212 protein-coding genes, 2 tRNA genes, 5 pseudogenes and 2 riboswitches (1 of these 221 running past the window's edge) are annotated in these 217,933 nt (G+C 68.8%); of the genes and pseudogenes, 135 read left to right on the forward strand and 84 right to left on the reverse strand.

Going from position 1 to position 217,933, the window contains the following annotated elements:
• Together ON33_RS01750 and ON33_RS01755 are read right to left on the reverse strand one after the other, a co-directional pair.
• Window positions 1-106: the beginning of a phosphotransferase family protein gene (locus tag ON33_RS01750; protein WP_040854097.1), read on the reverse strand. The gene continues 920 nt to the left of window position 1, outside the view; 106 of the gene's 1,026 nt are visible here — the first part of the coding sequence; the start codon lies at window positions 104-106; its stop codon lies off the left edge, out of view.
• 2 nt (window positions 107-108) lie between these two features.
• The gene (locus ON33_RS01755) at window positions 109-1,224 is read right to left on the reverse strand and encodes an Rv3169 family protein (RefSeq protein WP_040854512.1); all 1,116 of its coding nucleotides are present in this window, start codon (window positions 1,222-1,224) and stop codon (window positions 109-111) included.
• 125 nt (window positions 1,225-1,349) lie between these two features.
• On the opposite strand from ON33_RS01755, the gene ON33_RS01760 reads away from it, so the two are divergent.
• A complete protein-coding gene (locus ON33_RS01760) occupies window positions 1,350-1,955 on the forward strand; it encodes a TetR/AcrR family transcriptional regulator (protein ID WP_040854100.1) in 606 nt (201 codons plus the stop codon).
• Window positions 1,956-2,809: 854 nt separating this feature from the next.
• On the opposite strand, the gene ON33_RS01765 is transcribed toward ON33_RS01760, so the two are convergent.
• Together ON33_RS01765 and ON33_RS01770 are read right to left on the reverse strand one after the other, a co-directional pair.
• The gene (locus ON33_RS01765) at window positions 2,810-3,817 is read right to left on the reverse strand and encodes a TIGR03617 family F420-dependent LLM class oxidoreductase (RefSeq protein WP_051151558.1); all 1,008 of its coding nucleotides are present in this window, start codon (window positions 3,815-3,817) and stop codon (window positions 2,810-2,812) included.
• 157 nt (window positions 3,818-3,974) lie between these two features.
• Entirely contained in the window at window positions 3,975-5,600 is a 1,626-nt protein-coding gene (locus tag ON33_RS01770; protein ID WP_040854101.1) for a GMC family oxidoreductase, read from the reverse strand.
• A 306-nt stretch (window positions 5,601-5,906) separates the two neighbouring features.
• Between ON33_RS01770 and ON33_RS01775 the strand changes: the two genes are divergently transcribed.
• Window positions 5,907-7,139, forward strand: coding sequence for a cytochrome P450 (locus ON33_RS01775; protein WP_040854104.1), 1,233 nt, complete (start codon window positions 5,907-5,909; stop codon window positions 7,137-7,139).
• Window positions 7,140-7,203: 64 nt separating this feature from the next.
• Entirely contained in the window at window positions 7,204-7,668 is a 465-nt protein-coding gene (locus tag ON33_RS01780; RefSeq protein ID WP_373281008.1) for a glutathione peroxidase, read from the forward strand.
• A 1-nt stretch (window position 7,669) separates the two neighbouring features.
• On the opposite strand, the pseudogene ON33_RS01785 reads toward ON33_RS01780, so the two are convergent.
• Together ON33_RS01785 and ON33_RS01790 are read right to left on the reverse strand one after the other, a co-directional pair.
• Window positions 7,670-8,491, reverse strand: a pseudogene (locus ON33_RS01785) (cytochrome P450); the annotation flags it as partial.
• Between the two features lie 59 nt (window positions 8,492-8,550).
• Entirely contained in the window at window positions 8,551-9,114 is a 564-nt protein-coding gene (locus ON33_RS01790) for a TetR/AcrR family transcriptional regulator (RefSeq protein WP_040854110.1), read from the reverse strand.
• A gap of 119 nt (window positions 9,115-9,233) precedes the next feature.
• Between ON33_RS01790 and ON33_RS01795 the strand changes: the two genes are divergently transcribed.
• Window positions 9,234-9,638, forward strand: a complete 405-nt coding sequence (locus ON33_RS01795) for a hypothetical protein (RefSeq protein WP_040854113.1) — start codon at window positions 9,234-9,236, stop codon at window positions 9,636-9,638.
• 251 nt (window positions 9,639-9,889) lie between these two features.
• Here ON33_RS01795 and ON33_RS01800 read toward each other — a convergent pair whose 3' ends face one another.
• From ON33_RS01800 to ON33_RS01825, 6 genes are read right to left on the reverse strand one after another with little or no spacing between them, the layout of a single operon-like run.
• A complete protein-coding gene (locus ON33_RS01800; RefSeq protein ID WP_040854116.1) occupies window positions 9,890-10,756 on the reverse strand; it encodes an LLM class F420-dependent oxidoreductase in 867 nt (288 codons plus the stop codon).
• A gap of 16 nt (window positions 10,757-10,772) precedes the next feature.
• Window positions 10,773-12,245: an FAD-dependent oxidoreductase gene (locus tag ON33_RS01805; protein ID WP_040854119.1), complete on the reverse strand. Its 1,473-nt coding sequence runs from the start codon at window positions 12,243-12,245 to the stop codon at window positions 10,773-10,775.
• A 30-nt stretch (window positions 12,246-12,275) separates the two neighbouring features.
• Complete coding sequence (locus tag ON33_RS01810) at window positions 12,276-12,650, reverse strand: carboxymuconolactone decarboxylase family protein (protein ID WP_040854121.1); 375 nt, start codon at window positions 12,648-12,650, stop codon at window positions 12,276-12,278.
• Window positions 12,647-13,531, reverse strand: coding sequence for an NAD(P)-dependent oxidoreductase (locus tag ON33_RS01815; RefSeq protein ID WP_040854124.1), 885 nt, complete (start codon window positions 13,529-13,531; stop codon window positions 12,647-12,649). The genes ON33_RS01810 and ON33_RS01815 overlap by 4 nt, the downstream gene beginning before the upstream one ends.
• A complete protein-coding gene (locus ON33_RS01820; RefSeq protein ID WP_040854127.1) occupies window positions 13,528-14,280 on the reverse strand; it encodes an SDR family oxidoreductase in 753 nt (250 codons plus the stop codon). Before ON33_RS01820 ends, ON33_RS01815 begins: the two co-directional genes overlap by 4 nt.
• Window positions 14,281-14,291: 11 nt before the next feature.
• Window positions 14,292-15,764 carry an aldehyde dehydrogenase gene (locus tag ON33_RS01825; protein WP_040854129.1) on the reverse strand — a complete coding sequence of 491 codons (1,473 nt, stop codon included), beginning with the start codon at window positions 15,762-15,764 and terminating at the stop codon, window positions 14,292-14,294.
• 233 nt (window positions 15,765-15,997) lie between these two features.
• Here ON33_RS01825 and ON33_RS01830 point away from each other — a divergent pair, with 233 nt between their 5' ends.
• The 9 genes from ON33_RS01830 to ON33_RS01870 all read left to right on the forward strand — a co-directional run bounded on the left by ON33_RS01830 (window position 15,998) and on the right by ON33_RS01870 (window position 25,247).
• Window positions 15,998-17,203 carry a cytochrome P450 gene (locus ON33_RS01830; RefSeq protein ID WP_040854131.1) on the forward strand — a complete coding sequence of 402 codons (1,206 nt, stop codon included), beginning with the start codon at window positions 15,998-16,000 and terminating at the stop codon, window positions 17,201-17,203.
• Complete coding sequence (locus ON33_RS01835; protein WP_040854133.1) at window positions 17,203-18,006, forward strand: SDR family oxidoreductase; 804 nt, start codon at window positions 17,203-17,205, stop codon at window positions 18,004-18,006. The genes ON33_RS01830 and ON33_RS01835 overlap by 1 nt, the downstream gene beginning before the upstream one ends.
• Window positions 18,006-18,209, forward strand: a complete 204-nt coding sequence (locus ON33_RS01840) for a ferredoxin (RefSeq protein ID WP_040854136.1) — start codon at window positions 18,006-18,008, stop codon at window positions 18,207-18,209. The genes ON33_RS01835 and ON33_RS01840 overlap by 1 nt, the downstream gene beginning before the upstream one ends.
• Window positions 18,210-18,278: 69 nt before the next feature.
• Entirely contained in the window at window positions 18,279-18,797 is a 519-nt protein-coding gene (locus ON33_RS01845; protein ID WP_373281009.1) for a nuclear transport factor 2-like protein, read from the forward strand.
• The gene (locus ON33_RS01850; protein WP_444543753.1) at window positions 18,794-20,047 is read left to right on the forward strand and encodes a hypothetical protein; all 1,254 of its coding nucleotides are present in this window, start codon (window positions 18,794-18,796) and stop codon (window positions 20,045-20,047) included. The genes ON33_RS01845 and ON33_RS01850 overlap by 4 nt, the downstream gene beginning before the upstream one ends.
• Before the next feature lie 25 nt (window positions 20,048-20,072).
• Window positions 20,073-21,683: an acyl-CoA synthetase gene (locus ON33_RS01855; RefSeq protein WP_040854143.1), complete on the forward strand. Its 1,611-nt coding sequence runs from the start codon at window positions 20,073-20,075 to the stop codon at window positions 21,681-21,683.
• An 87-nt stretch (window positions 21,684-21,770) separates the two neighbouring features.
• Window positions 21,771-22,484, forward strand: coding sequence for an acetoacetate decarboxylase family protein (locus ON33_RS01860; RefSeq protein WP_051151534.1), 714 nt, complete (start codon window positions 21,771-21,773; stop codon window positions 22,482-22,484).
• Window positions 22,481-23,251, forward strand: coding sequence for an SDR family NAD(P)-dependent oxidoreductase (locus ON33_RS01865; RefSeq protein ID WP_040854145.1), 771 nt, complete (start codon window positions 22,481-22,483; stop codon window positions 23,249-23,251). Before ON33_RS01860 ends, ON33_RS01865 begins: the two co-directional genes overlap by 4 nt.
• Window positions 23,252-23,465: 214 nt before the next feature.
• A complete protein-coding gene (locus tag ON33_RS01870) occupies window positions 23,466-25,247 on the forward strand; it encodes an ABC transporter ATP-binding protein (protein ID WP_040854148.1) in 1,782 nt (593 codons plus the stop codon).
• Window positions 25,248-25,313: 66 nt separating this feature from the next.
• On the opposite strand, the gene ON33_RS01875 is transcribed toward ON33_RS01870, so the two are convergent.
• On the reverse strand, window positions 25,314-26,135 hold the full coding sequence (locus tag ON33_RS01875) for a crotonase/enoyl-CoA hydratase family protein (RefSeq protein ID WP_040854151.1): 822 nt from the start codon (window positions 26,133-26,135) through the stop codon (window positions 25,314-25,316).
• 137 nt (window positions 26,136-26,272) lie between these two features.
• Between ON33_RS01875 and ON33_RS01880 the strand changes: the two genes are divergently transcribed.
• Complete coding sequence (locus ON33_RS01880; RefSeq protein ID WP_040854154.1) at window positions 26,273-27,862, forward strand: succinic semialdehyde dehydrogenase; 1,590 nt, start codon at window positions 26,273-26,275, stop codon at window positions 27,860-27,862.
• A gap of 60 nt (window positions 27,863-27,922) precedes the next feature.
• Here ON33_RS01880 and ON33_RS37865 read toward each other — a convergent pair whose 3' ends face one another.
• Window positions 27,923-28,543 carry a YbhB/YbcL family Raf kinase inhibitor-like protein gene (locus tag ON33_RS37865; RefSeq protein WP_051151535.1) on the reverse strand — a complete coding sequence of 207 codons (621 nt, stop codon included), beginning with the start codon at window positions 28,541-28,543 and terminating at the stop codon, window positions 27,923-27,925.
• A 164-nt stretch (window positions 28,544-28,707) separates the two neighbouring features.
• Here ON33_RS37865 and ON33_RS01890 point away from each other — a divergent pair.
• Window positions 28,708-29,565: pseudogene (locus ON33_RS01890) on the forward strand (helix-turn-helix transcriptional regulator).
• An 82-nt stretch (window positions 29,566-29,647) separates the two neighbouring features.
• Here ON33_RS01890 and ON33_RS01895 read toward each other — a convergent pair.
• From ON33_RS01895 to ON33_RS01910, 4 genes are all read right to left on the reverse strand, one after another.
• Window positions 29,648-29,721 (reverse strand) — tRNA-Pro (locus tag ON33_RS01895).
• Window positions 29,722-29,786: 65 nt separating this feature from the next.
• On the reverse strand, window positions 29,787-30,869 hold the full coding sequence (locus tag ON33_RS01900; RefSeq protein WP_040854156.1) for a DUF8017 domain-containing protein: 1,083 nt from the start codon (window positions 30,867-30,869) through the stop codon (window positions 29,787-29,789).
• A 38-nt stretch (window positions 30,870-30,907) separates the two neighbouring features.
• Window positions 30,908-32,020, reverse strand: coding sequence for a DUF8017 domain-containing protein (locus ON33_RS01905; RefSeq protein ID WP_157184378.1), 1,113 nt, complete (start codon window positions 32,018-32,020; stop codon window positions 30,908-30,910).
• Window positions 32,021-32,072: 52 nt separating this feature from the next.
• On the reverse strand, window positions 32,073-33,038 hold the full coding sequence (locus ON33_RS01910) for a metallophosphoesterase (protein ID WP_040854161.1): 966 nt from the start codon (window positions 33,036-33,038) through the stop codon (window positions 32,073-32,075).
• Between the two features lie 83 nt (window positions 33,039-33,121).
• Here ON33_RS01910 and ON33_RS01915 point away from each other — a divergent pair, with 83 nt between their 5' ends.
• Entirely contained in the window at window positions 33,122-33,586 is a 465-nt protein-coding gene (locus tag ON33_RS01915; RefSeq protein WP_040854163.1) for a GatB/YqeY domain-containing protein, read from the forward strand.
• A gap of 75 nt (window positions 33,587-33,661) precedes the next feature.
• On the opposite strand, the gene ON33_RS01920 is transcribed toward ON33_RS01915, so the two are convergent.
• Window positions 33,662-36,025, reverse strand: coding sequence for a penicillin-binding protein (locus tag ON33_RS01920; RefSeq protein ID WP_040854165.1), 2,364 nt, complete (start codon window positions 36,023-36,025; stop codon window positions 33,662-33,664).
• Window positions 36,026-36,326: 301 nt separating this feature from the next.
• On the opposite strand from ON33_RS01920, the gene ON33_RS01925 reads away from it, so the two are divergent.
• Window positions 36,327-36,650, forward strand: coding sequence for a WhiB family transcriptional regulator (locus ON33_RS01925; protein ID WP_033089817.1), 324 nt, complete (start codon window positions 36,327-36,329; stop codon window positions 36,648-36,650).
• 125 nt (window positions 36,651-36,775) lie between these two features.
• Here ON33_RS01925 and bagB read toward each other — a convergent pair whose 3' ends face one another.
• Together bagB and bagA are read right to left on the reverse strand one after the other, a co-directional pair.
• A complete protein-coding gene (bagB, locus tag ON33_RS01930; protein ID WP_040854168.1) occupies window positions 36,776-37,978 on the reverse strand; it encodes an ATPase BagB in 1,203 nt (400 codons plus the stop codon).
• 2 nt (window positions 37,979-37,980) lie between these two features.
• Window positions 37,981-39,000, reverse strand: a complete 1,020-nt coding sequence (gene bagA / locus ON33_RS01935) for an ATPase BagA (RefSeq protein WP_040854170.1) — start codon at window positions 38,998-39,000, stop codon at window positions 37,981-37,983.
• A 247-nt stretch (window positions 39,001-39,247) separates the two neighbouring features.
• Between bagA and sp36 the strand changes: the two genes are divergently transcribed.
• The 3 genes from sp36 to ON33_RS01945 all read left to right on the forward strand — a co-directional run bounded on the left by sp36 (window position 39,248) and on the right by ON33_RS01945 (window position 40,755).
• Window positions 39,248-39,412: a Sp36 family protein gene (sp36, locus tag ON33_RS40475; protein WP_085996654.1), complete on the forward strand. Its 165-nt coding sequence runs from the start codon at window positions 39,248-39,250 to the stop codon at window positions 39,410-39,412.
• Entirely contained in the window at window positions 39,412-39,867 is a 456-nt protein-coding gene (locus ON33_RS01940; protein WP_040854172.1) for a RidA family protein, read from the forward strand. Before sp36 ends, ON33_RS01940 begins: the two co-directional genes overlap by 1 nt.
• An 81-nt stretch (window positions 39,868-39,948) precedes the next feature.
• On the forward strand, window positions 39,949-40,755 hold the full coding sequence (locus ON33_RS01945) for an MBL fold metallo-hydrolase (protein WP_040854177.1): 807 nt from the start codon (window positions 39,949-39,951) through the stop codon (window positions 40,753-40,755).
• Window positions 40,756-40,834: 79 nt separating this feature from the next.
• Here the strand turns inward: ON33_RS01945 and ON33_RS01950 are convergent, their stop codons facing one another.
• The gene (locus ON33_RS01950; RefSeq protein WP_019044571.1) at window positions 40,835-41,509 is read right to left on the reverse strand and encodes a Crp/Fnr family transcriptional regulator; all 675 of its coding nucleotides are present in this window, start codon (window positions 41,507-41,509) and stop codon (window positions 40,835-40,837) included.
• A 273-nt stretch (window positions 41,510-41,782) separates the two neighbouring features.
• Complete coding sequence (locus tag ON33_RS01955) at window positions 41,783-42,010, reverse strand: hypothetical protein (RefSeq protein ID WP_081986109.1); 228 nt, start codon at window positions 42,008-42,010, stop codon at window positions 41,783-41,785.
• 259 nt (window positions 42,011-42,269) lie between these two features.
• Between ON33_RS01955 and nth the strand changes: the two genes are divergently transcribed.
• From nth to ON33_RS01975, 4 genes are read left to right on the forward strand one after another with little or no spacing between them, the layout of a single operon-like run.
• Window positions 42,270-42,977 carry an endonuclease III gene (nth, locus tag ON33_RS01960; protein WP_051151559.1) on the forward strand — a complete coding sequence of 236 codons (708 nt, stop codon included), beginning with the start codon at window positions 42,270-42,272 and terminating at the stop codon, window positions 42,975-42,977.
• Window positions 42,974-43,636, forward strand: a complete 663-nt coding sequence (locus ON33_RS01965; protein WP_051151536.1) for a TlpA family protein disulfide reductase — start codon at window positions 42,974-42,976, stop codon at window positions 43,634-43,636. The genes nth and ON33_RS01965 overlap by 4 nt, the downstream gene beginning before the upstream one ends.
• 37 nt (window positions 43,637-43,673) lie before the next feature.
• Window positions 43,674-44,402 (forward strand): NUDIX hydrolase, encoded by a 729-nt coding sequence (locus ON33_RS01970; RefSeq protein WP_040854181.1) that lies wholly within the window; start codon window positions 43,674-43,676, stop codon window positions 44,400-44,402.
• Window positions 44,399-45,592 carry a MarP family serine protease gene (locus ON33_RS01975; RefSeq protein ID WP_040854185.1) on the forward strand — a complete coding sequence of 398 codons (1,194 nt, stop codon included), beginning with the start codon at window positions 44,399-44,401 and terminating at the stop codon, window positions 45,590-45,592. Before ON33_RS01970 ends, ON33_RS01975 begins: the two co-directional genes overlap by 4 nt.
• A gap of 70 nt (window positions 45,593-45,662) precedes the next feature.
• Here ON33_RS01975 and ON33_RS01980 read toward each other — a convergent pair whose 3' ends face one another.
• The 4 genes from ON33_RS01980 to acs all read right to left on the reverse strand — a co-directional run bounded on the left by ON33_RS01980 (window position 45,663) and on the right by acs (window position 50,580).
• Complete coding sequence (locus tag ON33_RS01980; RefSeq protein ID WP_040854188.1) at window positions 45,663-46,613, reverse strand: alpha/beta fold hydrolase; 951 nt, start codon at window positions 46,611-46,613, stop codon at window positions 45,663-45,665.
• 23 nt (window positions 46,614-46,636) lie between these two features.
• Window positions 46,637-47,161, reverse strand: a complete 525-nt coding sequence (locus ON33_RS01985) for a phage holin family protein (RefSeq protein WP_051151537.1) — start codon at window positions 47,159-47,161, stop codon at window positions 46,637-46,639.
• Between the two features lie 41 nt (window positions 47,162-47,202).
• Window positions 47,203-48,429 (reverse strand): Na+/H+ antiporter NhaA, encoded by a 1,227-nt coding sequence (gene nhaA / locus ON33_RS01990; protein WP_040854190.1) that lies wholly within the window; start codon window positions 48,427-48,429, stop codon window positions 47,203-47,205.
• A gap of 204 nt (window positions 48,430-48,633) precedes the next feature.
• Window positions 48,634-50,580: an acetate--CoA ligase gene (gene acs, locus ON33_RS01995; protein WP_040854193.1), complete on the reverse strand. Its 1,947-nt coding sequence runs from the start codon at window positions 50,578-50,580 to the stop codon at window positions 48,634-48,636.
• Between the two features lie 326 nt (window positions 50,581-50,906).
• Between acs and ON33_RS02000 the strand changes: the two genes are divergently transcribed.
• Genes ON33_RS02000 through ON33_RS02020 form a run of 5 tightly spaced genes read left to right on the forward strand, consistent with a single transcriptional unit; the run spans window position 50,907 to window position 56,897 of the window.
• Complete coding sequence (locus ON33_RS02000; RefSeq protein ID WP_373281003.1) at window positions 50,907-52,511, forward strand: peptide ABC transporter substrate-binding protein; 1,605 nt, start codon at window positions 50,907-50,909, stop codon at window positions 52,509-52,511.
• A gap of 6 nt (window positions 52,512-52,517) precedes the next feature.
• A complete protein-coding gene (locus ON33_RS02005) occupies window positions 52,518-53,444 on the forward strand; it encodes an ABC transporter permease (RefSeq protein WP_040854194.1) in 927 nt (308 codons plus the stop codon).
• Window positions 53,437-54,405 (forward strand): ABC transporter permease, encoded by a 969-nt coding sequence (locus tag ON33_RS02010; RefSeq protein ID WP_040854196.1) that lies wholly within the window; start codon window positions 53,437-53,439, stop codon window positions 54,403-54,405. The genes ON33_RS02005 and ON33_RS02010 overlap by 8 nt, the downstream gene beginning before the upstream one ends.
• A gap of 5 nt (window positions 54,406-54,410) precedes the next feature.
• Window positions 54,411-56,099, forward strand: a complete 1,689-nt coding sequence (locus ON33_RS02015) for a dipeptide ABC transporter ATP-binding protein (protein WP_051151538.1) — start codon at window positions 54,411-54,413, stop codon at window positions 56,097-56,099.
• 51 nt (window positions 56,100-56,150) lie between these two features.
• Window positions 56,151-56,897 (forward strand): Fic family protein, encoded by a 747-nt coding sequence (locus ON33_RS02020; RefSeq protein ID WP_040854201.1) that lies wholly within the window; start codon window positions 56,151-56,153, stop codon window positions 56,895-56,897.
• 466 nt (window positions 56,898-57,363) lie between these two features.
• Here ON33_RS02020 and ON33_RS02025 read toward each other — a convergent pair whose 3' ends face one another.
• Complete coding sequence (locus ON33_RS02025; protein ID WP_373281010.1) at window positions 57,364-58,173, reverse strand: HAD family hydrolase; 810 nt, start codon at window positions 58,171-58,173, stop codon at window positions 57,364-57,366.
• 381 nt (window positions 58,174-58,554) lie between these two features.
• On the opposite strand from ON33_RS02025, the gene ssd reads away from it, so the two are divergent.
• The 7 genes from ssd (at window position 58,555) to ON33_RS02060 (ending at window position 64,077) form a co-directional block, all read left to right on the forward strand.
• Complete coding sequence (gene ssd / locus ON33_RS42990; RefSeq protein ID WP_063710923.1) at window positions 58,555-60,000, forward strand: septum site-determining protein Ssd; 1,446 nt, start codon at window positions 58,555-58,557, stop codon at window positions 59,998-60,000.
• Between the two features lie 207 nt (window positions 60,001-60,207).
• Window positions 60,208-61,404 carry a TadA family conjugal transfer-associated ATPase gene (locus ON33_RS02035; protein WP_040854206.1) on the forward strand — a complete coding sequence of 399 codons (1,197 nt, stop codon included), beginning with the start codon at window positions 60,208-60,210 and terminating at the stop codon, window positions 61,402-61,404.
• Between the two features lie 414 nt (window positions 61,405-61,818).
• Window positions 61,819-62,451 carry a type II secretion system F family protein gene (locus ON33_RS02040; RefSeq protein WP_306307499.1) on the forward strand — a complete coding sequence of 211 codons (633 nt, stop codon included), beginning with the start codon at window positions 61,819-61,821 and terminating at the stop codon, window positions 62,449-62,451.
• Complete coding sequence (locus ON33_RS02045) at window positions 62,448-63,059, forward strand: type II secretion system F family protein (protein ID WP_040854208.1); 612 nt, start codon at window positions 62,448-62,450, stop codon at window positions 63,057-63,059. The genes ON33_RS02040 and ON33_RS02045 overlap by 4 nt, the downstream gene beginning before the upstream one ends.
• 78 nt (window positions 63,060-63,137) lie before the next feature.
• A complete protein-coding gene (locus ON33_RS02050) occupies window positions 63,138-63,353 on the forward strand; it encodes a DUF4244 domain-containing protein (protein ID WP_040854209.1) in 216 nt (71 codons plus the stop codon).
• A gap of 35 nt (window positions 63,354-63,388) precedes the next feature.
• Window positions 63,389-63,703 (forward strand): TadE family type IV pilus minor pilin, encoded by a 315-nt coding sequence (locus ON33_RS02055; protein ID WP_051151541.1) that lies wholly within the window; start codon window positions 63,389-63,391, stop codon window positions 63,701-63,703.
• Window positions 63,700-64,077, forward strand: a complete 378-nt coding sequence (locus ON33_RS02060) for an Rv3654c family TadE-like protein (RefSeq protein WP_040854213.1) — start codon at window positions 63,700-63,702, stop codon at window positions 64,075-64,077. The genes ON33_RS02055 and ON33_RS02060 overlap by 4 nt, the downstream gene beginning before the upstream one ends.
• A 354-nt stretch (window positions 64,078-64,431) precedes the next feature.
• On the opposite strand, the gene sftH is transcribed toward ON33_RS02060, so the two are convergent.
• Window positions 64,432-66,828 carry a DEAD/DEAH box helicase gene (gene sftH, locus ON33_RS02065; protein WP_051151542.1) on the reverse strand — a complete coding sequence of 799 codons (2,397 nt, stop codon included), beginning with the start codon at window positions 66,826-66,828 and terminating at the stop codon, window positions 64,432-64,434.
• A gap of 435 nt (window positions 66,829-67,263) precedes the next feature.
• Here sftH and ON33_RS02070 point away from each other — a divergent pair, with 435 nt between their 5' ends.
• The 6 genes from ON33_RS02070 to ON33_RS02095 all read left to right on the forward strand — a co-directional run bounded on the left by ON33_RS02070 (window position 67,264) and on the right by ON33_RS02095 (window position 72,993).
• Entirely contained in the window at window positions 67,264-67,470 is a 207-nt protein-coding gene (locus tag ON33_RS02070) for a cold-shock protein (protein WP_011206895.1), read from the forward strand.
• 316 nt (window positions 67,471-67,786) lie between these two features.
• Window positions 67,787-70,642 carry a type I DNA topoisomerase gene (gene topA / locus ON33_RS02075; protein WP_040854215.1) on the forward strand — a complete coding sequence of 952 codons (2,856 nt, stop codon included), beginning with the start codon at window positions 67,787-67,789 and terminating at the stop codon, window positions 70,640-70,642.
• A gap of 142 nt (window positions 70,643-70,784) precedes the next feature.
• Window positions 70,785-71,291 carry a DinB family protein gene (locus ON33_RS02080; protein WP_040854216.1) on the forward strand — a complete coding sequence of 169 codons (507 nt, stop codon included), beginning with the start codon at window positions 70,785-70,787 and terminating at the stop codon, window positions 71,289-71,291.
• A 42-nt stretch (window positions 71,292-71,333) separates the two neighbouring features.
• On the forward strand, window positions 71,334-72,548 hold the full coding sequence (locus ON33_RS02085; protein ID WP_040854543.1) for a DNA polymerase III subunit delta': 1,215 nt from the start codon (window positions 71,334-71,336) through the stop codon (window positions 72,546-72,548).
• Window positions 72,549-72,630: 82 nt separating this feature from the next.
• Window positions 72,631-72,706: transfer RNA gene (locus ON33_RS02090), tRNA-Thr, on the forward strand.
• A 77-nt stretch (window positions 72,707-72,783) separates the two neighbouring features.
• Window positions 72,784-72,993 carry a hypothetical protein gene (locus tag ON33_RS02095; RefSeq protein ID WP_040854217.1) on the forward strand — a complete coding sequence of 70 codons (210 nt, stop codon included), beginning with the start codon at window positions 72,784-72,786 and terminating at the stop codon, window positions 72,991-72,993.
• A 58-nt stretch (window positions 72,994-73,051) separates the two neighbouring features.
• On the opposite strand, the gene ON33_RS02100 is transcribed toward ON33_RS02095, so the two are convergent.
• Together ON33_RS02100 and ON33_RS02105 are read right to left on the reverse strand one after the other, a co-directional pair.
• The gene (locus tag ON33_RS02100; protein ID WP_040854219.1) at window positions 73,052-74,116 is read right to left on the reverse strand and encodes an NAD(P)H-dependent amine dehydrogenase family protein; all 1,065 of its coding nucleotides are present in this window, start codon (window positions 74,114-74,116) and stop codon (window positions 73,052-73,054) included.
• 25 nt (window positions 74,117-74,141) lie between these two features.
• A complete protein-coding gene (locus ON33_RS02105; RefSeq protein WP_040854221.1) occupies window positions 74,142-74,930 on the reverse strand; it encodes an SDR family oxidoreductase in 789 nt (262 codons plus the stop codon).
• A gap of 131 nt (window positions 74,931-75,061) precedes the next feature.
• On the opposite strand from ON33_RS02105, the gene ON33_RS02110 reads away from it, so the two are divergent.
• Window positions 75,062-75,691 carry a TetR/AcrR family transcriptional regulator gene (locus tag ON33_RS02110; protein ID WP_040854222.1) on the forward strand — a complete coding sequence of 210 codons (630 nt, stop codon included), beginning with the start codon at window positions 75,062-75,064 and terminating at the stop codon, window positions 75,689-75,691.
• A gap of 63 nt (window positions 75,692-75,754) precedes the next feature.
• Here the strand turns inward: ON33_RS02110 and ON33_RS43880 are convergent, their stop codons facing one another.
• A complete protein-coding gene (locus ON33_RS43880; protein ID WP_040854224.1) occupies window positions 75,755-76,399 on the reverse strand; it encodes a hypothetical protein in 645 nt (214 codons plus the stop codon).
• Between the two features lie 119 nt (window positions 76,400-76,518).
• Here ON33_RS43880 and ON33_RS02120 point away from each other — a divergent pair, with 119 nt between their 5' ends.
• Window positions 76,519-76,977, forward strand: a complete 459-nt coding sequence (locus ON33_RS02120) for a DUF2752 domain-containing protein (protein ID WP_373281011.1) — start codon at window positions 76,519-76,521, stop codon at window positions 76,975-76,977.
• 18 nt (window positions 76,978-76,995) lie between these two features.
• On the forward strand, window positions 76,996-77,184 hold the full coding sequence (locus tag ON33_RS02125; RefSeq protein WP_040854225.1) for a hypothetical protein: 189 nt from the start codon (window positions 76,996-76,998) through the stop codon (window positions 77,182-77,184).
• A gap of 12 nt (window positions 77,185-77,196) precedes the next feature.
• Here ON33_RS02125 and ON33_RS02130 read toward each other — a convergent pair whose 3' ends face one another.
• Window positions 77,197-78,510 (reverse strand): aminotransferase class V-fold PLP-dependent enzyme, encoded by a 1,314-nt coding sequence (locus ON33_RS02130; RefSeq protein ID WP_040854227.1) that lies wholly within the window; start codon window positions 78,508-78,510, stop codon window positions 77,197-77,199.
• A gap of 56 nt (window positions 78,511-78,566) precedes the next feature.
• Window positions 78,567-78,680: riboswitch (SAM riboswitch) on the reverse strand.
• A 448-nt stretch (window positions 78,681-79,128) separates the two neighbouring features.
• On the opposite strand from ON33_RS02130, the gene ON33_RS02135 reads away from it, so the two are divergent.
• Both ON33_RS02135 and ON33_RS02140 read left to right on the forward strand, forming a co-directional pair.
• Window positions 79,129-79,791, forward strand: a complete 663-nt coding sequence (locus tag ON33_RS02135) for a biliverdin-producing heme oxygenase (protein ID WP_051151544.1) — start codon at window positions 79,129-79,131, stop codon at window positions 79,789-79,791.
• 257 nt (window positions 79,792-80,048) lie between these two features.
• Window positions 80,049-80,648, forward strand: coding sequence for a LysE family translocator (locus tag ON33_RS02140; RefSeq protein WP_281033175.1), 600 nt, complete (start codon window positions 80,049-80,051; stop codon window positions 80,646-80,648).
• 1 nt (window position 80,649) lies between these two features.
• Here ON33_RS02140 and ON33_RS02145 read toward each other — a convergent pair whose 3' ends face one another.
• The 3 genes from ON33_RS02145 to ON33_RS02155 form a co-directional block, all read right to left on the reverse strand.
• On the reverse strand, window positions 80,650-81,198 hold the full coding sequence (locus ON33_RS02145) for a flavin reductase family protein (protein WP_040854228.1): 549 nt from the start codon (window positions 81,196-81,198) through the stop codon (window positions 80,650-80,652).
• A gap of 66 nt (window positions 81,199-81,264) precedes the next feature.
• Complete coding sequence (locus ON33_RS02150; protein WP_040854231.1) at window positions 81,265-81,738, reverse strand: YbaK/EbsC family protein; 474 nt, start codon at window positions 81,736-81,738, stop codon at window positions 81,265-81,267.
• 40 nt (window positions 81,739-81,778) lie between these two features.
• Window positions 81,779-82,099: a 2-oxo-4-hydroxy-4-carboxy-5-ureidoimidazoline decarboxylase gene (locus ON33_RS02155; RefSeq protein ID WP_040854234.1), complete on the reverse strand. Its 321-nt coding sequence runs from the start codon at window positions 82,097-82,099 to the stop codon at window positions 81,779-81,781.
• Between the two features lie 145 nt (window positions 82,100-82,244).
• Between ON33_RS02155 and ON33_RS02160 the strand changes: the two genes are divergently transcribed.
• Together ON33_RS02160 and ON33_RS42490 are read left to right on the forward strand one after the other, a co-directional pair.
• A complete protein-coding gene (locus ON33_RS02160) occupies window positions 82,245-83,066 on the forward strand; it encodes a crotonase/enoyl-CoA hydratase family protein (RefSeq protein WP_040854235.1) in 822 nt (273 codons plus the stop codon).
• An 87-nt stretch (window positions 83,067-83,153) separates the two neighbouring features.
• Window positions 83,154-83,329, forward strand: a pseudogene (locus ON33_RS42490) (MFS transporter); the annotation flags it as partial.
• A gap of 99 nt (window positions 83,330-83,428) precedes the next feature.
• On the opposite strand, the gene ppa reads toward ON33_RS42490, so the two are convergent.
• Window positions 83,429-83,920, reverse strand: coding sequence for an inorganic diphosphatase (gene ppa / locus ON33_RS02165; protein WP_040854239.1), 492 nt, complete (start codon window positions 83,918-83,920; stop codon window positions 83,429-83,431).
• Between the two features lie 231 nt (window positions 83,921-84,151).
• Here ppa and dacB point away from each other — a divergent pair, with 231 nt between their 5' ends.
• The 5 genes from dacB to ON33_RS02190 all read left to right on the forward strand — a co-directional run bounded on the left by dacB (window position 84,152) and on the right by ON33_RS02190 (window position 89,601).
• On the forward strand, window positions 84,152-85,609 hold the full coding sequence (gene dacB / locus ON33_RS02170) for a D-alanyl-D-alanine carboxypeptidase/D-alanyl-D-alanine endopeptidase (protein WP_083868527.1): 1,458 nt from the start codon (window positions 84,152-84,154) through the stop codon (window positions 85,607-85,609).
• Window positions 85,610-85,621: 12 nt separating this feature from the next.
• Entirely contained in the window at window positions 85,622-86,695 is a 1,074-nt protein-coding gene (locus ON33_RS02175) for an Rv3626c family coenzyme F420 biosynthesis-associated protein (protein WP_051151562.1), read from the forward strand.
• A gap of 27 nt (window positions 86,696-86,722) precedes the next feature.
• A complete protein-coding gene (tilS, locus tag ON33_RS02180) occupies window positions 86,723-87,715 on the forward strand; it encodes a tRNA lysidine(34) synthetase TilS (protein ID WP_245550259.1) in 993 nt (330 codons plus the stop codon).
• 41 nt (window positions 87,716-87,756) lie between these two features.
• Window positions 87,757-88,314 (forward strand): hypoxanthine phosphoribosyltransferase, encoded by a 558-nt coding sequence (gene hpt / locus ON33_RS02185; RefSeq protein WP_040854556.1) that lies wholly within the window; start codon window positions 87,757-87,759, stop codon window positions 88,312-88,314.
• Window positions 88,315-88,713: 399 nt separating this feature from the next.
• Window positions 88,714-89,601, forward strand: coding sequence for a LysR family transcriptional regulator (locus ON33_RS02190; protein WP_040854241.1), 888 nt, complete (start codon window positions 88,714-88,716; stop codon window positions 89,599-89,601).
• Window positions 89,602-89,747: 146 nt separating this feature from the next.
• On the opposite strand, the gene ON33_RS02195 is transcribed toward ON33_RS02190, so the two are convergent.
• Window positions 89,748-91,133 (reverse strand): amidase, encoded by a 1,386-nt coding sequence (locus ON33_RS02195; RefSeq protein ID WP_373281004.1) that lies wholly within the window; start codon window positions 91,131-91,133, stop codon window positions 89,748-89,750.
• A 258-nt stretch (window positions 91,134-91,391) separates the two neighbouring features.
• Between ON33_RS02195 and ON33_RS02200 the strand changes: the two genes are divergently transcribed.
• The 3 genes from ON33_RS02200 to ON33_RS02210 are packed head-to-tail and all read left to right on the forward strand — an operon-like array spanning window position 91,392 to window position 96,803.
• Complete coding sequence (locus ON33_RS02200; protein ID WP_051151563.1) at window positions 91,392-93,902, forward strand: serine/threonine-protein kinase; 2,511 nt, start codon at window positions 91,392-91,394, stop codon at window positions 93,900-93,902.
• Window positions 93,899-96,097, forward strand: coding sequence for a serine/threonine-protein kinase (locus ON33_RS02205; protein WP_051151545.1), 2,199 nt, complete (start codon window positions 93,899-93,901; stop codon window positions 96,095-96,097). The genes ON33_RS02200 and ON33_RS02205 overlap by 4 nt, the downstream gene beginning before the upstream one ends.
• A gap of 19 nt (window positions 96,098-96,116) precedes the next feature.
• Entirely contained in the window at window positions 96,117-96,803 is a 687-nt protein-coding gene (locus ON33_RS02210) for a nucleoside/nucleotide kinase family protein (RefSeq protein WP_306307500.1), read from the forward strand.
• Between the two features lie 5 nt (window positions 96,804-96,808).
• Here ON33_RS02210 and ON33_RS02215 read toward each other — a convergent pair whose 3' ends face one another.
• Genes ON33_RS02215 through ON33_RS02225 form a run of 3 tightly spaced genes read right to left on the reverse strand, consistent with a single transcriptional unit; the run spans window position 96,809 to window position 100,208 of the window.
• Window positions 96,809-97,702, reverse strand: a complete 894-nt coding sequence (locus tag ON33_RS02215) for a PfkB family carbohydrate kinase (protein WP_040854244.1) — start codon at window positions 97,700-97,702, stop codon at window positions 96,809-96,811.
• Between the two features lie 20 nt (window positions 97,703-97,722).
• Window positions 97,723-98,553: an SDR family oxidoreductase gene (locus ON33_RS02220; RefSeq protein ID WP_040854246.1), complete on the reverse strand. Its 831-nt coding sequence runs from the start codon at window positions 98,551-98,553 to the stop codon at window positions 97,723-97,725.
• Entirely contained in the window at window positions 98,553-100,208 is a 1,656-nt protein-coding gene (locus ON33_RS02225) for an aldehyde dehydrogenase family protein (protein ID WP_040854564.1), read from the reverse strand. The genes ON33_RS02220 and ON33_RS02225 overlap by 1 nt, the downstream gene beginning before the upstream one ends.
• A 156-nt stretch (window positions 100,209-100,364) precedes the next feature.
• Between ON33_RS02225 and ON33_RS02230 the strand changes: the two genes are divergently transcribed.
• The gene (locus tag ON33_RS02230; protein WP_040854566.1) at window positions 100,365-101,636 is read left to right on the forward strand and encodes a PucR family transcriptional regulator; all 1,272 of its coding nucleotides are present in this window, start codon (window positions 100,365-100,367) and stop codon (window positions 101,634-101,636) included.
• Between the two features lie 10 nt (window positions 101,637-101,646).
• On the opposite strand, the gene ON33_RS02235 is transcribed toward ON33_RS02230, so the two are convergent.
• The gene (locus ON33_RS02235; RefSeq protein ID WP_040854249.1) at window positions 101,647-101,916 is read right to left on the reverse strand and encodes a DUF2277 domain-containing protein; all 270 of its coding nucleotides are present in this window, start codon (window positions 101,914-101,916) and stop codon (window positions 101,647-101,649) included.
• A 216-nt stretch (window positions 101,917-102,132) separates the two neighbouring features.
• On the opposite strand from ON33_RS02235, the gene ON33_RS02240 reads away from it, so the two are divergent.
• Window positions 102,133-102,957, forward strand: a complete 825-nt coding sequence (locus ON33_RS02240; RefSeq protein WP_040854252.1) for a DUF1266 domain-containing protein — start codon at window positions 102,133-102,135, stop codon at window positions 102,955-102,957.
• Between the two features lie 50 nt (window positions 102,958-103,007).
• On the opposite strand, the gene ON33_RS02245 is transcribed toward ON33_RS02240, so the two are convergent.
• Entirely contained in the window at window positions 103,008-103,844 is an 837-nt protein-coding gene (locus ON33_RS02245) for a hypothetical protein (RefSeq protein ID WP_245550260.1), read from the reverse strand.
• A 399-nt stretch (window positions 103,845-104,243) separates the two neighbouring features.
• Here ON33_RS02245 and ftsH point away from each other — a divergent pair, with 399 nt between their 5' ends.
• The 22 genes from ftsH (at window position 104,244) to ON33_RS02355 (ending at window position 126,128) form a co-directional block, all read left to right on the forward strand.
• On the forward strand, window positions 104,244-106,601 hold the full coding sequence (ftsH, locus tag ON33_RS02250; RefSeq protein WP_040854256.1) for an ATP-dependent zinc metalloprotease FtsH: 2,358 nt from the start codon (window positions 104,244-104,246) through the stop codon (window positions 106,599-106,601).
• A gap of 177 nt (window positions 106,602-106,778) precedes the next feature.
• Window positions 106,779-107,378 (forward strand): GTP cyclohydrolase I FolE, encoded by a 600-nt coding sequence (gene folE / locus ON33_RS02255; RefSeq protein WP_245550261.1) that lies wholly within the window; start codon window positions 106,779-106,781, stop codon window positions 107,376-107,378.
• 202 nt (window positions 107,379-107,580) lie between these two features.
• Window positions 107,581-108,441: a dihydropteroate synthase gene (gene folP / locus ON33_RS02260; protein WP_051151546.1), complete on the forward strand. Its 861-nt coding sequence runs from the start codon at window positions 107,581-107,583 to the stop codon at window positions 108,439-108,441.
• The gene (gene folB / locus ON33_RS02265; protein WP_040854258.1) at window positions 108,441-108,833 is read left to right on the forward strand and encodes a dihydroneopterin aldolase; all 393 of its coding nucleotides are present in this window, start codon (window positions 108,441-108,443) and stop codon (window positions 108,831-108,833) included. The genes folP and folB overlap by 1 nt, the downstream gene beginning before the upstream one ends.
• Before the next feature lie 4 nt (window positions 108,834-108,837).
• Complete coding sequence (gene folK, locus ON33_RS02270) at window positions 108,838-109,371, forward strand: 2-amino-4-hydroxy-6-hydroxymethyldihydropteridine diphosphokinase (RefSeq protein ID WP_040854260.1); 534 nt, start codon at window positions 108,838-108,840, stop codon at window positions 109,369-109,371.
• 16 nt (window positions 109,372-109,387) lie between these two features.
• The gene (locus tag ON33_RS02275) at window positions 109,388-109,858 is read left to right on the forward strand and encodes a DUF3180 domain-containing protein (protein WP_040854266.1); all 471 of its coding nucleotides are present in this window, start codon (window positions 109,388-109,390) and stop codon (window positions 109,856-109,858) included.
• 69 nt (window positions 109,859-109,927) lie between these two features.
• Window positions 109,928-110,953, forward strand: a complete 1,026-nt coding sequence (locus ON33_RS02280; RefSeq protein ID WP_051151547.1) for a DUF6779 domain-containing protein — start codon at window positions 109,928-109,930, stop codon at window positions 110,951-110,953.
• 165 nt (window positions 110,954-111,118) lie between these two features.
• The gene (locus tag ON33_RS02285; RefSeq protein WP_040854271.1) at window positions 111,119-112,048 is read left to right on the forward strand and encodes a Rossmann-like and DUF2520 domain-containing protein; all 930 of its coding nucleotides are present in this window, start codon (window positions 111,119-111,121) and stop codon (window positions 112,046-112,048) included.
• 5 nt (window positions 112,049-112,053) lie between these two features.
• Complete coding sequence (gene panC / locus ON33_RS02290; RefSeq protein ID WP_040854274.1) at window positions 112,054-112,980, forward strand: pantoate--beta-alanine ligase; 927 nt, start codon at window positions 112,054-112,056, stop codon at window positions 112,978-112,980.
• A 13-nt stretch (window positions 112,981-112,993) separates the two neighbouring features.
• Window positions 112,994-113,413 (forward strand): aspartate 1-decarboxylase, encoded by a 420-nt coding sequence (panD, locus tag ON33_RS02295; protein WP_040854277.1) that lies wholly within the window; start codon window positions 112,994-112,996, stop codon window positions 113,411-113,413.
• Window positions 113,414-113,423: 10 nt separating this feature from the next.
• The gene (locus ON33_RS02300) at window positions 113,424-114,239 is read left to right on the forward strand and encodes a type III pantothenate kinase (RefSeq protein ID WP_040854278.1); all 816 of its coding nucleotides are present in this window, start codon (window positions 113,424-113,426) and stop codon (window positions 114,237-114,239) included.
• Window positions 114,240-114,428: 189 nt separating this feature from the next.
• Window positions 114,429-115,037, forward strand: a complete 609-nt coding sequence (locus ON33_RS02305) for a cysteine dioxygenase (RefSeq protein ID WP_051151548.1) — start codon at window positions 114,429-114,431, stop codon at window positions 115,035-115,037.
• Window positions 115,034-115,465 carry a rhodanese-like domain-containing protein gene (locus tag ON33_RS02310; protein WP_174391465.1) on the forward strand — a complete coding sequence of 144 codons (432 nt, stop codon included), beginning with the start codon at window positions 115,034-115,036 and terminating at the stop codon, window positions 115,463-115,465. Before ON33_RS02305 ends, ON33_RS02310 begins: the two co-directional genes overlap by 4 nt.
• A 159-nt stretch (window positions 115,466-115,624) precedes the next feature.
• Complete coding sequence (gene lysS / locus ON33_RS02315; protein WP_051151566.1) at window positions 115,625-117,091, forward strand: lysine--tRNA ligase; 1,467 nt, start codon at window positions 115,625-115,627, stop codon at window positions 117,089-117,091.
• A gap of 116 nt (window positions 117,092-117,207) precedes the next feature.
• Window positions 117,208-117,570: a histone-like nucleoid-structuring protein Lsr2 gene (locus ON33_RS02320; RefSeq protein WP_040854282.1), complete on the forward strand. Its 363-nt coding sequence runs from the start codon at window positions 117,208-117,210 to the stop codon at window positions 117,568-117,570.
• A 190-nt stretch (window positions 117,571-117,760) separates the two neighbouring features.
• Entirely contained in the window at window positions 117,761-118,384 is a 624-nt protein-coding gene (locus ON33_RS02325; RefSeq protein WP_040854285.1) for an FHA domain-containing protein, read from the forward strand.
• Between the two features lie 164 nt (window positions 118,385-118,548).
• Window positions 118,549-119,196, forward strand: a complete 648-nt coding sequence (locus tag ON33_RS02330) for an anthrone oxygenase family protein (RefSeq protein WP_083868529.1) — start codon at window positions 118,549-118,551, stop codon at window positions 119,194-119,196.
• A 192-nt stretch (window positions 119,197-119,388) separates the two neighbouring features.
• The gene (locus ON33_RS02335) at window positions 119,389-120,342 is read left to right on the forward strand and encodes an esterase/lipase family protein (protein WP_373281005.1); all 954 of its coding nucleotides are present in this window, start codon (window positions 119,389-119,391) and stop codon (window positions 120,340-120,342) included.
• A 42-nt stretch (window positions 120,343-120,384) separates the two neighbouring features.
• Window positions 120,385-121,341 (forward strand): esterase/lipase family protein, encoded by a 957-nt coding sequence (locus ON33_RS02340; protein ID WP_040854291.1) that lies wholly within the window; start codon window positions 120,385-120,387, stop codon window positions 121,339-121,341.
• 272 nt (window positions 121,342-121,613) lie between these two features.
• Complete coding sequence (locus ON33_RS02345) at window positions 121,614-124,172, forward strand: ATP-dependent Clp protease ATP-binding subunit (protein ID WP_040854576.1); 2,559 nt, start codon at window positions 121,614-121,616, stop codon at window positions 124,170-124,172.
• Between the two features lie 168 nt (window positions 124,173-124,340).
• Window positions 124,341-125,129, forward strand: a complete 789-nt coding sequence (locus tag ON33_RS02350) for a phytanoyl-CoA dioxygenase family protein (protein WP_040854578.1) — start codon at window positions 124,341-124,343, stop codon at window positions 125,127-125,129.
• A 75-nt stretch (window positions 125,130-125,204) separates the two neighbouring features.
• Entirely contained in the window at window positions 125,205-126,128 is a 924-nt protein-coding gene (locus tag ON33_RS02355) for an LLM class flavin-dependent oxidoreductase (RefSeq protein ID WP_040854294.1), read from the forward strand.
• Here ON33_RS02355 and ON33_RS02360 read toward each other — a convergent pair.
• Window positions 126,109-126,771, reverse strand: a complete 663-nt coding sequence (locus ON33_RS02360; protein WP_040854579.1) for a response regulator transcription factor — start codon at window positions 126,769-126,771, stop codon at window positions 126,109-126,111. The genes ON33_RS02355 and ON33_RS02360 overlap by 20 nt on opposite strands.
• A 23-nt stretch (window positions 126,772-126,794) precedes the next feature.
• Window positions 126,795-128,021, reverse strand: a complete 1,227-nt coding sequence (locus ON33_RS02365) for a sensor histidine kinase (RefSeq protein ID WP_040854296.1) — start codon at window positions 128,019-128,021, stop codon at window positions 126,795-126,797.
• A gap of 125 nt (window positions 128,022-128,146) precedes the next feature.
• On the opposite strand from ON33_RS02365, the gene ON33_RS02370 reads away from it, so the two are divergent.
• The 4 genes from ON33_RS02370 to ON33_RS02385 all read left to right on the forward strand — a co-directional run bounded on the left by ON33_RS02370 (window position 128,147) and on the right by ON33_RS02385 (window position 131,067).
• Window positions 128,147-129,043, forward strand: coding sequence for an ABC transporter ATP-binding protein (locus ON33_RS02370; RefSeq protein WP_040854581.1), 897 nt, complete (start codon window positions 128,147-128,149; stop codon window positions 129,041-129,043).
• Window positions 129,040-129,888 carry an ABC transporter permease gene (locus tag ON33_RS02375; RefSeq protein WP_040854299.1) on the forward strand — a complete coding sequence of 283 codons (849 nt, stop codon included), beginning with the start codon at window positions 129,040-129,042 and terminating at the stop codon, window positions 129,886-129,888. Before ON33_RS02370 ends, ON33_RS02375 begins: the two co-directional genes overlap by 4 nt.
• Window positions 129,889-130,081: 193 nt before the next feature.
• Entirely contained in the window at window positions 130,082-130,522 is a 441-nt protein-coding gene (locus ON33_RS02380) for an SRPBCC family protein (RefSeq protein WP_040854301.1), read from the forward strand.
• A 101-nt stretch (window positions 130,523-130,623) separates the two neighbouring features.
• Window positions 130,624-131,067: an OsmC family peroxiredoxin gene (locus tag ON33_RS02385; protein WP_040854303.1), complete on the forward strand. Its 444-nt coding sequence runs from the start codon at window positions 130,624-130,626 to the stop codon at window positions 131,065-131,067.
• A 58-nt stretch (window positions 131,068-131,125) separates the two neighbouring features.
• Here the strand turns inward: ON33_RS02385 and ON33_RS02390 are convergent, their stop codons facing one another.
• The 3 genes from ON33_RS02390 to mhuD form a co-directional block, all read right to left on the reverse strand.
• Entirely contained in the window at window positions 131,126-131,920 is a 795-nt protein-coding gene (locus tag ON33_RS02390) for a CbtA family protein (protein ID WP_040854583.1), read from the reverse strand.
• Entirely contained in the window at window positions 131,917-132,111 is a 195-nt protein-coding gene (locus ON33_RS02395; protein ID WP_040854304.1) for a CbtB domain-containing protein, read from the reverse strand. Before ON33_RS02395 ends, ON33_RS02390 begins: the two co-directional genes overlap by 4 nt.
• Before the next feature lie 30 nt (window positions 132,112-132,141).
• Window positions 132,142-132,308, reverse strand: a riboswitch (cobalamin riboswitch).
• A gap of 18 nt (window positions 132,309-132,326) precedes the next feature.
• Window positions 132,327-132,638, reverse strand: a complete 312-nt coding sequence (gene mhuD / locus ON33_RS02400) for a mycobilin-forming heme oxygenase MhuD (protein WP_040854307.1) — start codon at window positions 132,636-132,638, stop codon at window positions 132,327-132,329.
• A 103-nt stretch (window positions 132,639-132,741) separates the two neighbouring features.
• On the opposite strand from mhuD, the gene ON33_RS02405 reads away from it, so the two are divergent.
• From ON33_RS02405 to ON33_RS02415, 3 genes are all read left to right on the forward strand, one after another.
• Window positions 132,742-133,485: an alpha/beta fold hydrolase gene (locus tag ON33_RS02405; RefSeq protein WP_040854584.1), complete on the forward strand. Its 744-nt coding sequence runs from the start codon at window positions 132,742-132,744 to the stop codon at window positions 133,483-133,485.
• Window positions 133,486-133,563: 78 nt separating this feature from the next.
• Window positions 133,564-134,736, forward strand: coding sequence for an acyl-CoA dehydrogenase family protein (locus ON33_RS02410; RefSeq protein WP_040854308.1), 1,173 nt, complete (start codon window positions 133,564-133,566; stop codon window positions 134,734-134,736).
• A gap of 48 nt (window positions 134,737-134,784) precedes the next feature.
• Window positions 134,785-135,597: an enoyl-CoA hydratase/isomerase family protein gene (locus ON33_RS02415; RefSeq protein ID WP_040854311.1), complete on the forward strand. Its 813-nt coding sequence runs from the start codon at window positions 134,785-134,787 to the stop codon at window positions 135,595-135,597.
• Window positions 135,598-135,630: 33 nt separating this feature from the next.
• Here ON33_RS02415 and ON33_RS02420 read toward each other — a convergent pair whose 3' ends face one another.
• The 6 genes from ON33_RS02420 to carD form a co-directional block, all read right to left on the reverse strand.
• On the reverse strand, window positions 135,631-135,909 hold the full coding sequence (locus tag ON33_RS02420; RefSeq protein WP_040854314.1) for a DUF4190 domain-containing protein: 279 nt from the start codon (window positions 135,907-135,909) through the stop codon (window positions 135,631-135,633).
• A gap of 113 nt (window positions 135,910-136,022) precedes the next feature.
• Window positions 136,023-137,006, reverse strand: coding sequence for a 23S rRNA (guanosine(2251)-2'-O)-methyltransferase RlmB (gene rlmB, locus ON33_RS02425; protein ID WP_040854317.1), 984 nt, complete (start codon window positions 137,004-137,006; stop codon window positions 136,023-136,025).
• A gap of 262 nt (window positions 137,007-137,268) precedes the next feature.
• Window positions 137,269-138,669: a cysteine--tRNA ligase gene (gene cysS / locus ON33_RS02430; protein WP_040854320.1), complete on the reverse strand. Its 1,401-nt coding sequence runs from the start codon at window positions 138,667-138,669 to the stop codon at window positions 137,269-137,271.
• A gap of 45 nt (window positions 138,670-138,714) precedes the next feature.
• The gene (ispF, locus tag ON33_RS02435; protein ID WP_040854587.1) at window positions 138,715-139,182 is read right to left on the reverse strand and encodes a 2-C-methyl-D-erythritol 2,4-cyclodiphosphate synthase; all 468 of its coding nucleotides are present in this window, start codon (window positions 139,180-139,182) and stop codon (window positions 138,715-138,717) included.
• A gap of 14 nt (window positions 139,183-139,196) precedes the next feature.
• Window positions 139,197-139,943, reverse strand: a complete 747-nt coding sequence (gene ispD, locus ON33_RS02440) for a 2-C-methyl-D-erythritol 4-phosphate cytidylyltransferase (RefSeq protein WP_281033178.1) — start codon at window positions 139,941-139,943, stop codon at window positions 139,197-139,199.
• A 2-nt stretch (window positions 139,944-139,945) separates the two neighbouring features.
• Complete coding sequence (carD, locus tag ON33_RS02445; protein WP_025346809.1) at window positions 139,946-140,434, reverse strand: RNA polymerase-binding transcription factor CarD; 489 nt, start codon at window positions 140,432-140,434, stop codon at window positions 139,946-139,948.
• A gap of 487 nt (window positions 140,435-140,921) precedes the next feature.
• Between carD and ON33_RS02450 the strand changes: the two genes are divergently transcribed.
• Both ON33_RS02450 and radA read left to right on the forward strand, forming a co-directional pair.
• Window positions 140,922-141,554: a copper chaperone PCu(A)C domain-containing protein gene (locus tag ON33_RS02450; protein WP_051151567.1), complete on the forward strand. Its 633-nt coding sequence runs from the start codon at window positions 140,922-140,924 to the stop codon at window positions 141,552-141,554.
• A 241-nt stretch (window positions 141,555-141,795) separates the two neighbouring features.
• Window positions 141,796-143,196: a DNA repair protein RadA gene (gene radA, locus ON33_RS02455; protein WP_083868530.1), complete on the forward strand. Its 1,401-nt coding sequence runs from the start codon at window positions 141,796-141,798 to the stop codon at window positions 143,194-143,196.
• Between the two features lie 139 nt (window positions 143,197-143,335).
• Here radA and ON33_RS02460 read toward each other — a convergent pair whose 3' ends face one another.
• Window positions 143,336-143,989: a DUF4232 domain-containing protein gene (locus tag ON33_RS02460; RefSeq protein WP_040854327.1), complete on the reverse strand. Its 654-nt coding sequence runs from the start codon at window positions 143,987-143,989 to the stop codon at window positions 143,336-143,338.
• A gap of 129 nt (window positions 143,990-144,118) precedes the next feature.
• The gene (locus ON33_RS02465) at window positions 144,119-144,742 is read right to left on the reverse strand and encodes a carbonic anhydrase (RefSeq protein ID WP_040854594.1); all 624 of its coding nucleotides are present in this window, start codon (window positions 144,740-144,742) and stop codon (window positions 144,119-144,121) included.
• A gap of 176 nt (window positions 144,743-144,918) precedes the next feature.
• Here ON33_RS02465 and ON33_RS02470 point away from each other — a divergent pair, with 176 nt between their 5' ends.
• A complete protein-coding gene (locus ON33_RS02470; protein WP_245550263.1) occupies window positions 144,919-145,785 on the forward strand; it encodes an HhH-GPD family protein in 867 nt (288 codons plus the stop codon).
• Between the two features lie 123 nt (window positions 145,786-145,908).
• On the opposite strand, the gene ON33_RS02475 is transcribed toward ON33_RS02470, so the two are convergent.
• The 5 genes from ON33_RS02475 to kstR form a co-directional block, all read right to left on the reverse strand.
• Window positions 145,909-146,787, reverse strand: a complete 879-nt coding sequence (locus ON33_RS02475; protein ID WP_040854330.1) for a metal ABC transporter permease — start codon at window positions 146,785-146,787, stop codon at window positions 145,909-145,911.
• Window positions 146,784-147,638 (reverse strand): metal ABC transporter ATP-binding protein, encoded by an 855-nt coding sequence (locus tag ON33_RS02480; protein ID WP_051151568.1) that lies wholly within the window; start codon window positions 147,636-147,638, stop codon window positions 146,784-146,786. Before ON33_RS02480 ends, ON33_RS02475 begins: the two co-directional genes overlap by 4 nt.
• Before the next feature lie 269 nt (window positions 147,639-147,907).
• Window positions 147,908-148,846, reverse strand: coding sequence for a metal ABC transporter solute-binding protein, Zn/Mn family (locus ON33_RS02485; RefSeq protein ID WP_040854332.1), 939 nt, complete (start codon window positions 148,844-148,846; stop codon window positions 147,908-147,910).
• A gap of 202 nt (window positions 148,847-149,048) precedes the next feature.
• The gene (gene otsB, locus ON33_RS02490) at window positions 149,049-151,619 is read right to left on the reverse strand and encodes a trehalose-phosphatase (RefSeq protein WP_040854334.1); all 2,571 of its coding nucleotides are present in this window, start codon (window positions 151,617-151,619) and stop codon (window positions 149,049-149,051) included.
• Window positions 151,620-151,909: 290 nt separating this feature from the next.
• Entirely contained in the window at window positions 151,910-152,560 is a 651-nt protein-coding gene (kstR, locus tag ON33_RS02495; RefSeq protein ID WP_040854337.1) for a cholesterol catabolism transcriptional regulator KstR, read from the reverse strand.
• 162 nt (window positions 152,561-152,722) lie between these two features.
• Between kstR and ON33_RS02500 the strand changes: the two genes are divergently transcribed.
• From ON33_RS02500 to ON33_RS02535, 8 genes are all read left to right on the forward strand, one after another.
• Window positions 152,723-154,903, forward strand: a complete 2,181-nt coding sequence (locus ON33_RS02500; RefSeq protein WP_040854340.1) for an acyl-CoA dehydrogenase family protein — start codon at window positions 152,723-152,725, stop codon at window positions 154,901-154,903.
• A 25-nt stretch (window positions 154,904-154,928) separates the two neighbouring features.
• Complete coding sequence (locus ON33_RS02505) at window positions 154,929-155,996, forward strand: acyl-CoA dehydrogenase family protein (RefSeq protein ID WP_040854345.1); 1,068 nt, start codon at window positions 154,929-154,931, stop codon at window positions 155,994-155,996.
• Window positions 155,981-157,150 carry an acyl-CoA dehydrogenase family protein gene (locus ON33_RS02510; protein WP_040854346.1) on the forward strand — a complete coding sequence of 390 codons (1,170 nt, stop codon included), beginning with the start codon at window positions 155,981-155,983 and terminating at the stop codon, window positions 157,148-157,150. The genes ON33_RS02505 and ON33_RS02510 overlap by 16 nt, the downstream gene beginning before the upstream one ends.
• Window positions 157,151-157,167: 17 nt before the next feature.
• Window positions 157,168-158,133: a bifunctional MaoC family dehydratase N-terminal/OB-fold nucleic acid binding domain-containing protein gene (locus ON33_RS02515; RefSeq protein ID WP_040854349.1), complete on the forward strand. Its 966-nt coding sequence runs from the start codon at window positions 157,168-157,170 to the stop codon at window positions 158,131-158,133.
• Between the two features lie 56 nt (window positions 158,134-158,189).
• Window positions 158,190-158,594, forward strand: coding sequence for a MaoC family dehydratase (locus ON33_RS02520; protein WP_040854352.1), 405 nt, complete (start codon window positions 158,190-158,192; stop codon window positions 158,592-158,594).
• On the forward strand, window positions 158,591-159,766 hold the full coding sequence (locus ON33_RS02525) for a lipid-transfer protein (protein ID WP_040854354.1): 1,176 nt from the start codon (window positions 158,591-158,593) through the stop codon (window positions 159,764-159,766). Before ON33_RS02520 ends, ON33_RS02525 begins: the two co-directional genes overlap by 4 nt.
• Window positions 159,767-159,847: 81 nt before the next feature.
• On the forward strand, window positions 159,848-160,699 hold the full coding sequence (locus ON33_RS02530) for a helix-turn-helix transcriptional regulator (RefSeq protein WP_218001352.1): 852 nt from the start codon (window positions 159,848-159,850) through the stop codon (window positions 160,697-160,699).
• Window positions 160,700-160,866: 167 nt separating this feature from the next.
• Window positions 160,867-161,175 carry a hypothetical protein gene (locus tag ON33_RS02535; RefSeq protein WP_051151551.1) on the forward strand — a complete coding sequence of 103 codons (309 nt, stop codon included), beginning with the start codon at window positions 160,867-160,869 and terminating at the stop codon, window positions 161,173-161,175.
• Here ON33_RS02535 and ON33_RS02540 read toward each other — a convergent pair.
• Window positions 161,153-161,776, reverse strand: a complete 624-nt coding sequence (locus ON33_RS02540) for a TetR/AcrR family transcriptional regulator (RefSeq protein WP_040854360.1) — start codon at window positions 161,774-161,776, stop codon at window positions 161,153-161,155. The genes ON33_RS02535 and ON33_RS02540 overlap by 23 nt on opposite strands.
• Window positions 161,777-161,855: 79 nt before the next feature.
• On the opposite strand from ON33_RS02540, the gene zapE reads away from it, so the two are divergent.
• From zapE to ON33_RS02585, 9 genes are all read left to right on the forward strand, one after another.
• A complete protein-coding gene (gene zapE / locus ON33_RS02545; RefSeq protein ID WP_040854363.1) occupies window positions 161,856-162,809 on the forward strand; it encodes a cell division protein ZapE in 954 nt (317 codons plus the stop codon).
• A 221-nt stretch (window positions 162,810-163,030) separates the two neighbouring features.
• On the forward strand, window positions 163,031-164,215 hold the full coding sequence (locus ON33_RS02550; protein ID WP_218001353.1) for a glycosyltransferase family 4 protein: 1,185 nt from the start codon (window positions 163,031-163,033) through the stop codon (window positions 164,213-164,215).
• Entirely contained in the window at window positions 164,215-165,660 is a 1,446-nt protein-coding gene (locus ON33_RS02555) for a UDP-glucose dehydrogenase family protein (RefSeq protein ID WP_063710926.1), read from the forward strand. The genes ON33_RS02550 and ON33_RS02555 overlap by 1 nt, the downstream gene beginning before the upstream one ends.
• A 313-nt stretch (window positions 165,661-165,973) precedes the next feature.
• On the forward strand, window positions 165,974-166,915 hold the full coding sequence (locus ON33_RS02560; RefSeq protein ID WP_245550264.1) for a DUF4129 domain-containing protein: 942 nt from the start codon (window positions 165,974-165,976) through the stop codon (window positions 166,913-166,915).
• Between the two features lie 49 nt (window positions 166,916-166,964).
• The gene (locus tag ON33_RS02565) at window positions 166,965-167,468 is read left to right on the forward strand and encodes a hypothetical protein (RefSeq protein ID WP_040854367.1); all 504 of its coding nucleotides are present in this window, start codon (window positions 166,965-166,967) and stop codon (window positions 167,466-167,468) included.
• Between the two features lie 20 nt (window positions 167,469-167,488).
• Window positions 167,489-168,451 (forward strand): AAA family ATPase, encoded by a 963-nt coding sequence (locus ON33_RS02570; protein WP_040854370.1) that lies wholly within the window; start codon window positions 167,489-167,491, stop codon window positions 168,449-168,451.
• A gap of 7 nt (window positions 168,452-168,458) precedes the next feature.
• Window positions 168,459-169,733 (forward strand): DUF58 domain-containing protein, encoded by a 1,275-nt coding sequence (locus ON33_RS02575; RefSeq protein ID WP_040854374.1) that lies wholly within the window; start codon window positions 168,459-168,461, stop codon window positions 169,731-169,733.
• On the forward strand, window positions 169,730-170,185 hold the full coding sequence (locus ON33_RS02580) for a hypothetical protein (protein WP_040854377.1): 456 nt from the start codon (window positions 169,730-169,732) through the stop codon (window positions 170,183-170,185). Before ON33_RS02575 ends, ON33_RS02580 begins: the two co-directional genes overlap by 4 nt.
• Window positions 170,186-170,253: 68 nt before the next feature.
• Window positions 170,254-170,817, forward strand: coding sequence for an RNA 2'-phosphotransferase (locus tag ON33_RS02585; protein ID WP_218001354.1), 564 nt, complete (start codon window positions 170,254-170,256; stop codon window positions 170,815-170,817).
• Window positions 170,818-170,883: 66 nt separating this feature from the next.
• Here the strand turns inward: ON33_RS02585 and ON33_RS02590 are convergent, their stop codons facing one another.
• The 3 genes from ON33_RS02590 to kstD form a co-directional block, all read right to left on the reverse strand.
• Window positions 170,884-171,231 carry a hypothetical protein gene (locus tag ON33_RS02590; protein WP_040854380.1) on the reverse strand — a complete coding sequence of 116 codons (348 nt, stop codon included), beginning with the start codon at window positions 171,229-171,231 and terminating at the stop codon, window positions 170,884-170,886.
• A gap of 349 nt (window positions 171,232-171,580) precedes the next feature.
• Window positions 171,581-172,441 (reverse strand): enoyl-CoA hydratase ChsH3, encoded by an 861-nt coding sequence (gene chsH3, locus ON33_RS02595; RefSeq protein WP_040854383.1) that lies wholly within the window; start codon window positions 172,439-172,441, stop codon window positions 171,581-171,583.
• 268 nt (window positions 172,442-172,709) lie between these two features.
• A complete protein-coding gene (gene kstD, locus ON33_RS02600) occupies window positions 172,710-174,413 on the reverse strand; it encodes a 3-oxosteroid 1-dehydrogenase (protein WP_040854610.1) in 1,704 nt (567 codons plus the stop codon).
• 152 nt (window positions 174,414-174,565) lie between these two features.
• On the opposite strand from kstD, the gene ON33_RS02605 reads away from it, so the two are divergent.
• The 5 genes from ON33_RS02605 to ON33_RS02625 all read left to right on the forward strand — a co-directional run bounded on the left by ON33_RS02605 (window position 174,566) and on the right by ON33_RS02625 (window position 178,164).
• Window positions 174,566-175,351: a 2-keto-4-pentenoate hydratase gene (locus ON33_RS02605; RefSeq protein ID WP_040854614.1), complete on the forward strand. Its 786-nt coding sequence runs from the start codon at window positions 174,566-174,568 to the stop codon at window positions 175,349-175,351.
• Between the two features lie 42 nt (window positions 175,352-175,393).
• Window positions 175,394-176,302, forward strand: coding sequence for an acetaldehyde dehydrogenase (acetylating) (locus ON33_RS02610; RefSeq protein ID WP_040854386.1), 909 nt, complete (start codon window positions 175,394-175,396; stop codon window positions 176,300-176,302).
• 12 nt (window positions 176,303-176,314) lie between these two features.
• The gene (gene dmpG, locus ON33_RS02615; protein WP_040854389.1) at window positions 176,315-177,379 is read left to right on the forward strand and encodes a 4-hydroxy-2-oxovalerate aldolase; all 1,065 of its coding nucleotides are present in this window, start codon (window positions 176,315-176,317) and stop codon (window positions 177,377-177,379) included.
• Between the two features lie 159 nt (window positions 177,380-177,538).
• Window positions 177,539-177,754, forward strand: coding sequence for a type II toxin-antitoxin system VapB family antitoxin (locus ON33_RS02620; protein WP_040854392.1), 216 nt, complete (start codon window positions 177,539-177,541; stop codon window positions 177,752-177,754).
• Window positions 177,751-178,164: a PIN domain nuclease gene (locus ON33_RS02625; protein ID WP_040854394.1), complete on the forward strand. Its 414-nt coding sequence runs from the start codon at window positions 177,751-177,753 to the stop codon at window positions 178,162-178,164. The genes ON33_RS02620 and ON33_RS02625 overlap by 4 nt, the downstream gene beginning before the upstream one ends.
• Window positions 178,165-178,177: 13 nt before the next feature.
• On the opposite strand, the gene ON33_RS02630 is transcribed toward ON33_RS02625, so the two are convergent.
• Window positions 178,178-178,387, reverse strand: a complete 210-nt coding sequence (locus ON33_RS02630; RefSeq protein ID WP_040854397.1) for a DUF433 domain-containing protein — start codon at window positions 178,385-178,387, stop codon at window positions 178,178-178,180.
• 200 nt (window positions 178,388-178,587) lie between these two features.
• On the opposite strand from ON33_RS02630, the gene ON33_RS02635 reads away from it, so the two are divergent.
• Together ON33_RS02635 and ON33_RS02640 are read left to right on the forward strand one after the other, a co-directional pair.
• Window positions 178,588-179,514, forward strand: a complete 927-nt coding sequence (locus ON33_RS02635; protein ID WP_040854616.1) for an NADP-dependent oxidoreductase — start codon at window positions 178,588-178,590, stop codon at window positions 179,512-179,514.
• Between the two features lie 70 nt (window positions 179,515-179,584).
• Window positions 179,585-180,517 carry an AraC family transcriptional regulator gene (locus tag ON33_RS02640; protein ID WP_040854400.1) on the forward strand — a complete coding sequence of 311 codons (933 nt, stop codon included), beginning with the start codon at window positions 179,585-179,587 and terminating at the stop codon, window positions 180,515-180,517.
• Window positions 180,518-180,664: 147 nt separating this feature from the next.
• Here the strand turns inward: ON33_RS02640 and hsaB are convergent, their stop codons facing one another.
• From hsaB to hsaA, 4 genes are read right to left on the reverse strand one after another with little or no spacing between them, the layout of a single operon-like run.
• A complete protein-coding gene (gene hsaB, locus ON33_RS02645; protein ID WP_051151553.1) occupies window positions 180,665-181,261 on the reverse strand; it encodes a 3-hydroxy-9,10-secoandrosta-1,3,5(10)-triene-9,17-dione monooxygenase reductase subunit in 597 nt (198 codons plus the stop codon).
• 26 nt (window positions 181,262-181,287) lie between these two features.
• Entirely contained in the window at window positions 181,288-182,187 is a 900-nt protein-coding gene (gene hsaC, locus ON33_RS02650) for an iron-dependent extradiol dioxygenase HsaC (RefSeq protein WP_040854403.1), read from the reverse strand.
• A 2-nt stretch (window positions 182,188-182,189) separates the two neighbouring features.
• On the reverse strand, window positions 182,190-183,092 hold the full coding sequence (gene hsaD / locus ON33_RS02655; RefSeq protein WP_040854406.1) for a 4,5:9,10-diseco-3-hydroxy-5,9,17-trioxoandrosta-1(10),2-diene-4-oate hydrolase: 903 nt from the start codon (window positions 183,090-183,092) through the stop codon (window positions 182,190-182,192).
• 3 nt (window positions 183,093-183,095) lie between these two features.
• On the reverse strand, window positions 183,096-184,265 hold the full coding sequence (gene hsaA, locus ON33_RS02660; RefSeq protein WP_040854409.1) for a 3-hydroxy-9,10-secoandrosta-1,3,5(10)-triene-9,17-dione monooxygenase oxygenase subunit: 1,170 nt from the start codon (window positions 184,263-184,265) through the stop codon (window positions 183,096-183,098).
• A gap of 196 nt (window positions 184,266-184,461) precedes the next feature.
• On the opposite strand from hsaA, the gene ON33_RS02665 reads away from it, so the two are divergent.
• Complete coding sequence (locus tag ON33_RS02665) at window positions 184,462-185,667, forward strand: 3-ketosteroid-9-alpha-monooxygenase, oxygenase component (protein ID WP_040854411.1); 1,206 nt, start codon at window positions 184,462-184,464, stop codon at window positions 185,665-185,667.
• On the forward strand, window positions 185,667-185,996 hold the full coding sequence (locus tag ON33_RS02670; RefSeq protein WP_040854414.1) for a hypothetical protein: 330 nt from the start codon (window positions 185,667-185,669) through the stop codon (window positions 185,994-185,996). The genes ON33_RS02665 and ON33_RS02670 overlap by 1 nt, the downstream gene beginning before the upstream one ends.
• 3 nt (window positions 185,997-185,999) lie before the next feature.
• On the opposite strand, the gene ON33_RS02675 is transcribed toward ON33_RS02670, so the two are convergent.
• Window positions 186,000-186,410, reverse strand: a complete 411-nt coding sequence (locus ON33_RS02675; protein WP_040854620.1) for a cupin domain-containing protein — start codon at window positions 186,408-186,410, stop codon at window positions 186,000-186,002.
• Between the two features lie 36 nt (window positions 186,411-186,446).
• Window positions 186,447-187,502, reverse strand: a complete 1,056-nt coding sequence (locus ON33_RS02680; protein ID WP_040854417.1) for a saccharopine dehydrogenase family protein — start codon at window positions 187,500-187,502, stop codon at window positions 186,447-186,449.
• 98 nt (window positions 187,503-187,600) lie between these two features.
• Between ON33_RS02680 and ON33_RS02685 the strand changes: the two genes are divergently transcribed.
• Window positions 187,601-188,533, forward strand: a complete 933-nt coding sequence (locus ON33_RS02685; RefSeq protein WP_040854420.1) for an AraC family transcriptional regulator — start codon at window positions 187,601-187,603, stop codon at window positions 188,531-188,533.
• A 56-nt stretch (window positions 188,534-188,589) separates the two neighbouring features.
• The gene (locus ON33_RS02690; RefSeq protein ID WP_040854423.1) at window positions 188,590-189,327 is read left to right on the forward strand and encodes an SIR2 family NAD-dependent protein deacylase; all 738 of its coding nucleotides are present in this window, start codon (window positions 188,590-188,592) and stop codon (window positions 189,325-189,327) included.
• Window positions 189,328-189,332: 5 nt separating this feature from the next.
• Here the strand turns inward: ON33_RS02690 and ON33_RS02695 are convergent, their stop codons facing one another.
• A complete protein-coding gene (locus ON33_RS02695) occupies window positions 189,333-190,085 on the reverse strand; it encodes a DUF427 domain-containing protein (protein WP_040854426.1) in 753 nt (250 codons plus the stop codon).
• Between the two features lie 163 nt (window positions 190,086-190,248).
• Here ON33_RS02695 and ON33_RS02700 point away from each other — a divergent pair, with 163 nt between their 5' ends.
• Both ON33_RS02700 and ON33_RS02705 read left to right on the forward strand, forming a co-directional pair.
• Window positions 190,249-191,667 carry an amino acid permease gene (locus ON33_RS02700; protein ID WP_040854430.1) on the forward strand — a complete coding sequence of 473 codons (1,419 nt, stop codon included), beginning with the start codon at window positions 190,249-190,251 and terminating at the stop codon, window positions 191,665-191,667.
• Window positions 191,668-191,772: 105 nt separating this feature from the next.
• The gene (locus tag ON33_RS02705) at window positions 191,773-192,657 is read left to right on the forward strand and encodes a hypothetical protein (RefSeq protein WP_040854432.1); all 885 of its coding nucleotides are present in this window, start codon (window positions 191,773-191,775) and stop codon (window positions 192,655-192,657) included.
• A gap of 16 nt (window positions 192,658-192,673) precedes the next feature.
• On the opposite strand, the gene ON33_RS02710 is transcribed toward ON33_RS02705, so the two are convergent.
• The 8 genes and pseudogenes from ON33_RS02710 to ON33_RS02745 form a co-directional block, all read right to left on the reverse strand.
• Window positions 192,674-193,144 carry a YbjQ family protein gene (locus tag ON33_RS02710; RefSeq protein ID WP_040854435.1) on the reverse strand — a complete coding sequence of 157 codons (471 nt, stop codon included), beginning with the start codon at window positions 193,142-193,144 and terminating at the stop codon, window positions 192,674-192,676.
• A 167-nt stretch (window positions 193,145-193,311) separates the two neighbouring features.
• Window positions 193,312-193,729 (reverse strand): annotated as a pseudogene (locus ON33_RS39260) (MFS transporter); the annotation flags it as partial.
• 247 nt (window positions 193,730-193,976) lie between these two features.
• Window positions 193,977-194,384: a MarR family winged helix-turn-helix transcriptional regulator gene (locus ON33_RS02720; RefSeq protein WP_245550265.1), complete on the reverse strand. Its 408-nt coding sequence runs from the start codon at window positions 194,382-194,384 to the stop codon at window positions 193,977-193,979.
• A gap of 132 nt (window positions 194,385-194,516) precedes the next feature.
• A complete protein-coding gene (locus tag ON33_RS02725; RefSeq protein WP_040854439.1) occupies window positions 194,517-195,560 on the reverse strand; it encodes an acyl-CoA dehydrogenase family protein in 1,044 nt (347 codons plus the stop codon).
• Window positions 195,561-195,588: 28 nt separating this feature from the next.
• Entirely contained in the window at window positions 195,589-196,647 is a 1,059-nt protein-coding gene (locus tag ON33_RS02730) for an acyl-CoA dehydrogenase family protein (RefSeq protein ID WP_040854442.1), read from the reverse strand.
• 19 nt (window positions 196,648-196,666) lie between these two features.
• Window positions 196,667-197,797 (reverse strand): acyl-CoA dehydrogenase family protein, encoded by a 1,131-nt coding sequence (locus ON33_RS02735; protein ID WP_040854444.1) that lies wholly within the window; start codon window positions 197,795-197,797, stop codon window positions 196,667-196,669.
• A complete protein-coding gene (locus ON33_RS02740; protein WP_040854446.1) occupies window positions 197,798-198,709 on the reverse strand; it encodes an enoyl-CoA hydratase in 912 nt (303 codons plus the stop codon).
• On the reverse strand, window positions 198,706-200,253 hold the full coding sequence (locus tag ON33_RS02745; RefSeq protein ID WP_040854448.1) for a FadD3 family acyl-CoA ligase: 1,548 nt from the start codon (window positions 200,251-200,253) through the stop codon (window positions 198,706-198,708). The genes ON33_RS02740 and ON33_RS02745 overlap by 4 nt, the downstream gene beginning before the upstream one ends.
• 71 nt (window positions 200,254-200,324) lie before the next feature.
• On the opposite strand from ON33_RS02745, the gene ON33_RS02750 reads away from it, so the two are divergent.
• The 8 genes from ON33_RS02750 (at window position 200,325) to ON33_RS02785 (ending at window position 209,517) form a co-directional block, all read left to right on the forward strand.
• Window positions 200,325-201,572 carry an acyl-CoA dehydrogenase family protein gene (locus tag ON33_RS02750; RefSeq protein WP_083868543.1) on the forward strand — a complete coding sequence of 416 codons (1,248 nt, stop codon included), beginning with the start codon at window positions 200,325-200,327 and terminating at the stop codon, window positions 201,570-201,572.
• A complete protein-coding gene (locus ON33_RS02755; protein WP_373281006.1) occupies window positions 201,569-202,393 on the forward strand; it encodes an SDR family oxidoreductase in 825 nt (274 codons plus the stop codon). Before ON33_RS02750 ends, ON33_RS02755 begins: the two co-directional genes overlap by 4 nt.
• Window positions 202,394-202,600: 207 nt before the next feature.
• Window positions 202,601-203,356: a hypothetical protein gene (locus ON33_RS02760; RefSeq protein ID WP_040854453.1), complete on the forward strand. Its 756-nt coding sequence runs from the start codon at window positions 202,601-202,603 to the stop codon at window positions 203,354-203,356.
• Window positions 203,357-203,516: 160 nt separating this feature from the next.
• Complete coding sequence (locus ON33_RS02765; RefSeq protein ID WP_040854456.1) at window positions 203,517-204,125, forward strand: TetR/AcrR family transcriptional regulator; 609 nt, start codon at window positions 203,517-203,519, stop codon at window positions 204,123-204,125.
• A gap of 89 nt (window positions 204,126-204,214) precedes the next feature.
• Window positions 204,215-205,366 carry an acetyl-CoA C-acetyltransferase gene (locus tag ON33_RS02770; protein ID WP_040854460.1) on the forward strand — a complete coding sequence of 384 codons (1,152 nt, stop codon included), beginning with the start codon at window positions 204,215-204,217 and terminating at the stop codon, window positions 205,364-205,366.
• A 191-nt stretch (window positions 205,367-205,557) separates the two neighbouring features.
• Complete coding sequence (locus tag ON33_RS02775; protein ID WP_040854626.1) at window positions 205,558-207,330, forward strand: multicopper oxidase family protein; 1,773 nt, start codon at window positions 205,558-205,560, stop codon at window positions 207,328-207,330.
• Window positions 207,331-207,396: 66 nt separating this feature from the next.
• A complete protein-coding gene (locus ON33_RS02780) occupies window positions 207,397-207,804 on the forward strand; it encodes a hypothetical protein (RefSeq protein ID WP_040854462.1) in 408 nt (135 codons plus the stop codon).
• Window positions 207,805-208,137: 333 nt separating this feature from the next.
• The gene (locus ON33_RS02785) at window positions 208,138-209,517 is read left to right on the forward strand and encodes a uracil-xanthine permease family protein (RefSeq protein WP_040854464.1); all 1,380 of its coding nucleotides are present in this window, start codon (window positions 208,138-208,140) and stop codon (window positions 209,515-209,517) included.
• Here ON33_RS02785 and ON33_RS02790 read toward each other — a convergent pair.
• Window positions 209,506-210,384 (reverse strand): metallophosphoesterase family protein, encoded by an 879-nt coding sequence (locus tag ON33_RS02790; RefSeq protein ID WP_040854466.1) that lies wholly within the window; start codon window positions 210,382-210,384, stop codon window positions 209,506-209,508. The two genes, ON33_RS02785 and ON33_RS02790, sit on opposite strands and share 12 nt — an antisense overlap.
• A gap of 85 nt (window positions 210,385-210,469) precedes the next feature.
• Here ON33_RS02790 and ON33_RS02795 point away from each other — a divergent pair, with 85 nt between their 5' ends.
• Window positions 210,470-211,303 (forward strand): SDR family oxidoreductase, encoded by an 834-nt coding sequence (locus tag ON33_RS02795; protein WP_040854469.1) that lies wholly within the window; start codon window positions 210,470-210,472, stop codon window positions 211,301-211,303.
• A 75-nt stretch (window positions 211,304-211,378) separates the two neighbouring features.
• Here ON33_RS02795 and ON33_RS02800 read toward each other — a convergent pair whose 3' ends face one another.
• Together ON33_RS02800 and ON33_RS02805 are read right to left on the reverse strand one after the other, a co-directional pair.
• Window positions 211,379-212,290 (reverse strand): SDR family oxidoreductase, encoded by a 912-nt coding sequence (locus ON33_RS02800; protein WP_040854471.1) that lies wholly within the window; start codon window positions 212,288-212,290, stop codon window positions 211,379-211,381.
• A gap of 27 nt (window positions 212,291-212,317) precedes the next feature.
• Window positions 212,318-213,112: an SDR family oxidoreductase gene (locus ON33_RS02805; RefSeq protein ID WP_373281007.1), complete on the reverse strand. Its 795-nt coding sequence runs from the start codon at window positions 213,110-213,112 to the stop codon at window positions 212,318-212,320.
• Between the two features lie 50 nt (window positions 213,113-213,162).
• Here ON33_RS02805 and ON33_RS02810 point away from each other — a divergent pair, with 50 nt between their 5' ends.
• The 5 genes and pseudogenes from ON33_RS02810 to ON33_RS02830 all read left to right on the forward strand — a co-directional run.
• Window positions 213,163-213,927 (forward strand): enoyl-CoA hydratase family protein, encoded by a 765-nt coding sequence (locus tag ON33_RS02810; protein WP_040854473.1) that lies wholly within the window; start codon window positions 213,163-213,165, stop codon window positions 213,925-213,927.
• A gap of 5 nt (window positions 213,928-213,932) precedes the next feature.
• Window positions 213,933-214,811, forward strand: coding sequence for a CoA transferase subunit A (locus ON33_RS02815; protein ID WP_040854476.1), 879 nt, complete (start codon window positions 213,933-213,935; stop codon window positions 214,809-214,811).
• Window positions 214,811-215,620 (forward strand): CoA-transferase subunit beta, encoded by an 810-nt coding sequence (locus tag ON33_RS02820; protein ID WP_245550266.1) that lies wholly within the window; start codon window positions 214,811-214,813, stop codon window positions 215,618-215,620. The genes ON33_RS02815 and ON33_RS02820 overlap by 1 nt, the downstream gene beginning before the upstream one ends.
• Entirely contained in the window at window positions 215,617-216,696 is a 1,080-nt protein-coding gene (locus tag ON33_RS02825) for an NAD(P)H-dependent flavin oxidoreductase (protein ID WP_040854479.1), read from the forward strand. The genes ON33_RS02820 and ON33_RS02825 overlap by 4 nt, the downstream gene beginning before the upstream one ends.
• 568 nt (window positions 216,697-217,264) lie before the next feature.
• A pseudogene (locus ON33_RS02830) lies at window positions 217,265-217,933 on the forward strand (hypothetical protein); the annotation flags it as partial.

The raw sequence follows: 217,933 nt of genomic DNA on the forward strand, positions 1-217,933 counted from the left end.
GCGCCAGCTCCAGCACCCGTGCGTTCCCCGACCGCGAAAGATGCTCGCGCACCGCCGGTTCCAGTGCCCTGCCGAGCTGCTCGGCGGCAATTCGGTTGGTGCTCAAGGTCAGTACCCCTCGTACCCGTACCGCGCGTTGCGGCCCATGAACACCATCTCGACCAGCCCGTAGCCGACCTTGCCCGCGGTCTCGACGCGGCAGAACGTTTCGCTGAGCATGCCGGCCTGCTTCAGGTCGGCGGTGTCGGTGAGGTCGGCGGTGAACCCGTCGCTCCAATCCGCGCCCTTCCACAGTCCGGAGGCGTAGCCGCGGTAGTTGTCGTAGCCGGCGATGCCGGGCCAGAAGTCGGAGACGGGCGTGATGGTGAATTCGCGATCGCGGCCGTCGGCGCTGCGCACGGTGAAGCTGCCGCCGCTGACGATGCGGAAGTCGTCGCGGAAGGTCAGCGCGTGGTCGGTGGTGACGATCGGGACCGGTTGCGCACCGGAGTCGAGAGGAGCCAGCACCGTGCCCTCGAAGTGCCAGCGCTGCCCGTCTGCCGTCTCGCGCTGCGCGAAGTGCACCAGCTCGTCCTCGAACTGGAAGATGCCCATGTAATAGAGAACGCCGTCCGGGATGTCGGCCGGCTGCAGGCCGTCGCCCTCGCCGAGGCTGCCGCCGCCACCGCCGTGGCGGGTGCCCCAGGAGTGGTCGCGCCCGAACCACCAGGTCTCCGGATCGATGTCGAAGCGGGTGCCCTCCACCTCGATCCAGCCCGAGACGCGGCCGTTCTGGTAGTAGCGCCGGGCGTCCTCGCGGACCCGGCCGCGGCTGCGGAAGAAGGCGGGTTCCTGCTCGTAGGCCGGGAACTGCCCCTCGAAGTCGAGGTGCAGCCGCACGCCGTGCTCGTTGTCGCCGAGGGTGGCGCGCACCTTGCGCAGCGGTTCCACGATCTCGTACGTGTACGGCCCGACCCGCCAGTCGGCGAGGCCGTCGTAGCGGCCGCCGATCTCGCGCGAGAGCCGGACCACGTGGGCGGTCTTGCCGCCGATGGTGACCATGGCGTAGGCGTCGAGCACATTGCGGTTGGGGTAGCGCGCCATGCCGGTCATCACGCTGATCTCGCCGGTGGTGTCGAAGCCGTACAGGACGACGCGTTCGGTCCAGCGCAGATCGCTCTGCTGGACGTGGTCGAAGGTGGTGGGGAGCTGGTGGGCGAGCAGTTCGTCCTGGGGCGTCAGCATCGACATGCCTCTCAGCGGGGGTGGCCTGGGCCACAGTCAATTAGAATACGAGGCGCAGCGTATTTCAAATATGACAAGAATGTAACCTGTTCCAGAAAAAAGCTCGCCGACCCGAGGGAGACCACGTGACCGCAGCAGGGACCGCCCGCACCGGCCCCGGCCGTCCACGCGATCCGCAGCTGGACGCCCTGGTGCTCACCGCATGCCAGGAACTCCTGGTGCGGGACGGCTACCAGGCCACCACCATCGCGGCCGTGGCCCGGCGCGCCGGCGTCGTCACGACCTCCATCTACCGCCGGTGGCCCGGCAAGCGCGCCCTGGTGGAGGATGCGATCTTCGCCCTGGACACCGAGAACCACCCGCTGCCCAGCGGTGATCTGCGCGCCGACCTACTGGCCTGGACGCGCCTGTTCCTCAATGCCGCCGCGCACCCCGCGGCCCGCTCGGCGATTCCCGGGCTGCTCTCGGAGTATCACGACGATCGGGAGAGCTATCGTCGCCTGCTCGACGGCGGCGAACGGCCGACGATTCAGGCGCTGCGCGAGCTGCTCACGGCGGCTGCCGAGTCAGGGCAGGCGGCCGTCGCGTGCGATGTCGAGGCGATCTTCGAATTCCTGCGCGGTGCGACCCTGATGCGCGCCCTCACGCACGGCACCGAGGATGCCGACCACTTCAGCCGCCGCATCGCGGACGCGCTGTACGCGGTCGCGCAAACTCCCACGTCAGAGTAGGCCGAACCAGTAGATCAGGCAGGCCAGCACGAAGACGACCACAGTTTCCATCGTCAATCCCAATCTTCTTGGCGCACTTACCTACATGATGCCGTCTCCGGGGACGCCACGGCCACAAACGACGATAACAAGATCGTTAGCAGCCATCTCCGCGCCAGATGGCTCGCGGAGTGTCACCCGATGGTTCGCGGCGCGTCTCGATTCTGGACTGACCGGAGCGGGGAGCGAAGCGGAGGAGCGGAGGGACGGAAGAATCGAGACTTCAGCACCGCGAGCCCGCCCGGAGCGAAGCGGAGGGCAATCAAACGCCGAACCCGCCGTGTCCGACACCCCTCGTGGACGGACTCGGCGGGTTCTGCGCTGGCCTACCACCCCCTTCGCGGCAGGCCATGTCCCAATTTCGTACCGGTTGGTTTGTTTGCTGTGGCCGACCCGCCACCCCTCGTAGACGGGTCGGGCCCAGCGTTCCCACCCCCGGATGGTGGCTCGTTGGGTCCGCCGGTGCGTCCCGGCGTTGACACAAACAATGCCGAGCCGCGCTTGTCGCGGCCTTAACAAGATCTTGTAATTGTGAAAATGCCTGCTAATGCGCAGTTTTCGCGGCCTTACTCAACGCCGGTTGCCGGGGCCGTACACCCTGCAACCGGATCATCTCGATGCAACCGGATCATCTCGATGAGGAAGAGCGCCACGACAGCCGCCGGGTCCCTGACGTCGATCCCTGTGCCTGCCTGAGGTATTCGCGCGGCACCGCAGTGGTGCGCTGCTCCGCGGGCCTATCCGACGCGGATTGAATTCGGCCCGGCTCGGCGCGCCGAGCGGTGTCGTGCCGACGGTCGGCGTGGTGTCTGCTGTCAGATTGCCGAACGATGGTGCAGTGCGGCTACGAGGTCGGCGATGGCGGCATCGGTGACCGGGTAGCCGGGGAAGTAGCAGCAGACGCGAGCGGCGTGGCCGCCGAAGCGGGTCCGGATCTGCCGTGCGCATTCGGCCGGGGTGCCGCTCACGGTGAGCGCGTCCACCATCGGATCCTCGATCAGCCCGGCCATCTCCCGCCAGCGTCCCTGCTTGGAGAGCAGGTTAAGCTCGGGTTGCAGATCCGCCCAGCCCTCCACCTCCAGGACCGGTCGGTAGGCGGGCGTGGAACCGTAGAACGCCAGCAGGTTTCGCACCGCCTGGCGGGCTTCGAGCCGCTCCTGTTCCGAATCGCCCATGGCCACAATGGCTTCCACGATGATCTCGAACGGCCGGGCCGAGTCGCCGCGACCCCGCGCGACCGCCGCCAGGGTCCGCTCCCGGAAGTGCCGCTCGGTATTGAAAGGCATGACCAGCAGACCGTCCGCCACCTCCGCGGCCATCGCGGTCATGCGCGGGCCCAGCGCGCCGACCAGAACCGGTGGCGCCCCATGGGGATTCGGCCCCGGATCGAATTGCGGCGGCATCAGGGTGTGCTGCCAGAACCGGCCCCGGTAATCCAGCCGCTCCCCGTGCTGCCAGGCGCGCAGAATCGCCTGCACCGCCTGCACGGTGTCGCGCATCCGCTCCACCGGTTCCGACCAGGTGCTGCCGTACCGCCGCTCGATATGGGGCCGGATCTGACTGCCGAGCCCGAGCCGGAACCGGCCGCCCGACAGCGCCTGCAGGTCCCACGCGGTGTGCGCCAGGTGCATCGGGCTGCGCGGGAACGCCATCGCCACATTGGTCATGAGGTCGGCGCCGCATGTGGCGGCGAGCGTGAGCGGCAGGAACACGTCGTGCGCGCCCTCGAAGGTGAACACCCCGTCCACTCCGAGCTCGCGCAATCGCGCTGCCCGGGTGGCGGATTCGGCGAGTGGCGCGTTCAGCCACAGATCGACGGGCAAGGACACCTGCTGACTCCTCCGGATGAGAAAAGACGACAGCCCCGGGCCGAGAGGTAGTAGGCCCGGGGCTGTCGCGGGCCGGCGGTGGTCGTGATCCGCCGGCCCGTGCGTCGGAGCTACCAGGGAAGTAGCAGCACTCCGCCGCAGTTCTGGGGATCTAGCCGATGAATTCGGCCGCCTTCTCGCCGATCATGTAGCTCGGCGCGTTGGTGTTGCCGCCGGTGATGCTCGGCATGATCGAGGCGTCCGCCACGCGCAGGCCCTCGATGCCGTGCACCTTGAGCGTGGGGTCGACGACCGCGCGCTCGTCCACGCCCATGCGGCAGGTGCCGACCGGGTGGTAGATGGAGTGCACGCGGTTGGGCAGCTCGCGCCGCAGCGCGGTCTCGTCCGCCCACTCCTGTCCCGGGAAGAAGTTCTCGGTGATGTCGCCCGCGATGCTCTTGTGCGACATGACCTCTCGGATCATCTTGATGCCCTCGACCAGGAACTCGGTGTCCCACGGATCGGTCAGGTAGCCCGGGTCGATGAGCGGCGAGGCGAACGGATCCGGCGAGGCCAGCTTCACTTCGCCGCGGCTCTTCGGGTAGATGAGCGACGGCATCACGGTGAGCGCCGGTCGGCGGTCGACCAGGTGCAGCTTGTCGGCGTCCTGGTTGGGCGTCGGGTAGCTCCACGGCAGGGTGTGGATCTGCATGTCCGGGTGGTCGCCCTCGGCGAACTTGGTCTTCACGAAGCCGGCGGCCTCGAAGACCGTGCGGCCCATGAAGGAGCTGCCCGGGTTGCGCATCTCCTTGAGGATGCCGCGCGCGAAGTAGGTCGGGATGCCGCGGTGGATGGCCTTCTTGGACACGAAGGTCATGGGCACGAACAGGTGGTCGTGCAGGTTCTGGCCGACGGGCAGGTCCGCGACGACCTCGATGCCGAGGTCGCGCAGGTGCTGGGCCGGGCCGATGCCCGAGAGCATGAGCAGCTGCGGGGAGCCGACCACGCCGCCGGAGACGATGACCTCCTTGGCGGCGCGCACGACGCGGCGGGAGCCGTTCTTCTCGGCGATCTCGACGCCGATGGCGCGGCCGTTCTCGATCACGACGCGGGTGGCGTGGACGTGGGTGAGCACGGTGAGGTGCGAGTTGGGCATGTTGGTGATGAAGCCGCGCGAGGAGCTGTAGCGCAGGCCGTCCTTGACGCTCTGCTGGAAGATCGAGATGCCTTCCTGCGATGCGCCGTTGTAGTCCTTGATGATCGGCGCGCCGAGGGTTTCGGACGCGGCGGTCATGAACTCCTCGGCGATCGGGGTGATCTCGCGTGGGCGGGTCACCTCGATCGGGCCGCCGGTGGCGCGGTAGTCGTCCGCCCCGTCGACCCAGTTCTCGAGGCGCTTGTAGGCGGGCAGGACCTCGTCGTAGCTCCAGCCCTTGTTGCCCTCGGCGGCCCAGGAGTCGAAGTTGGCCTTGTTGCCGCGCACATAGAGCATGCCGTTGACCGAGCTGGAACCACCCAGCACCTTGCCGCGGGTCATGGGGATCTCGCGGTCGTTCGCGTGCTTCTGCGGGACCGAATACTGCTTCCAGGTCACCAGCTTCTTCAGCTGCGGAACCGTGTGGACCACCGAGATCATGCCGGGCCGGGTGACCAGCTGGGTGTTGTCCTTGCGCCCGGCCTCCAACAGGATCACGCTCGCGCCGCGCTGGGCCAAGCGGCCTGCCAGCACGGCACCGGCGCTGCCCGCGCCAACGACGACGTAATCGGCTTCGGACGTGGAGCCCGGGGAAGCGGTCATATCAGTTACCTCATCTTCGAGTGTGCCTGGCATCACTGTAGAACAAGTTCTAGTCTGCCGACATGGTGGACATGATGTCCAGTCACAAGGTCGACTTCAGGGCGGGTTGGTCAATCGTGGCGGCGTGACGAGTCCTCATTGAACATGTTTCAGATCCCCTGCTGTGGGGTAGCTGCCTCGCGGGCGCGCGGGAACCAGGGGATCGGAGGCCGGAAACGCTGCCCAGTCGCAGGTCGGCATGGTTCAATTTCTGTGAAACACGTTCCAATTTCGTGATCATAGCGGCACCTTGCCCGAGGAGGAACAGTGTCTGTTCCGTCATTACCGGCCGGATTCGATTTCACCGATCCCGCGCTCTGGGCCGATCACAGCCCCGCCGAAGAGTTCGCGCTGCTGCGCCGCACCGCGCCGGTCTGGTGGAATGCCCAGACCCCCGAGCAGGCCGCACCCATGGACGACGACGGTTACTGGGTGATCACCCGGCACGAGGATGTCAAGGAGATCTCCCGAAGACCGGAACTCTGGTCCTCGAATCGCAAGGGCTCCATCATCAGAATGCCCTCCGACTCCGAACCCGAACAGCTCGAACTCGGACGCGAAGCGCTGCTGGTGAATATGGATCCGCCCAAACACACCAAGATCCGCCGCATCGTCTCCAAGGGATTCACCCCGCGCGCCATCGAGGGATTGCGCGCCGCGCTCACCGACCGCGCCGAAAGGATCGTGCGGGAAGCGAAGTTGAGCGGTGGCGGTGATTTCGTTCAGCAGGTCGCGTGCGAGTTGCCGCTGCAGGCCATCGCGGAACTGCTCGGCGTCCCGCAGGACGACCGCCACAAGCTGTTCACCTGGTCCAATCAGCTACTCAACTACGACGATCCGGAATTCGCGGGCAGCAATATGACCGCCAACGCCGAACTGCTCGGATACGCGTATGTCATGGCCGAACAGCGCCGGGCCCACCCGGTCGGCGACATCGTCTCCCAGCTGGTCACCGCCGACGTGGACGGGGAGGCCCTGGGTTCGGACGAGTTCGGGTTCTTCGTCATCCTGTTGTCGGTGGCGGGCAACGAAACCACCCGCAATGCCATCGCGCACGGCATGAAAGCCTTTGTGGACAACCCCGATCAGTGGGAGCTGTACAAGCAACGCCGGCCGCGCACGGCACCCGACGAAATCGTGCGCTGGGCGACCCCGGTCTCGGCATTCCAGCGAACCGCTGTGCACGACACCGAAATCGGCGGGCAGAAAGTCCTGGCGGGACAGCGGGTGGGGCTGTTCTACAGCTCCGCCAACTTCGACGAGGAGGTCTTCGAGCGCCCCTTCGAATTCGATGTCGAGCGCGATCCCAATCCGCACGTCGGCTTCGGCGGGACCGGAAACCATTTCTGCGTGGGCGCGAATCTGGCGCGGCTGGAGATCGATCTGATGTTCAATGCCATCGCCGACGCCATGCCGGAGATCACCGAGGTCGCCCCGCCGCAGCGGCTGCGGTCGGGCTGGATCAACGGGATCAAACACTGGCAGGTGCGTTACTCCTGAAACCGGTGACCTTCACGAACCCGTTCTAGTATTCGTGGTTGTGACGAATCTTCGCGAAATTCCGCTGCGCACGCTCACCGACAAGCCCACGACGCTGGCCGAACTGGCCGGCGACAAGGTCGTGCTGCTGGTCAATGTCGCCTCCAAGTGCGGGCTCACCCCGCAGTACACGGGCCTGGTCGAACTGCAGCAGACCTACGGGCCGCAGGGCTTCACCGTGGTCGGCGTGCCGTGCAACCAGTTCATGGGCCAGGAGCCCGGCACCGCCGAGGAGATCGCCGAATTCTGTTCCGCCACTTACGGGGTGGACTTCCCGCTGCTGGAGAAGAGCGAGGTCAACGGCGAGGGCCGGATCGCGCTGTACCAGGAGCTGACCCAGGTCGCGGACGCCGCCGGTGAGGCCGGGGACATCCAGTGGAACTTCGAGAAGTTCCTGATCGGCCGGGACGGCGTGGTGCTGGGGCGGTTCCGGCCGCGCACCGAGCCGAAGGACCCGGCGGTCGTGGCCGCCCTCGAGGGCGCGCTGTAGTTCAACCTTCCCGCGGCTGTGCGCGGCGGCGGTACCGCACCGCGCACGGCTGTCGCGGCTCCACCGTCATCCCGGAGTGGTCGTCGCGGTCACTGTCCGATGGCTGGGCGAGCTCGAACTCCCAGTCCCGCAACAGGATCGCGAAGATCACCTTCAGCTGCACGAGCGTGAAGGCCTCGTCCACTTCCGTAATCCGTGTGGTGACAGCGGGGCCCGTGGCCGCCGGGTCACCGGAATCGATGATGAGCGGTGGGTGCCGGCGCAGGACCTCCTCGAGGACCGCCTCCAGATGTGGAAGCTGCTGCCGCCCAGCGGAACTCGTGTTCAGGCCAGCTGCGCAGCGGTCGTCCAGTTCGGTGACGACCTGCGCCAGCGCCCGCGGATTCCGCAGTAATTCGAGGATCGCCCAGGCCGCCGTCTCCGACGTGGCGTGGTGCCCGGCGAACATCCCCGCGAGGAAGATTCCCGTGACCTCGCTGGGGGAGAAGGGTGGATGGCCCTGCTCGTCCGGGTCCGACACCAGCTCGTCGAGTAGGTCCCGCTCGTCCGCGCCGGTGGGTGGGTTCGCCATCCGACCGGCCATGATGTGGCGCATCCGCTTCATCAGCTGGTGGCGGGCCTCGTCGCGGCGCGGGTCGTAGAACAGGCGCGCGAAGCGACCGTCGAGTTCCTCGCGGAATCTGGGGCCGATCAGGCAGGCCGAGGACGTGTACATGGTGAGCTCGGCGAAGAAGTCGAACAGATCGATCTCGCCCGCGTCACCCCAGCCGGCCAGCATGCGGTCCACCTCGCGGGCGATGGTGGTGGCGTGGCCGCGCATCTCCCGAAGGTACAACGGGAGCTATCGCCCGGCAAGAAAGTGTCATTGCCCGGCAAGCGTTCTCAGCTGCGCAGAACGCGCAGCGCGAACTTCTCCATCCGATCGGCGATCTCGGCGTAGGACACGTAGCCCATGCCGGCGCGCACCAGGGCGCCCGCGTAGATCATCTCCAGGGTTTCCACGAGTTCGGGATCGGCGTCCGCGCCCAGCGCGTCGAGCAGCCGCCGCCGGATCTCGCCGCCGATCCGCAGCCGCAGGTGGGCCACATCCGGGTCGGTGCTCAGCAGCGCGGCTGTGACCGCGCCCGCGAGGGTCGGCTCGTCGGCCAGCAGCAGCGCGATCTGCCGCAGCACCGCCAGTACCCGCGCGGTCGAGTCGAGGCCCTCCCCGGCCGGTGGTTCGGTGGCGGCCAGCCGCCGCCAGAACATCTCCGCGACCAGGTGTTCCTTCGACGAGAAGTAGGTGTACGCGGTGGCCGTACCGACCCCGGCCTGCGCCGCCACCATGCGCACGGTGAGCCCCGAGAACCCCTCGCGTGACAGCACATCCATGGCGGCTCGCGTGAGCCGGTCCACGGTATCGGCCTGCTTCTCGGTGAGCCGCCGGCGAGTGGCCTCCATGCTCACCGATGAGCGGGCGGAAAGGGGATCAGACACGTGTCCGGATGCTACTATCACCGAGCCCGCCGAGCAACTCGCGACATACCCGACCCGCATGAATGAGCGCGCCCCGGAAAGGCTTTCGAATGACCCCCGCCGCGCTCTCCGCCACCCCGCGCGAATTGCCCGCTCTCCTGGCCCGAATCCCCGAATTCCTCGCCCCGGACGAGGCCCGCGCCCTGTCCGAGGCCGCCCGCACCTACGCCGGCCGGGGCGCGATCCTGGAAATCACCCCGGCCGCCGATCCCACCGGTTACGACCAGGCGATCCGCGACTGGCGTACGCCCCTCCGCCTGCTCCTGATTCTCGACCCGAACCCGGCGGCGGCCGACCGCGCCTACGACGACTGGGCGCACTGGATCGCCGGCGGCGGCCTCCTCGCCCTCCGCTCGGACACCCTCCATCACCGAGCCCTCGCCACCGGAAAATTCCGCGAACTCACTCCGGCCGGCGGCCTCCATATCCTCCAGCGCATCGCCGCCTGCAACTAGCCCCGCACGTCCACGTCGGCGGCCGCGCCCGCATTCAGCGCTGCTCGACCCAGGCGAGAACGTATCGGTCAGCACCCGAGCGGTGTCCTCATGGACGATGAACACCGCGGTCGGCTCGGACAGGGCGGGCATCGGCGGCAGCGACTCGAACACCGCTCGAGCGTACGGTCGATGGCGCCGTGCCGAATCCGGCGGCGAATGGGCAACCGGTGCCCGGTCGCGACCCGCCTCGCGGCGGGTCGCGTTGCGGGTCAGACCGATTGGTTGTTCAGGCCGAGCGGGGCCAGTTTGCCGGCGAGGCGATCGAGGTAGGCGAGCACCTCGGCTTCGGACTTGTCGGGGAGCCCGTAGAGGACGTCGGTGACGCCGGCTTCGGCCCAGGCCGCGAGCTTGTCGGGGTCGGGTTTGTAGGCGAGGGCCACGACGCGCGGGGCGCCTTCCCGGCCCGCCTCCTGCCAGTGCTTCATCAGCAGGGTGGTGGAGGCGGAGACGTCGGATTCGTAGGGGGTCGTGATCCAGCCGTCGCCGGAGCGGGCGATCCACTTGAACGTCTTCTCGGTGCCGCCCGCGCCGATCAGGAGGGGGATGTGGGACTGGACCGGCTTGGGCCACGCCCAGCTGGGGCCGAAGGAGACGAAATCGCCCTCGTAGGAGGCCTCCTCCTCGGTCCAGAGGGCGCGCATGGCCTCGACGTATTCGCGCAGGACCGTACGGCGCTTGTTGCCGGGCACGCCGTGGTCGGTGAGTTCATCGGTGTTCCAGCCGAATCCGGCGCCGAGGGTGACGCGGCCGCCGGAAAGGTGATCAAGCGTGGCGATGGTCTTGGCGAGGGTGATCGGGTCGCTCTCGGTGGGCAGCGCCACCGCGGTGGACAACTCGATGCGGGAGGTGACCGCGGCGGCCGTGCCCAGCGCCACCCAGGGGTCGAGGGTGCGCATGTAGCGGTCGTCGGGAAGTTCCGACGTACCGGTCTGCGGGTGGGCGGCGTCGCGCTTGACGGGGATGTGGGTGTGCTCGGGGACGAAGAAGGAGTCGAAGCCTCGATCTTCGGCGGCCTCGGCGGCGGCCGCGGGCGTGATGCCGCGGTCACTGGTGAACAGGACGATGCCGAATCGCATTGGGGGTCGGCTCCTTTCAGAGCTGCTTGGCGGCGGAGACGCCGGCGCGGCGGCCGTAGAAGCTGCCGTCGCCGAGAGAACAACCGGAGGCGTAGCCGCCGGCGCAGATGCCGGAGGTGACGCGGCCCGCGGCGTACAGGCCGGGGATGGGTTCCCCGGAGACGTGGAGAACGCGGGAATCCAGGTCGGTGCGCAGACCGCCGAGGGTGAAACCGCCGGTATAGCCGCACAGGTCGAAGGCGCCGAGCGGGGTGCGGATGGGCTTCACCCACTCGGTCTTCTTGTGCAGCAACGGATCCTCGCCGCGCTCCGCGTGCAGGTTGTAGAGGTCGATGGTGGCCTGCAGCGTGTGCTCCGGCAGCCCCATCTCGCCCTCCAGCTCCGCGACCGTCTCGGCCACCCACTTCGGCGCGGTGCGCAGGAACGACAGCGAGGACCGGGTCTCCATCGCCTCCTCCAGCGCGAGTTCGTCGATCACCAGGTAGGCCTTGTTGCCCTGATCCTGCAGCACGGCCTGTCCCATGCGCCCGGCGTAGGTGTCCTCGGTGATGAACCGCTGCCCGCGCCCGTTCACCAGGATGCCGCGCGCCACCAGTTGCGGATCCACGATCAGCGCCACCTCGGTGGCGTCCATGTGCGCGAGATCGGCGCCCAGCGCCTGGGCGACCCGGATGCCGATGCCGTCGTGCTCCTCGACGGTGGCGGTGGGCCGGCCGGAGATCTTGGGCGCGAAGCGTTCGACCATCTCATGGTTGTAGGCGAAGCTGCCGGTGGCCAGCACTACGCCGCGCTCGGCGCGCACGTACACCGGCTTGCCGTAGCGGGTGGCGACCACGCCGACCACGCGCCCGGTCTCGTCGACGACCAGCCGGCGCAGGCGCACATCGTATTCGTGGCGCACGCCGAGCTCCCCGGCCTTCTCGGCGAGGGGCTCCATCAGCATGTAGCCGCCGCCCTTCTCGCCCAGCTTCTTGTCCTTGGTCCAGGCCAGGTGACCGCGCGGGGCGGGCGGCACGGAATCCTTGAACGGCGCGGCGTTCTCGCCGCCGGAGTACATCAGGCCCTGGTCGCCGGGCGGTTCGTAGCCGGGCTCGCCCCAGAACTCCTCCTTGAACGGAACGCCCTGGGCGACAAGCCAATCGAAGTGCGCGATGCTGCCCTGGCAGTAGTCGTGGATCTTCGCCTTGTCCACGCCCGGCCCCAGGGCCGCAGTGAGGAACGCCTCCATGTTCTCGGCGGTGTCCTCGAACCCCAGCTTCCGCTGCAGGGCCGTGCCGCCGCCGAGATAGATGAAGCCGCCGGACATGGCGGCCGCACCGCCCCAGCCGCCGGTGCGTTCCAGCACCAGGACATCGGCCCCGGAGCGCGCGGCCTCGATGGCCGCGCACACCCCGGCGATGCCGAAGCCGACGACCACGACATCGGCCCGATAGTCCCAGGTCTCGACCTCACTGGCCGGGACCGGCCGGACGCTTGCGGTATCCGCCATTGTCTCTGTATTCCTCACTGCGGGTTGGGATTACTTCTTCTTGTCCTTGGCCAGCGTCTTGCGAATGACGGTGTCCAGCTTGGTGGCCGCGGGCCAGCCCACGTAGTGGGCCAGGAACACGGCGATCTCGCGCAGCTGGTCGGCGTCGAACTCGCCGTTGCGCAGGGCCGCGCCCACTTGGATCTCGGCGATCTCGGAGTGGCCCTGCGCGACGATCACGCCGAGCAGCAGCAGCCGCCGGTCCCGCAGGGTCAGGCCGGGCCGATTCCAGATGTCGGCGAAGAGGTGGTCGACGGTGACCTCGAAGAACGGGTCATCGGTGAGGTTCGGCAGATCGAACCCGTACACCTCGGACATCTTCTTCAGGCCGGCCTGCCGCTGTTCGGACGGACTCTGGTCACTCATGCCTGCTCCTTCGCGATCGTTCCGGGCCCCACACCGAGCCCGTCACCCAGGTCGTGCAATGCGCGTCGCGCCAGCGGCAGTTCGACATCCAGCCGCCCTGCCAGATCCAGCGCCAGCGCCAGATCCTTCTCGCCCAGGTCGCGGACGTGGCCGAGCACCGGGAACCAGAAGTCGTCGGCCGCGACCGGCGCGGTGGTCTTGCGCAGCATGATCGCGCCGGGCCCGCCGGTGTGTGAGTCGGAGTGCCGGACCACCTTGCCGAGCGCGGCGAGGTCCAGCCCGGCCGCCTCGGCCAAACGCTGCGACTCCGACGCCGCGGTGAAGGCGACGAAGTGCAGCAGGTTGCGCGCCAGCTTCATGCGCGTACCCGCCCCGACCTCACCGGCGTGGATGACCAGGGATCCGAAGCGCCCGAACGGTTCCCGCACCAGCTCGAAGGCCGCGGCACTGCCGCCGACCATGACCGCGAGGGCCCCGCGCTGCGCGGCCGGCGCCCCGCCGCTGATCGGCGCGTCCACGAATTCCACACCGTGCGCGGCGCATTCGGCGCCGAGTTCGACGGCGGTGCGGTCGGAGATGGTGGAGTGCACGGCGATCACCGTGCCCGGCTTCGCGGTCTGCAACAGCCCGTCGGGGCCGGTAACGACCGACCGCACCTGGTCGTCGTCGAGGACCACCACCGAGATGACGGCGCACTGCCGAGCCACCTCGGCGGCCGTGGCCGCGGTGGCGGCGCCCGCGTCGGTGAACGGCTGCAGCGCGTCCGGCCGCATATCGCACACCACCAGCCCGCCCGGCCATTCGACCAGGCGCTGCGCCATCGGCGCGCCCATATTGCCGAGTCCGATGAACCCGACCGAGATGTCCTTGTCCTCGCTCATGACCGGAAGACCTGCCCGCCATCGACATTGAGCACCTGGCCGGTGATCCACCCGGCGTCGTCGGACAGCAGGTACAGGCATGCCCCGACCATGTCCTCGGTGGTGCCGAGCCGCTTGAGCGCCATCTGCTTGACCAGTTGATCCACGAACTGGTCCGGCACGATGCTGCGGGTGGCCTCGGTATCGGTGGGTCCGGGCGCGATGGCGTTCACGCGAATCTTGGAGTGCCCCAGTTCGTGTGCCAGCTGCTGGGTGAGGCTGTTGATGCCGGCCTTGGCCAGCCCGTAGAACCCGGAGTAGGTCCAGGCCGCGGTCGACGACTGATTGACGATCGACCCGCCGCCCTCGGCCGCGATGTGCTTGTACACCGCGCGCGTCATGTTCAGTGCCCCATCGAGATTCACGGACATGAACTTCTTGTAGTACTCCCACGGCACGGAGACCAGGAGGTCGAGCTTCATGTCGCCGTAGATGGCGGCGTTGTTGACCAGATGGTCGATGCCGCCGAACTCGGCGACGGTGAAGTCGGCGACCGCCTTGGCGGAGGCCGGGTCGGCCACGTCGACCTGCGCGAAGACCGCGACGCCGCCGTCCGCGGTGATTTCTTTGGCGACGGTCTCGCCCAGCTCGCTGTTGAGGTCGGCGACAACCACTTTCGCGCCCTCGGCGGCCAGTGCCCGCGCGTAGGCGGCGCCGATGCCGCGCGCGGCCCCGGTGACGATGATCGACCTGTCGGTGAATCGGTTCATGTCGGTACTCCTCAGACGCCGGTCGCGATGAGTTTGGTCTCGGTGTATTCCTCGAAGCCGAGGACGCCCATTTCCCGGCCGATGCCGGACTGCTTGTAGCCGCCGAAGGGCGCGTCGGCCGAATACCAGATGCCGCCGTTGACACTGAGCGTCCCCGTGCGCACGCCCTCCACGACCGCGCGCAGCCGCTCGGGATCGCGTCCCCACACCGAGCCGGACAGGCCGTAGGGGGAGTCGTTGGCGATGCGGACGGCATCCGCGTCACCGTCGTGCGGGATGACGGTGAGGACGGGCCCGAAGATCTCCTCCTGGGCCACGGTGGAACTGTTGGGCAGCCCCGTGATCAGTGTCGGCTCGATGAACCAGCCGCCCGCGCGGTCGGGTCGCCCGCCGCCGGTGACGATGGTGCCGCCCTCGGCGCGCGCGATGTCGAGATAGCGTTCGACGCGCGCCAGCTGCCGCTCGGAAATGACGGGGCCGCACACGGTTCCGGCCTCGGCCGGATCCCCGGGCTTGATATTGGCCAGGGTGCGGGCGGCCGCCTCGACCGCCTGATCGTGCAGCTCCCGCGGTACCAGCAGCCGGGTGCTGATCGCGCACCCCTGCCCGGCGTGCACGCACACCCCGAACGCCGCGTAGCTGACCGCCGCCGCGATATCCGCGTCGTCCAGCACGATGAACGCCGATTTCCCGCCCAGCTCCAGGAACACCTTCTTCAAAGATGTCGCCGCCGCGGTCATCACGGCCCGCCCGGTCTGCGTGGATCCGGTGAACGAGATCATGTCCACCCGCGGATCGGTGACCAGCTGCGCGCCCAGCCCGTGATCGTCGGAGGTGACGATATTGACCACCCCGGCCGGAATGTCGGTCTCCTCGGCGATGATCCGTCCCACGGCCGCCGCGCACCACGGGGTGTCGGGCGCGGGCTTGAGCACGACCGTGGTCCCCGCGGCGAGCGCCGGGCCCAGCTTGGCGAAGTTGATCTGGTGGGGGAAGTTCCAGGGCGTGATCGCCCCCACGACACCGATGGGTTCGCGGCGCACCCGCCGTGAGCTCTTGATGCCCATGGGCGAGGCGATGCCGAGATCGGTTTCCCACACATAGTTCTCGGCGAGGTCGGCGAAGTAGCCGAGATCCCCGACCGGGCCTTCCAGCTGGGGGCCGCTGGTCAGCATGCGCGGGGCTCCGGCCTCGGCGATGGTGATCTCGCGCAGTTCCTCGATGTGCCCGCGCAGCGCGTCCCGCAGCTGGCGCAGACAGGTCGCGCGAAAACCCGGATCGCGGGACCAGTCGGTGGTGTCGAAGGCGGTACGGGCGGCGGCGATGGCCGCATCCATATCGGCGGCGTCGGCATTGGCGGCATAGCCGAGGGTCTCCCCGGTGGCGGGGTTGGCGGTGGTGAACACACCGCCGCCGCCGGGCGTCAGCTTGCCGCCGATCAGCAGGTGCGAACCGCCGTCGGGGACGAGATCGCTCGGGCTCATAGGTAGCTCCCATGCTGTCCGGACACGTGTACGGACTATAGGTTCGTGGCTCCGATACGCGCAAGAACCTGTTTCAGTTTGCGCGGATGTGGCCGATTCTGTTCGCGGGATTCCGTTGTCAGGCGATCCCGTCGCTAGTACCGTACAGACACATGTCCAGCTACGTGTCTCCGTTGCTGGAAATCGTTCATCGGAGCCGATGAACGCGTTATCGAAGACGAGGTGCAGACACCATGACCGCAGCCTCCCTAGAGCCGCTGCTGTTCGACCCCTACGACTACCGCATACACGAGGACCCCTACCCCGTGTACCAGCGGTTGCGCACCGAGGCGCCGGTGTACCACCACCCCGACCTGGATTTCTGGGCCCTGTCCCGGCACGCCGACGTGACCGCCGGCTTCCGGGACAACATCCGGCTCTCCAGCGCCAACGGCGTTTCCCTGGACCCCGCCGCCTGGGGTCCGCACGCGTGGCGGACCATGTCCTTCCTGGCCATGGACGATCCGCGGCATGTGCGACTGCGCAAGCTGGTCTATCAGGGCTTCACGCCGCGCCGGGTCACCGAGATGAGCGATCGCATCGGCGACATCACCCGGCGCTATCTCGAACCAGCCCTGGCCGGCGGCGATTTCGACTGGATCGAAGCGGTGGCCGGGCGGGTGCCGATGGACGTCATCTCCGAACTGCTCGGTGTCCCGGAATCCGACCGCGCCGAATTGCGCAGACTCGCCGACCTGCTCGTCCATCGGGAGGAGGGCGTGCTGGACGTGCCCGTCGCGGCCATGGAGGCCGCCCTGCAGCTGGCGGGCTACTACAACGAGATGCTGATGGCCCGGAAACGGCAGCGCACCGAGGACCTGACTTCGGCCCTGCTCGACGCCGAGGCCGACGGGGACCACCTCACCGACGAGGAGATCCTCGGCTTCATGTTCCTCATGGTGGTAGCCGGGAACGAGACCACCACGAAACTGCTGGGCAACGCCCTGTATTGGGCGGGCCGCAATCCCGGCGAATACGCCAAGGTCGCCGCGCACCCGGAACTCGTCGACGACTGGGTCGAGGAGACGCTGCGGTACGACGCGTCGAGCCAGATCCTGGCCCGCACCGCCGCCGCCGATCTCGAGTACTACGGGCAGACGATCCCGCGCGGCGCGAAGGTGCTGCTGCTGGTCGGTTCCGCCAATCGCGACTCCGCCGTCTTCCACGACCCGGACCGCTTCGACATCGAACGCGCCGACAAGGGCGGGCTGATCAGCTTCGGCCGCGGCGTGCACTTCTGCCTGGGCGCGCACCTGGCCCGGCTGGAGGCGTCGATCGTGCTGCGGGAGTTCGCCACTCGCGTCCGCGCCTACGGCATTCGCGAGTCCGGTATCCAGCGCGTGCATTCGGTGAATGTGCGCGGTTTCGCTCAACTGCCCGTCTCCGTGGAGGTCCGCTGATGACACGTTTTCCCTCGCATCCCGACCGCCGTCCCGCCATCGTCGCGGGCGCGTCCTCCGGCATCGGCGCCGCCACCGCGGAAGCCCTTGCCGCCCTGGGGCATCCGGTCGCACTGGGCGCGCGCCGGGTGGAGATATGCGAGACCCTGGCCGAGAAGATCCGCGCCGCCGGCGGTGAGGCCTTCGCCGGCCGGCTGGACGTCTCCGACACCGCCTCGGTCGACGAATTCGTCACCGCCGCCGAGAAAGAACTGGGGCCCATCGAGATCCTGGTCTCCGGCGCGGGCGATCTCGAATTCGGGCAGGCCTGGGAAATGGATCCCGACGTCTTCGAATCACAGGTCCGCGTGCACCTGATCGGCGCGCAGCGGCTCGCGCACCGGATCCTGCCCGGCATGATCGACCGGCGGCGCGGTGACTTCGTCGTGATCGGCTCCGACTGCGCGGTCCGGGTGCGTCCCGGCGCGGGCGCGTACAACGCGGCCAAGACCGGGGTCGAGGCCTTCGCCACCCAGCTGCGCATGGAACTCGAGGGCACCGGGGTGCGCTCGTCCATCGTGCGGCCGGGGCAGACCCTCACCGGCATGGGCATGCAGGCCACCCCCGAGATCGTCGGCCCGCTGCTGGAGAACTGGGTGAAATGGGGCTTTGCCCGGCACCCGCAGTTCCTGCGGCCCGCCGATCTCGCGGCGGCCGTGACCGCGGTCGTCTCCACCCCGCGCGGCGCGCACCTGGTGCTGGTGGAGGTGCAGCCGGAAGCGCCGATCCAGGACAAGCCGACACCGGAACAGGAGGAGTCCTGATGCGTCTGATCGTCGATCTCGATCTCTGCCAGGGCCACGCCGTCTGCCAGGACGAGGCCCCCGAACTCTTCGAGGTGCCCAAACACGGCCAGGTCCGGATCCTGCGTCCCGACCCCGGAGCCGATCTCGAGGCGGCCCGCGCCGCCGTCCGCTACTGCCCCACCCAGGCGCTGTCGCTCATCGACGACAGCGCGACCGAATAGCGCCACAGGAATAGCGCAACCGAACAGAAGGAGGCCGTGGTGAGCTGGTCCCGCGACGAACTCGACGAGATGATCCGCCGCTGGGTGGACGAGAACAAACAGTGTGAGGCACAGGGCGATTGGACGCCGCTCGAGCACTTCTACACCGAGGATGCCACCTACGGCTGGAACTACGGCCCGCAGCAGGAGTTCATGGCCGTCGGCCGCGACGAGATCCGTGACATCGCGCTCGGCCAGGAGATGTTCGGCCTGGAGGGCTGGACCTACCCGTATCAGGAATTCGTGGTCGACGAGCGCAGCGGCAGCGTCATCGGCTTCTGGAAGCAGATCAACGAGGGCACCCGGGCGGACGGCCGGCCCTACAGTCCGGAGGGCATCGGCGGCAGCTGGTTCCGCTACGCGGGCGACTTCCAATGGTCCTGGCAGCGCGACTTCTTCGACTTCGGCAATGTGACCGCGCTGTTCGTCGAGATGATCTCGAACGACGCGCTCTCCTCCGGCATGCGCAAGCGCATGGAACGGGCGATGACGGGTCAACCGCTGCCCGGCTGGTACCCCGTCGGAAAGGGGCCGGTACCCCTGTGGTGACCAGCAGATACGAATCGCTGACCAGATCCGAACTGGCGCTGCTGGTTCCGGAGCTACTGCTGTGCGGCCACCTGATCGACCGCTCCGGCATGGCGCACGTGCTCGGCGCGATCGGCCGCGCGGGCATGACCGCGGTGGCCATCGACGAATGGCAGCTCGCCAGCCCGGTCTACACCCGGCGCATGCGGCGGGCGCTCAACATCACCGGCGACGGCGTGGACGCCATCTTCAAGGGCTTCCAGCTGGATATCGGCGCGCCACCGCAGTTCATGGACTTCCGCTACCGGGTGATCGACCACGACCACGGCGAATTCCGCCTGGACCACTGCGGCGCGCTCGTCGACGTGGAACCGATGGGCACCGAGTTCGTGGTGGCCATGTGCCACGACATCGAGGACCCCACCTTCGACGCGACCGCACTGGCCACCAACCCGCACGCGCAGGTGCGGCCCGTGCACCGGCCGCCCCGGGAGCCGGCCGACCGGAAACCGGTGTGCGCGTGGACCGTCACCATCGATCCCGCGAACGAACCGCCGCTGCCGCACGCCGACGCCCACGTGGTGGCCGGATCCGAGGCTGCCGCCACGGTGCTGGCGTCCATCGACCCGGAAGATCCTGGGCAGCGGGACTATTCGGGACCGCTGCTGAGCGATCTGCGCTTCGCGGACTTCTCCCGGTCCGCGCTCATCCGGATCGCCGACGAGGTGAGCCTGCAACACCACCTGCTCACCCTCGGCTACAAGACGGCGGTCGAAGCCCGGACGAAACCCGATGTGGCGCGGGACATCCTGCGCAAGCAGTGGACGGGTATCGCCGGGCTCACCGCCGAACGCATCCGCGTCGCGCTCGGGCTCGGCGACGACGTCGCCGCGCTGGCCAAGGTGTTGCGGCTGCACCCGGCCTTCAATCCGGCCGCCTACGTCGACGTCGGGGTCTCCACCGAGACCGCCGGCGGCGAACAGCTGGTGGAACTGCGGATCGGGCGCGGCTGCGGCGCGATCGACGACGGCGCGTGGCCGGCCCTGCTCGACCCCGAGCATCTGGCCCCGCTCGACGCGCTGGTGCGCGGGGTGAACCCGCGCTTCCACAGCCGGGTCCGCTCAACGGACGAATGCGGCCTCACCATCGAAATCGGTTGTGCGGATTTGCCGTTCCGTGAGGCCGATGAGGTCGCCATCACCCGGTTCAGCTCCGGGGCCGGCTTCTCGTTCACCGACCGGGGCACCCCGCTGCCACTCACCGTCCTGTAGCCGGAACACACCAGGAGATACGGCCATGGCGTGCAATTTCGCCGACCTCTACGAACACTCCGCCGACGCCGTGCCGGACCGGACCGCCGTCATCGAGGGCTCGCGCCGGCGTACCTTCGCCGAACTCGACGCCCGCGCCAACCGGCTGGCCCACCACCTCGCCGCCAACGGGGCCGGGCCGGGCACCCACATCGGCTTCCACATGCACAACAGCATCGAGAGTCTCGAAACGCTGCTGGGCTGCTACAAGATTCGCGCGGTGCCGGTCAATATCAACTATCGGTACCGCGCGGACGAACTGCGCTATGTCTACGACAACGCTGACCTCGAGATGACGGTGCACCACCGCTGCTACGCGCCGCTGATCGAGGAGATCCGGCCGCAGCTGCCGAAGCTGCGGTACACCCTCGTCGTCGAGGACGACCAGGGCGGTGCGGGGCTGGCGACCGGCTCCGTCCCGTACGAGGAGGCGCTCGAATCCGGTTCGCCCGAGCGGGATTTCGGTCCGCGCAGTCCCGACGACCACTTCATCATGTACACCGGCGGCACCACCGGCCTGCCCAAGGGCGTCATCTGGCGGCAGGAGGACATGTGGCGCGTGCTGGGCGGCGGCATCGACTTCTACACCGGTGAACCGGTCGCCGACGAGTACCAGCAGTCCCGCGCCGGGGCCGAGAACCCCTCGCCCATGACCTGGTTCGTGCTGCCGCCGCTCATTCACGCCGCCGCCATGATGCCCACCTTCAACGCGCTGTGGTCGGGCAACGCGGTGGTGTTCCAGCCGCGCTTCGATCCCGACGAGGTGTGGCGAGTGGTGGCGCGGGAGCGGCCCCACGTCCTGGTCGTCACGGGCGACGCCATCGCCCGGCCGCTGGTCGACTCCTACCGGGCCGCGCCGGTGGACGCCTCCTCGCTGATCTCCATCGGTTCCGGCGCCGCCCAGCTCACCCAGCCGGTGAAGAACGAGCTGCTGGAACTGTTCCCGAGCACGCTGGTCACGGAATCCATCGGCTCCTCCGAAACCGGTTTCGGCGGAATCGGATTCGCGCAGAAGGACGACGACCCGGCCCGCGCGCCACGGGTGACCACCGGGCGCGGGGCGCTGGTGGTGGACGACGCCGGGCATCCCGTCGCGCCGGGCGGCGAGGGCTGGGTGGCCAAGACCGGCAATGTGCCGATCGGCTACTACAAGGATCCGGTCAAGACCGACAAGCTCTTCCGCAGCGTGGACGGGGCCCGGATGGTCATCACCGACGATCGCGCGCGCGTCGAGTCCGACGGGTCGGTCACCCTGATCGGCCGCGGCAACATGGTCATCAACACCGGCGGGGAGAAGGTCTTTCCCGAAGAGGTCGAGGCGACCCTCAAGGCCCATCCGGCCGTCTACGACGCGGTCGTGGTCGGGGTGCCGCACGAGCGCTGGGGTCAGCTGGTGGCGGCCGTGGTGTCGCCCACGGCGGGCGAGATCGATGTCGCGGCCCTGGTGGAGCACGTGCGTGAGCGGCTCGCGGGATACAAACTGCCGCGGCGGATCTGGGTCGCCGGGACTGTCGCGCGCACCCCGAGCGGCAAGCCCGACTATCGCTGGGCCAAGGCGTATGTGGCCGAGCGGGCGCCCGATCACGAGGCGCGCTGAGCGGTGGTACCGGGCGGGGTGACCGCGGAATGAGGAAACTCGGTCAAACCACCGCCGCCCGACACTGAAACCTGTTCTAATTCGAGCATGGTGGAGGCGCATACCGTACTCGGCGAACAGGTCCGCATGCCGGTGCAGATCCGGCATGCGGACGCCTGCTCGGCGCTGTTCCTCGTCGACGCGGCCGCGGCCCGCACCCTGCTCGCCGGCGCCGGGCTGGAGCCGATCACGCCGCTGCCCGGCAAGGCCGTGCTCTCGCTGGCCTTCGTGCGCTACATCGACGGCGACCTCGGCCCGTACCACGAATTCGCTTTCTCGCTCATGGCCCGGCAGCCCGGGCGCAAGGACAGCACCGGCGCCTACATCCACTGGCTGCCGGTCAACCAGAGCTTCACCTGCGAAGCGGGACAGTCCATCTGGGGCTTCCCGAAGCTCATGGCCGATATCGACATCACGCCGGACGGCCGCGGGCGCCGCTGCGAGGTCAGCGTCGACGGGCAGTTCGTGCTCTCGTTGCGGGTGGCCGACGGTTTCCCCATGCCCGGCGGCGCCGGCGGGGCCTCCATCGACGCCTACACCTCGCGCAACGGCATCCTGCGGCGCACACCGTGGGTCATGAATCCGGGCCAGGTCCGGGGACGGCCCGGCGGTGCGCGGATCCACCTCGGAGACCATCCGGTCTCCAGTCAATTGCGGGCGCTGGGACTCCCCGCGCGCGCACTGTTCTCCAGCCGGATCGGCGCGCTCCGCATGACCTTCGAGGACGCCGCGACGGTATTGCAGACCCGGGAGGTCCGATGAGCCGGACAGCACTCGTCACCGGAGCGGCCAGCGGCATGGGCCGCATCGTCGCCCAGCGACTCGCCGCCGCCGGCTGGCAGGTGGCCGCGGTCGACCTGAACGCCGACGGCCTGGCCGCCATGGCCGCGCGCTCGCCCAACACCCACACCTACACCTGTGACGTGTCGGACTCCGCGCAGGTCCACGCCGTCGTCGACAAGGTACGCGCGGAACTCGGGACCATCGACCGCCTGGTGCACGCGGCCGGCATGGCCCACGTGCACGCCTCCGTGCTGGACCACGACGTGGCCCAGATCCGGAAGATGATGGACGTCAACTACATCGGCACGGTCAACCTCTGCCAGGCCGTCATCCCCGCCATGAAACAGGCCGGCGCGGGCACCGTGGTGCTGTTCGCCTCGCTGGCGGGCTGGCTGCCCTCACCCGGAATGGCCGGATACACGGCCTCCAAGCACGCGGTGGTCGGTTTCGCCGACAGCCTCTCCTACGAACTGCACGGCACCGGCGTGCGACTGCTCGTGCTGTGCCCGCCCATGGTGGAGACCCCCTTCCTGGACGCGGTCCGCAAGGAGAACGACACCGTGCTCGGCAATGCGGGCGGCGCGACGCCCGAGAGCGTCGTCGACGCGCTGGAAAAGGCCCTCGCCAAACCGAAGTCGCCGCTGTTCCTGCTGCCCGGGCAGGCTCGTCCGGCCTACCTGATGCGGCGCTTCCTGCCGAACGTGGCGCGTGCCATCGTCCGGCGCACGGTGCATCCCACCGAGTAGTTCTCTCCCCGAACGTGGATGCCGGCACGTGCTCCGATCGGCATCCGCACTCGGTGCTGGGCAGCCGGGCTCTGCGGCTGCCCCGCACCGGAAACCGGTGCTCCCGCACCGGAAGCCGGCTACCGCACGGCAATAATTCGGTGGCGCGCCCTCTCCCCACCAGGCACTCTGAGCTGTCTGCACTGCTCGAAAGCGACTGTTCGAGAGGGGATGGATGAGTTCGCGCACATCCGCTGTCAGGCTGGTTCTGCGCTTCTACGGCCGGGAGATGGCCCGGCGCAAGGCAATCACGATTCCGGCCATGCTGGGACCCGCCCTCGGCAATATCTGCCAGCTCTACATCGCGCCGCTGCTGGTCGCGATGGTCGTGGGCAAGGTCGCCGCCACCGGCGACTCCTCGTTCGGCGCGCTCGCGCCGTACGTGATCGGCTTCGGCACGCTGCTGTTCCTCGCGGAAGTGTGCTGGCGCGTGGGGATCCACTGCCTCAACCGCCTGGACGCCTACGGCATCGAGAGCCTCTACAACATCGCCATGGACGAACTTCTGGCCAAGGATTCGGCGTTCTTCCACAACAACTTCGCGGGCTCGCTGACCAAGCGCGCCCTGAGCTTCGCGACCCGGTTCGAGGAGTTCGTGGACACCTTCGCCTTCGAGATCGTCGCCGCCCTGGTGCCGCTGAGCTTCGCCTCGGTGGTGCTCTGGCGCTACGACCCGATGCTGGTCGTCGTGCTGCTCGGCCTGATCGCGATCAGCGGCGTGGTGGTCGCCCCGCTGATCCGGCGCCGCCAGCACCTGGTCGACGACCGCGAGGCCGCCATCGCGCGGGTCTCGGGGCATGTCTCCGACACCCTCTCGAACATGCAGGCGGTGCGGGCCTTCGCGGCCGAGCCGCAGGAGATCGAGGAGCATCGGCGGCGGGTGGCGGTGCAGCGGCGAAAGTCCTTGCGGTCCTGGGATTACAACAACCTCTACATCGACACCGCGGTCACACCGCTGATGGTGATCGTGAATGTGTCCGGGTTGCTGATCGCCCTGGGCATCGGCGGCGGTCACGCCTCGGTCGAGGTGATCATGGTGGCTTTCACCTACTACTGGAACGCCACCGGCATCATGTTCCGGTTCAACCAGATCTACCGGCGGCTGGAGAGCTCCACCACCGAGGCCGCCCAGTTCACCGAGCTGCTGCTGGAATCGCCGACGGTGCTCGACCCGGCCGAGCCGGAACCGCTGCGCCCCAAGGACTTCGGCATCCGATTCGAGCGGGTGGACTTCGCCCACGAGGGCGCGGTGCCGCTGTTCCGCGGATTGGATCTGGAGGTGGCCGGCGGTGAGCGCATCGGCCTGGTCGGCCGGTCCGGCGGCGGTAAGAGCACGCTCACCCAGCTGCTGCTGCGCATGATGGACGTCGACGGCGGGGTCATCCGCATCGGTGGACAGGACATCTCGCGCCTGCGGCAGCGGGATCTGCGCAGCCTGCTGTCCTATGTGCCGCAGGACCCGGCCATGTTCCACCGGTCGCTGAGCGACAACATCCGCTTCGCCCGGCCCGAGGCCACCGACGAGCAGGTGCGGCGCGCCGCCAGGGCCGCGCACGTCACCGAATTCGCGGACGGGCTGCCCGAGGGCATGGACACCCTCATCGGCGAGCGCGGCGTGAAACTCTCCGGCGGGCAGCGCCAGCGGGTCGCGCTCGCGCGGGCCATCCTGCGCGACGCCCCGATCCTGCTCCTGGACGAGGCCACCAGCGCCCTCGACTCCGAGAGCGAAATCCTTGTGCAACAAGCGCTCTGGGAGTTGATGGAAGGGCGTACGGCGCTGGTGGTCGCGCACCGGTTGAGCACGGTCGCCGGCATGGACCGGCTGATCGTGCTCGATCGCGGGCGGATCGTCGAACAGGGCGGCCACGAGGAGCTGCTGCGCGGCGAGGGTACGTACGCGCAGCTGTGGCGGCACCAGTCCGGCGGCTTCCTGGGCGAGGAATTGGCCGCCCGCTGACCGTGAGGCGGCGAGGGGAGAGGTCCGTCGCCGCCTCGTCTCCAGGGGGACAGGCCCCGGAATTCCCTAGTTGCCCTGGAAGTTGGGCTTGCGCTTCTCGGCGAAGGCGCGCGGGCCCTCCTTCGCGTCATTGCTGCGGAAGACCGGCAGGCCGACCTTGGCGTCGATCTTGAACGCCTCTTCCTCGTGCATGCCCTCGGTGTCGCGGATGACCTTGAGGATCGCCTGCACGGCCAGCGGGCCGTTGTTGTTGATCAGCTCGGCGATTTCCAGGGCCTTGTCCAGCGCGGTGCCGTCCGGCACCACGTGGCCGATGAGGCCGAAGTTCAGCGCCTCGGTCGCGGTGATGTGACGGCCGGTCAGCAGCAGCTCCGCGGCGATGGTGTAGGGGATCTGGCGCGGCAGCCGCACCGCCGAGCCGCCCATCGGGAACAGGCTCCACTTCGCCTCGGAGACACCGAACTTGGCGCTCTCACCGGCGATGCGGATGTCGGTGCCCTGCAGGATTTCGGTGCCACCCGCGATGGCCGCGCCCTCCACCGCCGCGATCAGCGGCTTGGTCAGGCGGCGGCCCTTGAGCAGGCCGGGCATGCGGGACGGGTCGAACGCGCCGCCCTCCTTCATGCCGTCGTCGGGGCTGCGCTTGTTCATGTTCTTCAGGTCCGCGCCCGCGCAGAACGCGCCGCCGGCGCCGGTAAGGATGCAGGAGCGGATCTCCGGATCGTTGTCGACCGTGTCCCACGCCTCGGTCATGATCGCCAGCATCTCGCCGGTGAGGGCGTTCTTGGACTTGGGGCGGTTCATGGTGACGATCAGCGTCGCGCCGCGCTTCTCGACCAGAGCGTGCGGTTCGGTGTTGCTAGGTGTCTCAGCAGTCGCTGCGGTCATCGCCGACCCTTCTTTCCACATGGGCGAACCAGGATTCCGGCACGAAACTACCCCGCGCCGTTGTCCTGAACAATAACGTGTTCTAGTTTGGACCATGGTGACCGCCGTCACGGGCGGCAAGTACTGGAGAGAGTCCCATGAGCACAACGAGTAAGGCGAAGCTTCCGCCGCGCGTCACGGAATCCCTCATCGACCGGCTGACCGCGATGGTGACGGCGGGCACGGCCGGCGAGGCCCGCGAGCCCTTCGAGATGGTCGAGGTCTACACCGGCGACGTGGTCGGCTACCTGCCGCAATCCTCGCCCGAGGACGTCGAGGCCGCCGTCGAGATCGCCCGCGCCGCCCAGAAGGAATGGGCCGCCCGGCCGCTCAAGGACCGCCTCGCCGTGTTCGAGCGCGCACACGAGCTGATTCTCTCCGAGATCGAGACCATCGCGGACCTGATCCAGATCGGCTGCGGCAAGGCGCGCCGGATGGCCATCGAGGAGGCGTGCGACACGCCGATGGTCATCGCCCACTACCTGAAGACCGCCGAGAAGACGCTCAAGCCCAAGAAGCGCAGCGGTCCGATGCCGGTCATCACCTCCTCCACCGAGGAGCACCGGCCCAAGGGCGTGGTCGCGGTCATCGCACCGTGGAACTTCCCATTCGCCATCTCCATGTCCGACTCCACCCCCGCGCTCATGGCCGGCAACGGCGTGATCATGAAGCCGGACAACAAGACCGCGCTGTGCACTCTCTTCGGCATCGAACTGCTGCAGAAGGCGGGCCTGCCCCGCGGGCTCATCCAGGTGGTCTGCGGCGGCGGCCCCGACGTCGGCCCCACCCTCATCGACAATGTCGAATTCGTCATGTTCACCGGCTCCACCGCCACCGGCCGCACCATCGGTGAGCAGGCCGGGCGCAACCTCATCGGCTGCAGCCTGGAACTCGGCGGCAAGAACCCGATGATCGTGCTCGACGACGTCAACCTCGACGAGGCCATCCCCTCGGCCGTGTTCGCCGTCTTCGGCAACACCGGACAGGCGTGCATGCACATCGAGCGCATCTACGTGCAGGAGCGCATCTACGACGAGTACCTCCGCCGTTTCGTCGCCGCCGCCGAGGAACTCGCCGGCAAGATGGGCGCCACCTACGACTTCGACCCCGAAATGGGTTCGCTGGTCTCGGTGGATCACATGAAGCGCGTCGCCGCGCACGTCGACGAGGCCCGGGAGAAGGGCGCCACCGTCGTCACCGGCGGCAACCCCCGCCCGGACATCGGTCCCGCCTTCTTCGAGCCGACCGTCCTCACCGGCGTCACCAAGGACATGGCCCACGCCACCATTGAGACCTTCGGCCCTGTGGTCAGCATCTACAAGTACGGCACCGAGGACGAGGCCGTCGCGCTCGCCAACGACACCGCCTACGGCCTCAATGCCAGCATCTGGACCGGAAACATCGACCGCGCAACGAAACTCGCCGAGCGCGTCGAAGCCGGCGCTATCAATATCAACGACGGATTCGTCACCAGCTACGCCGCCAAGGGCACCCCGTCCGGCGGCGTGAAGCAGTCCGGCGTCGGCACCCGCCACGGCGCGGCCGGCATCCTCAAGTACACCGACACCATCAATGTCGGCGTGCAGAAGAAGCAGATCATGGCGGCCCGCGCTTCCATGCCGTACGAGAAGCAGCTCAAGTCCACCCTGGTCACCCTGCGCCTCATGCGCCGCCTGCACCTGGGCTGACAGACGTTCCGCCACCAGGGGTCCCGGCCGGACAGGCAGGGACCCCTGGTGCGTTCCGGTTCAGAGTCGCTGCGCGGTCAGCGACAGCCGGGCCACGCCGATGATATGCGAACCCATCGAGAACGAAGCGACCGTCGGGGTGGTCGCCGCGGGCAGGTCCAGGGTCGCGGTGTCCAGGGCCAGCACGGAGATCTGGTACGTGTGCGGGCGGTCGCCGGCGGGCGGACACGGACCCAGGTAGCCGGGGACACCCGCGTCGTTGACACCGGCCACGCCCGCCGTGCCCGCGGTGAAATCGGTTGCGGCGGCGGGGATGTCCCAGTTCATCCAATGCCAGAAGCCGGCGGCCGTCGGGGCGTCCGGGTCGAACATGGTGACCGCGAAGCTCTTCGCCGCGGCGGGCGCGCCGGACCAGCGCAGGCGCGGGGCGTGATTGGCGGCCGTGCAGCCGAAGGCGCCCGCGTAGAAGTCGGCCGGGAAGGCGCGATCGGCCGTGGCGTCGGCGGTGGTGACCGTGAACTGGGCGGCCGAGGCGGGTACCACGGCCCGAACCTGAACGGACGGAACCGGATTCGAGGCGGGCGTCGCGGTGGGGGAATCCTGGTCGCTGCCACACGCGGCGGCGGACAGCAGGGCCGCTACGACGAAGGTCGCGGAGACGATGCGTGCTGTGCGATTCATGGCGGTTCTCCTCGTCGTTCTGTTGACACGACGAGACTCTCGAAATCCGGCGCCGCCAGGGAGATCGTCCGCACCCTGGTATCCCGCGTACCACCCGGCCGCCCCCTAGGCTGGCGACGGGAGCCCGGACCTGCCGGGGGGCTCCGGCGAGAAGGAGTGTGAGCGTGGACACTACGGCATCCGGAAAGGAGCTGGGCGCCTTCCTGCGGGCCATGCGGGAGCGGCTGGCACCCGAGCAGGCGGGGCTGCCGAACGTCGGGCAGCGGCGCACTCCGGGCCTGCGAAGGCAGGAGGTGGCGCAACTCGCGGCCGTCAGCGTCGACTGGTACATCCGGCTCGAACAGGGCCGCGTCGGCACCCCCGGGGCGGCGATCCTGGACGCCCTCGCAGGCGCCCTGCGCCTCACCGACACCGAACGCGCGCACCTGCACCTCATCGCCCGCGGCGCCCAGCCGCCCGCCCGCCGTCCGGCCGACCCGCCGGAATCACTGCGCGCCATCCTCGACGGCCTGTCCACGCTCCCGGCCTACCTGACCGACTTCCGCCTCGACGTGCTGGCCCGCAACACCGCCGCCGCGGCCCTGTTCGGCCCCGGCTTCGAACCCGGCATCAACGCCGCCCGCCTCACCCTGCTCGATCCGGCGACCCGGGCCACCCAGCTGGACTGGGACCGGGTCGCCCGCGAAACCGTCGGCAACCTGCGCCGCAACCTGGCCCGCCACCCAGGCGACCCGCGCCTGCGCGAGGTGATCGGCGAATTACGCACGCAGAGCCGCGAATTCGCCACCTGGTGAGACGACCACACCGTCCAGGACCGCAGCCACGGCACCAAACGCATCCGGCATCCGGCCGCGGGCGACCTGACGGTCTGCTACGACAACCTCACCAGCCCCGACGGAGCCGACCACAGCATCACGGTCATCACCCCCGCGGACACCGCGACCGCCGCCGCCCTGCGCACCATCCTCACCGACCACGCGGATCGCCTGGGCGGCACCCGCCTTCGCCCGATCGCCGGCTGAGACCGGCCCCCGGAACGTCACAAAACACAAAACCCCCGGCTCTCGAAAGAGCCGGGGGCCGAGTTGTGTCTCAACCACACAGTCGGGGTGACAGGATTTGAACCTGCGACCTCTTCGTCCCGAACGAAGCGCGCTACCAAGCTGCGCCACACCCCGTGAAGCGAACGTGCAGTAGCTTAGCGCACCCGTCGTCCAGACGTTAAATCGGCTGGTCAGATGTGCTAAAGCAGGCGAAAAGTGGCGAAGAGCTTACGCGCGAAATCGGCCGTGACCGAGCGATCCACGCCCGTGTCGGCGACGATCGTCAGCACCAGCGAACCCTTCCCGTCACCGACGCTCAGCGCGAAGGTGTAGACCGAGTACGTGGTGGCGCAACCGGCGGGGGCGGTGAACGCGCCGCTCGTCTCCAGGAACGTGCCGTGCAGGGTGCCGTCGGTGGTGGCGAGCGGCTGGCCGGCGCCCGCGTTCAGCGAGGTCCGGGTCGACCAGCCGAGCCGTGCCGCGTGCGCGCCCACATCCGTCGCCGCCGCGGTGGCGTCCGAGATGGAGGAGTTGGTGAGAAACATGTTGGTGCGCACATTGTCCGGGCAGTAGTCGACGCCCTCCTCGCTGAAGCCCGCGGCCGGAATGCTGTCGCTGTCCGTGCCGTACTTGGTCGTGGTCTGATCGATGGTCCAATCCTTGGGGATGTCCCACGCCGCCTTCATGTCCGTCGGCACGACGACCTGATAGCCGGGGATCTGCGGCGTCAGCGTGGACGCCGGGGCCGTGGTGGTGGTGCGCGCGGTGGAACCGGCCGGGCCGGTGCTCGAGGTGGGCTTGGCGGTGGTGGCCGGTGCGGCGCCCGTCCCGGAATCGCGCATCACGATCACGATCGCCACGACGGCTGCGATCGCCACCACCAGCGCGCCCGCCCCCGCCAGCAGCCACACCCGCCCGCGATTGCCGTCCGGCGGCGGCGCGAACCCACCCGGCGGGGCGGCCGGGAACGGTGACGGACCGGCGCTGTACGAATTTGTCTTCGGCGGAAGGGGATTCGGACCGGAGTGATAGGGCGAGGACTGGTACGGGTTCGGCCCCGACTGATACGGGCTCGGTCCGGTCCGCGGCCCGGGACCCGGGACCACCCCGGGTCCCGGGCTCGGATTCGGCCTGGAGACATAGGGATTCGGGCCCGGATGCGGATAGGGGAGCTGCGGCGGGCTGGGCCGGGGCCGTTCGGGCAACGGCCCCTCCCGCCACCAGTCCCCGCTGGATGTCGTCTTCTCCGGATCGATGTCCTGACCGTCGGTTCCATCGCTCATCGTCGTCGGACCCCCTGTCTGACGAGTCGTGCCGCCGCCTACTGGATCGGGCGGATACTGGCGAGAATCTTCTTCGCCAGGGTCGCGTCCACCGACTGGTCCACTCCGGTGTCCGCGGCGATGGTGAACACGAAAGCGCCACTGTCACCGGGGAACGCGAAGGTGTAGACCGAGTACGTCGAGGCGCAGCCCGCGGCGGGAGCCGGAGCGGAACCCTTGGTCTCGATGTAGACACCCTGCAGCTGACCGTCCGAGGACTGGAACGACTCCGGGTTTCCGGGCGTCGCGCCGGTCGAGGTGGACCAGCCGATGCGGCCCATCCGGGTACCGATATCGGCCGCCGCCTTCGCCGGATCCGACTCGTCGGACTGGGTCAGGAAGACGTTGGTGCGCACGTACTTCGGGCAGTATTCCAGGCCGTCCTGCGCCAGCCCGGCCACCGGAATGCTGTCCGAGCCGCTGCCGAACGAACTCTGCCCGGCGCGATCCACCTTCCAGCTCTGCGGAATGTCGTACGCCGCACCATTATCCGGGATCGTGACCACCTGATACCCGGGGATCACGGCACCGGGCGTGGCGGTCGCCTTCGGGCCGGTCGTCTTGGCGGTCGTCGGCTTGCCCGACTGGGTGGGCTTGGCCGTGGTCGAGGTGAGCGCGCTGATCAGCGATGGCGTCGTGTTCGACTTCGCCGAGGTGTCGTTCGAGCCCTTGTGCACCAGCGCCACGACCACCACCGCGGCGATGATCGCCAGCACCAGCACGCCCACACCGGCGAACAGCCACACCCGGCCCCTGCCGCCACCCGGCGGCGGGGGATAGGGCGGCTGCTGGCCGAAACCCGGCTGTCCGCCATAGCCCGGCTGCTGGCCGTAACCCTGCGGCGCGCCGAACGCCTGCGTCGGCGGGTACTGGCCGGGGTACTGACCCTGCCCGGGCGGATAGGGCTGCCCGTACTGCCCGCCGGTGATCGGGGTCGTCGGCTGCGGCTGCCCGTAGCCCGGCTGCTGCCAACCCGGATTCGGGTGCGGCGCGCCATAACCCGGCTGCGGCGGCTGCTGCCAGGTCTGATCCTGTCCGGGCACACCCTGCCACCAGTTCGGATCGGGATCCGGACGGCCTGACTCGTTGCTGTGGTCGTTACCACTGGTCACGGTTGCCCCCTGACTGACGACTACATACCGCGGTGTATATCGCGGCGGGGGCTCACCGCGCGACAGCCTCCGAGGACGCGGTCCGACCGCGCCCCGACTCGGCGACCGGCTTCTTCGGCGGAGCGCCGACCAGCGTCAGCAGCGTCGCCTCCGGTCGGCAGCAGAACCGGTACGGCGCCCACGGCGAGGTCCCCAGACCCGCCGACACGTGCAGCCGGGTGTGCGCGCCCCAGCGTGAGGCGCCCTTCACCCGGGCCCGGTCGATCCCGCAGTTGGTCACCAGCGCACCGAAGCCCGGCACACACAGCTGCCCGCCGTGGGTGTGCCCCGCCATCACCAGGTCGTAGCCGTCGGCCGCGAACCGGTCCAGCACCCGCGGCTCCGGCGAGTGGGTGAGCCCGATGCTCAAGTCCGCCAGCGGATTCGGCGCGCCCGCGACCGTGTCGTAGCGGTCGCGCTGCAGGTGCGGATCGTCCACGCCGGCGGTCGAGATCCGCACCCCGGACACCTCGATGTCGCGGCGCACATGCGTCAGATCCAGCCAGCCCCGCTCGGTGAACGCGGCCCGCAGGTCCTGCCAGGGCAGCGGATCACCGTAGACCCGCTTGTGGTCCTTCTTGAAGTACTTCAGGGGGTTCTTCGGCACCGGCGCGAAGTAGTCGTTCGAACCGAACACGAAAATGCCGGGGCGCGCGAGCAATCCGCCCAGCGACTGCACCACCGACGGCACCGACTTCTGGTGCGAGAGGTTGTCCCCGGTGTTCACCACCAGATCCGGCTCCAGCCGGTCCAGCTCCCGCAGCCAAGCCTGCTTCAACTGCTGGCCGGGCATCATGTGCAGGTCGCTGATGTGCAGCACCCGTAGCGAGGGTTTGCCCGGTTCCAGCACGGGTAGCGTCGCTTCACGCAGCGTGAAGGCATTGCGCTCGATGAGCGTCGCGTATCCGATTCCGGCGACCGCGGCCCCGGCGGCTCCGAGTGCGGCACGGGTGAGGGCGGAGGTCGAGAAGACGGGCATTTGCCCAGAATAGGCGACCCGGCGGAGAAACATCGAGTCAAATGAGCTGGACCACGATAGAAGTCCCTCGTACCGTGTCGCTCATGTCGGAACTCAAATCCAAGCTGCGGTCGGATATGACCACCGCGATGAAGAGCAAGGACACGCTGCGGCTGGCCACCCTGCGGATGCTGCTGTCCGCGGTGCAGAACGCGGAGGTCGCCGGACCCGAGGCCCGTGAGCTTTCCGACCAGGAGATCATCGCCGTCCTGCAGAAGGAGGCGAAGAAGCGCAATGAGGCCGCCGTCGTCTACGAGCAGGCCGGGCGTGGCGAACTGGCCGCCAACGAGCGCGCCGAGGAATCGATCATCGACGAGTACCTGCCCACCCAGCTCACCGACGCCGAGGTGGGCGCCATCGCCGACACCGCCATCGCCGACGTCGCCGAACAGCTGGGGGCGCGGCCGGGGATGAAGCAGATGGGTCAGGTCATGAAGGCCGCGACCGCGCTGGCCTCCGGGCGCGCCGACGGATCGCGGATCTCGGCCGCCGTGAAGGCGCGACTCTGACTCTGTTTTATCAATACGAAAGGCCCGGAGTGAGTGAATCACTCCGGGCCTTTCCTCTCGTTCTACCTGTTCGGGCTACCGCGGGATCGGGATGGGAATCGGGATCGGCGGCAGCTGCGGGATGGTGATATTCGGCAATCCCGGCACCGAAGGCGGCGCGTTCGGCGCCGGCGCCGGAATCTGACTGCCGTCGCTCACATAGAGCGTGATCACCGAGCCCGGAATCGCGGACCCGTTCGGCGAGACGTTCATGACCGTCCCCTTACCCGCGCCCGGCTGGGTCGTCACCGACACCTGGAAGCCCGCGCCCACCAGGGTGGAGGTGGCCTCCGCCTGGGACATGCCGATCACGTCCGGGATCTGCGAGTTGTTCGACCCGCGCACGTACTTGTCGTCCAGCGGCGGCAGCGCCGCGGGCGGGAACCGGTCGAGCACGTTCTTCATCGCGGCGAGATAGGTCTTGGCGGGTTCATTACCGCCGTACAGGTTTCCGCTGCCACAGCTGCGCAGTGGGAATGAGCAGATCTCACCCGGCGTCGGGCTGTCGCCGTAGATGTAGCTGGCGCCCGCGAAGGAGTTGGTGAAGGCCAGGAACGCCGAGGACCGGTGGGTCTCGGTGGTACCCGTCTTGGCCGAGGTCGGGATGTTCCAGCCGACCGAATGCGCCGACCCGGCACCGGTACCGCTCACCACGTCCTGGCTCAGGGCATTGGCGAGAGTGTTGGCCAGACCCGGATCCACCACCTGCTCACACGCCTGCTGGGTCAGCGGCACCTGCTTGCCGTTGCGGTCCACCACCTCCTTGATCGGGGTGGGCGGGCACCACTTGCCGCTGGAGGCCAGCGTGGCGGCCACATTCGACAGCTCGAGCGGGTTGATCGCCACCGGGCCCAGGGTGAACGAACCCAGGTTCTGGTCCTTGATCATGTCGGCCAGGCTCTGCGCACCGTGGCCGGAGGTGCCGGGCTGGGTGTAGGACCGCATGCCCAGGCGGACCGCCATGTCCACGGTCGGCTGCACGCCGACGGCCTGGATCAGCTTGACGAAGGCCGTGTTCGGTGAGGTCGCCAGCGCCTGCGTCACCGACATCGAACCCGCGTAGTTGCCCGCGTTCTTCACGCAGTAGGTCTCCGGGGGGCAGCCCGGGGTACCGGAATTACCCATGCCCTTGGCCGAGAAGAACGCCGGGACGTCCAGCGTGGCATTGATGCCCAGGCCCTTCTCCATGGCCGCGGCCGTGGTGAAGATCTTGAAGATCGAGCCCGCACCGTCACCGACCAGCGAATACGGCTGCGGCTGCACGGTCTGATGCGCGTTGGCGTCGAGACCGTACACGCGGCTCGAGCCCATGGCCAGCAGCGGATGCGAATCCTGGCCGGGGGCCACGATATTCATGACCTCGGCGATGTCGTCCAGATTCGGGTTGGTATTGGCCGCCAGCGAATCGCGCACCTGGTCCTGGACCGCCGGATCCAGCGTGGTGCGGATCAGGTAGCCGCCCTTCTCCAACTGGTCGCGGCTGATGCCGGCGTTGCTCAGATACTGCATCGCGTAGTCGCAGAAGAAGCCGCGGTCATTGGCCGCGATGCAGCCGCGCTCCAGGCCCTTGGGCTCGGGCAGCACGCCGAGCGGTAGCTCCTTGGCCTTGCGGTACTCGTCCGCGCGGTTGGGCACGTTCTGGATCAGGGTGTCCAGCACGGTGTTCCGGCGCTCCACCACGCCCGCGGGGTTGGTGTACGGGTTCAGCTTGGAGCTGGACTGCACCATGCCGGCGAGCATGGCCGACTGCGCCACGTTCAGATCCTTGGCGTCCACGCCGAAGTAGGTCTGCGCGGCGTCCTGGATGCCGTAGGAGCCGTTGCCGAACGGCACCAGGTTGAGATACCGGGTGAGGATCTCGTCCTTGGTGAGGCGCTTGTCCAGCGTCAGCGCCATCCGGATCTCGCGGATCTTGCGGGCGGGGGTGGTCTCGATGGCGGCCCGGCGTTCGGCGTCGGTCTTGGCCACCACGAGCAGCAGATAGTTCTTCACGTACTGCTGGTCGATGGTGGAGCCGCCCTGCGAGACCTGGCCGCCCGAGGTGTTGGTCAGGAAGGCGCGGAAGGTGCCCTGCCAGTCCACACCGTGGTGGTCGGCGAAGCGCTTGTCCTCGACCGAGACCAGGGACAGCTTCATGTCGTTGGAGATCTTGTCGCTGGGGACCTCGAATCGGCGCTGCTCGTACAGCCACGCGAACGGCGTCCCATTCGCGTCCACCATGGTCGAGACCGCGGGCACGGTGCCCTCGACGAGTTCGGCGGAGACATTGTCGACGGCGTCCGCGGCTCGGTTGGAGATGAACCCGAAGCCACCGGCGAGCGGGAACAGCAGTCCGGCGAGCAACACGGCGGCCAAGACGCACGCGCCTGCCAGTCTCCAGAGCGTTCGTGTGATCGGCACGGGCCCTAGCCTAATTGGCCTTCCGGACACTCGGTGTTCGCCCGGGGCGGGTGTTCATTCGTCCCATAAGAGACGGACTGCCCGGTTCCATGCAACGAATGCGTGGACGGACGTACCAGAAAATCTCGGGACGGTCTTGCGCAGGCCGCACACCTTTACCTAGATTGAGAACCCAGTGTGATAGAGCTAACACTCAAAGTGGAATGTGGTGCAGAACGCAGTGGGGTTGGGTAACTGCGCGCTGCACTCGCGATTCTGGAGCGCCGTGACCCGGTGTTCGGACTGCAAAGGGGCACACCAAATGCACATGACTACCCCGATCGCTCGATTGGACGTGGAGCAGGCCGAAGCGAGAATCGCCTGGGTTTCCCAGGCCCGATGCAAGGAAGTGGATCCCGACCAGCTGTTCGTGCGTGGCGCAGCGCAGCGCAAAGCGGCAACCATCTGCCGGCACTGCCCGGTGCTGATGGAGTGCGGGGCGGACGCCCTGGACAACCGAGTCGAGTTCGGAGTGTGGGGCGGCATGACCGAGCGGCAGCGCCGCGCGCTGCTCAAGCAGCATCCGGAGGTGACGAGTTGGGCGGACTTCTTCCGCGTCCAGCGATCACAGAAGGTAGCGATGTAACCGAGTATCCCTTACCCAGATCCCCCCTATAAGCAGAACGGATCGAGCCCGCGAAAGCGGGCTCGATCCGTGTCCGGGGTCGGATCGGGCATTTCAAACCAAAGGGTCGAAGGACCTGACTCGTGTCAGGCGGATTCGGCGCCCGGTCGGGCGGACCGGGCAGAGCCGGCCTCGACCAGCTGGTCACCCACCGCACGCAGCGCTTCCAGGTCGGCGACCTCGAACGGCAGCGCGGTGACGGCCACGATCGGGACGCTCGGGTGCGCGCCCGTGAAGCGGTGCAGCAGATGCTGTTCGCGCTTGGCGGTGGCGGCCCGATTGGCGTGAATGCGCAATATCGCGGCGGTCAGGGCCTCCGGGGTGTCCGCCTCGGGTTCGGGCGAGGAGCCGTTCGCCGCCGTCTGCGGGGCCAGCTGGTCCGCGGCGACCAGCGCCTGCTCGGCGGTCAGCGAGCTCAGCACCGGGTGGGTGCGGTTCAGCACCAGGCCGGCCAGCGGCATCTTGTCGGTCGAGAGCCGATCGACGAAGAAGCTCGCCTCGCGCAACGCGTCCGGTTCGGCCGCGGCCACCACCAGGAAGTGGGTGCCCGGCCGCGACAGCATGGCGTAGGTGCGGTCGGCGCGATCCTGGAAACCACCGAACATGGACTCCAGTGACTGCAAGAAGACACTGGCGTCTTTGAGCAATTGGCCGCCGACGATGGTCGAGACGCCGCGCAGCGCCAGGCTCATGGCGCCCGCCACGAACTTTCCGACGCCGCGGCCCGGGGCCATGATGACCCGGATCATCTTGCCGTTGAGGAAGTTCCCCAGCCGCTTCGGCGCGTCCAGGAAGTCCAGGGCATTGCGAGAGGGCGGGGTGTCGACCACGATCAGGTCCCACTCCCGCTTGGCCGCGAGCTGCCCGAGCTTCTCCATCGCCATGTACTCCTGGGTGCCACCGAAGGAGGACGCGACGGTCTGGTAGATCGGGTTGGCGAAGATCTGCTCGGCCTTGTCGGGGCTGGTGTGCTCGAGCACCATGTCGTCGAAGGTGCGGCGCATGTTCAGCATCATGGCGAACAGCTCGCCCTTGACCTCGGGCCCGAGTTCGACCTTCTGCGGGACGTTTCCGAGGTCGCTCACGCCGAGCGACTGGGCCAGCCGGCGGGCCGGGTCGATGGTGAGCACCACGACCTTGCGCCCGGATTCGGCGGCGCGCAGCGCGATGGCGGCGGCCGTGGTGGTCTTGCCGACGCCGCCGGAGCCGCAGCACACCACGATGCGGGCCGCCGGATCGGCGAGGATCTTCGAAATATCCAGGGGCACAGTGCCTGCCGGAACGATCATGACTAGCGAACCCCCTGCGCGCTCAAGACTTCGGCCAGCTCGTAGAGCCCGCCCAGATCCATGCCGTCGGTGAGCGACGGCAGGTACAGCCGCGAGATGTCGAGCTGGGCCAGTTCGGCGGCGTTCTCGTCCTGGGCGGCCAGCCGCGCGGAATGTTCCACGGTCTCGGCGACCAGGCCCTCGAAATCGGCCTCGGACAGGCTGATCCCGGCCTCGGTGAGCCCGGCGCGCAGGGCGTCGACGTCGACCGTGCCCTGCGCGGCCTGTTCGCGCACCGAGCGTGGCAGGTAGCCCTCGCTGGCCCGATTCACGATCACCGTGCCGATATTCAGGTCGTTGGCGGTGAGTTCGGCGACGGCGTCGGCGGTTTCCTGCACGGGCAGCGCCTCCAGCAGGGTGACCAGGTGGATCATGGTCTGCTCGGAGTGCAGCAGCCTGGACACGCCCTCGGCCTGGGCGGCGATGGGACCGCCGCCCGCGATCTCGGCCATGGCCTGGGTGACGTCGAGGAAGCTGGCGATGCGGCCGGTCGGGGGAGCGTCGATGACGATCTCGTCGTAGGCGGGCTTGCCGGACTTGTCGGCGCGCACCGCGCATTCCTTGATCTTGCCGGTGAGGATCACGTCGCGCAGGCCCGGCGCGATGGTGGTGACGAACTCGATCGCCCCGACCCGGCGCATGGCGCGACCGGCGAAGCCCAGGTTGTAGAACATGTCGAGGTACTCGAGGAAGGCGTGCTCGACATCGAGCGCCAGCGCCAGCACCTCGCCGCCGCCGTCCGCGGTGGCGATGCGAGTCTCGGTGGGCGGCAAGGGCGGGAGATCGAACAGCTGGGCAATGGACTGTCTGCCCTCGACCTCGACCAGCAGCACCCGGCGCCCCCCGGCTGCCAGTGCCAGCGCCAGTGCGGCGGCGACCGTCGACTTCCCGGTGCCACCCTTCCCGGATATGTAGTGCAGGCGGGCCTTGTTCGCCCGCTCCGGCCAACCTGCTTCGACCCCCGGCTCAACCGAAACGGGCACTGCTATCGGTACTCCCACGCTCGCGAGCCTATAACTCGTTCCGAATTCTTGCCCAGAGGCGCGACAAACTGTCTGATACACCACTTTTGGTTCGCGGCCCGCCTCGGCCTGGACTGATGGAGCGGGGGAGCGAAGCAGCGGAGCGGAGGAGGGAAGGGCCAGGTGACAGGGCCGTGATCAGCCGGAGCGAAGCGGAGGCAGATGGGGCGCAGCACTGCGGGAACCTCGCCGGGGCTAGTCTCACCCCATGAGTGATGTGACCGTGTGGGAGTACGCGACGGTGCCCCTGTTGACCCATGCCACCAAGGCCATCCTGGACCAGTGGGGTTCCGACGGCTGGGAACTCGTCACCGTGCTGCCCGGGCCGACCGGTGAACAGCACGTCGCCTATCTGAAGCGGGCGAAGAGCTGATGTCCTGGGCCGAGAACCTGAAGGAGCTCGGGCTCGAACTACCGCCGGCCCCGAAGCCGGTAGCGGCGTACGTGCCCGGCGTCCGGTCCGGCAACTACGTCTACACCTCCGGCCAGCTGCCGTTCGTGAATGGTGAACTGCCGCTGACCGGCAAGCTCGGCGCCGAGGTCAGCATCGAGCAGGGCGCGGAGATGGCCCGGCTGGCCGCTCTCAACGCGCTGGCGGTCGTACACGATCTGGTCGGTCTCGACAATGTCGTGCGCATCGTCAAGGTCGTCGGGTTCGTGGCCTCCGCGGCCGGTTTCAACAGCCAGCCCTTGGTCATCAACGGCGCGTCCGAGCTGCTCGGCGCGGTGCTCGGCGAGGCCGGGGTGCATGCCCGTTCCGCGGTCGGCGTCAATGAGCTGCCCCTGAACACCCCGGTCGAGGTGGAACTCGTCGCCGAGGTGCGATAGCCCCGGAACGCTTGGGGCACAGTCGAAAGCGTGATGCGTTCAACCCTGGACGCATCGCGCGCGGTGCATTAGGACGAAACAATGACGCTCACCCACCCCGCGTACGAGCAACTGCGGCAAGTGACTCCGTCCGCCGCCGTCGTACTGGCCGACAACCCCGGCGGAATGACGTTGCAGGGCACCAACACCTGGCTGCTCCGCGCCCCCGGCGCCACGGAATACGTTGTGGTGGATCCGGGTCCGAAGGATCGCGCGCACACTGAGGCCCTGATGCGGGAGACCGGCGGGAACATCGCCCTCGTCCTCGTCACCCACAAGCATCACGACCATACCGGCGGCATCGACCACCTGGTCAAGGCCACCGGTACTCCGGTGCGCGCCAAGGACTCCGAGTTCCTGCGCGGCACGGGCGCCCACCTGACCGACGGTGAGGTCCTCGAGGTCGCGGGTTTGCGCATCACGGTGCTCGCCACCGCCGGGCACACCGAGGATTCGCTCAGCTTCCTGCTGGACGGTCCCGACGGCGAGCAGGCGCTGCTCACCGGTGACACGGTCCTCGGCAGTGGTACGACCGTCCTGGAATCCTGGGACGGCGCGCTGGCGGCCTATCTGGACTCTCTGAACCGGCTCGTGTCGGTCGCTCCCGGCCGCACCCTGCTCCCGGCCCACGGTCCCGACCACGCCGATGCCGAACCGATCATCCGCTACTACCTCGCCCACCGCGAGGAGCGTCTCCAACAGGTCCGCGCGGCCCTGGAGAAGCTGGGCCCCAAGGCCAAAGCGCTCCAGATCGTCGCCGAGGTCTACGCCGACGTCGACAAGCGACTATGGCCGGCCGCGCACAGCTCGGTCAAAGCCCAACTGGCATACCTGCGCTCGCGGGGTTAGCGGGCCCGCAAGACGACGAGGCGCGTCGTCACCGCTTCGGGGTGACGACGCGCCTCGCGTTGTATTCGAGCAGTCGCGCTCAGCGAGCGCGGCGGGCCAGTCTCTCCGAGTCGGAGATCAGCACGCTCTTGCCCTCGAGCCGCAGCCAGCCGCGGTGCGCGAAGTCGGCGAGCGCCTTGTTCACGGTTTCGCGGGAGGCGCCGACCAGCTGGGCGATCTCTTCCTGGGTGAGGTCGTGGGTCACGCGCAGCGCGCCCGCTTCCTGGGTGCCGAAGCGCTGAGCCAGCTGCAGCAGCGCCTTGGCGACGCGACCCGGAACATCGGTGAAGATCAGGTCGGCCAGGTTGTTGTTGGTGCGGCGCAGGCGGCGGGCGAGCACCCGCAGCAGCTGCTCGGCGATCTCGGGACGCTGATCGATCCACGCCTTGAGCGCGTCCCGGTCCATGGTGACCGCTCTGACCTCGGTGACGGTGGTGGCCGTCGACGTGCGCGGACCCGGGTCGAAGATCGACAGCTCGCCGAACATATCGGACGGGCCCATGATCGTCAGCAGGTTCTCACGACCGTCGGGGGAGCGGCGGCCGATCTTCACCTTGCCCGAGGTGATGATGTACAACCGGTCGCCGGGTTCGCCCTCGTTGAAGATGACGTGGCCGCGCGGGAAGTCAACGGGCTGCAGCTGTTTGGCGAGAGCCGCCACCGCGGTGGGCTCGACGCCTTGGAAGATGCCTGCTCTGGCGAGGGCCTCGTCCACGAATGTGCTCCTTATGGGAAATGGCTCTGTCCTGGACCGAAACGACTCGGCCGACAGTGCAGTCTACTTTGCAATACCGCCGGGTAGTGATAGACACCACGCGCCGAGGTCATTCTCAGACACGCGGAGTCCCAGTACGCGACACACAACGACGGTTTCGCGACACGCTTCACACGTAATCTACGACACGCCGTGAGACCGGCGTCATGAAGATCGTAAAAAGTGGTCCGGGGCCGAAAGCCACCGGACCACTGGACCACCGACCCGTCCGGATCAGCTGGCCTGTGCGACGTCCATTCCCTTGGCCGCGGGCCGGGCGCGCCGCGGACGCGCCGCCGCTGCCGGCAAACCCAGCTTGGTCAGATCACTGACCTCGGCATTCGTGGCTCGATCGAGATACTGCTGGACCTCCGGGTCTGGTTCGAGAAGCTTGCGGAGTCGATTCTCGACCCGTTCCATCACCAACGCGAACAGCATCAGCGCTATCGGAAACAGCACCACAGCGAGTCCTTGCATAGGCAGCAGTAAACACGTTGAAGGTCTCAGATGGAACACGGCGGGTACTCGGGCCGGTTGTGGGACAGGGGTGGTTCCGTAAGGTGGACGCGTGCGTGTCTCTGAATCCAACGCGGCCGTGAGCGGGGCAGACCCGGATAATTCGGGCGCTCTCGCGACCTCTGACGGAACTCCGGTCGATGTCGCTGATGCGCCACGGTTTTCGCGTCCGGCCAAAGCGCGCAAGCGCGACAAAGAGACTCGGATCGGCCTGGTCCGGCGGGCTCGGCGCATGTACCGGGAAATGACCGTGGAGTTCCCGGATGCGCACTGTGAGCTGGATTTCACCACACCGCTCGAATTGGCGGTCGCCACAATTCTTTCCGCGCAGTGCACCGACGTGCGAGTGAACCTGACCACACCGGCGGTGTTCGCGAAGTACCGCGACGCCCGCGATTACGCCGAAGCCAATCGCGCCGAGCTCGAGGAGTACATCCGGCCGACCGGCTTCTACCGCAACAAGGCCAATTCCCTCATCGGGCTGGGCCAGGAACTGATCGAGCGGTTCGACGGTGAACTGCCGAATAGGCTCGACCAGTTGGTCTCCCTGCCCGGCATCGGACGCAAGACCGCGAATGTCATCCTCGGCAACGCCTTCGGCATCCCGGGCATCACGGTCGACACCCATTTCGGGCGGCTGGTGCGACGCTGGGGCTGGACCACGGAGGAGGATCCGGTCAAGGTCGAGCACGCGGTCGGCGAGCTGATCGAGCGCCGGGACTGGACCATGCTCTCGCATCGGGTGATCTTCCACGGCCGCCGGGTGTGCCATGCCCGCAAGCCCGCCTGCGGCGCCTGCCTGCTGGCCAACGACTGCCCGGCCTTCGGCGAGGGACCGACCGATCCGACCGAGGCCGCCAAGCTCGTGAAGGGTCCGGAAACCGAGCACCTCCTGGAACTGGTCGGCCTGTGAGCGCCGAGTCGGCGCGGGGCGATTCCAAGTGGCGGTGGGCGCTGGCGGCGGTGATCGTCGTGGTGGCGGCCACGGTCGCGCTGTGGCCGCAGTTCACCCGCTCCGACGACAAGCACGCCGCGACCGGCTCGGCGACGGCCACGGGGCCCGCCGAACCGGCTGTCGCCGAGGCGGATCGGGCCGCGGCCGCGCTGGCCGCCTGCCCGCTGCCCACCGGCGCACCCGCGGGCGACAGCCCGCTGCGCGGAATCACCCTGGACTGCCTGGCCGACGGCCGGTCGGTGGATCTGGTCGCGGCGCTGGCCGGGAAGCCCGCGCTGCTCAATCTGTGGGCCTACTGGTGCGGCCCGTGCGCGGAGGAACTGCCGCTGCTGCAACAGTTCTCGCAGCAGGCGGGGAACGTGCTCACGGTGCTGACGGTGCACAGCGATCCCGGCACCGGCAAGGCGCTGTCGCGGTTGAGCGGGCTCGGCATCCACCTGCCCGGGGTCGAGGATCCGAATGCCAAGGTCCGTACCGCTGTCGGCGCGCCGGCCGTGCTGCCGATCTCGGTGCTGTTGCGGGCCGACGGCACCGTTGCGAAAGTCGTGGTGCGCCCGTTCACCAGCGTCGAGGACATTTCCGCCACCGTCGCGGCCGAATTGGGGGTCCGGGCGTGAGGGCGGGACGAGTGGTTCTTTCGACAAGGGTGTGGTGATGAGACTCGAGGCGTCCGCCAATGGCGTTCCGCAGTGGCTGCGCGGGGTGGCCGAGCATGACCCGGCCGATCCGAACGGCGTGAACCCGGTCTTGCGCCGCAGCACGATGCGCCGCTTCGCCGCCGCGGCGACCCGGGCCCGGGAGGCGTCGGTGCTGGTGCTGTTCGGTGGTTCCCCCGAGGCGGATCCGGCCGCGCCGGGTGGACTTCCGGCCGATGCCGACGTGCTGCTCACCCAGCGCGCCGCCACCCTGCGCCAGCACAGCGGCCAGGTGGCGTTCCCGGGCGGCGGGGTGGAGCCGCAGGACGACGGTCCGATCAGCACCGCGCTGCGCGAGGCGCGCGAGGAGACCGGGCTCGACCCGGCGAGCGTGGAGCCGATCGCGTTGCTGCCCAAGATCTTCGTGCCGCCGTCGCGGTTCGATGTGACGCCGGTGGTCGCCTATTGGCGCACGCCCGGCGAGGTGGGGGTGGTGAGCGAGACGGAGGCGGCCCGCGTGGCGCGGGTGCCGCTGTCGGAGCTCATCGATCCGGCCAACCGTTTCGTGGTGCGCCATCCGCTGGGTTATGTGGGCCCGGCGTTCACCGTGGACGGAATGCTGGTGTGGGGGTTCACCGCCGGGGTGCTCGCCGGATTGCTGGCGGTGTCCGGGTGGGAACGCGAATGGGACCATCACGATGTACGTGATCTGCAGGCCGCATTGGCCGCGGTAGGGATGACATTATGAGCGCCTCGGGCTGGCTCGACCTCGGGATCATCATTCTGGCGCTGCTGGCCGCCACCTCCGGGTGGCGGCAGGGCGCGGTCGCTTCGGCACTGGCCTTCCTAGGCGTGATTCTCGGTGCGGTGGCGGGCATTCTGATCGCGCCGCACATCTTGAAACACCTGAACGAGGGCCGCACCCGGGTGCTGGTGGGCGTGCTGCTCATCGTGGCGCTGGTGATCGTCGGCGAGGTCGCGGGCATGGTGCTCGGGCGGGCCGCGCGCGGCGGCATGCGGGATCCGTTCACCCGCAGCGTGGACAGTGTGGTGGGCGCGGGCCTGCAGGCGGTGGCGGTGCTGGCCACCGCGTGGCTGCTGGCGCTGCCGCTGACCAACTCCTCGCAGCCGGGAATCGCGGCCGCGGTCACCAACTCTCAGGTGCTGCGCAATGTCGACCATGTGGCGCCGGACTGGCTGCGGCGGGTGCCGACCGACTTCTCCAACCTGCTCAACACCTCCGGGCTGCCGGATGTCATCGGCCCGTTCGGGCACGTCCCGATCACGGCCGTGGAACCTCCCGACCCGAGCGTGCTGCAACTGCCGGTGGCCCAGCAGCTGCAGGGCAGCGTGCTGCGCATCCGCGGCATCGCGCCCAGTTGCCAACGACAGCTGGAGGGTTCGGGCTTCGTGGTGGCGCCGGAGCGCATCATGACCAACGCCCACGTGGTGGCGGGCACCAATACCGTGAGCGTGGACACCGCACGGGGCGCGCTGCCCGCCACCGTGGTGCTGTTCGACTCGTCCAAGGACGTGGCGATCCTGGCGGTGCCGGGCCTGAACGCCCAGCCGTTGGACCTGGCCCCCTCCGATGCCGGCTCGGGTGAGAGCTCCATCGTGCTCGGCTATCCGGGTGGCGGCCGCTACACCGCCAGCGCGGCCCGCGTGCGCGAGACCCTGAACCTGAAGGGCCCCAACATCTACCGGGACGCCGACGTCAAGCGCGAGGTCTACACCATCCGTGGTCAGGTCCGGGCCGGTAACTCCGGCGGTCCGCTGGTGGACACCGACGGCCGGATCCTGGGCGTGGTGTTCGGCGCGGCCGTCACCGACGACGACACCGGATACGTGCTCACCCTCGACGAGGTGCGGCCCGAACTGAGCTCGGCGGCAGGCCAATCGACGGCGGTCGGCACCGGCAGCTGTGTGCTGAGCTGACCCTGAGCGAACGGAAAACGGCCCCGGCGAACAGGATTCGCCGGGGCTGTTTCGTAGGTCCAGAGGCTCGTCAGCCCAAGAGTTTGGCGATCTCCGCGGTCACCGACTCCGGATTCTCCTGGTGCGCATAGTGACCGGCGTCCGGGACGGCCACCACCCGGCGCTGCGGCGAGAGCTGCTGGCCGCGGCGGATGGTGCCCGGCAGGATGTACCGGTCGCGCTCGCCGTACAGGGCCAGGGTCGGCACCCGGACCGGTTCGCTCATGGTGGCCATGAAACGCCGGCCGTCGGGCCGCCATTGGCTGCGGAAGGCCCAGCGCTGGTATTCCAGCGCACAGTGCGCCGCGCCCGGAATCCGGATGGCGGTGCGCATGCGGCGGGCGGTGTCGGTGAATTCCTCGGTGGCCGACCAGTGTTCGCCCGCCCGGTCGCGGAGCATGAGTTCGATCTCGATGCCGTCTTCGCGGGTGAGGCGGGCCTCGGGCACGCGCGGCACCTGGTAGCGCAGGAAGTCCGGCAGCCAGGCCGAGCGCTGCTGCTTGTCGCGCAGCACCGCCCGTTTCAGGGCCACCGGGTGCGGGGAGCCGATCAGCGCGATGGATCGCACCAGCCGCGGGTGCAGGACGGCGGTGGCCCAGCACACCAGGCCGCCCTCGGCGTGCCCGACCAGGGTCGCCTCGGTGTGCCCCAGCGCGCGGATCAGACCGGCGACATCGCCGGCGAGGGTCCAGCCGTCGTAGCCGCGGGGCGGCTTGTCGGTGTCGCCGTAGCCGCGCAGGTCCACCGCGACGGTGTGGAAGCCGCGCGCGGACAGCCCGGTCAGCTGATGGCGCCAGGACCACCAGAAGTCGCCGAAACCGTGCAGCAGCACAACCAGCGGGGTGTCCGGGTCGGTGTAGGCCGTCCCGGCGGGTACGGCCTCGACCACGTGGAAGCGAATGCCGTTGGCGTGCACGTCCCGATGGGTCCACGGCCCGTCATAGCGGACTGCGGAGGGATCCGGATGCGAATTCGACGACACGCCGATGGAGCGTAATCGAAGGTCTAGGTCCGGGGCTTGCCGAGTTCGACCGTGACCTCGACGGTCTCCACGGTCTGCTCGTCGGAGTGGCTGAATCCGCTGGACAACAGCGTCGACGTCTCCTTCAGCGACTCGATGGTCTTCTCCGGCGCGCGCAGCTTGCGCACCTTCAGATAGCCCAGCAGCGCGAAGGCGGCCACCGCCGCGATCATCAGCAGGAACACCACCAGGAACGCGGCCCAGCGGTACAGCCAGACGTCGAGCAGCTCGGCGAGGAAGAAGAAAAAGAAGAAGGAGCTGAACAGCAGGATGGTCAGCGCCAGGATGAAGAAGACGCTGCCCTGCAGGCCCTTCTTGATCTCGCCGGTCACCTCGGCCTTGGCGAGCTCCACCTCGGCGCGCACCAGGGTCGACATCTGCTCGGTCGCGTCCCGGACCAAGGTGCCGAAGGTGGCCGACTGATGGGCGTCGACATCGGACAGCGGAATCGAAGTGACGGTGCGGGTGCGGTTCCCGTCGTAGCCGTTACCGCCCTGTGTGAAGCTCAATTGCTCGACCCTTCTCCATGTCCCGGTAGTACTGTCCGGTGTCACTCTTGATTTTGCAGTGCCCGCTCGTCGCGTCGTGCCTGGTGTGCACGGCCCCGACGCAACAGTAGCGCCGAACCCGCCAGGGAAGCCGCCAAAGACGTGAGCAACACCGCCGCTTTTGCGAGTTCTGCCGCCGACCCGTCACCGACGTCTTCCAAGGCCAGTTCTGCCACCAAGAGGCTAACGGTGAAGCCGATCGCCCCCAGTACCGACAGGGCGAACATGTCCCGATAACCGAGATCACCGGGTCGTTCCGCGATCCCCAACCGTACGGCGAGCCAACTGGTTCCGAAGATCCCGACCGTCTTGCCGACCAGCAGGCCCAGGACGATGGCCAGTGCCAGCCGGTCGGTGAACAGCTTCGACAGCACGCTCGAATCCAGCGGCACGCCCGAGGCGAACAACGCGAACAAGGGTACGCAGAGGGCCGCGGAGATGGGCTGGAAGAAGTGCTCGAGCCGGGCGGCCGGCACACAGTGCTCGTCCTCGCCCGGATCGGGGCGTACCCGGGTCAGCAGGCCGCAGGCGACGCCGGCGAGGGTGGCGTGAATTCCGGCCTCGTGCAGGGAGTACCAGGCGAGCAGGCCCAGTGGCACGTAGATGAACGGGCTGCCGAGGCGGAAGCGCTGGGCCAGGGCCCAGCAGGCCAGGCACAGGATGGCGATCAGCAGCCACAGCATCTTCAGGGTGGTGGTGAACAGGACGGCGATCAGGATGATGGCGATCAGGTCGTCCACCACGGCCAGGCTGAGCAGGAACACCCGGGCGCCGGCCGGGATTCGCGATCCGGTCATGGCCAGCACGGCGAGTGCGAAGGCGATGTCGGTGGCGACCGGGATGGCCCAGCCGCGATCCATGCCCTCAGTGCCCCAGCCGACGGCCGCGGCGATGAGCGCGGGCATGATCACGCCGCCCATCGCGGCCACGATGGGGAGGGTGGCGCGTTTGCGGTCCGCGAGTTCGCCGACCACCAGCTCTCGTTTGAGCTCCAGGCCCGCGACGAAGAAGAAGATGGCCAGCAGACCGTCCTTGGTCCAGTCGGCCAGCGTGAGGTCCAGGTGGAGGGCGGGAATGGCCAGCCTGGCGTCGACCATGGTGGTGTAGCTCGCGCCCCACGGCGAGTTGACCCAGATGAGCGCCGCGGCGGCGGCGGTGAGAAGCAGTGCGCCGCCGAAGGTTTCGGTTCTCAGATAGCGGGCCAGCTCGGAACGGACCTGAGCGATCACGGTGCAGCCTTTCGGGTCGTGCGGTCGACGAGAAAGCGGCGTGCGACACCACTCCAGGGACCGACGGCGCACCCGCATGCCGACCAGACTTCCCGGCACACCTTTTGCGCAATTCTAACGGTCTGCCCGGAAGTTCTTGACCACCCCGGACCGGGTGAGGCCCCCCGATCGCAGATCAGGGGGCCTCACCCGGGGTCTGCCCGTTTACGCCTTTCCGGCCCGGATGGACTCGAAGACGTTGGGATCCACCAGGGTTGAGGTGTCGCCCAGTTCGCGGCCCTCGGCCACATCGCGGAGCAGGCGCCGCATGATCTTGCCCGAGCGCGTTTTCGGCAGTTCGGGGACCACGTGGATCTCGCGCGGGCGGGCGATCGGGGAGATCTCGCGGGAGACCTCGGCCTTGAGCTCGCTGACCAGATCGACGCCGGTGTCGGTGGCCTCGGCGGTGAGGATCACGAACGCCACGATGCCCTGGCCGGTGGTGTCATCGGACGCGCCGACGACCGCCGCCTCCGCGACACCGGAGTGGCCGACCAGCGCGGACTCCACCTCGGCGGTCGAGATGCGGTGGCCGGACACGTTCATGACGTCGTCGACGCGGCCGAGCACCCACAGGTCTCCGTCGGTGTCGAGCTTCGCGCCGTCGCCCGCAAAGTACCAGCCCTTCTCGGCGTAGCGCGACCAGTAGGTGTCCCGGTAGCGCTCGTTGTCGCCCCAGATGCCGCGCAGCATGGACGGCCACGGCTCGTCGAGCACCAGGTACCCGTTGGCCTCGGTCTCGCCCAGCTGGACCGGATTGCCTTCCTCGTCGACGACTTTCGCCGAGATGCCCGGCAGCGGGGTCATGGCCGCGCCCGGCTTGGCGGCGGAGACGGCCGGCAGCGGCGAGATCATGATGGCGCCGGTCTCGGTCTGCCACCAGGTGTCCACGATGGGAGTCCTGTTGCCGCCCACCACATCCCGGTACCAGCGCCAGGCCTCCGGATTGATCGGCTCGCCCACCGAACCCAGCAGCCGCAGGCTGGACAGGTCGTGGGAGTCCGGAATCTCGCGGCCCCACTTCATGAACGTGCGGACCAGCGTGGGCGCCGTGTAATAGATGGTGACACCGTACTTTTCGATGATCTGCCAGTGCCGGTGCTCGTCCGGGAAGTTCGGGGTGCCCTCGTAGACGACCTCGGTGGCGCCGTTGGCCAGCGGGCCGTACACGATGTAGCTGTGCCCGGTCACCCAGCCGATGTCGGCGGTGCACCAGTACACGTCCTGTCCGGGCTTGTGGTCGAACACCTGGTGGTGGGTGTAGGCGGCCTGGGTCAGGTAGCCGCCGGAGGTGTGCAGGATGCCCTTGGGCTTTCCGGTGGTGCCGGAGGTGTAGAGGATGAACAGCGGGTGCTCGGCGTCGAACGCCTGCGCCTCGTGCTCGGGGGAGGAGAGCGAGACGGTCTCGTCCCACCACAGGTCGCGGCCCTCGGTCATCGGGGTGTCCAGGCCGGTGCGGCGCACCACGAGCACGTGCTCGACGGTCGAATCGCCCTCGGCGAGGGCCTCGTCCACGGCGGTCTTGAGCGGGGCGGGCTTGCCGCGCCGCCACTGGCCGTCGGTGGTGATGACCAGCTTGGCCGCGGCGTCGTCGACGCGCTGGCGCAGGGCGCTGGGGGAGAAGCCGGCGAAGACCACCGAGTGGGTCAGGCCCAGGCGGGCGCAGGCCAGCATGGACACGACGGCCTCGGGGACCATCGGCATGTAGATGGCGACCCGGTCGCCCGCGGTCAGGCCCAGGCCGGTGAGGTAGTTGGCGGCACGCGACACCTCGGCCAGCAGCTCGGCGTAGGTGATGGCACGGGAGTCGCCGGGCTCACCCTCCCAGTGGATGGCGACCCGGTCACCGTTCCCGTCGAGCACGTGCCGGTCCACACAGTTGTAGGCGACATTGAGCTTGCCGTCGGCGAACCACTTGGCGAAGGGCGCGTCGTCCCAGTCCAGCACCTGGGCGAAGGGCCGATGCCAGTGCAGGCGACGCGCCTGCTCGGCCCAGAATCCGTCGCGATCCGCTTGGGCTCGAGCATAAAGAGAGGCGTCGCCATTGGCGGCGGCCGCGAACTCAGCGCTGGGCGGATAGGCATCCAGGTGGTCGGCGGAGGTTTCGGTCATCTCGTCTCTTCTTCTCTCGCGTGCTGGCCGCGTAGGGGTGACGGCGGCCACGTTCGACCCTAACCGACTGTGACCTGCGTCGTGTTCGGCCGTCTCGATCGGTGGGCGGTCGTGACGAGCCTCGCATCGACGGCATGACCGAACCGTGAACGGGGGTTGCCGGCAGCTGTGCACTGTGTCACGTAGGGTCTCCCATTCGAATGCCCCATGTTGCCGGATTGCTAACAAGCCGAATATTCACGATTCGATCCGCTGACAACATCGACCGCGATCGTTAATGTCCGATTCACCCGAGGCCGACCGTTTCCTGGGATGGGAGAAACGCGTTGCGAATCAAGACGATCACCGCGCTCGCCGTGGCGGCACTGGCCACCAGCCTCAGCCTGACCGCATGCTCCTCCGGTGAGGACGCCAATTCCGACCTTGTCACCGTGAACGGTGCCGAACCGCAGAATCCCTTGGTGCCCACCAATACCAACGAGAACATGGGCGGCCGGGTGGTCGACCGGCTCTGGGCGGGCCTGAAGTATTACGACGCCGATGGCGCTCCGCACGACGAGATGGCGCAGTCCATCGTCACGCCGGACCGCCAGCACTACACCATCACCATCAAACCGGATTGGACGTTCACCGACGGTACACCGGTGACCTCGAAATCCTTTGTGGACGCCTGGAACTACGGCGCGCTGGGCACCAACGCGCAGCTGCAGAACTGGGTGTTCACACCGATTGTCGGCTACGACGACGTCGCGGCGAATCCGCCCAAGGCACAGTCGATGTCGGGCCTGAAGGTGATCGACGACCACACCTTCACCGTCGACCTGAAACAGCCGTCCATCGACTTCGAACTGGAACTCGGCTTCGCGCCGTTCTATCCGCTGCCCGCGGTCGCCTACAAGGACATGAAGGCATTCGGCGAGAACCCGATCGGCAACGGCCCCTACAAGTTCGCCGATGCCGGCGCCTGGCAGCACAATGTCCAGATCGACGTGGTGCCCAACCCGGACTACAAGGGCGGCCGCCCGGCCAGGAACAAGGGCCTGCGGTTCAAGATGTACCAGTCCATGGACACCGCCTACGCCGACCTGCTGCAGGGCAATCTCGATGCGCTGGACGTGATCCCGGATACCGCGCTGGCCACCTACGAGAAGGACCTCGGCGACCGGGCCATCCACAAGCCCATCGCCTACAGCCAGCACATCGGCATCCAGCCGAATGTCGCGCACTTCTCCGGCCCCGAAGGCGTGCTGCGGCGCAAGGCCATCTCGATGGCCATCAACCGGGAACAGATCGCCGCCAACATCTTCCACCACACCCGCGTCCCCTGCCAGGACTTCACCGCCTTCACGCTGCCCGGCTTCCGCGCCGGCCTGCCGGGATCCGAAGTGCTGAAGTTCAATCCGGACGAGGCCAAGAAGCTGTGGGCGCAGGCCGACGCCATGTCCCCGTGGTCGGGCACCTTCCAGATCGCCTACAACTCCGACGGCGGCCACCAGGCCTGGATCGAGGCGACCGCCAACAGCATCAAGAACACCCTCGGCATCGACGCGGTCGGCGCGCCCTACCCGACCTTCAAGAACATTCGCGACGAGATCGTGCACGAGAGCGTCGGCAAGGCCTTCCGCTACGGCTGGCAGGGCGACTACCCGTCCATGTTCGAATACCTGACCGCGCTGTTCCTGAGCACGTCGGAAACCAATGACGCGCACTACAGGAACCCGGAATTCGACCGCCTGCTCAGCAGCGCCCTCGCCGCCGCCACCCCGGAACAGGCCTACGACGGCATCGCGCAGGCGCAGACCGTGCTGTTCCAGGACATGGCCGACATCCCGATCTTCGACTACAACGTCGCGGCCGGACGCTCGGACAAGGTGAAGCAGGCCGCGGTCGCCTGGTCGGGGCTGTTCGACTTCGAGAACATCGAGAAGTAGCCCGGCATGGCGTGGTACGTCGTCCGGCGACTGCTCCAGATGATCCCGGTCTTCCTCGGAGCGACACTGCTCATCTACGCCATGGTCTTCCTGATCCCCGGCGACCCCATCCAGGCGCTCGCCGGGGACCGGCAGATGACCCCGGCGGTGGAGGCGTCCCTGCGCGCCCGCTACCACCTGGATCAGCCGTTCTTCATCCAGTACCTGCAATACCTGAAAGGTATTGTCACGCTGGATTTCGGGACGTCCTTCTCCGGGCGGCCGGTCCGCGCGGAGCTCGCGCGGGCCTTCCCGATCACGTTCCGGCTGGCCCTCATGGCGGTCTGCATCGAGGCCGTCTTCGGCGTGACGTTCGGGCTGATCGCGGGACTGCGCAAGGGCAAACTGTTCGACTCCACCATGCTGGTGCTGAGTTTGGTGATCATCGCGGTACCGATCTTCGTGGTGGGCTTCCTCGCCCAGTTCCTGCTCGGCGTGAAGTGGGGCATCGCGCCGGTCACCGTCGGCGCCAAGGCGAGCTTCACCGATCTGCTGGTGCCGGCGTTCGTGCTCGGATCGCTGTCGTTCGCCTACGTGCTGCGGCTGACCCGGAACGCGGTGGCGGAGAACATGACCGCCGACTTCGTGCGCACCGCCACCGCCAAGGGCCTCGGCCGCCGGCGCGTCATCGTGGTGCACATCCTGCGGAACTCGATGATCCCGGTGGTCACCTTCCTCGGCACCGATCTGGGCATCCTGCTCGGCGGCGCGGTGGTCACCGAGGGCATCTTCAATATCCCGGGCGTCGGCGGCACCCTCTACCAGGCGATCACCCGTGGGGAACCGCCCACGGTGGTGGCCTTCGTGACGGTGCTGATCGTGATCCTGTTGCTGTCCAACCTGATCGTCGACCTGCTCTACGCCGCCCTCGACCCGAGGATCCGCTATGCCTGAACCCGACACGCGGCAACCCACGGTCCGCGAAACACGGCGCGGTCAGGAGCATTTCGTGGCGCCGCCGGACGAGGTTCAGGTGCTGGCCACCGACAAGCTCGACGAGACCGCCACCCCCACCAGCGTGTGGCAGGACGCCTGGCGGCAGCTGCGGCGCAATCCCATCTTCCTCGCGGCGGCGGTGCTGATCGTGCTGGTGGTGCTGGTCGCCGTCTGGCCGCAGCTGTTCACCGGTCAGGACCCGCGCTACTGCAACGGCGATTTCAGCATGCAGAAACCGTCCGGGTCCCACTGGTTCGGCTTCGACAAGCAGGGCTGCGACATCTACGCCCGCACCATCTACGGCGCCCGCGCCTCGGTGGTGACCGGCGTCGGCGCGACCCTCATCTACGTGCTCATCGGCGGCACCCTGGGCGCGATCGCCGGATACTATGGCGGACTGCTGGATTCGGTGGTGTCGCGCATCGCGGAGGTGTTCTACGCGCTGCCGCTCATGCTGGCCTCCATCGTGCTCATGCAGCTGCTCGCCTCCCGCACGGTATGGACGGTCATGCTCACGCTGGCCTCGTTCAGCTGGCCGCAGGCCGCGCGCATCGTGCGCGGCGCGGTGATCGAGTCGAAGAACAGCGAATACGTCACTGCGGCGAAAGCGCTGGGCGTCTCCAGACTCCGGACGCTGGTGCGGCACGTGCTGCCCAATTCGGCCGGGCCGCTCATCGTGGTCAGCACCCTCGCGCTGGGCGCCTTCATCGTCACCGAGGCGACGCTGTCGTATCTGGGCGTCGGACTCAGCCGGCAAACCGTGTCGTGGGGATCGGATATCGCCGTGGACCAGAAGGAGATTCGCACCTCGGCGATCCTGTTCTACCCGGCCACCGCGCTGGCGCTGACGGTGCTCAGCTTCATCATGCTCGGCGACGCCGTGCGCGACGCCTTCGACCCCAAGGCCCGCAAGAGGTGAGCGCCATGACCGAACCATTGCTCGAGGTCCGCGATCTGAACGTCGCCTTCACCGCCGACCGGCGCGAGATCCCGGCGGTCCGCGGAGTCGGCCTGACCGTGTATCCGGGCCAGACGGTCGCCATCGTCGGCGAATCCGGATCCGGCAAATCGACCACCGCGCACGCCATCATCGGCCTGCTGCCCGGCACCGGCCGGATCACCTCCGGCTCGGTCCTGTTCGACGGCAAGGACCTCTCGAAGGCGTCCGGCCGCGAGATCGTCGCGGTGCGCGGGCGCGGCATCGGCTTCGTGCCGCAGGACCCCATGTCCAATCTGAACCCGGTGTGGAAGGTCGGATTCCAGATCCGGGAAACCCTGGCGGCCAACGGCGTCGCCAAGGGCAGGGCCGCCCGGCAGCGGGCCGTCGAGCTGCTCGCCGAGGCGGGCATGCCCGACGCCGAACGCCGCGTCAACCAGTACCCCCACGAATTCTCCGGCGGCATGCGGCAGCGCGCGCTCATCGCCATCGGCCTGTCCTGCCGGCCGAAACTGCTCATCGCCGACGAACCCACCTCCGCGCTGGACGTCACCGTGCAACGCCAGATTCTCGACCACCTCGACGGGCTGACCACCGAACTCGGCACCGCGGTCCTGCTCATCACCCACGACCTGGGCCTGGCCGCCGAACGCGCCGAGCACCTGGTCGTCATGTACCGCGGCCGGGTGGTGGAATCCGGTCCGGCACTGCAGATTCTGCGCGAACCCCAGCACCTGTACACCAAGAAGCTGGTCGACTCCGCGCCCTCGCTGGCCTCGCAGCGGCTGTCCGCGGTGCGCAAGCGGGCCGAGGTGCGCGAGCAGGCCGTCCAGGTCGCCGGGCAGCTGGCCGAGACCGACGCCGAATTCGCCAGCGCCCCGGACGATGTGCTGGTCGCCGACAAACTCACCCGGGTATTCCGCATTCGCGGCAACGCGCCGTGGCGTTCCTCCGAACTCGTCGCGGTGAACGATGTCTCGTTCGCGTTGCGGCGCGGCACCACCACCGCGATCGTCGGCGAATCCGGTTCGGGCAAATCCACTGTGGCACAGATGGTTCTGGGACTGCTGCCGCCCACCTCCGGCCGCGTCACCTTCGACGGTCGCGAGGTGGCGTCCCTGGATGCCAAGGCCGCCTTCGCTTTCCGTCGCCGCGTGCAACCCGTGTTCCAGGACCCCTACGGGTCCCTCGACCCGATGTACTCCATCTACCGGACCATCGAGGAACCGCTGCGCACCCATCGCATCGGCACCCCGGCCGAGCGTGAGGCCACTGTGCGCGACCTGCTCGACAAGGTCTCGCTCCCGGCCTCGGTCATGCGCCGCTACCCGAACGAGCTCTCCGGCGGCCAGCGGCAGCGCGTCGCCATCGCCCGGGCCCTGGCGCTCGCCCCGGAGGTGGTGGTCTGCGACGAGGCCGTCTCCGCCCTCGACGTGCTGGTGCAGGCGCAGATCCTGCAGCTGCTCAACGAATTACAGGCCGACCTCGGCCTCACCTACCTGTTCATCACCCACGACCTGGCCGTTGTCCGCCAGATCGCCGACGACGTCCTGGTCATGCAGCAGGGCCGGGTGGTCGAGGCCGCGACCACCACCGAGGTGTTCGACAGTCCGCGGTCCGAGTACACCCGCCGGCTGCTCGACGCGATCCCCGGTCGTGACCTCCTCGCGGGATGACCGGCCAGGTCTCGGCGGGCGGTCCGATACTCGGCAGTAGCCTCGTACCTCGTGACCGACCCGCTGCAGCCCCTCGTCGACCTGCCCGGCGTCCGCGAGGCCGCCGACAAGGCCCGTGACGCCCTCGCCGAGGTGCACCGTCATCGGGCCAACCGCCGCGGCTGGCCCACCACCGCCGCCGAGGCCGCCGTCCGCGCGGCCCGCTCCTCCGCCGCCATCGACGGCGGCACCATCGACCTCCCCGCCGACGGCCGCGTCGACGACCCGATCCTGGCCGGCTCGCTGCGCGTCGGCCAGGCCCTGGACGCCGAGGCCCTCACCAACCTGGTCGGAGTCTGGCAGCGTGCCCCCCTCCAGGCCCTCGCCCGCCTGCACCTGCTCGCGGCCGCCGACATGGTCGAGGACGAACAGCAGCTGGGCCGTCCCCGCGCTGTCCCCGGTGTCGCCGAACGACTGGACCTGCTGGTCCAAACCATCACCACCACCAAGGCGCCCGCCCCGGTGATCGCGGCCGTCGTGCACGGCGAACTGCTGTCGCTGCGCCCATTCGGCACCGCCGACGGCATCGTCGCCCGCGCCGCCTCCCGGCTGGTCGCCGTGTCCAGTGGCCTGGACCCGCACAGCCTCGGCGTCCCCGAGGTCTTCTGGCTCCGCCGCCGCCAGGCCTACCTCGACGCGGCGGCCGCCTTCGGCATGGGTACCGCGGAGGGCGTCGGCGGCTGGGTGATCTTCACCTGCGGCGCGCTCGAGGACGGCGCCCGCGAGGCCCGCTCGATCGCGGATGCCGCCTCGGAGTAAGCCCCCCTTACCGCGAAACACTTTGTATGCCAAGGGTTCCGGCGCCCCCTGACACGTCGAAGCGGGCGGCGTAGTCGCGATTTGCGACCTCACCGCCCGCTAGCACGGACCACCCGGTTACCAAGCGTGCTTCTCGGGTTGTGTTCTCTTCGGCCTCGGCGAGCTCTCCGAGATCCGGCGGTTCATCCCCGCGTTGATGCGAGGCCCTCGCCGTCGATATCCCGGATAACGCAGGCCCACAACTACTCTTGCCCTTGTCGCGGCGTGCTCCGCGTGGGTGCCTGGCGTCCGTGCTGGGAAGGGTGGATGGGAGGTCGAATCTTCTCTTCCGATCCGATCTTGGCCTTCCGTCCTTCCGTGCATCCATTGTTACCCCGTGACCGCCGTCACATCAAGACCTGGGAAAACTTTCGAATATGCGGCGTTTCCGGCGCTTTTGCCTACGGGCGCTTCCCTCGGCCGGTCGTCAGCGGCGCCCGCGCAGCAACCGGTAGCTGAGCGCCCCCGCCGCCAGTGCGGCCACACCCACGGCGACCGTGGCCGCCACCGTGGTGGTGGTCGGCGCCGGGATCCGCGCCCACAGCGAAACCGGATTCGAGAAGGTCAGAATGGACCAGCCGCGGGTGGTGGCCTCACGCCGCAGTCCCCGATCCGGGTTCACCGCTGTCGGGTGGCCGACCACCTCGAGCATGGGGAGATCGGTGACCGAGTCCGAGTAGGCGTAGCAGCGCGACAGGTCGTAATCGTATTGCGCCGCAAGGTTTTCGATCGCCTCTACTTTGCCCGGGCCGTAGCAGTAGAACTCGACTTCGCCCGCGTACCGGCCGTTTTCGATGACCATCCGGGTGGCGGCGAAGTGATCCGCGCCCAGCGCCGCCGCGATCGGGGCCACCACCTCCTCGCCGGAGGCGGAGATGATCACCACGTCGTGGCCTCGAATCCGATGGTCCGCAATGAGATCCGCGGCCTCGGCGTAGATGAGCGGGTCCACGATGTCGTGCAGGGTCTCGGCCACGATCGAGCGCACCTGGTCCACATCCCAGCCCGCGCACATCTTGGTGAGATGCTCGCGCATCCGCTCCATCTGGTCGTGATCGGCGCCCGAGAGCAGGAACAGGAAGTGCGCGTAGCTGCTCTCCAGCACGGCCCGCCGGCTGAGCAGGCCCTGGTCCAGGAACGGCTTGCTGAACACGAAGGCACTGGACCTGGCGATCACCGTCTTGTCGAGATCGAAGAAGGCGGCGACTCGTCCGCGTTCGGCTGTCACGTGGTCCAGGATATGGTTCCGCGCCGAGCCATTTCATTCGGCTCGGTCACGGGCGTGGCGGGAGTCACCACGGGGCCCGGTCCATCCGGGTTTGCCAGGAGGAAGCGGAGCCGTCGTGGCGGGAAAAAGACTCGCCCGGCGGACTTGCAATCCGGCCGGGGCTTGGGTGTAGTATCGCAATTACCTGGACATAGTCCAGGCGCGTTCAGCCCGACCCCCCGGGGCTGAACCCGACGGCCCCAGCCTCCTCCCCCCCCGGCTGGGGCCGTCCTCTATAGATGGACAGTTTTGGTCCATTCCCGTTCCCCGAGTTCTGCACAGGCCGCGTGTTATCCACACTCGCCGTGGAGGCGCTTTCGCCGCTCTTCCGATCGAGCGACGCTGACCTGCATGAACTCCGATGCCGCCACTCCACCGGCCCTGTCACTGGTCGCCGACCCCCGCCTGCGCGACGAGATCCGCCGCATCGCGGCCGCGGCCGATCGCCCGCTCGACGAACGGGTGCCGCCTCCGGGCCGCCACGCCTGGACCGCCGCGTCCGTGATCATCGTCGATACCGCGGCCGCACATAGCTGCGCGGCAGCCGCGTACCCCCGTCGCCCGGGAATTCTCCTGGTGACCGAGGGAGAGCCGGGTTTGCTCGACTGGCAGGCCGCCACCACGGCCGGCGCCGAACAGGTCCTGCCCCTGCCCACCGCGGCCGACGCTCTGATCGCCGCCTTCGCCGCGCACGACGGCCGCCGCCCCGGCGACGGCGCGGTCCTCGCGGTGGCCGGAGCGGGCGCGGGAGCAGGCGCCTCGGTGCTGGCCGCGGCCGTAGCCCTCACGGCCGCAGGGCGTTTCCGCGACCGCACCCTGCTGGTCGACTGCGCGCCCTACGGCGGAGGGCTCGATCTGCTCCTCGGAATGGAGAAGACGCCCGGCCTGCGCTGGCCGGACCTGACCATCGAACATGGCCGCGTTTCCGCATCCGCGCTGCACGAGGCGCTGCCTGCCGCATCGGGGCTGGCGCTGCTCTCCTGCGGAAGAGGCGCTGCCGCAACCGAACTCGGCCCTCCCTGGCCGTCGGACCCGATCGCCCAGGCTCTCGGCGCTGCGGGCGGTGCTGATTCGCAAGCGAAGTCCGCATCACCGTTCCGGGCTGCCGCTGCCGAATCGGACGGAAAATCCACGCTCGCAACGGACTTCGACCGGCACCCGCCTTGTCTGGTCGACCGCGGCGTCGCCGTTTTCGCGCCGCGGGCGCTTTCGGGTACCACGGATGATCATGCGGTCGAGCTGAGCCGAAGCGGGGGACCGGTGGCGGCCGCTCTCGCCCCGGCCGCGGTGCGAGCCGTCCTCGAGGGCGGGCGCGCGGCCGGTGATCTCGTGGTCGCGGACCTGTCCAGCGATCATGGGCCGCACACCGACCAGGTCCTCGACGTGGCCGACCTCGTGGTTATGGTGACGCAGGCGCGTCTGCGCTCGATCGCCGCTGCCGAAACCGCCGCCGCCTACCTGACTGCGCGAAATCCGAACGTGCGCTTGATCGTCCGGGGTCCGGCGCCGGGTGGTCTCGGTCCGTCCGATATCGCCGAGGCGCTCACGCTGCCGCTGCTCACCGCGGTGCCGTCGCAGCCGGGCCTCACTGAGCGCCTGGAACGCGGCGGTCTGACCGTCCGTCGTCGCGGCCCGCTTCGAACCGCCGCCGAAACCGCCTTGACCGCACTGTTTTCCGAGAGTCCACGCCGCGGGCGTCCGGCGGGCGGCCCGGGTCCCTCGTGGTGGCGGATCGCCCGCGCGCACGGTTCGAACTGTGGTTCGGCATTGCCGGATTCGCTGGGAGCCCGGAAATGACGGCGGCACAGGGCAACCGGTCGTTGCGGGCCTCCTGCGCCACGGTGCGGGCAGCGGCAGGGCTCCGCCTTCGGGATATGGCCCGATGTGCGGGATTCGCGAGCCGTCAGGCTGTGGAGCTCGTCCGGTTCGTCGAACGGGTCGGGTATCGCCTGATCGGGTTCGGGCCGGAATACCGCCGGCCGGCCGTGTGCCCCGAGGTGCGTGATGAGTGAGCTGGTGACGTCCGAGCTGCTGGAGCGGGTGCGGGAACGGCTGGCGGAGGGGGCGGCGGATCCGGATCCGGCGCGGGTGGCGGCGGCCATTCGAGCGGAGGCGGGCGGGGTGCTCGCGGACACGGATCTGTTACGGGCCTTGCGCTTGCTGCAGACCGAGATGACCGGTGCGGGCGTGCTGGAACCGCTGCTGCACGACCCCGAGGTGGCCGATGTGCTTGTCACCGCGCCGGATTCGGTGTGGGTGGACCGGGGGCGGGGCTTGCGGCGTACCGCGGTGCGGTTCCCGGACGAGGCGGCGGTGCGGCGGCTGGCACAGCGGCTCGCCTTGGCGGCCGGGCGGCGGCTGGATGACGCACAGCCATGGGTCGACGGCCGGCTGGCGGGAACCGGAGCGGCATCGGGGGATTCCTTCGGCGTCCGGTTGCACGCGGTGCTGTCGCCGATCGCGCACGGTGGCACCTGTCTGTCACTGCGCGTGCTGCGGCCCGCCACCCAGGGCCTGGATGCGCTGGCCGCGGCCGGCGCGGTGCCACCGGACGCGAAACTCCTGCTGGAGAGGATCATTCGGGCCCGGCTCGCCTTCCTGGTGGTCGGCGGCACCGGCGCCGGCAAGACGACCCTGTTGTCGGGCCTGCTGGCCAAGGTGGCCCCGGCGGAGCGGATCATCTGCGTCGAGGACGCCGCCGAGCTCGCGCCGCCGCATCCGCATGTGGTCCGCCTGGTCGCCCGGACCGCCAATGTCGAGGGCGCGGGCCAGGTCACCGTGCGCGACCTGGTGCGCCAGGCCCTCCGGATGCGCCCGGATCGCATTGTGGTGGGCGAGGTCCGGGGAGCCGAGGTCGTCGATCTGCTGACCGCGCTCAACACCGGCCATGACGGTGGGGCGGGGACCGTGCACGCCAACTCGCCCGGCGAGGTCCCGGCTCGGCTGGAGGCACTCGCGGCCCTGGGCGGTATGCCCGCGCCCGCCCTCCACAGTCAGCTGGCCGCCGCGATTCAAGTAGTCCTGCACGTCCACCGCCGGCCCGACGGCCGTCGCGCTCTTCGCGAAATCGGTGTGGTCACCCCGGTGGACGGCCGTGTGCGCATCACTCCCGCCTGGACCGCCGACAGCCGTCCCGCCCCGGCCGCCCCGCTCCTCACGAAGCTCCTCGACGAAAGGACTCCAGATGATTCCCGCGAGTGAAGACTGCCCCGGCTCGTGCGGTCGCCCTCGGCCCCGGTCGAATTCGCCGATCGCCGGCTCGACTCCACTCTCGGCCGCCGACTCTGATCGGCTGTGCCGCAATCCGTTCGGGGTGCGGGGCTCACGGTTCCACCGATTGCCGCTGGGATGGCGCGCCACCTGCTGCCGAGAGCGCATCGCCGATTCCGCTGGGGCCGAGCAGGATCCGGGCACCGCACAGCCGGGAGGCGACTGATGGGATCTGCCGTCGGAACCCACGCATTCGTACTGGCATGCCTCGCTTTGGCGCTGCTCATGGTGCCATCACCGATCGCTCACCGGCGCATGAGGCACCTGTTCGCAGATCGCGAGCGCAAGCGAAAGACACTGCCCAGCTGGCTGATTCGTGCCACACCCTGGTCCGCGATACCGCTGATGCTCCTCATCGGACCCGGTCCGGTGGTGGCCGCGGCGCTGGTGGCGTCGACCGTCCTGGTCCGAGGCCGCCGTGCCAGGCGGGAACGGCAGCGGGTCGCCGAGACCGCGCAATTGCTGGAAGGTTTGGAGGCGGTGATCGGGGAGCTGCGGGTCGGTGCGCATCCGAGCGACGCGGCGCGGGTCGCGGCCCTCGAGACCAACGGTGATGTGGCACGGGCCTTCGCGGTCAGCGCGGCGCGGAGCCGGTTGGGCGGGTCCGGTGCGGACGGCCTGCGGCGGCACCGCTCGGTGGTGGCACGGGAACTGGCACGCGTGGCCGGGGCCTGGCGGGTGGCCGAACGTCACGGCCTCGCCCTGGCCGAGCTGCTGACGGCCGCACGTTCGGACCTGCTGGGCCGTAAGCGCTTCCGGGACCGCACTGCGGCGGCGCTCGCCGGGGCCCGGGCGACGGCCATGGTGCTGGCCCTGCTGCCCCTGCTCGGCCTCGGCCTGGGCGAACTGATGGGTGCGTCCCCGCTGCGCGTGCTGCTGCTGTCCTCGGCGGGCGCGGTGCTGCTTCCCCTGGGGTCCGCCCTGACCTGCGCCGGTCTGCTGTGGGCCGATGCCATCACGGACAAGGTACTGCGATGATCCTGTCCCTGGCCCCACCATCGGCTGCGGTGCTGGCGGCGGTCGCCGTGCTCATACTGCCGGGCCGGGCGGGCGCGGTCCGTCGGCTGCGTCGGCTGCGGGACTCGGCAGCCGGCGGCGCACCGGCGAGTTCGGCGGTCCGAACCGAACCGGATCCGCTCGGCGTCGCCTCCGCCCTCGATCTGCTCGCGGCGTGTCTGCGCGCCGGACTGCCCACCGCCTCCGCCGCCGGGGCGGTCGCGTCCGAGGCCACCGGGCCGCTGGCCTCGGCCCTGCGACGGGTCGCCGACCTGCTCGCGCTGGGCGCCGATCCCGTCATCGCGTGGGAGCAGGCCACGGCCGGATCCGCCGACGACACGGTGACGGCGCTGGCGCGCCTGGCCCGGCGCTCGGCACGCTCCGGAACCGGATTGGCCACGGCCGTGGCCGAATTGGCGGAACGCCGCCGCGGTGAGCTCGAGGATGCGGCCGCCGCCCGGGCCGAGCGGGCCGGGGTGCTGATCGGCGGTCCGCTCGGCCTGTGCTTCCTGCCCGCCTTCCTGTGCCTGGGAATCGTCCCGGTGGTGATCGGCCTGGCGGGCCGGGTGCTGGAAGGCGGTCTGCTGTGACCGCCGAGCCCGGCGCCCCCGAGGTTCACGACTGTGCCGGCGCGGATCCGCCGCGCCGGAGCGAGGGAAGGAGCGAGCATGGGAACAACCGTCCGGAATCTGCTCTGGGAACTGCGGAAGCGGCTGCTGCACGCCGTCATCGCCGACCACGGCATGAGCACCGCCGAGTACGCCATCGGCACGATCGCGGCGGCCGCCTTCGGGGCGGTGCTGTACACCGTCGTGACCGGCGACAGCATTGTGAGCGCCCTGAGCACGATCATCGACAAGGCGCTGAAGACTCCCGTCAAGTGACGTATGACACACCATCTCTCCATGCCGACTCGGGCATGGCAACCGTGGAGACGGCCATAGCGCTGGCCGCCCTCGTCGCGGTGCTGGTCCTGGGCGTCGGGGCCCTGCTGGCGGTATCGGCGCAGGTGCGCTGTGTCGATGCCGCCCGCGAGGCCGCCCGTCTCGCCGCCCGTGGTGACCCCGACACCGGCGTCGCCACTGCCCGCCGGGTCGCGCCGCCGGGCGCGCGGGTCGTGGTCCGCTCCGAGGGCGACCTGGTGGTCGCCGAGGTGAGTGCCCGATCCACCCTGCTACCGGTCACCCTGCACGCGGCGGCGGTGGCAGCACGGGAGCCGGGTGAATCCCGATGAAACGGACCACCCTGGGCCGGGCCGAGAGTGAAACGGGCGGAGTGACGGTCACCGCGTGCCTCGCGTTGATCGGACTGCTCGCGGTGACTGTCCTGATCGCCCAGATCGGCGTCGCTGTGACGGCCCGTCACCAGGTGCAGGCCGCCGCGGATCTGAGTGCGCTGGCCGCGGCGGGCGCGCTGGACGGCGGTACGCCGGCCGCGTGCGGCCGGGCTGCGAAAGTCGCGGGCCGAATGAGCGCGCGGATCGCCGGATGCGCGGTGCTCGGATGGGACGTGACTGTGACAGTCGCCGGGCGGGTATCGCTGGGCCCGCTGGGGGAGCGGGAAGTGCGTGCCGCGGCGCGGGCAGGGCCGTCGGAAGAGCCGAGATAGCGAGGCAATATCTCGTACTGAGCGGTTGGTTAGAAATGTGATGGCGCGGGCCACATCGGTGGCCGATCAATGTCGAAATTCGATGAAAGCATTCGCGAATAGAGTCGGCGTCGATCGCATTCCAATTCGTGCCCGAAGACTCATTCGAATGAATGCACAGGTAAATCCCGGAGCGGCATTATCGAAGGGAGCAATCCCTCAGTTAACAGGATTGCATCCCTTTTTAATCGACTCGGGGCTCCGGCGTGTCGCCGCCACCGCTCAGCATCCCGAATCCGCCCGATGGATCTGCCAGCTGACAACGCCGACCGGTTGGTCGTGCGGCGGTCCGATATCGCCGTGGCGACGGCCGTGTCACGGTTGGGGCGAGTCGTCGTCATCTTCCCCGAGTTCGGCCAGCACGGCCCGCAGCAGCTGGGCCGCACCGGCCTTGTCCAGGGGGTTGTTGCCGTTCCCGCACTTCGGTGATTGCACGCAGGACGGGCAGCCGTGGGCACACCCGCAGGACTCGATGGCGCCCAGCGTAGCCGTCAGCCAGTGCCGCAGCCGGTGAAATCCCCGCTCGGCGAAGCCCGCCCCGCCCGGATGCCCGTCGTAGACGAAGACCGTCGGCAGCCCGGTGTCGGCGTGTTCAGCGGTCGACACGCCGCCGATATCCCACCGATCGCAGGTCGCGACCAGGGGCAGCATGCCGATCGCGGCGTGTTCCGCCGCGTGCAGCGCGCCCGCGGCGTGTCGGGCGTCGATTCCGGCCCGGGCCAGCAGGTCCGGTGTGACCGTGTAGAACACGGCCCGGGTGGGCAATGTCTGCGCCGGCAGGTCCAGCGGGACCAGGTCCAGCACCTCTCCGCTGGGCAGTCTGCGCAGGTAGCCGACCACCTGCCGGGTGACCAGCACCTGCGCCAAAGCTGTTGTGACCGAGCCGGATCGGCGCTCCTCGGTCACCGCCTCGATCTCCAGCGAGGTGACCACCCGCGCGCTGGTGCTCCAGCCCGGCGTGTCGGCGTGCACCAGCGCGATGCCCTCCTCCAGGTCCAGCTCGTCGACCACATAGCTCTCGCCCTGGTGCAGGTGCACCGCGCCCGGATGCAGGGTGGCCGGGGCGCGTCCGGCGTCGGTGGTGCCCAGCATGCGGCCGGATTCGCCGTCCACCACCGCCACCGCCGTGCCGATGCCGCCGCGCACGTCCACCGCGTCGTGCGGATGCGCGCCGGCGGTCACGAACCAGCGCGCCGACCCGTCCCGGGCCATTCCCGCGCGCCGCCGGATCAAACCCTGTTCAGCCAGGTCGGACAGCAGTTCCCAGGCCTGGAAGGCATGCACCTCGGCATCGCTGAGCGGCTGTTCCAGGGCCGCGCACAGCAGATGCGGCCCGAGCACGTACGGGTTGTGCGGGTCGGTGATGGTGGCCTCCAGGGGCCGCCCGAGCAGCGCGTGCGGGTGATGCACGAGGTAGGTGTCCAGCGGATCGTCCCGCGCGATGAGCAGCACCAGCGACCCCTGCGTGCGCCGTCCGGCGCGCCCGGCCTGCTGCCAGAACGAGGCGACCGTCCCCGGATATCCCGCCACCACAACGGCATCCAGGCCGGCGATGTCCACGCCCAGTTCCAGGGCATTCGTGGTGGCCGCGCCCAGCAGCGAGCCGTCCGAGAGCGCTGCTTCCAGCGCCCGGCGGTCCTCGGCCAGATACCCGGCCCGATAGGCCGCGACACGCCCGGGAAGCTCGGCATCCACATCCGCCAGCAGCCGCCGCGTGTCCATGGCGACCAATTCGGCGCTGCGCCTGGACCGTACGAAGGTCAGCGTGCGCGCCCCCTCGACCACCAGATCCGCCATCACCGTGGCGGCCTCGGCGCCGGCCGAACGCCGTACGGCCGCACCGTTTTCCCCGGTCACGCCGCCGCCGACCAGCGGCGGCTCCCACAGCGCAACGGTCCGAGCGCCCTGTGGGGACCCGTCGTCGGTGACCGCGACACATGGAGCGCCGATCAGCTTCTCGGCGGTCGCGGCCGGATCGGCCGTGGTCGCCGAGCACAGCACGAAAACCGGATCCGCCCCGTACCGCTCGGCGAGGCGCCGGAGCCGGCGCAGCACCAGCGCCACATGCGAGCCGAAAACCCCACGGTAGATATGACATTCGTCGACCACGATGTATTTGAGCTGGCGCAACAGCCGTGCCCACCGCTGATGGGACCGCAGCATCCCGATGTGCAGCATGTCAGGATTCGTGAACACCCAGCGCGCGTGCGCCCGCACCCACTGCCGGATTTCCGCCGGCGTATCGCCGTCGTAGGGCGCGGGATGAATGGTTCGCAGCGGATCTTCGCTGGTCAGCTCGTTGACCACACGCAACTGGTCGGCTCCCAGCGCCTTGGTCGGCGACAGATACAGGGCCGTGGCCCGCGGATCCTGTTGCAGGGCCGTCAAAACCGGCAGTTGATAGGCCAGCGATTTTCCGGATGCCGTCCCGGTCGACACCACCACGTGCCGCCCCGCCGCGGCGAGGTCGGCGGCCCGGCTCTGGTGGCTCCACGGCTCCGCGACTCCGGCGGCCTGAACTGCGGCGATGACATCCGGAGATGTCCATTCGGGCCATTTCGTGATCTGTGCCGCGCGCGGCGGTAGCTCGGTGACATGGGTGAGGCGGGTGTCACCGGAATCGGGGCTGGTTAGGACACGATTCAGCAACGATCTCCCGTAGCTGACGTCGCTGTTGTTCCCGGATCGTCGCACCAGATCTCCGCCCTTCATCGAAGCGTCACCGCGACACGCCCAACGGGTGCGAAACGTGTGTGCGCCCGCTGCCCTACCTGCCATTTCACTGCAGAGTAGCGACCTGCCTCACACCCGGTTTGCCAGATGCTCGCTCTGTTATCCGGAAGCAAACCAACTTCAAGTACGGATTTGGGCATTATGCCCCTCACCTGCGCATTCGCAAGATCAACTTTTTTGCAAATTGTGGGTAACTCCGCTGTTGAATTGCCGGAAGACATGGTTCACTGGTTCCTGGTCGCAAGCTTCTGTGTTCGAGGGAACGGATCGAAAGTCCAAACCATCAGCAGGATCGATGTTGCGAACGGTGTACTAGGTGCTTTCCTGCAGGGGGAACAGAGTACAACGGTCTCAACGGACCCGGTGGATGAACCCAGTTGTCCGCCGTTCCGGTATGGAAAGAGAAGGAACAGAATGGCACAGGGAACTGTGAAGTGGTTCAACGCGGAGAAGGGGTTCGGCTTCATCGCGCCCGAGGACGGCTCAGCTGACGTCTTCGTCCACTACTCCGAGATCCAGGGGTCGGGCTTCCGCACCCTCGAGGAGAACCAGAAGGTCGAGTTCGAGGTTGGTCAGGGCACCAAGGGCCCGCAGGCCACCGGTGTTCGCGCGCTCTCCTGAGCGAGCCAACCCCTCAGGTTCCGTCCCCCATCGCCCCCAGGCGGTGGGGGACGACCCATATCTGGACCCATTACACTCGATCACGATCAGGGGCTACATCGTCGCCGTGCACCAGCCACGGCCTTCGAACACGGTATAAACGTTGCTGGCAGCGATATCGGACATCGCAGCCGTTTGCCCCAGCCGCATGGAGCGCGTACACCAGCGCCGACGCGGATCGAGACGAAAGGTGTGTTCGCCGGTGGCAACACGAGACCGCGGTGCAGCGCCGAACCCCCAGGCAGCGCCCGACCAGGGCCGTTCCCTGCGTCGTCTCGTGATTGTCGAGTCGCCGACGAAGGCCAAGAAGATCGCCCCTTATCTGGGCCGCGGTTATGTCGTGGAGGCTTCGGTCGGCCATATTCGGGACCTGCCGCGGGGTGCGGCGGATGTGCCCGCCAAATACAAAGGACAGCAGTGGGCGCGCCTCGGCGTGGATGTCGATCACGATTTCGAGCCCATCTATGTTGTCAGCCCCGAAAAAAAGGGGAAGGTCAGTGAACTGAAGAGCCTGCTGGCCGACGCCGACGAGCTCTATCTCGCCACCGACCCCGACCGCGAGGGCGAGGCCATCGCCTGGCACCTGCTGGAAACCCTGAAACCCAAGGTGCCGGTGCGGCGCATGGTGTTCCACGAGATCACCGAGCCCGCCATCCAGGCCGCCGCGGCCGACACCCGTGAGCTGGACAAGGATCTGGTCGACGCGCAGGAGACGCGGCGCATCCTGGACCGGCTCTACGGCTACGAAGTGTCGCCGGTGCTGTGGAAGAAGGTCATGCCGCGGTTGTCGGCGGGCCGCGTGCAGTCGGTGGCGACCCGCGTCATCGTGCAGCGCGAGCGGGAGCGCATGGCGTTCCGGTCCGCGGAGTACTGGGATATCGCGGCCAAGCTGGATGCCGGCGGTGAGGAGAACGGCGGTAATCCGCGGGTCTTCGGGGCTCGGCTGGTCAGTGTCGAGGGCGCTCGCGTGGCGACCGGTCGTGATTTCGGATCCGACGGGCAGCTGAAATCGCAGGGCGTCGTCGTGCTCGATGCCGGATACGCGCAGCGGCTGGCGGAATCGCTGCACGGGGTGGATCTCACGGTCACCTCGGTGGAATCCAAGCCGTATACGCGAAAGCCGTACGCGCCGTTCATGACGTCGACGCTGCAGCAGGAGGCAGGACGCAAACTGCGTTTCACCTCCGAGCGCACCATGCGGGTGGCGCAGCGGTTGTACGAGAACGGCTACATCACTTATATGCGTACCGACTCGACGACCCTGTCGGAGTCGGCGATTCAGGCGGCGCGAGCGCAGGCCACGCAGTTGTACGGCGCGGAATACGTGAGTCCCACGCCGCGGCAGTACACCCGCAAGGTCAAGAACGCGCAGGAGGCGCACGAGGCCATTCGTCCCGCCGGCGACACCTTCGCCACGCCGGGACAGTTGCACGCCAAGCTCGACGGCGACGAATTCCGTCTGTACGAGCTGATCTGGCAGCGCACGGTGGCCTCGCAGATGCAGGACGCGCGCGGCACCACGCTGACGGTGCGCATCACCGGGGTCGCGAATTCCGGTGAGGAGTGCGTGTTTTCGGCGTCGGGCCGCACCATCACCTTCCCGGGCTTCCTCAAGGCGTACGTGGAGAGTGTCGACGAGGAGGCGGGCGGCCAGTCCGATGACGCCGAATCGCGGCTGCCGGCGCTGACCGAGGGCCAGGGCGTGACGGCCATCGAGCTCGCGCCGGACGGGCACACCACCAATCCGCCCGCGCGCTTCACCGAAGCCTCGCTGATCAAGGCGCTGGAAGATCTCGGCATCGGCCGCCCTTCCACCTACTCTTCGATCATCAAGACGATTCTGGACCGCGGCTACGTCTACAAGCGCGGCAGCGCGCTGGTGCCGTCGTGGGTGGCGTTCGCGGTGATCGGCCTGCTGGAGGAGCACTTCGGGCGGCTGGTGGACTTCGACTTCACCGCGGCCATGGAGGACGATCTCGACGCTATCGCCGGCGGCCGTGAGCAGCGCGGAAACTGGTTGTCCTCCTTCTATTTCGGCGGCGACCACGGGGCCGAGGGTTCGGTCGCGCGGTCCGGCGGCCTGAAAAGGATGGTGGGCGAACGACTTGACGGCATCGACGCGCGAGAAGTCAACTCCATCAAGCTCTTCAGCGACGACGAGGGCCGCGATGTGGTGGTCCGGGTCGGCAAGTTCGGTCCGTATCTGGAGCGCATGGTCGCCAATCCCGATGACCCGGAAGGGAATCCGGTCTCGCAGCGGGCGAACCTGCCCGATGACCTGCCGCCGGACGAGCTGACGCCGGAGGTCGCGGAGAAGCTGTTCGCGACACCGCAGGAAGGGCGTTCGCTGGGCACCGATCCGGCGACCGGGCACGAAATCGTCGCCAAGGAAGGGCGTTTCGGGCCGTACGTCACCGAGATCCTGCCGGAGCCGGCCGAGGACCTCGACACCACGGCGAAGAAGACGACGAAGAAGGCGGCCGACAAGCCGAAGCCACGCACCGGGTCGCTGTTCAAGTCCATGAGCGTGGAGTCGGTGACCCTGGACGACGCGCTCAAGCTGCTGTCGCTGCCGCGCGTGGTGGGTGTGGACCCGGCCTCCGGGGACGAGATCACGGCGCAGAACGGCCGCTATGGGCCGTACCTGAAGAAGGGCACGGATTCGCGCTCGCTGACCGGTGAGGACCAGATCTTCACGGTGACGCTGGAGGACGCGCTCAAGATCTATGCCGAGCCCAAGCGGCGCGGCGGGCAGGCGGCCAGTGCGCCGCCGCTGCGCGAACTCGGTGTGGACCCGGTGTCGGAGAAGCCGATGGTGATCAAGGACGGGCGGTTCGGCCCATATGTCACCGACGGTGAGACCAATGCCAGCCTGCGCAAGGGCGACGAGGTCGAATCCATCACCGACGCGCGGGCTTCCGAGTTGCTGGCGGACCGGCGGGCGCGCGGGCCGGTGAAGAAGGCCGCGAAGAAGACCGCCAAGAAGGCGGCCGCGAAGAAGACCGCGGTGGCAAAGACCGTGGTCAAGAAGGCGGCGGCGAAGAAGGCGGCGGCCAAGACAGCCGACGGCGTCACCACCAAGAAGGCCGCGGCGGCCAAGAAGGCCCCTGCCAAGAAGGCGGCGGCGAAGTAGAGCGCGGCACGCGCGCAGTCCTGAGCGAGATCGTCCGAAGCGACCCTGTCCCGGCCGGGGCGTTTCGTGTTTTCCCGGGCATTCCTGTCGGTGCCCTGCCGTAGCGTGTAGCCCGGAACACGCACCAGCGGAAGGACATTCGATGACGGTCGACCACGAGCGTGAAGAACTGATCAAGCTCCTGGACAGCCAGCGCGAGCTGTTCCGGATCACTGTCCGCGGCATCGACGACGAGCAGGCGCGCCAGCGCAGCACGGTCAGTGAACTCACCCTCGGTGGTCTGCTCAGCCATGCGGTGAATGTCGAGCGGCACTGGACCACCATCCTCGTCGAGCGCGATCCGAACTCCGAATTCGATGTCTCCCGAATGGATTCCGAGTACCGGCTGGATCCGGAGCAGACGGTCGCCGGCCTGCTGGCGGAGTGGGAGGTGGTGGCCGAGCACACCAGCAAGCTGATCCGCGAGCTGCCCAATCTCGAGGATTCGGTGCCGACGCCGACCGCGCCCTGGGCGCCGGAGCGGCAGTGGCTCACCGTGCGCTACATCCTGCTGCACATCTTCCGGGAGATCGCCCACCACTCCGGGCACGCGGATATCATCCGCGAGGCGCTGGACGGCGCGAACACGACATATCAGCGCGCGAACTGACTCTCGGCCGGGCTGTCGGGGGCGGCGGCTAAGGTGGTCGGCGTGGCGGGTGTCTTCGATCGGCTGGTCGGCCAGGGTGCGGTCGAGTCCGACCTGACGGCTGCGGCGGTGGCGGCGCGGGGTGGGGCCGGATCGTCGTCGGCCATGACGCATTCCTGGTTGTTCACCGGTCCGCCCGGGTCGGGGCGGTCGGTGGCGGCGCTGTGTTTCGCGGCGGCGCTGCAGTGCACGGATGAGGGCACGCCCGGGTGCGGGCGGTGCCACGCGTGCACGACCACCATGGCCGGAACGCACGGTGATGTGCGGCGCGTGGTGCCGGAGGGATTGAGCATCGGCACCAAGGAGATGCGCGAGATCGTGCAGGTGGCGTCGCGGCGTCCGAGCACCGGGCGCTGGCAGGTGGTCGTGGTCGAGGACGCCGACCGTTTGACCGAGGCGGCGGGCAATGTGCTGCTCAAGGTGGTGGAGGAGCCGCCGGAGCGCACGGTGTTCCTGCTGTGCGCGCCGTCGGTGGATCCCGAGGACATTTCGGTGACGCTCCGATCCCGGTGCCGGCACGTGCATTTGGCGACGCCGTCGGCGGATTCGATCGCGCGGGTGCTGCACGAGCGGGACGGGCTGGACCAGAAGACCGCCGGGTGGGCGGCCTCGATCAGCGGCGGACATGTCGGGCGTGCCCGGCGGCTGGCCACCGACGACCAGGCCCGGGCCCGGCGTAAGCGCGCCCTGGCGCTGGTCGCGGCGACCGCGCGACCAGCGGCGGCCTACGCGGCCGCCGACGAACTGGTGAAGTCGGCCGACGACGAGGCCAAGCAGGTCAGCGCCGAGCGCGACGGCAAGGAACGCGAGGAGCTGGCCACCGCGCTGGGCGCGGGCGGCACCGGCAAGGGCACCGCCTCGGCCACCCGCGGTTCCGCCGGTGCGCTGAAAGATCTGGAGAAACGCCAGAAGTCGCGGGCCACCCGCACCGGGCGCGATGCTCTGGACCGGGCACTGATCGATGTCGCGGGCCTGTACCGGGACGCGCTCGCGGTCCGATTCGGCGCGGCCGCCGCGGACTCCTCCTCCGGCGTCACCCTCACCCACCCGGACATGGCCGACCAGATCCGCGAACTCGCGACCGATCTCCGCCCCGAGGGCCTGCTGCTCTCCATCCAGGCGGTGCTCGATTGCCGCGCGGCCCTCGAAACCAATGTGAAGCCGCGCTTCGCCCTCGCCGCCATGGCCGCGGCCTTGATCGCGGCCCGTTCCGCCTGACCCGGACGTGTCCCCGATCACCGCGAGCTCCCGTTTTCGCGATTCGGGCGCGAGACGATAGACTCGCACCGCCGGAAGGCACGCCGCCTTAGCTCAGTCGGTAGAGCGCTTCACTCGTAATGAAAAGGTCGGGGGTTCGATTCCCCCAGGCGGCTCCATCCAATTGGCCTCTGACATGCGAGATCGCATGCAGGGGCCTTTCTGGTTTCCGACTAGGATTCGGTGTGTCACGACTATGACACCACTCGTCGCGCTCGACACTTCCGGCGATCTGCTGGTGCTGAAGGCGTGTCGGCGGCGGGCTTGTATGGATCTGAACACCGTTATCGACGTCATCCGCCCGCCGTACGGCCGGGTGCGGAGTGGCAGAACGGGGACGCGTGGCACGTGGTTGTTCTCCGAGCCGCAGCCGAATGTCCACCGGCTGGTCGACCTGACTGAATGACGATTCCGACGGAAAAGGTGAGGACCGTTGGCGGTCCTCACCTTTCGTCGTTGCTGGATCAGGAGACCAGGCCGCGGCCGGTGGTCAGGGGGAGATCCATTGCGGTCAGCAGGCCGGGGCGGGCCTGGACGACCGCGGGAACGGCGCTGACCAGCCGGGCCGCGGTGCCGACGACGCCGGCTTCGGCGTGGTCGCCGTTGCTGTAGAGCTGGAGGTCGAGGAGGTAGTCGGGTTCGCCCTTGACTTCCACTCGGTAGCAACCCTTTCCGGCCGGTTGGGGCCAGTCGGGGGCGAGGTCGGGGTGCAGGCGGGTGGTGTGTTCGAGAGTGAGGACCTCGCGGCCCTTGCTGATGCCGTGCACCTGGAAGCGGAGGGCGGCGGCGGTGCCGGCGGCGATGGTGCGGCTGCCCACCTTCAGCTCTTCGCTCGCGGGCAGGCGCTCGAAATGCTGTGTGACGGAGTCGAGTTCGATATCCAGGGCAGCGGCGAGCTGGCGCACGACGCTGCCCCAGGCGAGGGTGAGGACGCCTGGCTGGAGCAGCAGCGGCAGGTCGTCGAGGGCACTGCCGAAGCCCATGATGTCGAACAGGACCTTGGGGTTGTCGTAGGTGGAGTAGTCCATCACCTCCGAGCAGATGATCTTGTCGATGCGCTCGGAGCCGCTGGACAGCAGTAGCGGCAGCCAGTCGTTGGCCCAGCCGGGGTCGATGCCGTTGACCCACAGGGAGGCGCCGCCCTCCTCGGCCGCCGCCACGATCGGGGCGATGGCCTCGTCGGGGAGGGTGCCGTAGGGGAACTGCAGGAAGACGGGGCTGCTGGAGACGACATTGATGCCGGCGCGGAGGAAGGTCTTCAGGTCCTCCACCGCCTCCATCAGACGGTCGTCGGCCATGGCGGTGTGGACGATGCAGTCGGGCTTCAGGGCCAGCAGTGCGGCGGCGTCCTGGGTTGCGGCGACGCCGATCTCGCGGTCGAGACCGGCCAGCTCACCGGCGTCCTTGCCCGCCTTCTCGGCGCTGGAGACCCAGACACCGACCAGCTCGAGCTCGGGGCGGGCGATGATGGAGCGCAGGGCGCGGCGGCCGACATTGCCGGTGCTCCACTGGACTACGCGGTATTTCATGGGAAAACTCCTGCGGCGCGGCGGATTACAGGTCGGGGATGGGGAGGTCCAGGTTGGGTGCGACGATGCCGCCGTCCACCTCGAGCACCTTGCCGGTGATGTAGCCGCCCGCCCGGGAGCTCAGGTAGACGATGGCGGCCGCGATCTCCCAGGGCTCGCCGAGCCGGTGCAGCGGGGTGGCGTCCTCCATCTGCTTCTTCATCTCCGGCTGCTGCGCAACGACTTCCAGCGCGGAGGTGAGCACCGAGCCGACCGCGATGGCGTTCACCCGGATACGGGGGGACAGATCGGCGGCGGCCAGCCGGGTCCAGTGCGCGAGCGCGGCCTTGGCGGTGCCGTAGGCGAGGAAGCCGCGGCCGGGAGCGCGGCCCATCATCGAGGAGATATTGACGACCGAGCCGCCGTCGTTCTTCAGCATGTGCGGCACCGCGGCCCGGGTGAGGGCGTGCGCGGTGGAGACATTGAAACGGAATGCCTCTTCGAGGAATTCGGGGGTGGTGGTGAGGAAGGTGTTGGGCATGGTGCCGCCGACATTGTTGACCACGATGTCGATGCGGCCCAGTTCGGTGGCGGCGGTCTCGGCCAGCGCGGTGACAGCGGAAAGGTCGGACAGGTCCGCGGGGACCGTGATGGCGCGGCGGCCGAGCGCGTGGATCTTGCCCGCCACCTCGTCGAGCTGGGCGGGGGTGCGGGCCGAGATGGCCACGTCCGCACCGGCCTCGGCAAGGGCGAGCGCGGTGGCGGCGCCGATGCCGCGGCCCGCGCCGGTCACGACGGCGACGCGGCCGTCCAGTCGGAAGGTGTCCAGGATCATCGCAATATCAGTCCTTCTGGGGGTGACGACAGTCACAAGCAGCTTTAAGCATATATTCTTAATCGTCAAGCGGAAGTTCTTTTTCTGCTGGTGAACAGCTATGGTGCAGACGTGGCAGGAGCGGTGTCCGAATGGCAGTGACGGAAGCGCGCGAGCGGATCATTCTCGCGGCGGAACAGCTGATCGCCGAGCGCGGGCAGGCGGTGCCGCTGCGCGATATCGCCGCGGCCGCGGGCCAGCGGAACAACTCGGCGATCCAGTACCACTTCGGTTCCCGCGACGGGCTCATCGAAGCCGTGGTCGAGCACCGGCTGGCCACCCTGGAGGTGCGCCGGCTGGAACTGCTGGCCGAACAGGCCGGCGCGGGCGCGACGGGCGTGCACGACCTGCTGGAGGCGCTGGTCATCCCGATGCTCGAGCTGAGCGATCGGCACGGGATCCACCACTACGCGCGGTTCCTCGAGCAGATCCACACCCATCCGGCCGTCACCGACGCGGCCAATCTGGAATCTGCCCGCCGCACCTCGGTGCGCGTCATCATGCAGCAGCTCGAACGGGAACTGACCGACCTGCCGAAACGATTGCGGCTGCGGCGATTGCGCGCACTGCCGACAGTGCTGTTCGTGCTGCTGGCCGACCACGAGCGGGCGGTGGAGGCCGGCCGGGTGGCCGCCGGCGACGTGGCGGCGTGGGGCGAGATCGTGGACATGCTGGCGGGGGCGCTGACCGCTCCGGTGGTGGAGCGCGCGCCGATCCGCTGACACCGTAACGCGAACGGCCCGCCCCGGATCGAATCCGGGGCGGGCCGCTCCGAGCGTGATGAACTAGCGCTGGTGAGGCTGCGGGTAATTCGGCGGCGCGGGCTGCTGATAGCCGCCCTGCTGCGCGTAGCCCTGCTGCTGGGCGCCCCTGGACGGAGGCGGATAACCCTGCGGCGCATACGGATTCGAAGGCTGCGCGGCATAACCCGGCTGGTTCGGCGCGGGGTAGCCCGGCTGGGGCTGCGGAGCCTGGTAATTCGGCTGCGGCGCGGGCTGATTCGGTGCCGACTGGTAGCCCTGCGGCGCGAAACCCTGGGAAGGAGCGGTATTCGCGGCGGGCGGATAGGACGGCGGCGCGGCGTAGCCGGGCGCGGCCGCGCCGCTCGGCGGCGGCAGGTAGCCCTGATCGGGTGCGCCGGCCGGCGGCGGGAAGGAGCCGACCGGGGCCGGGTAGCCGTGGACCGGGGTGTTCACCTGGTCGTAGGGGCTCGGCGCCGGTGCGTACATGGGCATGGCGGCCTGGTCGTTCTCGCGCTTCTTCCTGAGTGCGAACCACACGCCGCCGCTGATGAGAATGACGAGCAGCAGGCCGATGAGGCCGAACGCACGGTCCACGACGTTGACGCAGACCCGGATGAGAATGATCACGGCGATGGCGCCGACAATGGCGATCGCGCGGCGTGCCGCGCCACCTGGTTGCTGTGACATGAGTGAAGTCCCCCGAATTCGAAAACGATTGCCGGGGCAGCATACCCAAGCCCGCTCGACTTCTCCGGGTGCGAAGTTCGGTGCGGCCTGGCAGGTCGGTGGTGGTGCGGCTACCGTTGATGGTCGTGGACACCACGACAGCAGCAGTCATGGAAACCCCCGCCCGCCCGCGGTGGCCGGCAGTCGGGCTGCCGCTGCTGACCGGTGGGGCGGTGGCCGGTGGGCTGGCGCTGCTGCACTTCCGGGATCCGCACGTGCAGGGCGCCTATGGCGTGTGCCCCTTCTACGAACTGACCGGATACTGGTGCCCCGGCTGCGGCGGGTTGCGCGGTCTGCACAACCTCACCGACGGCCGGATTCTCGACGCCATTCACAGCAATGTGCTGCTGCTCCCGTTGACGCTGGGCTTCATCGCCTGGTGGGGCGTCTGGGTGATGCGCGGATGGCGGGGTAATCCGGTGCCGCCGCGGCTACCGCGGGTGCTGCCCCGGTACGCGATGTGGGTGGCCCTGGCGTTTCTGCTGGTCTTCACGGTTGTGCGGAACACACCGTGGGGTAGTTGGATCGCGCCCGTTTAGGCGGGGCATGCTCTGCGTATGAGCGATTCGTTGAAGGCCCGAGTGCGGGAGAAGCTGATCCGGCAGCTCGAGGAGGATGGGCCGCCGGACCCGGACCAGGAGGACACCCGGCAGCTCGCCGTCCGGTACGACCTCGACGCGCTCGAGGCGGTGGCCGAGGACGATCCGCTCGTCGAGGAGCTCGCGGCTCGCTACCTGGTGCCCTGAGCGGATCCTGATTCAGAAACCACAGGCGGCCGCGCCCTCGGCCGAATTGCCGAAGGGCCGGGTTTCGGGGACCGGGCTCCAATGCCCTTCGGCGCGAGCGTAATTCCAGGCCGGTCCGCGGTCCACGAGAGTGGCGATGGCGTCGATGAGGCGGTCGACGTCGTCGGCGGTGGTGCCCAGCCCGATGCTGGCGCGCAGCGCGGCATCGACGCCGAGGCGGGACAGCAGCGGGTGGGCGCAGAACCGGCCGTCGCGCACCCCGATACCGTGCTCGGCGGAGAGATAGGCGGCCACCTGGCCCGGCTCGAAGCCCTCGATGGTGAAGGCGACGATGCCGACGGCGTCGGCGCTGTCGCGCCAGATGTGCAGGAAGTCCACGCCCGGAACGGTTTTCAGGCCGTAGCGCAGCCGGTGGGTGAGGTACCGCTCATGCTCGACCACGGTGGTCTCGTCCAGCTCGGCGAGGGCGTCGCAGGCGGCGGCCAGCGCGGCCACGCCCAGCACATTCGGCGAACCGGCCTCGTGGCGCTGCGGGGCGGGAGCCCATTCGACGCTCCGGTCGGTCACCGAGCGCACCGCGCCGCCGCCGGCCAGGTACGGCTCGGCCTGGTCCAGCCAGTCACGGCGCCCGACCAGCACGCCCGCGCCGAACGGGGCATAGGCCTTGTGGCCGGAGAACGCCAGGTAGTCGATGCCGGTGGTGCGCAGGTCGATGCGGCGGTGCGGGGCCAGCTGGGCGGCGTCCACCAGGATGCGGGTGCCGCACTGGTGGGCGATCCAGGCCAGCCGCTCCAGCGGCAGCAGTTCGCCGGTCACATTGGAGGCGCCCGTAACCGCCAGCAGCGCAGCGGGTTTCGAGCACAGCTCGGCGACCAGCCGCTGGATGGTCTCCTCGATGGTGTCCGCGACCGCGACCACGCGGCGGCCGCGCCGGGTCCAGGGCAGCAGGTTGGCGTGGTGCTCGACGTCCAGCACCACGGTGTCACCGGGAACGCAGGCGGCCAGCAGGTTCAGCGAGTCGGTGGTGTTGCGGGTGAAGACCACCACCTGGTCGTCGGCCGCGTTCAGGAAGCGGGCGACCGAGCCGCGGGCCGACTCGTAGCAGTCGGTCGAGACCCGGGAGGCGTATCCCGCCCCGCGGTGCACGCTGGCGTAGTAGGGCAGCAGGCCCGCGACCCGGTCGGTGACCTGCCGCAAGGCGGGAGCGCTGGCGGCGTAATCGAAGTTGGCGTAGCCGATCGTCCCACCCTGGACCAGCGGAACCCGCAGGTCACAGCCGGAAACGGGGGCGAGGGCGGCACAGGTCTGGTCGGCGAAAGCAGTCATCACGAAATCCCGTCGGGGTTCATGGACGCGCGATCGGAAAACAGGAATCGATCGAGAGTCCGCGCTTGCCGCGCCCGGTCGGGCGTCGGCCCGGTCGTCACCCGGAGCACCCCACCGCGGAGGAGGGTTGCCGACCAGCAAGCCGGGGCTTCGCGCTGGTACTCATGACCTGATTGCAGAGATTGGCAGACGCCTCGCGGGCTTGTCAACCCTGGCCGGGTCGGCCCGTCGGGCTCAGATCTTCTCCGCCCGGTGCTGATGTCCTGGCGCTCGAAATCGATGGCTACCGGAATCACCGTGCCGGGCAGCGGGATTCGACGCTGCTTGCGGGGTGGGGTTCACCGGCGGATCGACTTCGAAGACCGGTATCCCGGCGGGCGCGGCCAGGCGGCGGTCGCGGGGGTCGGGGCGCGCGCCGAGGACGACCTGCGGCGCCGCGTAGCGCGACCCCAGCGGAGTGTGAGGAACGGCATGCCGGTCTCGGAAAAATCGTCCGAAAGTTGGATCGGGTGGGCCGCAAAGTTCGAATCGCGCGAACGTTGCTGGGGCGTATGGTCGGAGTCGAAGTTAGGGTAGCCAAAGTGGGGTGCCCCGGAGTTGACCACGAGGAGCCCGACCATGTTGGACACCAGCACCCCGTTCTCGACGCTCATTCGTACCGCGACCGAGCAGCAGCACAATGAGGCCGAGCACTCCACGTTCATGCGCGACCTGCTCGCCGGGGAGCTCGGAGTGGAGGCGTTCTACCGCTACACCGCCCAGCTCTGGTTCATCTACGCCGCCCTCGAGAAGGACTCCGCCACCCTGGCCGCCGACCCGGTCGCGGGTCCGTTCATCAAGCCCGAACTGGCGCGACTGGCCTCACTGGAGGCCGACCTGGCCCACCTCGGCGGCGCGAACTGGCGTGACGAGCTGACCGCGCTGCCCGCCACCGCCGCCTACGCCGCCCGCATCGCGGAGTGCGCGAAGGAGTGGCCGGCCGGCTATGTCGTCCACCACTACACCCGCTACCTGGGCGATCTCTCCGGTGGCCAGGTCATTCGCGGTACCGCCGAGAAGCTGTGGAACCTGCCCAAGAAGGGCGACGGCGTGCGGTTCTACGTCTTCGAGGACATCGCCAACCCGGCCGCGTTCAAGCGCGGCTACCGCGAGGCCCTCGACCAGCTGCCCCTCGAGGGCCCCGAAGTCGATCGCGTGCTCGATGAGGCGCGACTGGCGTTCACGATGAACACCGACCTGTTCCGCGAGCTGGGTGCTCAATCCGCTTCCCCGCGTATCTAGTGGGCGGCTGAGAGCCGTTCGGAGCTGGGCACCCGTGCCGGCGGTTGGGGTGCCGAGACAATTCTGGGCGTACCCGGCGAGCTACCCTGACCGCACGAAATCTGTTGTCGCGTTGGGATACCAGGGGCACTGACCTGTCTGTCGGGGGCGGGTCAGCGGACCCGTCCGCAGCGAATCGGGCTTGTGCTTCCGTAGCGGCGTGGGTTGCCATGGAGGGCATGAGTTTTCCGCTGCTGCTGAGTTTCGTGGGGTTGTGTGTGCTGCTCGCGCTCACGCCGGGGCCGGATACCTTTCTGGTACTGCGATTCTCGATGGCCGGATCCCGGCCCGGGATCGCGGCGGCGGTGGGCTCCGCGTTCGGCGGGATCGTGTGGGCCACCGTGGTCGCGGCCGGAGTGGCGGCGCTGCTGGAGCAGTCGGCGACCGCGTATCGCACGCTCAAGGTGATCGGCGGAATCTACCTGGTGTACCTGGGGGTGCGGGCGCTGCTCGCGCATCGGCGCGAGCAGGACGGGGCGGACGGCGAGGCGGATGTCGCGGGGGCGCAAAGCAAGCCGGCGACGCTGCGCTCGGCGTTTGCTGCTGGATTGCTGTCATGTGTCTTCAATCCGAAGGTGGGGTTGTTCTACCTCGCGGTGCTGCCGCAGTTCCTGACCCATGTGACGTTCCTGAACACGCTCACGCTCGGGGCCATCGAATCCACTGTCGCGGCAATCGAAATGATCGTGCTGGCGGTGGCGGCCGCACGGGCGGTGGCGCTGCTGCGGCGCCCGCGCATCCGGGCGCGGCTGGAACAGGCGAGCGCGGCGATACTGGCGGCGCTGGGGATCGGCACTGCGGCCTCGGCCGCGGCCTGAGTCAGTCGGCGATCTCGGCGCGGTGGTAGGCGCCGTTGTAGTACACCAGCGGGCCGACCGCGGGGGAGCTCTCGGTGTTGTCGTGCACCTGGGTGACCAGGCCGATGACCAGGGTGTGGTCGCCGACGGGGAGGAGCTGGTGGACGGTGGCGCGGACCCAGATGGGGCTGCCGTGCAGGACCGGTTCACCGGTGCCCAGGTTCGTCCAGAGGGACCGGTCGGTGAAGCGCTCCTCGGCGTTGCGGCTGAACCGCTGCGCCAGATGCTTCTGATGCTCGCCCAGGAAATGCACCACCAGCGATTCCGCCCGCACCATGGCCTCGATGCTGGAGGAGGTCTCGGCGATATTGAACGAGATGAGCGGCGGCTGCGCCGACAGCGAGGCGAACGAGGTGGCGGTGAAACCCACCGGACCCTGCTCGGAGTTCAGCGTGACGATGGTGACCCCGGCCGGATAGTGCCGCATGGCGGCGCGGTACTGCTGCGCGGTTATGCCGCTCAGATCGTCGGGCACGTGTAGCTCGGTGCCGGGCGTCGGGGAATCGCTCACGTCTCGAAACTACGTGGTCGGACGCCCGGTTATTCCATGCGGTGAGAAGTCGCTCGGCGGCCGGGCTCAGTCGACATCGATGGCCAGGCCCGCCGTGATCCGGACCAGTTCTCCGAAAGTGGTGCGGAACAGCGTGTTCGGATGCCCGCCCGCGGCCCAGAGCTCCTGATACTGCGACAGCGCGGTGTCCACGAAGGTCGGCAGGTTGGTGGGATGCCCGAGCGGCGCGACGCCTCCGATGGGCTGCCCGGTCACCTCGCGGACCACCGCCGCGGGCGCGCGGGACAGCGTCCCCTCGAGACGCTGCCCGGTGCGGCTCAGATGCACCTGGTGGGCACCGGACACCAGCAGCAGCACCGGATCGTCGTCGAGCAGGAACACCAGGGATTTCGTGATCGCCCCGATGGTCACGCCGAGCGCGTCGGCCGCTTCCTGCGCGGTGTGGGTGGGAGTGGGCTGGGTGATGATCACCCCGTGATGGCCGCGCGCGATCAAGGTGTCGGAAACCTTCGACGCGACCGGTGGCAGGGACCTGCGCATGGCAACCAGGGTAGAGCGATTGCGGTCCAGGTGCCGGGGATCAATAGTCGGGGTAGCCCTCTTCCGGGCCCAGCAGCTCGGTGAGGCGGTCACGCACGATCGGGGCCAGCTCTTCGATGGTGTGCTGCGAAACCCACTGGTGCGCACAGGAATCGAAGACCCGTTCCAGGTCGATCGCGGACAGCGCGTGCAGTTCCGCCGCGGCGGCGGTCTGCAGGGCGGCGTAGCCCGGGTACGGCCGGCCGTCGGCGATCTTCTGGGCCCAGGTGACATTGCAGCAGCATTCGTACAGGGCATGAATCGCGCGATGACGGGGGAGCGTATTGAAGCGGTCGAGGCCGATTCCGTGATGCATCAACATCGGGACCTCACACACGGGATGGGCGAGTTGTGCGGACCCGCTAATCGTCCGTCGAAAGCGTGCCGATAACACTGGGACACAGCAGATTTAGCACAGGATTTACACCGGCCTGCCGGGCCCCCGGCACCCCCGATACGCTGGACCGATGACCGAATGGAAGGCTTTCGAGGTCGAAAGCAAGGACCACATCGCCCAGGTGACGCTCACCGGTCCGGGCAAGGGCAATGCCATGGGCCCCGACTTCTGGCGTGAACTGCCGCTGATCTTCGGCGAACTCGACGCCGACCCGGAGATCCGCGCCATCGTGCTCACCGGATCCGGCAAGCACTTCTCCTACGGCCTGGACCTGCCGGCCATGAGCCCGCTGTTCGGGCCGCTGCTGGCCGACAAGGCCCTCGCCGGACCGCGCACCGACTTCCTCAAGCACGTGCGCGGCATGCAGGACTCCGTCACCGCGGTCGCCGACTGCGTCAAGCCGGTCATCGCGGCCATCTCCGGCTGGTGCATCGGCGGCGGCCTGGACCTGATCGCCGCCGCCGACGTCCGACTGGCCAGCGCCGACGCCAAGTTCAGCCTGCGCGAGGCCAAGGTGGCCATCGTCGCCGACATCGGCTCGCTGCACCGGCTGCCCGGCATCATCGGTGAAGGCCACGTGCGCGAACTCGCCTACACCGGCAAGGACATCGACGCCGCCCGCGCCGAGAAGATCGGCCTGATCAACGACGTGTACGCCGACCAGCAGGCCGTACTGGACGCCGCCCACGCCATGGCCCGCGAGATCGCCGCCAACCCGCCACTGGTGGTCCAGGGCATCAAGGACGTGCTCGACCAGCCCAAGCGCGGCAGGATCGCCGACGGACTGCGGTACGTGTCGGCCTGGAACTCCGCGTTCCTGCCGTCCGAGGATCTCACCGAGGCCATTCAGGCCGTTTTCGAGAAGCGATCGCCGGAGTTCAAGGGGAAGTGACCCCACGGGGTTTCGGCCCCGGAAAAGGACTCCGCACCTCCGGTCCCCGGCCTGTCGTTTCGGGCGGGGGACCGGAGGTGCGGCCATGCCGCCATCCGCGCGTTCGCCGATGACCTGAACGGGTATTCGCCACAGGCGTGGGCCACCACCGCATACCTGATCACGGCCACTCTGGCCTTGCTGTACGGCTGCTCTCGGATATGTACGGGCGCAAGCCCTTCTATCTCGCCGCCGGCACCATCTTCGTCACCGGCTCGCCGCTGCGCGCCACCGCCGGGCTCACCGCCGTCGAATGAGGCGGCCTTCCGGATGAAAACGAAAGGGGCGGCGCGGAATCCGCGCCGCCCCTTGTCAGCGGGGGCTCAGTGGCCGCCCTGCTCCTTCAGGCGAGCGTAGGCCTCGTCGACCAGCTTCTCGGCCTTCGCGCGGCCTTCCCAGCCCTCGACCTTGACCCACTTGCCCGGCTCCAGGTCCTTGTAGCGCTCGAAGAAGTGCGCGATCTCCTTGCGCTGGAACTCCGGGATGTCCTCGACGTCCTGGATGTGGGCCCAGCGCTTGTCGCCGGCGGGCACTGCCACGAGCTTCTCGTCGGTGCCGGCCTCATCGCTCATGATGAGCACGCCGACCGGACGGGCCTCGACCAGCACACCCGGGTAGACGGGCTCGGGCAGCAGCACCATGCAATCCAGCGGATCGCCGTCGCCGCCCAGCGTGTCCTCGATGTAGCCGTAGTCGGCCGGGTACATCATCGGGGTGTACAGGTAGCGGTCCAGCCGCACACGGCCGGTCTTGTGATCGACCTCGTACTTGTTGCGCTGACCCCGGGGGATCTCGATGGTGACGTCGAACTCCACGTCATCTCCTTCATGGTGGGCGGATGGCTGCCGACTCGCCAGCTCGTTCAGAGGAACGACTGCGCAACGAGGATAGTGTGTGAAGGCGGGGCGGTTCGCGGCCCGGCTCGGTTCTGGAGCGCCGGAGCGAGGGAGCGCAGCGACTGAGCGGAGGAGTGGAGAACCGAGCCGGCAGGGCCGCGAACCCGCGACGCCGGAGGCGGCGCAATCAGATACAGGAGACAGCGGCAGGTGTTTGGTCGGAACAAGCAGAACATCGGTGGTCTGGAGGCCAAGCGCCGGCGCAGAACCTGGATCGTGGTGTCGATTGCGCTGGTCGTCGTCCTGGCGGCGGCCGGAGCGGTAGCGGTGATCCTGAAGCCGTGGACGGAGGAATTCCGGCACGGGGGATTGACGATCGCCGACCCGCCCGCGCCCGTGAAGCCGATTCCGCAGGTCGCGGCCGCACCGGCGACCGCGCCCGCGGCCACCGCCGCCGGGCTGGCCGCCGCGCTCGGGCCCGTGGTCGGCAACCCGGACCTGGGCATCTTCGCCGCCTCGGTCTCCGACGGGGACACCGGCAATGTGCTGTGGACCATGGACCCGGACAAGGGCATGATCCCGTCCTCCACCGCCAAGATCCTCACCACAGCGGCCGGATTGCTCGCCCTGCCCGACGACCACCGGCTCACCACCAAGGTGGTCTCCGGCTCAGCTCCGGGCGAGATCGTGCTGGTCGCCGCCGGCGACCCGACCATCACCGCACAGCCGGACGGCAAGGGCTACTACCCGGACGCGCCGAGGCTGCAGGACCTGGTCGCGCAGATCAAGTCGTCCGGGCAGCGGGTGGACTCGATCGTGGTCGACACCTCCGTCTACGCGGGCCCGAATTTCGCGCCCGGCTGGGACAACGCCGATATCGCGGGCGGCTCCATCGCGCCGCTGGATCCGGTCATGATCGACGGTGGCCGCCTTGACCCGCTGGTCGAATACTCCCCGCGCACCGCCACCCCCGCCCTCGACGCGGGCCGGAAGCTGGCCACCGAGCTGGGCGTGGATCCCGCCAAGGTGAAGCTGGGTACCGCCCCGGCCGCCGCCAACCAGCTGGCCGCCGTGCAGTCCGCCACGCTGCGGGAACGCATGCTGCAGGCCATGGTGCACTCGGACAATGTGCTGGCCGAGGCCATCGGCCGCGAGGTCGCCATGGCCAGCGGGCAGGAAGCCTCCTTTACCGGCGCGGTGACCGCCATGACCACGGTGCTGCAGGCCGCCGGATTCGACCTGACCGGCCTGAAAATGGCCGACGGCAGCGGGCTCTCGACCGACGACCACATTCCCCCGCGCCTGCTCAACCGGGTGCTGACCGTGGCCGCACTGCCCAATGGCGCTGGTCCGCAAGGCAATTCGACCGCCGACCCGGCCGCCGCCACCACCGGCTCCCCGCTCGCGCCGCTGCTGGACTTCCTGCCGGTGGCGGGCGGCACCGGCTCGCTGGCCAACCGCTATGTCGACCGGGATCGGGAAGGGGCCGGTTGGATCCGGGCCAAAACAGGAACTCTGTCCGTATCGAGTGCGTTGGTGGGTTATGTGCTGGACCGCGACGGACGTGTCCTGACGTTCGCCTTGATGTCGAACGATCGGCCGCCGGAGGTGAGCCGACCCGCGCTGGATGCCGTCGCCAACGCACTGCGCAACTGTGGCTGCTCCTGACGGGTGGATGAAATGACCGGATCCGAAAACCCTTCGGCCCCTGCTCGCGCCCGGACCACGCTGACCGGCGTCGTGGACTGGAAGACGGCCGCCCGCACCGGTGCCGCGCTGGTGCCCGCGGGCCCGCGGACCTCCCGGTACTCGGCCGAGCACGCGGTCGCCGAACTCGCCGCCGCCTCGGTGCGCGCCGAGGGACCGGTCCGCGAGGTCAGCGGACTCGACGATGGGTCGATGGTGCCGGACGCGTTGATCGTGGACCGGCCCGGCTGGATCCGGGCCGCCGCCGACTCCATGGGCCAGCTCACCGGCAGCGGCGTGGAACCCGGCGAGAAGGGCAAATTCGTCGGCAAACCGGCCGGCGTGCAGGCCGGCGCCATGCTGGCCTTCCTGTCCACGGCCATCCTCGGCCAGTACGACCCCTTCACCGGGCCCGACGGCACCCTGCTGCTGGTCGCGCCCAACATCATGGCGGTGGAACGCGCGCTCAACGTGCCGCCCAGCGACTTCCGGCTCTGGGTGTGCCTGCACGAGGTCACCCACCGGGTCCAATTCTCTTCCGCCCCTTGGATCGCCGACTACATGCGCCACAATGTCGAGGTGCTCGGCGGGGCCGGCGACGAACCCCTCGCCGACATGCTGGCCCGGCTCGCCAACGCGGTGAAGGAACGACGCCGCGGCATCGAGGACCCGGCCGGCGGCGTCATCGGGCTGCTGCGCGCGACCCAGGCGGCACCGCAGCGCGAAGCCCTCGACCGGCTGCTCATGCTCGGCACCCTGCTGGAGGGCCACGCGGATCACGTCATGGACGCCGTCGGGCCCGCCGTGGTTCCCTCGGTCGCCCGCATCCGGGCCGCCTTCGATCAGCGGCGCAAGCGTCCCACCAACCCGATTCAGCGGCTGCTGCGGGCCCTGCTCGGCATGGACGCCAAGGTGGCCCAGTACGTGCGCGGCAAGGCCTTCGTCGACGAGGTCGTCGACACCGTCGGCATGGCGCGCTTCAACACCGTCTGGACCGATTCCGAAACCCTGCCCCGCACAGACGAAATCGGCGAACCGCAGCGCTGGGTGGCCCGCGTCCTCGGCTGACCCGCGGGTCCGTGCAACGATCAGGGCGTGAACGACCGCCCCCAGCTGCCCGAGACACGCGCCGCGCTGGAGCTGCGGCGTGCCGTGCGGGACTGGCTGGGGCGGTACGCGCCCGCGGGCGTGGTCGCCGTGGCCCTGTCGGGCGGGGCTGATTCGGTCGCGCTGACGGCCGCCGCCTGCGCGGAGGCGGACGTGGTGGACGCCCTGACCGTGGATCACGGACTGCAGACCGGATCGGCCGACGTGGCCGCGGCGGCGGCCGCGCTGGCCTTGCGGCTGGGCTGCCGGTCGGCGCGGGTCCTGACCGTGGAGGTCGAGAGGACCGGCGCGGCCGGATATCCCGGTGGCCCGGAGGCGGCGGCCCGGCGCGCCCGCTACGCGGCATTGGACGAAGCGCGGCAAGGGTTGCCCGTACTGCTCGGCCACACGCTCGATGATCAGGCCGAGACCGTGTTGCTCGGTCTGGGACGCGGGTCGGGGATCCGATCCATCCGGGGGATGGCGGAATTCGAGGAACCGTGGGGGCGGCCACTGCTCGGGGTACGGCGGAGCACGGCTCGTGAGCTGTGCGCGGATCTGGGGATCACGCCCTGGGAGGACCCGCACAACAGTGCTCCGGAGTTCACCCGCGTACGCCTGCGCGGCGAGGTGCTGCCCCTGCTCGAGGACGTGCTCGGCGGCGGCGTGGCGGTCGCGCTGGCGCGCACGGCGGCGCAGCTGCGAGAGGACGGGGAGGTGCTGGACGCGCTCGCCGGAGAGTTGCTGGCAGCCGCCCGGGACGGGGACGGGCTGCGAATCGAGACGCTCGCCACTGCCGCGCCCGCGGTCCGCCGCCGCGCCATCCGCGCGTGGTTGCTCGACCGTGGCGCAAAATCATTGACGGACACCAATTTACGGGCGGTCGAGGCACTGGTCACGCGGTGGCGGGGGCAGGGCGGAGTCGCGGTCGGTGGTTCGCTCACTGGGACGAGGTTGGTTGCCGCGCGTGAACATGGCAGGCTCATACTCTGTTCGGAGTGAACCCGATTCGGGTCGCCATCACTGAAGGGAAACCAGCGGACGTGTACGGGGACGACATCGCGTCGGTGCTGATCAGCGAGGAAGAGATCGCCGCCAAGGTCGAGGAACTGGCCGAACTGGTCGCCAAGCGCTATCCCGCCGATGCCCCCGAGGGTGACCTGCTGCTGGTGGGCGTGCTCAAGGGCGCCATCTTCTTCATGACCGACCTGGCCAAGAAGCTCACCGTGCCGACGCAGATGGAATTCATGGCCGTCTCGTCCTACGGGTCCTCCACCTCGTCCTCGGGTGTCGTGCGCATCATGAAGGACCTGGACAAGGACATCGCCGGCCGCCATGTGCTGATCGTCGAGGACATCATCGACTCCGGTCTGACGCTGTCGTGGCTGCTGCGCAACCTGTCCAGCCGCAACCCGGCCTCGCTCGAGGTGGTGACGCTGCTGCGCAAGCCCGATGCGCTGCGCACCCAGGTGGACGTGATGGCCGTGGGCTTCGACATCCCGAACGAGTTCGTGGTGGGTTACGGCCTCGACTACGCCGAGCGCTACCGCGATCTGCCCTACATCGGCACCCTGAATCCGAAGGTTTACGGCGGGGAATAACACCCGCGAAGCCGTCGGGGCGACCCCGCTCGGCGATCGAAACGAAGGCCGCTTCCGGTGACGGAGAGCGGCCTTCGGTCATTATGTGACGAAAATCACTCGATTTGCTGGTTTGGGGTGCGGGCCGGGGCGGGTGTCTGTTGCTGGATGTCAGCGACCGGGGCCTCTCGGCATTGCCCGTGGGGCGTGATTGTGCGTAACTGCTGGTCAAGTGTCCGCTCGGGGTGGGGCGGCTGGGTGATATTGAATGGCCAGGAATTCGCGGGTCCGGTTAACAAGATGTTTCTTCGGAGCCCTATGCTGTCTGTAACAAACCTGACGGCTGTTTTCTGCTCAAGTTGCAAACTTTTGGGTCGGATACGGCTGGAAAATCAAGACCGATTCTGATAGCAAGGGGCTATGGACCCGCATTTGCGCGACCTGCGGTATTTCGTCGCCGTCGCTGAGGAACTGCATTTCACCAACGCGGCGCAACGGCTGCACATCGCACAACCCACCCTGTCACGACAGATCCGGCAGTTGGAACGCCAGCTCGACGTCGTGCTGTTCGACCGCAACCAGCGCAGCGTGGCCCTGACCGTCGCCGGCAAGGAACTGCTCGAAGGCGCCCGGAAGATCCTGGAGCTCTGGGAAGTCACCAATGTCGCCCTCCAGGAGGCCGGTGAGGTGCTGCGCGTCGGCATCCAGTCCTCCATCGGCCGCGGCCTGATCACCGACCTGGAGAGCGCCAGCGGCCACCGGCTCGCCCTGCATTCCGCGTCCTGGACCGACCCGTCCAGCGGTCTCGCCGGCCGCCAGGCCGACCTCGCGCTCATGTGGCTGCCGGTGCCCGACACCAGCCGCTACCGCTGGCAGGTGCTGCGCACCGAACCCCGCTGGGTGCTGCTGCCGGAGAACCACGCCCTGGCCAACCAGGAGAACATCGACTTCGCCGACCTGATCGACGAACCCTTCATCGCCATGCCCGCCGAAGCCGGTGCGGCACGCGACTTCTGGCTCGGCGCCGACGCCCGCGGCGGCCGCCAGGCCAAGATCGGCGCGGAAGCGGCCACCGCCGAGGAGCGCCTCGAGGCGGTCAGCCTCGGCCTGGGCGTCTGCCTGCTGGCCGAGAACAATGTCCCCATGTACCGCTGGCCCGGCCTCACCGCCCGCCCGGTCACCGGCCTCGCGCCCTGCGAACTGGCCGTGGCCTGGCGCGCGGACGACGACCGTCCCACCATTCTCGAGTTCGCCGCCCGCGTCCTCGACGGCGGCTTCGCGGAGAAGGAGCCCGTCGCGGCCGTGTAGGTCCGGACCCGGCCCGGTCGATACACGGGCGGCGGCAGTGGGTCGGAGGGTGCCGCGGTCCGTCCGGGAGCACGGGATCGAGAACAGCGCCGCGTCACTCGGTGACGCGGCGCTGTGCCGTATTCGGGGCACTGCTCACCGGACGCTCAGGGCGCGACGCGCTGCCAGGGATGAGCGGCCTCGATCTGCGCGGCCAGCCGGAGGATGGTCGACTCGCTGCCGGGAGGCCCCGCGATCTGCGCCGCGACCGGGGTGCCGGTACGGGGATGCAGCCCCATGGGCAGCGACAGCGCGGGCCAGCCGACCAGGTTCCACAGCGGCGTGAACGGCGAGAACTTCACGTTCGCAAGGACATTCGCCAGCCAGGGGCGGGAATGCCAGCGGCGGGCACGCGGGGCCGGGGACGCCAGCGTCGGGGTGATGACCACGTCGTAGCGCTCGAAGTAGTCGAGCAGCCGGGCCTCCACGCGATCGACCTGGGAGGCCCGCGACAGCCCGGACTTCAGTACCGCCTTGCCGAGGGCGACGTGGGTGCGGGTGCGGCGCTGCAGGCGATCCGGATGCGGGACGGTCGCGGCCTCGCGCGCGGCATTGCCCAGCCAGCGCAGCAGCAGCGCGAAAGCCACACCCTGATAAGGCAGTTCGGCCACCCCGATGACGTGGCCCGCCCGGGAGGCGGCCGCGGCGGCTTTGTCTGCGGCCGCGGTCCAGGCCAGGTCGACATGGGTCAGCGGCGACGGCGGCGCGGTCGCCAGCCCGATGCGCAGGGTCGGCGGCGTCTCCAGATCGGCCAGGTCGGGACGGTCCGCCAGCACCGAGAGCATCAGCGCGGTATCGGTGACAGTCGTTGCGAGGACACCGTTTTCCGTCATCCCGCCCCAGGAGTCCACGCCCACCTCGGCGGGTACCAGGCCGCGGCCGGGCTTGAGGCCGACCACGCCGGAGCAGGCGGCCGGAATCCGCACCGAGCCGAGCCCGTCGTTGCCGTGCGCGATCGGGACCATGCCCGCGCCGACTGCCGCGCCGGCACCGCCCGACGAGCCGCCCGCCGAGTAACGGGTGTTCCAGGGGCTGCGGGTGATGCTGCCCGGGCCGTCGGTGGTGCCCCACAACGCGAATTCGGGGACGGTGGTGAGTCCGACGATGACGGCCCCCGCGGCCCGCAGCCGCCGCACCACCGGATGATCGTCCGGGGCGGGCGCGTCGGCGCCGCTCAGCGAGCCGCCGCGGGTCACCTCACCGGTGACGTCGATATTGTTCTTCACCGCGACCGGCACGCCGGCCAGCGGCAGCATATCCAGATCCGGTCTTTCGGCCACCGCGCGGGCCTCGGTGCGGGCGGCCTCCTCGCGAACGAGACTGAAGGCGTTCAATTTCCGATCGCGGGCGCGAATCCGGTCCAGCGCCGCGCCGACCGCGTCCTCGGGGGAGATCGAGCCGTTCTGGACGGCCGTAGCGGTGCCGGTGGCCGTGGTCAGGTCCACGGAGGGACGGTCGGATGGGGTGTCGGAATCGGCCGTGGTGTGTGCCACCGGTACCTCCTCGGTGGTAGCGGCTGTGGCGATTTCAGCCGCTGACCCCGTGCCGTCGTCGTACATGCTGGTCTTCCCCCGTCGCCTCGTGTCGAAATCGGGTGATCCGCTCGTGAGCCGCAAGTTATCATTCCGGCTATCGGTCGGGGATGATGGTGTTGGGTGTGGCGGTTTCTTTGTTTGAATCCCGGAATCCACGACATCTCCCAACGACAGTGCGGATCGACGACATCCGTGCCGAGCCAGATGGGTGCGGACATGGCTTCTGGTTCCGACCACCGTCCCGGCGGCTACTCGGCCGGAACGGACGCGAGTGCGGTGGCTGCCTTCGCAGCCGCCTGGGGCTCCGCTGTGGCTCCGCCCCGGATCGCCGACTATCTGCCGGACGCCACCACGCTGCGCCGTGGCGCCCTGATCGAACTCATCCGGGTGGATATGCGGCATCGCTGGCTGCCCCGCTCCACCGGGACCGACACGACCCCGCACAAGCGTTTGTGCGAATATTGCGCCGAATTCCCCGAACTCACGGCCGGGGATCTGCCCGCCGGGCTGGTGTACGAGGAGTTCGTCATCCGCAGGCACAGCGGAGAGCGGGTGGATCCGCGCGACTGCCTGCGCGAGTATCCGCATCAGGCGGCCGAGCTGCGGGAGCTGCTGAACGCCGACGACGAGGACCAGAGCACGCGGCGGGCCGGGCTGGACGAGTCCACGCGGGGCGACTTCGGGGCCGAACTCGCCGAACGGACGCAGCTGAACGTGACCACCCGGACCGGGCGGTTCGACGGGGACACCACCCGGGTGCCCGATCTGGGTGAGGTGACGCTGTACGAGGATCCCTCGCAACTGGTCGGCGCACCGGTCGAGCAGACCCGGGCCACCGGCGGCGTCACCACCCCCGAGACCGGGGAGCTGCTCGATCGCATCGAAATCGGCCAGCGCATAGACGATTTCGACCTGCTGACCACTCTCGGTTCCGGGGCGTTCGCCCGGGTCTTCCTGGCCCGGCAGCGCTCCCTGCAGCGGCTGGTCGCGGTGAAGATCTCGGCCGACCACGGCACCGAACCGCAGACCCTGGCCCAGCTCGACCACGACTACATCGTGCGCGTCTTCGACCAGCGGCTGCTGTCGGAACTGCGCACCGAATCCGGGCGGCGGCTGCGGCTGCTGTACATGCAGTTCCTGCCCGGCGGCACCCTGCTCGGCGTGCTGCGCTGGGTGCGGGCCACCCCGCCCGCGGATCGCAGCGGGCGGCTGCTGCTGGACGCGGTCGACGCGGCCATGGAGGAGAAGGGCGAGATCCGGCCCACCGACTCCAGCGTGCGCGCCGAACTGGCCGGGCTGAGCTGGCCGGAAACCGTGGCGTGGCTGGGCCGCCGGCTGGCCGAGGCGCTCGAGTACGCGGACAGCCACGGCGTGTTGCACCGGGACGTGAAACCCGCGAATGTACTGCTCACCGCCGAGGCGGTCCCGAAACTGGCGGATTTCAATATCAGTTTCAGCCGGGAGTTGGACAGCTCCAGCCCGGTCGCGTACTTCGGCGGTTCACTGTCCTACATGTCGCCCGAACAACTGGAGGCCTGCCACCCCGGCACCGCCACCAGCGCCGGCGACCTCGACACCCGCGCCGACATCTTCTCCCTCGGCGTGGTGCTGTGGGAGCTGCTCACCGGCGCCAAGCCCTTCGACGACACCACCGCCGGACCCGGCGACCACGGCGACCGCACCACCCTCGAGACCATGCTGGCCCGGCGGCGCGGCGGCGTCGACACCTCCGCCCTGGACCGGGTACCGCCCGACTGTCCCGCCGCGCTGCGCCGCGTGCTGCTCACCTGCCTGGAGCCCGACCGCGAGCAGCGCTGGAGCAGCGGCGCGGTGCTGGCCAAACAACTCGAAATGTGCCTCGACGAGCGGGCCCGCGACCTGGTCGACCCGCCGCCGCACAGCTGGCGGATGCGCTTGCGGCCGTGGCTGATTCCGCTGGTCACGCTGGCCGTGGCGATTCCGAACACGCTGGCTTCGCTGTACAACATCGCGCACAACCAGGCGTTCATCGTCAGCCACCTGACCGGTTCCGCCATGCGCACCTTCGTGCTCACGACGGCATCGGTGAACCTGCTGTTCTTCCCGCTCGGGGCGGCCTTCATCGCCTATCTGTGCCGGTACGTGATCGTGGTGCCGCGCGGGCTGCGCAAGGGCCGCGAATACGACCCGGAGACCTTGCGGCGGGCCCGCGCGGACGTGCTGCTGGCCGGGGAGCGCATCTCCATGGTGGTGTTCTCGTTATGGGTGGTCGCGGGCTTCGCCTTCCCGCTGGTGCTACGGACGACGGCCACCGATCTACCCGTCCCGGGCATCGTGCACTTCCTGGTGTCGCTGGTGGTGTGCGGGGCGATCGCGGTCGCGTATCCGTTCTTCCTGGTCGCCTTCTATCTGGTGCGGTGCATCTACCCGATGTTCCTGCGGCACGGGGACATCAGCGCCGAGGACGCGGTGTGGCTGCACCGGCTGGGCCGGCGCTGCACCACCTATCTGGCGGTGGCGGCGTCGGTGCCGCTGCTGGCGGTGGCGGGTGTGACCTTCCTGCCGCCGGAGGACATTCCGCGGGTGATCGTCGCGGTCCGGGTGCTCAGCGTCGGCGGGATCGCCGCCTTCGTGCTGGTGTACATCATCTTCCGGGCGCTGGAGGCGGATCTGGCCGCGCTGGAGCGGGTGGTGTCGTCCGTCCGGTCGCCGCGCGAGTCCGGCCACGAGGCGGGCACCGAATCGTGACCGACCTGCCGGCACAGGCCCTGGCCCGGTTCGCCGCCGATTGGGAATCCACCCTGCGCGGCGACCGCGACGAACCCCCGAGCCTCGAGGGCTACCTGCCCGACGGGCACGAGGTGCGGCTCGCGGTCCTCACCGATCTGGTGCGGGTGGACATGCGGCAGCGCTGGAGGCGCGCCGGCCTGGAGAAGCGGCTCGCGGAGTACCGCACGGAATTCCCGGAGGTGGGGGACAGCCCGGGCTTCGCCGATCTGGTGTGCGAGGAGTACGTGGCCCGCAGCCGGTTCCGGCCGGTCGACGTGGACAGTTTCACCGCCGAGTACCCGGAGGCGGCCGACGAGATCCGCCGCCGCTTCACCGGCGGGACGCCGCCGCCCTCGCCGCCCGTCCTGCCCGCGGGCATCGAGATCGGCCGCCGTCTCGATGACTTCGACCTGCTCACCGATCTCGGCGGACGCGGCCACCGCCGCATGTTCCTGGCCCGGCAGCGATCCATGCAGCGGCTGGTCGCGGTGCGAGTCGAGGCGGGCGTGGACAGCGACACCGACACCATCGCCCAGCTCGACCACCAGCACATCGTGCGCGTCTTCGACCAGCGCCTGATCGCCGAAGGCAGCACCGGACAACCGTTGCGGCTGCTGTACATGCAATATCTGCCCGGCGGCACCATCGAGGGCGTCCTGGACCGGCTGCGACAGGAAACCGCGGCCGGCCGTGACCGTCTCGACGGCGGACTGCTGCTGCGGGCCATCGACGCGGCCGGCGAGGCCAAAGGTGAGAGCCGCGCGTCCGGGTCGCGGGTGCGGACCGACATCGCCGGGATGAGCTGGCCGGAAACCGTGGCGTGGGTGGGACGGCGGCTCGCCGAGGCACTGGACTACGGGCTGCGGCAGGGGACACTGCATCACGACATCCGGCCCGCCAAAGTGCTCTTCACGGCGGAGGGCGTGCCCAAACTCGCGGATTTCGCGCTGGGCCCGGTGTACTGGAGCGCGGCGTTCCTCGGGGCGGATGCGAAAGACGCTGGGGCGCTGCGCTACCGATCGCCGGAAGCGCTGGCCGCCCTGCTGGATCCGTCGGCGCCGTTGCCCGACACCCGCAGCGACATCTACTCGCTCGGACTGGTGCTGTGGGAAATGCTCACCGGCACACTGCCCTTCGACGACTCGGACGCCGGAGCGGGCGCCGACGCGGTGCGCGCCATGCACGCCCGGCGAATGGCGGGCGTGCCCGCGGCGGCACTGGACACCCTGCCCGCCGACACCCCGGCCGCGCTGCGGCGGGTGCTGCTGGAATGCCTGCGACCCGAACCCGCGCGCCGCTGGCAGACCGGCGGCCAGCTGGCCGGGCAGCTGAACCTGTGCCTGGATCCCCGGGCACGCGATCTGGTGGATCCGCCGCCGCACACCCTGTGGGCCCGGTTGCGCGGCTGGCCGGTGCCGATCGCGGTGCTGTGCGTGGGCCTGCCGAACGCCGTGGCCAGCTGGTACAACGTCCGGATCAACCAGAGTCTCGTCGTGAACGAGCTGCCCGTGATGGACCAGCATCGGTTCGAGCAGGTGGCGCTGGTGAACAATCTGGTCGCCTTCCCCCTGGCGGCTTTGCTGCTGTTGTGGCTGGCCCGCCGGCCGCTGACGGTCTCCTACCGGCTGGCCCGTGGGCACCGGTACACGCCGGCCCGGCTCGCCCGCGCCCGTGCCGACACGCTGCTGATGGGGGAGCGGGCGGTCTGGGTGCCGTTCGCCATGTGGCTGATCGCCGGGGTGGCCTGGCCGCTGGCGCTGGCCGGGACGGGAGTGCGGTTGCCGCACAATGCCTTCGCGCATTTCTTCACCGCGCAGGTGGTGTGCGCGACCATCGCGCTGGCCTATCCGTTCTTCCTGATCATGGTGTACGCGGTGCGGTCGCTGTATCCGCAGCTGCTGGCGCGCGGTTCGGTGGGACCGGCCGATCGGCGGCAGTTGTCGGCGCTGGCCCGGCGCAGCAATTTCTATCTCGCGGCGGCCGCGTCGGTGCCGCTGCTGGCGGTGGCCAGCGTGACCTTCGTGTCCACGGCCGATCTGTCGCTGGTGATCGGGCCGCTACGGCTGATCAGTGTCGGCGGCGTGCTCGCGTTCGTGGTGACCTATCGGCTCTCGCGGCTGCTGGAGGACGACCTCCAGGCGCTGGTGCGTGCCATTCCCGAAGGCGGCCACTGATTCCCCGTAGGCTCGGGGGGTGGCGATACGCGGCAGTGTCGAAACCTCGTTGGCGGAGTTGGCGGCTCGCGTTCGTCGGCGCGCCGATGGGCATTCCGGTCGGTTTCTTCTCGGGATCGCGGGCCCGCCCGGCGCGGGCAAATCCACCCTCGCCCGCGGCATTCGCGACGAACTGAACCTGGCCGCCGGCGCCACGATCGCCGAGGTCGCCCCGATGGACGGATTCCACCTGACCACCGCGCAACTCCGCGCCGCCGGATTCCTCGACCGCAAGGGCGAACCCGACACCTTCGACACCGACGGCTACGTGGCCCTGCTACGCACCATCCGCGACGCCGCCCCGGGCACGCCCGTCTCCTGGCCCACCTACGACCGCGAGATCCACGAACCCGTCCCCGGCGGCGTCGTGTTCGACCATCAATCCATCGTGGTGACCGAGGGCAACTACCTGCTGCTCGATGACCGCGCCCACCCCGCCTGGGCCGCCGTCCGCCCCCTGCTCGACGAGAGCTGGTACCTGGACGTGCCGCGCCCGATCATCGAACGGCGCCTGCTGCGCCGCCACATTCGCGGCGGCCGCACCCCCGAAGCCGCCCGCACCAAGGTGGCGCACAGCGATCTGCGCAACGCGGCCCTCGTCGAATCCACCCGCGCCCGAGCCGATCTGGTGCTGCGCAAGGCGGGACGCGGCTACCGCATCGACTGAGCGCGCTATCGTATCGACCGAATGTCGAAGTGCCGCATCCATTCCCGGGTGCCGATGAAACCACAGGAGGCCGTCGCCACCGTGGCCGCGTGCCGAAGCGCGACCGGGAAATCCGCGCCACGTTCGTGAAAATGACAGAACGCGCCGTGCAGAATGTCGCCCGCACCGAGCGTGTCGACCGCTGATGCCTCAGGGACGGAGATCTCGCCGCGTTCACCGTCCACCGAGTACCGGATCGGGCCGCCGCCTCCGGTGATCGCCGCCTGTCGCGGTCCCGTCGCATGCAGGTATTCGAATACCTTTCCAGCCGAATCAGCCTGTACCCCAGGCGGAGTGAAGGCACTCGAGCAGATCGCGATATCGACGACCGGCAGCAGCTCGCCGTGCACCGGGCGCCAGCGCCCGGCATCCAGCACCACCGGCACGCCCGCTGCCCGCGCCGCCGTCGCCAGCCGCAGCGCGGGCTCGGGATAGTGGCCGTCCAGCAGGAGCACCGTGGCCGCGCCGAGCAGATCGGCCGCCGCCGCGTCGAGGACCGGGTGGATCCGGGATCCGTCCAGCGACACGATGGTCCGGGTGGCCGCCGCGGTGGCGACGATGATCGAGGACACCGGCGGCTGCTGATCACCGTCCGGTGTGAGGTCCACGGTGGTGACCCCGTGCTGCCCCAGATCGCCCCGAATCAGTTCCGCCAGTGGATGTTTGCCCAGCGCGGTCACCAGGGCCGGTGTCGCGCCGGACAGGAAGGCGTAGGTCACCGCCGCATTGGCTGCCGGTCCGCCCGCTCCGAGGAACAGGTCGGCGGCCTGGGTCTTGGAGTCCTCGGCGGGATACCGGTCGACGGCATAGGCGAGATCCAATGTCGACAATCCGGCGAAAACCGCACTCCTGCTACCCATGCCGCCGACCCTACGACCAGCTAGTCGCGCACCCGGTGCTCGTACGCTTTACGCGCGTCGCTGTCCACATCGTCGAGGAAGGCGGTCTGCGAGCCGAGCGTGCGCCCGATGGCATCGCTCAGCGACTGCGGCAGCAGGCCGAAGAGCTGTGCCATGAAGCCCGCGACCGCGGTGACCCGCGCCTTGGCCTTGGGCTCCACGATCAGCTTGGCGATGGCGTCCGCGATCTCCTCCGGCTCCGCCGGGCGCATCAGCTTGGGCAGCGAAACCCCAGAGCCCAGTTCGGTTTTCGTGAGCGTCGGCAGCACCGAGGAGAACGCGAGCCCGGTGCCGCGGTACTCCTCGCGCAGCGTGTCGGTGAAGCCGAGCACCGCGTGCTTGCTCGCGTTGTAGGTGGCCAGGCCCGGGATATGGCTCTCGCCCGCCAGCGAGGCGATATTGATGACGTGCCCGCGCCCGCGCGGCAGCATGCGCGCGATGGCCAGCTTGGAGCCGAGGATCACGCCGTACACATTGATGTCGAGAATGCGGCGGGTGATCTGATCCGGTTCGTCCACCAGGCGCCCCGTGGGCATGATCCCGGCATTGTTGATCAGCACGTCGATCGGCCCGAGCTGCCGCTCCACCTCGTCGAGGAAGGCCTCGAAAGACTGCTGGTCGGTGACGTCCAGCTTGCCGTACACGTCGAAATCCCTTGCGGCGCCGGACTCCTTGACGGTGGTCTCGTCGATGTCACCGATGGCGATCTTGGCGCCGAGGGCCTGCAGGGTGGTCGCGGTGGCCAGGCCGATGCCGCGGGCGCCGCCGGTGATCACGACGACCTTGCCTGCGATCATTGTGAAGTCGGTCATCACAGCCCCCGAACGGTCTTGATGATGGCGGGCACGTTGATGCGCCGCAGTCCGCGGGTGCCCGCCGCGCGCATGGCGCTCATGGCGAAGGTCAGCTTGGCCGGCGAATACGGGAACCACAGCGGCTCTTTGGCCTGCGTCGGCAGGATCGGCTTGGTGATGGCCTGCTGACGGCAGTACTTGCGTACGCCGTTGGCCCCGCCCCAGCGCGCGCCGGTGCCGGACAGGCCCCAGCCGCCCATGGGCAGCGCGAAGCTGAACATATTGGCGAACACGTCGTTGATGTTGACCGCGCCCGCGTTCAACTGGCGCGCAACGCGTTCGGCGCGATCCTTGTCGCCGGACCACACCGACGCGGACAGGCCGTAGATCGAATCATTGGCCAGCCGAATCGCTTCCGCCTCGTTCGCCACCTTCATGACCGGCAGGGTGGGTCCGAAGGTCTCCTCGGTCATGCAGCTCATGGTGTGGTCCACGTCGGCGAGCACGGTGGGCTCGAACAGGGTGCCGACGCCGGTGCGCTTGCCGCCGGTGGTGACCCGCGCGCCCGCCTTGACGGCCTCCTCGACATGCCGCTGCACGATCAGGGTCTGGTTCTCGTTGGCCAGCGCGCCCATGTCGTACTTGGGCTGCCGGCCGTCGACGCCCTGGCGGACCTCCTTGACCGCGGCGGTCAGCTTCCGCAGGAACTCGTCGTAGACCGGCGCTTCCACGTACACGCGCTCGACCGAGATGCACACCTGCCCGGCATTGAACAGCCCGCCGAAGGCGATGCCGTGCGCCGCGCGATCCAGGTCGGCGTCGGCGAGCACGATGGCCGGGTCCTTGCCGCCCAGCTCCAGGCTGAACGGGATCATCCGCTCGGTGCAGGCCGCGGCGATCTTGCGGCCGGTGGCGGTGGAACCGGTGAACTGGATGTAGTCGGCGTTCCCGACCACGGCGGCGCCGGTCTCGCCCGCGCCGGTGACCACCTCGAACACCGGCGGCGCGCCGATCTCACGCCAGCCGCGCGCCAGTTCGACCGCTGAGAGCGGTGTCACCTCGGAGGGTTTCAGGATGACCGCCGCGCCCGCGGCCAGTGCCGGGATCACGTCGATGACCGGCATGGCCAGCGGGAAGTTCCACGGGGTGATCACGCCGACCACCTGGTAGGGCCGGAACACGGTGGTCAGCTGCTTCACCCGGGCCAGCGGGCTGTGCGGCGAAGGATGCTCGTCGGCAAGGAATTTCGCGGCGCGGCGGGCGTAGTAGCCGGTCAGGTCCACCGAGAACGCCGGGTCGATGAGCGAGTCCACGCGGGCCTTGCCGGTCTCGGACTGCAGCACGTCGGCCAGGTGATCGGTGTTGTCCACCAGCCAGTCCTGCAACTTCAGCAGCCACTCCTTGCGCCTGTCGGGGCCCAGGGCCTCCCAGGCGGGCTGGTGCGCGCGCAGCGCGGCGACCTTGGCGGCGACCGTCTCGGCGGAATCGATCGGGACCGTACCGGCCAGGGCGCCGGTTGCCGGATTACGGACCTCGATCTCGGTGGCGGGCGCCGGAACCGCCTCGGGTTTCGGGGTGACTGCCGCTTTCGGGGCGGCCTTGACGGCGGCCCCGGCCGGCTTGCGGGTCCCGGTCTTGCGAGCGGTGCCCGCGGCGGGTTCGGTATTGGTCACGATGTGCCCCTCCACGTGCGCTTCGTTGCGACGATGAGCTGTGCCCCAGCTCACTGGACTATGATCGTGACACAATTTCGTGAGCCCATGCTTGGCCAATCGAGTCAATTGTTCCGGCCGGTTTTGTGCTCGGAGTACAACCTCGGAGGAGTGCCCGTGGCGACGCCCGCGAACCCGGCGGACATCCGGCTCTGGATCGCCGACTTCGTCGCCGAAACCCTGCCCCCCGAAACCCTGGAACAGGTCGTCACCCGCCTCGACGACGCCATCATCGCCCGCATCCCGGAACTGCGGGACCGCGACATGCGCCGCGACCTGGCCGCCAGCAGCCGCGCCCACGCGGTCGCGGTGCTCAGCGGACTCACCCAGGACCGGTTCGACTACCCGGTCCCGCCGGAGGCGCACGCCTTCGCCCGCACCGTCGCCCGCCGTGGCTACGACGTGCGGCTGCTGCTGCGCGTCTACCACCTCGGCCAGGAAGCGGTCATCGACTACATGACCGAGGTGCTCGAACAGCGGCAGCTGCCGCGGGACATCGAAAGATCCGTGCTGCTGCGGCTTTTCGACCGCACCACCCGCTGGGTCAGCACCTCGGTCGAGGCGCTCACCGACACCTACATGGCCGAGCGGGAACGCGGCCTGCGCGCCGCGCTCACCCAGCGCGCCGAAATCGTGCGCACGCTGCTGGACGGCGCCGAGCTGGACACCGAAAGCGCTTCCGCCAGGCTGGGATACCGGCTCGCGCAACGGCATCTGGCGCTGGTGCTGTGGACCGGCGAGGATGCCGCGCCGCTGCCGCCGGACGGCAACGCCGAGGCCGTCGGCCGGCTCGACCGGATCGTGGCCCGCTATGCGGGCGCGCTCGGCAACGGCAGTCTGCTCACCGTCCCGTCGGGCGCGACCGCGCTGTGGGCGTGGATCGGCGTGGACGACGAACTGCCCGGGCCCACCGACCCGGTGTGGTCGGTGGAGGCGCCCGCGCGGGTGGCGATCGGCGTGCCCGCCGCGCACGCGGCCGGCTTCCGGGCGGGCCATCGGGAGGCGGTCGCCGCCCGGCAGGTCGCCGAGCGGGCCCGGCCGGGCATGCCGCGGGCGCTGCACTACTCCGAGGTGGAGATCGCCTATCTGGCGGGATCCGACGAGACCGCCATGCGGTCGCTCATCGACCGGGAACTGGGCGCACTCGCCGCACCCGACGCGCAGTCGGCGCGACTGCGGGAAACCTTGCATGCCTACCTGCGGGCCCGCCGCAGCCCGGATGGGGCCGCGAAGCTGCTCGGCGTGCACAAGAACACGGTGCGATACCGGATTCAGCGCATAGAAGAACTACTCGGTCACTCTCTCGACCAGCGTGGTACGCGACTGGAGGTCGCGCTCGACTGCGTGGCGGTCTACGGCGTTCAGGCCCGCGAACGGGTCGGGGCGTGAAGGACGAGCTTCAGCTCGCTTCCTCGGTGACGGTTTCCCGGCCGGTGTGGCGGCGGGTCGGCGGCTCACCCTCGGAGGCCCGGCGCTCGGGTAATTCCGCCAGCAATTGCGTGGTGGCGGCGGCGATCGCCGTCACCGCTTTGTCCACCGCGGCCTTGGTGGCCGTCGTCAATCCCGACACCCCGCCGACTTTGCGCACGTATTCCTGTGCGGCGGCGTAAATTTCCTGCTCCGTGGCGGCCGGGCTCAGCCCGCGCAGGAGGGTGATGTTCCCACTCATGCCCCCAGAGGTTAGCGCCCGATTACCCACTGTGACAGGGCAAGATTCAGACAATTGCGCGAGTGCGTCGCGGAGGGGCCATCGGAACGCCGGACCGCGGCTCCCAAAATTCCGAACCGAACGGTTTGCCGATTATTCGCACCCGACGCGGCCGGTGTGGCATACGCGATCGGCGAATTGTGGGCCGCTCCAAGATCGATGGGGAACAATCGTGGTATGCCAGCCCGCGACGTGCCCCCGCTGACCACCTTTCCGTACCCGGAGCTGGACCAGCGCGAGGACGACCACTGGTCCGGTGCGCAGGTCTCCGACGACGAGCTGCGCGCCCTCTCGCTCGGTGGCTTCTACTCCTCCCGCTGGGACGCCTTCCACGACGCACTGCTGCTCGGCCCCGAACGCGACCACCCGCTCGGTGATCGCCGCGAACTTGCCATCGACACCCTCACCGGCGCCTGGGGCATCACCGACGGCACCGAGGCCATGGCCTCGATGGAACAGCTGCTCGACGGCATGCACGGCCCGCTCTACGCACTCGTGCATCCACTTGTCATGGCGGCCATCAACTCCCCTGAACGCGACCGCTTCGGCGAGCGCGCCGATCGGCACCGCGCCTTCCTGCGGCAGGTCGGCTCGTTCCGCGGCATGGAGAATCCGGAGGCGCTGGTCCGCGATTACGACATCTGGTCGCAGGCCATCAAACTCGGCCTCACCGACCATCTGGTCCGTCCCCTGCCCACCGATATCCAGGCCTGGGATCTGGCCCGTGTCGTGGCCGTGGCCCGCATGGCCTACACCGCCGGCTATCTCGACGCCGATGTCGCCTGGGAGTACCTCATGCGCGCACTGCCCCCGGCCCAGCGGAAATACCGGAACTGGCGGCAATTCGGCGATGCCTACCTGGCGGGGTGGACCTACTGGCAGGCGTGCGAGGACCTCGCGGAACTGAAATCCGGTGGCGTGGACCGGCGCATGGAATTGCTGCGGCTGTGGATGCGTCCCACCAGCCCGTGGCGGCGTATCGCCTTGCAGCCCGACGAATAAGCCGCGTGCTGGGGGCTCGACCCCCAACCCTTTTCATTCGATCCGGCAACTCAATCCGGCAGCGACCGCAGAATTCCGCGTCCGTAGCGCTGGAACTGCGCATCGTCGACCATGCCGAGCGAATGCCGCTCGACCAGCAATTCCCATTCGGAGTACAGCTTCGCGACGCCCGGATCCGCCGGCCCGGCGGCGCCGTCGGCCACCTCGCGCTGGATGGCGAAATTCAGAGCGCCCGTTACCCGATCGGTGTCGGCCCGGTCGGTGCCGGTGAAATGCCAGGTCAGATTGCCGTCGCTGACCTCGATGCCGTACTCGGCGGGCGCGGGGCCCGGCGCGTCGGCGTCATCGGTGGTGCGCGCCCACAGCAGGGTCGCCACCGGTAGCTCGTGGGCGAAACGCTTGCCCAGGCTCAATGAAACGAAGATCAGCCGGGTGGTGGTGATCGCGAGCAGGCCGGTGGCCCGGGGCGCGGGCGCCTGCGCGGTGACGATGGCCGTCTCGAGCACGTACTCGCCGGGCGTGACATAGCGCTGCAGCGCGGCGACGGCCGGTTTGGCGTCCCGCTTGGGCGCCATGCGCCGCACCGCGCGATCCACGTCGGCGCGGGCGGGCCCGCTGCGACCCCAGGAGGGCGCGGGCGGAGTGAGGTCGGGGGCGGCCACATCGAGGCGCTGGGTGGCGAGGATCTGGTTGTTGATGCGCTCGACGATGACGGTGGCGGCGGGCACGTCGTGCTCGGCGATCAGCACCGGCAGCGGGGTCCGGTCCGCGGGTACTCCGGTCAGCACGGGGGTGGGGTAGCGCAGATATATTTCGATGACGACGGCGTCATCGGCGCGCCGGTTCAAACGCACCTTGAGCAGGTCGCTTACCGGCACGTCGAGCACGCGCTCACCGTCTGTTCCCGGTCGCAGCACCGTCAAACGCCCGTTGCCATGACGCACAATCGCTGTGGGTGTCCGTAGCTCGACTATGTCCATACCCCCTGCGCTCTGTTGTGTCGCCACTCACGATGAGACGACCATGCCATGATTGTGACCACTCGGTCCGACACCAGGGGGTGATCGACCCAGTGTGTTGCCGCAGATGGTCGGGGAACCACCCGCGTTCTCCAGCCGTTTACCTGTTGAACTGCACTAGCTGCCGAACTGCGCGATGTAACGACTAGACCGTACGCGGTAACGTGGCATGTCCGCATCCGTTCGCCGGAACGGGCGTGCCACGCAAGCATCGCAGGCAAACCGGATACACCCCCCGGAAAGGACTGGCCGCCAGGCCGACGCTCTATGACCCGCAAGAATGTGTTCCGCAACCTGGCCATAGTCGCGGGCTTTCTGCTCGTGATCTGGCTGGTCAGCTATTTCAGCAACGACACGCGCGGCTGGCACAGCGTCGATACTTCGGTGGCGCTTTCCCAGCTCCAGGACAAGTCCAATGTCGACTCGGTCCAGATCGACGACAAAGAGCAGCAGCTGCGCATCACGCTGAAGAACGGCAACGATGCCACCAAGGGCGAGACCAAGCTCATCGCCAAATATCCGGGTGGTGGCGAGGTGTCCGCGCAGGTCTTCAAGGCCGCGCAGGATTCCGGCGCCAAGGTCAACACCTCCGTCAAGCAGGATTCCTGGCTGAGTCAGATTCTGCTGTTCATGCTGCCCATGGTGATCCTGTTGGGCCTGTTCATCTTCGTGATGGCGCGCATGCAGGGCGGCGGCCGCGGCGGCATGATGGGCTTCGGCAAGTCGAAGGCCAAGCTGCTGTCCAAGGACATGCCCAAGACCACGTTCCAGGATGTGGCGGGCGCCGACGAGGCCATCGAAGAGCTCTACGAGATCAAGGACTTCCTGCAGAACCCGGCCCGCTATCAGGCGCTGGGCGCGAAGATCCCCAAGGGCGTGCTGCTCTACGGTCCGCCCGGTACCGGTAAGACGTTGCTGGCTAAGGCCGTTGCCGGTGAGGCCGGGGTGCCGTTCTTCACCATCTCGGGTTCGGACTTCGTCGAGATGTTCGTCGGTGTCGGTGCCTCCCGCGTGCGCGACCTGTTCGATCAGGCCAAGCAGAACAGCCCCTGCATCATCTTCGTGGACGAGATCGACGCGGTCGGCCGCCAGCGCGGCGCCGGCCTGGGCGGCGGTCACGACGAGCGCGAGCAGACCCTGAATCAGCTGCTGGTGGAGATGGACGGCTTCGGTGAGCGCACCGGCGTCATCATCATGGCGGCCACCAACCGGCCCGACATCCTGGATCCGGCGCTGCTGCGTCCCGGCCGTTTCGACCGGCAGATCCCGGTCGGCAACCCGGACCTGAACGGCCGGCGCGCCATCCTGCAGGTGCATTCCAAGGGCAAGCCGATCGCGACCGACGCCGACCTGGACGGTCTGGCCAAGCGCACCGTCGGCATGTCGGGTGCGGATCTGGCCAATGTGATCAACGAGGCCGCGCTGCTCACCGCGCGTGAACACGGCAACGTGATTACCGGTGCGGCGCTGGAGGAGTCGGTCGACCGTGTCATCGGCGGTCCTCGCCGCAAGTCGCGGGTGATCAGCGAGCACGAGAAGAAGATCACCGCGTATCACGAGGCCGGTCACACCCTGGCCGCCTGGGCGATGCCGGATATCGAGCCCGTCTACAAGGTGACCATCCTGGCCCGCGGCCGCACCGGCGGTCACGCCATGACGGTGCCCGAGGACGACAAGGGCCTGATGACCCGCTCGGAGATGATCGCCCGCCTGGTCATGGCCATGGGCGGCCGCGCGGCCGAGGAACTGGTGTTCCACGAGCCGACCACGGGCGCCTCGTCCGATATCGACCAGGCCACCAAGATCGCGCGGGCCATGGTCACCGAGTACGGCATGAGCGCCCGCCTGGGCGCGGTCCGCTACGGCCAGGAACAGGGCGACCCGTTCCTGGGCCGTTCGATGGGCATGGCCTCGGACTACTCGCACGAGGTGGCCCGCGAGATCGACGAGGAGGTGCGCAACCTCATCGAGGCCGCGCACACCGAGGCGTGGGCGGTGCTCAACGAGTACCGCGACGAGCTGGACTCGCTCGCCACCGCGCTGCTCGAGCGCGAGACCCTGCACCGCAAGGATCTCGAGGAAGTGCTGACGACGGTCGAAAAGCGGCCGCGCATCACGGCCTTCAACGATTTCGGGGACCGCACCCCGTCCGATCGCCCGCCGGTGAAGACCCCGCGCGAGCTGGCCGCCGAGCGCGGCGAGCCGTGGCCGGAGGAGAGCTCGCGGCCGTCGCATCCGGTGGTGCAGCCCACCAACGGCTATCCGGAACCGGCCTACGGCGGCGCTCCGGCGCCGCAGTACGGCGGCTATCCGGCGCCCGCGCCGCAGGGGTACCCGCTGCCGCAGGCTCCGGCCTATCCGCGGCATGGCGCCCCGACGCACGGTTCGCGTCCGGATTACGGCGCTCCGGCCGGTTGGTCGGCGCCGGGCTGGCCGCCGCAGGAGGACGAGGGGCAGGCTCCCTCGCCGCGCGGCGCGTACGGCGGCTGGGCGCCCGCGGGCAACCAGCGGTATCAGCCGGGCGGTCAGTATCAGCCGGGTCACCCGCAGCCGGCGGAACAACCGGCGGCCGGGAATGACGAGGCCGAGAAGAACGGTTGGGACGGACCGAACGGTCGTCGCTGACCGCGGTCCCGATAGGCTCATTGGGTTCGCGGCCCGGCTCGGGCGGGGTTCGGACGCTGGGTGAAACGCCCGCGGCCGGATCCGCCCGAGTGGTTCGGCGACCGCGTCCAGGCCGCTTCTGCATGTGCGGCAAGTCAACACAGGAGGTGTCGATTGTCGGCCACCAACAATCGTGTCGTGTCCGGCCCGATCGCGCTCGACACCGGTCGATCGTTCGATCAGACGCGCGCGGAGGCTGCCGTGCGCGAGCTACTGATCGCGGTCGGTGAGGATCCGGATCGTCCCGGGCTCGCCGACACCCCCGCCCGGGTGGCGCGGGCCTACCGCGAGATGTTCGCCGGGCTGTTCACCGATCCGTCCGAGGTGCTCAACACCACCTTCGAGGAGGGGCACCAGGAGCTGGTGCTGGTGCGCGACATCCCCATGTACTCGACCTGTGAGCACCACCTGGTGGCGTTCCACGGTGTCGCGCACGTCGGCTACATTCCGGGCCCGCACGGCCGGGTGACGGGACTGTCGAAGCTGGCCCGCGTGGTGGATCTGTACGCCAAGCGCCCGCAGGTGCAGGAGCGGCTGACCAGCCAGATCGCGGACGCGGTGATGAAGAAGCTGGAACCGCGCGGCGCCATCGTCGTGGTCGAGGCCGAGCACCTGTGCATGGCCATGCGCGGCATCCGCAAGCCGGGCGCCTCCACCACCACCTCGGCGGTGCGCGGCATGTTGCAGACCAACGCCTCCTCGCGCGCGGAGGCCCTGGATCTCATCCTGCGAAAGTGAGTGCTGTGTTCAATTGCCTCCGCTTCGCTTCGGCGGGTTCGCGGCCCTGCAAGCTCGATTCTTCCCTCCTCCGCTCCTCCGCTTCGCTCCCCCGCTCCGTCAGTCCAGAATCGAGCCGGGCCGCGAACTCTGGGTGCGGGAGTCTGGGGGCATTGTGACGCCACGCCTGTTGGAGCCGCGTGGGGGGCGTTCCTGTGTGGTGATGGGCGTAGTGAATGTCACCCGCGACTCGTTCTCCGATGGCGGCCGCTACCTGGATCCGGGTCTGGCGGTGGCGCACGGTCTCGAGCTGTACGAGATGGGTGCCGACGTCATCGATGTCGGCGGTGAGTCGACCCGCCCCGGTGCGATCCGCATCGATCCCGAAACCGAAGCGGCGCGGGTGGTTCCGGTGATCCGGCAGCTGGCCGCGGCCGGGGTGCCGACCAGCGTGGACACCATGCGGGCGAGCGTGGCCGAGGCCGCCATCGAGGCGGGCGTGGCCATGGTCAACGACGTGTCGGGCGGTCGCGCCGACCCGAACATGGTGAAAGTCGTTGCGGCGACCAAGATTCCGTGGATCCTCATGCACTGGCGAGCGGAGGCGGACTACCGGCACGCGGGTCCCGCCGAGCAGTACGACGATGTGGTGTCCAAGGTCTGGGAGGAGCTGAACGCGCAGGTCGAGTTCGCCCTCGCCGGCGGCGTCGACTTCGGTCAGCTGGTGCTGGATCCGGGCCTGGGCTTCGCCAAGAACGCCGACCACAACTGGGAGTTGCTGGGCGGCCTGTTCTATCGCATGACCGAGATGATGGACGCGGGCCTGCCGATCCTGATCGGGGCCTCCCGCAAGCGTTTTCTCGGCGGCCTGCTGGCCGATGCGGAGGGCCCGCGCCCGCCGGACGGCCGCGAGGTCGCCACGGCCACGATTTCCGCCCTGGCCGCCGAGCACGGCGCCTGGGGGGTGCGGGTGCACGATGTCCGGTCGTCGCTGGACGCCATCGCGGTGGTCGACGCGACCACCAATGCCGCGCGGCGACTGCGCGAGCGGTACCGGCGGGAGCGGGAAGCGGGGGAGCGGTAGTGAGCATCGATCGTGCCGGATCGCCCGGGGACCGCATCGAATTGCGCGGGCTGCGCGTCTTCGGCCACCACGGCGTCTTCGACTTCGAGAAGCGCGACGGCCAGGAGTTCGTGGTGGATCTGACGCTGTGGACGGATTTCACCGTCGCCGCGAAGTCCGACGACATCGCCGATACCATCCACTACGGCGAGCTGGCCGAGCAGGTGGTGGCGATCGTGGCGGGCGAGCCGAAGGATCTGATCGAGACGGTGGTCTCGAACATCGCCGACGAGGTGATGGCGGATCCGCGCATCCAGGCCGTGGAAGTGGTGCTGCACAAGCCTTTCGCGCCGATTCCGCATACCTTCGAAGACGTCCGTGTAGTCACGTCCCGCCGTCGCGAACAGGAGTAGAGCGGTGACCCGCGTTGTGCTGTCGATCGGATCCAACCTCGGTGACCGGCTGGCGCATCTGCGCAGTGTCGTGGAGGCGCTGGGCCCGCGCCTGGTGGCGGTCTCGTCGGTGTACTCGACGCCGCCCTGGGGCGGGGTGCCGCAGCAGGACTACCTGAATGCCGTGCTGGTGGCCGAGGATCCGGCCATGGAGCCCTCGGACTGGCTACGCCTGGGGCAGGAGCTGGAGCAGGCCGCGGGCCGGATCCGGGAAGTCCGCTGGGGCGCGCGCACTCTCGACGTGGACGTGGTGCAGGCCGAGTCGCGCCGTCGCGAGGGCCGGGTGGTGGTGCGCAGTCTGGATCCGGTGCTGACGCTGCCGCATCCGCAGGCGCACCATCGCGCGTTCGTGCTGGTGCCGTGGCTGGAGATCGAACCCGACGCGGAGCTGGAGGCGATCGGCGCGCTGCGCACGCTGCGAGAGTGGCTGTCCGCCTTGGATTCCGCCGAGGTGAGCGGGGTGCGCCGCACCGAGCTGACTTTGGGCTGGACGCCGTGACGCCGGAGCTGTTGCGGTGAAGCCGACCCGCATTCTCGACCTGTGTGCGAATGTGCTGCTGGCGGCGATCGTGGCCTGGGTCGCCACCAATATGGCGTATTCGAGTTTCCCGCCGATCTCGGTGTTCTCGGGCGCCTCGCTGCTGCCGGTGGCGCTGCTGGAGGTGGTGCTGGCATTCGTGATTCGGCAGCGTAAGGAGAATCACGGGATCGGTCCCGGTTCGGGGCAGCTGCATGCCATCACGGCGGCCCGGGCGGTGGCGCTGGCGAAGGCGTCGGCGCAGGTGGGGTCGCTGGTGGGCGGGATCTGGCTGGGGTTCCTGGTGTGGCTGCTGATGCAACGCTCGGATCTGCGTGCGGCGGCGTCGGATACGCCGGGTGCGGTGGTGGGGCTGCTGGGCGGGGTGGCGCTGGTGGCGGCGGCCCTGTGGCTGGAGTATTGCTGCCGGGCTCCCATTGATCCGCCCGATGAGGCAGCTACTTCTTAGCTAACGGATTGGCGCTGATCATCGCCAAGGCGGGGGCCACACTCCCGAGATCAAGCTACGCTGGCGGACATGGTTTCACCCTCCCGTAGCAGTGCTTCCCGTCGCCGCCGGGAGGATGCGGGAAAGTTCTTCACCGGCTTTCTGCTTCTCCTCGGACTGGTTGCCAGCGTTTTCCTGGTCTTCAGTGACAACCTCCACCTGATCCGGGTGGGCCTGGTCGCAGCCCTCTGGGCGGCCGCCATCGGTGCGCTCGCCGCCACCCGTTATCGCAGGGAGGCGGCAGTCGACAAGGCGAAAGTGGGTGACCTCCAGAAGGTCTATCAACTGCAGCTGGAGCGCGAGGTTGCTGCCCGCCGCGAATACGAGCTCGGCGTCGAGACCCGGGTCCGGCACGAGGTCGGCGCCGATGCCGCGGAAATGGCCGCGCTGCGTGCCGAACTCACGGTCCTGCGCGAGAGCCTGCAGCGCCTGTTCGACGGCGACCTGCCCTCCGAACGCCCCGCCCTGCGTGCGGATGCCGTTCGGGTCCAAGAACTTCCGAGTAGCGACGCCGGACCGGCCCCCGAGGCGGCGAACGATAACTGGCCGGACGCGGATCCCTGGGACCCGTGGTCGTCACCCGACCAGGCCGAGGACGACGACGACCCGCGCGCCCGCATGGCCCCCAAGTTCGACCCCGCGCATCCCGAGCCGCCGGCCTTCGCCACCCCCTTCGACGACCCGGTCACCGCCGAGACCTCGATCATCACCGACGCCATGCGCCAGGACTACGAGGCCGAACGCGCCGCCGCCGAACCGGATTCACCCACCTCGGCGCCGAACCCGGAGACCGCCGACGCCCCCGCCGTCGAGGACACGGCGGCCACCAACCGCGACGGTGTCACCAATGGCAGCACCGCCACCAATGCCGACGCGCCCAGCGAACCGTTACCCGTCCCGCGCCTGACCCCCGACCCGGCCCCCACGGCCCCGGTGGGCCGCGCCAGCACCCGCCGTCGCCGGCGCTCCGACGACAACGCCGACGCCGAAGGCACCCACCGCCTGTCGGTCGCCGAGATCATGGCGAACCTCAAATCCGAGAACAGCAGTAACTGACCCGAGCGCCCCCCGCAGGGATGCGGGGGTTCCGGGGAAGCCCCCGGGGGCGCGAGAGTTGTCTATCCCACAGTGGGTAGCTCTGGCGAATCGGCGGCGATATCCTCGCTCGAGTAACGTCCGGTACCCGCAAGGCGGGACTGGAACGACTTTCGAGAGGACAAAGTGACCTCGGACAAGGATGTCTGCGGGACCGATCCTGCGCCTGCACGCTTGACGGTGGGAATCGTCTCGGCGGGACGCGTCGGATCCGCGCTGGGTGTGGCGCTGGAGCGTGCCGGTCATGTCGTATTCGGGGTGTCCGCGATTTCGGACGCCTCGGTGCGCCGGGCCGCCACGCGCCTGCCGGACTCCCGCATCCTGCCCGCCGAGGAGGTGGCCGCCCGCAGCGAGCTGCTGATTCTCGCGGTGCCGGACAGTGAATTGCCCGGTCTGGTCGCGGGGTTGGCGGCCGCGAACGCGGTACGCGCGGGCACCATCGTGGCGCACACCTCGGGTGCGAACGGGGTCGGGGTGCTGGCGCCGCTGACCGCGCAGGGCGCGCTGCCGCTGGCGATCCATCCGGCCATGACGTTCACCGGGCACGACGAGGATGTGGCCCGCCTGGCCAATGCCTGCTTCGGCGTGACCGCCGCCGACGACATCGGCTATGCCATCGGGCAGTCGCTGGTGATCGAGATGGGTGGCGAGCCGGTGCGGGTCGCGGAGGAGAACCGCACCCTCTATCACGCCGCTCTCGCGCACGGCAGCAACCATCTGGTGACCCTGATCGTGGATGCCGTGGAGGCCTTGCGCGCGGCGCTGTCGGGCCCGGGTCTACTGGGTCAGCAGTCGGTCGACGATCAGCCCGGCGGCCTGGCCGAGCGCATGCTGGCGCCCCTGGCCTCGGCGGCGCTCGACAATGCGCTGCGGCGGGGCCCGGCCGCGCTGACCGGCCCGGTGGCGCGCGGCGACGTGGCCGCGGTGGCCGCGCATCTCGACGCTCTCGAAGCCCTGAATCCCCGTCTGGCCGCGGGTTATCGCGCCCAGTCGCTGCGTTCGGCCGAGCGCGCCAAGACCAACCCCGCCCTGATCGATCTGCTGGAAGGACGCTGACGCCCATGGACCCCAAGCTGATTGGCACGTACAAGCGCGGCGAGCTGACCGTGCTGCACGATCCGTCCGTCATGACCAAGGTCGTCAAGGCGTTGCGGTCGGTGGGCCGCCGGGTCGCGCTGGTGCCGACCATGGGCGCGTTGCACGAGGGCCACCTGGAGCTGGTGCGGCTGGCGAAGCTGACCAACACCACCGTCATCGTGTCGATCTTCGTGAACCCGCTGCAGTTCGGCGCGAACGAGGATCTCGACAAGTACCCGCGCACCCTCGACGCGGATGTGGAACTGCTGCGCGGCGAGGGCGTGGAGCTGGTGTTCGCGCCGAGTGCCCAGGATATGTACCCCTTCGGCACCCGCACCACGGTGCAGGCCGGTCCGTACGGCGACATCCTCGAGGGCGCGACCCGTCCGGGCCATTTCTCCGGCGTGTTGACCGTGGTCTCGAAGCTGTTCAATATCTGCCGGCCGCACGAGGCGTTCTTCGGTGAGAAGGATTACCAGCAGCTGGCGCTGATCCGGCAGATGGTCGTCGACCTGAACATGGACGTGAAGATCGTGCCGGCGGCGACCGTCCGTGAGCAAGACGGCCTGGCCAAGTCCTCCCGCAACCGCTACCTGAGCGCCGAGGAGCGCGAGCTGGCCACCACGCTGTCGGCCGCGCTGCTGGCCGGCCGGCACGCCGCCGGTCAGGGTCCGGAGGCCGTGTTGGAGACCGCGCAGTCTGTGCTGGATCTGGCGCCGGACATCCAGGTCGACTATCTGGCCCTGCGGGGTTCCGACTTCTCCGAGCAGTGGCCGAGCGGCAACGCCCGCCTGCTGGTCGCGGCCCGGGTCGGCACCACCCGCCTGATCGACAATATGCCCGTCTCCATCGGCAAGCCGCTCGACGGCCTCCCCACTGTTCCCGATCAGCCTGCCCAGGCAACTCTCTAGGAAGGCGACGACGATGTTGCGCACCATGATGACGTCGAAGATCCACCGCGCCACGGTGACTCACGCCGATCTGCACTATGTGGGTTCGGTGACGGTGGACCAGGACCTGCTCGACGCCGCCGACCTGCTCGAGGGCGAGAAGGTCAGCATTGTCGACATCACCAACGGGGCCCGCCTCGAGACCTATGTGATCGCCGGTGAGCGCGGTTCCGGCGTGATCGGAATCAACGGCGCCGCAGCGCATCTCGTGCATCCCGGTGACCTGGTGATCCTGATCGCCTACGGGATGATGGACGCGAAGGAGCTCGAAAACTACGCTCCGCATGTGGTTTTCGTCGACGAGCGCAATCGCCCCATCGAGCTGGGCACCGATCCGGCACACGCCCCGGAGGGCTCGGATCTGATCTCCCCGCGTTCGCTCTCGCTGGCCTGAGCGGCGGGCCATGCTGCTGACCATCGATGTCCGCAACACCAGCATCGAGCTGGGCCTGTTCTCCGGCAGCGGGGAGCATGCGAAGCTGGTGCGGCACTGGCGGATGCACACCAATCCGCTGCTGACCGCGGACGAATTCGCGTTGCAGGTGCGCGGTCTGATCGGCGCGGACGCCGATCAGGTGGTGGGCGTCGCGGCGCTGTCCACGGTGCCGCCGGTGCTGCGCGAGCTCCGGGAGATGCTGTCCCGCTATTGGGCTCATATGCCGCACGTGCTCGTGGAACCCGGTGTACGCACCGGTATTCCGCTGCTGGTGGACAATCCCAAGGAGGTCGGCGCCGACCGTATCGTGAATTGTCTTGCGGCTTATCATCGTTTCCGCTCGCCGGCCATCGTGGTGGATTTCGGCACGGCGATCTGTGTGGATCTGGTGTCGGCCAAGGGGGAATTCCTCGGCGGCAGTATCGCGCCCGGTGTGGAGATTTCCACCGAGGCGCTGATCGCCCGCAGTGCGCTGCGCCGCGCGGAGTTGACGCGCCCGCGGTCGGTGGTGGGCAAGAACAGTATGGAGTGCCTGCAGTCGGGCGCCATTTTCGGTTTCGCGGGCCTGGTGGACGGCCTGATCGATCGTATTCGCGATATCGACGCCTTCTCCGGTGACGATGTGGCGGTGGTGGCGACGGGCGCGACCGCGCCGCTGATCGTGCCCGAGTCGGAGACCATCGAGCATTACGAGCCGCATCTGACGCTGGACGGCCTGCGCCTGGTCTACGAGCGCAATCAGCAGCGGCGCACCCGGCCCGAGTCGGCCGCGGCCCGGTCCTGAACCGACCAGATGGAATAAAAGTGACGCAGTCGTCGCCGGGGGCCCTGGTGATTCCCGGCGAACCGCTGTTAGACTCACCGACGTGTATTTCCGCGTGAGCACCCAGGAGTGTTGTCGAGGCTGATTCGCCTCGACGGTCGTCGAGGCTTCGTATAGCCCCGACCGCACACACTTCTTGGAGTTTCGCTCATGCGTTCCTCTGTTCTCTCCCTCCCTGTCGATACCCGCGCCACCTCGCCGCTCCTGCCCGAGGTCACCGAGCGGGCCACCGCCTCCGCCCTGCCGACCCGGCTGCGTCCGGCCGATCTGCTGCGCCTGACCGATGAGGGCGCCCAGGACGTGCTGGAGGGTCGCTACGACCACCTGCTGCCCGACGACGGCCTCTGGCCCACCGAAAAACGCTGGGCCACAAGGCTTGTCGCGGACGATGAGGTGGACATCTGGCTGATCAGCTGGGTCGAGGGCAAATACACCGAACTGCACGACCACGCCGGCTCGCTGGGGGCGCTGACCGTGCTCTCCGGCGCGCTGTCGGAATACCGCTGGAACGGCCGGGACCTGCGCCGCCGCACCCTTACCGCGGGTGATCAGGCATCCTTCCCGCTCGGCTGGGTACACGACGTGGTGCGTGCCCCCGAGGCGGAGGCCGGCATCACCGGTCCGCTGAACCCGACTTTGAGCGTGCACGCCTATTCCCCGCCGCTGACGGCCATGTCCTATTACGAGGTCACCGGTCACGGCACCCTGCGGCGCACCCGTTCCGTCCTCACCGACCAGCCCGAAGGCGAACTCGAATGACCCACTTGACGATCGACGGCATGCTCGCCCAGGCCCGCGGGCAGCTGCGTCGCCTGCTCCCGATCGAATTGCCGCAGGCCATCGCTCGCGGCGCGATTCTGGTGGACATTCGCCCGCAGGCCCAGCGGCTGCGCGAAGGCACCCTGCCGGGCGCGCTGGTGATCGAGCGAAATGTTCTGGAATGGCGTTTGGACCCGTCCAGTTCCGCGCGTTTGGCGATGGCCGAGGATCACGACGTGGAATGGATCATCGTCTGCTCGGAGGGCTACACCTCCAGCCTGGCCGCGGCCTCGTTGCAGCAGCTGGGCCTGCGTCGCGCCACCGATCTCGAGGGCGGATATCAGGGGCTGAAAGCGGCGGGTCTGCTGACCGTCGCCGCCTCCGCACCGCACTTCGAGCGTGAGGTCGCCACCCTGGCGTGGCTGTAGCCGAAGCCGCGGGGAGGCGGCGGAAAAAAGGAATTCCGGCGCAGGATAGTCTTGAACCCCGTGAGCACCTCCACCCCTTCTTCCCCGTCGAGCAACCCCGTTCCTGCTGGCCAAAAGCGTGCCGCCGCGGCCCCCGTGGAGCATGACGTTCCCGAGCAGATGCGGATTCGCCGCGAGAAGCGCGAGCGGTTGCTGGGGGAGGGGCGCGAGGCATATCCGGTGGTGGTGAACCGCACCCACACCCTCGCCGAAATTCGCGCGGCGTACCCGGATCTGGCGGCCGATACCCAGACCGGTCAGTTGGTCGGGATTGCCGGGCGCGTCATTTTCGTCCGTAATAGCGGCAAGCTGTGTTTCGCCACCCTGCAGGAGGGCGACGGCACCAAGCTGCAGGCGATGATCAGCCTCAATGGCGTCGGCGCGGACTCGCTGGCGGCCTGGAAGGCCGATGTCGACCTGGGTGACTTCGTATTCGTGCACGGCGAGGTGATCGCTTCGCGCACTGGCGAATTGAGCGTCATGGCCGATGCGTGGGAGATGGCGGCGAAGGCGCTGCGCCCGCTGCCGGTGGTGCACAAGGAGATGAACGAGGAGTCCCGGGTCCGCCAGCGCTATGTCGACCTGATCGTGCGCCCGGAGGCCCGCGAGATGGCCCGTACCCGCGTCGTGGCCGTGCGCGCGCTGCGAAACGCGTTGGAGCGCAGGGGATTCCTGGAGGTCGAGACCCCGATGCTGCAGACCGTTCACGGCGGCGCGACGGCCCGTCCGTTCGTCACGCACTCGAACGCGCTCGATATGGAGCTGTTCCTGCGCATCGCTCCGGAGCTGTTCCTGAAGCGTTGCGTGGTGGGTGGCATCGAGAAGGTCTTCGAGATCAACCGGAACTTCCGCAACGAGGGCGCGGACTCCACCCATTCGCCCGAGTTCGCAATGCTCGAAACCTACGAGGCGTACGGCACCTACGACGATTCCGCCACCATGATGCGGGAATTGATCCAGGAAGTCGCGCAGGAGGTCTACGGCACGCAGGTCGTGACGCTCGCCGACGGCACGGAATACGATCTGTCCGGCGAGTGGGCGACGGTGGAGATGTACCCGTCGCTGTCGGAGCAGATCGGCACGGAGGTCACTCCGGAAACGTCGGTCGAGGAATTGCTGGCACTCGCGGATCGGGTCGGTCTGGAAATTCCGCAGGGTAAGGGCTACGGTCACGGCAAACTGGTCGAGGAACTGTGGGAGCACGTCTACGGTGACAAGCTCTACGCGCCGACTTTCGTCCGCGACTTCCCGGTCGAGACATCGCCGCTGACGCGCCAGCATCGGAGCAATCCCGGGGTTACCGAGAAGTGGGACCTGTACGTGCGCGGCTTCGAACTGGCCACCGGCTATTCCGAACTCGTGGATCCGGTGATCCAGCGCGACCGTTTCATGGATCAGGCGCGTTTGGCCGCGGCCGGTGACGAGGAGGCTATGCGCCTGGACGAGGACTTCCTCACCGCGATGGAGCACGGTATGCCTCCCACAACCGGAACGGGTATGGGTATCGATCGTTTGCTGATGGCCCTGACTGGCCTGGGAATCCGGGAAACGATACTCTTTCCAATTGTGCGTCCGGCAGCCCGTTAGTTCTCCGGATTGCATTTCCGGGCCCTGTTCTGGGACTATCGGAATTAGCGGTATTCTGGCGTCGGGTAATCGGCCTGACTATGCGGGTCGCACGATTTCGAGAGGACGTTCATCTCATGGCAAAGAAGGTCACCGTTAGCTTGATCGACGATGTCGACGGTGAGTCCATCGCGGACGAGACCATCGAGTTCGCAATCGATGGCGTCTCGTACGAGATCGACTTGTCGACGGAGAATGCGGCCAGGCTGCGGGAAGGGCTGGAGACGTGGGTTTCCGCCGCTCGGCGCACGAGCGGTCGCCGTCGTACCAAGGTGGCCGGCGCTCCGGCCGCGGGCCCGAAGAACCGGGTGTCGATCGATCGCGAACAAAGCGCGGCCATTCGCGAATGGGCACGCCGGAATGGCCACAAGGTGTCCGCTCGTGGTCGTATCTCCGCTGACATCACCGAGGCTTACAACAAGGCCGCCTCTAAGAACTAGTTGTCCGACTAGTCGCCGATTCGACTGCCGTCCGGGTGTTTCGTGCGTGCCCGGGCGGCAGTGGTTTATTCATGCGCTTTGCGTATCACCGGGGGATCAACCGTGATCTTGCTAGTGCCGGGGAGGCCAGGCACCATTGAAACGTGCGGACGATGTCACTGGCTGGATGTAGAGAAGAGGTATCGGCGCAGTGACCGCTTTCCACGGCTCCTTCCTTCGGGTCAAGGACCAAGAGGGACGCCAGCATGAGCTGATGCTGTCCCCTGACCAGCCCCGGATCACCATCGGGCGCTCACCGCAGGCCGACCTGTCGCTGTTCTGGGACGTCGAGGTGTCGCGCCTGCACGCCACCGCCGAATACCTGGGCGCGCACTGGACCATCGTCGACGACGGCCTTTCCCGCAACGGCACTTTCGTCAACGGGGATCGTCTGGTCGGCCGGCATCGCCTGCAGCCGGGTGACGTCATCCGGATGGGCACCTCGCGAGTCACCTTCCACGACTTCAGTGGCGCCGCAGGCGATGTCACGCAGACCTCCACCGGCGGGCTGCCGACCCTGCGCTCGCTCACTGAAACCCAGCGGTCGGTACTGATCGCGCTCTGCCGCCCGCTGCGGAGCAACGACGGGTTCGCCTCGCCCGCCTCCAATCAGCAGATCGCGGCGGAACTCTTCCTCAGTGTCGACGCCATCAAAACTCACCTGCGCGCGCTGTTTGCGAAATTCGGCGTCGAGGATCTTCCGCAGAATCAGAAGCGGGTCCGCCTCGCCAACCTGGCCATGCAGTCCGGCGTCATCTCCGAACGCGACCTCTGATCCGCACCGCGGCGGGGCCGATCCTGGTACCACCCGTACCTGTTGGACCCCTGCGCATGCGTGCGAGCTTCTGAGCCATGGGTTTCCGTGCCCGTCGGCGATTGACTGGACGTAGTCGATCACCCGGGATGAACACGGGTGGCAGATCCAGTCAGGAGAGAACGATGTTCGCACTTCGCACCGCCGCGCTGGTGGCGGCGACGCTGACCACCGGACTGATCGCCGGCGTGTTCTACGCCTACGCGACCTCGGTGATGACGGCCCTGGGCCAGTCCGACGACCGCACCTTCATCGATGTCATGCAGAAGATCAACGTGGTCATCATCAACCCGTGGTTCATGCTCGGATTCCTGGGCACGGTCGGCTTCACGGTGCTGGCCGCGGCGCTGCATCTGGGCAAGGACAACCGCACCGCGCTGATCTGGATCGGGATCGCGCTGGCCCTGAACGTGATTGCCTTCTTCATCACCTCGGGTCTGAACGTGCCGCTCAACAACCAGCTGGCCGATGCCGGCGACGTGGGCCGGATCCAGGATCTGGCGGCGGTGCGCTCGCAGTTCGAAAGTTCGTGGGTGGCTTGGAATATCGTCCGCGCGGTGCTGCACACGCTGGCCTTCCTGGTGCTGACGGGTGCGCTGTTCGTGGCGGGCGTCCAGCACGCCGGGGCGACCGCTGCGGTCGGCACCGTGGCGCGCGCCGCCGCGCAGCCGGGTTTCCCGCAGGCTCCGGGTGCCCATCCGGCCCCGGCGTCGTGGTCCGCTCCGGCCCAGCAGGCGTTCCCGGCCCGGTCCGGTTTCGCGTCCGATCGGTAGTAATTCCTTCCGATTCCGGCGCCGGCGGGGACCTTCGGTGCGGCCTCACAAGCCGCCTGCGGGTCCCGGCCGGCGCCGTTTTCCTGTACTGAAACCGGTTTCAGAACTTACCCGCCAGTATTCCATCCTCCGCGCTTGTTTCCTGACTAGGTTGACTGAACGCGTTCTAATTTGGGAGGGAACATGCGAAGGATGCCCATGCGGGGAACGCCGGGATCACTGCTGATCATGGCGGTGCTGGCGGTCTTGTGGATCGGTGCGAGCGGTACCGCCCGAGCGGAATATCCGGTCACTTTCAATTTCTTCGCGGGTATCCCGAACGAGCTCACCAACCCCGGTGGCTCACTGCCCGGGGCCAATGACTGGTCCTGCAAACCCAGTGCGGCACACCCGGATCCGGTGGTCCTGATCCACGGCACCGCGGGTGGCGCGCAGACCAACTGGGGCGCCTACGCGCCGCTGCTCGCCAATCAGGGATACTGCGTCTTCGCGCTGACCTACGGCGCCCTCGACGTGCCGTGGCCGCTGTCCGCGCTGGGCGGGATGAAGCCGATCCCCGAAAGTGCCGCGCAGCTGAGCGACTTCGTGAGCCGCGTGCTCGCCGCGACCGGCGCGGCGCAGGTCGACTTCGTCGCCCACTCGCAGGGCAATACGGTCGGCAACTACTTCATCAAGCGGCTCGGCGGCGCCGGCGAGGTCAACCGCTTCGTGGCCATCGCGCCCCCGTGGCTGGGCATCTTCGGCGACCAGATGGACGTGGTGCGGACCTTCGGCCGCCAGCTCGGCGCGAGCGCCGACCAGGTGGACAACCTGGCCGCGGCGGGCGTCGTCTGCCAGGCCTGCCCCGAGATGCTCGGCAATTCCTCGTTCATCAACGCCCTGAACGCTGACGGCGTCTACGACCCGTCGGTCACCTACACCAACCTGGCCTCCCACTTCGACGAGGCGGTATGGCCCTCGATCGCGCTCGTTTCGGGCCCCAATGTCACCAATGACCTGATGCAGGACGGTTGCCCCGCCGACTTCTCCGATCACATGGCCATCGCAGGCAGCCGTCGCGCGGCCATGATGGCCCTCAACGCCCTCGACCCGGACCATGCCCAGCCGGTGCCCTGCGAGTTCGTTCCCCCCATCACGGGCGACTGACCGGCTCACATCTTTGTGACGCGTTCGAATCCGGGAGGGGGCATGAGACGGATGGGTGGAACATCGGGATCACTGCTCGTGATGGCGGTACTGGCGGTCTTCGGAATCGCGACGAGCGGCGCCGCCCGCGCGGATTACCCGGTCACGTTCAGCGTCTTCGCGGGCACTCCGTATGAACTCACCGATCCCGGTGGCTCGCTGCCGGGATCGAACGACTGGAACTGCAAGCCGACGGCCGAACATCCGGATCCGGTGGTCCTCGTGCACGGCACCGGTGCCGGCGCGCAGACCGGTTGGGGCGCCTACGCCCCGCTCCTGGCCAATGAGGGCTACTGCGTCCACGCCCTCACCTACGGCGCGCTCGACGTTCCCTGGCCGCTGTCGGCCCTGGGCGGCATGAAGCGCATCGAGGACAGCTCGGCGCAGCTGGCCGCCTTCGTGGCCCGGGTGCGGTCCGCGACCGGTGCGGCGCGGGTCGATCTGATCGCTCATTCGCAAGGCAATATCGTCGGCCAGTACTACGTGAAGCGGCTGGGCGGTGCCGGCGAGGTCGACAAGTTCGTGGCCATCGCCGCGCCGTGGCTCGGCACCTACGGCGACAATATGAACGTCCTGCGGGCTTTCGGTGCGCAGTTGGGTATCGGCGTCGCCGCCGTGGACGCCGCCATCGGCATGGGTGTCTGCCAGCCCTGCGCGCAGATGGTCGGCGGCGATCCCTTCATGACCGCCCTGGATGCCGACGGCGTGTACGCCCCGAGTGTCACCTATACCAACCTGGACACCCGCTACGACGAAATCGTGGTGCCGTACACCAGCGGCCTGGTGCCCGGCGGCCCGAATGTCACCAATGTCGTGATGCAGGACGGTTGCCCGGCCGATTACTCCGACCACCTCGCCATCGTGGGCAGCCGCCGTGCGGCCACGGTCGCCCTCAACGCACTGGATCCGGAGCATCCCCGTCCGGTTCCCTGCGAGTTCGTTCCGCCCTTCACGGGATAGGGGATTCGTGGATTCGCGCGACTGACCGGCTTGTTCGCTGTGGGCGTAGCGCGGATGGAAACCGTCCGCGCAACTGCCCCGTTATGACTGAATGAGTCGTACTGTCGCCGGTTCGCAATAGGGTGGACGGACGACGTGCGTGACCCCCGGCAACTAGAGTGGAGTCGGGGGATGCAACCCCAGGGCTTCATGGCAGGCTGGCGACCAGAAGGGCAGCACAGGGTCTGAAGCGCCGGATGCCAGTGATGGCGGAGCAGGAGAGTGAGGGAGCGATGTTCGAGAGGTTCACCGACCGCGCGCGGCGGGTCGTTGTCCTGGCCCAAGAAGAGGCCCGGATGCTCAACCACAACTACATCGGCACCGAGCACATCCTGCTGGGCCTGATCCACGAGGGCGAGGGAGTCGCGGCGAAGTCGCTGGAGTCCCTTGGCATCTCGCTGGAGGGTGTGCGTTCGCAGGTCGAGGAGATCATCGGTCAGGGCCAGCAGGCCCCGTCCGGCCACATTCCGTTCACCCCGCGCGCCAAGAAGGTGCTGGAGCTGTCGCTCCGCGAGGCGCTACAGCTCGGCCACAACTACATCGGCACCGAGCACATCCTGCTCGGCCTGATCCGCGAGGGTGAGGGCGTCGCGGCGCAGGTGCTGGTGAAGCTGGGCGCGGATCTCAATCGCGTGCGTCAGCAGGTCATCCAGCTGCTGTCCGGGTACCAGGGCAAGGAGCCGGTCGAGGGTTCCGGTTCGCGCGGCGAGCAGGGCACCCCGTCCACCTCGCTGGTGCTGGACCAGTTCGGCCGCAACCTGACCCAGGCCGCCCTCGAGGGCAAGCTCGACCCGGTCATCGGCCGCTCGAAGGAAATCGAGCGCGTGATGCAGGTGCTGAGCCGCCGTACCAAGAACAACCCGGTCCTGATCGGTGAGCCCGGCGTCGGTAAGACCGCCGTCGTGGAGGGTCTCGCCCAGGCCATCGTCAACGGCGAGGTGCCGGAGACGCTGAAGGACAAGCAGCTGTACACCCTCGACCTGGGTTCCCTGGTCGCGGGCAGCCGCTACCGCGGTGATTTCGAGGAGCGCCTGAAGAAGGTGCTGAAGGAGATCAACACCCGCGGCGACATCATCCTGTTCATCGACGAGCTGCACACCCTGGTGGGTGCGGGCGCGGCCGAGGGCGCGATCGACGCGGCCTCGATCCTGAAGCCCAAGCTGGCCCGCGGTGAGCTGCAGACCATCGGCGCCACCACCCTCGACGAGTACCGCAAGTACATCGAGAAGGACGCCGCCCTCGAGCGCCGGTTCCAGCCGGTGCAGGTGGGCGAGCCGACGGTCGAGCACACCATCAACATCCTCAAGGGTCTGCGCGACCGCTACGAGGCGCACCACCGGGTCTCCATCACCGACGGCGCGCTGGTGGCCGCGGCGACTCTCGCCGACCGCTACATCAACGACCGCTTCCTGCCGGACAAGGCGATCGACCTCATCGACGAGGCGGGCGCGCGCATGCGCATCCGCCGGATGACCGCGCCGCCGGACCTGCGCGAGTTCGACGACAAGATCGCCGAGGCGCGCCGGGAGAAGGAGTCCGCGATCGACGCGCAGGACTTCGAGAAGGCCGCGCGGCTGCGCGACAAGGAGAAGCAGCTCGTCGCCAAGCGGGCCGAGCGCGAAAAGCAGTGGCGCTCCGGCGATCTGGACGTCGTGGCCGAGGTCGACGACGAGCAGATCGCGGAGGTGCTGGCCAACTGGACCGGTATCCCGGTGTTCAAGCTCACCGAGGAGGAGACCACCCGTCTGCTCCGCATGGAGGACGAGCTGCACAAGCGGATCATCGGCCAGGAGGACGCGGTCAAGGCCGTGTCGAAGGCCATCCGCCGCACCCGCGCCGGTCTGAAGGACCCGAAGCGTCCCTCGGGCTCGTTCATCTTCGCCGGTCCGTCCGGTGTCGGTAAGACCGAGCTGTCGAAGGCGCTGGCGAACTTCCTGTTCGGCGAGGACGACGCGCTCATCCAGATCGACATGGGCGAGTTCCACGACCGCTTCACCGCCTCGCGTCTGTTCGGTGCCCCTCCGGGCTACGTCGGCTACGAGGAGGGCGGCCAGCTCACCGAGAAGGTGCGCCGGAAGCCGTTCTCGGTGGTGCTGTTCGACGAGATCGAGAAGGCGCACCAGGAGATCTACAACACCCTGTTGCAGGTCCTGGAGGACGGCCGCCTGACCGACGGTCAGGGTCGCACGGTCGACTTCAAGAACACCGTCCTGATCTTCACCTCGAACCTCGGCACCTCGGACATCTCGAAGGCCGTGGGTCTGGGCTTCGCCCAGTCCAACAACGAGGGCTCGAACTACGAGCGGATGAAGCTCAAGGTCAACGACGAGCTGAAGAAGCACTTCCGGCCCGAGTTCCTCAACCGTATCGACGACGTGATCGTGTTCCACCAGCTGACTCAGGACCAGATCATCCAGATGGTCGACCTGATGATCGGCCGCGTCGCCAACCAGCTGAAGAACAAGGACATGGAGATCGAGCTGACCCAACAGGCCAAGAGCCTGCTGGCCAAGCGCGGTTTCGACCCGGTCCTGGGCGCCCGCCCGCTGCGTCGCACCATTCAGCGCGAGATCGAGGACCAGCTGTCGGAGAAGATCCTCTTCGGCGAACTGGGCGCCGGTCAGGTCGTGGTGGTGGACGTCGAGGGCTGGGACGGCGAGGGCCAGGGCGAGAACGCCAAGTTCACGTTCACGCCCAAGGCCAAGCTGACCAAGAAGTCGGACTCCGGCGTCGAGGACAAGCCGGTCGCCGCGCTCGCGGGTGAGGCTCCGGCCTCCGCCTCGGGCGAGTAGAGCTCCGCTTCGGGGCGAATTGGCCTCAGCGACAACGAAAGCCCCGTTCTCCTTCGGGAGGGCGGGGCTTTCGCTTGTCCGGGTGAGAAATTCGGTGGCGGCGCGATCCTGGTATCGCCCATGCTCGGATGGCTGTCCGGAGGGGCCGGGCGCGGAAAGGGCGGCGGCATGCTCTCCGAGACGCAGATCGAGGAGTTCATCACCGAGGGATTCGTGAAGGTCGAGGGAGCCTTCTCCGCCGAGACGGCCGCCGCGGGCCGCGCGATCCTCTGGCGCGCCACCGGTTGCGACCCGGAGGAGCCGTCGACCTGGACCCGGCCGGTCATCCGGCTGTGGGATCATGCCGAGGAGCCCTTCGTGCGGGCCGTCACCGCGCCGCCGCTGCTCGCCGCCTTCGACCAACTGGTCGGTCCCGGCCGCTGGTTCCCCCGGAAAACCCTGGGCAGCTGGCCGATTCGCTTCCCCAGCCCGGAGCCCCCGGGTGACGACGGCTGGCATGTCGACGTGAGCTTCCCCGGCGACGCCGCCCCCGACGACTACCTGAGCTGGCGCGTGAACATCCACTCCAAGGGCCGCGCCCTGCTGATGTTGTTCCTGTTCTCCGATGTCGGCGTCGATGACGCCCCGACCCGGATCCGGGCCGGCTCGCACCTGCGGCTGGCGCCGGTGCTGGAGCCGCTCGGCGAGGCGGGCACCACCATGTTCGACCTGCACGAGTTCTACACCGCCACGGCCGATCTCCCCGAGGCCGTCGCGACCGGCCGGGCCGGCGACGTCTACCTCTGCCATCCTTTCCTGGTGCACGCCGCCCAGCCCAATCGCGTCGGCCGTCCGAAGTTCATGGCCCAGCCGCCGCTGCTGTTGCGCGAGCCGTGCGTGCTGGACCGTCCGGACGGCGCGTATTCGCCGGTGGAACGGGCCATCCGGCGCGGGCTGGCGCTCGGGGCGGAGCACTGAGTACGCGCCGAGGCGTAGCCGGGATGTGGTTTCCAGGCGGATGTTCCGGCCCCACGCCGGGCGGAGGGTGGAGGCATGGAACTCGGATTGCATCTGACGAACTTCGCCCTGGACACCCCTTCGGAACGGATCGGATCGCGGCTGGCGGAGGTGGTCCGCACGGCCGAGGACAGTGGTTTCTCGGTCATCGCGGTGGGTGACCATCTCTGGCAGAGCCCGTGGCTGGGCCGCGTGGAACAGAATGTGCTGGAGGCGTATTCGACGCTGTCGTTCATCGCGGCGCACACGTCGCGGGTGGAGCTGACCGCGCTGGTGTCGGGTGTGCACTATCGGCATCCGGCCATGCTCGGGAAGCTGGTCACCACCCTGGATGTGTTGTCCGGCGGCCGGACCTGGCTGGGGATCGGTTCGGGGACCTCCACAGGTGATGTGGAGGGCTACGGCCTGCCGTTCCCGCCGCTGCGCGACCGCTTCGAGATGCTGGAGGAGGCGCTGCGGATCTGCCTGGCCATGTGGACCGATGAGCGAGGCGCTTCGGAACGCGTACCCGGCAAGCACTTTCGGGTCGAGCGTCCGCTGAATGCTCCGCAGGCCGTGCGGAATTCGCCGCAGGGCGGGTATCGGCCGCATCCGCCGATACTCGTCGGCGGGGACGGCGAGCGCCGCACGCTGCCGCTGGTGGCCCGCTACGCGGATGTGGCGAGCCTGCGCCCCGGCCCGGATCTGCCCGCCAAGATCGCGCTGCTGGACCGGATGTGCGTGGAGATCGGCCGCGATCCGCGCGAGATACGCAAAAGCTGTGTCTTCGCCTTCGATCCCGGCCCGAGCGGCGGCGGCGTCAGCCAGGTGCTGGGGCAGCTGAAGTGGCTGGCGGACATGGGAATCGACCTGGTGATCGGCCGGGTGGCAGGCGTCGATGACCTCGCGGCGCTGGAGGTGCTCGGCCGCGAGGTGATTCCGGCGGTCGCGGAGTTCGGCGCTACTGCCAGCCCGGCCTGACCAGACCGGATTCGTAGGCCATGACGACGAGCTGGGTGCGGTCGCGGGCGCCCAGCTTCACCAGGATCCGGCTGACGTGGGTGCGGGCGGTGGCGGGGCTCATGTAGAGGCGGTCGGCGATCTCGGCATTGGTGAGGCCCTCGGCGACCAGGGCCATGACCTCGCGCTCGCGGTCGGTCAGTTCCGAGAACTCCGCCGCTGGAGCGGGTTTGGCGTGCGAGGCGAATTCGGCGACCAGCCGCCGGGTGACGCTGGGGGAGAGCAGGGCGTCACCACCCGCGACCACCCGCACGGCCTTGACCAGGTCGGCGGGTTCGGTGTGTTTGACGAGGAAGCCGGTGGCGCCGGCCCGCATGGCCTCGAAGACGTATTCGTCGAGTTCGAAGGTGGTCAGGACGACGACCTTCACGGTGGCCAGGCCCGGATCGGACGCGATGGCGCGGGTGGCGGCGAGGCCGTCCAGGACCGGCATGCGGATGTCCATGAGCACCACGTCGGGCACGAGTTCGCGGGCCAGGTCGAGGGCCTGCGCGCCATTGTCGGCCTCGCCCACCACCTCCACGTCCTGCTGTGCACCGAGCAGCGCGACGAAGCCCGCGCGCACCAGTGCCTGATCATCGGCGATCACCACCCGGATGGGCATGGGTACTTCCTCCAATTCGTCACTCACACAACCGGTTCGGGCCGGGCCAGATGGGTGGGCAGCCGGGCCTTCACCCGGAATCCGCCGTCCGCCTTGGGTTCCGCGGACAGCTGCCCGCCCAGGGCGTGGGCGCGTTCGGTCATGCCGGTGATGCCGTGGCCCCCGGTCGGCGACTGCGGCGCGGGCTGGCGGGTGGGCCGGGTGTTGTCGATGGTGAGCTGCAGCCGCTCGGCCGCGTAGTGCACGGTGACGAGGACGCTCGCGCCGGGCGCGTGCCGCACCACATTGGTCAGCGACTCCTGCACGATGCGGGCGGCGGCCACATCGACCACGGCCGGCAACCGACGCGGCCCGCCGGTCACCATGGTGTGCACCTCCAGCCCGGCCGCGCGGGCGGGCCCGGTGAGTTTGTCGAGGTCGGTGATGCCGATGGTGGGCGCGGTGGGCGCGGTCACCGTGGCGGTGCCGCCGCGGATGGAGCGCAGCAGCGCGTTCACCTCGCCGAGCGCGTCCTTGCTGGCGGATTTGATGGCGGCCAGCGCGGTGGCGGCCTGTTCGGGCTTGCGGTCGAGCAGTTCCAGCGCGACCGAGGACTGCACATTGATCAGCGAGAGGCTGTGCGCGAGCATATCGTGCAGTTCGCGCGCGATGGCCAGCCGCTCCTCGGTGACCCGCTGTTCCCGTTCGGCCGATTCCAGTGCGCGCTGGGCCTGTTCGCGTTCGAGTTCGGCCTGCTCCTTGCGGCGCGCCGCCTCCCCGCGCTGCCGCCGGGCGATGACGGCCGCGCGCCGCTGCCGGACGCCCTCGGCCGCCGCCGCGAGCACGAAAAGCCAGGCGAGCAAACCGAATTCCTGCCAGACGCTGGTGTGGTACCCGCGCCAACCGGGCACCGGCCACACCATGAGCAGATAGCCGATGGCCACGAACGGGTATGTGCGCCAGCGGGATCCGAGTACGGCGGCGGTCAGGAAGGCGACGACGAGTGACACGAAGACCGGCCCGTAGCCGTAACCGAGCAAGAGGTAGGCGACCGCGGCGGCGAGCGTCCCGTAGAACACCTCCAGCGGGTGCCGCAGGCGCAGTATCAACAGCACCGGACCCACTATGAGCAGCGCATATCCGACTACATCGAGCTGGCGCACCACCGTCTGGTGATGATTGGCCAGCGTTCCGAAGCCGAGTTGTATCGCCCCCACCGCCAGCGCCGGGAGCACATCGCGCCGCCCGAGCCTTCCCCCGCGTGTGTCCATAGCAGCACCGTAGCGCCGTCAGTGGGCAGCGGCATCGTGTCGCGGCCAAATACGTCAAGATACGTACGCCTGATCGCGCGTTGCGACGGATTCTTTCCCGTGCGCCGCAGCGGATCGTGGAGTCCATGAACGAAGCGATCGTCATCACCGATCGGCTGACCAAGCGCTACGGTTCCCATACCGCCGTGGACGCCGTGAGCATGAGTGTCCGCCGCGGTGAGATCTACGGTTTCCTGGGTCCCAACGGCGCGGGCAAGACCACCACCCTGCGCATGCTCGTCGGTCTCATCCGCCCGTCCTCGGGCGGCGCGACCGTCCTCGGGCGAAAGCCCGGCGACCCGGAAACCCTGCGCCGCACCGGCGTTCTCATCGAGGGTCCCGGCTTCTACCCCTACCTGTCGGGCCGGGACAACCTGCGTGTCCTGGCCCGCTATCGAGGCGTCGGCGACGACGCGGTCGCCGACGCCCTGGACCGGGTGGCCCTCACCGCCCGCGGCAGGGATCGCTTCCGCACCTATTCGCTCGGCATGAAGCAGCGTCTCGGGGTCGCGGCCGCCCTGCTCGGCCGCCCCGACCTGCTGATCCTCGACGAACCCACCAATGGCCTGGACCCGGCCGGCATGGCCGAGATGCGGGAGCTCATCACGGGACTCGCCGCCGACGGGCACACCGTCGTGCTGTCCAGTCACCTGCTCAGCGAGGTGCAGGAGATCTGTGATCGTGTCGGCGTCATCTCCGGTGGGCGCCTGCTGGTCGAGTCGACGGTGCGGGAATTGCGGGGCGCGGCCTCGCTGCTGGTGCGCGCGGAACCGCTGGAGGTGGCGTTCCCGGCGGTGCGCGCGGCGGTGGGGGAGCGGTCGGCGCTGGTGACCGCCAACGGAATTCGCGTCGACGCCGGCGCCGCACAGGCCGCCCTCGTGGCCCGCGCGGTCATCGAGGCCGGCGCGGAGCTGCACGAGCTGCGCAGCGACGAAAAGTCCTTGGAAGAAGTGTTTTTCGAGATGACGGAGGCGGCGAAATGACCGACCTGACGGCCGGCGCCCGGGCCGAACTGCTGCGGCTGCGCAAGTGGCCCGCCTTCTGGATCGTGCTCGGCACCTGGATCCTGTTGAACCTGACCTTCGCCTACCTGTTCAACTACCTGGCCTACACCACCGGCGGCGCCACCCGCATGTCCAATGGCCTGCCCCGCGAACTGCTCCTGCAGCAGATGCTGCCCGCGGCGGTGCCGGAGGTGTTCACACAGGGCATGGCCATGTTCGGCGGGGCGCTCATGCTGGTGCTGGGCGCGCTGGCGGTGGGCAGCGGATATGGCTGGGGCAGCTGGAAAACCGCATTCACGCAGGGGCCTTCGCGGGTGCACGTGATCGGCGCGGTGGTGCTGAGCCTCGCGGTGACCGTGCTGGCGCTGGTGCTGGCCGCCTTCGTGATCGACACCGGCGTGGCCGCGCTCATCGCCGCCAGCCAGGGGCAGTCCCTGGCGCTGCCCTCGGTGGGTCGGACATTGCTCGGAATCGCTTCGGGCACCGCCATTCTGGGCATGTGGACGCTGGCGGGCGCGTTTATCGGGGCGGTCGCCCGGGGGCCGGCGCTGGCCGTGGGCCTGGGTCTGGTGTGGGTGCTGGTGGTGGAGAACCTGCTGCGCGGCGTGGCCGTGATCTTCGCTCCCATCAGGGCCGTCACCGAACATCTCCCGGGTACGGCGGCCGGATCCCTGGCGGGCTCGCTGCGCACGGTGGGCGGTCCGGCCACCCCGGGCGTCCTGGATGTCCTGGGCCGGGGCGAGTCCCTGCTGGTGCTGGCCGCCTATGTCCTCGCCTTCGCGGCCGGGACGATCTGGCTGATCCGGCGTCGTGACATGGTGTGAGACAGGCGATACCGCGACCGCGCGCTCGCCCACGACAGCACCGGCCTCGGCCGGCCGGACCGGTGAATTCCCCAGCGCAGCGGCGAGCCTGGGAGATCGGGTGCCGGCACTGTCCAGGATCATCGACACCATCGTGCGGGCTCGGGTCATCAATCCGGGGTGATGGCGGGCCGGGGCGGTATCGTCGCGCCCCATGGACGTTGCGCCCCTGCGGCCACCCGACCTCGCCGCGCGACCGTTCTCCCTGGTCGCGGAACGCATCATGGCGGCCTCGCCCGCCGAGCTCTACCACCAGTGCACCCAGCAGTTCGGACTCTGGTTCGCCGACCCGGGTTCGATCCTCATGCGCGCCGCGGTGAACACGCCATTCTTCTTCACCGCGGGCGGCGGCCACCCGCACTACGGCAGATTCCTCCGCCTGGAGTCCGACCGGCTGGTCGAGCTGACCTGGGTCACCGACGCCACCCAGGGCACGGAAACCGTGGTCACCCTGGAACTTTCGGCGCACGGTGCGGGTACCGCGGTACTCCTCACCCACGCCGGCTTCCCCAACGCCGCCACCCGCGACCGGCATGAGAAGTCCTGGCCAAATGTGTTGCGGCAGTGGGACCAGCGGAGCGCCGCCGCGGTATAGAGTCTGCAAGCGTCCGGCGAGTTCATCACCGGATGAACCTCACCCGAAGGTTCGCGGCCCGTAGCGAAGCGGAGGGCAAATCAGACACCGAAAGGACAGTGATGCCTACACGTAGCGCGCGCACCGCCTGGTCCGGCGGCCTGCAGGACGGTTCCGGTCAGGTCGAGCTGATCAGCTCGGGCGTCGGCAAGTACGACGTCTCGTTCCCCAAGCGCGCCGCCGACGAGGCCGACGGCACCACCAGCCCCGAAGAGCTCATCGCGGCCGCGCACTCCTCCTGCTACGCCATGGCCCTGTCGGGTCAGATCGGCAATGCCGGCGGCACCGTGCAGAACCTCGACATCACCGCCGACGTGACCCTGGGCCCGGACCCGGCCGGCGGCTTCCGCATCTCCAAGATCAAGCTGACCGTGGTCGGCAAGGCGTCCGGCATCGACGAGGCCGGCTTCCTGGCCGCCGCCGAGGCAGCCAAGGCCGGCTGCCCGGTGTCGAAGGCGCTGACCGGCGTCGACACCATCGAGCTGGACGCCGCTTTCGAGGCGTAGACCCGGAATTCCCGGCCGACCCGTCCGGTCGGCCGGGAACGCCCGGTGCTACGTGGGATTACGAAATTGCCGGGACCCGAACACGATCCGCGTATTCGGTGAGTGCGGCGAAGGCCAGCCCGAGGGTCAGCCACAGGGTGCCGGTCTCGGCCAGCGAGGTGGCCCGGAACTGCCACAGCAGCGTCGCCGGGAAGTCCGACGGCACCTCGTCGACACCGGGCAGCGCGATATAGCCGACCGCGGCCACCAGCAGGAACGCGCCGATCCCGCCGATCAGACGGACCGTGTCCAGCCGGCCGCGCAACAGCTTGTACACGTACACGCCCGCGCCCACGGCCGCGAAGCCCAGCAGCACGGACGCGAACCACAGCCAGGTGCGCTCGTTGATCGTGTCCGGCTGACCCACCGCGGGCGGGTTCGCCGGGTATTTGAAGAACGGGACCGCCACGATGGCCAGCCAGCCGCCGCCCGCGAGGGCCAGGCCCAGCCGCGTTCCCGACAGACTCGTGAAGCGCCGCGCGACATTCGCGGCCGTGGCGAGAATGGCCCCGACGGCCAGCCCGAACAGTCCGAGCGCCAGGAACTGACCGGCCTTCTGCCCGGTCCGGCTCACCAGTGGTTCGTCCTCGTCCCCGTGCGAATGCCCGGAGCCCTCGGCCTGCCCGTGCGCGTGCCCGTCGCCGGAAGTCTCGGCCTTGGAATGGGATTCCTCGAGGCTGATCGCCGCTTCGATCTTGGGCTCACCGACGAAATAGCCGACGGTGGCGGCGAGCAGGCCGGCGATCACGCCGGCCAGCAAGCCACGCAGCAGGAGCGTAGTGAGCGAACCCTGAAGTGATCGGGATTCGCTCAGTGACACGGGACGCCCAGCAGGTGCCGTCCGTCATGCATGAGCTCGTGCATGTACATACCGGTGCGCGAGATGGCACCCTGATCGAAGCCGACCAGGTACAGCGTGAGCAGTGCGAGCAGAACGACGCCCGCGGAGACGAGCAACGCGGTGAGCGCGTCGCCGCCCCGGCTGGGGTTGTGGACGATGGCCATTCGAGTCCTCCTGGGGGATTTCGCGTCCCCGTCGAAACGGATACGACGGTGCCGGTGTCTGGCTCCCCCGGCACCGCCGGACTCGGCTGGTGCTCGGAATTACAGTGGCGCGACCGCCCCGGAATCACACCGGGTTACGCGTCACCGTCGTGTCTTGCACTTCGAAGAGTGACATTCCCGTCGGCTCTGCGTCAACACGTACCGGGCGGCGCTGATCAGGCGTTCTTGCCCGCCACGTCCAGGACGACCTCGAATTCCAGCAGCGACGCACCGGTGGCGACCGGCTTGCGCGCCTCGCCCGCGTGCGCCTCGCGCGCCGGGCCGTCCCGCCACGCCGCGAACGACTCCTCCGAATCCCACTGGGTGACAACGAAATACCGGTTGTCACCGGAGACCGGGCGGAGCAGCTGGAAGCCCAGGAAGCCGGGCGAGTTCTCCACCGCGTGCGCGCGGTGCGCGAAGCGCTGCTCCAGTTCGGGGCCGGCGCCCTCGGGGACCTCGATTGCATTGATCTTGACGACTGCCATGGGTGCGAATGTACTCCGCGCTCGCGCACGTATCGTTCGAGGTGGTAACCGACTCTCGGAATTTCCGGGGCTTCCCGAATTCCCAGCACCCATGGTCGAGGCGATGTTGTACGACGAAGGCGGCGCGGGCGCGCCGATCCTGCTGCTGCACGGTTTGATGGGCAGTGCCCGCACCTGGCGGGCTCAGCTGCCCTGGCTGCGCGAATACGGGCATGTTTACACCTTCGACGCCGCCGGTCACGGGCGTCCCGTGCCCGCGGAGCTCACCACCGAGGCGTTCGTGGCCGATCTGGCCGCGGCGACCGCGGAGATCGCCGAACCCATGGTGGTGATCGGGCATTCGATGGGCGGGCTGCACGGGTGGATGTTCACCGCGGCGCATCCGGATCGGGTGCGGGCGCTGGTGGTCGAGGATATGGCGCCGGACTTCCAGGGGCGCACCGCCGAGAACTGGGCGGCCGTGATTTCGGCTTGGCCGCAACCGTTTCCGGACGAGCGGGCGGTGCTGGAATTCTTCGGCCCGGTCGCGGGACGCTACTTCCTCGACTCGTTCCGGCACGGTCCCGACGGCTATCGGCTACACGGTGAGGTCCCGACCTTCCGCGACATCTCCGAGGAATGGGGCACGCGCGATTTCTGGGCGCAATGGAACTCCATTACCGTCCCGGCCCTGCTGATCGAGGGTGAGTACACCATCACGCCGCCGGGGCAGATGCGGCGGATGGCCGAGCTGCATCCGGATGCCCGGCACGTCGTCATTCCGGACGCGGGCCACCTGGTCCACGATGATCAACCGGTCTCCTACCGGGCCGAAGTCGAGGACTTCCTGCGCCGCGCCCTCGTTTGATGGCGGCTGCCTTCAGTCGGGTGGGGCGATCGTCGTATGCTCGGCTCGACTGTGACCCACGACGGATGGTGACCAACCATGATCGACTTCTCGATTCCCGCCGACCTTGCTGCCGAACGCGATCGGGTTCGCCAGTTCGTCATCGACAAGATCGTGCCCTTCGAGCGCGACCCGCGCCTGACCTCTCATGGCCCCAATGACGAACTGCGCCAGGAAATGGTCGAGCTGGCCCGCGCCGAGAAGCTGCTCACCATCCAGGCCCCGGTGGAACTGGGCGGCCGCGGCCTGACCCACGTCGAGCAGGCCGTGCTGTACGAGGCGGCCGGCTGGTCCACCCTCGGCCCGGTCGCCATGAACTGCGCCGCGCCCGACGAGGGCAATATGTTCCTGCTTTCCAAGATCGCGAATCCCGAACAGACGCAACGCTTCCTGCAGCCCGTCATCGACGGCCACCAGCGCAGCGTCTTCGCCATGACCGAGCCGGGCGGCGCGGGCTCCGACCCCAACCAGCTCGCCACCGAGGCCACCTTCGACGGCGAGAACTTCACCATCAACGGCCTCAAGTGGCTGATCACCGGCGCCGATGGCGCCAAGACCTGGATCATCATGGCGCGCCTGGCCGCCAACCCGCACCTGCCCGAGGGACCCACCCTGTTCCTCTGCGAGGGCGACGCGCCCGGGATCGTGATCGAACGCGTCATGAACACCATGGACCGCAACTACGTCGGCGGCCACGCGGTGGTGCGCTTCGACAACCTGGTGCTGCCCAAGGAGGCCCTGCTCGGCGAGACCGGCCAGGCGCTGCGCTACGCCCAGTTGCGGCTGGCCCCGGCCCGCCTCACCCACTGCATGCGCTGGCTGGGCGCGGCCGAGCGGGCCCAGGCCATCGCCGTCGACTACGCCAAGACCCGCACCGCCTTCGGCAAGACGATCGGCGAGCACCAGGGCGTGTCGTTCATGTTGGCGGACAACGAGATCGCGCTGCACCAGTGCCGGCTCACCATCTGGCACGCCTGCTGGCTGATGGACCAGGGCCACAAGGCCCGCCACGAATCCTCCATCGCCAAGTCGTACGTCTCCGAGGAGCTGTTCAAGGTCACCGACCGCTGTGTCCAGGTGCTCGGCGGCATCGGCATCTCCGACGAGACCGTGGTCGAGATGATCTTCCGCGACATGCGCGCCTTCCGTCTCTACGACGGCCCGACCGAGGTGCACAAGTACGCCATCGGGCGGCAGATCCTGCGGGGATGAGGTGAGGTCCCGGGCGCGGCGTCGCCCGGGTGACTAGGATTCTGGCGCATGAGTTCGGAATTGCACGTGGACGTCTCCGGCGGCGTCGCCGTGCTCACGCTCAACCGGCCCGCCCAGCAGAACGCACTGACCCCGGCCATGGCGTCAGGTCTCGGTGCGGCACTGAGCCGCTGCGACAAGGACGACGCCATCGGCGCGGTCGTCATCACCGGGACCCCGCCCGCGTTCTGCGCGGGCGCGGACCTGTCGCTGAAGGTGGGCGAGGTCAACGGCCTGATCGATCCGCCCCCGTTCCGGATCCGGAAACCGGTCATCGCGGCGGTGAACGGGCATGCGGTGGGCATCGGCCTGGAGATCGCGCTGCAGTGCGACCTGCGCTATGTCGCCCGTGACGCGGTCTACGCACTCAACCAGGTCCGCCGCGGCGCGCTCGCCGACGGATTCGCGCACTGGACCCTGCCCCGGCTGATCGGCAGCGCCCGCGCCGCCGACCTGCTGCTCACCGGCCGCACCTTCGACGGCGACGAGGCCTACAACCTGGGCATCGCCAATACCTGCCTGCACGCCGCCGAGGTACTGCCCACCGCCCTGGATGTGGCCCACGACATCGCCCACGGGTCGGCTCCGCTCCCGGTGGCACTGTCCAAGCGGCTGCTGTGGGAGGCCCCCACCATGGCCCCGGACACCGTGGGCCGCCTGGAAACCGAGCTCAACGACTATGTCGCCAAGAGCACCGACGGCGGCGAGGGTGTCGCGGCCCTCAAGGACCGGCGCCCGCCCAAGTGGACCGGCAGCGTCAGCGGCGAATGGCCCGCGTGGGATGCCGTGACGGGTGGCGAGCACCGGCCCGGACTGGACTGATCGGGCCCTCCGGGTCCGGTCGGGTCGTTCGGGCTAGGCGCGGCCGCTGATGGCCATCAGCAGGAAGATGCAGCCGAAGACCACCATCAGGCAGGTCCCGATGACCCCGAGGACGTAGCCCACCACGACCTGCACCCGGCCACCGAACCGGCCCTCCCCGGCTTCGATCTCGTTCAGCGCCCGGCGTCCCAGCGCCCAGGCGATCGGCCCCAGCGCGCCGCAACAGAACACGCTGAGCGCGCCCAGCAGCAGGACGGCCGTCGCGTGCTCATGCTCGACGGGGGAACCGAGGGGCGGCTGATCGAAGACCACCGCCCGAGTTTACGGGCGGAAGCGCTCCGGCGGGAGGCAGACGCGCGGTGTTCGCTTGCGCCGCTTGATTATCGGCGCTCAGCGCCCCGGATTGTGATGGTCAGGTGACCGATTCAGGCCCGGCGCTGCCGTGCCACCTCGGCCAGCACCACGCCCGCCGCTACCGAGGCATTGAGCGACTCCACCGGACCCGCCATCGGAATGCTCAGAATCGAGTCGCAGTTCTCGCGCACCAGGCGTGAGAGACCCTTGCCCTCCGAACCGACCACGATGACCGTCGGTGCGCTGCCGTCGAATTCGTCGAGGGTGGTGTCGCCGCCCGCGTCCAGGCCGACGATCTGATAGCCCTTGTTGGCCCAATCCTTCAGCGTGCGAGTCAGATTCGTAGCCCGCGCGACCGGAAGCCGCGCTGCCGCACCGGCACTGGTGCGCCACGCCACCGCCGTGACGCTCGCGCTGCGCCGCTGCGGGATCAGCACGCCCTGGCCGCCGAAGGCCGCCACCGAACGGATGACCGCGCCGAGGTTACGGGGGTCGGTGATGTTGTCCAGCGCCACCAGCAGCGCCGGCTCACCCGAGTTGTGCACGCGGTCGATGAGATCGTCCGGATGCGCGTACTTGTACGGCGGCACCTGCAGTGCCATGCCCTGATGCATGGCGTTGTGGCTCATCTTGTCCAGGTCGGTGCGCGGCACCTCCAGGATCGAGATACCGATCTCGGCGGCCGTCTTCACCGCCTCCGAGAGCCGATCGTCGTTCTCGGTGCCATTGGCGACATAGAGCGCCGTGGCGGGCACGCCCGCCCGCAGGCACTCCACCACCGGGTTGCGGCCCAGCACCAGCTCCGGGCCCTCGCTGTCCTTGCGGCCGGCGATGGGCCGGGCGGCATTGCGTGACCGGGTGGTGGCGGCCGACGCCTCGGCCTTGGCCTTCGCCTTGGCGCGCTTCGCCGCGACGTGGTAGACCCGGTCCTCGGCCTTGGGCGTCGCGCCCTTGCCCTCGAGCCCGCGGCGGCGCTGCCCGCCGGAGCCGACGGTCTGCCCCTTCTTGCTGCCTGCCTTGCGTGTCGCCCCGCGTCGCTGGGAATTGCCTGCCATCACTTCGCCTTCCGTATCAAGCGGTCACCCGCCTCGAGCCGGCCGCGGGACGAACCCGCTCACGGTCGATCATGCGGGAAACCTGCCTCCGGTCGGCGCAGCGAGAGGCTGCGCCCATGTCAAAACTTTCGCGCTGCACCGAAGCAGCGCCCCCGGATCGGCCACGAGCCGCGCGGCCGTTCTGGTCGCGGGGATTCGGCATTGCCGGAGGGACGCTAAGAATTGTGCCCCATGTTGCGCCGCGCCCCCGAATGCGGTGCGCTCACTTCTTCTCCTTGGCCAGCGACCACTCCGCACCCTGCGGCGTGTCGGTGACCTCGACACCCGCGGCCTCGAGCCGGTCGCGGACCGCGTCCGCGGTGGCCCAGTCCTTGCCGGCGCGGGCCTGCTGACGCCGGTGCAGCTCCGCGCCGATCAGCACATCGAGCGCGGCGATCGCGGCGGAATTGTCCGCGGGCGCGGCCCAGTGCTCGTCCAGCGGATCCACGCCGAGAATGCCCAGCATGGCCCGGACCTGTCCGGCCACCATCCGCGCGCCCGACAGGTCACCCGCGTCGAGGGCCTTGTTGCCCTCGGTGACCACGCCGTGAATCTCGGCCAGCGCCTGCGGAACCCCGAGATCGTCGTCCAGCGCGGCGGCGAAGCCCGGGGTCCAGGTGCCGACCGGCACGTCGCCGGTCCGCTCGGCCACCCGCAGCACGAAGGACTCCAGCCGCTGGTATCCGGCGGCGGCCTCGGTCAGGGCCTGATCGGAATACTCGACCATGGACCGGTAGCCGACGCTGCCCAGGTAGTAGCGCAGCTCGACCGCGCGTACCCCGACCCGTTCCAGCACATTCGGAATGGACAGCACATTGCCCAGCGACTTGGACATCTTCTCGCCGCCCATGGTCACCCATCCGTTGTGCAGCCAGTAGCGGGCGAATCCGTCCCCGGCCGCGCGCGACTGCGCGATTTCGTTCTCGTGGTGCGGGAAAACCAGATCCATTCCGCCGCAATGAATATCGAATTCCGATCCGAGATAGAACTCGGCCATGGCGGAGCATTCGAGATGCCAGCCCGGGCGGCCCGGACCCCACGGCGAGGGCCAGCTCGGCTCACCCGGCTTGGCGGCCTTCCACAGCGTGAAGTCGCGCGGATCCTTCTTGCCCTGGCCCGCGCTCTCACCCTGGTGCACGTCATCGAGCCGATGCCCGGACAGCTTTCCGTAGTCCGGGAAGCTCAGCACGTCGAAATAGACATTGCCCTCGGAGGCGTAGGCGTGGCCGCGCTCGATGAGCCGTTCCATCATCCCGGCCATCTGGGTGATGTGCCCGGTCGCGCGCGGCTCGGCGGACGGCGGCAGCACGCCCAGCGTCTCGTAGGCGCGGTCGAAGGCGCGCTCGTGCGTCGCGGCCCACTCCCACCACGGGCGGCCGTGCTCGGCCGCTTTGTTCAGAATCTTGTCGTCGATATCGGTGACATTGCGAATGAAGGCGACGTCGAATCCATTGGCGGCCAGCCACCGTCGCAGCACATCGAAGGCGACGCCACTGCGCACGTGCCCGATGTGGGGTTCCCCCTGAACGGTCGCGCCGCACAGGTACACCGAGGCTTTGCCAGGGACCAGCGGCGTGAATTCACGCAGGGTCCGCGTCTCGGTGTCGAAAAGGCGCAGAGTCACGACAGAGCATCCTAGCTGTTGGGAATTGGGCGGATTACGGGTGCGTCAGGCGCGACAACACAGCAGCGCGGTGGCCACCGCCGCCACGCCCTCGCCGCGGCCGGTGAGGCCCAATCCGTCGGTCGTGGTGCCGGACACCGAAACCGGCGCACCCAGAATCTCGCCCAGCACCTGCTGCGCCTCGGCCCGTCGCGGACCGATTTTCGGGCGATTCCCGATTACCTGTACAGCCGCATTGACAATGGTGAATCCGGCCTCGTCGAGCAGTCGCCGGACTTCTTTCAACATGGCCGCGCCCGACACGCCCGCCCATTCCGGGCGGCCGGTGCCGAATACCGCGCCCACATCGCCGAGACCGGCGGCCGACAGCAGCGCGTCGCACAGCGCGTGCGCCGCCACATCACCGTCGGAATGTCCCGCGCAGCCGCTGTCGCCCTCGAACAGCAGGCCCGCCATCCAGCAGGCCCGGCCCGGTTCGACTGGGTGCACATCGCTGCCGATGCCGGTGCGCAGCGCCATGGGATCCATCACGGGGCGATCACCGCCTCGCGTGTCGTGTCCAGTCCACCTGCGGTGTCGTCCGAATCACGATGGGCGACCAGCGTATTGGCGAGGACCAGGTCCAAGGGCGTGGTGATCTTGAAAGCCAGGGCGTCACCGAGCACCGTGTGAACGGTCGCGCCGAGCATCTCCACCAATCCCGCATCATCCGTCGCCTGTGTACCCATAGCGTAGGCGTCACGCAGGAGAGCGGCGTCGAAGCCCTGCGGAGTCTGGACGGCGCGCAGGCCGGATCGATCCGGGGTGCCGGTCACGGCGCCGGTCGCGTCCACCGCCTTGATGGTGTCGGCGACCGGCAGCGCGGGCACCACGGCCCGCGCGCCCGCGCACAGCGCGTCGACCACGCGGGTGATGAGTGCGGGAGGAGTCAGGGCCCGGGCCGCGTCGTGCACCAGCACCAGGGTGGCGTCGGGCGCGGCCGCGAGACCGGCCCGCACCGAATCGGTGCGCTCGGCGCCGCCCGCGACCACATGCACGGGCACGGCGGACGCGGGCAGCAGAGCGCGGGTCTCGGCGACGAGTTCGGTGGGCACCATAACCACAACGTCGTCGACCGATCCGGAATCGATCAGCCCCTGGACCGCGCGAGTGAGCATGGGACTGCCGCCGACGTGGACGAACGCCTTCGGCTTGTTCTCGCCGAGACGCACGCCCATGCCGGCGGCAGGAACCAGAGCGACGACACGACGGCCGTCACCGGGTGTAGTTTTCACGGTCAGGAAGCCGCTGCGAGAACCTCGTCGAGCAGGGTCTCGGCCTTGACGTCGTCGGTGCCCTCCGCGAGCGCGAGCTCACCGACGAGAATCTGACGAGCCTTGGCCAGCATCCGCTTCTCACCGGCGGACAGGCCCCGGTCCTGCTCACGACGCCACAGGTCGCGAACGACCTCGGCCACCTTGTTCACATCGCCGGAGGCGAGCTTCTCGAGGTTGGCCTTGTAGCGACGGGACCAGTTGGTCGGCTCCTCGGTGTGCGGAGCGCGCAGCACCTGGAAGACCTTGTCCAAGCCCTCCTGGCCGACGACGTCGCGGACGCCGACATACTCTGCGTTCTCTGCGGGAACCCGAACGGTCAGGTCGCCTTGCGCGACCTTCAGGACCAGATACTCCTTTTGTACACCCTTGATGGTGCGGGTTTCGATAGCTTCGATCAGCGCCGCTCCGTGGTGGGGGTAAACGACGGTGTCTCCGACCTTAAAAATCATGTGTCCCGTGCCCCTTTCGATGTTCACAGTTTAACATGCGACTCGGTAACGGCGCGATCAACGGCGCAGGTCAGGGCCACAACGGAGCGGCGGCGGGGCTTGACAGAACACGAATCGTGTGCATCTTGTTGTGGCATAAGGGGATAGCGCATCGCGTAGTTCGCGTGCATATGCGAGTGCGTACTTCGCATACGCGACCGAGCGCCCTCGCATAAACGACATTGCATCACTCGGGAAGTGGTCTCCGAATCTCTGTCAGGCCCCCTGACACATCCCACCGGGTCGCTCCGCGAGATCCCGCGCGATGAGCGTTGTGACATCTCGCGCATTGCGCGCGCGGCATCCGGGGCGGAACCCGGGACGCACCGGCGGGGCCGCGCCACGCGCACGCGACACCGCCCGCGTGTAGAGCGGGGCGGGGGACGCATTACTCTCTTTGACTACTACTCTCCATAGTGGAGTTAGCCCGGTCGACATGGAGGACCCCGTGACTGCCCTGAAAGCCACCACTGCGTCGAAGCCGCGGCGGCGTGCCGTGACAGTTGCTGCACTCGCTGCGGGTGCGGTGCTCGCGCTGTCGGGTTGCGGCGCTGGTCAGGTCTCGCAGACCGCCACCCAGGTCGCCGCCGTCAACGGCAACAGCGCCGATGTCGGTTCCATCGCGCTGCGCAACGTGCGCTTCCTGCTCCCGCAGACCGAGGAGTACAACAACGCCAAGGGCGGCAAGGCCGTGCTGGCCTTCAGCGCCGTCAACCTCAGCGACAGCAAGACCGACCAGCTGGTCAGCATCAGCACCGAGCTGGGCCAGGTGAAGATCGCCGACAAGATCGAGCTGAAGCCGTCGGCCACGGTCGTCGCCGACAAGCCGACCGCCAAGGACGCGGCCCAGGCCGCCGCCCTGAAAGAGCAGAACGCCGGCGAGTCCGCCGCCGACCCGAACGCCAAGCCCGTCCTGATCGAGGTCACCGGCCTCACCAAGGACGTCACCCCGGGCCTGACCTACCCGCTGACCTTCGTCTTCAAGGAGGGCGGCACCGTCGTCGTCAACACCCCGGTCGACGCCGGCGCGAACAACCCGCGCCAGGAGCCCGCGAAGCAGGAGAAGGGCGGCGAGCACTGAGCTCCCGCTAGCAGCCTCTGACAGCGCCCGCCCTGAGATCTCAGGGCGGGCGCTGCCGTGTTCCGATCAGCAGTCAGGTTCGCGGCCGTCTCGATTCTGGACCGCGGCTGGAATAGACCTCCGCCTTGGAGCGGGGGAGCGGAGGCGGGACGAATCGAGACCTCGGGGCCGTGAACCCGCCCGGAGCGCAGCGGAGGGCAAATGAGGCAACGTGTCGGCGGCGCTGGCTAGGCTGCGCGGCGTGGCCAAGGTGAAATCGCTGTACCGGTGCGCGGAGTGCTCGCACGAGGTCGCCAAATGGGTTGGGCGCTGCCCGGATTGCAATGCTTGGGGGACCATCGAGGAGATGGCGGCCTCCTCGTCCGCTGCGGCCGTCGGACGGCGGGCGATGCTGCCGAGCACGGCGGCGGCGCCGATCTCGAGCATCGACTCCAACAAGACCCAGGCGCGCTCGACGGGGGTGTCCGAGCTGGATCGGGTGCTGGGCGGCGGGATCATTCCCGGATCGGTGGTGTTGCTGTCGGGGGAGCCCGGGGTGGGCAAGTCGACGCTGCTGCTCGAGGTGGCGCACCGGTGGGCGCGGGCGCGCGACGAGATCGCGCTGTACGTGACCGCGGAGGAATCGGCGGGGCAGGTGCGGCTGCGGGCGGACCGCACGGGCGCGGTGCACGACAAGGTGTACCTGGCCGCGGAATCGGATCTGGCGACCATTCTCGGGCACGTGGACCAGGTGAAACCCTCACTGCTGGTGGTGGACTCGGTGCAGACCATGCTGGCCGCCGACGCGGACGGCGTGATCGGCGGTGTCACCCAGGTGCGTTCGGTGACGGCGGCGCTCACCTCGCTGGCCAAGGCGAGCGGGATCGCGGTGCTGCTGGTCGGGCACGTCACCAAGGACGGCGCGGTGGCCGGTCCGCGCACGCTCGAGCACCTGGTGGACGTGGTGCTGCAGTTCGAGGGCGACAAGCACTCCTCGCTGCGCATGGTGCGCGGCATCAAGAACCGCTTCGGCAGCACCGACGAGGTCGGCTGCTTCGAGATGCGCGAGGCGGGAATCCATTGCGTGGACGACCCTTCGGGCCTGTTCCTGCATCATCGGGGCGACGCGGTGCCCGGAACCGCGGTGACGGTCGCCATGGACGGCAAGCGGCCCATGCTGGGCGAGGTGCAGGGGCTGACGGTGGACACCCAGGCGCCCGCGCCCCGGCGCGCGGTGAGTGGGCTGGACTACAACCGCGTTTCCATGGTCCTGGCTGTCCTGCAGAGCCGCGGAGGCGTGTTCGTGGGCAAGCAGGACGTCTACGCGGCCACCGTGGGCGGTATGCGGCTCACAGAGCCCGCGGCGGATCTGGCTGTCGCGCTTGCCATTGCGAGCGCCAGCCAGGATCTGGCGCTGCCCAGCGGCCTGGTGGTACTGGGCGAGGTGGGCCTGGCGGGCGAGGTGCGCCAGGTGACCGGGCTGAGCCGCCGGCTGGCGGAGGCGGAGCGACTGGGTTTCACCGAGGCTCTGGTGCCGCCGGGCGTGGAACGCACCGGCCGCGGTATGAAGGTGCGCGAGGTCACCGATATTCGTGCCGCCCTTGCGGTTACCGGGTTGCGCCGGCGGCGCGGCGCGCCGGCTTCGGTGGAAATGGCGGAATGACAGCCGAAATCGAATGAGGTCGCGGAATCGAATTCGATTCGGATCGGAATTCGGTTCGCAATTACCGGAATTCTGGATAAACGGCGGAGGCCGGGATCCGAGCGCTCGGATCCCGGCCTCCGCCGTGGTGTGCTGAATTTCAGGCGAGATTGAACGGCTCGGGGGCGCTGCGGACCGAACCGAGTTGTGCCACAACGGTGTAGGGACCGGCCGGGACGGGAACGCGGTCGCCGGCACAGTTGGGCTGGGAGGTCGCGCCCGACCAGGTGACGGTGAAGGCGGCCTGCTGGCCGGGGGCCAGGGTGCGCATGTCGGGGGTGCCGTCCGGGTAGCAGTCGGTGCTGGACCACAGCTTGCGCTGGCCGTCCAGGGACTGCACCTGGACCAGTTGCAGGCCCGATCCCATGTCGCGTTGGCACGGGGCGTTGGAGATGTTGGTGATGACGATGCCGAACTGCGGTTGGTCGCCGATCTTGTAGGTGGGCTGCCCGACGGTCACCTTCACGGCCAGCGACTGGTCGGCGCACAGGGCCTGCGCGGCCGGGGCGGCTCCGGAGGGCTTGGCCGCGCCCGCATCCGCGGCGCTCGTGGTGGCGCTGCCGGAGGGCTTGGACGTGGCGGTGGCGCTCGGGGTGGTGCTCGCCTTGGCGCCCGTCGTGTGGTCGGGGCCGCCCTTCAACAGCGCGAAGGCCACCCAGATCACCAGCGCGAGGCCGAGCACCATCGCGCCGACCGCGGCGACGCGGCGGCGCCAGTAGATTTCGGGTGGCAGTGGTCCGTTCGGTTCCAGCACGGTGACAACGGTAAGGGCACCATCCTGGTCACCCCGAGCAGGGTCTCGGCGTGTCGTACGTGAAAGCGCTTACGGGGGCGGTAAATTCCGCCGCCCGCGGCGCGAATCGTGCATCCCCGGCAGAACCGGCTACACCACTTCGCCGATATTGCCGATGACGCGGTGCAGCTTGATCTCACCGTCGCCGAGGTTGTAGGTGACGCAGGCGATGGCGCACTCGCCGGTGGCCACGCGCTGGGAGATGATCATCGACCGCTGCATGAGCAGGCGGGCGGTCTCCTCGACGTGGCGGGCCTCGAGCTCGTCGACCGACGACAGGCCCTCGCGGCGGCCGATGAGGATGGAGGGGGTGACGCGTTCGACGACCGAGCGGATGAACCCGCCGGGCACATTGCCGTGGTCGAGGGCGTCGATGGTGGCGCGGACCGCGCCGCAGCTGTCGTGGCCGAGCACGACGATCAGCGGCACCGACAGCACCTGCACGCCGTATTCGATGGAGCCCAGCACCGAGGCGTCGATGACGTGGCCGGCCGTGCGGACCACGAACATGTCGCCGAGACCCTGATCGAAGATGATCTCGGCGGCGACGCGAGAATCGCCGCAGCCGAACAGGACTGCCGAGGGCTGCTGCCCGGCGACGAGCTTGGCCCGGTCGGCCGCGCCCTGGCTAGGGTGCTGCAACGTGCCGTTGACGAAGCGCTCGTTGCCTTCGCGCAGGGCTTTCCAAGCACTGATCGGGTTGTTATGCGGCATGCGTCCCATTTTCCATAGCCCTTTGGTTACCGGCGAGTCCTCAGCGTTACGGTCCGGCAAAGACGCGCTGTCCGGATCGCCGCGCGCCCGGTGAGCCGCCGGGTGGGCGGAAACCGGCCTCGCCGAAATGGATACCATCGCGCGTGGCGGCGTGTGGGATTTCGGGAGGATGCGAAGTGGACAGCGATGCGCTCATCGACTGGTATCGCGAGACCGCGCGGGATCTGCCGTGGCGGCGGCCCGGTGTCACCGCGTGGCAGATCCTGATGAGCGAGATCATGCTGCAGCAGACACCCGTGGTGCGGGTGGAGCCCATCTGGCGGGAGTGGGTGGCCCGCTGGCCGGTGCCCTCCGCCATGGCCGCCGCGCCGCAGGGGGAGGTGCTGCGCGCCTGGGGCAAACTCGGCTATCCGCGGCGCGCGCTGCGCCTGCACGAGTGCGCGCGGGTGCTGGCCGAGGAGCACGGCGACGAGGTGCCGGCCGATGTCGAGGTGCTGCTGAGCCTGCCCGGGATCGGCGCGTACACCGCCCGGGCCGTGGCCTGCTTCGCGTACGGGCAGCGAGTTCCGGTGGTGGACACCAATGTTCGCCGCGTGGTGGCGCGGGCCGTGCACGGCCGCGCCGAGGCGGGCAATCCGGCGAACCGCGATCTCGCGGAGACCGAGGCGCTGCTGCCCGCGCGGGTCGAACGGGCCGCCGTCATGTCGGCGGCTCTGATGGAGCTGGGCGCGGTGATCTGCACCGCCCGGACCCCGGAGTGCGAGCGCTGCCCGCTGCCGGCGTGCGCCTGGATCAGCGCGGGCCGCCCGGCCTCCGAGGTGGTGCGGCGGGTGCAGAAGTACGAGGGCACCGACCGGCAGGCGCGGGGCCGGCTGCTCGACGTCCTGCGCGGCGCGTCGGGTCCGGTGGAGCGAGTTCGCCTGGACCTGGCCTGGACTCGCGATCCGGGCCAGCGGGATCGGGCCCTGGACTCGCTGCTCGTCGACGGCCTCATCGAGCAGACGGCCGACGGTCTGTTCGCGCTGGCGGGCGAGGGCAGCTGACCCGCGAACGCCCCTCCCGGGCCGAGGGGTGGTCGTCCGGGAGGGGCGTGCGGGGGCGATCTGCCGCCCCTCATGCGGTAGATCGCGGTGTCGCAGCAGGTTTCGCGGGATCGGGCCCGAAACTCAGGCGGCGACGAGGACTCTGCGGCGATTGCGGGTGCGGCTGCCCACCATCCGGCAGATCAGATAGATCGTGAACGAGATGGTGGTGACGAACGTCGAGATCGGGACGCCGGGCGCCAGCGACAGCAGAATGCCGCCGACCGCGGCGATCTCGGCGAACACGATCGACAGGATCGCCACCCGGGCCGGGCTCGCGGTGAGCTGGGCGGCCGCCGCGGCCGGTGTGATGAGCAGCGACAGCACCAGCAGCGCGCCGACGATCTGCACCCCGAAGGCCGCGGTCACGCCGAGCAGCACGGCGAACACGATGGACAGCGCCCGCACCGGAACCCCGCGCGCCACCGCCACTTCCGGGTCCGCGCTGGCGAACAGCAGCGGGCGGTAGACGGCGGCCAGCACCACCAGCACGGCCGCGGTGCAGGTGGCCAGCAGGCCGAGCCCGGAGTTGCCGACGCTGACCACCTGACCGGTCAGCAGCGAGAACTTGGAGCCCGCGCGTTCCGGGCCCAGCCACAGGAACAGCACCGACAGGCCGAGGCCGAACGACAGCACCACGGCGATGACCGAATCACGTTCGCGAGCACGGGAACCCAGCACACCGAACAGCACCGCCGCCACCACCGAACCGATGATGGCGCCCAGCCCGACGCCGACGCCGGCCAGCAGCGCGGCGGCCGCGCCGGTCAGCGACAGCTCGCTGGTGCCGTGCACGGCGAAGGACATCTGGCGGCTGATGATGAGCGGGCCGATGGCCCCGGCCAGCAGGCCGAGCAGAGCGGCGGCGAGCACCGCCTGCTGCACGAAGTCGTAGGACAGCAGATGCGCGGTGGTGGAGACGTCGAGCAGCTGCGAGAACAGCGTGGACAGCTTGTCGATCATGCCCGCGCCTCCCGTGCCTCGGCGCTCTTCCGGTTCTCGCCGTGGCCCGGCCGCTGCTCGCCGTGGCAGTGCGCCGCGCCGGATTCGCCCAGCGCGTCCATGGCGTCGCCGGTGCCGACGACGACCAGGCGGCCGCGCAGGCGCAGCACGTCGACCTCGGTGCCGTAGAGCTCGGAGAGGGTCTCGGAGGTCATGACCTCGTCGGGCGTGCCGATCCGGAACTGTCCGTCGACCAGATACAGCACCCGATCCACCAGCGGCAGAATGGGATTGATCTCGTGGGTCACGAACAGCACCGCGGTGTCGTGGGTGCGGCGCCGCCGGTCGATGAGCTCGGAGACCAGCCGCTGATTCGCCAGGTCCAGCGACAGCAGCGGTTCGTCGCACAGCAGCACCTTGGGATCACCGGCCAGCGCCTGCGCCACCCGCAGCCGCTGCTGCTCGCCGCCGGACAGCGCGTCGATCGGCGCGTAGGCGAACTTCTCGGCCCCGACGGCCGAGATCGCCGCCGCCACTTTTCGTTTGCGTTCCTTGCGCCCGCGCAGTCCGAGCCCCCATCGGTGCCCGTCCACGCCGAGCCCCACCAGGTCGACTCCGCGCAGCTGCGCCCCGCCCTCGATGGTCTTCTGCTGCGGTACGTACCCGATATCCGGATTACCCACCCGCACCGGCGATCCCGCGACCTCCGCGGTGCCGGCCGTCAGCCCCAGCTGCCCCAGCAGCATCCGCATGAGCGAGGTCTTCCCGGAGCCGTTGGGCCCCAGCACCGCGATGAACTCGCCCGGTGCGACCTCGAGATCCAGCCCCTGCCACAGCGTCCGGTCCCCGAACGACAGCCGGGCGTCGGACAGCCGGACCGCGGGAGCGCTCGCGGTGGGCGCACCGGACGGGCGGGCGGAAGCATCCGTCGCCGTTTCGGACTGCGCCGCATAGGCATTCGAGTCGCTCGCGGGTGTGGCGGTCGCGGGTGGTAAGGTCTCCGCGCAGCCCGAGCGGCCGGAGGGTGTGCGGGGGCGTGTTCCGGTGAGGGCACATCCGGGCTTCGGCGTGGTGACGCCGGTGTCGGGTGCCTGCGCGGGGTTCGCGGTCATGGTGGTTCTCCCGGATGCGCGGTGGAACGTCAGGACAGGGCCTTGGCGAGGGACTGGGCGTTGTTCGTCATCCAGGTGACATAGTCCAGCCCCGCGGGGAGGGTTTCGGTGACCTCGACGACGGTGACGCCGGACTTGCCGGCGGTGGCGCGCAGGTCCTCGGTGAGCTTGTCCTCGGTCTGGATGTTGTAGATCAGGGCGCGAACCTGTTTGGCGCTCAGCAGGTCACGCACGGTGGCCACGTCCTGGGGCGCGGGGTCGGTGCCCTGCTCGACGGCCTCCTGGAAGGCGTGCGGGGTCTTGTCGTCGGTCTTGGCGGCGGTGAGCAGGTACGCGGCCAGCGGCTCGGTCTGCAGCACCGGCCGGTTCGGGTGCTCGGCGGCGATCGCGGCGGTCACGGCCTCGATCGGGGCCAGCTTCGCGGTGAAGGCGGCCGCCCGGTCGGCGTAGGCCTGCTTGTGATCGGGGTCGATCTCGCCCAGGGCGTCGGCGATGTGCTCGGCGATGTGGCCGACCTGGTGCAGGTCGTACCAGACGTGCTCGTTGGCCGCATGGTCGTGGCCCGCGGTCTCCGCGGACGCCGGTGCGGCCGAACCGCTTTCGTGGGCGTGGTCGCCGGTGGCGATGTCGAAGGCGTTGACGGTCTTCTTGTTCCGGCCCGCGACGGCCTTGTCGATGAACCCGTCGTAGTGGCCGCCGTTGTAGACGATCAGCTTGGCGTCGGTGATCTTGGCGGCGTCGGCGGGGGTGAGCTCGAACGAGTGCGGGTCCACCTTCGGGTCGCTGATGATCGATTCGACGGTCAGGTCCGGTCCGGCGACGGCCCGGGTGATGTCGCCCCACACATTGGTGGAGGCGATGACGGCGGGATGATCGGAGCTCTTCGAAATGCCGCAGGCGGTCACGGTGGCGATGGTCGCCAGTCCGGCGGCGAGCACGGCGAATCCTCGGGCGAAGCTTCTGGTCACGCTGGGTACTCCTGGCACTGCGGCTTACTAGTAACGAAAACGATTGCCATTTGAATGTAGCGTAAGTGACCGCCAGGGCCCTAGTTCCGGACCGGGGGATGTGGCCCGCGACACGCCCGGGCGAACTCCGGGCGCACCGACGGAAGCGGCCCCCGCGAACGAAGGTTCGCGGGGGCCGCTCCGGTCGTGCGTTTGGTCCGGCCTAGGTCAGCGCCGCGACCGGCTGGCTCAGCAGCTGCGCGCAGCGCAGCAGGCCGAGGTGGCTGTACGCCTGCGGGTGGTTGCCGAGCGAGCGTTCAGCGACCGGGTCGTACTCCTCGGAGAGCAGGCCGGTCGGTCCCGCCACATCCACCAGCTGCGCGAACAACGCCTCGGCGTCCTCCCGCTTGCCGATCAGCAGGTACGCCTCCACCAGCCAGGCGGCACACAGGTGGAATCCGCCCTCGCCGCCGGGCAGCCCGTCGTCGTGGTGGTACCGGTACACGGTCGACCCGCTGCGCAGTTCGGCCTCGGTCGCCACCACGGTGGCCGCGAACCGCGGATCCGAGGGGTCGATCAGCCCGCTCAGTCCGATGTGCAAGGTGGCCGCGTCGAGATCGGTGCCGTCGTAAGCCGCTGTGTAGGACTGGACTTCGTCGTTCCAGCCCTGCGTGCGGACCTCGTCGGCGATGGTGTCGCGCAGCGGCTCCCACTCCGGATCCGCCGGCCGCCCGAACTGCCGGGCCAGGGTGAGCGCCCGGTCCACGGTGAGCCAGCCCATGACCTTCGAGTAGACGTGGTGGCGGGGATTGCCACGGATCTCCCAGATGCCGTGGTCGGCCTCGCGCCAGCGGCGCTGCACCGCGGACACCATGGCGTGCACCAGTTCCCAGTCCGCGTCCGGCAGCGCCTTCTGGGGATCGTTGATGCCCTTGCGTTCTCGCGCGTGCGCCAGCTGGGAGATGAGGTCCACGATGGGACCGAACACGTCCAGCTGCACCTGCATGTTCGCCGCGTTGCCGACGCGCACCGGCCGCGAGCCGGCGTAGCCGGGCAACTGGTCGATGACGGCCTCGGGCGGCAGGGTCTCGCCGTAAAGGGTGTACAGCGGGTGCAGCCGCTCGGGTCCGGGCAGGGTCTCGAGCACCCGGTGCACCCAGTCCAGCAGTTCCTGGGCCTCGCTCAGCGAGCCGAGCGAGACCAGCGCGGCCGCGGTCAGCGCGGCATCGCGCAGCCAGCAGTAGCGATAGTCCCAGTTGCGCACGCCGCCGATGTCCTCGGGCAGCGAGGTGGTGGCCGCGGCCATGATGGAACCGGACGGTGCGTGCACCAGCCCGCGCAGGGTGAGCGCGGAGCGCTTCATGAGATCCGGCTTGAGCGGCGGCAATTCGAGCGTGCCCACCCATTCGGCCCAGTAGCGCTCGGCCTCCCGGCGGCGGTCCGTCTCGGGCCGCATGGCGGGCGCGAGATCGGAGGTGCCGCAGCGCAGTTCGAGCACGATCGGGCCCTGGCGCGGGTCTACCACGGCGCGGGCGGTGTAATGGTTGCCATCGTCGATGATCTGCCATTCCACGCCGGGGGAGCGCAGCACCATCGGCTCGTTGGTGCCCTCCACCTTGAGCCCGCCGGTGGCGTGCAGCAGCCGCACCGGCACCTGGCCGAATTCGGGCCGCGGCGCGAAGGTGATGACCGCGCGGGCGTCACCGGTGATGACGCGGGTCAGATCGGTCCGTTCGGGCACCACGTCGTGGGGCAGGTAGTCGACGACCTGCAAACTGGACCAACGGGTTTCGACGGTCATGGTGCCGTCGACATACCGCTGCGACAGCGGCAGGCCCGCGCGTTCCGGCTGAATGGTGAAGTGCCCCGCGCCCGGCCCGCCCAGCAGGTGGGCGAAGACGGCGGCGGAGTCGGGTTCGGGATGGCACAGCCAGGTGATGGTGCCATCCGGTGTGACAAGGGCTTTGGATCGCGGGCTGGCCAGCATGGTCAGCCGCTCGATTCGGGGGGCCGAGGCACCTGCCAACCACGTGCGGCGCTCCTCGAGTAGGAACGCCAGCGCCTTCGACACCTCCTCGGTGCTGGCGACGCGGTGTTTGGCCAGGGATTCGCCGTCGCCGACCTTGATGCCGACATCGGGCCCGGAGAGGCGTTTGAAGGCCTTCTCGTCGGTGACGTCGTCGCCGATGAACAGTGCCGCCGAGGCGCCCTGCTGATGCCGGACGATATCGAGTGCCGCGCCCTTGTCGGTCTCGACCACCGCGAGTTCGATAACCTGCTTGCCCTCGGTGGTCTGCACGCCGACCCAGCTGGCCGGGCCCTGACGCACCGCAACCACTGCGCGACGGCCGATTTCGGGGCTGGCATTGCGGACGTGCAGGGCCACGCTGGCCGGTTTGATCTCGACGGAAGCGCCCGGATTGTCCTGAGCGATCTGCGTCAGGGTCGTGGTGACCTCCTGCAGCAGCTGTTTCGCGTCATTGTCGATGGCGTGCACGAAGCCGACATCGAATTCCGAACCGTGACTACCGATCAGCTGCACCTCGACGGGCAGCCGGGACAGGGCCGCGAGATCGCGCAGGGCGCGACCGGAAATCACGGCGGCGGTGGTTCCGGTGAGTCCGGCGAGAGCGCGTAAGGCGCTCACCGACTCCCGATGGGGATAGGCCTTGGCCGGGTCGGACACGATGGGCGCGATCGTCCCGTCGTAGTCCGAAGCGACCAGCAGCCGTGGCACGCGGGCGATAGCCGACAGGGCACGGCGAAGTTCCAGTGACAAATCCTGTGCGCTCACGCATCCAACCTAGTGATCGGAGGAGATTTTTCAGGGCGCGAGTGATGCTACTGGGTCTTGATTGCTCACTCGTGTGTGCGGTGATACATAGCGTTTACAAGACACTTCCGGGTCGTTCACGCCTCTTGTGAGACACGCGCGGGCTGCTCGGCGTTCACCCCCGCTGACCAGCCCGGTTCCAGCCAACGCAGCACGGGCTGCCCGGCTCTCCGGACCGGGCAGCCCGTGCTGCGTGTGACGGAACGCGTCCGCGGCATCACGCGAACGCAAGTGTGCGTTCGCGCTCAGCGTTATTCGTTGCCGCTGCCGATGAGCAGATCGACGGTGAGCTCCAGACGCTCGGTCACATCGGTGGCCGAGGCGCGGCGGGTCAGCCACGCGACCAGATTCGACAGCCACACATCCGAGATGACACGGGCGATGGCAAGCTGGCGATCGCTGGGAACCTCGTCGGACAGCGCCCGGGCGAAGAACCGGTCCATCACCTTGCCGACCCGATCGACCTCGGCGGCCGCGGAGGCGTCGGCGAACATGAAGGCGCGGGTCATGGCCTCGGTGAGCAGCGGGTCGCGCTGCATGGCCCGGGTGACCTGGGTGAGCAGCAGGTGCATGCGCTCCTGCGGGGTGGCGCCGGCCAGCGGCTTGCGCCGGCCCTCGAACTGCTCGAACTCCCGTGCCAGGGCCGACACCAGCAGGTGCACCTTGGACGGGAAGTACCGGTAGAGCGTGCCGACGGCGACATCCGCGCGTTCGGCGACCGCTCGCATCTGGACCGCGTCGTAGCCACCCTTGGAGGCCAGGGCGAGAGTGGCGTCGAGGATGCGCTTGCGCCGGTCGCGCTGCGCCGCCGAGCTCAGATCCTCCTCGCTGAGGGTGGTGACGGGCGCGGTGCGTCCACCGGGCACCCCGTCGGCGGCCTGCGATCGGGAGGGACTGGCCATCGGTTGAAAGTCCTTTCCTGCACGAATCGTTCGGTTCATCTCACCCAGCGTCGACTGGGCACGAGTTCGTACCGCGACCGGGACGGCGCTTGACTTCCGCCCGGCTCGAACATTAGAACATGTTCTAGGAGCTGAAGTCACGCCGGAAAGGCGGTATGGAGTGTGACCATAGCCACCACTGACGAGCATAAAGCCGTCCAGGAGTCGATGCGCGGATGGGCAACCGCCGTGCGCCCAATTGCAACAATGCGTTCCAGAGAGCAGGCGGACCTGCGTTCCGGCGCGCCCGATTTCTGGCGCGAATACTGGCCGCGCCTGGCCGATCTCGGAATTTTCCGGGTCGCGGTACCGGAGGAGGCCGGGGGCGCGGGTGGGACCGTCGGAGATCTGGCCGTGCTCGTTGAGCAGGCGGCACATGACCTGGTCGGCGGACCTGTGCTCTCGACGGCGTTGGCGGGTCTCGTCGTCGGCGAGGCGCTCGACGAGATTACGCCATGCGGCGTCGCGCTCGAGGGCGAAATCGCAATATCGGTGGGCGAATCCGGCGCCTCGGTGTCCGGTGAGTGGGACTCGGTTCCGGGTGCCGCGCCGGGCACGGCCGTGCTGGTCCCGGTGCGTGACGGCGAGCGTCAGCTGTGGGCACTGATCGACGCGGATGCCGCCGGGCTGACCATCGAGCCGCTGGCCGGGATCGACAAGACCGTGCCGGTGGCGCGCGTGGTGTGCGCGGACGTCGCGGTCGCCGCGGATCGGCTGTTCGAGCCCGGCGTCTCGGTGCTGGATCTGGCCGCCACCCTGGTCGCCGCTGAATTGGCCGGTATCGCGGGCTGGTGCCTGGAGACCGCGACCGAATACGCGAAGGTGCGCGAACAATTCGGGCGCAAGATCGGCGAATTCCAAGCGGTCAAACACATTTGCGCGTGGATGCTGTGCCGGGCCGAACAGATTCGCGCCGTGGCGGCCGACGCGGCCGCCGCCGTCGACAGCGGCAGCGCGGAACTGCCATTGGCCGCGGCCGTCGCATTGTCCATGTCGCTGGACGCCGCGGTGGAGAATGCCAAGGATTGCATTCAGGTACTGGGTGGAATCGGTTTCACCTGGGAACACGACGCGCATCTGTATCTGCGCCGGGCCACCGCGCTGCGGCAGCTGCTGGGCGGCACCGCGCGCTGGCGGGCCCGGGTGGCCGAGCTGACCCAGGCCGGCGTGCGCCGCACGGTCGGCATCGACCTGGGCGCCAACGGCGAGCCCGAATCCGATTGGGAGACAGCCGGTCTCGATGATGCCGAGGCGGCCGTGCTGGCGGCGGACCTGGCCAAGATCGCGGCCCTGCCGGAGTCGGAGCAGCGGGTGGCGCTGGCCGAGGCCGGACTGGTGGCCTCGCACTGGCCCGCGCCCTACGGCCGCGGCGCCGGGCCTCTGCTGCGCACGCGCCTCGAGGACCAGATCCGCCAGGCGGGAATCACGCTGCCGGACATCGCGATCGCCAACTGGGCGATCCCGACGCTGCTGCAGTGGGGCACCCCCGAGCAGATCGAACGCTACGCCATGCCGACGCTGACCGGTGAGGTCATCTGGTGCCAGCTGTTCTCCGAGCCGGGCGCCGGGTCGGACCTGGCGGCGCTGCGCACGGTGGCCGAGCGGGTCGAGGGCGGCTGGAAGCTGCGCGGCCAGAAGGTGTGGACCTCGCTGGCGGATCGCGCCACCTGGGGCATCTGCCTGGCCCGCACCGACGCGTCCGCGCCGAAGCACAAGGGCATCAGCTACTTCCTGGTCGACATGAAGAGCGCGGGGCTGGACATCCGGCCGCTGGTGGAGATCACCGGTGAGGCTCGCTTCAACGAGGTGTTCCTCGATGACGTCTTCGTGCCGGACGACTGCCTGGTCGGTGACCTGGGCAATGGCTGGAAGATCGCGCGTTCGACCCTGTCGGCCGAGCGGGTCGCCATGGGCGGCAAGGGGATCGGGGACGAGCTGGAGGCGCTGATCGCCGCTGCGCCGGTCGCGGGCCCGGGCTCGGAGCTGGTCGCTGACCGGCTCGGCGGGCTCATCGCGGAGTCGGTTGCCGGAACCCTGCTGGAAGCCCGTGCGGCGCAGAAGCTGCTATCCGGCGGGGACCCCGCCGCGGAGAGCAGCGTGCGCAAACTGGTCGGTGTGCGACACCGGCAGGCGGTTGCCGAATTCGCCGTCGAACTGTCTGGTGCGGCGGGCGTTCTGGAAACCGACGCGGTGAAAGAATTCCTGCTCACACGCTGTTTGTCGATCGCCGGCGGTACCGAGCAGATCCTGTTGACCGTCGCCGGTGAACGGATCCTCGGATTGCCCCGCGAGTCGCACGGCTAGTCCACACCTGAACCGGGAGCATTGCATGGACTTCACCAGGGACGAGAGCCAGGACGCTGTCGCCGAGGTTGTCGTAAGTTTGCTGGAACGCGATAGCGCGCGTGATATCGCGCTGTGGCCGATCATCGCGGACAGCGGTCTGCTGGCCGTGCCGCTGCCCGAACGCTTCGGCGGCGACGATATGGGCCTGCTCGAGGTGGCGGCCATGCTCACCGAGCTGGCCCGCGCCGCCGCCCAGGCGCCCGCACTGGTCACCCTCGGGTTCGGCGTGCTGCCGCTGAAGGCGATCGGACTGCCGGACGCCCTGGCGGAGCAGGTGTTTCCGGCCGTGGCCGAGGGCGCGGTGCTGACCGCGGCCCTGCACGAGCCCGGCTCGCCGTTCACGGTGAAGCCGGAGACCACGGCGGTGACCGACGGCGCCACCGTGCGCGTCACCGGTCGCAAGGTGGCGGTGCCCTACGCCGACACCGCGCGCTGGATCCTGGTGCCCACCGACAGCGGCCTCGCCGTCGTCGACGGTGACGCCGCCGGCATCACCCGCACCGCGAGCCCGACTTCCGATGGCGTGCCGGAGTTTTCGGTCCAGTTCGACCAGGTGGCGATTCCGGCCGGGCAGCTGCTGCCCGGCGGCCTGGCCGAACTGCACCGGTTCGCGCTGGCGAGCCTCGGCGCGGTGGCCGACGGTCTGCTCGCGGGCGTGGTGTCATTGACCGCCGAGCACGTGCGCACCCGTCAGCAGTTCGGCCGCCCGCTGGCCGAATTCCAGGCTGTCGCACAGCAGATCGCGGATGTGTACGTCGCCTCGCGGACGCTGCACGCGGCCGCCTGCTCGGCCACCTGGGCGCTGGCCCAGGACGCGCAGAGCGCCGAGCACCTGGAGCGCATCGACGACGATCTCGACGTGCTGGCGTACTCGGTGGCGGCGGAACTGCCCGCGGCCATGCAGAAGTGCCACCACCTGCACGGTGGCCTCGGGGTGGATATCACCCATCCGCTGCACCGCTACTACTCACAGGCCAAGGACATCGCCCGCTGGCTCGGCGGCGAATCCTTCCGGCTGGACCGTTTGGGAGCCAGATGTTCATCGAACTGACTGCGGAGCAGCGCAAGCTGCGCGACGAACTGCGGACGTACTTCACCGGTCTCGTGACTCCCGAAGAGGAGGCCGAGATGCTGGTGAACCGGCACGGTGACGCCTACCGCGCGGTGGTCAAGCGCATGGGCCGCGACGGCAAGCTCGGCGTCGGCTGGCCCAAGGAGTACGGCGGGCAGGGCTTCGGTCCGCTGGAACAGCAGATCTTCTACAACGAGGCGGTCCGGGCCGACGTGCCCGTGCCGCTGGTCACGCTGCTGACCGTCGGCCCGGCGCTGCAGTCCTACGGCACCGAGGAGCAGAAGCAGAAGTTCCTGCCCGGAATCCTCACCGGCGACGTGCATTTCGCCATCGGCTACTCCGAGCCGGACGCGGGCACCGACCTGGCCGCGCTGCGCACCTCCGCGGTGCGCGACGCCAATGGCGACTGGATCGTCAACGGGCAGAAGATCTTCACCACCGGCGCGCACGAGGCCGACTACGTCTGGCTGGCGGTGCGAACCGGTCCGGTCGAGGCGCGGCACAAGGCCATCACGATCCTGATCGTGGACACCAAGGACCCGGGCTACTCCTGGACGCCGATCATCACCGCCGACGGCGCGCACCACACCAACGCCACCTACTTCGACAATGTCCGCGTCCCCGCGAACATGATGGTCGGTGAGGAGAACGGCGGCTGGAAGCTCATCACCACCCAGCTCAACCACGAGCGGGTCAGCCTGGGGCCGTCCGGCAAGATCGACCAGCTCTACCACCGGGTGCACGACTGGGCGCAGGCCCAGGGCGTGCTCGGTGACGCCGACGTGCGGCGCTCGCTGGGCCGCCTGCACGCCATGACGCGGCTGAACGAGCTGCTGAACTGGCAGGTGGCCTCCAACATGGAACGCCCCGACGCCGATCCGCGCGATGTCATCGCCGACGCCTCGGCGACCAAGGTGTTCTCCACCGAGGCGCTGCAGCAGGCGGGCCGGCTGGCCGAGGAGATCGTGGGCCGCTTCGGCGATCCCGCCGACCCGGCCACCGCGGAACTGCTGGTCTGGCTGGACAAGCGCACCAAGCAGAACCTGGTGGTGACCTTCGGCGGCGGCGTCAACGAGGTCATGCGTGAGCTGATCGCCCAGATGGGCCTGCGCCTGCCGCGGGTTCCGCGCTAGATCGCAGAGGAGAGAACGTGACGAAGAGCTTCACGGCCGACGAGATCCGCGAGGGCCTGGAGAAGATCAAGGCGGACGGTGAGTCCGCCGCGCGTGCGGGGCGCGATCCGATCAATCAGCCCATGATCAACAACTGGGTCGAGGCCCTCGGCGACGCCAACCCGATCTACGTGGACGAGGCTGCCGCCAAGGCGGCCGGGCACTCCGGCATCGTGGCCCCGCCCGCCATGGCGCAGGTGTGGACCATGCTGGGACTGGGCGGCGTCCGCGCCGACGACGACCCGATGACCCGCACCAACGACCTGTTCGACGCGGCCGGCTTCACCTCGGTGGTCGCCACCAACTGCGAGCAGGTCTACCACCGCTATCTGCAGCTCGGCGAGCAGGTGACGGTGCGGTCGAGCATCGGGGACATCGTGGGCCCCAAGCGGACCGGGCTCGGCGAGGGCTGGTTCACCACCTACCTCACCAACTGGTACGTGGGCGACGAGCTGGTCACCGAGATGAAGTTCCGGATGCTGAAGTTCGCGCCCGGCACCGGAAAGACGGCCGCTCCCAAGGAGTCCGGCGAGGTGTCCGCGGAAGATCTGGCCAAGCGCGTCCGGCCGACCGTATCCAAGGACACCGAGTTCTTCTGGGACGGAATCAAACTCGGCGAGCTGCGGATCCAGCAGCGGCCCGACGGCTCGCTGCAGCACCCGCCGGTGCCGGCGCTGTGGAAGGACCACTCCGAGCAGACCGACTATGTCGTCGCCTCCGGTCGCGGCACCGTCTTCAGCTTCGTGGTGCACCACGCGCCCAAGGTGCCCGGCCGGCAGCTGCCGTACGTGATCGCCCTGGTCGAGCTGGAGGAGGGCGTGCGCATGCTCGGTGAGCTGCGCGGCGTCGAGCCGGGCGAGGTCGAGGTCGGCCTGCCCGTCGAGGTGGGCTTCCTGAAGCTCGACGACGACAACACCGTGCCCTATTGGGAGGCAGTGCAATGACCACAGTATCGCGGAGCGATTCCATCAGGGGTGGCGGTGGGGCGACGGGTGGGCCAGTGGAACTCTCGGCCGTTCAGGTCGGAACCGTGCTGCCGGAGTTGGTGATTCACGCCGACACCACGTTCATCGTCTCTACGGCGCTGGCCACCCGGGACTTCCAGGACGTGCACCACGACCGCGACAAGGCGGTCGAGCGCGGGTCCAAGGACATCTTCGTCAACATCCTGACCGACACCGGTCTGGTGCAGCGGTTCGTGACGGACTGGGCGGGGCCGCGGGCCATCGTCAAGTCGATCGCGTTGCGCCTGGGCGTGCCGCTGTACGCGGGCGACACCCTCACCCTGACCGGTAACGTCTCGGCCGTCGACGGCGCGGACATCACCATCGACGTGGTCGGCAAGGACTCGCTCGGCGACCACATCACGGCGAAAGCCGTTATCTCCCTGCAGGAGGCACAGTGAGCGGGCTGAGCCGTAGGGCCGCCATCGTCGGCATCGGCGCGACCGACTTCTCCAAGGACTCCGGCCGCAGCGAACTGCGTTTGGCCGCCGAGGCCGTCACCGCCGCCCTGGCGGACGCGGGGCTCACGCCCGCCGATGTGGACGGCCTGACGACGTTCACCATGGACACCAATACCCAGGCCGCCGTGGCGCGCGCCGCCGGTATCCCGTCCCTGAAGTTCTTCAGCAACATCCCCTTCGGCGGTGGCGCGGCCGCCGCGACCGTGCAGCAGGCCGCCATGGCGGTCGCGACCGGTGTCGCGGATGTCGTTGTCGCGTACCGGGCCTTCAACGAGCGTTCCGGAAACCGCTTCGGGCAGTTCGCGACTCACCTCGCGACCGGCAATCCGAGTTCCTCCGGCGTGGACAACGCGTTCTCCTACACCCACGGCCTGGGCACCCCGGCCGCGCAGGTGGCCATGGTGGCGCGTCGCTACATGCACGTCTACGGCGCGCGCAGTGAGGATTTCGGCCGGGTGGCCGTGGCCGACCGCAAGCACGCAGCGGTGAACCCGGCGGCGCACTTCTACGGCAAGCCGATCACCCTGGAGGAGCACCAGGCCTCGCGCTGGATCGCGGAGCCGCTGCACCTGCTCGACTGCTGCCAGGAGACCGACGGCGGCGTGGCCATCGTCGTCACCTCCGCCGAGCGGGCCAAGGATCTGCCCAACAAGCCCGCGCTGATCGCCGGCGCCGCACAGGGTTCCGGGGCCGATCAGTACGTCATGACCAGCTACTACCGCGACGCCATGACCGGGCTGCCGGAAATGGGCCTGGTCGGCGACCAGCTGTGGGCGCAGTCCGGGCTGCGGCCGGAGGACATGCAGGCCGGCATCCTCTACGACCACTTCACCCCGTTCGTGCTCATGCAGCTGGAGGAGCTCGGCTTCTGCGGCCGCGGTGAGGCCAAGGACTTCATCGCCGACGGCGCCATCGAGATCGGTGGCCGGCTGCCGCTGAACACGCACGGCGGCCAGCTCGGCGAGGCGTACATCCACGGCATGAACGGCATCGCCGAGGGCGTCCGCCAGATTCGCGGCACCTCCGTGAATCAGGTGCAGGGCCTGGAGAACATCGTGGTCACCGCCGGTACCGGCGTCCCGACCTCGGGTCTGGTCCTCACCGCCAACTGAGCCGTCGCGGCACGGCCGAGCAGTCGCGAAGGTCCGGACGATCGCGGTGATCGTCCGGGCCTTCCGCATAGAATCGGCTCGGTGTCCGACAGGTCTGAAATGGGCGAGTTCTTGCGGTCGCGGCGGTCGCGGTTGCGGCCCGACGAGATCGGATTGCCGGTGTGGGGGCGGCGCCGGGTGCCCGGGTTGCGGCGGGAAGAGGTCGCGCACCTGGCGGGCGTGAGCGTCGAATATTACGTGCGGCTGGAACAGGGCCGGGCCGAAGCGGTTTCGGAGGGAATCGTCGAGGCCATCGCCACCGCGCTGCGGTTGAGCGCGGACGAGCGGCGGCACCTGCGCAATCTGGCGCGGCCGCCGCGCTCACTGTCGCGGGCGGGCACGCCGCTGCGGTCCGGGCTGCAGCAGCTGCTCGACTCGATGCTCCGCACCCCCGCCTACATCGTCGGGCACCGCACCGACATCCTGGCCTGGAACGCCGCGGCGGTGGCGCTGTTCGGCGTCGATTTCGCGGAACTGCCCGAGCACGAACGCACCTGGCTGCACCTGGTCTTCTTCGATCCGGGCATCCGCGCGCTCACCGCCGGCAGCTGGCCCATGATCGCCGGGCAGATCGCCGCCGATATGCGGCTGCGCGCGAGCCACCGGCCCGACGACCCCGAGCTGCGAGCTCAGCTGCGGGACATGACCGAGCGCAGCCCGGAGTTCCGTGAATTCTGGGAGACGCACGAGGTCAACGACTTTCAGTACGGCCGCTATCTGCTGCGCCACCCCCGCGCCGGCGACCTGCACCTGGACTACGAATTGCTCGACATCCCGGCCGATCCCGGCGTCCGGGCCGTCGTCGCCTTCACCGCCGCACCCGGCACCGATACCGCGGGCGCGCTCGCCGCCCTCCTGGCGTCGAGCACCTCCGAAGTCGAGCGCTCGATCTGATCGTCGAGGCGGCCGGAGGGGACGGTCACGGGCTCGGGAAATTCGCGTCCGCCCCGAGCCGGGTGTGTGCTTTGCCGGGATTCGGTCGGGACCCCGAACACTTCAGGTGGCGGTCGGCCGGGCGGGAGTAGCTTGGTGGGCGGACCGACGCAGGGAAGGGGATCGGAATGACGGTGCGGGAACGGCTGGGGTTGCCGGTGTTCGGGGGCGGGCTCAATTACGGGGAGCCGCACGAGACCTCGGATGGCACGACGATCATCACTGTCACCGGAACGGGTGGGCTGCTGGGTCCCCGGCCAGTGGGCATCTTCGTGGTGCGGGGCGAGACGGTGAAATGGGAACCCGCCATGGATTTGAGCCGGATCTCGCTGCTCGGGGTGCTGACCGGGTTGATCGCGGCGGCGCTGGGCACCCTCGCGGTGGTGCGGCGACCGCCGTGGCCGGACACGGCGATCAGGATTGTGCGGCATTCCTGAGCTGAATCGCCAGTATCCGTGCGAGTTGGCGCACGCTCGCGGAGGATCCGGGCGCCAGTGCGATTCTGGCTCCGGCGAAGCGGTCGAAGACCAGGCCCTCGAGGACCGCGATGAAATCGGCCGCGGCGGTGGCCGGGTCGGCGGCGCCGAGGGTTTCGAAGAGCGCGGTCGCGTGCTGGTGCGAGAACAGGCAGCCCGCGAGTTTCGCGTGCAGTTCGGCATCACCGAGCACGTCGACGATGAGCGCGTGCCGGGCGATCAGGTGGTTGCGGCGTTGCGCCAGTAGGTGATCCAGCCAGCCCGCGATACCGGTCGCGAGCCGGTCCGGATCGCGACCCGCGCGCGTCGCCGATACTTCCGCCGAGGGGACCAGGCTCGCCTGCCCGGCCGCGAAATCGGTGCGGGAGCGGGTCGCGATGCGATCCACGATGGCTTCGATGAGCGCCCGTTTGGTGCGGAAATAGTAGGACGTCGAGCCCGCGGGCAGTTCCAGCGCGGTGTCCAGGGCGCGGTGGGTGAGCGCCCGGAGTCCCTGGGCGGCAATGAGATCGATGGCGCGGTCGACGATCAGGGTGCGCCGATCGGGTGTGGACGTGGTCACCTTCGCTCCTCTGCGGCTTCGCGATCCTCTACAACTATAGAGGAAGCTCTACAGAAGTAGAGGATGCAGGGAGGCTGCCATGGAAATCCCGGAGATCGTGCTCGATGCCGATCAGCGCATCGCCGCCGCACGGCTGGACGCCATCGCCGCGCGGGTCGGCCGGCGATGGCGACGCCCGCGCGGGCTCTATCTGTACGGCGGGCCGGGGCGCGGCAAGACCATGCTCATGAATCGCTTCTTCACCGCGGTGCCCTCGGAACGCAAGCGTCGCTACCACTTCCACGAGTTCTTCGCGCGCCTCAACGCGGGCATCCGCGAGTACGGGACCATCGACGCCTCGGCCGACGCGCTGCTCGGCGACGCCGACCTGCTCTGCTTCGACGAGTTCCACGTGCACGACTCGGGCGACGCCCGGCTGGTCGCGCGACTGCTGGACACCCTGTTCGCCCGGCGCATCACCCTCGTGGTCACCTCGAACTACCCGCCGGAGCAACTGCTGCCGAATCCGCTGGTGCACGCCATGTTCGTGCCCACCATCGACCGGATCGTCGAGCACCTCGACGTGGTACCGGTGAACGGCCCGACGGACTACCGCACGCTCGGGGGACGACGGCACACCGGCTTCGCGGCCGGGCACTACGTGGTCGGGGGCTGCGGCACGATCGGCGCCGTGGATCTGCCGGTCGCCCACCGGCAACTGCACGCCCGGGGGTTCGAGAACGGCGAGCTCACAGTCGACTTCGCGGAACTGTGCGGAATTCCGGTGTCGGCGGCCGACTATCTGGCACTCACCCGCGAGATCCGTAGCTGGGTGGTGTGCGACGTCCCGCCGATGAATACCGTCCCGCCGGATTGGGTCATGCGTTTCGTCAACCTCGTCGATGTCCTCTACGACGCCGACCTCGCATTGTCGATCTTCGCGGACGTGCCGCTGGCCGGACTGGGCGGCGACATCGAACGCGTCCCCGATCTCTATCGCACCCTGAGCCGGCTCGGAGAGCTGCGCGAACCGGTAAACCTCGAGGCTCGATAGCCGTTCGGCGAAGCCCCGGTGAACTGGCCGACTTGATCGACGCGCACGGTTCACGTGCCGTCAACGCGGAGGGGGTCTGGCGTTGCGGGCCGCTTCCTACCGTGGCGTCAGGAGCAGCACCGAACCGGAGGGGAACGATGCGAATCCGCGAGCAGGCAAGGGATTCCGCGCCGCGGAACCCGAGCATACCGAGTAGCCCCCATATCCGGAAAAGCGCCCGCTTGCGGGTGCTGGTCGTCGCCGAGTCCTTCCTTCCCCAGGTCAATGGCGTCACCAACTCCGTGCGCCGGGTACTCGATCACCTGGCCGCCAAGGGTCACGAGGCCACGCTGGTGGCCCCGACCGGCCCCGGCAAATACGCCGGGTTCCGCGTGCACGTGGTCCGCGGCGCGCGGCTGCCGTTCTACCGGGATTTCCGGATCGGGCTCGAGACCCGCCGCCGGCTGCGCAAGATCATGCGCGAATTCCGGCCCGACGTCGTGCATATCGCCTCGCCGGCGACGCTCGGTTATCAGGCGGCCAAGGTGGCGAACGAGCTCGGAATCCCGACCGTCGCCATCTATCAGACCGATCTGGTGGGCTTCGCCCTGCGCTACGACCTGCCCGGCGGCGTCCGCGCCATGACCGCGCTGACCCGGCGCATCCACCTGCGGGTGGACCGTACCCTCGCGCCCTCCACCGCGAGCCTGCGCCAGCTGGAGCTGATGGGCATTCCGGGGCTGGGCCGCTGGCCGCGCGGGGTCGATCTGCAGCAGTTCGGGCCCTTCCGCCGGTCCGAGGAACTGCGAAAGCGCTTGGCCCCCAACGGTGAAGCGCTGGTCGGCTATATCGGACGCCTCGCACCGGAGAAGGAGCTCGAGCTGCTCGCCGCGCTGCGGCCGGTGCCGGGTGTCCGGCTGGTCGTGGTGGGCGGCGGTCCCGAGGAGAAGCGGCTGCGGAAGCTGTTGCCGGACGCGGAGTTCCTCGGCGTGCTGCACGGTGAGGAACTCGCGGCCGTCTACGCCTCGCTGGATGTGTTCGTGCACACCGGCCGCCACGAAACCTATTGCCAGGCAGCGCAGGAGGCGCTGGCCTCCGGTGTCCCGGTGGTCGCGCCCAAGTCGGGTGGCCCGATCGACGTGGTCGCGCCCGGCGCCGGCTTCCTGTATCCGCCCGGCGACGCCGCGGCGCTGACCGACCTGGTGCGCCGTCTGATCGAGGACCCGTGGCTGCGCAAGCAGACCGCGCAGAACGCGGTGCGCAGCGTGCGGGACCGGTCCTGGACGGCCGTCAACGACCTGCTCGTCCGTCACTACCGCGAGGTGATCGCGGAACGCCTGCAGCCCGATTCGGCTCTGCAGTCGGATTCGACACCGCTGTCCGATTCGACGCTGGGCGAGTTACCGGCCACCAAGGAGGCATCCTGATGCTCCGTATCTCCGTCATCGGCACCGGATACCTGGGCGCCACCCACGCCGCGGGCATGGCCGAACTCGGCTTCGACGTGCTCGGCGTGGACAACAATCCGGCCAAGGCCGCGGCCCTGTCGGCCGGGCGGGTGCCCTTCCACGAGCCCGGGCTGCCGGAGCTGCTGGCAGGGCACGTGGCGGGCGGCCGGCTGCGCTTCGGCACCTCGCTGGTCGAGGCCGCCGAGTTCGCCGACGTCCACTTCCTCTGTGTCGGAACGCCGCCCGGGGTGAACGGGGCCGCCGACCTGTCGCAGCTGTACTCCGCGCTGGACGGCCTGGTGCCGCACCTGACCCGCAACTGCCTGATCGTCGGCAAGTCCACGGTGCCGGTGGGCACCGCCGAGGCGCTCACCGCCCGCATCGCCGAGCTTGCGCCGGAAGGGATTTCGGTCGATCTGGCCTGGAATCCGGAATTCCTGCGCGAGGGGCACGCGGTCTACGACACGCTGCACCCGAACCGGCTGGTCTTCGGTGTCACCACGCCGGACGCGGAATGGGCGCTGCGGCAGGTGTACGCCACGCCGATCGTCGCGGGCTCGCCGGTCGTGATCACCAACCTGCCGACCGCCGAGCTGATCAAGGTCTCCGCGAATGCCTTTCTGGCGACCAAGATCTCGTTCATCAATGCCATGGCCGAGCTGTGCGACCTCACCGGCGCGGACGTGACCCTGCTGGCCGACGCCCTCGGGCACGACGACCGGATCGGCCGCAAGTTCCTGGGCGCCGGTCTCGGCTACGGCGGCGGCTGTCTGCCCAAGGACGTGCGCGCCCTGATCGCCCGCGCGACCGAGCTGGGCGCGGGCGAGTCGATCGAGTTCCTGCGGGACGTCGACGCGGTCAATCTGCGCCGCCGCGAACGCGTGGTGCGGGAGACACTGGAGCTGCTCGGCGGCGGCAGGCGGCCCGCGGGCCGGGTCGGCGTGCTGGGCGCGGCGTTCAAGCCGCTGTCGGACGACGTGCGGGACTCACCGGCCCTGGATGTCGCCGTGCAGCTGCAGGCCGCGGGCGTCGACGTGACCGTATTCGACCCGGCCGCAACGGGTCCGGCGCGCGCGGTCGCGCCGCAGCTGGTGTTCGCGGCCACCGCGGCGGCGGCGCTGCACGAGGCGGACGTGGTGCTGCATCTGACCGAGTGGCGCGAATTCCGGGAGCTGGACCCGGTTTTCCTGCGCACCGTGGCCCGGGGTCGGGTCATACTCGACGCCCGCAACACCCTCGACCCCGAGCCCTGGCTCGCGGCCGGCTGGGACTTCCGCGCGCTGGGCCGCCTGATCGAGCGCGCGCCGGCGCCCGCCCGCGTCGCCCCGGTCGTCACCGCCTACCCCACGCCGTCGGTCGCCGCCCGCGATCTGGCCCCCTCGCCGCTGACCCGGCTGCGGTCCCGGGTCCGCCGCACCGCGTAACCGAGATCCCGGACCACGATCGGGGAGTTCCGGGTCTGCCGCGCAGTCCTGTCGCGCACACCGGGAGCTCCCGATCTTGTCACGGCCGTCGAGCGGCCGGGATCGTGCGCGGATGGTGATAAGTGGGGTTGCGGCGGCCGGGTCGGCCTCGACCGCAATGACCAGGGTTTTCGGGGCCGGTACGGGCTGCCGCGCAGGTGGGGGATTTATGCGTGGCGGGTATGTGATGCGGGCTTCTCGATTTTGGTCCTGACGGACCGCTCGGCATGCAACTATGTGCCTGTTTTCTGCTGGACTCTGGTTAGGAGTATTCGTGACTGGGGTGGGGACGGTGGCAGCACGCGCGATCGCATTGATCGGGCTCGTGATGCTGGCTGTCGTCGCACTGCGCGGGTACATTCCGGGAACCGGAGGACCCGCCGCGCCACATCCGTCGTCCGCGGTGTCGCTGGCTCTGATGCCGGTGCTGCTGCTGGTCTCGATGGTGATCCTGGTGGCGGGTGTGATCAACAGCCAGCATCGACTCCCGCTCGCCATGCCCGAACCCGATCGCGAGAACGCGGTGCCAGGGCCGGGCCTGCGGCGACTCGGCCTCATGGCGCTGATCGGGATCGCGGCCATCGCGCTGATCGTGACCGCGGTGCTGTCGGTGTACCTGGTGACACCGGGGCGGCAGAGCGAGGTCGGCACGCCGCCGCCGGTGACCGCCACCGGGACCGCCCCGCAGCCCGAGCAGACCGTGGCGCCGTCGACGGAGGCCGTCCCCGAGCCCACGCTCACCGGCACCGCGCTGCTGCTGGTCGGAATCTCCGCCGGTGTGCTGGTGCTGATCGCCATGACCGGTCTGGTCGTGGTGGCGGTGAGCTCGAACCGCCGGCCCGCGCTGGAACGCACCCCGCTGCCGCAGCCCACCGAGGCCGAGGCGGTCTCGCTGGCCAAGGTGGCGGAGATGGGTCTGGCGGCCATGATCGCGCCGGGCCAGGATCCGCGTACCGCCATCATCGCCTGCTACGTCGCCATGGAACGCGGTCTGGCGCAGGCGCGTGAGGTCGCGCCGCTGGCCTCCGACACCCCGTCCGAGGTGCTCGCGCGGGCCTTCGATCGCGGCTTCCTGCACGACGCCTCGGCGCGGGAACTGGTGGCGCTGTTCGAGGAGGCGCGGTTCAGCCCGCACTCCATGCTGGAGTGGCAGCGCATGCGGGCCGAGCAGCTGCTACGCATCGTGCTGGCCGATCTACAGGGGCAGGCGGTATGAGAAGCGTTGTGGCAGTAAGTGTTCCGTGGAACCGGGCGGAGGTTCGGCCATGAACCGGACGGCGATCGTGGTGGGCGCGTTGGTGCTGGCGCTGCTGTCCGAGCTGCTCGCCCTCGGCAATCAGCGCGAGCATCTGGTGGCCCTCACCGCCGTGCCGGTCGCCGCCGCGCTGGGACTGCTGCTGTGGTCGCTGGTGGAGCGATCGCGCCGGCTCGCCCCGCCCGAACCCGACGACAACGACATCGACAACGGCCCCGTCGAGATGCTGCACCGCTGGCAGGCGCGCGCCCAGATGCTGGCCGACCGATCCGAGGGCTCGCGCGCCGACTGGGACCGGCACCTGCGGCCGCTGCTGGCCAAGGAATTCGAATTGACCAGCGGGCACCGGATGGCCAAGAACCGGCGCGCGCTGGAAGTGGCGGGACAGCTGCAGTTCGGGCCCGAACTGTGGCGCTGGGTGGACCCGGCGAATTCGGCGCTGCGCGACCAGGCCAGCAGCGCACCCGGCCGCGCCGCCCTGGACGAAATCCTGCGCCGACTGCAGAACATGTGAGATGAGATGCGAGACATGCGATGACATCACCGATGGACGTGACCATCAAGCGCACCGATGCGGTGCTGCGTGAAGTATCCCGGGTCGTGGTCGGCAAGCGGGACGAACTGCAGCTGATCATGATCGCGGTGCTGTCCGGGGGCCACATCCTGATCGAGGACCTGCCCGGACTGGGCAAGACCCTCATCGCGCGCTCCTTCGCGACCGCGCTCGGGCTGAACTTCACCCGCGTGCAGTTCACTCCGGACCTGTTGCCCGCCGACCTCATCGGGTCGACGATCTACGATATGCATTCGGGCCGTTTCAGTTTCCGGCGCGGCCCGGTGTTCACCAATATGCTGCTGGCCGACGAGGTCAACCGCACCCCGCCCAAGACCCAGGCCGCCCTGCTGGAGGCCATGGCCGAGGGGCAGGTCTCCATCGACGGTGAGACCTTCCCGCTGCCACAGCCTTTCATCGTCTTCGCCACCGACAACCCGATCGAGTACGAAGGCACCTACCCGCTGCCCGAAGCGCAGCTCGACCGGTTCGCCATGCAGCTGCGGCTGGGCTACCTGTCGGAGACCGATGAGATGAACATGATCCGCCGCCGCCTGGAACGCGGCTCGCAACCCGCCCAGATCGGGCAGGTGGTGGATGCCGACGGCCTGCTGGAGATGCGGCAGTCGGTGGAGTTCGTGACAGTGCACCCGGACGTGGTGGGCTACGTCGTCTCGCTCGCCGCGGCCACCCGCGGCCATCCGCAGGTGGAGGTCGGCGCCAGCCCCCGCGCGGAACTCGACCTGGTGCAGATGGCCCGCGCCCGGGCGCTGCTGCACGGCCGCGACTACGTGGTCCCCGAGGACGTCAAGGCGCTCGCCGTCCCCGCCATGGCCCACCGCATCACACTGCGCCCGGAGATGTGGGTCCGGCGCATCCGCGGCGAGGACGTGATCTCCGAACTGCTGCGCCGCCTGCCGGTCCCACGCGCCACCCAGGCTTGAGGCGCGTATGAAGCATCGCGACACCAGTACGTCGGTCGAAGCCGAATTGCGCTGGCGGCCCGCACCGTTGGTGTTCATGCTCGCCGCGGTGTCCGCGCCCGCGCTGGTGCTGGCGCTGATCCTGGGGAAGTGGCAGCTGGTGGTGTTCGCCGCGCCCATGCTCGGGGTGCTGGCCACCGCGCCGCTGCAGCAGTCCCGCACCCGCATCCAGGTGGACGGGTCGGGGGTGCTGCGCTGCTTCGAGACCGAGGAGGTGGTGCTGACCGCCGCCGCCTTCGTGGAACGCGGGCACGCGCTGCTGCGGCTGCATCCGGAACCGTTGCAGAGCATGGAGGTCCACGTCGAGGAGACGGTGGACTCCGGGTCCGCGCCCGCCGGGCTACGGCTGGCGCTGTCCGCTCCGCGCTGGGGCCGATACCCGGTGCCGATGCGGGTGACCGCGCTGAGCCCGGCCGGGCTGGCGGTCGCCTCGGTGCGGCTGCCCGCGGGTGAGCTGTACATCTACCCGATCACCGATCCGCAGCGGATGCGCCTGCCGCGCACCGAGCTTCCCGAACGCATGGGCACCCACCTGACCCGGCGGGCCGGGCCCGGCGTGGAGTACGCCGACATCCGCGCGTACACGCCCGGGGATCAGCTGCGCACCGTGAACTGGCCGGTGAGCGCACGGCGTGGGCAGCTGTTCGTGACCGAGCGCTTCACCAACCGGGCCGCGGATGTGGTGGTGCTGGTGGACACCTCGATGCAGGCGCCCGGGCCCGCCTCCGACTCGCTGGAGCTGTCGGTGCGCGGCGCCGCCCAGGTGGCGCAGTCCGCGCTGCAGGCCGGCGACCGCACGGCCGTGGTGTGCCTGGGCCGCGCGCCACGCTGGCTGCGGCCGGATATCGGCCGCCGCCAGTTCTATCGCATCGTGGACGCCGTGCTGGATGTCGGCGACGAGCACATCCTGACCGAGGGCACGCTGGCGCCGCACAGCGCGGTGCCCATCGGGGCGGTCATCGTCGCCTTCTCCACCCTGCTCGACACCCAGTTCGCCTTGGCCCTCATCGATCTGCGCAAACGTGGCCACGTCGTGGTGGTGGTCGACGTGCTGCGCGGAACCCCGTTCGGCGACGGCCTCGACCCCACCCTCGCGCGCATGTGGCAGCTGGAACGCACCTCCATGTACCGCGACATGGGCACCGTCGGCGTCGATATCGTGCCCTGGCCCGAGGACACGCGCCTCGATCAGGCCATGCGCCTGCTGCCCGAACACCGCCGCACCGTGAGGGTCCGCCGATGACCAAGTTCCTCGCCGTGCTGTCCGGTCTGCTGCTGGCGGGCGCGGTGGCGATTGTGCTGCCGTGGGCCGCACTACCGGTGATCGGGCTGGCTGCGGCCGGCTGGCGCTGGCGGGTGTGCGCGGTGCTGGCCGTGCTCGCGGCCATGGCGGCGCTGGCCTGGGTCGGCACCGGGGCCCTGGTGGCGGGCGGCATCGGACTGGTCGCCACCACCTATCTGCTGAACACGGCGACCGTGTCGGCGCCGGTGGGCGTGGTGCCGACGACCATCCCGTCGGTGGCGGGCGCGCTGGTGTTCACGGTGGCGGCGGGCGCCGCGACCGTGCTGCCGACCGGTCTCGACTGGATCCCGATCATCGCGCCGTTCACCGTGATCGCGTTGTACGCCTTGCTGGTTCGCGGTCTGGTGGACGACCGGATCAGCAGCCGGGCCGAGGAGACGCCCGGCGGCTGAGCCGGCGACAGACCCGGGCCGGGCGAAAATCGCTTCGAATCCGACTGCGGGGCTGGTTCACTCGCGCCATGGAGGAAAGACGAGCCATGGACGAAAAGCAGATGGTCAAGGTCTCCAAACGGCTGTCGCGGCATCTGCGGCACGCCCCCGAGGCCATCGGCATCGAGCTGGACCCGGCCGGGTGGGTCGACGTCGCCACCCTGCTCCGGGCACTGGGCCGGCACGGGCGGGCGCTCTCGCGTCCCGAACTGGACGAGGTGGTGGCACGGAACAACAAGCGCCGCTTCGAATTCGATGCGACGGGGACCCGGATCCGCGCGAGTCAGGGGCACAGTGTCGACGTTGACCTGGAGTATCGGGCGACCGTGCCGCCCGAGGTTCTCTACCACGGCACCGTTGCCGCGGCCCTGCCCGGAATTCGCGCCGAGGGGCTGAAGCCCATGCGCCGCCACGACGTCCATCTGTCGTCGGATATGGAGACCGCCGTCAAGGTCGGCGCGCGACGTGGCAGACCCGTGGTACTGACCGTGGCTGCCGGCGCGATGCACCGCGACGGGCACGAATTCCGGGTCAGCACCAATGGGGTCTGGCTGGTGGCCGTCGTCCCGCCCGGATACCTGTCCGGGCTCTGAAAACCTGTCCGGGCCTTCGGAATACCCGTCGTGGGACTGGGGGGCGGACCGCGGCCGCCGGGGCGGCTATTGGAGGGCGGGGGGCATCCGGGTCGGCTTGATGCGGCCGGCGTCGATGAGCGCCCGGAATGCCGCGGCTTTGCGCGCGCACTCCGCAACCGGGCAGCGGCGGTGCTGCTGCATGGCGCGATGGGCTTCCTGGACGCCCAGCGGGTGATCCGGAGCGAGGTGCGACCAGGCGGAGAGGTCGGGGGTTGCCAGCGCTGCAGCCCTCTGTTCCTTGTTGATTCGATCGCGGATCCGTTCTACGGAGAGCCGGTCCGGATCGTGATGGGGGTGGTGCAGGCTCATGATGGTGATCGCCATGATCACGAGCGTTGCGAGGGTGGCCGTGAACACTTGCCAGGCGGCCATTTGTTCACCTTCTCCATGTGTATCGGTTGTAGTCAGCTAGGTATTCAGTTGGTTAGCCAGATATTCACCGTATGTCTGAAGACGTTACGCCTCCAGCGCGTTCTGGGTCAGGTTCAATCGAATTTCGGCCGCTTTCAGCAACTTCCCCCCTCGCCGATTCCGGTGGCGCGCTGCAGGTTTGCGGCCATCCTGATATCCGGTATGCCGCTTATGGCCGGATTGCTGTGCCACCCATCGAGTCTCGCCCTACTCCCCACACCCCTGCCAAACGAGATCAGGGAGCTCCCACCGAGGAAATCTGTCCGATTTCGCACGGTGAGAGCTCCCTGATCGTGGAGCCCAGTCCGGATTACGAGTGCGTCAGCACCACGTCCGCGAGGACGGGGGCGTCGTCGCGCTCGACGACGGTGACGGCGATGACGAGTTCACCGTCCTGCTGCCAGATCCGGGAGCGCAGGGTCTCGCCGGGGTACATGACGCCGGCGAAGCGGGCGCGGAAACCCTTGACGCGGGACACATCCGAGGCCAGCACGGTGTCGGTGGCGGTCTTCAGAACCAGGCCGTAGGTGCACAGGCCGTGCAGGATCGGGTTGGGGAAGCCGGCATTGCGGGCGAATTCGGGATCCGAGTGCAGCGGGTTGCGGTCGCCGCACATGCGGTAGAGCAGGGCCTGCTGCGTCAGCGTCGGGGTGAGGACTTCGAAATCCGGTGCACGGTCCGGAAGTTCGGTCTTGGCACTGGGGCCGCGGTCGCCGCCGAAGCCACCCTCGCCCTTGGCGAAGATGGAGGAGCGGGATGTCCACAGCGGTTCCCCGTCGGAGCCGGTGGCGACGTCCTCGCGCCAGATGACCGCATTACTGCCCTTGTCCCAGATCTCGCTGATCCGGCCGACCGTCGTCGCCTTGCCGGAAGCCGGGATCGGGCGGTGCACGATGATCTCCTGGCTGCCGTGCACGACCTTGGCCAGATCGATGTCGATGCCGTCGAATTTCACCTTCGGCGGCTCGGTCTCGTGGAAGGACGGCGCGACGGTCGCGAAGGACGGCAGCACCTGCGGCTCGCGGTCGTCGACGTAGCGCAGCTCGGCGGCGTCGGTCCAGCGGCTGCCCGCGCCGAGCGCCAGGTTGTAGGTCTGCACATCGCTGGCGGACCAGCTGAATTCACGCGCGGGAATCTGCGCGCCGAGCGCGACACTCAAATCGATGGGCATGAAAGGTTCTCCTCGTCACTCGCGTCCGATGGTCCGGCGCGGCTCGCCTCCCCGCAAGCCGCCGCCCGCTGACCGGGTCGCGCTGGAAAGTCCGGGGGTTCCCGTGCCCGCCGCCGGAAAGAGCGTTCGCGGCGACGGGCACGGGCTGTTCAATTGTCCGCGCCTCGCCGGGATAGAGCGGTACGGCGGGGCATGCGGGGTGGGTTGGGCGCGGACTCGACGTGACCCGACTCGCGCCCAACCCGATCCTGAACCGGGTTGGGACGGTTCAGGACGCCTTCTCGGTGACCGGCACGCCGTTCTTCGCCTTGGCGGCGATATCGAGGGCAGCCAGGTAGCCGAAGGTGATCGCGGGGCCGATGGTCGCGCCGGGACCGGCGTAGGTGTGGCCCATGACCGGGGACGAGGTGTTGCCGGCGGCGTACAGACCCTCGATGACGGTGCCGTCCTCGCGCAGCACGCGGGCGTCGTTGTCGGTGACCAGACCGCCCTTGGTGCCGAGGTCGCCGGGGACCATCTTGACCGCGTAGAACGGGCCGACCTCGAGCTTGTTCAGGCACGGGTTCGGCTTGATGGTCTGGTCGCCGTAGTAGCGGTCGTAGGCGCTGTCACCGCGGTTGTAGTCGAGGTCCTTGCCGGTCTCGGCGAAGCCGTTGAAGCGCTCGATGGTGGCGGCCAGCTGGTCGGCCGGGACGCCGATCTTCTCGGCCAGTTCGGCCACCGTGGGCGCCACGACGATCAGGTCGTTTTCCATCCAGCGGGACGGAATCCGCTGGCCAGGCTGCAATCCGGCGAAGATGTAGCGGGACCGGTAGCGCTGATCGAACACCAGCCAGCACGGCACGTTCTCGCCCGGACCTTCACCCTGCCCGTATTCGCCGCCGTACATGGTGTGCACAGCCTCGACGTAAGGAGCGGACTCATTACCGAATCGCTGACCTTGCGTGTTGATCATGATGCTGCCGGGCAGATTCCGCTCCGCGAGGCAGAACCAGGGCTTGCCCTCGCCGCGGAAGGTGGTCGGACCCCACCAGGCGTCGTCCATGAAGTCGATGTCCGCGCCCGCCGCAATGCCCGCCCGGATGCCGTCGCCGGTATTGGCGGCCGCGCCCGTGGTCCACTCGGTGGTGATGGGCTCGCGCTGGTACTTGTGCCGCATGTCGGCGTTGTGCTCGAAACCGCCGCTGGCCAGGATCACGCCGAACTTGGCGTTGAAGCGGACGGTCTCACCGTTCTGCTCGGCGTCGACGCCGGTGACCACGCCGTTCTCGATCACCAGTCCGGTGAGCGGAGTATTCAGCAGCACCGGCACATTCGCGTCCAGCAGGCCCTTGCGCAGTCCGGCGATGATGGCCTGGCCCATGCCGACCAGCGCCTTGCCGGTGACCTTGCCCCACGCCCAGCGGGTGCCGACGCGCAGCACGCGCGCGATGCCGACGGGGTGGCGGCGGATCAGGTTGAGCTTCTTGTAATCAGCCTGCATGACGACCACGTTCAGCGGCGCCTTGCTGTAGGCCGGCTCCAGCTTGAAGCGCTCCTCGCCCAGCACCTTGAGGTTGAAGGGCTTGGGCTCGCAGCTGCGGCCGTCCGCCTTGCCGCCCGGTGCTTCCGGGTAGTAGTCGGAGTAGCCGGGCACCCAGCACATCTTCAGCGCGGAGTGGTCGAGCACGTAGTCGAAGGCTTCGGCGCCGCGATCGATATAGGTGTCGATCTTCTCCTTGGGCACCACGTCGCCGATGATGCTGTAGAGGTAGGTCCGCGCCTCCTCGAGGTCGTTCCCCTTGCCCGCGGCCTTCAGCACCTTGTTTCCGGGAATCCAGACGCCACCGCCCGATCGCGCGGTAGAACCACCGTAATGAGCGGCTTTTTCGATGAGAACCGTGCGCAGACCGTGGTGCGCAGCGGTGAGGGCGGCGGACATACCGGCGGCACCGCTGCCGACCACCACCACGTCGTAATCCCGATCAGTCATGTAGAACACGTTATAGAATCAATCCTGGTTTGGTCTATGTTGGTCTGGCAGATGGGACTGCTGAAGCGACGTTCTTCACAAAAACTCGTTTCAATTTCCAGTCTCGTTACTGGATGGCCACCGGCCGGTACCCCCAATGGAAGGAACACAGCGTGCTGACCGACGCGCTACGTAAGGAACTGGCCGACGAGCTCGCGGCGGCCGAACGGACCCGGGTTCCGATCGATCCGCTGGCCGTGCGGCATCCCGAGATCGACGTGGTCGACGCCTACGAGATCCAGCTCATCAACATGCGGCAGCGCTTCGACGGCGGCGCCAAGGTGGTCGGCCACAAGGTCGGCCTGTCCTCCAAGGCCATGCAGCAGATGATGGGCGTGGACGAACCCGACTACGGGCACCTGCTCGCGGAAATGGAAGTCTTCGAGGACGTTCCGGTCGACACCTCCAAGTACCTGTACCCGCGCGTCGAGGTCGAGGTCGGCTTCATCCTGGGCGCCGACCTGCCCGGTGCGGACTGCACCGAGGAGGACGTGCGCAAGGCCACCGTCGCCTACGCGCCCTCCATCGAGCTCATCGACACCCGCATCAAGGACTGGAAGATCGCGCTCTGCGACACCATCGCCGACAATGCGTCCTCCGCCGGCTACGTGCTGGGCAAGCAGCGGGTCTCGCCGGATCAGCTGGATATCAAGAACATCGACGCCGTGCTGACCCGCAATGGCGAGGTCATCGCCGAGGGCCGCTCGGACGCGGTGCTCGGTGACCCGACCATCGCGGTGGCGTGGCTGGCGCGCAAGGTCGCCTCCTTCGGAGTGCGGTTGAAGGCCGGCGACATCGTGCTGCCCGGTTCCTGCACCCGCGCCATCGACGCCCGCCCGGGCGACGAGTTCATCGCCGAGTTCGCCGGACTCGGTTCCGTCCATCTGGGTTTCGCGTAAGCGCCCCCGACCGACACAGACCTCACCGAGTAGGAGAAAGCCGTGACTGCAAGCAAAGTCACCGCCGCGATCGTCGGGTCCGGCAACATCAGCACCGATCTGCTGTACAAGCTGCTGCGTTCGGACAAGATCGAGCCGCGCTGGATGATCGGCATCGACCCTGATTCCGAGGGCCTCAAGCGCGCCCGCGGCCTGGGCCTGGAGACCTCCGCCGAGGGCGCGGACTGGCTGCTGGCGCTGCCGGAGAAGCCGGACCTGCTGTTCGAGGCCACCTCCGCGTACGTGCACCGGGCCTACGCGCCCAAGTACGCCGAGGCCGGCATCCGTGCCATCGACCTCACTCCGGCCGCCGTCGGCCCCGCCGTCATCCCGCCGGTCAACCTGGACACGCTGCGGGACGAGATGAACGTCAACATGATCACCTGCGGTGGTCAGGCGACGATTCCGATGGTGCACGCGGTTTCTCGCGTCGTGCCCGTCGAGTACGCCGAGATCGTGGCGTCGGTGTCCTCGGTGTCCGCCGGTCCCGGTACCCGCGCCAATATCGACGAGTTCACCAAGACCACCTCCGCCGGTGTCATGAACATCGGTGGCGCCAAGCGCGGCAAGGCGATCATCATCCTGAACCCGGCCGAGCCGCCGATGATCATGCGCGACACCATCTTCTGCGCCATCCCCGAGGACGCGGACCGCGACGCCATCACCGAGTCGGTGCACCGGATGGAGAAGTCCATCCAGGAGTACGTGCCCGGCTACCGGCTGCTCAACGAGCCGCAGTTCGACGAGCCGTCACTGGTGTCCGGTGGCATGGCGAAGGTGTCGATCTTCGTCGAGGTCGAGGGCGCGGGCGACTTCCTGCCGCCGTACTCGGGCAACCTCGACATCATGACGGCCGCCGCCACCCAGGTGGGCAACGTGCTGGCCGACCAGATCATCTCGGCTCGGGTGTAAGGAGTTCCGACAGTGAGCAATTCGAACATTCTGAAGCCGTTCTCGGCGGATCTGGATATCCGGGTCACGGACACCAGCCTGCGTGACGGCTCGCACCACAAGCGGCACCAGTTCACCGTGCAGGAAGTGCGGGACATCGTCGGTGCGCTCGACGCCGCCGGCGTGCCGGTCCTCGAGGTCACCCACGGCGACGGCCTCGGCGGTTCCTCGTTCAACTACGGTTTCTCGAAAACCCCTGAGCAGGAACTGATCAAGGCCGCCGCGGAGACCGCCAAGCAGGCCAAGATCGCCTTCCTCATGCTGCCGGGCGTCGGCGTCAAGGAAGACATCAAGATCTCGCAGGACAATGGCGCGAGCATCTGCCGCATCGCCACCCACTGCACCGAGGCCGATGTCTCGATCCAGCACTTCAACATGGCTCGCGACCTCGGCCTCGAGACCGTCGGCTTCCTGATGATGGCGCACTCCACCACGCCGGAGAACCTCGCCAAGCAGGCCCGCATCATGGCCGACGCGGGCTGCCAGTGCGTGTACGTCGTCGACTCGGCCGGCGCGCTGGTGCTGGAGCAGGTCACCGACCGCGTCGCCGCGCTCGTCGCCGAGCTCGGCGACGACGCGCAGGTCGGCTTCCACGGCCACGAGAACCTGGGCCTGGCCGTCGCCAACTCCGTCTACGCGGTGCGCGCCGGCGCCACCCAGATCGACGGCAGCGCACGCCGTTTCGGCGCGGGCGCGGGCAACCTCCCCGTCGAGGCCTTCATCGGCGTCTGCGACAAGCTCGGCATCAAGACCGGCGTCGATTTCTTCGCCGTGACCGATGCCGCGGAAGACGTCGTCCGCCCGGCCATGCCGAGCGAATGCCTCCTCGACCGCCAGGCATTGATGATGGGTTACGCGGGCGTCTACTCGTCGTTCCTGCGTCACGCCGAGCGCCAGGCCGAACGCTACGGCGTCTCCGCCGCCGAAATGCTCGTCCGCGCCGGCCAGCGCAAGCTGGTGGGCGGCCAGGAAGACCAGCTCATCGACATCGCCCTGGAACTCCAGCGCGAAAAGGAGAAGTCGGCCGCCAACGCCTGACGCACTAGCCCCGCTGGGCCGCAACCGAACTCGGTTGCGGCCCAGCGGTGGTTAACTGACCGGCCAGTAGGCTGACCGGCGTCTTCTGTCGATCTGTCGGCCGCTGATCTATCTAGCCTGATATCATCGATTCAGTCTTGTATATCTGGAGGTGGGCTCATGGCTCGGACTGTGATCGACCTTGACGATCAGCTGGTAGCCGACGCGTCGAAGGCCCTCGGGACAACGACGAAGAAAGACACCGTGAATGCGGCCCTTCGGGAAATTCTCGAGATCCGCCGCCGCGCGGTAGCGCTGACGCGGCTACAGGAACTGGTCGCCGATGGGGCGATCGACGTGGAGATATTCGAAGACAAGCGGAACTATCGCCGATGAACGGTGCTCAGTTCCTCATCGATACGAGCGCGTTGGTTCCGCTGTTGCGTCAGGAGCCGGACGGGGTGGTGTGGCAGCGCGTCGCCGCCGCGGGCCTGATCGCGATCTGCCCGATCACCGAACTCGAGTTCTTTTACAGTGCGCGTTCGACTGTCGATCGCGAATCGATGATTGAGCAGATTCGCATCCTGTTCGGCTGGGAGCCGGTCGACGATCGTGCCTACCGGCGGGCATGGGAAGTACAGGGCAAGTTGACCAGCCGAGGGCAGCATCGCAGCGCGGGACCGGTCGACCTCGTCGTCGCGGCTACCGCCGAACTCAGGGGTCTGACCTTGCTGCACCGTGACCGTGACTTCGATTGCATCGCAGCCATAACCGGCCAGCCTCATCGTCGACTGGGAACACCCTGATCCAGCGGTCCCCTCACCTCGATCTGCGCAGGGTGGCTTCATACTCGAGTACCGCAAAGAGGTCGTCGGGTTCGAGGTCTGGGTAGTCGTCGAGGATTTCGGCAGTGGGCATCCCGGCGGCAAGCAGTTCCAGCAGCATCTCGACGGTGTAGCGCAGCCCGCGAATCGTCGGCTTGCCATGGCACACGGCCGGGCTGGATGTGATGCGGTCCAGGCGGGACATGGCACAACCTCAGAGGGCATGCGTACCCGATCCGCTGGTATTCGGATTGGTCTGGCATCAACTGGCTATGCGTCTTCCAGTAGATACGATTGGATAAAAATCAGAGATTCGATGCCATTCAGAGTCTTGTAGTTTCTGCCTAGTGTTGTCCTCGTCCGGATCGGTGAATGGCCCGGGGAAAAGCGTTGGAGGACAGAGCGATGCGTGCGGTGATTCAGAAGAGCTTCGGTGGGCCTGAGGTTCTGGAGGTTGTGGACGTCGAGAAGCCGGGGTTGTTGTCGGGGGAGGTGCTCGTCAGGGTGAGGGCTAGTGCGGTCAATCCTGTTGATGTGGCGGTGCGGTCGGGGGCGTTCCCGTTGCTGGGGGAGCCGCCATTCGGGGTTGGGTGGGATATCTCCGGCGTGGTGGAGGCGGCTGGGCCGGGGGCGCGGTATGAGATTGGGGAAGAGGTGTATGGGATGCCGTTCTTCCCGAGGGCCGCAACGGGTTACGCGGAGTATGTGGCGACGCCCTCGCGGCAGGTGGCTCGGAAGCCGAAGTCGCTCGGTCATATCGAGGCTGCGGCGCTGCCGCTGGCGGCGCTGACCGCGTGGCAGGGGCTGGTGGACAAGGCTGGTGTCGGGGCAGGGGATCGGGTGCTGATTCACCGGGCGGCCGGTGGGGTCGGACACCTGGCGGTGCAGATTGCGAAGGCGCGGGGCGCGTACGTGATCGCGCTGGCCAGTGCCGGGAAGCACGACTATGTGAAGAGCCTCGGGGCCGATGAGGTGATCGATTACCGGACGAGCGATTTCACCGCGGTCGTGAAGGATGTCGATATTGTCTTCGACTCTGTCGCCGATGGTGTGCGGTCGCTTCAGGTGTTGAAGCCGGGTGGAGTGCTGGTGACGATTCTCGAGCATGTGAACCCGGAGTTGGAGCGGGCCGTGACGGAAGCCGGGCGCCGGTTCGCGGGTGTTTCGGTGGAACCGGATTACTGGGCGCTGGAGCAGATTGCGCAACTGGTCGACGCGGGGAAGCTGCGGCCGACCATCGCTGAGACGCTGCCGCTGGAGGAGGCGGGGAAGGCGCACGAGATCGTGGCGTCGGGCCAGACCGTCGGCAAGGTGGTGCTGACCGTCGAGTGACGGCGGCATCGAATAATCGGGGCGGGATCCAGGTTGCAGGGCACGGAGTTCGAGGTGAAGGAGAGCGGCGATGGATGTGCTGAGTGAGGCGCTGGCCTCCATGCGGACCGGCGCGCCGAACTCGGTGCGAACCGACGGGCGCGCGCCCTGGGCGCTCCAGCTGCCGTCGACGGCGGGTGCGGGATTCCATGTGGTGCTGCACGGGACGTGCTGGTTCTATCCCACTGAGAAGAGCAGTGAGGCAATCCCGTTGGGTCCCGGCGATGTGGTGTTCGTCCGTGACGGGGCGGGCCACATTCTTGCCGATCGCCCCGACACAGCCCCGGAGATTCCCCGGCCCGAGCAGTACACCCAGCGCCCGCCCGTGGGCGCGCTGCGACTCGGCGGCGACGGTCCGGCGGCCAGCCTGCTCTGCGGCAACTATCACCTCGACGGGCAGCGGCCGCATCCGCTGCTGCGGCAGCTGCCCGAGGTGATCCACCTGCCCGCCCGGCACGGCCGGCACCCGGAGCTGACCGCGGCGATCCAGTTGCTCGGCGCGGAGCTGGACAATCCCCGCATCGGCTCGCACGGCATCGTGCCCGCGCTCATCGACTCGCTGCTGCTCTACATCCTGCGCGCCTGGATCGAGGATCAGCCGCAGTCCGAGGCGGTGGGATGGGCTGCGGCCCTGCGGGATCCGGCCGTCGCCCCGGCTCTGGAAGCCATGCACGGCGATCCGGCCGCGCCCTGGACCGTGCAATCCCTCGCCGACCACGCGGGCCTGTCCCGTGCCGCGTTCGCCCGCAAGTTCAATGCCATGGTCGGCGAACCCCCGCTGGCGTATCTGACCCGCTGGCGGTTGACCACGGCCGCCCGTCTGCTGCGCGAGGATGATCTGGCCATCGAAAAAGTCGCCGCGAGCGCGGGATACAGCTCCGAGTTCGCGTTCGGCAAGGCATTCAAGCGCGAATACGGCCTGGCCCCAGGGCAATACCGGCGCCAGGCCCGCACCGCCGCGTGAGCTCGGCCGTGCGGCCGCGTCACGGTTATCCCCAATCCACACAAATGCGCGGTGCCCCTGTGGATGAATTCCACAGGGGCACCGTGTGACCGGGTAGTCGAGGTTTCAGGGGCGAAGCCCGTGAGAGCTACCGAGAGTTGGTCATCCTCACAACCAGGTGTCCAAGGTGGTGGTCGTGAGGAAGTGTTCGAGGTCCGCGCGCCAGGGTGCGGGCGTCGTCTTCTCCGGTTCGATGGCCGTGTACTGGCCCCGGTAGAAGAGCAGCGGCCTGCCGGAGTCGGTGGACTCCGACAGGGCCTGGACCCGGCCGATCACGATGTAGTGATCGCCGCCGTCGAGCACGTTGTCCACAGTGCACTGGATCGTGGCCAACGCGCCGTCCAGCACCGGAAGGTTCAGTTCCGAGGTGTGCCAGTCGATTCCGGCGAACTTGTCGGGTTCGCGGGAGCCGAAGCGGGCGCACGCCGGCTGTTGCTCCTCGGCGAGCATGTTCACGGCGAAGCTGCCGTTGCGTTCGATCGCCGCCCAGGAGCGGGACTCCTTGGTGGGGCAGAACAGCACCAGCGGCGGATCGAGGGACAGGGCGGCGAACGACTGGCACGCGAAGCCGATGGGGGCCTGCTCGCCGTCGACGCCGTCGAAGGTGGTGATGACGGTGATGCCGGTGCAGAACTGCCCCAGCACATTCCGGAACTGACGCCCGTCGATGACGGGTTGTGCGTCGGTGGTGATGTCCTCAGTCAAGGTTCGGCCGCCCCTGTTCGTTCTCGCTACTTGAATCCGACGCTGAAGTCGTGGCCCCACAGGCTGACCGCGGTGGATTCCCGCGCGATCCACGAGTGGTCGTCGACTTCCAGTCCCTCGCAGCCGAATTCGACGTCGAATCCGCCCGGCGTCTTCATGTAGAAGGAGAGCATCTTGTCGTTGATGTGCCGCCCGAGGGTGGCCGACATCTTCACCTTCTTGCGGTTGGCGCGGTCCAGGCACAGGCCGACGTCGTCGGAGTTCTCCACCTCGACCATCAGGTGCACGATGCCCGTCGGGTTCGGCAGCGGCAGGAACGCCAGCGCGTGGTGGCGCGGGTTGCAGCCGTAGAAGCGCAGCCAGGCCGGGTCGCCGTCGGCGGGACGGCCCACCATCTGCGGGGGCAGCCGCATCGAGTCGCGCAGCCGGAAGCCCAGCACGTCCTGGTAGAACGCCTGTGCCGCAGCGTCATCCGTGCAGGTGAGGACGACGTGGCCCAGCCCCTGCTCGGCGGTGACGAACTTGTGGCCGTAGGGGCTCACGAAGCGGCGGCCCAGGTACTGCGCGCCGTAGAACGCCTCGAGGGTGTTCCCGGCCGGGTCCTGGAACCGGATCATGCCCTCGACCCGGCGCTCGGCCAGCTCGTCCTTGGTGCCCTCGGTGAAGGAGATCCCGGCCTTGGCCAGGGTCTCGCGCAGGTTCTGCATGCCGCGGGCGTCGGTGACCTCCCAGCCCGAGACCAGCAGGCGGTCCTTCTCACCCGGCACGATCACCAGGCGCGCCGCGAAGTCGTCCATGCGGAGGTAGAGCGCGTCCGGGTCGTTGCCGGAGCCCTCCATCATGCCGAGCACCTTGAGACCGAACTCGCGCCAGGCCGCCATATCGGTGGCCTCGATGCGCATGTAGCCGAGCGCCTTGATACTCATGCTCACTTCTCCTTGACGCCGAGCAGGAAGTCGGTTGCCAGGCGGTTGAATTCGTCGAACTTCTCCAGCTGCGCCCAGTGTCCACAACCGCCGAAGACATGCAACTGCACACGCGGCACCATCTTCAAGGCGACCAGGGCGCCGTCGATCGGGTTGACCCGGTCCTCCCGGCCCCAGATCATCAGCACCGGCTGCCGTAGCTTGAACGCGTCGCGCCAGATCATGCCCTTGGCGAAATCGGGTCCGGCGAAGGACTTGCCCATGGCGCGGGTGGCGGCCAGCGACTCCGGCTGCGAGGCCGAGGCGAAACGCTCCTCCACGAGTTCCGGAGTGATCAGCTTCTGGTCGAAGACCATGATCCGCAGGAACGCCTCCAGGTTCTCCTTCGTGGGTTCGAAGTTGAACTTGGACAGCAGCTTCACGCCCTCGGTGGGGTCCGGCGCGAACAGGTTGGTGGACAGGCCGCCCGGGCCCATCAGCACCAGCTTGCCCGCACGGTCCGGGTAGTCGAGCGCGAAGCGGGTGGCAGCCCCGCCGCCGAGCGAATTGCCCAGCAGGTGCACGCGATCGGTGATGCCGAGGGTGTCGAGCAGGTCCTTCAGCGCCGAGGCCGAGTGCACGAAGTACTGCGGGTGCTCGGTCGGCTTGTCGGACCGGCCGAAGCCGGGCTGGTCGACGGCCAGGACGTGAAAGTCCTCGGCCAGCACCGGAATGTTCTTGGCGAAGTTGGACCACGAGCTCGCACCCGGACCGCCGCCGTGCAGCAGCACGATGGTGGGGCCGTTGCCGACCCCGGCCTCGTGGTAGTGCAGCTTCAGGTCCGGCCGCACCTGCGCGAAGCGCGAGGTGGACTCGTAGGTGATTGCCGCGGCGGGCCGCGAAGTGTCTTCAGTCACTGCGGTCATGGATTACACCATCGTGTCGGTGATCGGCAGACCGAAGGCGTGCGTGCCGAACATGGCGTAGGCGCGCTCCGGATCCTGCGAGGCGTGCACGCGGCCGGCGTGCGCGTCACGCCAGAACCGCTGCAGCGGAGTGCCTTCCACCAGCGCGGTGGCGCCGGAGGCCTCGAAGAGGCGGTCGATGGAGGCGATCACGCGGCCGGTGGCGCGCACCTGGTCGCGGCGGGCGGCGACGCGCAGGTCGAACGGAACTTCCTTGTCCGCCAGGATGTACGCGTATTCCTCGGCGATATTGCCGGACAGCTGACGCCAGGCGGCGTCGATGTCACTGGCGGCCTCGGCGATGCGCACCTTGCCGAACGGGTCGTCCTTGGCCTTCTCGCCGGCGTAGGCGGCGCGCACGCGCTTGCCCTGGTGCTCGACGTGGGCCTCGTAGGCGCCGTAGCCCATGCCGATGATCGGTGTGGTAATGGTCGCGGGGTGGATGCTGCCCCACGGCATCTTGTACAGCGGATCGGTATTCTGCTCCAGGCCAGGCGATTTCAGTTCGCCCATGGTCCGCATGCTGAGGAAACGGTGCCTGGGTACGTAGACGTTCTCGACCACGACGGTGTTGGAGCCGGTGCCGCGCAGGCCGACCACGTGCCACACGTCGTTGATCTTGTATTCGCTCCGGGGGATCAGGAACGAGCCGAAGTCGACCGGCTTGCCGTTCTTGATGACCGGACCGCCGACGAACACCCAGTCGGCGTGGTCGGAGCCGGAGGACCAGGCCCACGAACCGTTGACGATGTAGCCCTCGCCGTCCTCGGTCACCACACCCGCGCCCATCGGGGCGTAGGAGGAGGAGATCCGGACCTCGGTGTCCTGGCCCCATACCTCTTCTTGCGCGCGCTGGTCGAACAGCGCCAGGTGCCAGTTGTGGATGCCGAGGATGCCGGCGCACCAGCCGGTGGAGCCGCACGCGCTCGCGATCTTGCGGACGGTGTCGTAGAAGATCACCGGGTCGCAGGCGTAGCCGCCCCACTGCTTGGGCTGCACGAGCTTGAAGAAGCCGGTCGCCTGCAGATCCTTGACGGTCTGGTCGGGAAGGCGGCGCAGATCCTCGGTCTCCTGGGCGCGCTCACGCAGGGTCGGCAGCAGCGCCTCGACCCGCTCAACTACTTCTTGCGTCATCTCGCCAGTTGCTCCTGCCTGGTGTTACGGGAAGCGGTCTTCGTTTGCCCCTGAGAGTAGAACACGTTCTTATTCCTGTCGAGAACGCGGTTCGAGCGCAGCTCAGAGAGCCCCCATCCTGGTAGTTGGTCCTATAGCTGGCCAACCGTCAGCCAATTTTGTAACGTGTTCTAGTACATCCATAGGAGGATCAACGATGGCGACAACCGCCCAAGGGCCCCGCGGGAAGGTCCGCGAGATCGACGTGGGCTCGATGCCCACCCGCTTCGCCCGGGGCTGGCACTGCCTGGGACTTGCCAAGGACTTCCGTGACGGCAAGCCGCACGCGGTCAATGTATTCGGCACCAAACTGGTTGTCTTCATGAACAGCCAGAACGAACTGAAGGTGCTGGACTCCTACTGCCGTCACCTGGGCGGCGACCTCTCCATGGGTGAGGTGAAGGGCGATTCGATCGCCTGCCCGTTCCACGACTGGCGCTGGGGCGGCGACGGCAAGTGCACCGGCATCCCCTACGCGCGACGCGTGCCCCCGCTGGCCCGCACCCGCGCGTGGATCACGCTCGAGCGCAACGGCCAGCTGTTCGTCTGGCACGACCACGAGGGCAACCCGCCGCCGGACGAGGTGACCATCCCCTACATCGAGGGTCCCTACACCAACGCGGACGGCAGCTCCTCGGAGACGCTCAACGAGGGCTGGACCGACTGGACCTGGCACTCGCTGCTGATCGAGGGCTCCAACTGCCGCGAGATCATCGACAACGTCGTGGATATGGCGCACTTCTTCTATATCCACTACGCGTTCCCCACGTTCTTCAAGAACGTGCTCGAGGGTCACATCGCCACCCAGTACCTGGAGACCAAGGCTCGCCCGGACATCGGCAACGCGGCCAAGGCCGGCATCGACGTGCTGCTCAAGTCCGAGGCGTCGTACTTCGGGCCGTCGTACATGATCAACCCGCTGCTCAACATCTACAGCGGCTTCGAGGTCAAGACGGTCCTCATCAACTGCCACTACCCGGTCACGCAGGACTCCTTCATGCTGCAGTGGGGCGTCTCGCTGGAGAAGCCCAAGGGCCTGCCGGACGAGCAGGCGGCCATGTTCGCCGCCAAGATGACCGAGGGCGTCAGCGAGGGCTTCCTGCAGGACGTCGAGATCTGGAAGCACAAGTCCAAGATCGAGAACCCCCTGCTGACCGAGGAAGACGGGCCGGTCTACCAGCTGCGCCGCTGGTACGAGCAGTTCTACGTCGACGTCGCCGACATCGACCCGAAGATGACGCAGCGCTTCGAATTCGAGATCGACACCTCCAAGGCCAACGAGGCCTGGGGTCTCGAGGTCGAGGAGAACCTGCGCAGGAAGCGGGAGGCCGACGAGGCCGCCGCGCAGGAGGCGAACGCCTGATGACCAGCTGGGCGAAGGCACCCGATTTCGCGGACCGTCCGGAACAGCGAGCACAGGTGCGCGCCCAGACGGTCCTCGACAAGGAGCACTACATGGAGTCGGGGCTGACACCGATCGCGTGTCAGACCTGCGGCACCGAGGTGCTCGTGCGCAAACACAGCCACAATCAGAAGACGGTGCAGTGGACGGTCGATCCGGCCGCGCACTGCCCGGTGTTCCGGAAGCTGGCCGAGTCCGGCCCGACCACCGGCAAACCGGACTCCTGCCCGAATCTCGAGAAGACCATCGACCATGCGGTCGCGGAGGGTCTGCTCGGGATCGACGACTGAGGCTCAGTCGAGCCGGAAGTCGGCGAAATCGAATCCGGGGGAGACGACGCAACTCACCAGCACGTAGTCGTCACCCGCGGGTCGGGCGGCCTGGCTGATTCCGCCGGGAACCACCGCCTGAGGGCGTTGCCCCTGCTCGACATCGGGTCCGAGGACGATCTCCTCACCCCCGATGTTCAGCAGCAGGGGGCCACCCCGATGCCAGAACCAGATCTCGTCCGACGTCACCGTGTGCGGCGCGGACTTCTCACCGGGCAGCAGCAGGAAATAGATGGCCGTGGCGCTCGCGCGCCCGCCCGGATAGCCCTCCGGCTCGAATTCCACTCCGCTGCGCCAGGTTTCCCGATACCAGCCGCCCTCCGGATGCGGCTCCATATCCAGTTCGGCGGCCAGCTTCGGACGGTCGTCGCTCATGGCCTCCACTGTATTGACTTCGGGCCGCGATCGACTTCAGGCCGCGGTGATCGTCCAGGTGATGCCGTGGTGCGCCAGGGAATTCAGGAAATCCGCGGCGTCGAACGCTTCGGCGGGGGCCAGGGCGCCGGGCTCGGCGGTGCCGCCCGCCAGCCGTACCGCCGCCTCGACCGCCATGAGTGCGGAATCCCGATAGGAATCCACGCCGCTGACCACGCCGCGTACGGTTTCGCCCGCCGCGCCGGTCGCGTCCACGACGAGGTGGTAGCGCAGGTCCGCGCTCGGTGCGTCGGGCATGGCGTCGAGCGCCTCGGGGGTGAACCCGCTCAGGTTCTCCAGGATCGCGACATCCAGCGCACCGGCCACATAGGACACGTCGGAGTGTCGGGGAATGGTGAGCACCGGCGGCTGCGGGAACTTGGCGACCGGGGTCGGAGCGGTGGCGTGGGGGAAGGTGATCTCGGTGTGCCGGGTGGCCGGACCGGTGCGGAATTCCCCGGCCTCGTAGTGCCAGCCCCCCGAACGGAACCAATCCAGGCCGGCCAGCACGGTTTTCGCGCTGCCCTTCGAGCCGTTGCCGCCGCTGAGGCTGAGATGGCTGAGCACGACCTCGGCCGGCCCTTTGACGCGGCGGGTCGTCAGGTGGGCCAGCAGGTCACCCGGCAGATTGCTGTCGGTGACGCCGGAAACGACTGTCACCCCGGCATTTTCGGCGCGCGGGCCGTACTGGTCGAGCACCCGGCGCAGGAACAGCTGCTCGCCCGAGATGTCGGTGTAGTGCGCGCCGGCGTCGATCGCGGCGGCGAGGATCGGCTCGCCGAGGTCGACGTAGGCGGGCAGCGCGCTGATCACCACGTCCGCGCCGTCGAAGGCCGCGACCAGGGCGGCGGGGTCGTCCAGGTCCGCGATCCGGATCGCGGCGGCGGCCAGGCCGGCGGTCTCGGCGGCGGTGCGCAGCCGATCGGCATTGCGGCCCACCAGGATCGGGGTCAGCCCGCGGCGGTGCAGCTCGGACAGGAGGTAGCCGCCGGTGTGGCCGTTCGCGCCGTACACGGCGATGGTGGGGGTCCGGGTGGCTTCGTTCGTTGTCATGGGAATGAAGTTATTCGGAGCAGGTGAGCATATGAATGGCTGATTCGCTCACTTTCATGCCCTGAACGCTCACACGGTGAGCTGTATAGTCCGATGTCGTGGACATCCTCAGCGAGACCATCGCCGCCATCCGCACCGGCAGTCCGGCCTCGGGGCTCTTCGTCCGGCACGCGCCGTGGGGCCGCCGCTATCCGAAGGTGCCAGGCGCGGGATTCCATGTCGTGCTGCAGGGTGCGTGCTGGGTGCTGCCACCGGACGGCGAGCCGATCCCGCTGGGCGCAGGCGATGTGGTGTTCATGCCGCGCGGGGAGGACCACGATCTCGTCGACGCGCTGGGGACGCCGATCACCGAGGTCGCGATGCCCGGGGAGCCGCAAGCGCGGGAAGGCGGAGCGGAGATCACGGGGCCGGGTACGCGGACCGCATTGGTGTGCGGCGCATACGAACTCGGCCGGCAGCGCAGTCACCCGCTGCTCGACGACCTGCCGGAATTCATCCACCTCCCGGCCCGCCCGGGCCGGCACCTGGCCCTGCGATCCGCGGTGGATCTGCTCGCCGCCGAGATCGCCGAACCCCGGCCCGGCACCGACGCCGCCGTTCCCGCGCTGCTCGACACCCTGCTGCTGTTCATGCTGCGCGCCTGGTTCGACGAACAGTCCACCGCGCCGGGCGGCTGGGCGGGCGCCTTCGGCGACCCCGCCGTCTCGGATGCCCTGCGCGCGATTCACGCTGCGCCGGAACGGGCTTGGACCGTCCCGGAGCTGAGCGCCATCGCAGGCGTCAGCCGCGCCACCCTGGCCCGCCGCTTCCTCGCCACAGTCGGCGAGCCGCCGCTGACCTACCTGACCCGCTGGCGCATGCTCACCGCTGCGCGGCTGCTGCGCGAGACCGGCACCCCGCTCGCCGGTGTCGCCCGGAAGGTCGGCTACCAGAGCGAATTCGCTTTCGCCAAGGCGTTCAAACGCCAGTACGGCTCGGCCCCCGGCCGCTACCGGCACGCCGAGGACGAAGCCACCGTGATCGCGGTCTGAACGCGGGCCGGTCGGGCGGACGGCGGGCGGGCCCGGTTCGGCCTAGGCTGAGCGTTGTGACGGACTGGCGTGCACGCAGCGGACCGATCGGCGTCTTGACCGGCGCGGGGATCTCGACCGATTCCGGGATACCGGATTTCCGTGGGCCGCGCGGGGTTTGGACCAAGGATCCGATCGCCGAACTGCTGTCGACCTACCAGAACTATGTGGCCGATCCGGAACTGCGAACCCGGGCCTGGCTGGCGCGGCGGGACAATCCGGCCTGGCGGGCCACCCCGAACGCCGCGCATCAGGCGCTGGTGCGGCTGGCCGGTTCGGGGCGGCAGGTCGGCATCATCACCCAGAACATCGACCGGCTGCACCAGCGCGCCGGATCGGACACCGTGGTGGAGATCCACGGCAATATGTTCGAGGTCGTCTGCATCGACTGCGATTTCACCGGGTCGATGGCCGCCACCCTGGAGCGGGTGGCCGCGGGCGAACCGGATCCGGCCTGCCCGGACTGCGGCGGCATCCTGAAGGCGGCCGTCATCATGTTCGGGCAGCAACTCGACACCACTGCCATCCGGGCGGCCGTGCAGATCGCCGAGAGCGCCGAAATCTTTCTGGCCGTGGGCAGTTCACTCCAGGTGGAGCCCGCCGCGTCCATGTGCGCGGTGGCGGTGGACGCGGGGGCCGAGCTGGTCATCGTGAACAACGAGCCGACACCATACGACGAGTACGCCGCCGAGATCGTGCGCGACCCGATCGGGGCAGCGTTGCCGCGGCTGGTGTCGGAAATCCTGGGGGACTGAGGGTTTCAGACGAACGGCGTCTTGGGGCGCGGCATCATCTCGCCGTCGACCCAGATGTCGACCTTCTCGTTGTAGAACGACGCGAGCCCCGCGATCTTCTGGCTCTCCGGCAGCGGGGTGCGGTAGATCCACACCAGGTCCGGGTAGCTGGTCTCACCCAGCTGGACGTTCCAGTACTCGGCGTGGCCCTTGTACGGGCACGACGTCTTCGTCGCCGACGGGCGCAGCAGGTCCATGCGGATATCGGTCAGGGGCAGGTAGTAGCGCGCGGGCAGGCCGGTCTCGAACAGGATGCGCGGGGAGTGCGAATCGGCGAGGGTCTCGCCGTCCAGTTCGACCCGGATGTGGCGGGAACTGCCCAGGATGTCGACCCGGGTGTAGGGGTCGCGCGGGTGGACGTAGATGGGCTCGTCCTCCTCGAACCACTCGTCCATGGCCTGGAAGTCCAGCTTCACCAGGTCGCGCAGTTCCGGAATCGGGGAGTCGAGATGCCGCACGGCCGCGCCCGCGGCGGTGACGCCATCGGCCACCACATCGAATTCGGTGCCCTCCCCGCGGCTCGGGGAGTGGCGGATGTTGCCATTGGGTTCGAGCTTCACCCGCAGGTCCGCGACCGGCAGGTAGTAGGTGGGGTAGTGGGGTCCCTCCCACACCAGCGTCGGATGGACGGTGTCGGCGGCCAGATGACCGCCCAGGTAGGCGCGTACCCGCTTGGCGCTCGGTTCGACGCGTACCCGGCCACGCTGTGTCTCGGTCATACCTTCCGACGGTACGCCCGTGGGTAAACCCCTGTCGGGGAGCAGGATTCGCGTACCAGCGGCAGCCTCGGAAACCTGGGCCGGACCGGCGATTTTCCCTGCCCGACCGGGCCCGTTATGGTGTTCCGGCAACTCATGGGCAACACGAGAAGGTGGCGGTCAGATGTCGGAACCCGGCAGTACCCACAAGCCGGAACCCGGCAGCGAGCGGCAGGAACTACGCACCGGACTCCGGCGCCGGCACATGACGATGATCGCCATCGGCGGCGCGATCGGCGCGGGCCTGTTCGTGGGCAGCGGCTCGGTCATCAGGACCGCCGGACCCGCAGCCATCCTGTCCTACGCGGGCGCCGGACTCGTCGTGCTGTGCGTGCTGCGGGCGCTCGGTGAAATGGTGGTCGCCCGCCCGGTCGCCGGATCCATGGGCGGGTACGCGCGCATGGCCATGGGACCGTTCGCCGGATTCACGGTCGGGTGGCTGTACTGGTACCTCTACGTGATCCTGGTCGGGGCGGAGGCGGTGGCCGGTGCGGCTATCCTCGGCAACTGGATCGATCTCGACCAGTGGATGCTGTCCGCCGGACTGCTGACCGTCATGACCGGGGTCAACCTGGTGTCGGTGAAGTCCTTCGGCGAGTTCGAATTCTGGTTCGCCTCCATCAAGGTGGTGGCCATCGTGGCCTTCCTGGCCATCGGATCGGCCTGGGTGTTCGGGCTGTGGCCGGGGGCGGATGCGGGCTTCGGCAATCTGACCCGGCACGGCGGATTCGCGCCCAATGGTGTCGGCGGCGTCTTCTCCGCGATCGTGGTGGTGATGTTCGCGTTCGGCGGCACCGAGATCGTGACCGTGGCGGCCACGGAATCCAAGGAGCCGGGCCCTGCGGTGTCCCGCGCCACCAACAATGTGCTGTGGCGGGTCGGCCTGTTCTACGTGGCCTCGATCTTCCTGGTGGTGACCATCCTGCCGTGGAACGACGCCAAGGTGCTGACGAGCCCGTTCGTGAGCGCGCTCGAGCACATCGGGATTCCGGCCGCCGGCGCGATCATGCAGGTGGTCATCCTGACCGCGGTGCTGTCGGTGCTGAACTCGGCCATCTACGTGTCCTCGCGCATGCTCTACGTCCTGACCCGCGACGGCGACGCACCGGCCTCCCTGGTGAAGCTGAACGAGCGCGGCGTCCCCGCCCGCGCGGTCCTGCTGGGCACCGTCGCGGCCTGGGGCGCGGTCATCGCCTCCTATGTGTCCCCCGACAGGGTATTCACCTTCCTGGTGAACTCCATCGGCGTGGTGCTGGCCTTCGTCTACGTGGCGATCATGTTCTCCCAGTTGCGACTTCGCGCCCGCCTCCGCCGCGAGGACCCCTCCGCTCTCACCTACCGCATGTGGGGCTACCCCTACATCAGCTGGGCCGTCATCGTCGCCCTCTTCGCCGTCTTCGTGGCCATGGCCCGCAACCCCGACCAGCGCAACCAGCTGATCGCCTCCACCATCAGCCTGCTGGCCGTCATGGCGATCTATCCCCTGCGCGCCAAATTCGGCCGCAAGAAGCCGGTCCGCGAGGTCGAGTTCCTCCACCACTGATCCGAATCCCCTGCACCACACCGATTTCCACAACGAATCGGGCGATTCCCGTCGAGATGCCCCGTTATCGAACTATCTTTCGATAGCCGACTTACCGTCGTCCTCATGGTCAGCTCGAAACATGAAGCGATGCACAGGCTTTTCCGGAGCCACCCAGAGGTGTTCGGCCGTGCTTTCGAAACACTCGGCTTACCGTTTCCCGGCCCGCGTGAGGTCGCCTTGTTGCCGAACGATCTCACCGAGATCGATCCGATCGAGCGTCGAGTCGATACCCTCCTCCGCCTTGACACCGACGAGGGGTCCTTTCTGCTGCTGGTAGAGGCGCAGGGTAAGGATGACCGGAATAAGCCCAGCTCCTGGGCCTATTACCTGTCCCATGTCCATGCGAAATACCAACTGCCTCCGGTGCTTCTGGTTGTCTGCCAGGACACGTCGACCGCCAGATGGGCGGAAGGTCCGCTGACTATAGGTCCCCGCCAGTGGACGAGCCTCGTTGTTCGCCCACTGGTTCTCGGCCCTCACAATGTTCCCGCCGTGTCGGATCCGTGCATCGCCGCCGGTGATATCCCGCTCGCCGCCCTCTCCGCGATCACTCACGCGAATGACGCCGGCATCGGTGCGATACTGAAAGCGCTGGCCACCGCGTTACAGAGCATCGATGAAGACGACGCCCTGATCTTCGCCGAACTCACCGAACTCGGGTTGGGCAAGAGCCCGGCCGCACAGACATGGAGGCAGTTGATGACCGTGGATCTCTCGTTCTTCCGCTCCGAGACTTCCCAGCGGCTCCGTGCCGAAGGCCGGGTCGAGGGCCGGGTCCAGACCCTTATAGACGCGATTCTCCGCAGCCTGCGTGCGCGCGGCATCGAGGTGTCGCAGGACGCTCGGCAGCGCATCGAATCGTGCCGTGAGCTGGATACCCTCGATGCCTGGTTCGATCGCTCGCTCACCGCGAGCTCGATAGCCGAGATTCTCGGCAAGGAGGGATAGTTCTCGAGCTCGGTGCCTACTGCGTGGGTTTGACGACGACCGCGGTGCCGTAGGCGGCGACCTCGCTCATGGTGTTGGCGATCTCGTTGCAGTCGAAGCGCATTGCGACGACCGCGTTCGCGCCATAGGCCATGGCATGTTGGCACATTCGCATGATGGCCTCGTGCCGCGACTGGTACAGCAGCTGGGTGTACTCGTGGATTTCGCCGCCGCCCAGGGCGCGGAATCCGGCTGCGAAATTCGCGCCCAGGCCGCGGCTGCGGACGGTCAGTCCCGCGACCTCACCGATCACCTTGACGATCTCCTGGCCTGGCACATCGTTCATGGTGGACACCAGGATCGGGAACTGCGGGCCCGGCTGCTGCTGCGGTTGCGGCTGGCCCTGCTGGGGGTAGGGGGCCTGGCCCTGTTGCGGGTACTGCTGCTGCCCGGGTCCCTGCTGCGGGTACTGCTGGTAGGGCTGCTGCGGCGGCATGGGTTGGTTCATGAGCGGGATCGTACGGGGTGAAACCGAACGCGGACCGCATCCAGTGGGTGCGGTCCGCGAACGGCGGGCGGCTCAGTCCTCGCCGAGAGCGATGGCCTGGGCTTCGGCGGGGTGCGGGCGGCGGGGGCGTGGTCGTCCATGTGGGACAGGAGCTTTCGGCCGGAGCAGAGGACGGCGACCGCGGCGGCGGTGCAGGCGGCGCCCCCCCAGAAGGGGAGGGATGCCTGGTGTTCGCCGAGTTTCCCCGCGAGGTAGGGAGCGGCGGCGCCGCCGGTGGCCGCGCCCACGATGGTCGCCAGCGCGGTGGCGATGAACAGCGCATTGCCCAGACCCCAGCCGGCGCGGAAGCCGACGATCTACCCGACCGTGCTGGAACTGCCTGCGAGAGCGGCGGACACGATGATGATGGCCAGGCCGGCCAGCTGCGTTCTTGGCCCCGAAGCGGCTGGAGATGACGCCGGTGATGAGCATGGCCACGCCCGTGACCAGCATGTAGCTGGTGAACAGCAGCGTCACCTGGGACGGTGAGGCGTGCAGCTGCTCGCCGATCGGTTTGAGGATCGGATCCACCAGCCCGATGCCCATGAACGCGATGACCGAGGCGAAGGCGACGGCCCACACCGATTTGGGCTGCCTGGATTTCGAGGTGGCGGTGTTGTCGGGGCCGACGGCTGCGGGGAAGGCGGGCCGGGAGATCGGGGTGCGGGTGGTCACTGACTTGTCCTCAACTACGAATGTTGTTGATTCGCAGCTGCTTTCGGTCGAGTTGCGAGGGTCCGGATTCAGGCCCCGGCGGCCTTGAAGGCTACGGTGAGGTCGTCCAGGTTCCGGCTCAGGCGGTCGAGCAGAGCCGGGTCGAGGTCGGGAAGCCGTGCGGCGAGGGAGTTCCGAGGTGCCCCCGGGCGGCGGCCGGCCGGTCTCGTCCCGCGGGCGTGAGCTCGACGACCACGGCTCTGGAGTCGTCGGGATCCTTGGCCCGCGTGGCGAGACCGGCCTCGGTCAGCCGTCCGATCAGCGCCGTTGCTGACGGTTGGGAGCATCGGTCCAGGCGAGCGAACTCGCTGATCCGCAGGGGGCCGTACTCGTCGAGGGTTCCCAGTGCCCGCATGACGGCGTGCGGAAGATCGATGCCGCCGAGTACTCCGGCCAGGCGGTTGAGCCGTGAGGTGGCGACGACGATGTCGACCAGCCTGTCCCCGGTGTCCTCCGGGATGAGCTCGGTTGCCTGTCTCGGCTGCACCCGTAGATTGTTGCATAAGCTAACTATGTATTTACATAGGCTAACGATATTTCGAGGGGTGAGATGGGGCACACGGCGAACGGCCCGTGCGCGGCGAACTGCGCACGGGCCGTTTCCGGAAAGATCTCGCCGCTAGGCGGGCCGGGCCAGCGGGCGGGCGGGAGTGCCGAAGAGCTGGGCGTCGGCGTGCGCGCGCTTGAAGAACAGGTGCGCGTCGTGCTCCCAGGTGATGGCGATACCGCCGTGCATCTGCACGGTCTCCGACACCACCGAGTTGAACGTGTCGATCGCGTGCAGACGGGCGGCCTGCACGTCGATGGCCTCGACCGCGCCCGCGGCCAGACCCGCGATGGCCAGGTAGGCCACCGACCGGGTCGACTCCACCAGCACATACATGTCGGCCATGCGGTGCTTGAGCGCCTGGAAGCTGCCGATCGGACGACCGAACTGCACCCGGGACTTGCTGTACTCGACGGTCATGTCGAGGCACTGCTCGGCCGCGCCGAGCTGCTCGGCAACCACTGCCGCCCAGGCGATTTCCCGCAGGCGGGTGACATCGAGCGCGCCGACCGGACGGGCCGCGGCCGCGTCGAAGTCGATGCGCGCCAGCTTGCGGGTCGGGTCCTGGGTGACGACCGCGGTCCGGGTGACGCCGGCGGCATCGCCCGCGACCTCGAACAGGCCGTCCGCGGTCAGCACCAGCAGGGTGTCCGCGTGCACGCCGTCGAGGACGTAATGCGCGGAGCCCGAGAGCTTCTCGCCGTCGGCGGTGACCCCGAAGGAATCCCAGCCGCGCGGCCCGGCCCAGCACAGCGCCAGCGTGCGGACGCCCTCGGCGACCTCCGGCAGCAGCCGCTCATTGGTCTCGGTGTGCCCGGCCAGCAGCAGCGCCTGCACACCCAGCACGGCCGAGCCGAGCATGGGCGGCGCGGACAGTGTGCGCCCGAGTTCCTCGACCACCAGCAGGGATTCGACCAGGCCGACCCCGATGCCGCCGAACTCCTCCGGAATGGCGAGGGCCGCGACACCGACCTGCTCGCACAGCAGCTTCCACAGCTGCTCGTCGTAGCCGTGCTCGGTCTCCAGCCCGCGCCGCACGGCCGCGCTGTCGCCGTGCTTGGCCAGCACCGCGCGCACGGTGGTGACGAGTTCCTGCTGTTCGGCGGTGAGGCTCATGCCTTCGCTCCCAAGGTGTCGATGGTGGTCATGCCGCCTTCTGTGAATGGGCTGAGCCGGCGCGCAGGGCGGCGGCGATGCGGGCGCGGTGCTCGGCCGGGGTGCCCCAGGCCGACCGCAGCGCGGTGACCTTGGTCAGCCACAGCGACAGATCGCATTCGGCGGTGTAGCCGATGGCGCCGTGCACCTGTAGCGCGATGCGCGCGGTCTGGTACGCGGCCTCGCCGCAGGCCAGCTTGGCCGCGGAGATGTCGCGGCCGCGGGTCTCGGCGTCCGCGCCCGACTCCAGGGTCAGCGCGGCCCGGTAGAGCAGTGGCAACGCCATCTCCAGGCCGATGTGGGCATTGGCCAGATGATGCTTGATGGCCTGGTTGCGGCCGATCGGGGTACCGAACTGCTGGCGCTGCTTGACGTACTCGACGCTGGTGTCCAGCAGCGCGCGGCCGCCGCCGAGCAGCTGCGCGGCGGCGGCCAGGGCGGCGGTGTCGAAGGCGAGATCGATTGCGGCGCTGACGCCTTCGCCCTCGACCAGGGTCTCGCCCGCGGTCACGGTGAAGAGCCGACGCGCGGCGTCCACCGACGTCACCAGCTCACCGGCGGTGCCCAGCGCGACGCGGTCGCCCTCGGCGATCAGCACCAGGTCGGCCAGATCGGCGTCCAGCGCGGTGGCCGCGCCCTGGGCCCGGCCCGCGTTGGCCCCGGCCGACGCGGTCACCGCGAGGGTGCCCAGCTTCGCGCCCTCGGCCAGCTCCGGCAGCTGTTCGGTGGCGAGCGCCGAGTCCGGAAGCGCCTGCAGCAGTGCGGGAATCGCGGCGGCGGTCTCCACCAGCGGACCCGGCACGGCGGCCCGGCCGATCTCGGTGAAGGCCACGATCATTTCGACCGGGCCCGCGCCGAAGCCGCCGTTCTCCTCGGTGATGGTCAGGCCCAGCGCGCCCGCCTCGGCCAGCTGGCCGATCAGCGCGCGCCCGGCGGCGGAATCGCCCGTGCCCCAGGCCCGGACGATGCCCGGGGTCTTGGCGGCCTCGCCCATCTTGCGCAGGCTGGCGGCGAAATCATTCTGTTCTGCGGTCAATGCGAATCGCATGTCGTCGTCCTCCGGGTGGCTATCGCGGCAGGCCGAGCAGGCGTTCGGCGATGATGTTGCGCTGGATCTCGTTGGTGCCGGCGTAGATCGGGCCCGCCAGCGAGAACAGGTAGCCGTCGGTCCAGGCCGACTCCTGCTCCGCGGCCGCGCCGTGCAGGTCGAGGGCGGTCTCGTGCATGGCGATGTCCAGGTCCGACCAGAACACCTTGTTCACCGAGGATTCCGCACCCAGCTGACCGCCGTCGGCCAGGCGGGTCACGGTGGCCCAGGTGTTGAGGCGGTACGCCTCGGCACCCACCCACGCGTCGACCACGCGGTCGGCGAGGGCGGTGTCGGACTCGTCGGCCGTGTCCTGCCACAGCTCGATGAGCTTGGCGGCGGTGGCGGTGAATCGGCCCGGCGCGCGCAGTGAGAGGCCGCGCTCGTTGCTGGAGGTCGCCATGGCGACCTTCCAGCCGTTGTTCGCCTCGCCGATCACGTCGGCGTCCGGCACGAACACATTGTCGAGGAAGATCTCCGCGAAGCCCGGCTCGCCGTCCAGCTGCGGAATCGGCCGCACCGTAATGCCTTCCGCGGTGAGCGGGAACATCAGGTAGGTCAGGCCGCGGTGGCGCTCGGCCTCCGGGTCGCTGCGGAACAGGCCGAAACCCCAGTCCGCGAACGAGGCCCGCGAGCTCCAGGTCTTCTGGCCGTTGAGCAGCCAGCCGCCCTCGGTGCGCTTGGCGGTGGAGCGGATGCCCGCCAGATCGGAACCGGCCTCCGGCTCGGACCAGGCCTGCGCCCAGATGTCGTCCGCGCGGGCCATTCTCGGCAGGATGCGGGCCAGCTGCTCGGGGGAGCCGTGCTCGAACAGGGTCGGCGCCAGCAGGAAGATGCCGTTCTGCGAGACGCGACCGGGCGCGCCCGCCGCGTAGTACTCCTCCTCGAAGATGACCCATTCGGTCAGCGAGGCGTCGCGGCCGCCGTACTCGGCGGGCCAGGCCACACACGACAGGCGGGCCTCGGCCAGCTTGGCCTCCCACGCGCGGTGCGCCTCGAAGCCCTCCTCGGTGTCCATGGAGGGCAGGGGAGTGGCAGGCACGTTGGCCGCCAGGAAAGCGCGCACCTCGGCGCGGAATTCCTCGGTCTTGGCGTCGAATTCGAGATCCACTTATTTCGCCCCGTCGTTGTTGGTAGCTGAATCTGATTCGCGGCCCGCCGCGGCGGCAGCCTTCATGGACTTGGCGTTCATCCCGCCCAGCGAGTCCGCGCCGACCTCGGCATTGTGCGCATGCGCGAAGTGGTGCAGTCCGAACACCGAGTCCATGCCCGCGCGCATACCCATCAGGTCCTCGCACTGGTTGACGGCCTTCTTGGTCAGCGCCAGGCCGAACTGCGGCATCTCCGCGATCTTCTCGGCCAGCGCGAAGGTCTCCGTCTCCAGATCCGCGTGCGCGACAACGCGATTGAGCATGCCCCACTCGTAAGCCTGTGCCGCGGTGAAGCGTTCACCGGTGAACAGGATCTCCTTTGCGCGGCGCGGCCCCAGCACCCACGGGTGCGCGAAGTACTCGACGCCCGGAATGCCCATGCGGACAACCGGATCGGAGAAGAACGCGTCCTCGGAGGCCACGATCATGTCGCAGGACCACGCCAGCATGAGCGCGCCCGCGATGCACGCGCCCTGCACCATGGCGATGGTCGGCTTGGGGATCTCCCGCCAGCGGCGGCACATGCCCAGGTAGACCTCGGACTCCCGGGCGAAGCGCTGATCGCCGCCCGGGCGATCGGTGTGGTCCCACCACAGCGCGGCCTTGTTCTCGTACTCGATGTGGTGGTCGCGGCCCGGCGTGCCGATGTCGTGGCCCGCGCTGAAATGCTTTCCGGCGCCGCCCAGCACGATCACCTTGACCTCCGGATCCTCGACGGCCCGCACGAAGGCGGCGTCGAGCGCGTAGGTCATGACCGAGTTCTGCGCATTGCGGTAGTCCGGCCGGTTCAGCGTGACGACCGCGATCGGTCCGCGCTTCTCGTAGAGGACGACCTCGCCCTCGTCGGGAATGGGTCCCGGTTCCTGGCTCACGCCTTCTCCTCACGTAGTTGCCGCTTGAGAACCTTCCCGGCGGCGTTGTAGGGCAGCTCGTCGCGGAATTCCACGTATTTCGGGACCTTGAAGTTGGCCAATTGCGCCTTGGCGTAGGCCTTCACGTCCGCTTCGGTCAGCTCAGCACCGGCGCGGCGCACCACGAAGACCTTGCCGACCTCGCCCATGCGCTCGTCGGGCACGCCGATGACCGCGGTCTCGGCGACGCCCGGGAGCCGGGCCATGGTCTGTTCCACCTCGGCGGGATACACATTGAAGCCGCCGGAGATGTACATGTCCTTGAGCCGGTCGGTGACCTTCATGTAGCCGCGATCGTCGATGACGGCGACGTCACCGGTGTGCAGCCAGCCGTCGGCGTCGATGGTGGCGGCGGTGGCCTGCGGATCGTCGAGGTAGCCGCGCATCACCTGGTAGCTGCGCAGCAGCAGTTCGCCATTGTCGGCGAGCTTCATCTCGAAGCCGTCGATGACGCGGCCGCAGGTGTTGGCGATGGTCTCGCTGGAATCCTCGGGCCGGCACATGGTGCCGAACCCGCCGGACTCGGTCTGGCCGTACGCGGTCAGCACCACCTCGAGATCCAGCTCGTTGCGCATCCGCTCGATGAGCACGACCGGAACCGTGGCCGCGCCGGTGACCGCGACGCGCAGACTCGACAGATCGGCCTCGGCGCGGGCCGGGTGGTCGAGGATGGTCTGGTGGATGGTCGGCGGACCGGTCAGCACCGTGATGCGCTCGTCGTGGATGAGCCGCATGGTCTCCCGCACGTCGAACACGGCCTGCGGAATGATGGTCGCGCCGGTGACCAGGCTGGTGAGAATGCCCGCCTTGTACCCGAAGCTGTGGAAGAACGGCGGCACGATCAGGTAGCGGTCGTCGCGGTTCAGCGTCGCGCAGTCGGCCCAGGCCCGGGCGCTGCCCAGCACCTGGTGGTGCGCGATGAGCACGCCCTTGCTGCGCCCGGTGGTGCCGGAGGTGAACAGGATGTCCGAAAGATCTTCCGGGGACACCGATTCCGCGCGGGCGATGACCTCCTCGAGGCTCACCGCCGCGGCCACCTTGCCCAGTTCCGACCAGGCGATGGCGTCCTCGACGGGGGCTTCGCCCTCGGCCGGGATCACGATGGTCGTCTCGATGCCCAGTCCCGGTGCGGCGGTGCGCAGTTCGGCCAACCGGTCGCGGCCCAGGAATTCGCCCGTGATGAACAGCGCCTTGGCATTCACCCGCGACAGCACGTCCGCGGCCTCGGCGGCCACGTACCGCGTATTGAGCGGAACGATCGCGGCGCCGACGTAGTGGCTGGCCAGAACCGCGGTCACCCAGTGGTGGGTGTTGGGCGCCCAGATGCCGACGCGGTCACCGCGCTGAATGCCGCGTGCCATGAGCGCACGCGCGGTCTCGCGCACCGAATCCAGCAGTTGCGACCAGCTCAGTCGCACGGCACCGTCGCCGACGGCCGGCGCGTCACCATAGGCGTGCGCGGCCGCGTGCAGAGCGAGCGGTGTGGTCTGCGGAGGAGATGTCACAGGGCTTCCTCGCTGTCCGGGAATGGGTCTAACAAAGCAAGTGCTTGGTAGGTTACTCTACCGACGTGAGCATGATCCAGACCCCCGAACCGGCCAGCGGGATTGAGCCCCCCGAGGACGCCGAATTCCGTGCTGAGGTGCGCGAATGGCTGGCCGAGAACCTGAACGGCCAGTTCCGCGAGCTGCGCGGTCTGGGTGGTCCCGGGCGCGAGCACGAAGCTTTCGAGGAGCGACTCGAATGGGATCGCGCCCTCGCCGCCGCCGGCCTGACCTGCCTGGGCTGGCCCAAGGAGTGGGGCGGCCGGGACGCCACCCTGCGCCAGCAGGTCATCTTCCACGAGGAATACGCCAAAGCCGATGCCCCGAGCCGGGTTTCGCACCTCGGTGAGGAACTGCTCGGCCCCACGGTCATCGCCTTCGGGACCGAGGAGCAGAAGAAGCGCTTCCTGCCGGGCATCCGCAATGTCACCGAACTGTGGTGCCAGGGCTATTCGGAGCCCGGCGCCGGGTCGGACCTCGCCGCCGTCACCACCTCCGCCCAGCTCGAGGGTGACGAGTGGGTGATCAACGGCCAGAAGATCTGGACCTCGCTGGCGCACCTGTCCGACTGGTGCTTCGTGGTCGCTCGCACCGAGAAGGGCTCGACCCGCCACCACGGCCTCTCCTACCTGCTGGTTCCCATGAAGCAGCCGGGCGTCGAGGTGCGGCCCATCATCCAGCTCACCGGGACCGCCGAATTCAACGAGGTCTTCTTCGACAACGCCCGCACCGCGGCCGATCTGGTCGTGGGACAGCCCGGCGAGGGCTGGAAGGTCGCCATGGGCACGCTCACCTTCGAGCGCGGCATCTCCACCGTCGGCCAGCAGATCCGCTACGCGCGGGAACTCGCCGACCTCGAGGCCGTGGCCCGGGCGAACGGGGCGATCGAGAACCCGGTCCTGGCAGACCGTTTCGACAAGGCGTGGGTCGGTCTGCGGGTGCTGCGCGCGCACGTGCTGCGCACCCTCGAATCGGGCCACGACGGCGCGTCCGGCGGAGCCGGAAAATCGGGCACCGTCGTCGATGCCCGCACCGCCGCCGGGCAGGCGTCGGTGACCAAGCTGCTGTGGGCCAATTGGCATCGCGGCCTGGGCGAACTGGCCATGGACGTGCTCGGCGCGCCCGGCCTCATCGCCGACGGCCCGGGCGACGATCTCAATGCCTGGCAGCGCATGTTCCTCTTCACTCGTGCGGACACCATCTACGGCGGTTCGAACGAGGTTCAGCGCAACATCATCTCCGAGCGGGTGCTCGGACTTCCCCGAGAGGCTCGACCATGAGTGAGCGAAGCGAACGTCAGATGAATTCCGTCGACCTGTCCACCGCTCCCGACATCACCCCCGGCCACAACCTGCTCGCGGGCAAGATCGCCGTGGTGACCGCCGCCGCGGGCACCGGCATCGGTTCGGCCACCGCGCGCCGCCTGCTCTCCGAGGGCGCGGACGTGGTGATCTCCGACTGGCACGAGCGTCGCCTGAAGGAGACCGAGCAGGCCCTGCAGGCCGAATTCCCCGACCGCCGAATCGCTTCCGTGCCCTGCGACGTCAGCTCGACCGAGCAGGTCGATGCCCTGATCGCCGACGCGGTCGCGGCGCTGGGCCGGATCGACATCATGGTCAACAACGCCGGGCTCGGCGGCGAGGTGCCGGTCGTCGACATGACCGACGAGCAGTGGGACAAGGTCCTCGACATCACCCTCAATGGCACCTTCCGGGCGACCCGCGCGGTGCTCAAGTACTTCCGCGAGGCCGGCCACGGCGGCGTCGTGGTGAACAACGCCTCGGTGCTCGGCTGGCGGGCCCAGCACGGCCAGGCCCACTACGCCGCCGCCAAGGCCGGCGTGATGGCGCTGACCCGTTGCAGCGCGGTCGAGGCCGCCGAGTACGGCGTGCGCATCAACGCGGTGGCCCCGTCCATCGCCCGCCACGCGTTCCTGGACAAGGTCACCTCGGGCGAGCTGCTCGACCGCCTGGCCGCGGGCGAGGCCTTCGGTCGCGCCGCCGAGCCGTGGGAGGTGGCCGCCACCATCGCCATGCTCGCCAGCGACTACACCACCTACCTGACGGGTGAAGTGGTTTCCATTTCCAGTCAGCGCGCGTAATTCGAATTACGCGCCGGCGCGGCCGAATTAGTGCGTTCGGCCGACGCGAAATGCTGCGCCGTGCGGTCGCAGCTTTTCTCACTGCCGCGTCCCCTACGGGGGCGCGGCAGTGCTCGTTTTATCGGCGACCCAAAATGGCTGGCGCGTCGGGGGTGCGGTTGTGCAATCCTGGTTTAGGCCGGTACCGCTAGTCGAAGGGCACGACCCATGGGTCCGGATCGCCGACAACAAGCAGCCCCAGGACAGGCCAACGAGGAATTGGAACTCGAGCTGGTGCGCGAGGTCGTGCTAGCGCGCCGAAGACTCGACAATGTCGTTCTGGCCGCACTGACATTGGGTGCGGAATTACTGGAGCACGACTCCGAGTGCGCCACCGCCATGCGCGCGGCGCAGATCCTGGAACAACACGCCGTGGACGAATCCGACGTGGCACGCGATCCGCGTGGCGCGTTGCGGCGGGACATGGTTCGCGATCGCGATCGCGCCCGCCGGATCGGCCTGTCCCGCGCGGCCGTGTTCTCGGACAGCGAGGCGGACCAGCGCCGCCGCAAACGGACCGCCCTGCTGTGCGAGGTCCGGGCCGATCTCCTGGAGGTGGTGCGCAACTGCCGCCGGCTGCGCTACGACCATGTGGCCTTCTCCGACGGCATCGCCCAGGGATTGTGTGCCGCCACAGACAAATTGGTGGTGGGGGCCGATATGGAGACCTATCGGGCCTGGCAGCGGGGGATGGTGCTCAAGCTCATCGAGGAGCCCGCGCACGACGGCGTGCCGCCGCGGGTCATGGCCACCGTGGACGCCGGTCCGGGCCGGGAGCCGCTGACCGTCGAATGGGACAGCCCCGAGCGGCGATTGGCGCTGGTGGCGCGGATGGCGCGGGCGGGGGTGTCACCCGTGGTGATCTGCGATCGCCTGCTGGCCGACCTATCGGTCTCGTCGCCGCTGCGCTATTCGATGCGCTGATATTCCTCTCGAATCCCCATGGGACGCGGCCCGCCTCGGTCTGGACCGACGAAGCGGAGGAAGGAAGACCGAGGTAACAGGGCCGCGGCCCGCGACGCCGGAGGCAGCGCAAGGGAACACCGAAGTGGACCAAGCAAATGCTTGGTTGTATATTGACGGGGTGACCCAACCTGACCCCTCCAAATCAGCACGTCGCACCGAACTGCTCGGCCTCGCCGCGAACCTGTTCGCGGAGCGGGGCCTGCGCGCCACCACGGTTCGTGACATTGCCGACGCGGCGGGGATTCTATCCGGGAGCCTGTACCACCACTTCGATTCCAAAGAAGCCATGGTGGACGAAATCCTGCGCGGGTTCCTCGACGACCTCTTCGGCCGCTACCGCGAAATCGTCGCGGCCGGCGTCTCCGCCCGCGACACGCTGGAAGCGCTGGTCACCGCTTCCTACGAATCCTTCGACCGGTTCCACGCGGCCGTCGCCATCTACCAGGCCGAGGCCAAAAGACTCAGCGGCACACCGCGATTCGACTACATCGACGAATACAACCGGGAGTTCCGCGAGCTCTGGCACCAGGTGCTGGCCAACGGCGTCGCCGACGGCAGCTTCCGGCCCGAGATGGACATCGAACTGGCCTACCGGTTCCTGCGCGACACCGTCTGGGTGTCGGTGCGCTGGTACCAGCCCGGCGGCCGGATCACCGTCGACAACCTCGCCAAGCAGTACCTGACCATCGTGCTCGACGGGCTCACCAACCCCGAGCAGCGCAACTGACCCCTGGGCGCAGCCCGAAGGCGACAACTTCAACCCAGCAGCAGTAGGAGTTCCACATGTCAGCACCGTCCCGCCGCCAGTATTCGCCGATGCGTGAGGCGTATGTGATCGACGCCGTGCGCACCCCGGTCGGCAAGCGGGGCGGCTCGCTGGCCGCCGTGCACCCCGCCGATCTGGGCGCCGCCGCCATCAAGGGGCTCATCGAGCGCACCAACCTGGCTCCGGCCGCGGTGGACGACGTCGTGTTCGGCTGCTGCGACACCATCGGCCCGCAGGCCGGAAACATCGCGCGCACTGCCTGGCTGGCCTCGGGCTACCCCGAGTCCGTGCCCGGCGTCACCGTGGACCGGCAGTGCGGCTCCTCGCAGCAGGCCATCCACTTCGGCGCGCAGGCCATCATGTCCGGCACCGCCGAGGTGATCGTGGCCGGCGGCGTGCAGAACATGAGCGCCATCCCGATCTCCGCGGCCATGCTGGCCGGCCAGGCCTACGGCTTCGACTCGCCGTTCGTCGGCGCGCAGGGCTGGGACCACCGCTACGGCACCGGTGAAGTGTCGCAGTTCAATTCGGCCACCATGATCGCCGAGAAGTGGGACATCTCCCGTCGTGACATGGAGGAGTGGGCGCTGCGCAGCAACGAGCGCGCCCGCAAGGCCATCGTGGACGGCAAGTTCGATCGCGAGATCGTGCCGGTCGGCGACTTCTGGATCGACGAGTGCCCGCGCGAGACCACCCTGGAGAAGATGGCCGGGCTGCAGCCGCTCGCCGAGGGCAGCCGCATCACCGCCGCCCTGGCCAGCCAGATCTCCGACGGTTCCAGCGCCACCCTGCTGGCCTCGGACTGGGCGGTCCAGGAGTACGGCCTCACCCCGCGGGCGCGCATCCACCACGTGAGCGCGCGCGGCGCGGACCCGATCTACATGCTGACCGCGCCGATTCCGGCCACCAAGTGGGCGCTGGAGAAGACCGGCCTGACCATCGACGACATGGACGTCATCGAGATCAACGAGGCCTTCGCCTCGGTGGTGCTGGCCTGGATCAAGGAGACCGGCGCCAACCCCGACAAGGTCAATGTCAACGGTGGCGCCATCGCGCTGGGCCACCCGCTGGGCGCGACCGGCGCCAAGCTGTTCGCCTCGCTGCTCAACGAGCTGGAGCGGGTGAACGGCCGCTACGGTCTGCTCACCATCTGTGAGGGCGGCGGCACGGCCAACGTCACCATCATCGAGCGCCTGGGCTAGTCCCGGATTCGCTTTCCGGAAGCCGCGCACCGAAATTCGGTGCGCGGCTTCCGCATTCCGCACCCGTGATGTCCGCCGATGACGGACGATGGATCGGTCGACTGCGGGGTGACGCCCGGGGCGGGATCTGGGTGATGAAGGAGAACCTACCGAGGAGGGGGTTCCTCCTGGGGGCCCTCGGAATCGCGGGTATGGGTTATATGGCTTCGGCGGCAGCCGATCCCGTGCCGCTGCCGCCACCTCCCGTGCCGGTTCCGCCGCTGCCCGCGCCGACGTTCACGCCGCTCAACTACCATTCGCCCGTGCTGGAGCCGTTCGTCGACGAGCTGCCCATTCCCGAAATACGCGTGGCCGCTGGTGAATTGGCCGCCATATCCGGACTGCACCGCTATCACCGCGATCTGCCGGAGACCCGCAGCTGGGGTTTCGGGCGACCGGTGCTGGGTCCGACCCTGGAGGGGCACCGGGATCGGGTGTCGCACCTCAGTTTCCGCAATGAGCTCGGCGCCCATGTGCTGGCGGCGGACGTCGATCTCACCATGCACGGGGTCACCGAGCTGGATCGCACCGATCCTCGCTTCACCGTGCACCTGCACGGCGGCGCGAATACGCCGGACTCCGACGGGCATCCGCTCATCGGGTGGCGCAATGGCGGCGGGCCCAGCTTCGAGTACGGCAACCGGCAGGAGGCCGCGACCCTCTGGTACCACGACCACGCCATGGGGATCACCAGGTTGAACATTCAGGCCGGCCTGGCCGGAATCTATTACCTGCGAGACGAATTCGACACCGGCCGCGACGACAACCCGCTCGGCCTGCCCAGCGGTGAGTTCGAGATCCCGCTCATCGTGCAGGACCGCACCTTCAATGCCGACGGCAGCCTGCAACCCATGGTGGCCACCTATATTCCGCAGGGCTACAACCAATCCGGGCAGCTGGGCGACGTGTGCTGCGTGAACGCGATGGTCTGGCCGTGGCTGCGCGTGCGCCGGACCGTCTACCGTTTCCGGCTGCTCAACGGATCCAACTCGCGGCCCTATATTTTCGAGTTCTCCACCGGCATGCTGTTCTTCGCCATCGGCGGCGATCTGGGACTGCTGAACGCGCCGGTGCCGACGTCGTCGATCCGGGTCAGCCCCGGCGAAAGAGTGGACCTGCTGGTCGATTTCAGCGGCATCCAGGACGGCGAGACCGTCGACCTGATCAATACCGCCGAGAACGATCTCGGCAATGCCGTGTTCATGGCGCCCGAACTGCGGCCCGTCATGCGGTTCATCGGCGCCGGTGCCGGACCGTCCGCCGGCATCCCGGTCCAGCTGCGCGGCGGCGCCGGTCAGCCCGATGCGCTGGAACCTGCGTACCGGCCGGGCCCGGTGCGCACCATGACCCTGCTCGGGCTCAATGACGACTCCCGGGCCGCGGCCGTCTTCCCCACCATGATGTCGCTGAACAATCTGCCCTTCCTGAGCTCGGACATCGACCTGGCCCGGGCCGGCGCCGTCGAGCAGTGGGACATCGTCAACACGACGCCGTTCGACCACCCCATCCATCTGCACCTGGCCCGGCTGCGGGTGATCGGCCGCCAGCCGATCCTCACCTCGGCCTACTTCTTCGCCAACTATCCGCCCAGGTTCGGTGTCCGGTGGGCGCCGTCGGCCGACGGGTACGCCATCGGGCCCGAGCAGGGCCCGCCGCCCTGGGAAGCGGGCTGGAAGGACACCGTAGAGTGCCCCACCGACACCGTCACCCGGATCATGGTGAAGTGGCCGTCGGTGGACGAGCTCGGCTTCGATCCCGATACCGTGATCCCGGTGCCGCCGGACGCGGAGGCCATGTCCCCCAACGGATCCGGCATGGCGGGCGGGATGGCGGATACCCCGGAGATCCGCGGCTATGTCTGGCACTGCCACAACCTCGACCACGCCGATCACGACATGATGCAGCAGATCCGCGTCCAGCCGTAATGGCCGGAGGGTGCGAAGTCGTCGATGTCCCAAAGCATCTCGTCTCGGATCCCTAGAGTTGGGGTCATGCAGGAATCGGTGGATGCCCGGTTCGAAGCGGTCGCGCGCAAGGCCGGGCACGTACAGGACGCGGTCGATCGGGTGCGCGGCCGTGCCATTGTGGACGGAGTCAGTGTCGAGGTGGGACCGGACGGGCGGATCATCGATCTGGTCCTACCCGATCCCGTTCTGGCGCAGTCTGTTTCACGTGCGCACGAGCGGGCGCGTGGCCGTGCGCTCGCACAGGCTGCCGTCCTGCGGCGTGAGCTCACCGCTGATCCGGTGGTCGCGGCCGCCCTGCGCCGGTTTCTGCTGGCCGCACCCGGGCCATCGAATACGGTTGCACCGCAGGAATTCTCCGGCCCGCAGCCGGCGGACGCCCCGAACCCGTATGCCCTACCGCCGGCCGTCCGGCAGCGCTACGGCTTGGCCTGACCCGAACCCTCGCGCCTCGTCGATCGAACGCGACGTGGCACTGCCGATCGAACGAAGCGGGCATGCCGAGCGAAGGCGCGGGACAGTCGACCGAAGGTTGCGGGACGTTCGTCGAAGGTCTCGGGGGATCCGGCGACGGCCGAGGGGAATTCGGTGAAGGTTGCGGAGCATTGACCGGCGGCCGGCGGCAGCGCCCCGGTCCGGGCGGGACGGCGATTTCGTGACTCCGGGCAGCGGCCCGGGCCGGTTCGCGAATGCGCGGGAGCTGGAGGTTTGCTCGGATTAGGATGGCCGCGGACCATTTTGGGACCTTCGGGAGAAAGCGGGCGGTTCATGGATCTGGGTGTCCGCTGGAAGGTGCACGGCGACGGGCGCACGCCCGCCCCGGGGGCGGTGGTGCGGCCGGACGAGCGGCTGTCGTGGCCGCGCACCTTCGGCTTGGGCGCCCAGCACGTGGTGGCCATGTTCGGCGCGAGTTTCGTTGCACCCGTGCTGATGGGGCTGGATCCCAATCTGGCCATCATGATGTCGGGCGTCGCCACCGTCCTGTTCCTGCTCTCGACCCGCGGCCGGGTGCCCAGCTATCTGGGTTGCTCGCTGTCGTTCGTGGGCGTGGCGGCGGTGATCCGCGCGCAGGGCGGCAGCAGCGCGACTGTTACCGGCGCCTGCCTGGCGGTGGGCGCGGCGCTGTTCCTGATCGGCCTGGCCGTGCAGCGGTTCGGCGCGCGCGTCATCCACGCCGCCATGCCGCCGGTGGTGACCGGTGCGGTGGTCATGCTGATCGGCTTCAACCTGGCCCCCGTCACCGCCTCGACCTACTGGCCGCAGGACCAGTGGACCGCGCTACTGGTCATGCTGTTCACCGGCCTGGCCGTGGTGGGCCTGCGCGGATTCTTCGCGCGCATCGCGATCTTCCTGGGCCTGGTGTTCGGATACGGGCTGTCCTGGGTCCTGGACCGGGTGTTCGGGCAGATCCATTCGGCCGACGGCAGCGGCAAGGTCACCGACCACTGGCGGCTCGATCTTTCCGGTGTGACCAAGGCGGATTGGCTCGGCCTGCCCAGCTTCCACGCCCCGGCCTTCCAGTGGTCGGCGGTGCTGGTGGCATTGCCGGTGGTGATCGCGCTGGTCGCCGAGAACGCCGGGCACGTGAAGGCGGTCGGGGAGATGACCGGCGACAATCTGGACGACAAGCTCGGCACCGCCATCGCCGCCGACGGCGCGGCCTCCATGCTGTCCACCGCGGTGGGTGGCCCGCCCAACACCACCTACTCCGAGAACATCGGCGTCATGGCCGCCACCCGCGTCTACTCCACGGCCGCCTACTGGGCCGCCGCGTGCTTCGCGCTGCTGTTCGGCCTGTGCCCGAAGTTCGGCGCCATCGTCGCGGCCATTCCGGGCGGTGTGCTGGGCGGGATCACCGTCATCCTGTACGGCATGATCGGCCTGCTGGGCGCGCAGATCTGGACCAATGCCAGGGTGGACCTCCGCAATCCGCTGAACCTGGTGCCGGCCGCCGCGGGCCTGATCATCGGTATCGGCAATGTGAGCATCAAGTTCACCGGCAACTTCACCCTGAGCGGCATCGCCCTGGGCACCCTGGTGGTCATCACCGGCTATCACGTGCTGCGCGTCTTCGCGCCCGCGCACTTCAAGGGGGAGGAGCCCCTGCTGGACGAGGGCACCTCGTCCTACGACGAATCAGGCCGGTAGCGAACGAGGTTCGGTGTCGGCCGACCCGTCCGTTCGCTCCGCGGCGTAGGGGAGTTGCAGCACATACCAGGAGTGTTCCGACGAATACTCGAGGTACTGAGAGGCTTTCGGATCGCAGGCCAGGCCCTCGATCCGGGTCCACTGCCCGTCACCGGAGGCGATGGTGTCGGTGTAGCGGACATGCAGGTGACCGTGGAACAGCAGGCTGGGCCGCAGCGCCCCCACCACGCGCTGGATGCGGTCCTGATTGGGGTAGCACTCGTCCTTGTCCTTGCGGTTCCACTTCGGTTGCGAGGCGCGCGGTTTGTCGTGGGTGAGCAGCACGTCCACCGGTGAGCTGTCGGCGTCGAGCAGGGCCGTCAGTTCGTCGTCGGTCATCTCCTCCTCCGGAAACCACAGCATGCCCGCGGTGTCCGCCCCCCTCGCGGAGCCGTAGCGCCGGCGCTTCGCGGCCTGCTCGGCCTTGCGGGCCTCCCGGGCCAGCCGCCAGCCCTTGTCGGTGGAGCGCGCCCCGCCGAAGGCGGCGAAACCGGTGCCCTCCCAGGTCCAGCGGTGTCCGCGCGGGGCGTAGCGGAGGTGCTTGCGGCACACCAGGAATCCCTCGTCATCGGGGTGTTCGTCGTAGAGCTCGTGCAGCAGTGAGCTCTTGTCGTGGTTCCCATCCAGGAAGTACACGGTGACCCCGGCCCGCTTGGCGGCCTTGTTCACCACGTCGAAGTACCGCCGCCCCGAGTGCATGTGCTCCCACGCCCCGAAGTCCCCGACCGAGAACATCCGTTCGCAGCCATTACGCGCCGCGACCTTCACCAACGCCAGCGCGTGCGCCGTGTTCCCATGCAGGTCTCCGACAATCAGGACATTCCCCATCGCCACATGGTGGCACCCGCGTCTCCGGAGGGCATCCGCAATTCCCGCCCGCCGTGCCACGCATACCCGAATTAGGCTGACCTCCATGAACTCTGTGTTGGTTACCGGCGCGGCGCGCGGCATCGGCAAGGCCGTCTGCCTGCGTCTGGCGCAGCAGAACTGGCAGGTCTACGCGGGCGTCCGCAAGCTCTCCGACGGTGAGGCGCTGGCCGCGGCGGACCCCCGCATCACCCCGATCGTCCTGGATGTCACGAATCCGGACCATATCGCCGCCCTCGACGGGGTGCTGCCCGCCGACCTCACCGCGGTGGTCAACAATGCCGGCATCGTCGCGGACGGCCCCGTCGAGCTCCTCGATCTGGACACCCTCCGAAACCAGTTCGAGGTCAATGTCTTCGGCGCGGTCGCGGTCACCCAGGCCGTCCTCCCGCGCCTGCGCGCCACCCGCGGCCGCGTCGTCTTCATCTCCTCGCTGTCGGGCCGCATCTCCACTCCTGGCACGGGCGCCTACAACTCGTCGAAGTTCGCCCTCGAGGGCCTGGTCGACGCGCTGCGGGTGGAGCTGCGCCCCTGGGGAATCCACACCGCCCTCATCGAACCGGGTCCCGTTGCCACCGACCTCTGGTTCGGTGCGACCGACATGGTCGACACCACCACCGCCCACCTCACCGACGCCCAGCGCGAGCTCTACAGCGCCCACCTCGCGGGCCTCCGCAAGATGTCGCAGCAGGTTCCGAAGATCGCGGCGCCGGTCGAGTCGGTGGTCAAGGAGGTCGAGAGGGCTCTCACCGCCAAGCGTCCCAGGGCCCGCTACATCCCGGGCATCGCGGGAAAGATCCAGGTGGTGGCCACCTCGCTGACTCCCACCCCGGTGCTGGACACCCTCTTCGCCCTGGTCTCCGGCATCCGCAAGAAGTAGCGTCCGCACGCAAAGACGAACCGCCGGCACCCTGTGGATCGGGGTACCGGCGGTAAGAGCTTGTGACGCCGCGAATTACGCGCCGTAGACCGGCTCCGGGGTGGTGGCCTTGGACAGCAGGTCGCGCACGACGGGGCCCAGCTCGGCCGGCTCCCAGCGGGCGCCGCGGTCGATGGAGACGCCGTGGCGCCAGCCGTCGGCGACGGTCACCTTGCCGCCCTCGACCTCGAACATGCGGCCGGTGACACCGGCGGAGTCGGTGCTGCCCAGCCAGACCACCAGCGGCGAGACGTTCTCCGGGGCCATGGCGTCGAAGCCGTCCTCGGGAGCCGCCATCATGTCGGCGAAGACCGTCTCGGTCATGCGGGTGCGGGCGGCCGGGGCGATGGCGTTGACCGTGATGCCGTAGCGTGCGAATTCGGCGGCGGCGGTGAGGGTCAGGCCCGCGATGCCGGACTTGGCAGCGGAGTAGTTGCCCTGGCCGACCGAGCCGAGCAGGCCCGCGCCGGAGCTGGTGTTGATGATGCGGGCCTCGGGGGTACGACCGGCCTTGGCCTCGTTGCGCCAGTACTCGGCGGCGTGCCGCATGGGCGCGAAGTGGCCCTTGAGGTGCACCTTGATGACCGCGTCCCACTCGTCCTCGGCGAGGTTGACCAGCATGCGGTCGCGGACGATGCCGGCGTTGTTGACGAGCACGTCCAGGCGGCCGAAGGTTTCGACGGCGGTGGCGATCAGGCGGCGCGCGCCCTCCCAGTCGGAGATGTCGTCGCCGTTGACGACGGCCTCGCCACCCATGGCCTTGATCTCCTCGACGACCTGCGCGGCCGGGGAGTCGGGGCTCGGGGCGCCGTCGAGCTCGGCGCCGAGGTCGTTCACGACCACCTTGGCGCCGGCGGCGGCGAAGGCGAGGGCGTGGGCACGGCCGATGCCACGACCGGCGCCGGTCACGATGACGACGCGGCCGTCGCAGATCTTGTTGTCGGTCATTCGATTACCTCTTCGTTGTCGATCGATCTAGTGGCCGGAGACGGCGGGGACGTCTGCGGTCGAAGCTTCGAGGAAGGCGGGCTTCTCGCCGCCGCCGTGCACCAGCAGCGCGCTGCCGGTGATGTAGGAGGCCAGGGGGGAAGCGAGGAACGCCGCGGTGCGGCCGATGTCCTCGGGGGCGGCCATGCGCTGCATCGGCACGGTGCGGCTGACCGCCGCGATGCCGTCGTCGTCGCCGTAGTGCAGGTGCGAGGACTCGGTGTTGACCAGGCCGACGATGACCGAGTTCAGCCGGACCTTCGGCGCCCACTCGACCGCGAGCGACGAAACCAGGCTGTCCACACCGGCTTTGGCCGCGCCGTAGGCGGCGGTGCCCGGCGAGGGCCGATGCCCGGAGACGCTGGAGATCATCACGATCGATCCGCCGGTCTCCTGCTTCTGCATGACCTCGTTGGCGATCTGCGAAACCAGCAGCGGTGCCAGCAGATTCAGCTGCACGATCTTCGAGTGGAAGTTGGCGCTGGCGTCGGCGGCCAGGGCGAAGGGCGCGCCACCGGCATTGTTCACCACGGTGTCCAGGCGCCCGTACTTCTCGACGATGGCCTCGATCAGCCCGCGCACCGAGTCCGGGTCGCGCACGTCGCACGGCAGGAAGTCGATGCCGCGGCCATTGCTCTCGACGGGGGTGTCGCCGGGCCGGCGTGCGCAGGCCACGACGGTCGCGCCCGCGTCCAGGAAGACCCGGCTGATGCCGGCGCCGACGCCGCGTACACCGCCGGTGACCAGGACGACCGTGCCGGACAGGTTTACTTCGATTCCCACCGTGCTAACCTACCAAGCACTTGCTTGTTTTGCCAACGATGGGACATGCGATGGGGATCAACCGTCACACCGAAACCGAGGGCGTCGAAGTCGTCACTGTCGACTACCCGCCGGTCAACGCTCTGCCTTCCGACGGCTGGTTCGCCCTGGCCGACGCCGTCACCGCCGCCGGCCGCGACCCGGAGACCCGGGTCGTGGTGCTGCGCGCCGAGGGTCGCGGCTTCAACGCGGGCGTGGACATCAAGGAGATGAACGCGGATACCGGGCACACCGCCCTGATCCGCGCCAATCACGGCTGCTTCGCGGCCTTCGCCGCGGTCTACGACTGCGAGGTTCCGGTGGTCACCGCCGTGAACGGCTTCTGCCTCGGCGGCGGCATCGGCCTGGTCGGCAACTCCGACGTCATCGTCGCCTCCGACGACGCGACCTTCGGCCTCCCCGAGGTCGACCGCGGCGCGCTCGGTGCGGCCACCCACCTGGCGCGACTGGTTCCCCAGCACCTGATGCGGACCATGTTCTACACGGCGGGCACCCTCACCGCGCAGCAGTTGCACCACTACGGCTCGGTCTTCAAGGTGGTGCCGCGCGCCGAACTCGACGCCGCCGCCATGGAGGTCGCCAAGAACATCGCCAACAAGGACGGCCGCGTGATCCGCGCCGCCAAGAAGGCGCTCAACGGCATCGACGTGCAGGACGTGCACCGCTCCTACCGCTTCGAGCAGGGCTTCACCATGGAACTCAACCTCGCGGGCGTGGCCGACGAGATCCGGGCGCGCTTCGACGACGATCTGGCCGCGCAGAAGAAGGGGAAGTAAAAGCCATGCGCGACAAGCGAATGTCGCTCGACGAGGTCGTCGGCGAACTGCGCAGCGGAATGACCATCGGCATCGGCGGCTGGGGCTCCCGGCGCAAGCCCATGGCCTTCGTGCGCGCCCTGCTGCGTTCGGACGTCAAGGATCTGACCGTCGTCACCTACGGCGGCCCGGACCTGGGCCTGCTGTGCTCGGCGGGCAAGGTGCGCAAGGCCTACTACGGCTTCGTGTCCCTGGACTCCGCCCCGTTCTACGACCCGTGGTTCGCCAAGGCCCGCACCGAGGGTGCGATCACCGTGCGCGAGATGGACGAGGGCATGGTCAAGTGCGGTCTGCAGGCCGCCGCCGCCCGCCTGCCGTTCCTGCCGATCCGCGCCGGATTGGGTTCCGCCGTCATCGACTTCTGGGAGGGCGAGCTGAAGACCGTCCAATCCCCGTACGCGGATGCCGACGGCCGCAGCGAGACCCTGGTCGCCATGCCCGCCCTGAACCTGGATGCCGCGTTCGTGCACCTGGACCTGGGCGACAAGCACGGCAATGCCGCCTACACCGGCGTCGACCCGTACATGGACGATCTGTACATGCTCTCCGCCGAGAAGCGCTACCTGTCGGTGGACCGCCTGGTCGAGACCGAGGAACTGGTGAAAGCCGTTCCGACGCAGGCCCTCATCCTCAACCGCATGATGGTCGACGGGGTGGTCGAGGCCCCCGGCGGCGCGCACTTCACCTTCTCCGGCAGCTACGGCCGCGACGAGAAGTTCCAGCGCCACTACGTCGAGGCCGCCAAGACGCCCGAGTCCTGGGCCGAGTTCAAGGCTCGCTACCTGGATGTGTCCGAGGCCGAATACCAGGCCGCCGTCAAGGCTTTCGCCGAGGAGCAGAAGTAATGACCGAAAACAACACTGCATCGCGTAGCGATTCCCACAGCGGTGGCGGCGGGGCGACGGGTGGGCCTGTTACTCGGGCCGAGATCTGCGTGGTCGCGGCGGCCGAGATCTTCCGGGGCGCGGGCGAGATCATGGCCTCCCCGATGTCCACCGTCACCACCATCGGCGCGCGGCTGGCGCGGCTCACCTTCGAGCCGGACCTGCTGCTGTCCGACGGTGAGGCGCTGTTCTTCGCCGAGATCCCGCCGATCGGCGGCAAGGCGCCCATCGAGGGCTGGATTCCGTTCTCGAAGGTCTTCGATGTGGTGAATTCCGGTCGCCGCCATGTGGTCATGGGCGCCAACCAGATCGACAGGTACGGCAACCAGAACCTGTCCGCGTTCGGCCCGCTGCAGCAGCCGACCCGGCAGATGTTCGGTGTGCGCGGCGCGCCGGGCAACACCATCAACCACGCCACCAGCTACTTCGTGCCCAAGCACAACAAGCGGGTGTTCGTCGACCGGGTCGACATCGTCTCCGGAATCGGTTATGACAAGGTCGATTCCGAGAACCCGGCCTACCGGTTCCACCACCTGCACCGGGTGGTCTCGAACCTGGGCGTGTTCGACTTCACCGGACCGGACCACACCCTGCGCGCGCTGTCGCTGCACCCGGGCGTGACCGCCGACGAGGTCGCGGAGAACACCTCGTTCGAGATCGCGGGCCTGGCCGAGGCGGGCGAGACCCGCCTGCCCACCGAGGAAGAGCTCACCATCATCCGGACCGTGCTGGACCCCAGGGGTTTCCGCGAGAAGGAGGTGACGGCATGACCGCGCAACGTTTGAAGACGCCGCTGACCGAACTGGTAGGCATCGAGCACCCGATCGTGCAGACCGGCATGGGCTGGGTCGCCGGCCCGGGCCTGGTCGCGGCCACCGCGAATGCGGGCGGCCTCGGCATTCTCGCCTCGGCGACCATGACTTTCGAGGAACTCGAGGCGGCCATCGCCAAGACGAAGGCCAAGACCGACAAGCCCTTCGGCGTCAATATCCGCGCCGACGGCTCGGACGCCGCCGAGCGCTGCGAGCTGATGATCCGCGAGGGCGTGAAGGTGGCCTCGTTCGCGCTGGCGCCCAAGAAGGAGCTCATCGCGCGGCTCAAGGACAACGGCGTCGTGGTCGTGCCGTCCATCGGCGCGGCCAAGCATGCGGTGAAGGTCGCGTCCTGGGGCGCCGACGCCGTCATCGTGCAGGGCGGTGAGGGTGGCGGCCACACCGGTTCCGTCGCGACGACGCTGCTGCTCCCGTCGGTGCTCGACGCGGTCGACATCCCGGTCGTCGCCGGTGGCGGCTTCTTCGACGGCCGCGGACTGGCCGCCGCGCTCTCCTACGGCGCGGCGGGTATCGCCATGGGCACTCGCTTCCTGCTCACCCAGGACTCCAGCGTGCCGGACTCGGTGAAGCAGGAGTACCTGGCCCGCGGGCTGCAGGACACCGTGGTCTCCACCCGGGTCGACGGCATGCCGCACCGGGTGCTCAACACCGAACTGGTCGACAAGCTGGAGCATTCCGGCAAGGCCCGCGGCTTCCTCGCCGCGGCCGGCAACGCCATGAAGTTCAAGAGCATGACCGGCATGAAGTGGTCGACCATCGTCAAGGACGGCCTCGCCATGCGCAAGCACAAGGACCTCACCTGGTCCCAGGTGATCATGGCCGCCAATACCCCGATGCTGCTCAAGGCCGGTCTGGTGGAAGGCAATACGCACGCGGGCGTGCTGGCCTCCGGTCAGGTCGCCGGCATCATCGACGACCTGCCGACCTGCCAGGAACTGATCGACCGCATCATCACCGAGGCTGTGGAGCGCATCGACAGCCTCAGCCAGTACCGCGTCACCACCACCGCCTGACGCGCCCCCGCACGTGCGCGGCAACCACAGCCCGACCGCGCACCTGGATCCGGCCAACCCTCGGATCCATGCGCGCGCCCTCGCGGCGCGCGCCGAGCCGTCCCCGGAACCTCTCGCCCGGGGGCGGCTTCGCGCGTTTCCGGACCTGTGCCGGGTGTGGCCTGGACGCCTGTGGGTTAGCTGCTTTTTGTCTGATTTGTGAGCTCTCGGATGAGCTGAAATCCCTCACAGTCGTCGATATCCGGATGTGAGGCCCGGGCCCTTCGCGCCTGGTCGGGGCCAATTGGCCTGGGGCGCTTGTGATATTGGCTACCTGGGGGACCGCGCAGGCGTACGGTTTGCGGACAGCCCTAATGCGATCGGGGACTTGCGCGGATTGCCGTGGTGACCGGTACGATGGCCGCGTTCCGCAACGGTCCGGCAATCGGGGCGACAAGGTGAGCTCGAAACCTGTCCTGATCTGCCCGGCGCGGATCGGGATTCCGTACCCCTGGTGCGGAGCAAGGCAATTGCGCGGTATCGATGAGGGGATGGCTGTCGCATGATCGTCGATCGTGCAATGCGCCTGGTGGCAGTGATCGCAGCTGTCACCGGTTCGGCGCTGCTCGGGCCCGCGGCTGCGCAGGCGCAGCCGGGCGGCATCCCGCTCGATCCCGTACCCGCCGGCCAGGATCCGGCCCTGCCCGCACCCGCCGGTTCGCGCCAGCAGACTCCCGCCGGCGCGCAACCCCAGGCAATTGACGCCACTCGGCCGCAGCCCGTCACCCCGGTGGCCGGGCCGCAAGATCTGCTGTCCATCCTGCTGGCGCTCGGAACCGGTTCGGCCGGTGTCGGATCCGCCGGTGCCGGCTCGGCTGCCGTGGGTTCGGCCGGACTGGGCGCCGTGCTGGGCGGTACCGGCTCCGCCGCGCTGGCCACCGGCTCCGCCGTAACCGGTTCCGCCGGTGCGGGATTGGGCTCCGCCGTCGCCGGCACCGGATCGGCCGGCGCGGCCACGGGTTCCGCCGCAGTCGGAACAGGTTCCGCCGCAGTCGGTTCCGCTGGTCTCGGTTCCGCGGGCGTGCTCGGCCTGGGTTCCGCGGTCGTCGGCTCGGCGGGTATCGGCACCGGCTCCGCGTTGCTCGGTGCGCTGCTCGGCACCGGTTCGGCGGCAACGGGTTCGGCCGCGGTGGGCTCGGCGGCCGTCGGTTCGGCTGGACTGGCCGCGCTCTGCACCGGCTCGGCCGCAGCCGGATCC

It is taken from the genome of Nocardia niigatensis NBRC 100131 (assembly GCF_000308655.1).
In the GTDB taxonomy this organism is placed as follows: domain Bacteria; phylum Actinomycetota; class Actinomycetes; order Mycobacteriales; family Mycobacteriaceae; genus Nocardia; species Nocardia niigatensis.

Bases quoted from the DNA above. Each gene is read 5' to 3' on its own strand.
- ON33_RS02235 (WP_040854249.1), bottom strand. From the start codon at position 101,916: ATGAGTGGGAACATCACCCTCCTGCGCGGGCTGAGCCCGGCCGCCACG.
- ON33_RS01800 (WP_040854116.1), bottom strand. From the start codon at position 10,756: ATGCGATTCGGCATCGTCCTGTTCACCAGTGACCGCGGCATCACGCCC.
- ON33_RS02010 (WP_040854196.1), top strand. From the start codon at position 53,437: ATGCCTGAACCCGACACGCGGCAACCCACGGTCCGCGAAACACGGCGC.
- sftH (WP_051151542.1), bottom strand. From the start codon at position 66,828: ATGAAGGGCGGAGATCTGGTGCGACGATCCGGGAACAACAGCGACGTC.
- ON33_RS02565 (WP_040854367.1), top strand. From the start codon at position 166,965: ATGAACCGGACGGCGATCGTGGTGGGCGCGTTGGTGCTGGCGCTGCTG.
- ON33_RS02330 (WP_083868529.1), top strand. From the start codon at position 118,549: ATGTTCGCACTTCGCACCGCCGCGCTGGTGGCGGCGACGCTGACCACC.
- ON33_RS02680 (WP_040854417.1), bottom strand. From the start codon at position 187,502: ATGACAACGAACGAAGCCACCCGGACCCCCACCATCGCCGTGTACGGC.
- ON33_RS02785 (WP_040854464.1), top strand. From the start codon at position 208,138: ATGGATCTGGGTGTCCGCTGGAAGGTGCACGGCGACGGGCGCACGCCC.
- ON33_RS02705 (WP_040854432.1), top strand. From the start codon at position 191,773: ATGGTCAGCTCGAAACATGAAGCGATGCACAGGCTTTTCCGGAGCCAC.
- ON33_RS01900 (WP_040854156.1), bottom strand. From the start codon at position 30,869: ATGAGCGATGGAACCGACGGTCAGGACATCGATCCGGAGAAGACGACA.
- ON33_RS02590 (WP_040854380.1), bottom strand. From the start codon at position 171,231: ATGGCCGCCTGGCAAGTGTTCACGGCCACCCTCGCAACGCTCGTGATC.
- ON33_RS02280 (WP_051151547.1), top strand. From the start codon at position 109,928: ATGGTTTCACCCTCCCGTAGCAGTGCTTCCCGTCGCCGCCGGGAGGAT.
- ON33_RS01915 (WP_040854163.1), top strand. From the start codon at position 33,122: ATGTCGGAACTCAAATCCAAGCTGCGGTCGGATATGACCACCGCGATG.
- ON33_RS02305 (WP_051151548.1), top strand. From the start codon at position 114,429: ATGCGTTCCTCTGTTCTCTCCCTCCCTGTCGATACCCGCGCCACCTCG.
- ON33_RS02505 (WP_040854345.1), top strand. From the start codon at position 154,929: ATGGACTTCACCAGGGACGAGAGCCAGGACGCTGTCGCCGAGGTTGTC.
- ON33_RS01865 (WP_040854145.1), top strand. From the start codon at position 22,481: ATGAGCCGGACAGCACTCGTCACCGGAGCGGCCAGCGGCATGGGCCGC.
- ON33_RS02710 (WP_040854435.1), bottom strand. From the start codon at position 193,144: ATGAACCAACCCATGCCGCCGCAGCAGCCCTACCAGCAGTACCCGCAG.
- ON33_RS02760 (WP_040854453.1), top strand. From the start codon at position 202,601: ATGGGTCCGGATCGCCGACAACAAGCAGCCCCAGGACAGGCCAACGAG.
- ON33_RS43880 (WP_040854224.1), bottom strand. From the start codon at position 76,399: ATGTCACAGCAACCAGGTGGCGCGGCACGCCGCGCGATCGCCATTGTC.
- ON33_RS02405 (WP_040854584.1), top strand. From the start codon at position 132,742: ATGTTGTACGACGAAGGCGGCGCGGGCGCGCCGATCCTGCTGCTGCAC.
- ON33_RS01835 (WP_040854133.1), top strand. From the start codon at position 17,203: ATGACACGTTTTCCCTCGCATCCCGACCGCCGTCCCGCCATCGTCGCG.
- ON33_RS02190 (WP_040854241.1), top strand. From the start codon at position 88,714: ATGGACCCGCATTTGCGCGACCTGCGGTATTTCGTCGCCGTCGCTGAG.
- ON33_RS02675 (WP_040854620.1), bottom strand. From the start codon at position 186,410: ATGAGCGACGACCGTCCGAAGCTGGCCGCCGAACTGGATATGGAGCCG.
- ON33_RS02365 (WP_040854296.1), bottom strand. From the start codon at position 128,021: ATGGACACACGCGGGGGAAGGCTCGGGCGGCGCGATGTGCTCCCGGCG.
- ON33_RS02730 (WP_040854442.1), bottom strand. From the start codon at position 196,647: ATGCGATTCGCATTGACCGCAGAACAGAATGATTTCGCCGCCAGCCTG.
- ON33_RS02100 (WP_040854219.1), bottom strand. From the start codon at position 74,116: ATGAAATACCGCGTAGTCCAGTGGAGCACCGGCAATGTCGGCCGCCGC.
- ON33_RS02620 (WP_040854392.1), top strand. From the start codon at position 177,539: ATGGCTCGGACTGTGATCGACCTTGACGATCAGCTGGTAGCCGACGCG.
- ON33_RS01910 (WP_040854161.1), bottom strand. From the start codon at position 33,038: ATGCCCGTCTTCTCGACCTCCGCCCTCACCCGTGCCGCACTCGGAGCC.
- ON33_RS02695 (WP_040854426.1), bottom strand. From the start codon at position 190,085: ATGACCGAGACACAGCGTGGCCGGGTACGCGTCGAACCGAGCGCCAAG.
- ON33_RS02175 (WP_051151562.1), top strand. From the start codon at position 85,622: ATGACCGGATCCGAAAACCCTTCGGCCCCTGCTCGCGCCCGGACCACG.
- folP (WP_051151546.1), top strand. From the start codon at position 107,581: ATGGGCGTAGTGAATGTCACCCGCGACTCGTTCTCCGATGGCGGCCGC.
- ON33_RS02130 (WP_040854227.1), bottom strand. From the start codon at position 78,510: ATGACTGCTTTCGCCGACCAGACCTGTGCCGCCCTCGCCCCCGTTTCC.
- ON33_RS02585 (WP_218001354.1), top strand. From the start codon at position 170,254: ATGGAGGAAAGACGAGCCATGGACGAAAAGCAGATGGTCAAGGTCTCC.
- ON33_RS02385 (WP_040854303.1), top strand. From the start codon at position 130,624: ATGCCTACACGTAGCGCGCGCACCGCCTGGTCCGGCGGCCTGCAGGAC.
- ON33_RS02080 (WP_040854216.1), top strand. From the start codon at position 70,785: ATGACGGTCGACCACGAGCGTGAAGAACTGATCAAGCTCCTGGACAGC.
- ON33_RS01925 (WP_033089817.1), top strand. From the start codon at position 36,327: ATGCACATGACTACCCCGATCGCTCGATTGGACGTGGAGCAGGCCGAA.
- ON33_RS02150 (WP_040854231.1), bottom strand. From the start codon at position 81,738: ATGCGCAGGTCCCTGCCACCGGTCGCGTCGAAGGTTTCCGACACCTTG.
- ON33_RS02770 (WP_040854460.1), top strand. From the start codon at position 204,215: ATGCGTGAGGCGTATGTGATCGACGCCGTGCGCACCCCGGTCGGCAAG.
- ON33_RS02555 (WP_063710926.1), top strand. From the start codon at position 164,215: ATGCTCCGTATCTCCGTCATCGGCACCGGATACCTGGGCGCCACCCAC.
- ON33_RS02580 (WP_040854377.1), top strand. From the start codon at position 169,730: ATGACCAAGTTCCTCGCCGTGCTGTCCGGTCTGCTGCTGGCGGGCGCG.
- ON33_RS02105 (WP_040854221.1), bottom strand. From the start codon at position 74,930: ATGATCCTGGACACCTTCCGACTGGACGGCCGCGTCGCCGTCGTGACC.
- ON33_RS02095 (WP_040854217.1), top strand. From the start codon at position 72,784: ATGACACCACTCGTCGCGCTCGACACTTCCGGCGATCTGCTGGTGCTG.
- ON33_RS02370 (WP_040854581.1), top strand. From the start codon at position 128,147: ATGAACGAAGCGATCGTCATCACCGATCGGCTGACCAAGCGCTACGGT.
- ON33_RS02160 (WP_040854235.1), top strand. From the start codon at position 82,245: ATGACCGAATGGAAGGCTTTCGAGGTCGAAAGCAAGGACCACATCGCC.
- ON33_RS02375 (WP_040854299.1), top strand. From the start codon at position 129,040: ATGACCGACCTGACGGCCGGCGCCCGGGCCGAACTGCTGCGGCTGCGC.
- hsaA (WP_040854409.1), bottom strand. From the start codon at position 184,265: ATGACGCAAGAAGTAGTTGAGCGGGTCGAGGCGCTGCTGCCGACCCTG.
- ON33_RS02630 (WP_040854397.1), bottom strand. From the start codon at position 178,387: ATGTCCCGCCTGGACCGCATCACATCCAGCCCGGCCGTGTGCCATGGC.
- ON33_RS02475 (WP_040854330.1), bottom strand. From the start codon at position 146,787: ATGATCGACAAGCTGTCCACGCTGTTCTCGCAGCTGCTCGACGTCTCC.
- ON33_RS02015 (WP_051151538.1), top strand. From the start codon at position 54,411: ATGACCGAACCATTGCTCGAGGTCCGCGATCTGAACGTCGCCTTCACC.
- sp36 (WP_085996654.1), top strand. From the start codon at position 39,248: ATGAGTGATGTGACCGTGTGGGAGTACGCGACGGTGCCCCTGTTGACC.
- ON33_RS02775 (WP_040854626.1), top strand. From the start codon at position 205,558: ATGGGTTATATGGCTTCGGCGGCAGCCGATCCCGTGCCGCTGCCGCCA.
- ON33_RS02700 (WP_040854430.1), top strand. From the start codon at position 190,249: ATGTCGGAACCCGGCAGTACCCACAAGCCGGAACCCGGCAGCGAGCGG.
- ON33_RS02360 (WP_040854579.1), bottom strand. From the start codon at position 126,771: ATGCCCATCCGGGTGGTGATCGCCGATGATCAGGCACTGGTGCGCGCG.
- ON33_RS02795 (WP_040854469.1), top strand. From the start codon at position 210,470: ATGAACTCTGTGTTGGTTACCGGCGCGGCGCGCGGCATCGGCAAGGCC.
- ON33_RS02815 (WP_040854476.1), top strand. From the start codon at position 213,933: ATGCGCGACAAGCGAATGTCGCTCGACGAGGTCGTCGGCGAACTGCGC.
- ON33_RS02050 (WP_040854209.1), top strand. From the start codon at position 63,138: ATGGGAACAACCGTCCGGAATCTGCTCTGGGAACTGCGGAAGCGGCTG.
- ON33_RS02350 (WP_040854578.1), top strand. From the start codon at position 124,341: ATGCTCTCCGAGACGCAGATCGAGGAGTTCATCACCGAGGGATTCGTG.
- ON33_RS02415 (WP_040854311.1), top strand. From the start codon at position 134,785: ATGAGTTCGGAATTGCACGTGGACGTCTCCGGCGGCGTCGCCGTGCTC.
- ON33_RS02635 (WP_040854616.1), top strand. From the start codon at position 178,588: ATGCGTGCGGTGATTCAGAAGAGCTTCGGTGGGCCTGAGGTTCTGGAG.
- bagB (WP_040854168.1), bottom strand. From the start codon at position 37,978: ATGATCGTTCCGGCAGGCACTGTGCCCCTGGATATTTCGAAGATCCTC.
- ON33_RS01755 (WP_040854512.1), bottom strand. From the start codon at position 1,224: ATGCTGACGCCCCAGGACGAACTGCTCGCCCACCAGCTCCCCACCACC.
- ON33_RS02070 (WP_011206895.1), top strand. From the start codon at position 67,264: ATGGCACAGGGAACTGTGAAGTGGTTCAACGCGGAGAAGGGGTTCGGC.
- ON33_RS02575 (WP_040854374.1), top strand. From the start codon at position 168,459: ATGAAGCATCGCGACACCAGTACGTCGGTCGAAGCCGAATTGCGCTGG.
- ON33_RS02535 (WP_051151551.1), top strand. From the start codon at position 160,867: ATGACGGTGCGGGAACGGCTGGGGTTGCCGGTGTTCGGGGGCGGGCTC.
- ON33_RS02625 (WP_040854394.1), top strand. From the start codon at position 177,751: ATGAACGGTGCTCAGTTCCTCATCGATACGAGCGCGTTGGTTCCGCTG.
- ON33_RS02005 (WP_040854194.1), top strand. From the start codon at position 52,518: ATGGCGTGGTACGTCGTCCGGCGACTGCTCCAGATGATCCCGGTCTTC.
- ON33_RS02060 (WP_040854213.1), top strand. From the start codon at position 63,700: ATGAAACGGACCACCCTGGGCCGGGCCGAGAGTGAAACGGGCGGAGTG.
- ON33_RS02570 (WP_040854370.1), top strand. From the start codon at position 167,489: ATGACATCACCGATGGACGTGACCATCAAGCGCACCGATGCGGTGCTG.
- ON33_RS02155 (WP_040854234.1), bottom strand. From the start codon at position 82,099: ATGTTGATGCATCACGGAATCGGCCTCGACCGCTTCAATACGCTCCCC.
- hsaC (WP_040854403.1), bottom strand. From the start codon at position 182,187: ATGAGTATCAAGGCGCTCGGCTACATGCGCATCGAGGCCACCGATATG.
- ON33_RS02810 (WP_040854473.1), top strand. From the start codon at position 213,163: ATGGGGATCAACCGTCACACCGAAACCGAGGGCGTCGAAGTCGTCACT.
- kstD (WP_040854610.1), bottom strand. From the start codon at position 174,413: ATGACTGATCGGGATTACGACGTGGTGGTGGTCGGCAGCGGTGCCGCC.
- ON33_RS02780 (WP_040854462.1), top strand. From the start codon at position 207,397: ATGCAGGAATCGGTGGATGCCCGGTTCGAAGCGGTCGCGCGCAAGGCC.
- ON33_RS37865 (WP_051151535.1), bottom strand. From the start codon at position 28,543: ATGAATCGCACAGCACGCATCGTCTCCGCGACCTTCGTCGTAGCGGCC.
- ON33_RS01795 (WP_040854113.1), top strand. From the start codon at position 9,234: ATGACCCCCGCCGCGCTCTCCGCCACCCCGCGCGAATTGCCCGCTCTC.
- ON33_RS02665 (WP_040854411.1), top strand. From the start codon at position 184,462: ATGGCGACAACCGCCCAAGGGCCCCGCGGGAAGGTCCGCGAGATCGAC.
- ON33_RS02040 (WP_306307499.1), top strand. From the start codon at position 61,819: ATGCTCCTCATCGGACCCGGTCCGGTGGTGGCCGCGGCGCTGGTGGCG.
- ON33_RS01810 (WP_040854121.1), bottom strand. From the start codon at position 12,650: ATGAGTGACCAGAGTCCGTCCGAACAGCGGCAGGCCGGCCTGAAGAAG.
- ON33_RS01825 (WP_040854129.1), bottom strand. From the start codon at position 15,764: ATGAGCCCGAGCGATCTCGTCCCCGACGGCGGTTCGCACCTGCTGATC.
- ON33_RS02220 (WP_040854246.1), bottom strand. From the start codon at position 98,553: ATGACCGACTTCACAATGATCGCAGGCAAGGTCGTCGTGATCACCGGC.
- ON33_RS02215 (WP_040854244.1), bottom strand. From the start codon at position 97,702: ATGGGTAGCAGGAGTGCGGTTTTCGCCGGATTGTCGACATTGGATCTC.
- ON33_RS02755 (WP_373281006.1), top strand. From the start codon at position 201,569: ATGAGTGAGCGAAGCGAACGTCAGATGAATTCCGTCGACCTGTCCACC.
- chsH3 (WP_040854383.1), bottom strand. From the start codon at position 172,441: ATGCCCATCGATTTGAGTGTCGCGCTCGGCGCGCAGATTCCCGCGCGT.
- ON33_RS01830 (WP_040854131.1), top strand. From the start codon at position 15,998: ATGACCGCAGCCTCCCTAGAGCCGCTGCTGTTCGACCCCTACGACTAC.
- acs (WP_040854193.1), bottom strand. From the start codon at position 50,580: ATGACCGAAACCTCCGCCGACCACCTGGATGCCTATCCGCCCAGCGCT.
- ON33_RS02800 (WP_040854471.1), bottom strand. From the start codon at position 212,290: ATGACCGACAACAAGATCTGCGACGGCCGCGTCGTCATCGTGACCGGC.
- panC (WP_040854274.1), top strand. From the start codon at position 112,054: ATGGACCCCAAGCTGATTGGCACGTACAAGCGCGGCGAGCTGACCGTG.
- lysS (WP_051151566.1), top strand. From the start codon at position 115,625: ATGCGGATTCGCCGCGAGAAGCGCGAGCGGTTGCTGGGGGAGGGGCGC.
- ON33_RS02045 (WP_040854208.1), top strand. From the start codon at position 62,448: ATGATCCTGTCCCTGGCCCCACCATCGGCTGCGGTGCTGGCGGCGGTC.
- ON33_RS02200 (WP_051151563.1), top strand. From the start codon at position 91,392: ATGGCTTCTGGTTCCGACCACCGTCCCGGCGGCTACTCGGCCGGAACG.
- ON33_RS01945 (WP_040854177.1), top strand. From the start codon at position 39,949: ATGACGCTCACCCACCCCGCGTACGAGCAACTGCGGCAAGTGACTCCG.
- ON33_RS01805 (WP_040854119.1), bottom strand. From the start codon at position 12,245: ATGGCGGATACCGCAAGCGTCCGGCCGGTCCCGGCCAGTGAGGTCGAG.
- ON33_RS02670 (WP_040854414.1), top strand. From the start codon at position 185,667: ATGACCAGCTGGGCGAAGGCACCCGATTTCGCGGACCGTCCGGAACAG.
- ftsH (WP_040854256.1), top strand. From the start codon at position 104,244: ATGACCCGCAAGAATGTGTTCCGCAACCTGGCCATAGTCGCGGGCTTT.
- ON33_RS02355 (WP_040854294.1), top strand. From the start codon at position 125,205: ATGGAACTCGGATTGCATCTGACGAACTTCGCCCTGGACACCCCTTCG.
- ON33_RS02110 (WP_040854222.1), top strand. From the start codon at position 75,062: ATGGCAGTGACGGAAGCGCGCGAGCGGATCATTCTCGCGGCGGAACAG.
- ON33_RS01940 (WP_040854172.1), top strand. From the start codon at position 39,412: ATGTCCTGGGCCGAGAACCTGAAGGAGCTCGGGCTCGAACTACCGCCG.
- ON33_RS02335 (WP_373281005.1), top strand. From the start codon at position 119,389: ATGCCCATGCGGGGAACGCCGGGATCACTGCTGATCATGGCGGTGCTG.
- rlmB (WP_040854317.1), bottom strand. From the start codon at position 137,006: ATGGCAGGCAATTCCCAGCGACGCGGGGCGACACGCAAGGCAGGCAGC.
- ON33_RS01840 (WP_040854136.1), top strand. From the start codon at position 18,006: ATGCGTCTGATCGTCGATCTCGATCTCTGCCAGGGCCACGCCGTCTGC.
- ON33_RS02135 (WP_051151544.1), top strand. From the start codon at position 79,129: ATGTTGGACACCAGCACCCCGTTCTCGACGCTCATTCGTACCGCGACC.
- ON33_RS02300 (WP_040854278.1), top strand. From the start codon at position 113,424: ATGCTGCTGACCATCGATGTCCGCAACACCAGCATCGAGCTGGGCCTG.
- ON33_RS01855 (WP_040854143.1), top strand. From the start codon at position 20,073: ATGGCGTGCAATTTCGCCGACCTCTACGAACACTCCGCCGACGCCGTG.
- ON33_RS01870 (WP_040854148.1), top strand. From the start codon at position 23,466: ATGAGTTCGCGCACATCCGCTGTCAGGCTGGTTCTGCGCTTCTACGGC.
- ON33_RS01770 (WP_040854101.1), bottom strand. From the start codon at position 5,600: ATGACCGCTTCCCCGGGCTCCACGTCCGAAGCCGATTACGTCGTCGTT.
- ON33_RS01845 (WP_373281009.1), top strand. From the start codon at position 18,279: ATGATCCGCCGCTGGGTGGACGAGAACAAACAGTGTGAGGCACAGGGC.
- ON33_RS02510 (WP_040854346.1), top strand. From the start codon at position 155,981: ATGTTCATCGAACTGACTGCGGAGCAGCGCAAGCTGCGCGACGAACTG.
- ON33_RS01875 (WP_040854151.1), bottom strand. From the start codon at position 26,135: ATGACCGCAGCGACTGCTGAGACACCTAGCAACACCGAACCGCACGCT.
- ON33_RS02320 (WP_040854282.1), top strand. From the start codon at position 117,208: ATGGCAAAGAAGGTCACCGTTAGCTTGATCGACGATGTCGACGGTGAG.
- carD (WP_025346809.1), bottom strand. From the start codon at position 140,434: ATGATTTTTAAGGTCGGAGACACCGTCGTTTACCCCCACCACGGAGCG.
- ON33_RS02750 (WP_083868543.1), top strand. From the start codon at position 200,325: ATGATCCAGACCCCCGAACCGGCCAGCGGGATTGAGCCCCCCGAGGAC.
- ssd (WP_063710923.1), top strand. From the start codon at position 58,555: ATGAACTCCGATGCCGCCACTCCACCGGCCCTGTCACTGGTCGCCGAC.
- ON33_RS02035 (WP_040854206.1), top strand. From the start codon at position 60,208: ATGAGTGAGCTGGTGACGTCCGAGCTGCTGGAGCGGGTGCGGGAACGG.
- zapE (WP_040854363.1), top strand. From the start codon at position 161,856: ATGGAAATCCCGGAGATCGTGCTCGATGCCGATCAGCGCATCGCCGCC.
- ON33_RS02240 (WP_040854252.1), top strand. From the start codon at position 102,133: ATGCCAGCCCGCGACGTGCCCCCGCTGACCACCTTTCCGTACCCGGAG.
- ON33_RS01815 (WP_040854124.1), bottom strand. From the start codon at position 13,531: ATGAGCGAGGACAAGGACATCTCGGTCGGGTTCATCGGACTCGGCAAT.
- ON33_RS01820 (WP_040854127.1), bottom strand. From the start codon at position 14,280: ATGAACCGATTCACCGACAGGTCGATCATCGTCACCGGGGCCGCGCGC.
- mhuD (WP_040854307.1), bottom strand. From the start codon at position 132,638: ATGGCAGTCGTCAAGATCAATGCAATCGAGGTCCCCGAGGGCGCCGGC.
- ON33_RS02640 (WP_040854400.1), top strand. From the start codon at position 179,585: ATGGATGTGCTGAGTGAGGCGCTGGCCTCCATGCGGACCGGCGCGCCG.
- ON33_RS01860 (WP_051151534.1), top strand. From the start codon at position 21,771: ATGGTGGAGGCGCATACCGTACTCGGCGAACAGGTCCGCATGCCGGTG.
- ON33_RS02790 (WP_040854466.1), bottom strand. From the start codon at position 210,384: ATGGGGAATGTCCTGATTGTCGGAGACCTGCATGGGAACACGGCGCAC.
- ON33_RS02395 (WP_040854304.1), bottom strand. From the start codon at position 132,111: ATGGCCATCGTCCACAACCCCAGCCGGGGCGGCGACGCGCTCACCGCG.
- ON33_RS02120 (WP_373281011.1), top strand. From the start codon at position 76,519: ATGGTCGTGGACACCACGACAGCAGCAGTCATGGAAACCCCCGCCCGC.
- ON33_RS01975 (WP_040854185.1), top strand. From the start codon at position 44,399: ATGAGCGCCTCGGGCTGGCTCGACCTCGGGATCATCATTCTGGCGCTG.
- ON33_RS02465 (WP_040854594.1), bottom strand. From the start codon at position 144,742: ATGCCGCATAACAACCCGATCAGTGCTTGGAAAGCCCTGCGCGAAGGC.
- ON33_RS01970 (WP_040854181.1), top strand. From the start codon at position 43,674: ATGAGACTCGAGGCGTCCGCCAATGGCGTTCCGCAGTGGCTGCGCGGG.
- ON33_RS02345 (WP_040854576.1), top strand. From the start codon at position 121,614: ATGTTCGAGAGGTTCACCGACCGCGCGCGGCGGGTCGTTGTCCTGGCC.
- ON33_RS02410 (WP_040854308.1), top strand. From the start codon at position 133,564: ATGATCGACTTCTCGATTCCCGCCGACCTTGCTGCCGAACGCGATCGG.
- ON33_RS02725 (WP_040854439.1), bottom strand. From the start codon at position 195,560: ATGAGCCTCACCGCCGAACAGCAGGAACTCGTCACCACCGTGCGCGCG.
- ON33_RS02825 (WP_040854479.1), top strand. From the start codon at position 215,617: ATGACCGCGCAACGTTTGAAGACGCCGCTGACCGAACTGGTAGGCATC.
- ON33_RS02310 (WP_174391465.1), top strand. From the start codon at position 115,034: ATGACCCACTTGACGATCGACGGCATGCTCGCCCAGGCCCGCGGGCAG.
- hsaD (WP_040854406.1), bottom strand. From the start codon at position 183,092: ATGACCGCAGTGACTGAAGACACTTCGCGGCCCGCCGCGGCAATCACC.
- ON33_RS02055 (WP_051151541.1), top strand. From the start codon at position 63,389: ATGGCAACCGTGGAGACGGCCATAGCGCTGGCCGCCCTCGTCGCGGTG.
- ON33_RS02125 (WP_040854225.1), top strand. From the start codon at position 76,996: ATGAGCGATTCGTTGAAGGCCCGAGTGCGGGAGAAGCTGATCCGGCAG.
- ON33_RS01880 (WP_040854154.1), top strand. From the start codon at position 26,273: ATGAGCACAACGAGTAAGGCGAAGCTTCCGCCGCGCGTCACGGAATCC.
- kstR (WP_040854337.1), bottom strand. From the start codon at position 152,560: ATGGCCAGTCCCTCCCGATCGCAGGCCGCCGACGGGGTGCCCGGTGGA.
- panD (WP_040854277.1), top strand. From the start codon at position 112,994: ATGTTGCGCACCATGATGACGTCGAAGATCCACCGCGCCACGGTGACT.
- ON33_RS02820 (WP_245550266.1), top strand. From the start codon at position 214,811: ATGACCGAAAACAACACTGCATCGCGTAGCGATTCCCACAGCGGTGGC.
- ON33_RS02380 (WP_040854301.1), top strand. From the start codon at position 130,082: ATGGACGTTGCGCCCCTGCGGCCACCCGACCTCGCCGCGCGACCGTTC.
- ON33_RS02340 (WP_040854291.1), top strand. From the start codon at position 120,385: ATGAGACGGATGGGTGGAACATCGGGATCACTGCTCGTGATGGCGGTA.